We start from the raw sequence: 230,686 nt of genomic DNA, 5'->3' as shown, positions 1-230,686 counted from the left end.
GACGCGCATCGGATTCAAGCCGATGACCGAAGACCGCCTGCGCCGTTCCACGTTCGAGGACATGCTGCGCGTGCAGCAGGAACTCGGCGTAGCCGACGCGTTGTGGCGGCGCTGGCAGGCCTGGCTCGACGACGACGACGCCTGGCCCACGCAGGCGGTGCTGGTGCACGGCGACCTGCATGTGGGCCATGTCTTCGTCGACGAGGCGGCGTGCGTGCGCGGCATCATCGACTGGAGCGAGGCGCGTCTTGCGGACCCCGCGTTCGATTTCATGCTGCACCTGCTCGGCTTCGGCGCGGCGAGCCTGGACGCGCTGATCGCCGACTATGCCGCCGCGGGCGGGCGCGTGTGGCCGCAGATGGCGCGGCACGTGGCCGAACGCCTCGCCGCGTATCCGGTGCAGTACGCACTGTTCGCGCTCGACTCGGGCGACGCCACGCATCTTGCCGCGGTGCGCGAGCGGCTGCGCTAGCGCCCCGCGCGGTGGCCCGGCCACCGCGCGCGGCAGGCACTCAGAAGCCGCGGTCGCCCGAGAGGATGCCGCCCAGGCCGCCGAGCACCGACCCTTCGCCCTTGCTGCCGCCCTTCTGGTAGGCCGCGGCGAACATGCGCCCGGCCATGCGCGAGAACGGCAGCGACTGCAGCCACACGTGGCCCGGGCCGGTGAGCGTGGCGAGGAACACGCCCTCGCCGCCGAACAGCATGCTCTTGATCCCGCCGACGGGCTTCACGTCGAAACCGACGGTGTCGGTCAGCGCCACCACGCAGCCGGTGTCCACATCGATCCGTTCGCCGGCCTTCAGTTCGCGTTCCAGGATGGTGCCGCCGGCATGCACGAAGATCTGCCCGTCGCCTTCGAGCTTCTGCATGATGAAGCCTTCGCCGCCGAACAGTGCCGTCATGATCTTCTTCTGGAAGAAGATGCCGATCGACACGCCGCGCGCGGCGCACAGGAAGCTGTCCTTCTGCGCGATGATGCGGCCGTTGTAGTTGGTCAGGTGCAGCGGCACGATGGTGCCGGGGTAGGGCGCGGCGAACGCCACCTTGGCCTTGCCGCTGGTCGCGGCGTTCGAGAACACCGTGGTGAACAGGCTCTCGCCGGTGATCACGCGCTTGCCGGCGCCGACGAGCTTGTCGAGGAAGCCGCCGCCCTGGCCGGTGTGCGAGCCGTCGCCGAACAGCGTTTCCATCTGCACGGTGGATTCCTTGTACATCAGCGAACCGGCTTCGGCGATGGCGCTTTCGCCCGGATCGAGCTCGATCTCGACGAACTGCATGTCCTCGCCGTAGATCCGGTAGTCGATCTCGTCCGCGCTGCGGCGCGCGGACGACGGCGGCGCCGGCACGGCGAGTGCGCCGCCCTCGCTCAGTTCGGTGCACGCCGAAATCGGAATCCACTCGGCGAACCCCTGGCGCCAGCAATGGCCGTTCGGATTCTGGCGCGCGTGCTGCTGGGCGGCGGCCTGGTCGAGCGGGCCGACCTGCTGGCCGTTGTAGCTGAGGAACCACTGGTGCATGGAGGTCTCCGGACGGGATGGGGAAGGCGTGACGGCTCGCGTTATTGCGGCGCGGCGATGCGTGCGTCGATGTCGGCGCGCACGGCGGGGTCCAGGCGCAGGCCGTAGGAAAGCATGTCGAGCCATTGCTTCTCGGCCTCGGTGTCGACGGTGATGGCAAGTGCCGACGCGGCGTAGATGTCTGCGGCGAGCGCCGGCGTGCCGTTCGCCACCACCTGCTGCAGCGTCTGCGGTTTTGCGAGTTCCGCGTCGAGGAAGGCGAGGGTGTCGGCGTCGAGCCCGCTGTCGCGCGCGCGGCCGAGGATGGATTCGCGCTCGGTCGCATCGATGTGGCCGTCCGCGTTGGCGGCGGCAATCATCGCGCGGATCAGCAGCACCACGGACTGCTGGCGGTCGTCGAGCACCGGCATCGCGCGCGTGGTGGGCGCGGCGGCGGGCGGGGGCGGTGGCATGGCGCTGCCGCTCGGCGGCGGTGGCGGCATGGGCGTGGCCGCCGCAGGTGCACCGCCAGGCGGAACCGTGGTGGCCCGATTGCCGGTGTTCTGGCTGTAGTGCTCCCACGCCGCCATCGCAACGCCGAGCAACCCCACGCCGAGCGTGGCCTTGCCGCCGAGCGAGCCGGTGCTGAACGCGGACCGCTTGCGCTTGCCGCGCTTGCCCCCGAAGGCATCGCCGAGCGAACCGCCGAGCATCTGGCCGAGGAGTCGTTCCGGATCGAACATGGGGCGGGGTCCTGGTCGGAAAACATCAATGGTGCCGCGCACGGGCTGCAGCGGCAATGCGGGGTCGTCTGGGACAGGACGTGGCGCGGGCGGCGACGTGACCGCAGGTCATGCGGGGCGCGGGATGTTTCACCCCCTTCCGGCTGCCGCCACCTTCCCCCGCAAGCGGGAGAAGGGTTCCTTCGATGTGCGCAGAGGAAGACCCGATCTGCGTGATGCGCGGACAGGAAGAACGGCCGAGCCCGCACCCCATCGAAGCACCCCATCGAAGCATCCTTCTCCCGCTTGCGGGGGAAGGTGGCGGCAGCCGGAAGGGGGTTTGCCGCCCCCGAAACACGCTTTCCCCTCCAACGCATGCGCATCCCGCACCCAAGCCGGCACAGCGAGGACGAAGCTCCGCTCCCCAGCCGCGCTTGTTGCTGCCATCGCCCCTTGGCATGATACGCGTTCTGCCCGGCCGCCTCGGTGACATCATGTTGATTTTCCTGCAATCCCTCCCGGGGTGCGGCCCCCGGGCACGGGCGCGCGCGGTGCCTGCGCGGCCGGTGGCCTGACGCATGGCCGACAGCGAAGGCAGCCTCGCCCCGCGCGGCCCCGTGCGGGTGCTGCATGCGCTGCGCTGGTCGCTCAACGGGTTGCGCCAGTGCTGGCGGCTCGAATCCTCGTTCCGGCTGGAGGTCTACCTGTTCGTCGTACTCGCGCCGCTCGGCGCGTGGCTCGGCGCGAGCGGCGTGGAACGCGCGTTGCTGATCGGTTCGCTGCTGCTGGTGCTGGGCATCGAGGTGCTCAATTCGGCGCTGGAGGCGGTCGTGGACCGCTGGGGCCCGGAATGGAACGAACTGGCCGGCCGCGCCAAGGACATGGGGTCGGCGGCCGTGTTCCTGCTGATGCTCAACGTGCTGCTGGTCTGGGGCATGATCCTGATCCCGCGCTGGTTGCCGGCGTAAGTCACGAGGTTTCGATGTTCGATTGGATGTTCAGCACGGAAATCTGGATCGCGCTCGCGACCCTGACCACGCTCGAGATCGTGCTCGGCGTCGACAACCTGGTCTTCATCTCCATCGCGGTCAGCAAGCTGCCGCCCGAGCAGCGGCCGTGGGCGCGCAAGTTCGGCCTGGCACTCGCGTGCGTGACGCGCATCGCGCTGCTGATCTCGCTGGCGTTCCTCGCACGCATGCAGTCCGATCTGTTCACCCTGTTCGGCAAGGCGATCTCGATCCGCGATCTGGTGCTCATCGGCGGCGGCCTGTTCCTGCTGGTCAAGGGCACGATGGAGATCCACGACGCGATGGAGGGCCACGGCGACGACGAAAGCATCGATACCAAGCCCTCGTCGAAGTTCGGCTACGTGATCGCGCAGATCGCCATCATCGACATCGTGTTCTCGCTCGATTCGGTGATCACCGCGGTCGGCATGGTCGACCACATCCCGGTGATGATCGCGGCGATCCTGATCGCGGTGGGCGTGATGATCTTCGCGTCGAACCCCATCGGGAACTTCATCGACCGTCATCCGACGGTGAAGATGCTTGCGCTGACGTTCCTGATCCTGGTCGGCGTGGCGCTGATCGCCGACGGCCTGGATTTCCACATTCCGCGCGCCTACCTCTACTTCGCGATGGGCTTCTCGATCCTGGTGGAAACGCTCAACCTTCTGGCGCGGCGCAAGCAGGCGCGCAAGCGGTCGTTGCCGGCCTCGGACGCGTGAGCGCCGTGGCCGAACCCGCACTGCTGCAACTGCGCCGCGGCGAGGAACGCCGCCTGCGCGGCGGCCATCTGTGGGTGTTCAGCAACGAGGTCGACATCGCGCGCACGCCGCTCACGGCGTTGTCGCCCGGGCAGGCGGTGCGCATCGCCGACGCCGGCGGCAAGATCCTCGGCACCGGTTACGTCAATCCGAACACGCTGATTTCGGCGCGTCTGGTGGATCGCACCGCGCATGCGCTGGATCGTTCGCTGATCGTGCACCGCCTCAACGTGGCGCTGTCGCTGCGCGAAAAACTGTATGCGGAGCCGTACTACCGGCTCGTGTTCGGCGAATCCGACGGCCTGCCCGGCCTCGTGCTCGACCGCTTCGGCGACCTGATCGTCGGACAGATCGCGACCGCCGGCATGGAAGCGCTGCGTGGCGAGATCGAGGCGGCGGTGGCCAAGGTGTTCGGCAATGCCGCGCTGGTCTGGAAAAACGCGGGATCGGTGCGACGCCTCGAAGCCCTGCCCGAGTACGTGGACGTCGGCATCGGCGCGCATGCCTCGCTCGCGCGCGTGCGCGAAGGCGGGCTCGACTTCGACATCGATCCGGTGTCGGGCCAGAAGACCGGGTGGTTCTTCGACCAGCACGCGAACCGCGATCGCCTCGCGTCCTACGTGCGCGGCGCGCGCGTGCTCGATGTCTTCAGCTACGTCGGCGCCTGGGGGATACGCGCGGCCGGCTTCGGCGCAAGCGAGGTCACGTGCGTGGACGCGTCGAAATCCGCGGTGGAGGCGGTGCGGCACAACGCGGCGCTCAACGGCATGGCAGATCGCGTCGCGGCCGTCGAAGCGGACGCGTTCGATTTCCTCAAGGCCGCGCGGCAGGAACGCAAGCGCTGGGACGTGGTGATCCTCGATCCGCCCGCATTCGTGAAACGCAAGAAGGATTTCAAGGAAGGCGCGCTTGCTTACCGCCGCATCAACGAGATGGCGATGCAAGTGCTGGAACGCGACGGCATCCTCGTGACCTGTTCGTGCAGCCACCACATGGCGCGGCAGTCGCTGCTCGATGCGATCGGTGCGGGCGCGCGCCACCTGGATCGGCAGGTGCAGATCCTCGAACAGCTGCAACAGGGGCCGGACCATCCGGTGCATGCCGCGATCCCGGAGACCGACTACCTCAAGGGCTTCATTTGTCGCGTGTTGCCGGCGTGATGGAAAAGCGGCTTGCTCCGGCTCTCGAACCCGCCTCTCTTGACGAGACGGGGGCCGGCTTGGCTCTCGATCTCGCCTCAAAGCCCTTCCCCCTTGACGGGGTAAGCAGACAAGCCCGTCCCGGTTGCGCGCACCCATGAGCCTTCTGCACCAGATCGACCCCATCGCCATTTCGCTCGGCCCCGTGGCGATCCACTGGTACGGCATCACCTATGCCGTTGCGTTCGCGATCGGATGGTGGCTCGGTCGCCGGCGGCTGCGCGCCGGCCGGCTGCCGGTCAGCGAGCAGGCGTATTCGGACCTGATCTTCTACGGCATGCTCGGCGTGGTGCTCGGCGGCAGGCTGGGCTACATCTTCTTCTACAACCTCGAGAACGTGATCGCGCATCCGCTCACCGCGTTCAAGGTGTGGGAAGGCGGCATGAGCTTCCACGGCGGTCTGCTCGGCGTGATGGCGGCCGTGGTGTGGTGGTCGCGCAGGCACCGGCTGCACGTGTTCGACACGATGGATTTCATCGCGCCGATCGTGCCCACCGGCCTTGGCCTCGGGCGCATCGGCAATTTCATCGGCGGCGAATTGTGGGGCCGGCACACCGATGTGCCGTGGGCGATGGTGTTCCCGAATTCGTTGCCGGCCGAATATGCCGATCTGCCTGCCGACGCGTTGCGCGAGCTGCACGCCAGCGGCGCGCTGGAGGCCTATGCGCGGCATCCCTCGCAGCTGTACCAGTTCGCGCTCGAAGGCGTGGCGATGTTCGTGCTGCTGTGGTGGTTCTCGTCGAAGCCGCGACCGCGTTACGCGGTGTCGGGCCTGTTCGCGCTGCTGTACGGCGTGTTCCGGTTTGCGGTGGAGTTCGTGCGCCAGCCCGATGCGCATCTGGGCTACCTCGCGTTCGGCTGGCTGACGATGGGGCAGCTGCTGTCGCTGCCGCTGATCGGCGTGGGCCTGCTCCTGCTGTGGCTGTCGCGCCGCGCGCCCACGCTGCAGCCGGTGCGATCGGACGCAACGTCCACCCCCGAGCAGGCCTGACATGCAGGCCTACCTCGATCTGCTGCGCCACGTGCTGGAGCACGGCACGGAAAAATCCGACCGCACCGGCACCGGCACCCGCAGCGTGTTCGGCTGGCAGATGCGGTTCGATCTGGCGCAGGGCTTCCCGCTCGTCACCACGAAGAAACTGCATCTGCGCTCGATCGTGCACGAACTGCTGTGGTTCCTGCGCGGCGAAACCAACATCGCCTATCTGCGCGAAAACAAGGTCTCGATCTGGGACGAATGGGCCGATGCCGATGGCGAGCTGGGGCCGGTGTACGGCGCGCAATGGCGGCGCTGGACCGGCGCCGGCGGCGTGGAAATCGACCAGATGCAATGGGTGTTGGGCGAGATCCGCCGCAATCCCGATTCGCGCCGGCTCGTCGTCAGCGCCTGGAACGTGGCCGAGCTGCCGAAGATGGCGCTGCAGCCATGCCACGCGCTGTTCCAGTTCTATGTCGCCGACGGCAGGCTCAGCTGCCAGCTCTACCAGCGTTCGGGCGACATCTTCCTCGGCGTGCCGTTCAACATCGCAAGCTATGCGCTGCTCACGCACATGGTGGCCCAGGTCTGCGACCTGCAGGTGGGCGACTTCGTGCACACGCTCGGCGATGCGCACCTGTACTCGAATCACTTCGAACAGGCGCGCGAACAGCTCGCACGGACGCCGCGCGCGCTGCCGCGGCTGGAACTGAATCCGCAGGTGCGCGACCTGTTCGCCTTTACCCACGACGACATCGCGATCCGCGGCTACGATCCGGCGCCGGCAATCCGCGCGCCCGTCGCGGTGTGACGTGCGCGACATCGCGCTGATCGCCGCGCTCGACCGCAACCGTGCCATCGGCCGCAGCAACGCGCTGCCGTGGCACTTGCCGGACGATCTGCGGCGCTTCAAGGCGCTGACCCTCGGCGGCACGGTGTTGATGGGTCGCAAGACCGCACAGTCGCTCGGCCGCGCCTTGCCGAAGCGACGCAACCTGGTGCTCACGCGCGGCGGCGTCGCGCCGTTCGACGGGATGACGGCGGTGGCCTCGTTCGAGGCCGCGCTCGGCATGCTCGCGCGCGACGAGCCGCTGTTCGTCATCGGCGGTGCGCAGGTGTATGCGCAGGCACTGCCGCGCGCGACGCATCTGCACCTGACCTGGGTCGATCTGGCCGTGGAGGACGCCGACACGTGGTTCCCGGCGGTCGATCCGGACGGCTGGACGGTCGCGTGGCGCGAAGCCCACGGCGCCGATGCGGCGCACGCGGCGGCGTTCGAGTTCGTCGACTACGTCCGGGGCTGACCGCGTCCCGCGTCGGACCGCGAGCGCGCCGTGGTCCGGCACGACGCGGGCTTTGCTAGACTCGCGGCTCGGTTCGCTGGGGGCGCGCCGAGCCGAACCGACGCCGTCGCGTCGACCGTCGAATTCTCTGGGGGTTCAAGATGAAGGTCCGATCCGGGGCGGCGCGCGCCGCCGCGTTGCTGTTGTCGATCCTGTCCGTCGCCGCGGGGCCCGCGGTCGCCATCGCGCCGGTGCACGAAGACAGCACGCACGCCGATGCGCCCGTGCCAACCCTGCGCGCCGTCGCGCAGGGTCTGGAGGCCACGCCCGCGCTGCTCGGCCACGCGGAACGCTCGATCCTCGTGCTCGACCGCCTGCGCCCGTTCCAGCAGCGGCACGGTGCCGACTGGGAGGTGCGCTGGGACCTGCGCGCCGATCGCCCGAACGTGGTGCAGGGCAGCGGCATTCCGCTCCTCCCCGGCAGCGGCAACCGCCTGGATGCCTTGCAGGGCGCCGCCGCGCAGGATGTGGCCGCGGTCGGCACGCAGGTACGTGCGCTGTTCGACACCCTGCCGGACTTGCTGCGCCTGGACGCGCTCGACCTGCGCCTGGACACGGCGCGCAGCGGCTCGTTCGGCCCGGACGCCGCGCTGTGGTTCATCGAACTGCAGCAATACCACCAGGGTGTCCCGGTCGATGGCGCGTTCGCCTACGCGCGCATCTCGCACGGCAACGTGGTGCAGTTCGGCACCGAACGCGTGAGCGAGATCGCGATCGACGCCAAGGCGCGCCAGTCGCGCGAAGATGCGCTGGCGCAGGCCTGGGACCAGCTCGCGTTCAGCGGCGACACCCGCATCGTCGAAACCATCGAGGCGGGCGAGCTGCGCATCTATCCCACGCTGCCCGGCGGCGAAGCGCCCGGGCTCGCGTTCACGGGGATGCGCGGCACCGGCTACACGCACGTGCTGGCGTGGCGGTTCGTGTTCCGCGTGCAGGGCAATCCGGCCACGTGGCAGGTGCTGTTCGACAGCCACGCCGGCCGCGTCATCGACGTGCGCGACCTCAACGTCAACGCCGACGCCACGGTCACCGGCGGCGTCTATCCGACGACCAACACCGACACCGAAATCGTGATTCCGTTCCCGTTCGCGGCGGTCACCAACAACGGCGCCAAGGTCACCGACACCGACGGCGTCTACGACTTCACCGCCGGCACCGCGACCACGTCGCTCAACGGCCGCTACTTCCAGATGAACGACACCTGCGGCGCGATCTCGCTGTCGAACAACACCGACGGCAACCTCGCGCTCGGCGCCAGCGGCGGCACCGACTGCGTCACGCCCGGCGTCGGCGGCGCCGGCAACACGCACGCCTCGCGCACCGGCTTCTACCACCTCACGCGGATCAACGAGAAGGCGCGCAGCATCCTGCCGGCCAACGCGTGGCTGCAGACGAAGGTCGGCGCGAACATGAACATCGTCGATGTCTGCAACGCGGGCTGGAACGGCAGCACGGTGAATTTCTTCCGCTCCGGCAGCGGGTGCTCGAACACGGGCGAAATCGCGGCGGTGTTCCTGCACGAGTGGGGTCACGGCATGGACACCAATTCCGGCGGCGCCGCGAACGAAAACGCCAGCGGCGAGGCGGTCGGCGACACCTTCGCCTTTCTCGAAACGCGCGATGCCTGCATCGGCCCGAATTTCCAGCCCGGCGTGCAGTGCCACAACTGCACCGACTGCACCGGCGTGCGCGATGTCGGCCAGTTCAGCACGCGCGGCTCGGCGACCATCGCCAGGCCATCGACCATCACCGACAACGCCGGCATCAACTGCGACCGCTTCGCCTGCCCGTATTCGACGCCGCAGGGCTTTCCGTACCGCGGACCGATGGGATTCCAGGGCCACTGCGAATCGCTGATCGCCGGCGGCGCCAACTGGGACCTGACCCAGAACCTGGTCGACCACTACGGCGAAAGCGGCTGGCAGCGCATGGACGACATCTGGTACAGCTCGCTCGTGCCGAGCAAGAACGCGTTCCGCGTGGCGAGCGGCGGACAGTGCAATGCCGCCGCGCAGGTCGACGGCTGCGCCGCGACCAACTGGTACACGGTCTACCTCGCGGTCAACGACGACGACGGCAACCTCGCCAACGGCACGCCGGATGCCTGCCGCATCTGGGACGCGTTCGACGCGCACGGCATCGCCTGCGGCACCCGACCGGTCTGCAGTAACGATGCGCCCGATTTCACCCTCGCCATCGGCGCCAGCCCGCAGCGCGTGTGCGCCGGCGGCAGCGCGGACTTCGTCGCACAGATCGGCGCGCAGATGGGGTTCGATGCCGAGGTGACGCTGAGCGCGAGCGGCGTGCCGGCCGATGCGTCGGCCACGTTCACGCCCAATCCGGTGGCGCCCGGCAGTGACGCGGCGCTGCAGATCGCCGTCGGCGCGGCGACGCCGGCCGGCAGTTATCCGATCGAGGTGCAGGGCACGGCCGCGGGCAGCCCCGGACATTCGGCGAGCGCGCTGCTGCTCGTCGACGCGGCGGCGCCGACGTTCCCGACGCTGACAGCGCCAGCCGATCGCGCGGCACTCGCCGGAACCAGCGCGACCTTCACCTGGCAGGCTGTGGCCACGGCCGCCACGTACCGTATCGACGTCGCGCGCGACGCCATGTTCACCGACATCGTCGCAACCGAGGACGGCCTCACCGCCGCCACGTTCACGCTCGACAACCTGGATAGCGGCGGCGCCCGCTACTACTGGCGCGTGACGGCCGAAAACGCCTGCGGCGACAGTGCAACGTCGGCCGTCTTCACGTTTGCCACCAGCGCGAATATCGAGCTGGGCTGCCGTACGCCGAATCTTGCCATCCCGGACAACAACGCGACGGGTGTCAGCGACGTGATGGCACTGAGCGCGCCGGGCACCGTCGACACACTGCAGATTCGCGTCACGGCACCGCACAGCTGGGTCGGCGACCTGAAGTTCGCCGTGGCGCACGCCGGCACCACGGTGACGGTGATCGACCGTCCGGGCGTGCCGGGTTCCACCAACGGCTGCGATGCCGACGATATCGACGTGCTCCTCGACGACGGCGCACCGACGCCGGTCGAAACCCAGTGCAGTGCGCAGGCCCCGGCCATCGGCGGCGTGCGCAGTCCGAACCAGGCGCTTGCCGGCTTCGCCGGGCACACGATCGCCGGCAACTGGACCATCAACGCCAGCGACGCCGTGGGCCAGGACACCGGCACGCTCGCCGCGTGGTGCCTGATCGCACCGCAGCCGCCCGTGCAGGCCTACAGTGTCGGCGGCACCGTGTCCGCACTCGTCGGCAGCGGCCTGGTGCTGTCGCTCAACGACGGCGAGGAACTGGTGCCCGTGGATGCGGACGGCAGCTACGCGTTCCTCACGCTGATCGACGCCGGTGGCACGTACGCGGTGTCCGTGCATGCGCAGCCCGCATCGCCGCCGCAGACGTGCGTGGTGTCCAACGCCACCGGCACGGTGACTGCGGCGGACGTGACCGATGTCGACGTGAGCTGCGCGGCGGCGACATTCAGTGTGACCGCCACCGTGGAGGGGCTGGTCGGCGAGGGCCTGCAGCTGCAGTTGAACGGCGGCGAGGTGCTGGACGTCCCGGCCGACGGCAGCGTCCAGTTCGTCGACGCGCTCGACGACGGCGAATCCTACAGCGTGGCGGTGGCAACGCAGCCGACCGCGCCGAGCCAGCTGTGCAGCGTCGCCAACGGCAACGGCATCGTCGACGGCGCGGACGTGACCGATGTCATCGTGACCTGCGTCACGCAGGACTACACCGTGGGCGGCATCGTCTCGGGATTGGTCGGAAGCGGCCTCGTGCTGGCCATCGACAGTGGCGATATGTTGAGCATCGCCGCGGACGGCCCGTTTGTGTTCCCCGTGGCGCTTGAAGATGGATCGAGCTACTCGGTGACGGTGGCGACGCAGCCGCGTGCGCCGGTGCAGCGATGCACCGTCGCCGGCGGCGACGGCACGCTCGCCGGCGCCGATGCGACGGGCATCGCGATCGACTGCGTGACGTTGCCGCTCGCGATCCTGTCCGACGGCTTCGAACGCACCACACCCTGACGCCGGGGCGGCCGCGGGCATTCCGCGGCCGCCGCCACGCAGCGATGCTGCAGCGCGGGCGCCCGCGTGCCGCGCGCGGCGTCAGTCGTTGCCCGGCTTGCGGCCTTCCTTGCCGGGCACCTGCACGATGCGCGGCTCCTCGCCGAGCGCCAGCGCGGTGAGCTTGCCGCCCCACACGCAGCCGGTGTCGATCGCGTGCACGCCCAGGCCCTGGAACAGGCCCAAAGTGGACCAGTGCCCGCAGACGATCTTCAGATCGCGCGGCGCATGGCCCGGAACCTCGAACCAGGGGTAGAAACCGGGCTTCTGCGTGCCCGGCGCGCCCTTTTCGTTGAACGAGATCGTGCCGCGCACGTTGCAGAAGCGCATGCGCGTGAACACGTTGATGATCGCGCGCAGACGATCGAAGCCCTCGAGCTTGGGCGACCACGCGTCCGGCTTGTTGCCGTACATGTTGCGCAGCAGCTTGTCGTGGTTCTTGCCGTGCAGGCGCGCCTCCACCTCGTGCGCGCGGCGTTCGGCGAGCGCGATCGACCACTTCGGCGCCAGCCCCGCGTGCACCATCGCCCAGCCCAGCGCGCGGTCCACGTGCAGCAGCGGACGCAGCCGCAGCCAGTCGAGCAGCTCGTTGCGGTCCGGCGCGAAGAGCACCGCCTGCAGATCGGGATTGACCTTGCGCTGTTCGTCCTCGCGCCGCAGCGAGATCGCGAGCAGCGACAGATCGTGGTTGCCGAGCACCACGTGGCTATGGATGTCGAGCGATTTCACCAGCCGCAACGTCTCCAGCGACTGGCCGCCGCGATTGACGAGGTCGCCGCAGAACCACAGGTGGTCCTGCGCCGGATCGAAGCGGATCGCTTCGAGCAAGCGCTGCGTTTCGTCGTAGCAGCCCTGCAGGTCGCCGATGGCCCAGGTCGTCATCGTCCCGCGATCAATGCAGCGTCCGCGGCACGGACAGGGTGAACTGCGCGATCGGCGCGTCGAAGCGCGTGCCGTCGTCGGCCACCCACTCGTAGCTGCCGCGCATGGTGCCGACATTGGTTTCGAGCACGGCGCCCGAGGTGTATTCGAAGTCCTCGCCCGGGCGCAGCCGCGGCTGCTCACCGACGACGCCTTCGCCACGCACCTCCTGCACCTTGCCGTTGGCGTCGGTGATCACCCAGTGGCGCTTGAGCAGGCGCGCGGGCACGGCGCCGTCGTTGCGGATGCGGATCGTGTACGCGAAGGCGAAGCGGTTCTGCTCCGGCGCGGACTGGTCGTCGAGATACTGCGTGGCGACGTCGATGCGGATGGGGTGATCGGACTGGGGCATGTCCGACAGTGTACGGATCGACGCGCCCGGCTTCATCCCCTTGTCATCGTTCCGCTGCGGCGCTGCGCAAGCGCATTGCCCAGCGCGACGAACCGCGGCACGGCGACATCCTCCGCGCGTGCGCCCGGATCGACCCCGCAGGCGCGCAGCGTGTCGGCGTCGGCGAGCGGCGCGAGCGCGTTGCGCAAGGTCTTGCGGCGTTGCGAGAACGCCGCCTTCACCACCTCGGCGAACAGCCGGGCATCGTGCACGCCGATGCTGCCGGGCGCGCGCGGCACCACGCGCACGACCGCGGAGTCCACCTTCGGCGGTGGCCGGAACGCGCCCGGCGGCACGTCGAACAGCGGCGTCACCTGCGCGAAGGCCTGCAGCATCACCGACAACCGTCCGTAGACCTTGCTGCCGGGCTCCGCGGCCATGCGGTCGACGACTTCCTTCTGCAGCATGAAGTGCATGTCGGCGATGGCGCCGGCATGGTCGAGCGCGTGGAACAGGATCGGCGAGGAGATGTTGTAGGGCAGGTTGCCGACCAGCCGCATCCGGCTGCCGCGCGCGAGCTGCGTGAAGTCCACGGTGAGCACGTCCGCGTTCACCACCTCGAGCGCGCCGGACTCGGCATCGATGCGGGCCAGGCCGGGCAGCAGGTCGCGATCGAACTCGATCACCGTCAACGCGCCGTGGCGCCGGAGCAGCGGGATCGTCAGCGCGCCTTGGCCGGGGCCGATCTCGACGATGCGCTCGCCCGGGCGCGGATCGATGGCGCGCACGATGCGGTCGATGATGGCGGCATCGTGCAGGAAATGCTGGCCGAGCTGCTTCTTGGCGTGGTGGTCGGACATGGGATGCACGCAGTCTGGAGGCGGAAGACTAGCCGATGCGGGCGGCGGCGGAGCGGGCGCGCAGTGGGCGACCCCGGCCAATGCGAGGATGCGTGCGTGTTCCCGTCCGCCTCCACGGCAAGGCGTTCGGGCTCAACGCGGATCGCTCACGTAGATCAATCCGTCCTGCACCATGACCGGGAATGTCTGCACCGCGGAATACGCCGGCGGGCACAGCGGCTCGCCGGTGCGCACGTCGAACCGGGCGCCATGCAACACGCACTCGATGGTCCCGGCGTCGGCATCGTACGGTCCGGGCGACAGTTCGAAATCCTCGTGGCTGCAGCGGTCTTCAAGGGCATAAAAATCGCCGTCGTGGTTCACCACGAGGACCGGCGTATCGCCCAGCCACGCAACGTGGCGTTCACCCGGAAGCACCTCGGCGGTCGTGCACAGCACTGTCCATTGCATGTCGCTCACAGCGTTTTCTCCAGGATCTCGAAGCGAAGGTCGTCGCGCAGCGGCACGCCGAAACGCAGGTCGCCGTACGGGAACGGCTTGTGGATCCCGGTGCGGCGATAGCCGCGACGTTCGTAGAAGGCGATGAGTTCGTCGCGGATGTCGATCACGGTCATGCGCATCACCGTGGCATTCCAGTCTTCGCGGACGATGCGCTCGGCCTCGGCCAGCATGCGTTTGCCGATGCCGGCGCCCTGCAGGGCGGGCTGCACGGAAAACATGCCGAAGTAGCCGGCGCCGTCCTCGATGCAGATGTGGGCGCAGGCCAGCAGTTCCCGATCGCGATGCGCGACGAGGACACGCGAGAGGTCGCGTGCGATGTCCGCGTGCAGCACCTGCGCATCGATGCGCTGGCCAGCGAGGAAATCGGCCTCGGTGGTCCAGCCGGCGCGGCTGGCGTCGCCGCGGTAGGCGGAGGTCACCAGCGTCACCAGCGCCGGCACGTCGTCGACGGTGGCGGCGCGGAACTGCAGCGGCGCTGCAGGGTTCGATGCGGGACTGGACATGCGCGCTCCGGAAAAAATCGCCGCCACTCTAGCCGAGCAGCCGCCGCACCTTCACCAGCGCCGCGATGAAGCGATCGATCTCCTCGTGCGTGTTGTAGAACGCGAACGAGGCGCGGCACGTGGCCGCCACGCCGAACCACTGCAGCAGCGGATGCGCGCAGTGCTGGCCGGAGCGGATCGCGACACCTTCCAGATCCAGCAGCGTGGCCAGATCGTGCGCGTGCGCGCCGTCGATCAGGAAGCTCAGCACCGCCGCCTTCTCGCGCGCCGCGCCGAAGACGCGCACGCCGTCGATGACCGACAGGGCTTCGGTGGCGTGCGCCAGCAGGGCCTGCTCGCGTGCTTCGACGTGCTCCATGCCGAGCGCCGACAGATAGTCCACCGCCGCGCCGAGCCCGACGAAGCCGGCGATGTTCGGCGTGCCCGCCTCGAACTTGTGCGGGCCGTCGTTGAACACGGTGCCGTCGAACGACACTTCGCGGATCATCTCGCCGCCGCCGAGGAACGGCGGCATCGCGGCGAGGTGTTCGCGTCGCGCCCACAGCGCGCCGGTGCCGGTGGGGCCGCACATCTTGTGGCCGGTGATGGCGTAGAAGTCGCAGCCGATCGCGGCGATGTCCAGCGGCCGGTGCGGCGCCGCCTGCGAGCCGTCGATCACGGTGACGATGCCGCGGCGGCGCGCCTCGCGGCAGATCTCGCGCACCGGATTGACCGTGCCGAGCACGTTCGACACGTGCGCCAGCGCCAGCAGCTTCACCTCGGGCGTCAACGCGCGGTACAACGCGTCGATGTCGAGCTCGCCGTCCGGCGTGATTTCGGCCACGCGGATCGTGGCGCCGGTGCGTTCGGCCACGAGTTGCCACGGCACGATGTTGGCGTGGTGCTCCATGCGCGAGACCACGATCGCATCGCCGGGCTTCAGGCGCGGCAGCGCCCACGAATAGGCCACCAGGTTGATCGCGAAGGTGGTGCCGCTGCACAGCACCAGTTCGTCGGCGCGCACGCCGAGGAACGCCGCAAGCTTGCGGCGCGCGCCCTCGTAGGCATCGGTGGCTTCGGTGCCGAGCGCGTGCACGGCGCGGCTGACGTTGGCATTGTGGCGGCGGTAGAAGTCGTCTGTGGCCTCGATCACCGCGGCGGGCTTCTGCCCGGTGTTGGCCGAGTCGAGATAGATCAGCGGCTTGCCGTGCACGCGCCGCTCGAGCAGCGGAAAGTCCCGCCGCACCGCGGCCCAGTCCGGCGCCTGCGACCGCGCCTGCGCGTTCACGCGCCGGGTCCGGCGGCGCCGCGTTCGAGCGCGGCATCTAGCGCCGGCGCGACGGTGCCGCGCAGGTCGGCATCGAGCACCGCGAGCGTTTCGCGCAGGAAGGCGGCGGTCAGCATGCTGCGTGCCGGCGCTTCGGGGATGCCGCGCGCGCGCAGGTAGAACAGCGCGGCCGCATCGAGGTTGCCGACCGTGGCGCCGTGCGCGGCCTTGACCTCGTCGGCGTGGATTTCGAGCACCGGCTGCGTGTCGATCTCGGCCTGGTCGGACAGCAGCAGGTTCTTGTTCGAAAGATTCGCATCGGTGCCGTCGGCGCCGGCGCGGATCAGGATGCCGCCGTGGAACGCGACCCGCCCGCGTCCGCTCGCGATGCCGCGGTAAACCAGCTCGCACGCGGTATCGCGCGCAACGTGCTCGATGCCGAGCCGGGTATCGACCAGGCGGCGCCCGTCGCCAAGCAGGGCGCCGTGTGCGTGCAGGCGCGCGCCCTCGCCGCGCAGCGCGACGTTGAGTTCGTGCCGCGACAGCGCGGCGCCGAGCTCGAGATCGAGACGGCGATACGTCGCATCGCGTTCGAGCGCGGCCTCGGTGCGCAGCAGGGCGGTGGCGCCGACGGCCTCCTGCTGCACGCGCGCGTGCGCGAGACGGGCGTTGTCGCGCAGGTGCAGCTGGGTGATCGTGTTCGACAGGTGCGCATGCGCGGCCGTGGCGACATGGTGTTCGACCAGCTGCAGACAGGCGCCGGCCTGCAGGTCGACGAGATTGCGCAGGTGCCAGGCGCGATCCGCACCGCCGCCGTCGGCTCCGATGAACACCAGGTGCAGCGTGGTCGTGGGCGCGCAGGCTTCGACCCGCACCACCGCGCCCTCGGTGGCGAGCGCGGTGTTGAGCTGGGCGAAGGCTTCGTCGCCCGAGGTGAAGCGGCGCGCGAGGAACAGGTCGGCGATCGACGGGTCGGAGCCGAGCGCGGACGACAGCGGCAGCACGCGCACGCCATAGGGCAGGCCGGCCAGATCGGTCCGGTCCGCGTCGAGGCGGCCGTTGACGAACACCATGCGCGGCGTCGGCGGCAGCGCGATCGCCACTTTCGCGATATCGGTCACCGGCGCAAACCGCCGCCGTTCCAGCGCGCGCAGCGAGGTGTACTTCCAGCGTTCGGCGCGTGCGCCGGGAAGGCCGGCGCGACGTGCGCCGGCGAGCGCGTCGCGGCGCAGCACGCCGAGGCCGGCAGCGTCGCGCAGCGGCAGCGTGTCGAAGGCGCCGCTCAGCGAATCGAGCAATTCGCTCACGCCGCCGCTCCGGGTTCGATGCGCTGGCGGATCCATTCGTAGCCGTGCGCTTCGAGCTCGAGCGCCAGCTCCGGTCCGCCGGATTCGACGATGCGGCCGTCGGCCAGCACATGCACCACGTCAGGGCGAATGTAGTCGAGCAGGCGCTGGTAGTGCGTGATGACGAGGAAGGCGCGCTCGGGCGAACGCAGCGTGTTGACGCCGTGCGCGACGGCCTTCAGCGCGTCGATGTCCAGGCCCGAATCGGTTTCGTCGAGGATCGCGAGCTTCGGCTCCAGCACCGCGAGCTGGAAGATCTCGTTGCGCTTCTTCTCGCCGCCGGAAAAACCCTCGTTGACGCCGCGGTGCAGCAGTTCGTCCTTCAGGTGCAGCACCGACAACGTCTGCCGTACCAGCTTCAGGAACTGCATCGAATCGAGCTCCGGCTCGCCGCGATGCCTGCGCTGCGCGTTCAGCGCCGCGCGCAGGAAATAGGTGTTGTTGACGCCGGCGATCTCGACCGGGTACTGGAACGCGAGGAACACGCCCTCGGCCGCGCGTTCCTCGGGTTCGAGCGCGAGCAGGTCGCGGCCGAGATAGGTGACGGAGCCTTCGACGATCTCGTAGCCTTCGCGTCCGGCGAGCACATGCCCGAGCGTCGATTTGCCGGCCCCGTTCGGCCCCATGATGGCGTGCACCTCGCCCGCGTCCACGTCGAGCGAAAGGCCCTTGAGGATGTCGCGCCCGGCGACGCGGACGTGGAGGTTTTCGATCTTGAGCATGGAACTCAGCTTCCGTGTTTTGTCGAACGCTCGAACTCGGCGACATCCGCCAGGTCCTTTTCGCGTCCGAGGGCTTTCTTGTTCACCAACAGGTCGGACAAGGCGATCAGTGGCATCGACACGCCGCCGAAATTGCCGACCACGCGCCGTGGATACGCGTCCTCGAATTCCACGCCGCTGATCGACGTGAGCAGGTCGATGCGGTTGGGCAGACGCCCGAACATCAGCACCTGTCCGGGTTCGAGGAAATCTTCTTCGGTGAACCCGAGACTGCCGACGCCAAACTGCTCCAGTGCCCGCAGCACGTTCCTGGCGTTGTCGCGATCGCGCGCAATCCAGAAATCGAAATCCTCGGTGCTGCGCACGAATCCGTGTGCGATGACCGCGTTGCCCCCGACGACGAGGAACCTAACGTTGTTCGAGACGAGCGCGTTGAAAAACTCTCTCAAATCCTGGGTCAGATCCATAACGTCCTCGGATGAAGCGGGCGCGGAAGGCAAGAAACAGCGCAATGCGTTCGTCGATCGAGAGGTGGGCGTACTCGTCCACGAGGGACGGCTCGTCCCCCTGGCGGAACTTGCGCCCGATCCGTTCGAAGCTCGGCGAGGCCGTCATCCCACCGCCCCTTCCAGCGAAATCTCCAGCAGCTTCTTCGCCTCCACCGCGAACTCCATCGGCAGCTCGCGGAACACCTGCTTGCAGAATCCGTCGACGATCATCGACACCGCGTCTTCCTCGCCGATGCCGCGCGCGCGGCAGTAGAACAGCTGGTCGTCGGAGATTTTCGACGTGGTCGCCTCGTGTTCCACCGTCGCATCGGGGTGTTTGACCTCGATGTACGGGAAGGTGTGCGCGCCGCACTGCTTGCCGATCAGCAGCGAATCGCACTGGGTGTGGTTGCGCGCGCCGGCCGCGGTCTTCTCCACCTTCACCAGGCCGCGGTAGGTGTTCTGCCCGCGCCCGGCGCTGATGCCCTTGGAGACGATCTTCGATTTGGTGTTGCGACCGACATGGATCATCTTGGTGCCGGTGTCGGCCTGCTGCGCGTGGTGGGTGAGCGCCACCGAGTGGAATTCGCCGGTGGAATCGTCGCCCAGCAGCACGCAGCTCGGATACTTCCACGTGATGGCCGAGCCCGTCTCCACCTGCGTCCACGCGATCTTGCTGCGCGCGCCGCGACATTCGCCGCGCTTGGTGACGAAGTTGTAGATGCCGCCGACGCCGTTTTCGTCGCCGGGGTACCAGTTCTGCACGGTCGAGTACTTGATGTTGGCGTCGTCGAGCGCGACCAGCTCGACGACGGCCGCATGCAGCTGGTTCTCGTCGCGCATCGGCGCGGTACAGCCTTCGAGGTAGCTGACCGAGGCGCGTTCCTCGCACACGATCAGCGTGCGTTCGAACTGGCCGGTGTCGCGCGCGTTGATGCGGAAATACGTCGACAGTTCCATCGGGCAGCGCACGCCGGCCGGGACGAAGACGAAACTGCCGTCGGAAAACACCGCCGAATTGAGCGCGGCGAAGTAGTTGTCGCTCACCGGCACCACGCTGCCCAGGTACTTGCGCACCAGGTCCGGATGCTCGCGCACGGCCTCGGACATGGAACAGAAGATCACGCCGGCTTCGGCCAGTTCCTTGCGGAACGTGGTGCCGACCGAGACCGAGTCGAACACCGCGTCCACCGCGACGCCCGCCAGCCGCGCGCGTTCGTGGAACGGCACGCCGAGCTTGTCGAACGTTTCCAGCAGCTTCGGATCGACCTCGTCGAGCGAGGCGTACTTGGCCTTGGGCGCGGCGAAGTAGCTGATCGCCTGGAAATCGATCGGCGCGATGCGGAGCTTGGCCCAGTGCGGCAGCGGCATCGTCAGCCAGTGGCGGTACGCGGCCAGGCGCCAGTCGGTCAGCCACTGCGGCTCGTTCTTCTTCGCCGAAATGAAGCGCACCACGTCTTCGTCGAGGCCGGGCGGCAGGGTGTCGGAGTCGATGTCGGTGACGAAACCGGCGCTGTAGCGCCGGTCCAGTGCCGCTTCGATGTCTTGACGTTCGGTGGCCATCGGGCTGCCTGTCGGATCAGACGGTCGCCAGCCGCGCGGCGATGCGACGCGGCGGCAGGGTCATGCGGGAGGCCGGTGCGAGCAGTTGCGCGAGCGTCACGTCGCGCAGCGCGTCGGCGATGACGTCGTTGACGCGACGCCAGTGCGGTGTCAGGCCGCAGTGCGGCTGCTGCTCGCAGCGCGAGTGCTCGCCGCTGCATTCGGTCATCTCGATCGGGCCTTCCATCGCCTCGACGATGTCGATGAGACGGATGTCGCTGGCCTCGCGTGCCAGGCGGTAGCCGCCGTTGACGCCACGCAGGCCATCGATCAGGCCCACCTGCGCCAGCGGCTTGAGCACCTTGCTGACCGTGGTCAGTTCCAGCCGCGTCTGCTCGGCCAGCTGCGACGCGCTCAGCACGTCCTGCGGCCGCGCGGCGAGCACGGTGAGCAGCAGGGTGGCGTAGTCGGTGAGGCGGGTGACGCGCAGCATGGCGGCGATGCGATCGATGATCGATAGAGGACCGAAATTGTACGTTTTAACAGGCGGCCCCGCAACCGTGCACGCCGCCGCAGTTCGCCCGTGGCCGGCCAGGCGCCGTCGCGGCGCGCGATTGCCGTGCAACGGCGCTTCCGGCAAGCTGGCGGCCGTTTTCGCCCGATCCAGACGCCGTGCTCCGCATCCGTCACGCTCTTCTCCTGCCCAGCCTCGTCCTCGCCGCCCACGTTGCCGGAGCCACCGAACGCTCCGAGGACGACATGTGGGTGCTGTGCCGGGAGAACGCGCTCTTCGATTTCTACCGGCCGGACCTGCCGCGCGACGGCGACCGCGAGAGCGCCCAGACCGAACTGGCGGCCGAGCGTTTCGACGTGCGCGAGCGGACGCGTTACCTGCTCGAAGGCGGCGTGGAGATCCGCCGCGCCGACCAGCGAATCGCGGCCGACCGGCTGTCCTACGACACGCAGGCGGAAACCTACGATGCCGAAGGCAACGTCCAGTATCAGGACCGCGGGCTGCTGCTCGGCGCCGAGCGTGCCCAGGGCGAGCTGGCGCAGGATCGCAACATCTTGCGGACGGTGGATTACCAGCTGCTGAGCTCGCGCGGCAACGGCAGTGCCGCCACCGCGCTGACGCAGGGGCAGACCAGCGATCTCACCGACGTGATCTACACCACCTGCGATCCGGGGCACCACTCCTGGGAACTGCGCGCGCGCCAGGTGGAACTGGACCAGATGGCCGGCGTCGGCACGGCAAAACACGCCACCCTGCGCCTTGGGCGCGTGCCGATCCTGTACCTGCCGTACGCGAGTTTTCCGATCGACGATCGCCGCCGCAGCGGTTTCCTGTTTCCCAGCGTCGGGAGCTCGCAGGACAGCGGCATCGACGTCTCGGTGCCGTACTACCTCAATCTGGCGCCGAACTACGATGCCACGCTCACGCCGCGCATCCTCGGGCGGCGCGGCGTGATGCTCGGCGGCGAATTCCGCTACCTGACCGACACCCAGCGCGGCGAGATCTACGGCACCTACCTGCCGGACGACGACATCACCGGCGAAGACCGCGGCTCGTTCACGCTGCACCACGACGGCCGGCTCGGCGACCAGTGGACGGTCAACGCCAACATCAACCACATTTCCGACGATCGCTACTTCGAGGATTTCGGCGATTCGCTCGCCGCCGCCAGCACCACGCTGCTCGAAAGCTCCGCCGCGCTCAACGGACGCGGCGTGTACTGGAACGCGAGCCTTGCGGTGCAGGAGTGGGATCTGACCGATCCGTCCATCCCCGCGCCGCAGCGCGACGCGGCCGAACCCTTCCGCCGCCTGCCGCGCGCGCTGTTCAACTACGAGCGGCCGCTGCTCGACTGGCTCAGCGTCGGCATGCACAGCGAGGGCGTGGTGTTCGACCACTCCGACAAGCCCGGCGCCACGCGCGTGGACGTGATGCCCTACCTGCGCCTGCCGTACGAGCGCGCGAGCGGCTTCGTGCGTCCGGAAATCGCCTACCGCTACACCAAGTACGAACTCGACGGCGATTACGACGCGGCGTTCCCGACCGGCTCGCCGGACCGCGGCGTGCCGATCTACAGCCTCGATGCCGGCCTGTTCTACGAACGCGGCACGCAATGGTTCGATCGCCCGATGCTGCAGACGCTCGAACCGCGCCTGTATTACCTCTACGTGCCCTACCGCGACCAGAGCGACCTTCCCACGTTCGATACGCAGGAACTGAGCTTCGGTTTTGCCCAGTTGTTCCGGCCGAACCGCTTCACGGGCGCCGATCGCCAGACCGATGCGAACCAGCTGACTGCCGCCGTCACGACGCGTTTCCTCGACGAGGCCACCGGCCGCGAGCGCCTCGCCGCGAGTCTGGGCCAGATCCGCTATTTCGAGCCGCAGCGCGTGCAGCTGCCGGGCGTGCCGGTGATGGATCGTGCCGGCTCGGCGTACGTCGCCGATCTCGACATCACCCTGGATGACCGCTGGCGCGTGGGCGTCAGCCAGCAGTGGGATCCGGACGACGAGCTCAGCGACCTGTCCGCGCTGCGCGCGCAGTACCGCTGGTCCGACGCCGGCGTCGCGAACTTCGCCTACCGCTTCCGTCGCAACACCGGCGGGCTCAACGCCGGCAACGTGTCGGTGGAGCAGGTCGACGCGTCGGTGCTGGTGCCGCTGAACGAACGCTGGCGCCTGGTCGCGCGCTGGAACTATTCGCTGCTCGACAACTCTACACTCGAGGCCGTCGGCGGCGTGGAGTGGGACAATTGCTGCCTCGCGATGCGCGTGCTCGGCCGCCACTATCTGAAGAATGCCGAGGGCGAGAAAAACAACGGCATCTACATCGAAGTGGAGTTCAAGGGCCTGGCCACGCTGGGCCGCAAGTCCGGCGAACTTCTGGAGCGTGCTATCCTCGGCTATTCGCGCTGAGAACACGCGTTGACGCACCTGCCGCGCGGTTCCGCAGCGGCCTCCCCAAGCAGACCTGTCGACCTATGAATCGAATCGTTCCCACCCTGTTCGCCCTCGTCCTCGTGGTGGCCGCGCCGCTGCTGCGCGCCCAGGCGCTGCCGACGCAGACCATCGACGGCATCGTCGCGGTGGTGGAAGAGGACGTCATCCTGCGCAGCGAGCTCGATCGCGCGGTGAGCAACATCCGCAACCGCTTCGTCGACCGTCCCGAGCAGCTGCCGCCGCCCGAGGTGCTGGAGAAACAGGTGCTCGAACGGCTGATCGCACAACGCCTGCAGCTGCAGCGCGCGGCCGCCGCCGGCGTGCGCATCAGCGACGCCGAGCTCGAGCAGACCATCTCGCGCATCGTGCAGCAGCAGAACGTCTCGCTCGACCAGCTGCGCGCGCAGCTCGCGCGCGACGGCGTCACCTACGAGGAATTCCGCAGCCAGCTGCGCGACGAACTCACCGTCAACCGCATGCAGCAGACCTTCGTGCAGTCGCGCGTGGCGGTCAGCGACACCGAGATCGACATCCTGCTGGCGCGCGATTCGGAGGCCGGCAGCGAGGTGCGTCTGGGTTATCTGCTCGTGGCGTTGCCGGACGGCGCGACGCCCGAACAGATCGATGCCGCGCGCACCAAGATCGAAGGCGTGCGTGGCCTGATCGAGCGCGGCGAGATGGATTTTTCGGCCGCCGCGATCCGTTACTCCGACCATCAGACCGCACTCGAAGGCGGCGACATGGGCTGGCGCGCGATCGACGAGATTCCGCCGCTGTTCGCCAACATCCTGCCGACCATGCAGCCGGGCGAGGTGTCGCAGCCGCTGCGCGGGCCGAGCGGCTACAGCCTCGTGCGCCTGATCGAGAAGCGCGACGACAGCGCACCGCAGACGGTCACCGAATACCACGCGCGCGGCATCATGGTGCGCATCACCGAACTGCTCGATGCCGACAAGGCAAAGGCCAAGATCGATGCGGCGCGTGCGCGCATCGTCGGCGGCGAGGATTTCGCGGTGGTGGCGAGGGAAGTGTCCGACGACACCATCAGCCGCAACCAGGGTGGCGACATGGGCTGGTTCCAGGTCAACGCCTGGGGCACGGCGGTGGCCAACCAGATGATGGCGCTGTCCGACGGCGAAGTGTCCGAGCCCTTCCAGAGCGAAGTCGGCTGGCACATCGTCGAGCGCATCGGCACGCGCGAGCAGGACGTCACCGTGGAAGCGCGCCGCAACAAGGCGCGCGAGACCATCGCCAAGCGCAAGGCGGACGAGGAGTACGACCGGTTCCTGCGCCAGCTGCGCGCCGAAGCGTACATCGACAACCGGCTCGCGCCGCCGGCGCCACTGCCGAGCGCACCGGCGACCCCGACCGGCTGATCGGCGCACGCGCCGCGCCGTGACCACCACGCCGCGCCTGGCGCTGGTCCCCGGCGAACCGGCCGGCATCGGCCCGGAGCTGTGCGTGCGCCTCGCGCAGCAGCCGCAGCCGGTGCCGCTCGTGGCATTCTGCGATGGCGAGGTGCTGCGCGACGCTGCCGCGCGGCTCTCGCTGCCGTTGACGCTGCGCGACGAACACGATCCCGGGCCCGAGCGCGCCGGCGCGTTGCGACTGCGCGCGATTCCGCGCGCCGTCCCGAGCACGCCCGGCCGGCTCGACGTGCGCAACGCGCCGTACGTGCACGCGACGCTCACGCAGGCGGCCGACGCCGCGCTTCGCGGCGAATTCGCCGGTCTCGTCACGGGCCCGGTGCACAAGGGCGTGCTCAACGACGCCGGCATCGCCTACACCGGCACCACCGAGCTGCTCGCGCAGCGTGCGGGCTGCGATGTGGTCATGATGCTGGCCTCGCGCACTCTGCGCGTGGCGCTCGCCACCACCCACCTGCCGCTGCGCGCGGTGCCCGATGCGATCACGCGCGCGGGTCTTGAACGCTCGCTGCGCATCCTGCACGCCGCGCTGCGGCGCGATTTCGGCCTCGCCGCGCCGCGCATCGCCGTGCTCGGACTCAATCCGCATGCGGGCGAGGGCGGGCACCTGGGCCGCGAGGAAATCGACACCATCGGGCCCGTGCTCGACGCGTTGCGTGCGGAGGGATTCTCGCTCGCAGGTCCATTGCCGGCCGACACCGCGTTCCTGCCGTCGCACCTGGCGCAGGCCGACGCGGTGTTCGCGATGTACCACGACCAGGGCCTGCCGGTGCTCAAGCACGCGGGCTTCGAGCAGGCGGTGAACATCACGCTGGGCCTGCCGTACGTGCGCGTGGCGGTGGATCACGGCACCGCGCTGGAACTTGCGGGCACGGGTCGCGCGGATGCGTCGAGCCTGCTGCTCGCGGCGCGGTTCGCGGCGGAGATGGTCGGGCGCGACTAGCACGCATTCCCGCGGCACCGCGCCGGTGCGCCAGAGGTGCTGACCCGTCAGCGCGAAAGCACGTCCAGCACCGCGTCGTCCGCGACACCCGCGACGATCCGCGCATCGCCGATCCCGTGCCACAGGATCAGGCGCAGCGCACCGGAAACCGACTTCTTGTCCAGCCGCATCAGATGCAGTAGCTGCGCCGGATCGTGTCCGGCCGGCATCACGGCGGGCAGTCCGAAGCGCACCAGCAAGCGTTGCAGACGCTCCGCGTCCTGTGGCGGTGCGAGTCCGAGCGCCGCCGACAGGCGCGCCGCCAGCAACATGCCGATGGCCACCGCTTCGCCGTGCAGCAGCGAGCCGTACTCGCCGTCGGTTTCCAGCGCATGGCCGAAGGTGTGGCCGAAGTTCAGCAGCGCGCGTTCGCCCTGTTCGGTTTCGTCGCGCGCCACGACGCCGGCCTTGTGCCGGCAGCTGGTTTCGACCGCATGTGCGATGGCAGCGGGCTCGCGCGACAGCAGCGCATCGACGTTGGCCTCCAGCCAGGCGAAAAACGCCGCGTCGCCGATCGCGCCGTACTTCACCACCTCGGCGAGGCCGGCGCGCAGCTCGCGTGGCGGCAGCGTCGCGAGCGTGTCGGTGTCTGCGATCACGGCGCTCGGCTGATGGAAGGCACCGACAAGGTTCTTGCCTTGCGGCAGGTCGACGGCGGTCTTGCCGCCGACCGACGAATCCACCATCGCCAGCAGCGTGGTCGGCAACTGCACGAATGCGATGCCGCGCATCCAGCACGCCGCGGCGAAGCCGGCGAGATCGCCGACCACGCCGCCGCCGAGCGCGACGACGGTGGCGTCGCGACTGGCGCGCAGTTCCGCCAGCGCCTCCAGCGCCTGCGCGAAGCGCTGCAGCGTCTTCTCGCGTTCGCCGGGCGGGAGGATCAGGCGGCCGAGCGTGTGCCCGGCCAGCGCCGCTTCCACCCGCGCGAGATACAGCGGCGCGACGTTGGCATCGCTGATCACCAGCACGTGCCGGCCGCGGATCTCCGCCGCCCAGTCGCCGGCGGCGAGCAGGCCTCCGCCGATGCGGATCGGATACGCGCGCGCGCCCAGCGCCACGCGCACTTCGCGCACGCTCATGCGGCCCCCGCGGCCGGCGACTGCCAGCGGTCCTGCAGCAGTTCGGCCAGCCGGTCGGCGGCCGCGCCCACGCTCATGCGGCCCGAATCCAGCTCCAGATCCGCGATCTGCGCATACAGCGGGGCGCGCTGCGCACCGAGCGCGAGCAGCTTCTCGCGCCGATCGGCGGTCTGCAGCAGCGGCCGGACGCGATCGCGCGCAAGACGCTGCAGCTGGCGATCGATATCGATCTTCAGATGGATCACGAAGCCGGCGTCGGCCAGCTGCCGGCGCGTGTCCGGATCGAGTACCGCGCCGCCGCCGGTGGCGATGACCTGGTCGCGACCGGCGCACAGGCTCGCGAGCAGGGCGCGCTCGCGCTGACGAAAGCCGGCCTCGCCCTCGAGTTCGAAAATCAGCGGGATCGTGGCCCCGGTGCGGCGCTCGAGCTCGGTGTCGGCATCGACGAACGCAAGGCCCAGGCGGCGCGCCAGGCGCCGTCCGATCGACGACTTGCCCGAGCCCATCGGTCCGACGAGGATCAGGTTGGGGGCGACTTTCATGCCCAGATGCTAGCATTGGCGCCCCGTTTCGAACCCAGCGATGGATCGCCCGCCGCATGCTGCGTTTCTTCCTTCTTTTCATGGGACTGCTGGGCGGCCTGTTCGCCCTGCGCATCACCAAGACGATGCACGACTGGGTGACCGAGCCGTTCACCGGCGTGCTCGCCAAGATCAGCGCCTTCCTGATCCAGCTGTTCGACAACGACGTGATCTCGCACGGCATCATCATCCAGAGCCAAAGCAACGGATTCGCGGTGGCGATCGCGCCCGGCTGCGACGGCATCGAGGCGGTGATCATCCTGGTCTCGGCCATCCTCGCGTTTCCCTCGCCGTGGAAACACAAGCTGGTGGGCATTGGCCTGGGCTTCCTCGCGATCCAGGCGCTGAACCTGGTGCGCATCATCAGCCTGTTCTACATGGGCCAGTGGGACAAGACCTGGTTCGACTGGTTTCACCTCTACCTGTGGCAGGCGCTGATCGTGCTCGATGCGCTCGCGGTGTGGCTGGTGTGGCTGCGGTATCTGCCGCGACGCGAGCAACCGCTGCGGCCGAGCGCGGCCTGAACCGGGCCGCGGCGTCGCGGCTGCGGCGGGCTTTGCTATAGTCGATCGGCGGGCAGCGCTGCTGCCGCGGTTGCGGGGGCAACCGAAGCCCGGCCCGGGTGGCCGAGCCGCACGGGTGCACGACTGCAAGTTCCACCGTGCACGGGAACCAGCGTGGGAGGGAGAGAACATGACTACCGTCGCCAAGGTCATCGAAGTGTCGTCGTCGTCGGAAAAGGGCATCGAGGATGCGGTGCAGTCCGGCCTGAGCAAGGTCGCCACCTCGGTCAAGAACATCCGGGGTGCCTGGGTCAACGAAATCAAATGCGTCACCTCGCCCGACGGCCGGATCACGGAGTGGCGGGTGAACATGCGCGTCAACTTCATCGTCGATTGACTCGCGCTTGAGCCTCTCCCAGGCAACCTCGGAGCCGGGGCGCATGAACACGAGCGCGCCGGGCATGATCGGCCTGGTCGAGGACGACCCGGACCAGGCCGCGCTGTTCCGGATGTGGCTGGAGGCGGCCGGTTACGCCATCCGCCACTATCCGCACGCGTCCGAATTCCGCCGCCGGCTCGGCGCCGAATCGGTCGACCTGCTGATCCTGGACTGGAACCTGCCGGACGACAGCGGGCTGGAGGTGCTGCTCAACCTGCGCCGCTCCGGCCACAGCCGCCTGCCGGTCCTGTTCCTCACCGCGCGCAACGACGAAGCCGACATCGTCGCCGGCCTGCGCGCCGGCGCCGACGACTACCTCACCAAACCGCCGCGCCAGGGCGAGCTGCTGGCACGCGTGGACGCGCTGTTGCGTCGGGTCGGCATGCAGGGCGAGGCGCCGGCCGAGGAAGACGCGGCGCCGTACCGCATCGACACCGCACGCCGCCGCATCCTGCTCGACGGCACGGAGATTCCGCTGACCGAGCGCGAATTCGACCTTGCCCTGTTCCTGTTCCGCCGCCGTGGCCGCGTGGTGAGCCGCGACGCGTTGCTCGAGAGCGTGTGGAACATCCGCGGCGACGTCGCCACCCGCACCGTCGACACCCACATCAGCCGCCTGCGCAAGAAGCTCGAACTCAACGGCGCGCGCGGCTGGCGGCTCAATGCGGTGTACCAGCACGGGTACCGGCTGGAGCAGACCTGAAGTCGGAGCCGATTTCGTTCCATCGTCCCGCTCATCGCGCCGACGGAAGCAGGTTCGAGCGCTACGCCGAAGGGTCCGTTTTTCGGCGCAGCTTTGAGGGGTCTGCAGATTGGAGCGCTGCTGCCAAGGGACAACCGATTCGAGCACCGCTGTCAAACGTCGATTCGTCAACAAAATGTCGTCATCCCGGCGAAAGCCGGGATCCAGTGCCCTTGTCCGGTTCGCGCCACCGTCAGGCCCAGAACAAGGGCACTGGATCCCGGCCTTTGCCAGGATGACGATCTTCCGAGAGCTTTCTCCACTTCCTGCCGCCCCCATGACTCCCGACCTGCACGCCGAAGCCCTGCTCACGTTCGCCGAACTGCTCGACCAGGCGCGCGCCACGCACGATCCGGAACCGACGGCGATGACGCTCGCCACCGTCGACGACGACGGCCGCGTCGCCGCGCGCACGGTGCTGCTCAAGGCCTTCGACGAGCGCGGCTTCGTGTTCTACACCAACCAGCACAGCCGCAAGGGTCGCGAGCTGCAGGCGCATCCCCAGGCCGCGCTGCTGTTCCACTGGAAGACACTGCGACACGGCGTGCAGGTGCGCATCGAAGGCGTTGCGCACGCCGTCGACGACAGCGAGGCCGACGCCTACTTCGCCTCGCGCCCGCGCGGCAGCCAGATCGGCGCCTGGGCCTCGTACCAGAGCGAGACGCTGCCCGATCGCGAGACCTTCGAGGCGCGCGTTGCGGACTACGAGCGCCATTTCGACGGCGTCGACGTGGCGCGCCCGCCGCACTGGTCCGGCTACCGCGTGGTGCCGGACCGGTTCGAGTTCTGGTACGGCGCGCAGTTCCGCCTGCACGAGCGCTGGGGGTACGAGCTGCAGGACGGCACCTGGTCCAAGCGCATGCTGTACCCGTGAGCGCCGCCACCGCGACGATGCTGCCGGTGTACCGCATCACCGTGTTCGTGCCGCCGGAAGCCGTGCAGGGCCTGCTCGACGGCATCTGCGCCGTCGACGATCTGCGCATCGGCGATTACGACCGCGTGTTGTGGACGTCGGCGCCCGGCATCGAACAGTTCCGACCGTTGCCGGGCGCCACGCCCACGCAAGGCGATGTCGGCGCTGTGGAGCGCGGCGCTACCGTGCGGGTCGAGTTCTGCATCCCGCGCGACGACGATCGTCTCGCCCGCGTCATCGCGCTCGGCATCCGTCCGCACCATCCGTGGCAGGTGCCGGCGATCTTCGTCGACGCCTCGGTCTTTCCGCTGCCGTGAGCGGCCCGCGTCGCATCGTCTGCCTGACCGAGGAACCGACCGAGACGCTGTACCTGCTCGGCGAATCGGCGCGCATCGTCGGCATCAGCGGCTTCACCGTGCGGCCCGCCGCGGCGCGGCGCGAGAAACCGAAGGTGTCCGCGTTCACCAGCGCGAAGATCGACGCGATCCTCGCGCTGAAGCCGGACATGGCGATCGGTTTTTCGGACATCCAGGCCGATATCGCCGCCGAACTCGTGCGACGCGGCGTCGAGGTGTGGATCGCAAACCACCGCAGCGTGGCGGAAATCATCGACTACGTGCGCCGTCTGGGTGCGCTGGTCGGCGCCACCGCCCGCGCAGCTGCGCTGGCCGACGGTTTCGAGCATCGCCTTGCGGCCATCGCGGACATGGCGGCCGCGTTGCCGCGCCGCCCGCGCGTCTACTTCGAGGAGTGGGACGAACCGATCATCACCGGCATCCGCTGGGTCAGCGAACTGATCGGCATCGCCGGCGGCGACGACGTGTTCCCCGAGCACGCGCGCGAACCGCTGGCGAAGGGCCGCATCCTCGCCGACAACGACGAGGTGGTCCGCCGCGCGCCGGACATCATCCTCGGCTCGTGGTGCGGCAAGCGCTTCCGGCCCGAACGCGTGGTCGCGCGCGGCGGCTGGAGCGCGATTCCGGCGGTGCGCGACGGCGAGCTGCACGAAATCAAGTCGCCGATCATCCTGCAGCCAGGGCCGGCGGCATTGACCGACGGTGTCGACGCCATCGCAGCGATCATCCGGCGCTGGGCGCAGCGCGGCTGAAGCGCGTCACCCCAACGCCAGCGCGCGACCCCAGTCGGTCAGCGGCGCGAGGATCAGCGCGCGCGCCAGCATCAGCCCGAGCATCGCCACCATCGGCGAAAAATCGAAGCCGCCCGGCTGCGGCAGCATGCGGCGCAGCGGCCCGAGCAGCGGCTGGGTGAGTTGCGCGATCAGCGGAACGATGGGGTGGTAGCTGTCGCGTCCGACCCAGCTCAGGATCACGCGCGCGAGGATCAGCACGAAATACAGGCCGATCAGCACCGACAGCAGGTCCGCAACACCCAGCACCAGCGTTGCGCCGAGGCCGAGCGTCATGCCGCCGAGCGCCGCGAGCAGCCAGATTTTCAGGCATTCGAGCACGTAGGCCACCGCGATGCCGGCGGTGTCGAGGTTGCGCACGGGCCTGAGCACGCGCCGCAGCGGCATCAGCACCGGGTTCGTCGCCTTGTAGACGAACTGGCAGATCGGGTTGTAGAAGTTCGCGCGCACCCACTGCAGCAGCACGCGCAGCACGAACAGCAGCACCACCGCGCCGAAGACCACTTCGATCAGGATGGCGCCGGCATTGGCGAAATAGTTCATCGCGTCATTGTGCGGATTGGCGTGCCAGTTCGCCACCGCGTCGCGTGGCGGCCTCGACCGCGCGGCGCACGATGTCGCGCAGCCCGTCGGCCTCGAACGAGTCGAGCGCGGCCTGGGTGGTGCCGTTCGGCGAGGTGACGCGCTGGCGCAGCGTGGCGGCCGACTCGCCCGATTCGGCCAGCATGCGGCCGGCGCCGAGGCAGGTCTGCACCGCAAGCGCGCGCGCGGCGTCCGGCGGCAGACCCTGCGCCTCGCCCGCGGCCTGCAGCGCTTCGGTCAGCAGGAAGAAATAGGCAGGGCCGCTGCCCGAGACGGCGGTGACCGCGTCCATCAGCGCTTCGTCGGCGATGCGCACCGTGATGCCGGCGCCCTGCAGCAGCGTCCGCGCGGCGTCGGACTGCGCCGGCGAGACGGCGGGGTTGGCGTACATCCCGGTCGCGCCGGCGCCGACGAGTGCCGGCGTGTTCGGCATGCAGCGCACGATGGCGCGACCGCCGCCGAGCCAGGCGTCGAGCTGTGCGCAGCCGATGCCGGCGGCGATGGAAACGAACAGGGTGCCGGCGGCGAGCGTGGCGAGCGGTTCGCAGACGCTGCGCATGACCTGCGGCTTGACGGCAAGGACGATGATGTCGGCGTTGCGGGCGGCGTCGGTGTTGTCGGCGAAGGCCGCGATGCCGTAGTCGGCGACGAGCGCATCGCGTGCGGCGGCGTTGGGTTCGGCGACGGCGATCGATGCGGCCGATGTGCCCTGGGCGACGAGGCCGCCGATCAGGGAGCGGGCCATGTTGCCGCCGCCGATGAAGGCGATGCGCGGGGAGGATGTGGGCATGGGGTGGCGTCCGGAAGCAGCGGGGAGGATAGCTTGGGGGAAGGGGGCGGGTGGGTATCGGGTGTATGAGTTCGGTCGACGTTCCGGCTTGGGCTGGTCGAAGGCGGGGTCGACGTTCCGGCGTATGCTGTTCGAAGGCGGCGTCGATGGCGGGCGTGGTGGCAGGCCGGGTTGGCGTGGGAGTCGCGTCCCTCATCCGCCTGCCGGCACCTTCTCCCGAGGGGAGAAGGATTCCTGCGTCGGGGCCGCGGAGCGAGATTGCAGGTCGGATGCTCGGCCTCGTTGCACCGTGACCGAGTCGAAAACGGATGGGCTTGCCGAACGCTCCACGCCGGCGTTCCTTCTCCCGTCGGGAGAAGGTGCCGGCAGGCGGATGAGGGCGAGCCACATCGGGCTCCGACCCCGTCCCAGGAATGCGCCCGTGCCGAACGGACCGACAGCCGACGCCGGCCATCGCGCAGATCGCGAAACCCAGCCTCACCCCCGCGCCCCGAACAGCGCCGTCCCCACCCGCACCATCGTCGCGCCTTCCTCGATCGCCACCGCGAAGTCGTCGCTCATCCCCATCGACAGCGTATCGACGTCGGCGTACCGCGCCCGCAGTCGCTCGAACAGCGCACGCATCGCGCGGAATGCGGGACGGCGCTGCTCCACGTCCGCATGCGGCACCGGAATCGCCATCAACCCGCGCAACCGCAGGGCCGGCTCCGCAGCCACCGCCGCCGCGAGCGCATCCACCGCTTCGGGCGCGCAGCCCGCTTTCGACGCCTCGCCCTCCACGTTCACCTGCAGCAGCACGTTCAGCGGCGCCGCACCGGCCGGCCGATGCCGCGCCAGCAGGCCGACGAGCTTGGTCCGGTCGACCGACTGCACCCAGTCGAACGTCGCGGCGGCGTCGCGGCACTTGTTCGACTGCAGCGGTCCGATGAGATGCCATTCGAGTCCAAGCGCCGCAAGCTCGGCCCGCTTCGCCATCGCCTCCTGCACGTAGTTCTCGCCGAACGCGGTCTGGCCTTGGGCGGCAAGCGCCGCCACTGCGGAGGCCGGTTGCAGCTTGCTCACCGCGAGCAATCGCACCGGCGCGCGGGCCGCATGCCCCACGTCCGGGGGTGTTGCCTGCGCGATGCGCAGACGCAGGCTCGCAAGGGGGGGTTCAGGTTCGGGTGACATCGGAGATTGCCGTCGCAAATGCTTGATTGAGAGCTATACTGCGGCTGAATACGGGTGCGCCGGCGCGCCGGCGAGTGTAGCGGCTCTCGTGCCGTTCTACGGGGGAAGGGCTCTTCATGGATATCGCCGAACTGCTGGCGTTTTCGGTCAAGAACAAGGCGTCGGACCTGCACCTGTCGGCGGGTCTGCCGCCGATGATCCGCGTCGACGGCGACGTGCGCCGCATCAATATCCCGGCACTGGACCACAAGCAGGTCCATTCGCTCGTCTACGACATCATGTCGGACAAGGCGCGGCGCGACTACGAGGAATTCCTCGAGGTCGACTTCTCGTTCGAAATCCCGGGCCTGGCGCGTTTCCGCGTCAACGCCTTCAACCAGAATCGCGGCGCGGGCGCGGTGTTCCGGACCATTCCGTCGGAAGTGCTCACGCTCGACGACCTCGCCGCGCCGAAGATCTTCCGCGAGCTGATCGACCAGCCGCAGGGGCTGATCCTCGTCACCGGCCCGACCGGTTCGGGAAAGTCGACCACGCTCGCGGCGATGGTGGACCACATCAACAAGGGCCAGTACGGCCACATCCTCACGGTCGAGGATCCGATCGAGTTCGTGCACACCTCGAACAAGTGCCTGATCAACCAGCGCGAGGTGCACCGCGACACGCACGGCTTCAACGAGGCCTTGCGCTCCGCGTTGCGCGAAGACCCCGACTACATCCTCGTCGGCGAGCTGCGCGACCTGGAAACCATCCGCCTGGCGCTGACCGCCGCGGAAACCGGCCACCTGGTGTTCGGCACGCTGCACACGAGCTCGGCTGCGAAAACCATCGACCGCATCATCGACGTGTTCCCCGCCGGCGAAAAACCGATGGTGCGCTCGATGCTGTCCGAATCGCTGCGCGCGGTGATCTCGCAATCGCTGCTGAAGAAAGTCGGCGGCGGCCGCGTGGCGGCGCACGAGATCATGGTCGCGGTGCCGGCGATCCGCAACCTGATCCGCGAAGACAAGGTCGCGCAGATGTATTCGGCCATCCAGACCGGCCAGAGCGTGGGCATGCAGACGCTCGACCAGTGCCTGCAGGATCTGGTCAAGCGTGGCCTGATCACGCGCGTGAGTGCCAAGGAATATGCGAAGGACAAGCGGTTGTTCGAGTGAGCGGCCGGGATTCGTGATTCGGGATTCGTGATTCGCAAAAGCCGGCAACGTGGTTGGTCGTTCGTGATCCGAAGCATGCAACCCGTCGCGGGCTGCTCTTCCGAATCACGAATCCCGAATCGCGAATCCCGGCTCCGAAGGAGCCAACATGAGCAGCATCGACTTCACCTCGTTCCTCAAGCTGATGGCGCACAAGAAGGCGTCCGACCTGTTCATCACGGCCGGCGTCGCGCCGTCGATGAAGGTGCACGGCAAGCTGTCGCCGATCACGCAGAGTCCGCTCACGCCGCAGCAGAGCCGCGACCTGGTGCTCAACGTGATGACGCCGGCGCAGCGCGAGGAGTTCGAGAAGACGCACGAGTGCAACTTCGCGATCGGCGTGTCGGGCGTGGGCCGGTTCCGCGTGTCGTGCTTCTACCAGCGCAACCAGGTCGGCATGGTGCTGCGCCGCATCGAGTCGCGCATCCCGACGGTGGAGGAGCTGAGCCTGCCGCCGATCGTCAAGACGCTGGCGATGACCAAGCGCGGCATCATCATCTTCGTCGGCGCCACCGGCACCGGCAAGTCGACCTCGCTGGCCGCGATGATCGGCTACCGCAACCAGAACAGCACCGGCCACATCATCACGATCGAGGACCCGATCGAATTCGTGCACAAGCACGAGGGCTGCATCGTCACGCAGCGTGAAGTGGGCATCGATACCGACTCGTGGGAAAACGCACTGAAGAACACGCTGCGCCAGGCACCGGACGTGATCATGATCGGCGAGGTGCGCACGCGCGAGGGCATGGACCACGCCATCGCCTTCGCCGAAACCGGCCATCTGGTGCTCTGCACCCTGCACGCCAACAACGCCAACCAGGCGATGGACCGCATCATCAACTTCTTCCCCGAGGACCGCCGCAGCCAGCTGCTGATGGACCTGTCGCTGAACCTCAAGGGCGTGGTCGCGCAGCAGCTGGTGCCGACGCCGGACGGCAAGGCGCGCCGCGTGGCGATGGAAGTGCTGCTCGGCACGCCGCTGGTGCAGGACTACATCCGCGACGGCGAGATCCACAAGCTCAAGGAGCTGATGAAGGAGTCGACCAACCTCGGCATGCGCACCTTCGACCAGAGCCTGTTCGAGCTGTACCAGGCCGGCGAGATTTCTTACGAGGACGCGCTGCGGCACGCCGACTCGACGAACGAGGTGCGCCTGCGCATCAAGCTGGCCCAGGGCGGCGATGCGCACACATTGTCGCAGGGGCTCGATGGCGTGGAGTTGATCGAGACGCGCTGAGCGGGCGTGGTGCGCGATTTTTCGTGCGGGTGTGTTCGGTTGCTGCGGGTGGGGTGTGGTTCGGCTCGGCCGGACGTGGCGCCCTCATCCGCCTGCCGGCACCTTCTCCCGCAGGGAGAAGGATTCCTTCGACAGTCTCGCTTGAGGGGACGATTCCTTCGACGTTCTGACCTGAGGCAGGGATTCCTGCGATCTGCTCGCGCACCTGCGATGTTCGCGCGCAGGAGACGGATGCATTCGACGTTATCGCGCAGGAGTAGGACTCCTGCGACGTCCTCCTTCAGGAAGACGGTTTCTCCGTCTCAGTCGGATGGATTCCCCGGCGACCGCTGCGGCGTGCCGCTGCAATGCACCGCTGCACCCGTTCGAGCCATCCTTCTCCCCGCGGGAGAAGGTGCCGGCAGGCGGATGAGGGCGAGTCCCCGCATCGACTCCGACCCCGGAAACGGACAGCGACGTCCGCACGCCGCCGCCGCGGGCCGTCATCGACCGTCGGACGCGTCCACCACCCGCGCCTGCAACAGCTGATTCACTGCCTCCAGCAGTTCCGGCAAGGCCACCGGCTTGCGCAGGATGCGGATGCGCAGGTCCTGCGGCCACTGGTCCGCGTCGGTCTCGGCGTCGTCGTCCACCAGCAGCAGCACGGGACCCACGTACTTGCGCTCCTGCAGTTCCACCAGCGTCCGCACGCCGGACAACAGGCGCATGTCCGCGTCCAGCACGATCAGGTCCGGAATCTGTTCGCTTTCGAAGAAGCGGATCGCGGCCGTGCCGCCCTGCGCGACGTGCGTCTTGTACCCCTCCACCGCGAGGCCGTCGCCAAGCAGCGAGAGGCTGCCGGCGCTTTCGGCCACCACCAGCAGGCGCGCGTTGCGCACCGTCTCCGAACGGCCGCGGGCGTCGGCGGTTTCCAGTTCCAGCGGCAGCAGGATCTGGAACGTGGTGCCTTCGCCGGGCGCGCTCGTCACGCCAAGCAGCCCGCGGTGGTTTTCGACGATCCGCTTGCACGACAGCAGCCCGAGGCCGGTGCCGTCGGGCTTGGTGGTGAAGAACGGCGTGAACAGCCGGCGCTGCACGTCCTCGTCCATGCCCACGCCGGTGTCGGAGACCGCGATCCGCAGGTACTCGCCCGCGGCGCGCTGGCCGTCCGCATCGACCCAGGTGCGCTCGGCGCGCAGCGTCAGCGTGCCGCCGGACGGCATCGCCTGGATCGCGTTCAGGCACAGGTTCAGCAGGCACTGCTGCAGTTCGGTGTCGTTGCCTTCGAAGTTGAGATCGTTCGGCACGTCGGAAATGTCGAGCACGACGTTGCGCGGCAGCGTGCCGCGCATCAGCAGGTCGAGCGCGCGCAGCAGCTGCTTGACGTTGACCGTGGAGCCGGCCTGCCGGGCGCCGCGCGCGAACGAGAGCATCGACGCGACCATGTCCAGGCCACGCTTGGCGCAGTCTTCGACCAGCTCGCCCAGGCGCAGCAGGCGGGTGTCGTCGGTGCGCTCGGAAATCATCGGCGCCACCATCAGCAGCGGCTGCAGGATGTTGCGCAGATCGTGGCTCAGGCCGCCGGCGAGCATCGCGAGGCTGTCCAGGCGCTGCGAGCGCATCAGTTCGGCCTCGGTGCGGTCGCGCAGCTCGCGTTCCTCGGCCTCGCGCAGGGCGCGCCGCACCGCGGACGGCAGCCGCGCCATGCTGCTCTTGAGGATGTAGTCGGTGGCACCCAGGCGCAGCGCGTCGACCGCGGTTTCCTCGCCCATCGTGCCCGACACGAAGATGAAGGGAATGTAGGGCGAGCGTTCGCGCACCAGCTCCAGCGCCTTGTAGCCGGAGAAGCCGGGCATGGTCAGGTCCGACAGCACCAGGTCGGGTTTGCGCTCGGACAGCGCACGCGCGAGCGAGATCTCGTCGTCGACGTGCGTCCACTCGATGTCGACGCCGGCATCGCCGAGGAAGGACGCGATCAGTTCGACGTCGACCGGATCGTCCTCGATGTGCAGTACGTGGATGCGTTGGGGAAGTCGACGACCGTTGTCGGCGTGCATGGCGAGCGGCGTTCCGTCAGTCCGAGGTGAAGGGAGCTTGGTTGAGGACGGCCCAGAAGGTGCCGAGCGTCTGCACCGCCTCGAAGAATTGTTTCACGTCCACCGGCTTGACCACATAGGCGTTGACGCCCAGGTCCCAGCTGCGGATGAGGTCGCTTTCCTCGCGCGAGGACGACAGCACCACAACCGGCACGCGCTTGAGCGCGGGGTCCGAGCGCATCTGGGTGAGCACTTCCAGTCCGTCCATGAGCGGCATCTTGATGTCGAGCAGCACCACGGCCGGCGGTCCGGGCGTGCGGCTGGCGTAGGGGCCGGTGCAGCGCAGGTAATGCAGCGTCTCGACGCCGTCCTCCACGTGCACGACCGGATTGGCGAGCTTTGCTTCGCGCAGCGCGTCCATGGTCATTTCCGCATCGGCGGGATTGTCTTCCGCCAGCAGGATGGTGCGCAGGTCGCCCCTGTTCATTGTGTGTTCTCCGTGGTGACATCGCGTGCGTTCGCGCTGTGGTCCTGCCGCACCGGCAGGGTGAAATGGAAGCTTGCGCCATTGCCGATTTCGGCGTCGGCCCAGACCCGGCCGCCGTGGCGCGAGACGATCCGCCGCACGTTGGCAAGACCGATGCCGCTGCCGGGAAACTCCGAGGCCTTGTGCAGGCGCTGGAACACGCCGAACAGTTTCCCGGCGTACTCCATGTCGAAACCGACGCCGTTGTCGCGCACGCGGAACTGGTGCATGGCGCCGTCGAGGCGATAGCCGATCTCGATCTTCGCCACTTCGCGCTGCGAGGAGTACTTGATCGCGTTCGACAGCAGGTTCTGCCACACCTGGCGCAACATCGTTTCGTCGCCCGGCACCGTCGGCAGCGCGTCGATCCGCCACTCGATGCGCCCTTCGGCGCGGCTGCTCGAGAGCATCTCGCGCACTTCGCGCACGAGCTTGTCCATGTCGACCGCGTGCACGCGCATCGCGTGGCGGCCAAGGCGCGAATACAGCAGCAGATCGTCGATCAGCACCGCCATGCGGGCAGCGGAGCTGCTGATCACGTCGAGATAGTGGCGGGCCCGTTCGTCGTCGAGCACGGACGGGTCGAGGTGGCCGCGCAGCTTTTCGGCGAACCCCGCGATGTGGCGCAGCGGCGCGCGCAGATCGTGCGATACCGAATAGCTGAACGCTTCGAGTTCGCGATTGACCTCGCTGATCTGCGCGACCTTGCCTTCGAGCTGCCGGTTGAGTTCCAGCGCCTGCCGTTCGGCGAGTTTCTGCGGCGTGACGTCGTTCACCGTCAGCAGCACGGCGGTGTCGGTGTCGTCCGGCAGCGCAATGCGCTTGGCGTTCACCAGCACCTGCCGCTGCACGCCGTCGACGGTGCGCTGGCGCAGCTCGTAATCCCAGATCTCGCGGTCGCGCGTGACCACATCGACGAGGCGTTGCGCGAGCGTCGGATCGTGCCAGGCGCCGCCGCCCAGCTCGCGCAGGTCGCCCTGGGGGCCGGCGTCCGGTTCGCCATAGAACTCGACGAACGCGGTGTTGTGCATGACCACCCGCAGCCCGCCGTCGAGCAGGGCGATCGGCTCGCGCACCGAGTCGACGATGGCGCGGCTGCGCGTATCGGCATCGCTGGAGCGGTGTTCGGCAACGCGGCGGCGGCGCAGCGCGCGTTCGGCCACCCACGCGATGCCGCCCAGCAGCAGCAATTGCGCCACCAGGGACAGGGTCTGCAGCCAGCGCACGTTGTCGCGCTGGCGCGCGGCGTGGCGGGTGCGTTCGATAAGCAGCCGGTCTTCCGCGGCGGCGAGTTCGCCGACGACATCGCCCACCGAGCCCTCGTTGAGCATGCGCTCGAGCTGTCCGAGCGAGGCGGCGCGTTCGGCCGGGTCGGTCTGGGTCACGGCCGCGTCGAGGTACGGCAAGCGCTGATCGAGCGTGGCCTTGACCTGGCCGATGCGGACCTGCTGCTCGGCGTTGTCCCGGGTCATGGAGCGGATGCGTTCGAGCAACGGATCGACGGCCGCGCGGGAACTGTCGTAGCGCGTGCGCAGCGACGGCGCCTGGACGCCCGCGAGCAGTCCGTAGGTCGCGGCCTCCATGTTGCGCAGGTGGAACATCAGCTGCGATGTCGAATCCGAGACCTCGGCCGTGTGTCGCGCCCAATGCTCGGCTTCCAGGGCCTCGTCCGACCAGCTGCGCGTCAGCAGGTAGGGAACCAGAACGGTGGCGAACGCGGCCGCACCCAGCGCGACGAAGCGCGAGGCGAAACGGTCGTTGAACAACGCGGCGATGCGTTGCGCGGCAGTCCTGGTCAAGCGTCGGCCGATCCCGTGAAGTGAGTCCGACTGCGCGCGCTCGGCCGCAGCGCATGAAGCATGAAAGCCATGCGGGCGAAAATCAAATGCCCGCGTGGGTTTTCACGGGGCAGTGCGATTTGCCAGCTGCGCGAGGATCGCCATGCGGACTGCAACCCCGTTGGCCACCTGCGCGAGAATCACCGACTGGGCGCCGTCGGCGACGGCATCGTCGATCTCGACGCCGCGGTTCATCGGGCCGGGGTGCATCACGATCGCATCCGGGCGTGCGAGCCGCAGACGCGGCGGCGTCAGGCCCCAGTCGCGCCAGTAGCCGTCGAGCGAGTCGACCAGGCCTTCCTCCATGCGTTCGCGCTGCAGACGCAGTGCGATGACGACATCCGCGTCGCGGAGCGCGCTGTCGACGTCGTGGCAGATCTCCACGCCCGGCCAGCGCTCGGCCGGCAGCAGGTTGGCGGGTGCGGCGATGCGCAGCGTGCCGACGCCGAGCGCGCGCAGGCCGTGGATGTCCGAGCGCGCGACGCGCGAATGCGCGATGTCGCCGACGATGGCCACGGTCAGGGCGCCGAAGTCGGAGCCCTTGTGCTGGCGGATCGTCAACAGGTCGAGCAGGCCCTGCGTCGGATGCGCGTTGCGACCGTCGCCGGCATTGACGATGGACGTGGCGGGTGCGGCCGCTGCGGCCAGTGCCGCAACGGCGGCGGACTCGGAATGGCGCACCACGAACAGGTCCGCGCCCATCGCCTCCAGATTGCGCAGCGTGTCGATGAGGCTTTCGCCCTTGCGTGCCGACGAACTGCCGACGTCGAAATCCAGCACATCGGCGCCGAGCCTGCGCGCGGCCAGGTGGAAGGAGCTGCGTGTGCGGGTGGAGTTCTCGAAGAACAGGTTGACCACGGTCCGCCCCGCCAGCGGCTGCGCGGCGACGCGCCCGAGCGCATGCGGGCGCAGCGCCTGGGCGGCGTCGAGCAGGGTGGTGATGCGTTCGCGACCCAGACCGTCGAGGGTCAGCAGATGGCGCAGGTCGCCGGCGGCGTCGAGCTGGGGTGTTTCCATGAGCACATTGTAGGAGGCGGCTCGTGCCGGGGCGAACTTGTCTCGCACGCTCCGCCTGCTTCTCCCGTCGTGACACGATGCCGAAGGCGGAAGAGACGGACACGAACACGCACGAGCCGCGCTCCTGCTTCCTTCTCCCGTCGGGAGAAGGTGCCGAAGGCGGATGAGGGACGGGCGCACCGTCGTGTCCGGTGGCTGGAGGATGCGGCAAGCTGCGGCGTCAATGCCCCGTGCGATGCCCATCCCTGATCCGGCTGCGTTCGGCCGGCGGTAGCCGCCTCACCCTTCTCCCGGCGGGAGAAGGACGCCACGCTGGTGTTCAACGACGGCCGGGCAGGTCGCGCCGCGCGGTGCCGCGCAGTGCGTGCTCGCCCGCCACGTCAGCCGCGCTCCAGCAACCAGCGCTCGACGATGACTTCCGCGGCCAGTGCATCCAGCGACTTCGCATCGCGGCGTTTCGCCGTGCCCTCACGCCGACGGTCGGCAAACCGCGCATCGGCATCGCGCGAGCTCGAGCGTTCGTCGACCAGATCCACCGGCAGGCCGCTGCGCGCCCGCACCTCGTGCGCGAAGCGGCGCGCGGCGCGCGTGGCCGGCTGGGTGCCGCCGTCGAGGGTGAGCGGCTCGCCGACGACGAGCCGCTGCGGCCGCCACTGCGCCACGAGCTGGTCGAGTGCAGCCCAGTCGGGGCCGGCCTCGTGCACGTCGATCATCGCAAGCGCGCGAGCGCTGCCGGTGAGGGTGTTGCCGACCGCGACGCCGATGCGCCGGCTGCCGACGTCGAAGCCGAGCACGCAGATCGCGTCGGCGCCGGCCGCGGGCTGCGGCGGCATCAGGCGTGTCCGGCGTAGGCCGTGAGCAGGGTCACGTCGACCCCCATCAGCCGCGCGGCCGACATCCAGCGCTGTTCGACCGGCGTCGAAAACAGGATGGCGCTGTCCACGCCGACGGTGAGCCAGGCGTTGTCCTGCAGCTCGGTTTCGAGCTGGCCTTCTCCCCAACCGGCATACCCCAGCGCGACGACGCTCTGCGCCGGCCCCTCGCCCTGGGCCATGGCCTCGAGCACGTCGCGCGAGGTCGTGAGGCTGAGCGAGCTGGAGATGACATAGGTCGAATCCCAGCTCGCGCCGGGCGTGTGCAGCACGAAGCCGCGCTCGGGCTGCACCGGCCCGCCGACCAGCACGGCCGCCGAAGCCAGCGCTTCGATATCGGTGCGGATGTTCATCTGCGCCAGGACGTCGCCGAGCAGATAATCGGAGAGCCGGTTGACGAGGATTCCCATCGCGCCCTCCGCGGTGTGCTGACACACCAGCGTGACGCCGCGCGAGAAGTTGGGATCCTCCATCGACGGCAGCGCGATGAGGAAGTGGTTGCCGAGGTAGCGGGGGGCGTCCATGGGGGGATTGTATGCCGGTGACGGACGGGAGTCGGGAGTCGGGAGTCGGGAGTCGGGAGTCGGGAGTCGGGAGTCGGGAGTCGGGAGTCGGAGAGCGGCGCCCCGGCTCTTCCGATTCCCGATTCCCCATTCCCGACTCCCGTTTCCCCGCTCTCACCGATTCCGCATCACGTTCCCCGGCAGGAACTGCCAGGTGCGGGTGATGTGCAGGATGTCGGTGCCGTCGTGCGTGTCCGGCAGCGGACCGAACGGCTCGGCGAGGCGCACGGTGCGGATCGCGGCCTCGTCCAGCACCGGATAGCCGCTCGGCTGTACCACATCGATGCGTTCCACCGTGCCGTCGCGGCGCACGGCCACGGTCAGCACGAGCTGGCCGAGCAGGTTGCGCCGGCGCGCTTCGTCCGGGTAGTTGAGGTTGCCGATGCGCTCCACCCGCGCCACCCAGCCGCGCATGTAGCTCGCGTATTCGTATTCCTGGGTGTTGGCCGAGACGAACTTGCGCTTGGGGCGCTTGGCATAGGCACTGCTCTGGCGTTCGATCTCGGCCGCGAGGCGCGCCATCTCCAGGCTGCGCTCGATCAGCTCGCGGCTGCTGGGCAGCGGCGTGCTCGGGGTCGGCGTCAGGGCCTGCTGCGCCGCCTGCGTCCGGCTGGCGCCGGTGCTGGTCAGCACGGCCTCGCTCTTCTGCGTCTGCGGCGTCGGCGAACCGGCCTCGAGCGGCACCGGCGCCACGCCCGGCTGCGGGTTCGGCGCGGGGGCGGGCGTCGGATCGCGCGGGCGTTCGGCCTTGTCGCGATCGCCGCCGCCGGCATTGCTTGCCTGGGCGAGGAAATCGGCCTTGTCGGGTTTGTCCTGCGAACGGGTCTGGGTGAGGATCACGTCGAGCGTGGGCAGGATCGGCGCCGGGTCGTCGATGCGGAAGCCGATGCCCAGCGCCAGCACGCCGTGCGCGATGAGCGAAAACGCGATCGTCGCGCCGAGCCTGTCGCCCGGCGTGATGCGCGGCGCCGCACTCACGCGCGCAGGCTCTCGATCCGGTCGAACAGCAGGCCGGCGATATTGAGCCCGAACTGCTTGTCCAGTTCGCGGATGCAGGTGGGGCTGGTGACGTTGACCTCGGTCAGCCAGTCGCCGATCACGTCCAGCCCGACGAACAGCATGCCGCGCCGGCGCAGCTCCGGGCCCACCTGGGCCGCGATCCAGCGGTCGCGCTCGCTCAGCGGACGGCCTTCGCCGCGCCCGCCGGCGGCGAGGTTGCCGCGGAATTCCTGACCCTGCGGGATGCGGGCGAGGCAGTAATCCACCGGCTCGCCGTCGACCAGCAGGATGCGCTTGTCGCCGTCGCGGATTTCCGGCAGATACTTCTGCGCCAGCGCAAACGCACCGTCGCCCACCAGGGTCTCGACGATGACGTTGAGATTGTCCTCGCCGGCGCGCACGCGGAAGATCGAGCGCCCGCCCATGCCGTCGAGCGGCTTGACCACGCAGTCGCCGTGCTCGGCCACGAATGTTTTCAAAGCGCCCGGATCGCACGACACGAGCGTCGGCGGGCAGCACTGCGGGAACAGCAGCGCGGCCAGTTTCTCGTTGAGGTCGCGCAGGCCCTGCGGATCGTTCACCACGAGCACGCCGTCGCGCTGCGCCAGGCCGAGGATCTGCGTGGCGTGGATGTATTCGGCGTCCACCGGCGGATCGGAGCGCATGAGGGCAACGTCGAAACGTGCCAGCGGACCGTCGGTGCGTTCGCCCAGCGTGTACCAGTCCGCCGGATCGTCGCGCACGGTCACCGGATGCGCCGCCACGCGTGCACGGCCCTCGCCGATGCCCAGGTCCGCGATGCCGGCGATCTGCACCCGGTGCCCGCGACGCTGCGCTTCGAGCAGCATCGCGAAGGTGGAATCCTTGGCCGTCCTGACCGACCCGATCGGGTCCATCACCACGACGATGTCCAGCGGTCGGCTCGCCCGCATTGCCGCACTCCTGTGTCCGGTTGGGCTCGCCCCGGAGGTTGTCGAGCGCGAAGGTCGCCGTGGCGAGGCGCGCACCCGGGCCGCCCTGCGCGAGGGAACGCCCGCGGCGGCGCGCGCGAGGGCTATACTAGCATCGAGTCCGGACGCGCCAGCGAGCGCGCAGGGCATCGACGCAACGCGCGCTTGACAGCGCACGGGGTCCGTTGCGATATAGACAAGCCGCGCGAATGCGGCGCGCTGGCGTGGATGCCTCTGGGGAACGCGAGAATGGATGGGATTGAAAATTCGGACAGCCTCGCCGGCCTCAAGGTCATGGTCATCGACGACTCGAAGACCATCCGGCGCACGGCCGAGACGCTGCTGAAGAAGGAAGGCTGCGACGTCGTCACCGCCACCGACGGCTTCGAGGCGCTGGCCAAGATCGCCGACCACCAGCCGCAGATCATCTTCGTCGACATCATGATGCCGCGCCTGGACGGTTACCAGACCTGCGCGCTGATCAAGAACAACCAGCTCTTCCGCGGTACGCCGGTGATCATGCTGTCGTCCAAGGACGGTCTCTTCGACAAGGCGCGCGGGCGCATCGTCGGGTCCGAACAGTACCTCACCAAACCGTTCACGCGCGAAGAACTGCTGTCGGCGATCCGTCGCCACGTCGATCGTAAATAAACGCCACGCCTCACAGGGGGGAGCATGGCAAGGATTCTGATCATCGATGACTCGCAGACTGACACTGCGGTCTTCACGGGAATGCTCGAACGCAACGGGCATCAGGTGCTCACGGCCGACAACGCCGAGGCCGGCGTGGAGGCGTGCAAGCGCGATCTGCCGGACCTGGTGCTGATGGACGTGATCCTGCCGGGCATGAGCGGCTTCCAGGCCACGCGCGTGCTGTCGCGCGACCCCGCCACCAGCGCCATCCCGATCATCATCGTCAGCAGCAAGAACATGGAAACCGACCGGGTCTGGGGATTGCGCCAGGGCGCGAAGGACTACATGGTCAAGCCGCCGGCCGAGCGCGATCTGATCACCCGCATCAACGCCCTGCTCGACGCGGTGCCGTGATGCCGCCTGTCATGCTGCACGCGACGTGAGGGAACAGGAGCCGCCGATGTCCGACCAGCGCAGTCCGTTCGAGCGCACCCCGTTCGAGGTGCTGGCCGATTACGAGCGGCGCAGCCTCGACCATGTCGTCGGCCTGCCCGAGCAGATCGACGCGCCCGGCCTGTGGCGCGGGATCGGGTTCCGACTCGGCACGCGGCACCTCGCGGCCGGTTTTTCCGAAGTGGTCGAGATCGTCTCGCTGCCCGGCCTTACCGTGGTGCCGGGGGCCGAGCCGTGGATGCTGGGGGTGGCCAACATCCGCAGCAGCCTGATGCCGGTCGTGGATCTGAAGCAGTTCCTCGAAGGCGAACGCACCGTGCTGCACGAGCACATGCGCGCGCTGGTGGTGCGGCAGACCGGCGGCAACGTCGCCGTGCTGATCGACGAACTGTTCGGCCAGCGCAACTTCGTCGACGAACAGCGCAGCGAAGCCACCGGGTTCGACGACGGACGCTACGCGGCGTTCGTGCAGCAAGCGTACAAACTGGGGGACACGGTCTGGGGCGTGTTCAGCATGACGCGCCTGACCCGGACACCGGAATTCAGGCAGGCAGCCGCGGCCTGATGCCGCACAACACCGATCTTTTGGGGCGAGGTTTCATATGAGCACACTGGGCGCCGGTACCGGCAAAGAACGCAGCGCAGCGATCAACTTCTGGATCCTGCTGCTGGTGGTCGCGCTGATCGCGCTGATCGTGAACGCGTACCTGTCCACCCGGTACGCATCGCAGGAAAGCACCGCGCGCGAACTGGTGGCCGACATCATGGTGCTCTCGCAGCAGAACGCCAAGTTCGCCGCCGACGCGGCGAACGGCGGTCTGGAGGCGTTCGACGAGCTCGAAAGCACGCGGCGCGACATCCAGTCCAACATCACCAAGCTGCGCGACGGCGACGCCGCGTCCGGACTGCCGGGCTACATCGCCAATCCGGAGGTCAAGATCCCGCTGCAGGAACTGACCGACACCTGGACCCCGATCAACGAGGCGAGCTCGCGCATCCTGGCCAGCAAGGAAATGGTGCTTGGCCTCACCGACACCGCCGGCGCGTTTTCCGCCAGCGTGCCGCAGCTGCAGGCCTACATGGACGAAGTGGTCCGCGCGATGGGCGAAAGCGGCGCGGCTTCCTCGCAGATCTACACCGCGGTGCGCCAGATCGTGCTCGCCGACCGCATGCTGCGCCGCGTGACGCAGATCCTGCAGGGCGGCGCTGGCGCGATGTCCGCCGCCGGCAGCTTCTCGCGCGACGCCACGATGTTCGGCCAGGTGCTCGGCGGCCTGCAGAACGGCCTGCCGGAACAGAACATCCGCCGCATCGACAGCCCGGCCGCGCGCGATCCGTTGGCCAAGGTCGCCGAACTCTACGCCAGCGTGCAGGCGGACGTGGAAACCATCCTCAACGCGTCCACCGAACTGTTCGAGGTCAAGGAAGCGGCCGACACCATCTTCACCAGCTCCAACGACCTGCTGCAGGACGCCCGCACGCTCAACCAGGCGCTGATCAACCTGCCGTCGTCGCGTCCGTTCCCGAACACCTACATCGGCTACGGCGCCGGCGCGCTCGCCATCGTCGGCATCCTCGGCCTGCTCTTCACCCTGTACCGCGACCAGGTCAAGCGCTTCCGCGTCACCCAGGAACTGAACCAGCGCAACCAGGAAGCGATTCTGCGCCTGCTCGACGAAATGGGATCGCTCGCAGAAGGCGACCTCACCGTCCGCGCGACCGTTACCGAGGACATCACCGGCGCGATCGCGGACTCGATCAACTTCGCCGTCGAAGCGCTGCGCTCGCTGGTGACCACGATCAACGAGACCGCCGTGCAGGTGGCCGCCGCCGCGCAGGAAACGCAGGCGACCGCAATGCACCTGGCCGAAGCCGCAGAGCACCAGGCCCAGCAGATCACGTCCGCGTCGGCGGCGATCAACGAAATTGCGGTCTCGATCGACGAAGTTTCGAAGAACTCCGCCGAATCGGCGGACGTTGCGCAGCGCTCGGTGCAGATCGCCGCAAAAGGCGCCGAAGTGGTGCGCCAGACGATCCAGGGCATGGACTCGATCCGCGACCAGATTCAGGAAACCTCGAAGCGAATCAAGCGACTGGGTGAAAGCTCGCAGGAAATCGGCTCGATCGTCGAACTCATCAATGACATCTCCGAGCAGACCAACATCCTCGCGCTGAACGCCGCAATTCAGGCGGCATCGGCCGGTGAAGCGGGCCGCGGCTTCGCGGTCGTGGCCGACGAAGTGCAGCGACTCGCCGAACGCGCGTCCAACGCCACCAAGCGAATCGAAACGCTGGTGCAGACGATTCAGGCCGACACCAACGAAGCGGTGTCGTCGATGGAACAGACCACCGCGGAAGTGGTGGCCGGTGCCCGCCTGGCCGAGGACGCGGGCCTGGCGCTCGGCGAAATCGAAACGGTGTCGAACGACCTTGCGGACCTGATTCAGAACATCTCCGAGGCCGCACGCCAGCAGTCCGCTGCGGCGACCAACATCTCGGCGACGATGAACGTGATTCAGGAAATCACCACGCAGACCTCGGTGGGTGCGAGCCAGACCGCCGAATCGATCGGCAACCTCGCGCAGCTCGCCGCCGACCTGCGCCGCTCGGTCGCCGACTTCAAGCTGCCGGGTTAAGGCGGGGCAGGGGATCGGGCCGCGCCGATGGGCATCGCAGCGAGTTCCGCCACGCACGGCGCGGCGCGTCCGATCATGGACGACGCCGAGTTCGAGCGCTGGGTGCGATTGCTCGAATCGCGCACGGGCGTCATCGTGCCGCCGGAGCGCAAGCCGTTTCTGGAAACCGGCCTGCGCCGTCGCATGCGCGAAACCGGCCACACCGAGTTCCGCCGCTACTACGACGAACTGCTCGACGGCGCGCGCGGCGCGATGGAATGGGCGGCGCTCGTCGACCACCTCACCGTGCACGAGACGCACTTCTTCCGGCACATGCCGTCGCTGAACCTGATCCGCGACGAGTGGCTGCCGCAGTGGCTGGCCGGGGTGCCGGCGGACCGCTCGCTGCATGCGCTCTCGGTGGGCTGCTCGACCGGCGAGGAGGCCTACACGCTCGCGATGGTGCTCGATGCCGCGCTGTCGGGCTTCGAGCCGCAGCGCCTGTTCGGCATCACCGCCACCGACGTCAGCCAGCCCGCGCTCGCGATGGCGCGCCAGGCGCTGTATCCGATGCACCGGCTGGCCGAGATCCCGCCCAACTACCGCGAGCACGCGATCGAGACCGTCGACGGCGAGCAGTTCCGCATCGTCGAGAAGCTGCGGCGGCGGGTCGGCTTTGCCTGCGTCAACCTGCTGCACGCATCGAGAGCGCCATTGCGCAAACTCGATCTCATCTTCTGCCAGAACGTGCTGATCTACTTCGCACGCGAACGTCGCGGCGAACTGCTCGACGCGCTTGCGCGCCTGCTGCAACCCAACGGACTGCTGGTGCTGGGTCCGGGCGAGGCCAGCAACTGGACCCATCCGCAACTGGTCCGCACCGGTGGTCGTCAGACCCTCGCGTACCTGCGCACCACGAAAGAGATCCCGGCATGAGGCCGAACGACGACATCGATTTCACCACGCTGACCTGGGTCAAGGGCGAGCTGGACGAGACCCTGAAGCAGGCCCAGCAGGCGCTCGAGGCCTACGTCGAGGATCCCAACGACGCCAGCCAGATGCGCTTCTGCGCCACCTACCTGCACCAGGTGCAGGGCACGCTGCGCATGGTGGAGCTGTACGGCGCGGCGATGGTGACCGAGGAAATGGAGCAGCTCGCCTCGGCGCTGCTCGACAGCGACGTCAAGGAACGCGACGAAGCCTACGCCGTGCTGATGCGCGGCATCGTGCAGCTGCCGGACTACCTCGAACGCCTGCAGAGCGGCCACAAGGACATCCCCATCGTCCTGCTGCCGCTGCTCAACGATCTGCGCGCCGCGCGCGGCGAAAAGGGCCTGTCGGAAATCGTGCTGTTCACGCCCGATCTCGGTCGCCCGCTGCCCGCGTCCGCGCAGGGCCCCGCGACGCCGATGCCGGAGCAGGAGCTGCGCCGCGCCGCGACCACGCTGCGCGGGCACTTCCAGATCGCGCTGCTCAAGTGGTTCAAGAACGACAACCCCGACCAGAACATCTCGACGCTGGCGCAGGTCTGCGACAAGCTCGTTTCGATCACGGCGCAGGAAGAAGCGCGCCGCCTGTTCTGGGTGGCCGCGAGCGTGCTCGACGCGCTGCGTGCCAAGGCCTTCGAACCGAGCCCGCAGCTCAAGCAGACCATCGGCAAGGTGGAGCGCGAGATCAAGCGCCTCGCCGATGCGGGCGAAAACAGCTTCCGGGTCGATCCGCCGCGCGAGCTGACGCGCAATCTCCTCTACTTCGTCGCCCATGCGCCGACCGAACACGGCCGCATCGGCGAACTGCGCGAGACCTTCAACCTCGCATCCCTGCTGCCGAGCAGCGAGGAAATCGAACACGCGCGCGGCAGCATGAGCGGCCACAATCGCGCCCTGCTCGACACCGTGTCGGCCGCGATCAAGGACGACCTGATGCGCGTCAAGGACGCGCTCGATCTGTACCTGCGCACGCAGAACGCGCAGCCGGCGGAACTGTCGTCGCAGGTCGACGTGCTCGACCGCGTGTCCGACACGCTCGGCATGCTCGGCCTGGGCGTCGCGCGTCGCGTCGTGGTCGAGCAGCGCGATGCCGTGCACCAGGTGGCCAGCGGCCACCGCCCCGCGAACGAATCCTCGCTGCTCGATATCGCCGGCGCGCTGCTGTACGTCGAAGCCACGCTCGACGACCAGGTCCAGCACCTGGGCGCGGGCGGGCAGCAGGCGTCCGGCGACGCCGCGCAGCCGATGCAGCTGGCCGAAACCCGGCGCGTGCTCGAAGCGGTGGTGAAGGAGGCACAGACCAACTTCGCCAACGCCAAGCAGGCCTTCGTCGCCTTCATCGAATCGAACTGGGACCACAGCCAGCTCGAGACCGTGCCGTCGCTGATGAGCGAGGTGTCCGGCGCGATGCGCATCGTCGAACTGCCGCGTCCGGCGCAGTATCTCGATGCGGTGAAGGTCTTCACCCAGGTCGAACTGCTCTCGCGCCGCCGCGTACCGGCCGGTACGCAGATGGAGACGCTGGCCGACGTGCTCGCAAGCCTCGAGTACTTCCTCGAAGCGCTCGGCGAACACCGCGCCGGACGCGAGAAGATCCTCGACGTGGCGCAGCGCAGCCTCGAAGCGCTCGGCTACTGGCCCGTGCCGGTGCAGGCCGTGGCGCCGACCGAGGCCGACCGCGCCGATGTCGACGCGCGCGTGGCCGAAGCGATGGCCGGCCAGGACGTGGCCGACGATCCGTACGCCGACCAGGTGCCGTTGCTCATCGCCGAGACGCCGCTGCCGCCGCCGAGCCTGCGCGCACCGCCGGTGGTGACCGACGTGCCGCCGCCGCCCGTGGTCGAACGCGTGCCGGAACCGGCGCAGGTCGCCCCCGCGGTCGAACCGCCCGCCGCGGATGCCGGCGCGCAGCTCGCCGGCTTCGAGGGGGCGTCGGACGAGATCGACGACGAGATCCGCGAAGTGTTCGTCGAGGAAGTGCAGGAGGAAATCGCCAATCTCGAAGACCTGCTGCCGACCTGGAAGCAGGACCCCTCCAACCTCGATCACCTCAAGTCGATCCGTCGTGTCTTCCACACCCTCAAGGGCTCCGGCCGTCTCGTCGGCGCGCTGACGCTGGGCGAGTTCAGCTGGAAGATCGAGAACATGCTCAACCGCGTGCTCGATCACACGATCCAGCCCACCGCCGCGGTCACCGACCTCGTCGACAACGCATTCAACGCCTTGCCCGAGCTGCTGGCCGCGCTGCGCGGGCAGGGCACGGCGCACGTCGATCTGGAGGCCATCAAGGCCATCGCCGACCGCGTCGCGGCGGGCGAGCAGGTGCGCTACGAGCCGCGCGCGTTCGTGCCCGCCGCGACCGCAGCGCCGCTTCCGACCGCGCCGTCCGCGCCCGAGGACGCAACCCCGGCGCAAACGCCCGCGGACGCCGCGATCGCTGCCGACGAGGCAGCCGCTCCGGCGATCGATGGCATCGAGCCCCATGTCGTCGAGGCGGAGGCCGAGGCCAGCGCAGCGCATGAGGAGGCGGAGGCGGAACCGGCCGATGCGGTCGAGACGCCGTCCGTGTTCGACCTGCCTGCCGACGAACTCGATCTTGCCATCGCCGCCGAGCGCGACACCGGACACGATCTCGACGTCGAACCCGACGCGCAGGAGCTGCGGGACGCCGAGCCTGCCGCGCCGCCGGCGCCGGCGAGCGCGTCGATCGCGGTGCCGAGCATCGACCCGGTGCTGTTCGACATCCTCAAGGCCGAAGTCGCCGGCCATCTGGAAACGGTCGACGCCTACCTCGCCGCCGCCAGCACGGCGCCGCAGCCGATCGGCGACACCCTGTTGCGCGCCATCCACACGATGAACGGCGCGTTCGCGATGACCGACGTGCCGGTCATCACCGATGTGCTCGGACCGCTCGAAGGCTATCTCAAGCGCGTGCTCGCGCACGGCCTCGTGCCCGATGCCGCCGGCCGCGCCGCGCTGCAGGACACCGGCGATGCGGTACGCGCGCTGATGCTCGAACTCGAACGCCCGCAACCGCAGCTGGTGGATCTCGCGCCGCTGGCCGAGCGCATCGCTGCCGCGCGCGACGCGCTGCCCGAGCCGGGCGGCCCGACCGCGGCGCCGCTGATGCCGACCGAATCCGCCGAACCGGCCGCCGCCGACTCCTTCGACGCCGACGCCGCCGAGCGCGGCCCCGGTCTGACCGAGGCGGTGTCGATGACCTCGCTGCAGGACGATGCGTCGGAGCTCGACGAACTCGACCTGGACGCATTCGAATCGCGCCTGGACCAATTGCTGGCGGACGACGGCTTCGCCGCCACGTCGCCCGACGCCTCCGTGCCGGACGGTGCGCTCGACATCGACGCCGACGTCACTCTCACCGAGACATCGATCACGAGCGACGACATCGACGACGCGTTTCTGCCGATCTCCGATCTTGCGATCGACGATGCCGTGCCGGCCGCGTCCGACGCGACACGCCCCGAGCCGGCCTACGCCGACGAATCGCTGCCCGACGCCGACGTTGCCGACATCGGCGAGGCCGCATCGAGCCGCGCCATCGATCTGCTCGGCGCGGACGATGCCGGCGACGCGTCGGCCGACGTCGTCGTCACCGACGCCGACCGCATCGCCTGGGCCGAGGCCGCACGCGCCGACGCACCCACCGCAGCGGCTGCGGACGACGATCTGCCGTTCGAATTCGACGCGACCGAACAGGCCGAACTCGAGGCCGAACTGCTCGCGCTCGACGACACCGGCGCCGCCGTGGCGGACGGCGCGTTCGAGGTGATCGAAGTCGAGCTCGACGGTGCGCCGATCAGTGCGCAGGACGCCGCCGCCGCGCCCACCACCGACGATGCGGAACTGATGTCGGCGCAGCTGGAGGTCGACGCGGCCGCCGGCTTCGGCGGCGATGCTCCCGCGCCGGCCGAGACCGACGACGAAGAATTGCGTGCCTTCATCGACGATGTTGCCGTGTCCGACGTCGCTGTCGCACCGGCCGACGGCGGGTCGAGCGGCGATCTTCGCGACGACCTTGCCGCCGATGCCGCACCGGCCACGGACGACACACGCGCAGACGACGTCTCGGTCGCCGCCGCCGACGATTTCATTGTCCTTGCCGAGTCCGACGACGCGTCGCGCGCACTGGCGGACGACGCAACGGACGCAAACGCCGCCGCGACGAGTGACGACATCGACGCCTTCTGGCGCGATCTCGACCTGCAGGACGAGGCCAGCGCTGCGACCACCCCGCAAGCGACCGAGCCCGCGCCCGAAGCGAGTGTCGAAGCGCCGGTCGAGGCGACCACGCTGGACGATTTCGATTGGGACGCGCTGGAACGCGAAACGCGTCCCGATGCCACGCTTGAATCGGCGTCCGAACCCGACGCCACGCCCGCGGCGCCGGCTGACGCGGCGGACGCGCCTGCGGACGATGTCGACAGCCTCGCCGTCGACGAGGTGGCCGAGCGGCCTGCCGACAGCCAAGCCGAAGCCGAACCCGAAGCCGAAAGCGAAGCCGACAGCGAAGCCGACAGCGAAGCCGACAGCGAAGCCGACAGCGAAGCCACCACCGACGCCGTCGCGATGCGGACAACCGAGGCCACGGCCGACACGTCCGAAGACAGCTTCGACGACTTGATCTTCGACGACGAGCCCGAACCGAAGCCCGCCCCGGCCGCGATCGAGCCGCCCGCCGCGCCGCGCCCGGACCCGCGCGACCTCGCCATCGCCGCGGCGTTCCTTGCAGGCCTGGACGAGGCCGACCCCGATCCGGACGCACCGCTGGATCTCGCGGACATGGACGAGGAACTGCTCGACATCTTCCTCGAAGAAGGCGGCGACCTGCTCGACCATTCCGACGCGCTGATGGCCAAGCTGCGCGACACGCCCGAAGACCGCGAATCGGTCGTCGGCCTGCAGCGCGACCTGCACACGCTCAAGGGCGGCGCGCGCATGGCCGGCATCGCGCCGGTCGGCGATCTCAGCCACTCGATGGAATCCCTGCTCGAAGCCGTGGCCGAAGGCCGTCGCGAGCTGCCGCACCACGGCGTGGAACTGCTGCAGCGCGCGTTCGACCGCCTGCACACGATGGTCACGCGTGTCGGCGAACGCCGCGCGCTGGCGATGCCGACGCTGCTGATCGAACGCGTCGAAGCGCTCTCGCACGGCCACACGCCGGAGCTGCCGCAGGGCGCCGAACAGATCGCCGCGAACGAGGCCGGCACGCCCGCGCCCGCCGAGGCGGCTGCGCCCGTGTTCAAGCGCCCGGCTCCGGTCTCCGCGCCGATCGCCGATCTGCTCGGCGACGAGGACGACATCGCCGCGCGTCTGCCGCAGGAACAGATCCGCATCCGCGCCGACCTGCTCGACCGCCTCGTCAACTACGCCGGCGAAGTCGCGATCTACCGCGCGCGACTCGAACAGCAATTGGGCCTGTTCCGCGGCAACCTGAGCGAACTGGAACAGACCACGCTGCGTCTGCGCGAACAGCTGCGCAAGCTGGAAATCGAAACCGAAGCGCAGATCGTCGCGCGTTACCAGCGCGAGGCCGAGATCGGCGGCGAACAGGCCTTCGATCCGCTCGAACTCGACCGTTTCTCGACCCTGCAGCAACTCTCGCGCGCGCTGTCCGAATCCGCGGCCGACATCGTCAACCTGCAGGGCTCGCTCGACGACCACACGCGCCAGTACGAAACCCTGCTGCTGCAACAGTCGCGCGTGAGCTCGGACCTGCAGGAAGGCCTGATGCGCACCCGCATGGTGCCGTTCGACTCGCTCGTGCCGCGCCTGCGCCGCATCATGCGTCAGACCGGCACGGAACTGGGCAAGAAGGCCCAGCTCAAGGTCGACGGCGCGCAGGGCGAGATGGACCGCAACGTGCTCGAGCGCATGACCGCGCCGCTCGAACACATGCTGCGCAATGCCATCGCGCACGGGCTCGAAACGCCCGAGGACCGCATCGCCGCGGGCAAGCCGGACGAGGGCACCGTGCGTGTGCACGTGCTGCGCGAAGGCTCCGAAGTGGTGATCCGCGTCAGCGACGACGGTCGCGGCCTGGACCGCGACGCGATCCGCCGCAAGGCGATCTCGCGCGGCCTGCTGGCCGAGGACGTCACCGTCTCCGACCGCGACCTCTACGCCTACATCCTCGAACCGGGCTTCAGCACCGCCGAAACGGTGAGCAAGATCGCCGGGCGCGGCGTCGGCATGGACGTGGTCTACAGCGAAATCCGCCAGCTCGGCGGCACGCTGCAGATCGATTCGGTGCGCGGTCGCGGCACCGACTTCACCATCCGCCTGCCGTTCACGCTCGCGGTGACGCAGGCGGTGTTCGTCAAGCAGGGCGAAACCTCGTTCGCGGTGCCGATCGCCTCGGTGCAGGGCGTGGCGCGCATCGACCGCGACGAACTCGACGCCAAGCTCGCCGCCGGCGACGCCAAGTTCGTCTACGCGGGCGAGGACTACGTCATCCACGACATGGGCCTGCTGCTCGGCGATGCGCCGGTGAAGGCCGAAGGCAGCCTGCAGGTGCCGTTGCTCCTGGCACGCTCCGGCGACCAGCGCGCCGCGATCTGCGTCGACCAGGTCATCGGCAGCCGCGAAATCGTGGTGAAGCCGGTCGGGCCGCAGGTGGGCTCCATTCCCGGCATCTTCGGCGCCACGATCATGGGCGACGGCCGCGTCATCGTGATCCTCGACGTGGCGCCGCTGGTGCGCCGCCACGTCGCCACGCGCAAGGCCGACGAACCGCGCATCGCAGCGCCCGTGGTCGAGGCGCGCCGCACCCCGCTGGTGATGGTGGTGGACGATTCGATCACCATGCGCAAGGTCACCAGCCGCGTGCTGGAGCGCCACAGCTACGAGGTGCTCACCGCGAAGGATGGCGTCGACGCGATCGAAAAGCTCGCCGACCGCGTGCCCGACGTGATGCTGCTCGACATCGAAATGCCGCGCATGGACGGTTACGAACTCGCCACCCACATGCGCAACGATGTCCGCCTGCGCGGCGTGCCGATCATCATGATCACCTCGCGTACCGGCGAGAAGCACCGCCAGCGCGCCTTCGAGATCGGCGTCGACCGCTACCTCGGCAAGCCCTACCAGGAGGCCGAGCTGATGCGGAACGTGCAGGAGATCCTCAAGGTGGGCCGTGGCGAGCCCGCGTAACTGCGCGGTCGCGCTGCTCGGGCGCGACGACGGCGCGCGCGCGCAGCTGCGCCACTCGCTCGAGGAACTGGGCGCATCGGTGGTGTTCGAGGGCGAAGCCGCGGGCACCGCGGCGGGGCAGCTGTTCGAACGCGCGCCGCAGGTGGTGATCGTCAACCTCGCCGACGGCAGCGACGACGAACTCGACCACCTGCAGCCGGTGTTCGACGCGCCGCAGATCAACGTGGTGTTCAACGAAGCCGATGTCAGCAGTCGGCTGCAGGGCTGGGACCTCGCGCGCTGGGCGCGGCATCTTGCCGCCAAGGTGCTCGGCGACCGCGATCTCATGCCGCCGCCGCCCCCCGGCTTCGAGGCCCTGCCGCTGCGCGACCTCATGCCCGTGCCCGGCGCGCCGCCGACGCCGGCGCAGATGGCGCCGGAGCGGGCCATCGAGGAATTCGTGATCGAGGCCGAGGACCGCGTCGACGCCTTGCCCGAGGACTTCATGCCGATGCCGACGCTGCAGCCGGACCTCCCGGTGGAGCGCGACGCGTCGCTGGGCCTGGATTTCGACGCCGTGGACGGCGCGCTGGTCGAACCCGACGCGCTGGCACCGCGCCCGGCGCCGCAGATCGTGCGCGTCGAACGCGAGGTGGTCGAGGACGATCTGCCCGACAGCATCGAACTGCCCGACCTGAGCGAACTGGACCGTGCGCTGGAAGCCGACGCACAGGCCATCGTCGCCTCCGCGCGCAGCGAGCGCGAATTGCTCGACGAAGCGCTCGGCGGCCTCGACCTGGATTTTCTCGCCGACCACACCGGCGGCGACACGTCGCCGGCAGCAGGCGCGACCACCGTCGACACCGGCGCCGGCATTTCCGATTTCGGTTCCGACGTCGCCGCCACGGAACCGGCCGCGGCCGCCGGCCCCACGGTGCCGTTCGGTGCCCTGTTCCTCGAAGACGACACCTCCGATGACGCGATGCCGCCGGCCTCTGCCGGCGCTGCTGCGGCGCCTGCCTCCGTGGCGGCGCCGAGCTGGGTGCTGGACGACGACACCGACGCCTCCACCGGCGAATCGCCGCAACCGGGCTGGATCCATGACGGCGAGACCCGCGCACCAGCGACAGCGCCGGGCGACGACGGCCTGACGGTCGAGGAATTCGACGTCGCCGATGCAGCGGATGAGTTCGGATTCACGCTGGAGACCGACGCCACGACCGACGACGACGCATTTGCGCAGACGTCGGACGACGGCACCGCCCGCACCGAGACTGCGGCCTCCGCGACGCCGTCCTGGAGCGTCGACGACGACGACCTGCAGTACGACGAGAGCATGACCCTGGACGACGATGTCGCTGCCATGGCCGCGCAGCTCGACGCCTTCGAACACGATACCGGATCGCGTTTTTCCCAGGCCCAGGATCCCGGTTTCTCGATCGCTCCGATGCACGACGACGACGCGGACGACGATGTCGACGCTCCCGTGCCGTCGGACGCACCGGCCGCCGCCGCGGCGCCGGCGATCGATTTCGGCACGCTGTCGCTGACATCGATGGACGACGCCATCGAGCAGGCGCCGCGGGTCGCGCAGGCCGCCAGTTTCGACTTCAGCGGCATCGACAACCTCACGCTCGCGCCGCTCGACGACGGCGACACCGACGGCGACGGCACCGGCGCCGCTGCCGCAGGCGTCGACCCCTTGCTGCTGGCGATGGGGCTGGTCGATGCGCCGGACACGAACGAAGCGGTCGACGGCATCCCGCGCGTGGTCGTTCTCGGAGCCTCGATCGGCGGGCCCGACGCGCTGCGCACCTTCCTCGCCGGCATCCCGCCGGAGTTTCCGGCGTTGTTCCTGCTGGTGCAGCACCTGGAAAACGGCTATTTCGAACGGCTCGCGCAACAGCTGCAGAAAGCGACCCGCCTGCGCGTGCGCGCACTGGTGCCGGACGGGCCGTTCGCCGCCACCGGCGAGGTGCTGGTGGTGCCGGCGAACCTGCGCTACACGGTCGAGCGCAACGGCCACATCGAGGCCATCGCGCACGACGCGCCGCCGCACTACACGCCCTGCATCGACGATGTGCTGCGCGATGCCGCCGACCGCTTCGGCGCGCGCACCACGGCCATCATCTTCAGCGGCATGGCCGGCGATGCGATCGAAGGCGCGGTCTACGTCACGGCCAAGGGCGGCGAGGTGTGGGTGCAGGATCCCGCCTCGTGCGTGGTCAGCTCCATGGTGGACGGCGCGCGTGCGCGCGGCGTGGTGGAGTACATCGGCTCGCCGCGCGAGCTGGCCGAGCGCTGCGTCGCGCAGTACGGCAACTGACGGACAGGAACGGGACGATGGACGGCAAACAGAACGACATCCGCGGCGTGCTCATCGGCGTGACCGGCGCACGCCTGCTGCTGCCGAACGCCAGCGTGGCCGAGGTGATCACCTACTCGCTGCCGGAACCGGTGCCGAACGCACCGGACTGGCTCTACGGCCGCATCCGCTGGCGCGGCTGGCGCCTGCCGCTGATCTCGTTCGCGAAGATGGCCGGACTTGCGCGCGGCGAAAGCGAACTGGGCGCCAAGGTGGTGGTGCTCAAGGCGCTCGGCGGAAATCCGCGGCAGCCGTATTTCGCGATGCTGACGCAGGGCTTCCCGCGCCTGGTCACCGTGCCGGCCGACCAGCTCATGGCCGCCGGCGACGGCGGCGAGCTGCCGCCCGGCGTGCTGCAGCCGGTGCTGCTGCGCGACGACGAGGCCGTGATCCCGGATCTTGCGGCGATCGAGCAGATGGTGGTGGACGCGCTGGCGGTGTCGGCGCAGGCGGCCTGAGAAAACGCGGTATCGAGCGCGCCGTACGCACGCAGATCGCGTCTCGCATGTGGGGCGGCGGCCTCATCCGCCTGCGTTCGGCCGGCGGCAGCCGCCTCACCCTTCTCCCGCAGGGAGAAGGACTGGATAGACCATCGCTCCCGCATGGAGAAGGGTCGGGTCGCGAGGGTTGGGTCCTGGCCGCGCGCTGCGCCGACCGGGCGCCACGAAATCGCGGCAGTGCCGCGTGTTGCCACCCTTCTCCCCGCGGGAGAAGGTGCCGACAGGCGGATGAGGGCGTGCCCCGCGGGCTGACGAGGTCGACCAGCCGCGCGAGCACGTTCCACCGCTACCCGAAATCCCCGCCCAGCATCTGCAACGCCGCCAGCGCCGCCAACCCCGCCGTTTCGGTGCGCAGCACCCGCGGTCCGAGCCGCACTCCGACCGCACCCGCCGCCCGCAGCGCGTGCAGATCGCGCTCGCCGAACCCGCCCTCCGGTCCGATCACCAGCGCGCAGCCCGCTTCGATCGCCACGTCGCGCAACGACCGCTCCGCCTGCGGATCGAGACACAGCACCAATGCCGGTCGCGGCGGATCCGCCAGCCACGCCGCCAGCGCCACTGGCGCGTGCAGCTCCGGCACGCGCGTCCGTCCGCACTGCTCGCACGCCGCCGCCACCACGCCGCGCCAGTGCTGCATGCGCTTGTCGCCACGGTCCGCATCGAGCTTCACTTCGGTGCGTTCGGTCACGATCGGGACGATCGCCGCCACGCCGAGCTCGGTCGCCTTCTGCAGCACCCAATCCATCCTGTCGCCGCGCGCGATGGCCTGCGCCAGCACCACGCGCAGCGGCGATTCGTTGCGCACCTCGCGCCGCGACATGACTTCCGCCTGTGCGCCGCGTTTCGCAACCGACACCAGCCGCGCCTCGTAGTCGAAACCGTCGCCGTTGAACAGCACCAGCGCGTCGCCCAGGCCCAGCCGCAGCACGCGCACCAGGTGTGCGGTGACGGCGTCGTCCAGCGCCACGGTGGCGCCGACGGCGAGCGGTGCATCGACGTGGTTGCGGGTCAGGCGCATGCGTGGATGCTAGCAGCGCGTGGCGCTCAGGCAAGGCGCCGCGTTGCGAGCCACACGCCGCACGCGGCGCAGGCGAAGCCGGTCAGCTTCAGCGCCGTCAGATGCTCGCCGAGCACAAGGTGCCCGAGCACGGCGGTGACCGGCGGCACGAGGAAGAACAGCGCGGCGACCGAGGTCGCCGCATCGCGCCGGATCAGCACGAACAGCAGCGCGAAGCCGCCGAGCGAATTCACCAGGATCAGCCACGCCGTCGCGCCGAAAAACGCCGAAGTCGGTGCAAACCGGAAATCCTCCAGCAGCAGCGCGAACGGCAGCAGCACGAGCGTCGCGGCCGCGTTCTGCAGCGCGAGGCCGGCGCGCAGATCGACGTTCGGTGCCTGCCGCTTCTGGTAGAGCGTGCCCGCGCTGATGCCGACAAGGCCTGTCAGCAGTGCCAGCCACGCCGGCCACGGTGTCGCGCCGTCGACGCGGTCGGCCACCACCAGCAGCACGCCGACGAATCCGAGCAGCAACCCGACCCACTGCAACGCACGCAGACGTTCCATTCCGCTCAGCACGGCGATCAGCGACACCAGCAGCGGCATCGCGCCGATGACGAGTGCGGCAACGCCCGCCGTGGCGCCAAGCTGCAGCCCCAGATAGACCCCGCCGAACTGCAATGCCAGCATCAGCACGCCGACGGATGCACTGCGCCGCGCGTCGGTCCACGTGCCCCAGCGCGCGCCGCCGAGCCACGCGAGCAGCGCGAACAGCGCCGCCGCACCACCGAAGCGCCACACCAGCGCGGTTGCGGCCGCGGCCTGCGCGACGACGATCTTCCCCGCGAGATAGCCGGTGCACCACACCAGCACGAACGCAAGGCCCAGCAGCGGCAGCGCGCGCACGCCGCGTCAGTCGCCGCCGACGGCATGCGCGATCGCGGTCGCGGTGACGTCGGCGAGGAAGGCGACATCTTCCTCGTCGATGCAGTACGGCGGCATCCAGTACAACACGTCGCCGAGCGGACGCAGCACCACGCCGCGTTCGAGCGCATGCCGGTAGGCGCGCAGGCCGGCGCGGCGGGCCGTGTCGAGCGGCGTGCGGGTGGCGCGGTCGGCGACCAGTTCGAACGCGAGGATCATGCCGGTCTGCCGCACCTGGGCCACGTTCGGATGCTGCGCGATCGCAGCGGCGTGGCGCGCCAGCGTCGCGGCGGTGGCGCGGTTGTGCGCCAGCACATCGTCGCTGTCGAAAATGGCCAGCGACGCCAGCGCTGCCGCGCACGCGAGCGGATTGCCGGTGTAGCTGTGCGAATGCAGGAAGGCGCGCTCGCGGCTGTCGTCGAGGAAGGCGTCGTACACCTCCTGCGTGGTCAGCACCGCCGAGAGCGGCATGAAGCCGCCGGTGAGGCCTTTGGACAGGCACAGGAAATCCGGCGCGATGCCGGCCTGCTCGCACGCGAACAGTGTGCCGGTGCGCCCGAAGCCCACCGCGATCTCGTCGGCGATCAGGTGCACGCCGTGCGCGTCGCACAGTTCGCGTGCGCGGCGCAGGTAGACGGGATGGAACATGCGCATGCCGCCGGCGCACTGCACCAGCGGTTCGAGGATCAGCGCGCAGACGCTGTCCGCGTGCTCGGCCAGCAGCGCATCCAGCGCGTCGGCGCAACGCAGCGCGCAGGCCTCCGCGTCTTCGCCCGGCAGCGCGTTCCATGCGTCGGGCGACGGCGCGAACAGCGGTTCGAGCAACAGCGGCGCATAGACGCGCCGATACAGCGGAATGTCGCCGAGCGACAGCGCACCGAGCGTTTCGCCGTGGTAGCTGTTGGTCAGCGTGACGAAACGCGTGCGTCGGGTCTGGCCGACGTTCTGCCACGCGTGGAAGCTCATCTTCAGCGCCACTTCGATCGCGGCCGAGCCGTTGTCGGCGAAGAACACCTTTGCAAGACCGGGCGGCGCGACGCGCAGCAACTCCTCGGCCAGGCGGATGGCCGGTTCGTGGCCGAAGCCCGCCAGCATCACGTGCTCGAGCTCGCGCGCCTGCGCCGCGACCGCCGCGGCGATGCGTGGCTCCGCATGGCCGAACAGGTTGGTCCACCAGCTCGACACCGCATCGAGATAGCGCTTGCCGTCGAAATCCTCCAGCCACACGCCGCGCCCGCGCCGGATCGGCACCAGCGGCAACGTTCCGGGGTGTTCGCGCATCTGGGTGCAGGGGTGCCACAGCACCGCGAGGTCGCGCTCGCGCCAGGACGTGGCCGGGTTCATGGGTTTGCTAACATCTGCGCGCTATCGCTCCGGACTATCGACAAAATGATCGTCACTCGCCACCGTCCTGTCCATGCCGCTGCCGGTTTCACCCTGATCGAGGTGCTGGTCGTGGTCGTGATCCTCGGCATCCTGGCCGCGATCATCGCGCCGCGCATCATGGATCGTCCTGGCGAAGCCCGCGTGGCGCGCGCCAAAGTCGACATCCAGGGCTTCGAGACCGCCCTGAACCTGTACCGGCTCGACAATTTCGTCTACCCGAGCACCGAGCAGGGCCTGAAGGCGCTGGTGCAGAAGCCCGCCGGTACGCCCGAGGCGCCGAACTGGCGCGCGGGCGGCTACGTCAAGTCGCTGCAGAAGGACCCCTGGGGCAACGACTATCTCTACCTGAGCCCGGGCCAGCGCGGCGAGATCGACATCTACAGCCTCGGCGCGGACGGCCAGCCGGGCGGCGACGGCGACAGCGCCGACATCGGCAACTGGGGCGGATGAGCGCGGCGCGCAGGCCTGCAGGATGAACGCGACGCGCGCGGTGTCGCGCGGCTTCACATTGATCGAACTGCTGGTGGTCATCGCCATCGTCGGCGTGGTGACCGCTGCGGTGACCCTGTCGCTGCGCGGCAGCGGCGCGCGTGAGGTGGAAAACGCCGCGCGCCGCGCGCAGGCGCTGGTGTCGCTGGCGTGCGAACGGGCCGTGATCGGCGGGCGCGACATCGGCTTCTCGCCGGTGCTCGACGGCCTGCGCTTCGGCTATTTCGAACGCGATCGCTGGGAGCCGATCGACAACGGCCGCAACGACGAACTGCGCCCGCGCGCGCTCGGTGCCGGCATCGCGCTGCGTGCCGAACGCGACGGCGAACCGGTGACGCTCGATGCCGAGCCGCCCGCCGAGCCGCCCTTCGCGTGCTTTTCGACCGGCGAGCTGACGCCGTTCGTGCTGCAGATTGCCCGTGCCGACGCACCGCAGCCGTGGCGTCTGGAAGGTCGGCTGGACGGGACGCTGGAGCTGCGCGAGGGTGACGATGTGCGGTGATGCGGTCGGCGGCATGGTGGTGCGGGACGGTGCGGCTGCGTCTTCGTCTTCGTTGGCCCCCTTCTGCCTGCCGGCATCTTCCCCCGCTGTGCGGGAGAAGAATCCAATAGGAGGGTTGCGGCAACGCGGGGCGCCGCGCCTCGTGGCGCGCGTGCGCGCATTCCTCGCCCGCGCGATGCGACAACGGTCCCGTTCGAACGGAGCATCGACTGAAGCCCTTCTTCTCCCGCGCAGCGGGGGAAGATGCCGCCAGGCAGAAGGGGGTGCTCTCCGGCCGCACATCTGTGTGCCGCCCGCCGGCAGATCGCCAGGCTTCACCCTCCTCGAAGTCCTCATTGCGCTGCTGGTGCTTTCGCTGAGTCTCGTCGCGCTGATCCGCCTCGTCACGCTGCACGCGCAGGCCGGCGCGCAGCTGCGCGACAGCACGCTCGCACAATGGGTGGCCGCCAACGTCATCGCCGAAACCCGTCTGCGCAGCCCGTATCCGGCCACCGGCCGCAGCAACGGCGAGGTGACGATGGGTGAGCAGCGTTGGCACTGGGAGCTCGTCGTCGCCGGCACCGACGAACCCACCATCCGCCGTCTCGATGTGCGCGTGACGCACGCCGAGGCCGAGCGCGACGCCGAGGGCGTGGTGGCCGCACTCACCGGCTTCGCGGCGCAGCCATGACGCAGCGCGGCTTCACGCTGGTCGAAATGCTAGTGGCCGTCGCGATCTTCGCGGTCGCGTGCGGCCTGGCCTACGGCGGCCTGACGACGGTGGTCTCGGCGCGGGCGCAGATCGATGCCGCCAATGCGCGCCTCGGGCGGCTGCAGTTTGCCGTCGGCCTCATCGAGCGCGACGTGCGCAGCATCGCCGAGCGGCCGGTGCGCGACAACCAGGGCGGCGACCGGCCCGCGCTCGACGGGCAGGCGAGCGGATTCGAACTCACGCGTTTCGGCGCGGCGAATGCGCTCGGGCTCACGCGGGCCGAGCTCGAACGCGTCGGCTACCGGCTTGCGAGCGACGGCACGTTGCAACGCCTGCGTTATCTGGTGCTCGATCGTGCCCCGGGTTCGCAGCCGGACGCCACCGACCTGCTCGACGGCATCGACCGCTTCGAGCTGCGCTACTGCGGCGCCGACGGCCGCGAACTGCGCCAGTGGCCGCCGCCGCGCGATGGCGCGGACGCGATGCCGCGCGCGGTCGAGGTGCGCATCGTCGGCACGGGCATCGGCGAGATCCGCCGCCTGCTCGAACTGCCGCAGGGCGCGCCGTGAACGCGCGGCGCGTACGCCGCGGCGACGCGCAGCGCGGCGTCGCGTTGCTCGCGGCGGTGCTCGTGGTGGCGCTCGCCACGGTGCTGATCGCGGCCATGCTCGACCGCAGCGAAGCGGCGCAGGCGCGCAGCCGCAACGCGCTGCGCGCCGAGCAGGGCTGGCAGCTCATGCACGGCCTCGAAGGCTGGGCCGCCGCGGCACTGCGGCGCGATCTGGAGCAGGATGGCGTCGACGGCAACGACGACGCCTGGGCGCAGGAGCTGCCGCCGATCGATCTGCCCGGGGTGCGCATCACCGGCCGGCTGCACGAGCTCGCCGGTTGTTTCAACCTCAACAATCTCTACAGCGACGGTGCGGAAAACGCGGCGTGGATGGCCCGCTTCCGCCGTCTGCTGCTGGCGCTGAAGCTCGACGAGGCCATCGCCGAGCAGGCGCTGGACTACATCGACGCCGACGCCCAGCCCGGCAGCCGCGGCGCCGAGGACATGCGCCTGCTCGCGCAACGCCCGCCGTACCGCGCCGCCAACCGCCCGTTCACGCACGTGTCGGAGCTGCGCCTGCTGCCGGGGGTGACGGCCGAGGTCTATGCCGTGCTGGCGCCGCAGGTGTGCGCCGTGCCGCTGCCGGCCCCGCCGCTGACATCGACGCCGGTCAATCTCAACACCGCGACGCCCGAGCTGTGGATGAGCGTCGAACCCGCCATCACGCCGGGCATCGCGGCGCAGCTGTGGCGCGAAGGCAATGCGCGTTTCGCCAGCCTCGCCGACATCCGCAGCGAGGCCGCGACCCTGCTCAATCGCCCGGCGGAAGGCTTCGGCGCGCTGCCCGACAGCGATTTCGGCGTCGCCAGCCACTGGTTCGTGCTCGAAGCGCAGATCGAATCGGACGGCATTCCGTTCCTGTACTCGGCGCTGCTGCGCCGCACGCCGAACGGCACCTACGTCACCGCGCGCTGGCGCGGGCGCTACTGAGCGCGCGCCGCGTCCGCGCGCTCCCGCGTTAGAATCGGCGTTCAACGCACGAGCCCACGCATGCCCGCACGCCACCTGATCCGCCTGCTGCCCGACCGGAGCGCCGAATGGCTTTCGCTGGGGCGTGACGGACGCGTGCTCGCGGGGCCGCAGCCCGGCTTGCCGGCCGAGCGCGCCGACGACACGGTGGTGCTGCTGCCGGCGCAGGACGTGCTGCTGCTGCAGGCCCCGCGCGTGGCGAAGCAGCGCCGTCAGCTGGAACAGGCGATTCCGTACGCGATCGAGGACCAGCTCGCGGCACCGGTCGAACAGCAGCACGTGGCCCTGTCCGAGCGCAACGACGGCGACTCGGTGGCGCTCGCGGTGATCGCGCGCCCGTGCCTAGACGCATGGCTCGCGACGCTGCGCGAGGCCGGAATCGCGCCCGACCGCGCCTTGCCCGAGAGCGTGCTGCTGCCGTTCGCGGCAGGCACGCCGACGGTGTGGGTCGAGGGCACGCGGGCGATCGTGCGTTACGCCGAAAGCGGTGCCTTCGCCGGCAGCGTGGCGGAGCTGCCCGACTGGCTCGCGCTGCTGCAGGCGGGCGGTCATGTGCCGGGCACGCTGCGCTGGATCGGCGATGCCTCGGCGGCCGCGGCGTTGCCGGACGGCTGGACCGTAGCGCACGAACCTTGCGCGGAGCCGCTGCGCTGGCTTGCGGCGCGACTGGCCGAGGCCTCCGGGCCCGACCTGCTGCAGGGCGATTACGCCGCCCGCCGCCAGGGCGACGATGCGCGTCGCGTCTGGCGCTGGGCCGCAGGCCTCGCGGCCGTCGGCGTGCTGGCCGCGTTCGCGCAGGCCGGCATCGAGCGCTGGCAGCTGCAGGCCCGGCATCAGGCGCAACGCGCGGAAATGGAAGCGCTGCTGCGCCAGGCGATGCCGGGCGTGACGCGCATCGTCGATGCCAAGGCGCAGCTTGCCGGCGAATACGCGCGCCAGCGCGGTGCCGGCGACGGCAGCGGCGGTCTCGCGCTGCTCGCGAGCATCGCGCCGGTGCTGGCCGGCAGCGGTGCGTACAGCATCGACACGCTCGATTACCGCGCCGACACCATCGAACTGACCATCCGCACCAGCGACGTCGCGCGCCTGGACGCGTTGCGCGAGTCGCTCGCCGCGATCCCCTCGGTGATGGCCGAAGTCACCTCGGCCGTGCCCGGCAGCGGTGGCGTCGAGGGCAAGCTGCGCGTGCGCCGGAGCGGCGCATGAACCCGCTGCGGCGATTCTGGCAGGGACGCGCGCCGCGCGAACGCACGATGCTCGCGCGCGGCGCAGTGGTGCTGGTGCTGATGGCGCTGTATTTCGGCGCCTGGGAGCCGCTGCGCGATTCGCGCGATGCCTGGCGTGCGCGCGTGGCCACCGCCAACGCGGACCTTGCGTGGATGCGTGCGGTGGCGCCGCAGATCGCGGCGCAGGCGCCCGCGCAGGACGGCGCGGCGCGCGATACGCGCTCGCTGCTCGCGCGCGCCGACGCGAGCGCGCGCGAGGCCGGCCTCGGCGGCGCGCTGCTGCGCGTGGAACCGGTGGCGCAGGGGCAGGTGCGCGTGCATTTCGAGGATGTGGGTTTCGACGCGCTGATGCGCTGGCTCGAGTCGCTGTCGAGCCGGCACGGCACGCGCGTGGGCGAACTGCGCGCGCAGCGCGCGGCCGGCGTCGGCCGCGTCGACGCGCTGCTGAGCCTGGAGGAATCGGCCCGCTGAGCCGGCACGCCGAGCCGCCTGCGCGGGCCGCACGCTAGAATCGCGACTGCGCGACCGCACCGCCGCCGCACCCGCCCACGTTCCCGCCCCCGAGACCCCGTCCATGCGCCTGCTCCGCAACCTGATCCTGCTGCTGCTCGTCCTGGCCATCCTCGCCGCGCTCGTGCTCGCCTTCATTCCGGCGCAGTTCGCGATCGACCGCTTCGGCGACCGGCTCGGCCCGCTCAAGCTCGACGAGGTCAGCGGCACGCTGTGGAGCGGCCAGGCCAACCGGACCCTTCTGCGCGGCGAGAATCTCGGCGCGTTGCGCTGGACGCTGAGCCCGCTCGGCCTGCTGTCGGCCCGCGCCGATGCGGATCTCGATCTCAGCGGCGGTCCGTACGTGGGGCGCGCCGCGGTCAGCATCACGCGCGACCGCGTTGTGCGTATCCGCAACCTCGACGTGACCATGTCGGCGCGCAAGATCGAACCGCTGCTCGACATCCCCGCGCTCGTGTTCCGCGGCGAGGTGCAGGTGACGCTCAACTCGGCCGAAGTGCGCGGCGGCGTGCCGCTGGCGCTCGACGGCCGCGCGGTGTGGAAAAACGCCGCGGTCGCAGGCTCGGCCGAGGCGCAGTTCGGCGACATCGTCAGCGAATTCGCGAGCAAGCCCGCCGGCGGTTTCGAGGGCACCGTCAGCGACAGCGGCGGCCCGCTGCAGGCGCAGGGCAGCTACAGCGCCTCGCTCGCCGGTTACGAGGCCGACATCCAGCTGCGCGCGCGCGACAACAATCCGCAGGTGCTCGAAGCGCTGCAGTACATCGGCAAGCCGCAGCCGGACGGCAGCTCGCGCCTGGAGATCCGCGGCCGCATCCTGGACCTGATGTGACGACATCGCCGCCGCCGCGTTGCTCGCCGCCGTCGTCCCGGCGAACGCCGGGACCCGGCGACGTTGCCCGCGCGCGGATGACGGATCGCTCGAAGGCCACGCAATGACCCAGGCGTCAGCGGCAATCGAGTGCACCGACAGCTTCCTCGACGACGCCCTCGCCGTTGCGCGCGAGGCTGCGGCTGCCGCCGCCCGCATCATCTCGGGTTACTACCGCGACGGCGTCGAAGCGATGCTCAAGCCCGACGCCACGCCCGTGACGCAGGCCGACATCGAAGCCGAAACCGCGATCCGCACGGTGCTGCGCCGTGCCTTTCCGCAACACGCGATCCACGGCGAGGAACAGGGCCGCGACGGCGAGGGCGACATCCTCTGGCTGGTCGATCCGCTCGACGGCACCAAGAGTTTCGTGCGGCGCAATCCGATCTTCTCCACGCAGATCGCGCTGATGGTGCGCGGCGAGCTCGTGCTCGGCGTCTCCGGCGCCAGCGAATACGGCGAAACGGCGTGGGCGCGACGCGGCGGCGGCGCCTTCATCGACGGCACGCGCGTGCACGTGGCCGACACGAACGACATCGCCCGGGCCGTGGTGTCCACCGGCAACCTCAAATCGCTCGCGCGCGGCTCGCGCTGGCCGGCGCTCGGCGCGCTGCTGTGCGAGGCCAACCGCGGACGCGGCTACGGCGACTTCCTCCACTACCACCTGCTCGCCGCCGGCAGCGTCGACGTGGTGATCGAATCGGACGTCAACATCCTCGACATCGCCGCGCTCGCCGTGATCGTGCGCGAGGCCGGCGGCACGTTCACCGATCTCGACGGCGCCGAACTCACCCTGGACACGCGCAGCGTGCTGGCCGCCGTGCCGGCGCTGCACGGCGCGGTGTCGCCACGTTTTCACGGATGGAACGATGTCCAAGCTGCCTGAGATCCTCGCCCGCCACGAACTGGATTTCGGCGGCCGCTTCCACGTCGAACGGCTGGACCTCGAATTTTCCAACGGCGTGAAGCGCACCTACGAGCGCATGCAGCCGCGCGGCCGCGGCGCGGTGATCGTGGCGGCAATGCGCGATCCGGAAACCCTGCTGCTGGTGAGCGAGTACGCCTGCGGCCCGCACCGCTATGAGCTGGGCCTGGTCAAGGGCCGCATCGACGCCGGCGAACGCGTCGAAGAAGCCGCCGAGCGCGAACTGAAGGAGGAGGCCGGCTTCGGCGCGCGCAGGCTCACCGTGCTGCGCGCGATGACGCTGGCGCCGTCGTACATGGGCCACCAGACCTGGCTCGTGCTCGCCGAGGATCTGTACCCCGAGCGGCTGCCCGGCGACGAACCGGAAGAACTCGAGGTGGTGCCGTGGCGGCTGGACGCGTTGCACGAGCTGATGCTGCGCGAGGACTGCTCCGAAGGCCGCTCGCTCGCCGCGATGTTCATCGTGCGCGAGTACCTGGCGCTGCGTGCGCGCGGCGCGGTCGAATGAGCGATCTCGCGGCGTGGCGCGCGCGTTGCGTCGAACTCTCGCACGAGGCCGGGGCCGCGATCATGCGGGTCTACGCGCAGGATTTCTCGGTCCAGACCAAGTCCGACAATTCGCCGGTGACGGCCGCGGATTTCGCCGCCCACCACATCATCAGCACCGGACTCGGGCTCCTCACCCCGCAGATTCCGGTGCTGTCGGAGGAGGCGGCGGACATCCCGTGGTCGGTGCGCCGGCACTGGACGCGCTGGTGGCTCGTCGACCCGCTCGACGGCACGCGCGAATTCATCAAGAAGAACGGCGAATTCACCGTCAACATCGCGCTGATCGATCGCGGCGTGCCGGTGCTGGGCGTGGTGCATGCGCCCGCGCTCGATTACCTGGTGTCGGCCGAGCGCGGCGTCGGCGCGTGGATGCGCAGCGGCGGCGAGGAGGTGCCCATCGCCACGGCGCGACCGTCGCCCGTGCCGCTGCGTGTCGCCGCGAGCCGCTCGCACCTGGACGAGCGCACCCGCCGCGTGCTCGAACGCATCGGCGACCACGAGCGCCTCGGGCTCGGCTCCTCGCTCAAGTTCTGCCGCATCGCCGAAGGCCGGGCCGACGTCTATCCGCGCTTCGGGCCGACATCGGAATGGGACACCGCCGCCGGCCAGTGCGTGCTCGACGCGGCCGGCGGCTGCGTGCTGGGCCTGGACGGCGCACCGTTCCGCTACAACCGCGGCGAATCGCTGCTCAATCCGGACTTCATCGCACTCGGCGATCCCGATCTGCCGTGGCAGGACTGGACCGTCGATCTGGCCGCAGCGCGATGAGCCGCATCGACGAGCTGCTCGCGATCATGGCGCGCCTGCGCGACCCCGTCGGCGGCTGTCCGTGGGACCTCGAACAGGAGTTCTCCACGATCGCGCCGTACACCATCGAGGAAGCCTACGAAGTGGCCGACGCGATCGAGCGCGGCGACTTGGCGGCCCTGCAGGACGAACTCGGCGATCTGTTGCTGCAGGTGGTGTTCCACGCGCAGCTGGCACAGGAGCAGGGTGCCTTCGGATTCGACGACGTGGTGGCATCGATCAACGCCAAGATGATCCGCCGCCATCCGCACGTGTTCGGCACGGTGGCGAAGGCCGGGAGTGCGGAGGCGCAGCTCGCGGACTGGGAACGGATCAAGCAGTCCGAGCGTGCCGCCGATCCGGACACGAGCGCGCTCGCCGGCATCGGCCGCGGCCTGCCGGAGTGGCAGCGCGCGCTGAAACTGCAGAAGCGCGCGGCGCGTGTCGGATTCGACTGGCCGGATGTGGATCCGGTGTTCGCGAAGCTGCACGAGGAACTCGACGAAGTCCGTGCCGAGCTTGCGCTGCGCGGCTCGGACGCGTTCTCGCAGGACCGGCTCGAAGACGAAATCGGCGATGTGCTGTTCGTCTGCGTCAACCTCGCGCGGCACGCGAAAGTGGACGTGGGCGCGGCGCTGCGGCGCGCGAACGCGAAGTTCGAGCGCCGCTTCCGTCGCATGGAGGCGCTGGCGGCGGAGGCGGGCGGCGCGCTGGCGACGCTCGATCTCGCCGCGCAGGATGCGCTGTGGGAAGCGGCAAAGCGCGAGGAGCCGCGCTAGCGATGCGATACGTTGCGGCACCGCATCGCCGCGCGCCTCAGGCCAGATAGGCCGGCGTCTCCGATCCGAAACTCCTGCGCAGCTGCCGCGACACATCGTCCGCCAGCAACTCCGCATCGCCGCGCTCCACCGCGGCGAGAATCTGCGCCGCGATGTCCTCCGGCGACGATTTCGGCGCCGACACGCCGTGCGTCATGTCGGTGTCGACATAGCCGAAATGCACGCCGAGCACCTGCGTGCCCTGCGCGCGCAGCTCCTGCCGCATGCCGTTGGTGAACGCCCACGCCGCCGCCTTGCTCGCGCTGTAGGCGGCCGTGGCCCCCATCGTGATCCAGCTCAGTGCCGAATGGATGTTGACCACCGCACCGCCGCCGTTCGCCGCGAGCAGCGGTGCGAACGCGCGCGTGACGCGCACCGGGCCGAGCACGTTGACCTCGGCCTGGTCGAGGAAGGCGCGTTCCGCGTCCGGGCCCAGCGCGGCGGACGGCAGCAGGATGCCGGCGTTGTTGATGACCAGGGTGACGTCGCGCGCCTGCGCTGCGGCGGCGTCGATGGTGTCCTGCCGGGTGACGTCCAGTCGCAGCGGAACCACGCCGTCGCCGCCTGCGGCGTCCGGCGTGCGTGCGGCGGCGTAGATCGTCCGTGCGCCCGCCTGCTGCAGCGCGCGCACGAGCGCGGCGCCGATGCCGCGGTTGGCGCCGGTGACGAGGGCAGTGCTGCCTTGGATCTTCATGGGTCGGTGTCCTTCTCGGTGGGATGCGCGAGGTTGCGGGGGCGGCGACGTGGCGGCCGCGCGCAACGCGGGGATTGGTGCACGGACCGCGCGTCGCAGGATAGGAAAATCAGGCGCCGCGTTCGAAGGGCAGGGTGCGGGCGGGATCGGCCGGACGGGGCGCCGGGTGCTGCGTCCGTGCATTGAATCCCCTCCGCACCGCAGGCACCATGCAGCGCAAAGGAGCCCGCCATGTCCAGCCGTTTCGCAAGTTTCCGCGAGTTCTATCCGTTCTATCTTGCCGAACATTCCGATCGCACGTGCCGGCGCCTGCATTTTGTCGGTACCACGGTCGTGATCGTGTTCCTGGTGCTCGCCATCGTGACGCTCAACGCCTGGTGGCTGCTCGGCGCGCTGCTGTCGGGCTACGCGTTCGCGTGGGTGGGGCACTTCTTCTTCGAGCACAACAAGCCGGCCACGTTCAAATACCCGTTCTATTCGTTCGCCGGCGACTGGGTGATGTACCGCGACATGCTCGTCGGCCGCATCCGCTTCTGAGCGCGGTCCGGCGCCGCGCGGTCATTCGAGGAAGATGAGCCACGCCGCCACCACGATCAGTGCGAAGCCGGCCAGATGGTTCCACTTGATCGGCTCGCCCAGGTACCACACCGAGAAGCCGACGAACACGCTCAGCGTGATGACCTCCTGGATGGTCTTGAGCTGCACGGCCGAATAGACCGCGCTGCCGAAGCGGTTGGCCGGCACCTGCAGGATGTACTCGGGCAGCGCGATCAGCCAGCTCACCGCGATCACCAGCAGGATCGGCGTCGCCTTGAATTTCAGGTGACCGTACCAGGCGAACGTCATGAAGATGTTCGAGAACAGCAGCAGCACGATCGGCATGACATAGGTGGACAGCGTCGGCGTGACGGGCATGGAGCGGACCTGCGGGGGCGATGCCGAATGCTAACCGCGCGACGCGCGGATGAGCTGCCCGCGCCGCGCCGGCGTATGCCTTGATGTCGGGAGGCGTCTTGCAGCAGACGAGGCCCGGCCGCTTCGGCGATCGCTGGCAAGGATCGCGGCCACGGAGGGCCACCTGGCGGGTCGGGTCCGCAGCACCCGACCCGCCGGGCCCGGACGGCGCCGCCGCCGCGCCGCGTATCGATCACGGAAAGATGAGAATCAATTACACTTGCGGCGCAAGTCGCTGGCCGAGAAGGGCCACGACCACCCAGGAGCGTCCGATGCTGCGCATTCCCACCCTGCCTGTCCTGCTGCTGGCCGCCGCCCCGCTGGCGTTCGCCGACCCCGCGTCCGCGTACGAGCCGGCGCCGTCCGCGGCCGCACCGGCAAGCCAGTTCACCTTTGCCTGGCCGCTGGGCGAGGCGGCGCTCAAGCCGCGCGGCGCGAGCACGCGCGGCACCGCCGTCACGCTGGACCCGGCGCCGTCGGAGGACTGGACGCGGCTGCAGGATCCGGAACGCACTCCGTTCCAGCACGATCGCGACGCCATCCTCGCGATGGCCGGCGAGTACCGCGTGAGTTTCGATTTCCTCGAAGTGCTGCGCTTCGACCCGGCGCTCAAGCCCGATGCGCCGTACCAGAGCTGGGGCACCGAGGTGGTGCTCGTGAGCCGCGACGAGCGCGATGTGATCGCGCTGCAGCATATCCTCGTGATGCGCGTGCAGGGCGAGGACGGCACGCCCGGCGAGCCGATGGTGATGCGCCACTGGCGGCAGGAGTGGCGCTTCGAGCCCGAATCGATCCTCGCGTACCGGGGCCGGCTGCGCTGGGAAACGACGAGCTTGGACGCGGCCGATCGCGCCGGCGCGTGGTCGCAGACGGTGTACCAGGTGGACGATTCGCCGCGGTACTCGAGCGTGGGGCGCTGGCAGCACGAGAACGGTGTCTCGACCTGGATCGGCGGGCAGACGCTGCGCCCGCTGCCGCGCCGCGAGTTCAGCGTGCGCAAGGATTACCACGCCCTGCTCGGCACCAACCGCCACACCATCACCGCCAGCGGCTGGGTGCAGGAAGAAAACAATCTCAAGCTCGTGCTCGACGAGGACCGCACCCCGCGCGACGTCCTGCCGTACCTTGCGCGCGAGTACGGGCTGGCGCGCTACGAGCGCATCAAGGACTTCGATTTCAGCGCCGGGCGCACGTATTTCGAGCGCACCGAACCGTTCTGGGAGCAGGTGCGGCTCGGCTGGGCCAAGCTCGTCAACAAGCGCAGCGTGACGCTGAAGGCGCCGGTCGACCAGGGGCAGCTGTTCGTGCCGTTCTTCGAGCACGCGCAGAAGATCGCCGACGGCACGATCAGGGCCCGGCCGATCGAGGACCAGATGATGGTGCAGTCGGTGCTGCGCCGGACCTACGTGCAGCGCTGAGGCGCGGCGTCAGCGCCGCAGCGGCAGCAGGTCGCGCGCGGTCAGCCAGGCGCGAGCGTCGTCGGCATCGTGCTCGAACCAGGCGCGCGCGGAGCCGAGGCGAAAGCTGTAACCCCAGGCGTCCATGTCGGCCATCAGGCGCGCGCTGCCGACGCCGGGCAGCAGGTCGGCGAGCGCGATCTGCAGGTAGCAGGTGGCGTCTTCCTCGGCCACCGAGTCGGTGGCGTCGGTGTGCACCCGCGCCCGCCGGTCGGGCGGCAGCACGATGAGATGGCCAGCCTCGTGCAGCAGCGAATGCACCGGGGTATCGCCGCGCGCGTACACGGTGTGGGCGATGACGCCGGCCTCGGGCTCGCCCCAGAAGCTGCCGGGGATCGCCTCGCCGTCGGGCACGCGCTGCAGGCTCAGGTCGTAACGCCGCAGCAGCGCGGCGAGCGCGTCGCCGGGTACGTCCCGAACGCGGAGCACCGCGTCCTCGTCCCGCGGCGCACCGTCGACGGGCGGCGCCGCGCCCGCGTCGCGCACGCGTTCAGCCCGTCGCGGCGGCGCCGGGTTTGTCCGGCAGCGAGACGGAGATGTCGAGCACGTCGTGGTCGCCGTCCTTGGCCAGGTCCACCTTCACCGCATCGATGTCGACGCTGACGTATTTCCTGATCACTTCCAGCAGTTCGCGCCGCAGCATCGGCAGATAGTCCGGGCCGCCGCGCGAGCTGCGCTCCTGCGCGACGATGATGCGCAGGCGCTCCTTCGCGATGTTGGCGGTGTTCTTCTTGGCGCGCAGGAAGTCGAACAGGGCCATGGCCTCAGCCTCCGAACAGTTTGGAGAAGAAGCCCTTCTTCTCGGCTTGCGTGAAGCGCAGCGGACGCTCGTTGCCGAGCAGGCGCTGCACGGCGTCGTCGTAGGCCTGGCCGGCGTCGGTGTCCATGTCCAGGATCACCGGCTCGCCCTTGTTGGACGCGTTGAGCACGTCGGGCGATTCGGGAATCACGCCGAGCACCTTCAGCCCGAGGATTTCCTCCACGTCCTTGATCGACAGCATCTCGCCGTTTTCCACGCGCGCTGGGTTGTAGCGCGTGAGCAGCAGGCTGTCGTGCACCTTCTCGCCGCGTTCGGCCTTCTGCGTCTTGGACGACAGCAGGCCCAGGATGCGGTCCGAATCGCGCACCGACGACACTTCCGGATTCACCACCACCACGGCGTGGTCTGCGAAATACATCGCGAGGAAGGCGCCTTTCTCGATGCCGGCGGGCGAATCGCAGACGACGAAATCGAAGCCGTCGTCGGCCAGCTCCTTCAGCACCTTCTCGACACCTTCCTTGCTCAGCGCATCCTTGTCGCGCGTCTGCGAGGCGGCCAGCACGTAGAGGTTCTCGAAGCGTTTGTCCTTGATCAGGGCCTGCTTGAGCGTGCACTCGCCCTGGATCACGTTGACGAAGTCGTACACTACGCGGCGCTCGCAGCCCATGATGAGGTCGAGGTTGCGCAGGCCGACGTCGAAGTCGATGACCGCGGTTTTCTTGCCGTGGCGCGCAAGTCCGCACGCGAGGCTGGCGCTGGTGGTCGTCTTGCCGACGCCGCCCTTGCCCGAGGTGACGACGATGATTTCAGTCAAGGGTGCGATCTCCGGAAGCGGGTAGGGGGATGAGTGTGGTGCCGGTTGCGGCGAGGAGAGCGCCCCCTTCCGCCCTCCGGGCACCTTCCCCCGCTGAGCGGGAGAAGGGAAAGGCATGGGTGGCGGTGATCTGCGGTAGCGCCGCAGGCAAAGCAGATGGTTCGTTTTCGTCCGAAGGCACAGCGAAGAAATCCTTCTCCCGCGCAGCGGGGGAAGGTGCCGGCAGGCGGAAGGGGGTGCTCGGAGCGGCGCGTACGCGCATTGGAAGCATCACGCCAGCTCCTCCATCCGCAGCTTCCCGTCGTCCAGCCACACCTGCACCGGCTTGCCGCGCAGTTCCTTCGGCACTTCCTCGATCACCTTGTAGTGCCCGGCGATCGAGACCAGTTCGGCATGGAACTCGCGGCAGAAGATGCGTGCACCTTCGTTGCCCTGCGCGCCGGCGAGCGCGCGTCCGCGCAGCGCGCCGTAGACGTGCACCGAGCCGTCCGCGATGACTTCCGCACCGGCGCCGACGGTGGCGCAGACGGTGAGGTCGCGCTGCTGCGCGTAGACCTGCTGGCCGGAGCGCACCGGGGTGGTGTGGATCATGCCGGCGGCGGCCCTGGCGACCGTCGTCGGCGGCGGTTCCGCCGCGGGCGGCGGCGGGGTGTTGCGTGCCTGCGGCGCGTTCGCCGCCGGGGTGTCGACGCGTTCGCCCATCGGCTCGTACTGGGCGCGGAATTTGGCCAGCAGCGGCAAGCCGATCTGCCGCGCCAGCGCCTCGATCGCCGAGGTACCGTACGCCAGCGCCACCGGCAACACGCCGGCGCGGCGCAGCGCGTCGATCAGCGACTGCGCGGCGCCTGCGTCCGGAGTGCTGCTCAGGTGCCCGAAATCGACCACCACCGCGGCGCGTTCGAACAGCTTCGGCGCGCGTTCGACGCGCTCGCGCATCTCGCGTTCGAGTTTGTCGATGTCCAGCTCGCGCACGCGCAGGTTGGCGATGCCGACCTGGCCGATCTTGAGCTCGCCGGCCTGCTCGAAGCCGCCCGGTGCCGCCGCCACGCTCAGGTCCCCGTCGCCAGCCGCACGGCCGGCTTGCGCTTGCGGGTGGCCAGCCACGGCAGGTCCGGCAGGCGGCCATCGGGCTTGTCGAGGTAGGTGCTGCGCACCCACGGATAGCTCGCCAGTTCCTTGGCCAGCAGCGAGACGCGCAGGCCGGTCTCGATCATCACCTGCTGGCCCACTTCCTGGAAGCCGTAGGTGCCGTGGAACAGCACGGCGACGTCGTTGCGCGGTTCGAGGAACACCTCGCAGGTAAGCAGCGGCGCGTGGGTTTCGGCAAAGCTCGTGACGTCGGCGTAGAACACCCGGCCCACGCCGGCGCCGCGCTGCGCGCTGGCGATCACCACGCGGTCGATGTAGACGAACGCAGGGTAGTGGCTGCGGAACCACAGATAGTTGCTGCTCTCGTACGGCGAATCCTGGTCGAGCGCGATCAGGAACCCGGCCAGCGTGCCGTCCACCTCGGCCACGCGGAAGTACGCGGCATGGTCGTAGAAGAAGCGCAGTTGCGAATGGTCCAGCGGCAGGATCGTGACACCGGCGGCATTGTTCAACGCAAGGACGGAATCCAGCTCGTGCTCGCGCACGTCGCGGATGACGATCGACATTCCTGTCTCCGGATGTGGGGCGCGCGGCCGGTGCGGGCCGGCGCCGTCGTGGACCGGGATTATCGCATGGCCGGCCGTGCCGGCGTGAATCGCGCGCGGCCCGCGCACAGTCGCCGCGGCGCCGCAACCCGACCAAGGTGGGGCGTGCGGCACGCTTGACCCGCGCGGCGCGCGGCAGGACGCTTGCCACCGACACGGTGCGAGGGCGGACACGATGAACGGGATGCTGGCGAAACTGGGCTGGCTGGTGCTGGCCGTGGGCGGGGCGTGCTGCCTGGCGGTGGTGGCGCTGGACCGCGGCGAGACGATCAACGCGCTGTGGCTGGTGGCCGCGTCGGTGTCGGTGTTCATGATCGCGTACCGCTTCTACAGCCTGTACATCGCGAAGACGGTGCTGCAGGTCGATCCGACACGCGCGACGCCCGCGCACCTGCGCAACGACGGCCTGGATTTCGTTCCGACCGACAAATACGTGCTGTTCGGGCACCATTTCGCCGCCATCGCCGGCGCGGGCCCGCTCGTGGGTCCGGTGCTGGCCGCACAGATGGGTTACCTGCCCGGCACGCTGTGGATCCTGTTCGGCGTGGTGTTTGCCGGCGCGGTGCAGGACATGCTGGTGCTGTTCCTGTCCTCGCGCCGCAACGGCCGCTCGCTCGGCGACATGATCCGCGCGGAAATGGGCAATGCCGCCGGCGGATTCGCCATGGTGGGCATCCTGCTGATCATGATCATCATCCTGGCGGTGCTGTCGCTGGTGGTGGTAAAGGCGCTCGCGGAAAGTCCGTGGGGCACGTTCACCGTCGCGCTGACCATCCCGATCGCGATCCTGATGGGCTTCTATCTGCGCTACTGGCGGCCGGGCAGGATCGGCGAGGTCTCGGTCATCGGCCTGGTGCTGCTGATGCTCGCGATCTGGCTCGGCGGAAAAGTGGCAGCACATCCCGAGTGGGCACCGATGTTCCACTTCTCCGGCACGGCGCTCGCGTGGATGCTGATCGTCTACGGCTTCATCGCCGCGGTGCTGCCGGTGTGGCTGCTGCTGGCGCCGCGCGACTATCTGTCCACGTTCCTCAAGATCGGCACGGTGGTGCTGCTCGCGGTGGCGATCCTGTTCGCGATGCCGGACCTGCAGATGCCGGCGCTGACGAAGTTCATCGACGGCAGCGGGCCGGTGTGGTCGGGCAGCCTGTTTCCGTTCCTGTTCATCACGATCGCCTGCGGCGCGGTCTCCGGCTTCCACGCGCTGATCTCGTCCGGCACCACGCCCAAGCTGCTCGACAACGAGACCCAGGTGCGCATGATCGGCTACGGCGGCATGCTGATGGAGGCCTTCGTCGCGATCATGGCGCTGGTCGCGGCCTGCGTGCTCGAACCGGGCGTGTACTTCGCACTGAATTCGCCGGCGGCGCTGATCGGTACCGATGTGGTCAACGCCGCGCGCGTGATCAGCGAATGGGGTTTCGTGGTGACCCCCGACATCCTCGCGCAGACCGCGAAGGACGTCGGCGAGGCGTCGATCCTCTCGCGCACCGGCGGCGCGCCGACGCTTGCGGTGGGCATGGCGCAGATCCTCCACTCGGTGATCTCCGGCGACGGCATGATGGCGTTCTGGTACCACTACGCGATCCTGTTCGAAGCGCTCTTCATCCTGACCGCGGTCGATGCCGGCACGCGCGTTGCGCGTTTCATGATCCAGGAGCTCGGCGGCATGGTGTACGCGCCGCTGAAGCAGACCGAGTCGTGGGGCGCCAACATCATCGCGACCGCGCTGGCGGTGGCGATGTGGGGCTACTTCCTCTACCAGGGCGTGGTCGATCCGCTCGGCGGCATCAACACGCTGTGGCCGCTGTTCGGCATCGCCAACCAGATGCTGGCCGGCATCGCGCTGACGTACTGCACCGTGGTGCTGTTCAAGATGAAGCGCGGGCAGTACGCGTGGGTGACGATCCTGCCGACCGCATGGCTGCTGATCTGCACCCTGTCGGCAGGCTGGCTCAAGCTGTTCGACGCCGACCCGAAGGTCGGCTTCCTCGCCAACGCGCGACGTTTCGCGGATGCGGCGGCCTCGGGCCAGGTGCTCGCCCCGGCCAAGACCATCGAGGAAATGGGTCGCGTGGCGTTCAACAACTATCTCAATGCCGGCCTGTGCGTGCTGTTCATCGTGGTGCTGCTGTCCACGGTGGGGTTCGGCATCCGCGAGATCCTGCGCGCGCGCCGCTCGTCAGTACCGATTTCGCAGGAGACGCCGTATGTTGCGTTCCCTGCATAGCGTCGACGTCGCGGCGCGGTTCGGGCGCGCATGGCGTTTTCTTCGCTCCTGCGCACGCCTGGCGGTGGGCGTGCCGGACTACGAGACGTACGTGGCGCATCTGCGCCGCGTGCATCCGGACCTGCCGGTGCCGAGCTATGCGGAATTCTTCGACGAGCGCCAGCGCGCGCGCTTCGGCGGAACCGGGTCGCGTTGTTGCTGAAAGCCGCTTCTTCCTTCTCCCGTCGGGAGAAGGTGCCCGGCAGGGCGGATGAGGGACGGGCATCCACGTTGGACGAAGCCTGCATTGATGCGGATGTGTTCGTTCCGCCGAGCACCATGACACACCGCAACGCCCGTCCCTCATCCGCCTTCGGCACCTTCTCCCGGAGGGAGAAGGAAGCAAGGGCGCGACGTCAGAACGTGCCGCGCTGCACGAACGGCGCACGCGCATAGAGCAGCCTCTCTCCGCGCCGCGGATCGTCGACCGCGCGCGATCGCGCGTCGAACACCATCGTCTCGCGCCGCTGCAGCGAGTAGGACGCCCACGCCGGCAGGCCGGCGTGGTTCGGGTCGCCGGTGCGCGCGAACGCAAGCAACGCATCGCCCATGCGTCGGGCGACAGCCCGGGCGTCCGCGCCTGTGCCCGTGCGCGAACCGGGCGCATCGAGCGTGCCGAACACCAGCGGAATGTCCAGCGTGTGGAACGCGCGCAGCCGGCCGTCGTCGGCCGGTGACGGCCAGTCGAGCTGGTACACCCACGCCGGCGCACCCTGTCGCGCGCGCGCTTCCGCCTCCTCGATCGCGCCGCGCCACGAGCGCCCGGCCGTGGTCGCGGCGAAAAACACGTCGCTCGGCGTGTACCGCGGGTACAGCCGGCGGTATTCGGCGATCACCATGTCCGCCGGCAGGTCGACGTACTGCTGCGCGACGAGTTTCGCCGGCAGCGTGTCCCACGTCAGCGAGAAATTTTCCGGGTCGCTGCCGAGAAACGCACGCGTTTCGTCGCGCGTGTTGCCGATCAGCATCGGAATGCCGCGCGACTGCGCCGGCGCGTCCGGATAAAACGGATGCCGGTGCAACGACACGCCATCGAGCACCGGGCCGAAGTACAGGCCGGTGTCCTCGATGCGCGACGGATCGCGGATCGCGCTGGCCTCCAGCACCCGCTCCATCGGCACCTCGCGCAACCGGTCGACCTGCGCCGGCGCGATCTTCAGCGCATCGAGCAGCATCGCCGCACGCTGCCGCGCCGCGCGCGGGCCGGCCGCGGTGACCTGCTGCCCGCTCATCGTCATCGCGCGATGGAACAGGCCGGCCGCCGCCGGCATCGCCATCAGCGTCGCGATCTTCGCGCCACCGCCCGACTGGCCGAACACGGTGACGTTGCCGGCATCGCCGCCGAACTCGTCCGCGTGCCGCCGCACCCAACGCAACGCGGCGATCAGGTCGAGCTGCCCGACGTTGCCCGACCCTGCGAAGCGTCCGTCGCCGAATCCGTCGAGCGCGAGATACCCGAACACGTTGAGCCGGTGGTTGAGCGTGACGACGACCACGTCGCCCCGCCGGCACAGCGCACTGCCGTCGTACAGCGGATCGCTGCCGGCGCCGGTGCTGTAGCCGCCGCCGTGGAGGTAGACCAGCACCGGCCGGCGCGCACCGTCGCGCAGCGCGGGCGTGGTCACGTTGAGGAACAGGCAGTCTTCGCTGCCGGGGGCGTCGGCACCGCGCTGCGGCGCGCTGTTGCCGAACGCGGTGGCGTCGCGGACGCCCTCCCACGGGCGCGGCGGACCGGGCGGGGCGAAACGGGTGGCTGCCGTGTCCGCGCCGTAGCGGATGCCGCGGAACACGAAGAGATCGCCGTCGCGGATACCGCGGACGCGGCCGCCGGTGACGGTGGCGATCGGCGTGGACACCGTGCGATCGGCAGCCGCGCGCCGCGCCGTCCCGAGCAGCAGCGCTCCGGCGGCAGTTCCCGCGATCCATGTCCGGCGCGAAAGACCCATGCATGATCTCCGGTGTTTGGCGAAGTTTATCTCCTGTCACCGGTAACATTCGGGAAAATCGCGGCATGAGCCAAATCGGCGTGCAGCGCCGCAGCATGGCCGCCTGGATACGGCGGGCGGTCGAGGCCATCGCGAAGCGGGACACACGCGCCAGGCACGTGCAAACCGTCGCCGGCGAGCGCAGCATGGCCCCGCCGCGCGCCGTCGTCCGTTGTGGCCGGAGATGGCGATTTGCGCCGTCGCACCATCGCGTCGGGGGACTCTCATGCGTTGTGTCATCGGATTGCTGCTCGTGGTGGCCCATGCCTGCGCGTCCGCGCAGGCGTTGCCCAATCCCATCCTCTACGTCACCCAGGTGCCCACCGCCGACGACTTCGGCAATGCCTTCTCGACCTTCGGCAGCCACTTCGCCGGCCCGATGGAGGCGCCGCGCGGCGGCGACCTGATGCTGCGCTATCCCGACGGCAGCACGCGCAACCTCACGCGCGAGGCCGGCTTCGGCGTGGCCGGTTCGCTGCAGGGTGCCGGCGCGATCGCGGTGCGCGATCCGGACGTGCATTTCTCCGGGACGCGGGCGATCTTCTCGATGGTGGTCGGCGGCGGCGCCGCGCAGTACGAGGTGAATCCGTACTACTGGCAGATGTACGAGGTGACGGGCCTCGCGCAGGGCGCGACCGCCGTCGTCACCAAGGTGGCGAACCAGCCGGCGGACTACAACAACGTCAACCCCACCTATCTGTCCGACGGCCGCATCCTGTTCGCATCGGACCGCCCGCGCTCGGGCGAGCGCCATCTGTACCCGCAGCACGACGAATACGAATCCACCGCCACGGTCACCGGCCTGTGGGCGCTGAACGCAACCACCGGCGCGCTGCAGCTGCTGCAGCACTCGCCGTCGGGGTCGTTCGATCCGCTGGTCGACAGTTTCGGCCGCGTGCTCTACACCCGCTGGGACCATCTGCAGACCGACCAGCAGGCCGAAGCCGACGCCGAATCGGAAGCCAACGGCGAAACGCCCACCTACGGCACCTTCGATTTCGCGTCCGAGGCCGACGGCGCGGCGCACATCCCGCGCGCCCCCGAAGTGTTCCCCGAGCCGCGTCTGGAAGTGCCGGGGTCGGGCGTGTCCGGGCACCGCTTCAACTTCTTCTTTCCGTGGACCGTGCATCAGGACGGCACCGAAGAGGAAACCCTGAACCACGTCGGCCGGCACGAGCTGCACCGGTATTTTCCGCGCAACTTCCTCGACGATCCGGACCTGGTCAACGTCGAGCGCGAGTTCGACGCGGTCGAGAGCATGATGCAGATCGCCGAAGACCCGACCATGCCCGGCCGCTACGTTGCCATCGACGCGCCCGAGTTCGCCACGCATGCGTCCGGTCAGCTGTTCCGCATGGTCGCGCCGCCCTCGCGCAACGCCGACGACATCGCGGTCGACTACCTGACCCCGCGCAGCACCTTCGGCACCGGCGCCGCGCCGGATCATTCGGGCCGCTACCGCAACCCCATCGTGCTGAGCGACGGCCGCATCGTCGCGGTGCACACGCCCGATGTCGGCGAAGACGAAAACGACGGCACCGCCGCGAATCCGATGCCGCGCTACCGGTTCCGCCTGAAATTCGTCGCCGATGCCGACGCGGACGGCACGTACCTGCCCGGCGCCATGCTCAATCCGCAGGTCACGCGCAGCGTGACGTGGTGGTCGCCCGATGCGCTGATCGGCTACGACGGCCCGCTGTGGGAACTGTCGCCGGTGGAGGTGCGTGCGCGCCCGGTGCCGCCGGTGTCGAGCATCGCGCTGAAGACGCCGGAGCAGGAGGTGTTCGCCGCGGCGGGCGTGAGTCCGGCGGCGTTCCGCGCTTGGTTGCGCGAGCGCGGCCTCGGCGTGCTCGTGGTGCGCGACGCCACGCGTCGCGACGTCGCCGACGAGCAGCAGCCGTACAACCTGCGCGTGCCGGGCGGCGTGGCCAGCATCGCTCCGGATGCGCTGCAGGTGCACGACATCGACCGCATGCGGTTCCTGCAGGCCGACCAGATCCGCGGCATCACCTTCGGCGCCAGCGAACCGCGTCCCGGACGCCGGCCGATCGCGCGCTACCTGCACGACCCGGCCGCCACCGCCGCCAATCCGCCGCAAGCGGGATCGGCGGCGGGCATGCGTGCGATCGCGCCGGACGGCTCGGTGGCGCTGTTCGTGCCCGCGCAACGCGCGTTGACCTGGGAAACGCTGAACACCGACGGCGAACCGATCGTGCGCGAGCGCTACTGGGTGACGGTGCAGCCGGGCGAGATCCGCGCCTGCGACGGCTGCCACGGCGTCAACACCGCGAGCCAGACCGGTGCGCCGGCGGCGACCAATCCGCCGCAGGCGTTTGCCGAACTGCTCGGGCACTGGAAGCTGGTGCTGTCGATGGGGCTGTTCGAGGACGATTTCGAATAGTGCGCGTGCGTCGTCCGCGGCAACTTGCCGCCACCGCCGCGCAGCGTGCGAACCTCGGCGCGGCCCATTGACAGTGCCGTCACCGACCCCTACCTTTCCGGTCCCGCCGCGGCGTTCTGCCGACGGCCCGATTCATCGCCGACCGTGAGGTGTCCGGGGTCAAGCGCCGGACGAGTGTGTGACATGCGGACTCGCAGCCGCCACTGATCGCGTCCCCGCCCGTGCGGCCCCGCCGCCGGACCACCCACGCCGCGCCCGCGCGATGGCGTCCCGCCGTTTCCCACTCCCTCGCAACAGCCTGCCGCGCGCAGGCGGAGCCCGCCCATGATTTCGATCACGCTTCCCGACGGCAGCCGCCGTGAATTCGACCGACCCGTGTCCGTGATGGAGGTCGCGCAGAGCATCGGCGCCGGCCTTGCGAAGGCCACCGTCGCCGGTGCCGTCGACGGCAAGCTCGTCGATGCGAGCGACCGCATCGACCACGACGCGTCGCTGCGCATCATCACGCCGAAGGATGCCGAAGGCGTCGAGATCATCCGCCACTCCTGCGCCCACCTCGTCGGTCACGCGGTCAAGCAGCTGTTCCCGAACGCCAAGATGGTGATCGGGCCGGTGATCGCGGAAGGCTTCTACTACGACATCTGGAACGAGCGCCCCTTCACGCCGGACGATCTCGCCGCGATCGAGAAGCGCATGGGCGAACTCATCGCCAAGGACTACGACGTGGTCAAGAAGGTCACGCCGCGTGCCGAGGTGATCGAGGTGTTCAAGGCGCGCGGCGAGGACTACAAGCTGCGCCTGGTCGAGGACATGCCCGACGAAACGTCGATGGGCCTGTACTACCACGAGGAATACGTCGACATGTGCCGCGGCCCGCACGTGCCGAACACACGCTTTCTCAAGGCCTTCAAGCTCACGCGCGTCTCGGGCGCCTACTGGCGCGGCGATTCGAAGAACGAACAGCTGCAGCGCATCTACGGCACGGCCTGGGCCGACAAGAAGCAGCTCGATGCCTACATCCAGCGCATCGAGGAAGCCGAGAAGCGCGACCACCGCAAGATCGGCAAGCAGCAGAACCTGTTCCATCTGCAGGAAGAAGCGCCCGGCCTCGTGTTCTGGCATCCGAAGGGCTGGAGCGTGTGGCAGGTGGTCGAGCAGTACATCCGCGGCGTGTACCGAAGCTCCGGCTATCAGGAAGTGCGCTGCCCGCAGATCCTCGACGTGTCGCTGTGGAAGAAATCCGGCCACTGGGACAACTACAAGGACAACATGTTCTTCAGCGAATCGGAAAACCGCACCTACGCGGTGAAGCCGATGAACTGCCCCGGCCACGTGCAGATCTTCAACCAGGGCCTGCACAGCTACCGCGACCTGCCGATCCGCTACGGCGAATTCGGCGCCTGCCACCGCAACGAGCCGTCCGGCGCGCTGCACGGCATCCTGCGCGTGCGCGGCTTCACCCAGGACGACGGCCACATCTTCTGCACCGAGGACCAGATCGAGGCCGAGGTGACGGCGTTCCACCGCCAGGCGCTGAAGGTGTACAGCGACTTCGGTTTCGAGGACATCCAGATCAAGATCGCGCTGCGTCCGGACTCGCGCTTGGGCGATGACGCCACGTGGGACAAGGCCGAAGGCGCGCTGCGCAGCGCGCTCGGCGCCTGCGGCGTGGCGTGGGAGGAGCTGCCGGGCGAGGGCGCCTTCTACGGCCCGAAGATCGAATACCACCTGCGCGACGCCATCGGCCGCACGTGGCAGCTGGGCACGATGCAGGTCGATTTCATGATGCCGGGGCGCCTGGGCGCCGAATACGTCGACGAGCACTCGGCCCGCCAGCACCCGGTGATGCTGCATCGCGCGATCGTCGGCTCGATGGAGCGCTTCATCGGCATCCTGATCGAACACCATGCCGGCGCCTTCCCGGCGTGGCTGGCGCCGCTGCAGGCGGTGGTGCTGAACATCACCGATGCGCAGGCGCAGTACGTGGAGTCGGTGCGGAAAACGCTTGCAAATCAAGGTTTCCGGGTCGACAGCGACTTGAGAAACGAGAAGATCGGCTATAAGATCCGCGAGCATGCGATGCAGCGCACCCCCTATCTGCTCGTGGTCGGGGACCGCGAGATGGAGAACGGCGCGGTGGCGGTTCGCACGCGAACGGGGGACGATCTGGGCAGCATGAAGCTGGAAGACTTCATCGCCCGCATGCGGCAAGAGGCAGGTCCGGGCGCCTGAGACGGCGCGCCGGAACCACAATCCACCAGAGGATGCACGAATCAATACCGAAAAACTGAACCGCAAGAACGGGGAGATCCGCGTCCCGAACGTGCGCGTGATCGGCGACGACGGCGAAATGGTCGGCGTGCTGACGCGCGACGAAGCGCTGAAGATGGCCGAGGACGCCGGTCTGGACCTGGTCGAGATCCAGCCGAATGCCGATCCGCCGGTCTGCCGCATCATGGATTTCGGCAAGTTCCGCTTCGACCTGCAGAAGAAGGCGGCCGCCGCCAAGAAAAAGCAGAAGCAGGTCGAGATCAAGGAGCTCAAGTTCCGTCCCACGACGGAAGAGGGCGACTATCAGGTCAAGCTGCGCAACCTGCGCCGGTTCCTGGCGGAAGGTGATCGCGTCAAGATCACGATCCGCTTCAAGGGCCGCGAAATGGCGCACACCGAGCTCGGTCTTGCGATGACGCAGAAGATCGAGGCCGACGTGAAGGACGAGGTTACGGTCGAGCAGCGGCCGAAGCTCGAAGGCCGCCAGATGATCATGATGGTGGCGCCGAAGAAGAAGTAGCGGGCGGATGTTTCGCCCTGGCGGCGCCGTGATCGCGCGGCGCCGCGACGTTTCTTTCCGCGCTGGCGCGCCGTTCTTCGCTGCGCCGGATCGATGAGCCCGGGTTCGGATTCTGCGGTTGCCGTGGGCGCAAGGGCCACGACAGGCGGCTGTGCGGCAGGGGACGCCCGGATGCCGGGCTCCGGTCGGGCCGAACCCCCTTCCGCCTGCCGGCACCTTCCCCCGCTGCGCGGGAGAAGGATTCCTTCGTTGCGTGGAGCTGAAATCGTGCAGTGAACGGGATCGTGCAATGAAGCGGTGATCGACGGCGTCGGTTGCATCTCCGAGCCCGCATCGAAGCATCCCTTCTCCCGTGCAGCGGGGGAAGGTGCCGGCAGGCGGAAGGGGGCAGCGAAGTCAGTGACTCGCAGTGCGCGACGATCCAACCGGTCGAAAACGCCCCGATCAGTAAAGCACCCGCGCCCGCAACGTCCCGGGAATCGCCGCCAGCTGCTCCTTGAGCTGCAGCGCCTGCGCCTCGCTGGTCGAAACATCGATCACCACGTAGCCGATCGTCGCATCGGTCTGCAGGAACTGGCCGTCGATGTTCACGTTCTCGCGCGAGAACAGCTCGTTGATGCGCGACAGCATGCCCGGCACGTTGCGGTGGATGTGCAGCAGGCGCCGGCTGTTCGGGTGCCCCGGCAGCGAGGCCTCGGGGAAGTTCACCGCGGACAGCGTGGACCCGTTGTCGCTGTAGCGCACGAGCTTGGCCGCGACCTCGATGCCGATGTTGTCCTGCGCCTCCAGCGTGCTGCCGCCCACGTGCGGTGTCAGGATCACGTTGTCCATGCCGATCAGCGGGGAGACGAAGGCATCGTCGTTGCCCTTGGGCTCGACCGGGAACACGTCCACGGCGGCGCCGGCGAGATGGCCGGAGTGCAGCGCCGCGGCGAGCGCATCGATGTCGACCACGGTGCCGCGCGATGCGTTGATCAGCACCGCGCCGCGCTTCATCGCGGCAAGTTGTTGCGCGCCGATCATGTTCTGCGTCTGCGCGGTTTCCGGCACGTGCAGGGTCACGATGTCCGCGCGTGCCAGCAGGTCGTCGAGGCCCGCCGCGGCACGCGCGTTGCCGAGCGTGAGCTTGGTTTCGATGTCGTGGTAGATCACCTGCATGCCGAGCGATTCGGCCAGCACGCCGGTCTGCGTGCCGATGTGGCCGTAGCCGACGATGCCGAGCACCTTGCCGCGCACCTCGAAACTGCCGGCCGCCGATTTCGACCAGCCGCCGCGATGGCATTCGGCATTTTTCTGCGGAATGCGCCGCATCAGCAGGATGGCTTCGGCGATCACCAGCTCCGCCACGCTGCGCGTGTTCGAGTACGGCGCGTTGAACACCGGGATGCCGAGTGCCTTGGCCGCGGCAAGATCGACCTGGTTGGTGCCGATGCAGAAACAGCCGACCGCGATCAGGCGCTTGGCATGGTCGAGCACGTCCGCGGTGAGCTGGGTGCGCGAGCGGATGCCGATCACGTGCGCGTCGGCGATGCGCCGTTTCAGCTCGTCCTCGGGCAGCGACTTCTCGTGGAAATCGATCTGGCTGTAGCCGGCCGCGGTGAAGGTCTCCACCGCGCTGCGGCTCACGCCTTCGAGCAGCAGCACGCGGATGTCCTGACGGGGGAACGAGGTTTTCTTCATGCGGGGCAGGCCATGCGCGGACGCGCCGGGGAAGGCGGACCCACAGCATATGCCAGATCCGGGGCCGTTTGCGGCAGTGCAGCAGTGGACGCTGGCCGGCTGCGCTGGCACGCTTGATCGCCCCGCACCGGAACCGCCATGACCGCCTCGCCGCTCGCCGAACTGGCCCGCCTGCTGCCGTCGCTGCAGCTGCGCACCGAGCCTGCGGACCTCGAACATTACGGCCGCGACTGGACGCGCCGCTGGACGCCGGCGCCGCTGGCGATCGCGCTGCCGGGGTCGATCGACGAGGTGCAGGCCATCGTGCGCTGGGCGAATGCGCACCGCGTCGCGCTGGTGCCGTCGGGCGGTCGCACCGGGCTCTCCGGCGGTGCGGTGGCGGCGAAGGGCGAGCTCGTCGTCAGCACCGAGCGCATGAATCGGGTGGTCGGTTTCGACGCTGCCGACCGCATCCTGACCGTGCAGCCGGGCATCGCGCTGGAGGCGGTACACAACGCGGCGCGCGAGCACGGGCTCGTCTACCCGGTCGATTTCGCCGCGCGCGGCTCGTGCGCGATCGGCGGCACCATCGCCACCAACGCCGGCGGCATCCGGGTGATCCGCTACGGCAATACGCGCAGCTGGATCGCCGGGCTCAAGCTCGTGACCGGCACGGGCGAACTGCTCGACCTCAACCGCGGACTGGTCAAGAATTCCAGCGGATACGACCTGCGCCAGCTCGTGATCGGTGCCGAGGGCACGCTCGGCATCGTGGTCGAGGCCATGCTGCAGCTCACCGACGCGCCGCCGCCTTCGAACGTGATGCTGCTGGCGCTGCCGTCGTTCGATGCGCTGATGCAGGTGTTCGAGGTGCTGCGCGGCAAGCTCGCGCTGTCCGCGTTCGAGTTCTTCACCGATCGCGCGCTCGTGCATGTGGTGGCGCACGGCGCGCAGAAGCCGTTCGCGGAAGACCATCCGTACTACGTGGTGGCCGAATTCGACGCACACACGCAGGGCACGCAGGACGCGGTGCTTGCCGCGTTCGAAACCTGCGTCGAGCGCGGGCTCGTCGGCGATGGCGTCATCGCGCAGAGCGAGGCACAGGCCGCTGCCCTGTGGCGGTTGCGCGAGGGCATCACCGAGAGCCTGGCGCGCCACCGGCCGTACAAGAACGACATCGCGGTGCGCATCGGCGCGATGCCGGCCTTCCTCGACGAGACGAAGGCATTGCTGGCGCGCGAATACCCGCAGTTCGACGTGGTGTGGTTCGGCCACATCGGCGACGGCAACCTGCACATCAACGTGCTCAAGCCGGACGCGCTCGACGATGCGGCGTTCGTGACGCAGTGCGAGCAGGTGACGGCGTTGCTGGCCGACGCGCTGCAGCGCCACGGCGGCAGCATTTCGGCCGAGCACGGCATCGGCCTGGTGAAGAAGTCCTACCTCGGCAGCACGCGCAGTGCGGCCGAGATTGCGATGATGCGCGGCGTGCGGCAGGTCTTCGATCCGAACGGCATCATGAACCCCGGCAAGCTGTTCGACTGAGCCGCGCGGATTACGCGCTGCGTTGCGGTCGCTGCACCAGTTCGAGTTCCACGTCGAACGGCACGCCGGCGCGCAGTCCGCTCACGCGCACCCGGCTGCCGGGCGGCGTGGCGGCTTCGCGGTCGCGCAGGTCGGCCTGGTCGACGATGTCCTCGTCGCCGATGCGGGTCAGTACGTCGCCCACCTGCAGCCCGGCCTGCGCGGCCGGGCCGCCGGGCAGGATGCGGGTGAGCGCGACCCCACGCGGCGCGCCGCTCGGCAGGCTGCCGGGCAGGATCGGTGCGTCGCCGTAGTTCGCGCCGAGCCAGCCGCGCACCACCATGCCGTGGTCGACGATCTGGTCGAGCACCGCCTTGGCCGTGCCCGCCGGGATGGCGAAGCCGATGCCTTCCGCGCCGGCGGCCATGCGCCCGATCACGTAGGTATTGATCCCGATCAGCTCGCCGCGCGCGTTGACGAGCGCGCCGCCGGAGTTGCCCTCGTTGATGGCGGCGTCGGTCTGGATGAAGTCGTCGTAGGTGGTGAGGTTGAGCTGGTTGCGGCCCAAGCCCGAGATGATGCCCTGGGTCACGGTCTGGCCGAGGCCGAACGGGTTGCCGATGGCGAGCGCCACGTCGCCCACGCGCAGGCCGGCGTCGTGCTCGATCGGCATCGCCGGCAGGTTGGTGCCTTCGATCTTGAGCACGGCGATGTCGGTGTCGCGGTCGCTGCCGACGATGCGCGCGCGCGTCACGCGCCCGTCCTGCAGCACGGTCTGGATGTTGTCCGCGCCGTCGATCACGTGGTGGTTGGTGAGGATGTAGCCGTCCGAGCTGACCAGCACGCCCGAGCCCTGTGCGCGCTGCAGGCGCTGCCGTGTGGGGCCGAGCGTGATGCCGGCGAAGCGCTGCACGGTGGGGTTGGGCACGATGAAGGTCTGCTCGGTCACGACCTTGTCCACGTACACGCTCACCACCGACGGCGCCGCGCGGGCCACCGCGTCCGCGTACGACACCGGTCCAGTACCGGCCGCCGGCGCGGGCGCGGGGGACGCGTCGAGTCCCAGGCCGCCACGCAGCCGCTGGCCGGCGTCCGGCATCCAGTGCAGGACGACGAAGGCCAGCGCCAGGCCCACCACGGCGCACTGCAGCAGGAAACGGAGCACTCCGGTGAGTCGGGGCATCGAAAACGGCGGAAAACGGGGATGCGGGATTGTCGCATGGCCGCCGCAAGCGTTGTCGCTGCCGGATGGCTTCCGTTAAACTAGTGCGCTTTGCGGCAGCCGCCATGCCACCGTGCACGGGGGCGCTGCGCAGCCGGTATTCCCGATTTCCAGCGTTTCTGTGCGGAGAGCCGAATGGCTAACCAAGGCGTCAACCCAGGCCGCCGCCGCTTCCTGACCGCCACCACCGCCGTGGTCGGCGGTGCAGGCGTGGCAGCTGCAGCAATTCCGTTCGTCTCCACCCTGCAGCCGAGCGCGCGCGCCCAGGTGGCGGGTGCGCCGGTGACCGAGGACATCAGCAAGCTCGAGGTCGGGCAGCGCATCGTGCTGCAGTGGCGCGGGCAACCGGTGTGGATCATCCGTCGCACGCCCGAGCAGCTGGCCGCGCTGCCGAGCCAGGACGGCCGTCTGCGCGATCCGAAATCGGACAACCCCGAGCAGCAGCCGGATTACGCCAAGAACGAAACCCGCTCGATCAAGCCCGAGATCCTCGTGCTGGTCGGCACCTGCACCCACCTCGGCTGCTCGCCCACGTTCCGCCCGGAGCTGGAGCCGCAGCCGTTCGACGCGGAATGGAAGGGCGGTTTCTACTGCCCCTGCCACAACTCGCGCTTCGACCTCGCCGGCCGCGTCTATCAGGGCGTGCCCGCACCCACCAATCTGAAAGTACCGCCGTACCGGTTCCTCGATGACTCGCGCATCGAGATCGGCGTCGACCAGGGAGCCGCGTGATGGCCAACGTGATCACGCGCACCGTGTCCGGTGCCACCGACTGGTTCACCCAGCGCGCGCCCGGCTTCCTGCCGTTCTACAAGAAGCACATGTCGGAGTACTACGCTCCGAAGAACTTCAACGTCTGGTACTACTTCGGCTCGCTCGCGCTGCTGGTGCTGGTCAACCAGATCGTCACCGGCATCTGGCTGACGATGAACTTCAAGCCGTCGGCGGCGGAGGCGTTCAACTCCGTCGAATACATCATGCGCGACGTGCCGTGGGGCTGGCTGATCCGCTACATGCACAGCACCGGCGCGTCGATGTTCTTCATCGTCGTCTACCTGCACATGTTCCGCGGCCTCATCTACGGCAGCTACCAGAAGCCGCGCGAGCTGGTGTGGGTGCTCGGCATGCTGATCTTCCTCACCCTGATGGCCGAAGCCTTCTTCGGCTACGTGCTGCCGTGGGGCCAGATGAGCTACTGGGGCGCGCAGGTGATCATCAACCTGTTCGGCGCGATCCCGTACGTGGGCCCCGAACTCACCGAGTGGATCCGCGGCGACTACCTGGTTTCCGACGCCACGCTCAACCGCTTCTTTGCGCTGCACGTGATCGCGCTGCCGCTCGTCATCCTGCTGCTCGTGGTGCTGCACCTGGGCGCGCTGCACGAGGTCGGCTCGAACAATCCCGAAGGCGTCGACATCAAGAAGGTCAAGGACGAACACGGCCACTACAAGGACGGCATCGCCTTCCACCCGTACTACACGGTCAAGGATCTGTTCGGCGCCGGTTTCTTCCTGACCATCTTCGCCTTCATCCTGTTCTTCGAGCCCACGTTCGGCGGCCTGTTCCTGGAGCACGACAACTTCAACGTCGCCAATCCGCTGGTGACGCCAGAACACATCAAGCCGGTGTGGTACTTCACCCCGTACTACGCGATGTTGCGTGCGATCCCGGACAAGCTTTTCGGCGTGATGGTGATGGGCGGTGCGGTGATGATCCTGTTCCTGGTGCCGTGGCTGGACCGCAGCCCGGTGCGCTCGATCCGCTACAAGGGCTGGATCACCAAGACCATGATCACGCTGTTCGTGATCGCGTTCGTGACGCTGGGCTGGCTCGGCCTGCAGGCCGGCTCCACCACGCAGACGCTGGTGGCGCGCATCTTCACGTTCTACTACTTCGCGTTTTTCATCACGATGCCGATCTGGACCAAGATCGACAAGACGAAGCCTGTTCCGGAGCGGGTGCCCGCGCATGACTAAGCGACTGATCGTTCCGTTCCTCGGCCTGCTGCTCGCCGGTGCCGCCACGGTGGCTTCCGCGGCCACCGAGGTGCACCTGGAACCGGCACAGACCAACCTGGGCGATACCGCCTCGCTGCAGCGTGGCGCCGGCCTGTTCATGAACTACTGCTCGGGCTGCCACTCGCTCGGCCTGCAGCGCTATTCGCGCATGGCCGAGGATCTGGGCCTGACCGAAGAGCAGGTGATGGGCAACCTCGTCTTCACCGACGCCAAGTTCGGCGAGACGATCAAATCGGCCATGCCCGCCGCGCAGGCCGAGAAATGGTTCGGCAAGGCGCCGCCGGACCTCAGCCTGGTCGCGCGCAGCAAGCTCGGCGGCCCGGACTGGACCTACACCTTCCTCAAGTCGTTCTACATCGACGAAACGCGGCCGTCCGGCTGGAACAACACCGTCCTGCCCGGTTCGAGCATGCCCAACGTGCTGGCCGAGCTGCAGGGCATCCAGCGTGCGGTGATGTCCGAGCATGTCGAGGGCGGCGCCCCCGCGCACGTCGAGAAACTCGAACTGGCCTCGCCCGGGCGCCTGGACCCCGAACAATACGACCGCGCGGTGCGCGATATCGCCAATTTCCTGCGTTACGTCGGCGAACCGGCCGCAATCAAGCGCGAATCGATCGGCCTGTGGGTTATCCTCTTCCTCGTCGTCTTTACGCTGCTCGCCTGGGTCTTGAAGACCGAGTACTGGAAAGATGTACATTGAGAGGTAAGCGCCCGGCCCATGCAGCCCGGCGCCCTCGGTCTTTCGAATGAGTTCGGGGGGAGGGAGAGAGCCTATGGTCGTCGCGAGTCCGCGGTTGCGTAACGCCTTGACGCTGTTTTCGAGCCGCGACTGCGTGGTCTGCCACCGGGTGCGCCTGGTGCTGGCCGCGAAAGGCGTCACCTACGATCTGGTGCCGGTCGATCCGGCCAACCCGCCCGAAGACCTGCTCGAGCTCAACCCGTACCACTCTGTGCCGACCCTCGTCGACCGCGACCTGGTGCTCTACGCCGCGTCCGTGGTCACCGAATACCTCGACGAGCGTTATCCCCACCCGCCGCTGATGCCGGTCGACCCGCTCGCGCGCGCGCGCCTGCGTCTTGCGATGCTGCGCCTGGAGCACGAATGGGTGCCGCACGTGCAGGCGGTGCAACACGGCAACAAGCAGCAGGCCGAGGCCGGCCGCAAGCGGCTGAAGGAACTGCTGGCCGCGTCGCTGCCGCTGTTCAAGGCGTCCAAGTTCTTCCTGAACCCGGAAATGAGCCTCGCGGACTGCGCGCTCGCGCCGATCATCTGGCGCCTGCCGACACTCGGCGTGCCGCTGCCCAAGGACGGCAAGCCGATCGACGACTACGGCCAGCGCATCTTCCGCCACCCCGGCTTCGCGCGCAGCCTGACGCCGGAGGAAAAGGCCCTGCGCGAGCTGCCCGCGTGAGCGGGAAAACCGGCGCCATGACATCGAACCGCCCGTACCTGATCCGGGCGGTGCACGAGTGGATCAGCGACAACGGCATGACGCCGTACCTGCTCGTCGATGCCAGCGTGCCGGGCGTGCACGTGCCGCCGAGCGCGGTGAAGGACGGCCGCGTGGTGCTCAACGTCGCCGCGCGCGCGGTGACCCAGCTCGAACTGGGCAACGCGATGATCCATTTCATGGCGCGGTTTTCCGGCGTCAGCCAGTCGATCGATATCCCCGTCGCCGCCGTGCAGGCGATCTACGCGCAGGAAACCGGCCAGGGCATGATGATGCCGGCCGACGCTGGCGCCACCGCCGCGGAGCAGCCCGCGGTGTCGCCCGAACCCGAGGCGCCGAAGAAACCCTCGCACCTGCGCGTCATCAAGTAGCCGGCGCGTTGTCCGGATCCGTGGCGTCCCTCCGACGCCCGCCGCGCAGGACGCGTGCCGAGCTTGTCTGCCGCTGCCCTCTGCGCATCGCGCACTTCCGCCGACGCATCGGCCTGAATCCTTCTCCCGTCGGGAGAAGGGTAAGGCGGCTGCCGCCGGCCGAACGCAGGCGGATGAGGGAGCCGCTCCGCACGTACTCCGCTCCGTCTGCAGCGAATGTCCGCTTTTCCGCGTTCGACGGATTAAAGCCTCGATGCGGCCACGCAATCGTGTGGCGCTTGTCGGTCTGCCTGCACGTACCAAGTGCCAACGACGCGTTGCAGCGAGATCGCGTGCGCGAACGCTGACCGCTTGATCCGACGATGCCCGACCCGCGACGGCGCTACTGCATCGGATCGATCCGTGCCGTGTCGGGCGGCGGCGGCATCCGGATCCACTGCAATTCACGACCGAGCAAGGCCAGCGTCCCGCGTTGCCGGTCCGGGCCGCGCTGCGAGAACTCGAAGCGGTAGCGACGCAGCCAGCGCAGCCGGCCCTCGCCGTCGCGCTGCAGCGACACGCGTTCGAGCACCGCGGTGTGGTCGAGCCACTGCACGCCCGCCTCGGCGCAGGCGCGCCGCCCGTAGTGCGCGGCGAGCTCCCCCGCGCCGCGCGCGCTCGACCACAGCAGCAGCACGATGCCGAACACGGCGAGCCAGATCACGGCAGACAGCATGGAACGTCCTCGAAGTGGGCGAAACCCGACAGCGTGAATCTACCCCAACGTCCGGGTGTGTCGAATGCACGAGTGCGCACAGATTGGGGCGCGTTTTGCACGACGCAACAGCGCGCTCACAAAACTCGTCGCCACATACGCAGGATGCAGTGTAAAACGGGCAAGGCCGGATAGAATTGCCCGGGCAGGCGCAGGGGGATCGTGGTCATCGACATCGCGGGCTACAGCATCAGTGGCGAAATCGGCCGCGGCGGGATGGCCGTGGTCTACCGCGCGCGGCAGATCCTGCTCGACCGCGAAGTGGCGTTGAAGGTGCTCAATCCTTCGCTTGCGCAGGATCCGGTGTACGCGCAACGCTTCCTGCAGGAAGCGCGCATGCTGGCCTCGCTCGGCCATCCGCACATCGTGCCGGTGTACGACGTCGGCGTGACGCCGGACGGCCTGCACTATTTCTCGATGCAGATGGTGCGGCGCGGCGACTTCGCCAAACGCCTGCGCGAAGGCATCGACGAAGTCGAACTGGTGCGCGTGCTGATCGCCGTGGCGCAGGCGCTCGGCTTCGCGCATGCACGCGGCTACGTGCACCGCGACGTCACGCCGGCCAACATTCTGTTCGACGACCAGAACAAGCCGGTGCTCACCGATTTCGGCATCGCGCGTGCACTCGCGGCCACCTCGCGCATGACCGCGTCGGGGCTGTCGATCGGCACCAGCCACTACATGAGCCCGGAACAGGCGCGCGGTGGCGAGGTGGACCGTCGCTCGGACATCTACAGCCTCGGCGTGCTGTGTTTCGAAGCCCTGTCCGGGCGTCCGCCGTACGACGGCGAGGACGGCTTCGCGGTGGCGTACGCGCACGTACACGAGCCGATACCGACGTTGCCCGACGATCTGGCCAAGTGGCAGCCGCTGATCGATCGCTGCATGGCGAAGGCGCCCGATCAACGCTTCTCCGACTGCGCCGAGTTCATCGAAGGTCTGCGCACGATCGCTGCGGCCGAGTTCGAGACGCTGATGAAACAGCACGGCCCGGCGGCGCTCGGGCTGCTCGCCACGGCGCCGCCGGAGTCGAACCCGAAGAACAAGCGCGAGGCGCGACTCAAGAGTCGGCCGGCACCGAAATCGGCGGCACCCAAGGCGCCAAAACCCGAAAAGCCGCCCAAGCCACCGAAGCCGCCACGTCCCGCAGGCGAGCCCAGCCGGATGCCGCTGTACCTGATTGCCGGCGTGCTGACGCTCGTCGGTCTGGTGGCCGTGGGCATGGGTGTGTTCGGCGCCGACGACGCGCCGCCGGCACGCGTCGATGCCGCGCCCGTGCCGACGCAACGCACGCCGTCGCGCACCGCGCCGGCGACGCAGCCGCCCGCGCAGATCGCAGCCGCCACGGACGCGACGGCGAACGGGCCGGCGTCCGATGCCGCCGACGAATTCACGATGGTGCCGGACGTGGACCTCGCCACCGTCCCGACCGTGATCGATCCGGTCGAGGACCTGCTCGCGCGCGGCCGTCTCAACATGACCGCGCAGCGCTACACCACGCCGCCGGGCAACAACGCGCTCGACCGTTACGCGCTCGCGCTCGTCATCGAGCCGGGCAACGCCGACGCGCTGGCCGGCCTCGGCGCCGTCGCGCAGGTGTACATCGACCAGGCGCGCGCCGCCGATGCCGATGCGCAGGCCGATGCATGGTCCGCGCATCTGGCCACCGCCGAACGCATCGGGCGCGAGCACGGCATCGCCGCCGTCCTCGCGCAGGTGCAGACCTTGCGCGAGGCGCAGGCCACCATTCTGGTGGAACGCGGCGAGAGCGCGCTGCGGCGCTGGGACACGGGCGCGGCGCAGGCGGCGTTCGAGCGCGCGGCGGCGCTGGTTCCCGACTCGAAGGCGGCTGCGGCCGGCCTGCGCGAGGCCGCGCGCGTGGGCAAGCCCGGCTACGTGTTCCGCGACGCGGCCGGCGAGGCGAGCGGGCCGGAGATGGTGGTGGTCGGTCGCATCGCCCTCGGGCGGCGCGAGGTCAGCGTCGGCGAGTTCCGCAGCTACTGGACGGCCGCAGGCAAGGCGAAGTTCGGTGCCGATATGCCGTCCTGCCGCGACCGCGAATCGATCTTCCGCTCCTCGCGCAAGCGCACCTGGAGCGAACCGGGCTTCGCGCAGACCGACGCCAGCCCGGTCGTGTGCGTGAACGCCGCGATGGCCGACGGCTACGCCGCGTGGCTTGCGCAACGCACCGGCAAGCGCTATCGCCTGCCGAAGGCGGCCGAGCTGACCGCGGCCGGCGCGGCCGTGGCGCGCACCTGCAAGGCGAACGTGCGCGACGCACAGTTCCGCAAGGACTTCGGCGGCCGCGAGGGTCTGGAGTGCAGCGACGGCCACGGCACCACGGCGCCGGGCGGCAGTTTTGCTGCGGAACAGGCCGGTCTATACGATACTGGCGGCAATGTGCGCGAGTGGGTCAGCGATTGCGATGCGGGCAACTGCCGCGAGCGTCGGGCGGTCGGCGGCAGCTGGGCGTCCGAGGCCGACGACCCTCCCGTGCGCGCGTTCGCGGCCGACACCGCGTTCAACACCATCGGTCTGCGCGTCGCGCGCGAGATCGACTGACGCGTTATCAACCCCGAGGTCTGCATGAAGCTGTTTTTCCCCAATGGCGAACACCCGCAGGCGCTGCTGAGCACGGGCGAGAATCGCGTCGGCAACGCGTCCACCGCGCAGATCGCACTGACCGCGCCGAACATCGTCGCCGCGCACTGCACGATCGAGCTGGACGAATCGGAGGCAGTCACGCTGCTGCCCGGCGACGGCGTCACCACGGTCAACGGCAAGCCGGTCGCGACCGCGACGCCGCTGCGTGCCGGCGACCTGCTGGGTTTCGCCGACGTCCAGGCGCGGCTGGTGGCGGTGGAAAAGGCGGGACTCTCGAGCGTGCCGCGTCCCGCGCCGGTCGACGATTCGGGCGCCACGCGCGTGCGCATGGCGGTGCCCAAGCTGGTGCTGCGCGGCGTCTCCGGCGCGGCGTTCGGCAAGACCTTTCCGATTTCCGGGCCGGTGGTGATCGGGCGCCAGGCCGACTGCGACATTTCGATCCCGAGCGAGGAAATCTCGCGCCGCCACGCGCAACTCAAGCCGACGCCGGCCGGCCTTGCGGTCGAAGACCTCGGCTCCTCCAACGGCACCTACATCAACGGCAAGCGGGTGCAGTCGGGACTGATGCGTCCGGGCGAAGAGCTGCGCCTGGACACGATCCGCTTCCTGCTCGTGGCGCCCGGACTGGAAATGCCCGGCACCACGCGTCCCGCAACGGCCGCATCGGCGGCGGTGACGGCCGTCTCGGCGGCCCCGAAACGCAGCGGCGCCGGCGGCGTGATCGCGGTGGTGGTCCTCGTGCTGGCCGCCGCGGCGGCGGCGGGCTGGTACGTTTTCCTGCGCTGAGCGCCGCGCAGCGGCTCGGCTGCGTACGTTGCGGGCGCTGCGGCCCGCAGCCTCGGACCGCGGCTCCGGCGACGTTCGCCCGATCGCACGATCCGTCACGTTCCATCGCCATTGACGCCGATCAATTGCGACACCGCAACCGCTTGGATAGTATGGGGCTCAGGGTCACGTGCCGTTAAGGCAGTGGCGAAGGATTGCCGGCGCCGCGGGGGCGGCGCGGTTGTTTGGGGGAGTGCCGCACGCGAGTGCGGCTCAGGAGAGTGACATGTTGATTCTTACCCGACGCGTCGGGGAAACCCTCATGATCGGGGACCAGATCACCGTGACCGTGCTGGGCGTCAAGGGCAACCAGGTCCGGGTCGGCATCAGCGCGCCGAAGGACGTGTCGGTGCACCGCGAGGAAATCTTCCAGCGCATCAAGCGCGACGGCGCCGAGGAAAACGCGCCGGCGGCCGAGGCCAAGTCGGTCTAGCGATTCAGCTGCAGCGGGGAATGAAGCGGGACGAGATACGAGTGCGGGCGAACACGCCGTCCGCTCCTTTCTCGGTCCTCTCCATTCTCCACCCGCTCGACTTCTTTACCCGGGGCCCGCAAGCCGCTATCCTTCCGCGTCCCATGCGGCGGGTTCGGAATTGCCGCCGCGCGGGAGCGATCCGGAGTGATGCCCGAGAGGCCGAAGGGGCTCCCCTGCTAAGGGAGTATAGGGTCAAAAGCTCTATCGAGGGTTCGAATCCCTCTCACTCCGCCACTCGCGAAACGGCCGTGTGTTGGACGTTTCGCGAGACGATCGCAGTGCAACACCGACGTGACGAAGGCTTGACGGACTCCCGGATTGCTTTCATAATTTCGCTTCTTTGCGCCCGTAGCTCAGCTGGATAGAGCACCAGGCTACGAACTTGGTGGTCGGGAGTTCGAATCTCTCCGGGCGCGCCATACAAGACGATCACGCCAGCGAAGCGATTCGCTGGCGTTTTTCGTTGTGGCCCGTGATCTGCGACGTGGATCGCAGACGAGCCGCGGCAAGCGTGATGCAGCGCACGGATCGGTCGTGCGCCGAGCACGCCGTGCACCGCACGCGCCACGGTTGCGTACCGCTGTCGCCGCGCGCGCGGCGGTGTAACCTGCGCGCCTCAGGCAGGCGGGGCAGACCGGTGGATCGCGAACGTTGGCAGCGCACGCGCGAACTGTTCGAACATGCGCTCGACCTGCCCGAGACCGAGCGCGACGCGTGGCTCAGGCGCGAATGCGATGACATCACGCTGCGCGACGATGTGCGCGCCATGCTGGTGGCCGATGCCCGGACCGGCACGCCCACCTCGCTGCCCGAACGCGTCCCCGACCTCATCGCCGACTACGCGCAACGCGCCGCCGAAGCACGCCTCGGACGCCGCTACGGCGCCTGGCGCGTGGAGCGCGTGCTGGGCGAGGGCGGCATGGGCACGGTGTACCTCGCCGAACGCATCGAGGGCGGCTTCGCCCAGCGCGCTGCGTTGAAGGTGGTGCGCACCGGCTTCGCGCAGGCCGACGTGCTGGCGCGGCTCGCCGCGGAGCGCCAGATCCTCGCGGGTCTGGAACATCCGAACATCGCGCGCCTGCTCGACGGCGGCGCCGACGCCAGCGGCGATCCGTACCTCGCACTGGAATACGTCGAAGGCGTCGACCTGCGCGCGCACTGCGACAGCCACCGGCTCGGCCTCGACGCGCGCCTCGCGCTGTTCCTCACCGTGTGCGACGCCGTGGCCTACGCGCACGGCCGCCTCGTCGTGCATCGCGACCTCAAGCCGTCGAACATCCTCGTCTCCGAAGACGGCAGCGTGAAGCTGCTCGACTTCGGCGTGGCCAAGCTCATCGAGCCCGGCATCGCCAGCGAAAGCACGGTCGCACGCCTGCGCCTGTTCACGCCCGAGTACGCCGCGCCCGAGCAGATCGCCGGCGGCGTGACGACCACCGCCGTCGACATCTATTCGCTTGGTGTTCTGCTGTTCGAACTGCTGACCGGACACCGGCCCTACCGCAACACGGCGCGCAGCGTGGCCGGGATCGAACACGCGGTGCTGCACGATCCGCCGCTGCGGCCGAGCACGCGCGTGGTCGAGCGGTCCGCGGCGCAGACGGGCGACGCCGACGACATCGCGCGTCTGCGCGGCCTCACGCCCGCGTCGCTGCGCCGCAGCCTGCGCGGCGACCTCGATGCCATCGTGCTCAAGGCGCTGCGCAAGCACCCGGACGAGCGTTATGCCTCGGTGCGGCTGCTGGCCGACGACGTGCGTGCGCACCTGGCGCGGCGTCCGGTGCTCGCGCGGCGCGGATCGACGCGGTACCGCATGGGCCGGTTCGTGCAGCGCCACGCGCTGGCCGTCGGCTTCGCGTCGCTCGCGGTGTGCGCGCTGATCGCGGGCCTGGGCGCGGCGTTATGGCAGGCACGCGCGGCACGCGTGGAGGCGGCCACGTCGCGCGAGGCGCTCGCCTTCATGCAGGATCTGTTCGAACTGGCCGATCCGGAGGCCGCGCGCGGCCGCGACGTGACCGCACGCGAGCTGCTCGAGCAGGGCAGCCGGCGCATCCGCAGCGCACTCGTCGACCAGCCCGAGGCGCGCGCCGCGCTGCTGCGCACCATGGGCAGCGCCCACCACGGCCTCGGGCTCGACGATCAGGCTCTGCCGCTGCTGAACGAAGCGCTGGCGCTGGCGCGTGCGGGCGACGATGCCGACGCGCTGCACGAGGCGCTGCTGGCGCGAGCCGCGGCTCTGCAGCGTCTCGGGCGCTTCCAGGATGTGCTTGACGACCTGACCCCGCCGCGCGCGGCGCTCGCCGCCGGCGGCGACAGCCGCAGCCTGCGGGCTGCGGCCTACGACTACCATCTGGGCCGTGCCGCGCAGGCGCTCGGGCAGCACGAGCGCGCGGAGGCGCACTACGTCGCCTCGCTGGCGGTGCGCGAGCGCAGGCTCGGACTGGCCGACGCGCAGACGCAGGACGTCGCCGGCGCGCTGGTGTCGCTGTACGAGCTGCACCGGCGCCACGACGAGGCGCTCGCGCTCGCGCAGCGCGCGTACGATGCGTTCCCGCTGCCCGGCGCGCTCGACGACGCGGTGCGCGCACGCGCCGTCGCGGCGCTGGCGATGGTGCGTTCCAACGTCGGGCCGCTGTCCGACGCGGAGGCATTGCGGCGCGAAGCGCTGGCGATCTATCGCACGGTCTACGGCGACGAGCACACCATCACCGTCGGCGCGGTCAACGATCTTGCCAGCGTGCTGTTCGCGCAGCGCCGCTATGCCGAGGTGGCGCCGATGTTCGAGCAGGTGCTCGCCGCGCGCCGCCGGATCCACGATGCGAACCATCCCACGCTCGCCAACGCCGCCAACAATGTCGCCTACGCGCGCCTCATGCTCGGCGACGCGGCCGGTGCCCTGCCGCTGGCGCAGGAGGCATTGCGCATCCGCGAAGCCGCGTTCGGGCACGTGCACACCGGCACGGTGCAGTCGGTGATGGCGGTGGCGTCGGTGCAGCTCGCGCTGGGGGAGCTCGACGCGGCCGAATCCGGCTACCGCGACGCCATCGACATCTACCGCCAGCTCCACGGCGAAGGCAACGCGCAGTCGGTGACGCCCTACAACGGACTGGCGCGCGTGCACCTGGCGCGCGGCGTGCCGCCGCACTGCGACGACAGCGCCGCCGCGATGCGCCTGTCCGCGACGAATCGGGGCGACGACAAGGATGCGCGCACGATCTACACCGGCCTGCTGCATGCGGCCTGCCTCGCACGCCGTGGCGACCGGCGCGCGGCGCAAAGTCTGCCCGAGGCGCTGCGCAACTACCGCGCCGCGGTGCGCGCGGACGATCCCTACCTCGAGATCCTCGACGCCATCGTCGCCGCGACACCCGGCGCGGCGCGCGGCTGACGGCGTGCGGCTCAGCCGGCAGCCAGTTCCTTTTCCAGGAAGGCCTTGGCCACGCGCGTGTCGCGCTTGATCGTGGGCTCCGACACGCCGAGCAGCTCGGCGATCTCGCGCACGTCCAGGCCGGTGAAGTAACGCAGCTCCACCACCTGCACCAGGCGCGGATCGGCCTGCGCGAGCCGCTCCAGCGCCGCATCCATTTGCACCAGCTGCTCGACCTGCGCATCCAGCGCCAGCGGCTGCATATCCACCACGTCGAGCGACAGCAGCTCGGTGCCCGATCCGCGCCGCTGCGCCTGGCGCGCGCGGGCGTAGTCGATCACCACGTGCCGCATCGCATGCGCGGCCGTGGCGTAGAAGTGTTTGCGGCTGGCGTAGCGCGACGGATCGGTGTCGTGCAGCTTGATCCACGTCTCGTGCACCAGCGAGCGCGTGTCGAGCGTGCCGCGGCGCTGATGGCGCGCCAGTTCGCTGCGCGCGATCTTCACCAGCTCGGCGTAAAGCGTGTCGTCGCCGGACGCAGCGAGCGATGCGGGCGGGACGGCTGCGTCGGATCGGGGCTCGGTCATCGTGCGCCGATCATAGCCCAGCGCCGCGGCGTGCGACCTCGCTTGCCGACGGAGCGGCGCCTCGGTCTGCCGGCAGGGTGTGCCCGCGAGCCGTGTCGTCCGGTCCGGGCTCGGTCCACGTCCCGCCGCTACTGCCGCCGGACGGCGCGGCGCTACGACCGGTACACGTCGTCGCACGGCACGCGCACGCTGCCTTCCATCAGCACGCGGGCGCTTCGGCTCATCACCGCCTTGGCAACCGTCCACGCGCCGCCGACCTGCGTCACCTCGGCGCCCACGCGCAGCGTGCCGGACGGATGCCCGAAGCGCACCACCTCGCGCCTGCCGCCGCCCGCCGCAGCGTTCACCAGCGTGCCCGGCACCGCGGCCGCCGTGGCGATGGCCACCGACGCCGTGCCCATCATGGCGTGGTGCAGCTTACCCATCGACAGTGCGCGCGCCACCAGATCGACATCGGCTGCCTTCACGGTCTTTCCCGCCGATGACACGTACGTCCGCGGCGGCGCCACGAACGCCACCTTCGGCGAATGCTGCCGCTTCGCCATCTCGTCGAGCGACGTCACGATGCCCATGCGCAGCGCACCCTGCGCGCGGATCGCTTCGAACGTCGCCAGCGCGGCCTTGTCCTCGTTGATCGCCTGCTGCAGCTCGGTGCCGGTGTAGCCGATGTCGGCCGCGTTGACGAAGATGGTCGGAATGCCGGCGTTGATCATCGTCGCCGGCAGCGTGCCGACGCCCGGCACGTCGAGCGTGTCGACGGGATTGCCGGTCGGGAACATCGCGCCGCCGTCGTCGCCATCACCCTCGTCGGCCGGATCGATGAACTCCAGCACGATCTCCGCCGCGGGAAATGCCACGCCGTCGAGCTCGAACTCGCCGATTTCCTGCACCTGTCCGTCGCGCATCGGCACGTGCGCGACGATGGTCTTGCCGATGTTCGCCTGCCAGATACGAATCGTCGCGATGCCGTCGCGCGGCACGCGCGCCGGATCGACCATGCCGTTCGCGATCGCGAACGGCCCCACGGCCGACGACAGGTTGCCGCAGTTGCCGCTCCAGTCGACGAACGCGTGTTCGATCGCGACCTGGCCGTACAGATAGTCGACGTCGTGATCCGGCACCGACGGCGGCGAAATGATCACGCACTTGCTCGTGCTCGACGTTGCGCCGCCCATGCCGTCGGTGTGCTTTCCGTACGGATCGGGCGAGCCGATCACGCGCATGAGCAACGCATCGCGCGCCGCACCCGGCACGCGCGCGGCCTCGGGCAGGTCGTCGAGCTTGAAGAACACGCCTTTAGACGTGCCGCCGCGCATGTAGGTGGCGGGGATGCGGATTTGGGTTTCGAACGACATGCGGACTCCGCGTGCAAGGCTGGGGATGGAATCAGAAAAGCGCAGGCTGGACTGTCGGCGCCGCGAGCTCGGGCAACAGCGGCCAGCGGCCGATGACTTCGTAACGATACGGATTGCCTCCGCCGATCGCGAGGCAGAGTTCATCGATGGTCCAGTCGATCGTCGGCACGATCGGGATATTCGCGAATGACGTGAGGGCGTTGTAGCTCAGCGTCATGTGCGGCGTGTTGCCGGTAGCCATCGCCTCGAATCCGGACGCACGCAGATGCCGGCTTACGGACGCGTGCGTCTCGGCGAAGGCCTTCGGTTTGCCGCGAGGCAGCAGGGTGCAATGCGTCCTGCCTGCCTCCACGTTCGGGCCCTCGACACGGTTGAACCGCAGCGTGCACGCATGTGCCGAAATGCCTGCGCATGCGTGGATCAGCGCATCGCATTGTTCGTTGGACGGATTGAGTAACCTGCCCGAGAACGACTGATGCAGCAGCTCGAACCGCAGTAGTCGATTGCCGAGCTTTTCGGTCACTCCTAACGCGATCAAGCGCTCGGCGAGCGCGGCGCGTACCGAAAGCGGAGGAAACGCCAATAGCAGCAGGCGTGGTGCGTTGTTCGAAGCCATGTGCAATCTCCGGTGTGCTGGTGCCGCGTCAGTAACGTCGACGAGAATGTCACGGCCTGCGACTGTGCTTTGGCGATGCGGCGCCACCCCGCCCGTCGTCCCGGCGGAAGCCGGGACCCAGCGACGTTTCTTCGATGTGTGCCAGGCGCTGGAAAAGTAGAGCAACGTCACTGGGTCCCGGCTTTCGCCGGGACGACGGAATAGAGGTCCGGTGCCCCGGATGTGGCATCACGGACCGTCCGGAATCTCCGGCTCCACCAGCTTCGCGAGCTGCTGCAGCGATTCCTGCCAGCCGAGATAGCAGGACTCCACCGGAATCATGTCCGGCAGATTGGCCTGCGTGATGCGCAGTTCGGTGCCGCACGTCACCTGCCGCAGTTCGACGGTGACGTGGATGATGCCGGGGAGGTTGGGGTCGTCGAACTCGTCGGTGTAAACGATGCGCTCGTTCGGGACCAGTTCCCTGTATTCGCCGTGGAAGGAATGGCTGCTGCCGGTGCCGAAGTTGGTGAACGACATGCGGTATCTGCCGCCGACGCGTGCATCGTCCTCGTGCACCTGGCCGATGAACCCGTAGGGCGGCAGCCAGCGCGCTTTCGCGTGCGCGTCGAGGAAGGCCTTGTAGACGCGGGCCGGTGGCGCGCGCAGCACGCGGTGGAGGCGGACGGTGTGGTCGTTGTCGGACATGGTGCGGTCTCCTGTGGTGGGGTCACAGCAGTGCGACGGATGACTCAGGCGGATTTCGACGCGGCGAGGAAATCCTGCGCGAAGCGCTGCAGCACGCCGCCGGCTTCGTAGATCGACACCTCTTCCGCGGTGTCGAGGCGGCAGGTGACCGGCACGCGCATCGTTTCGCCATCGCGACGATGGATCACGACAGTGAGGTCGGCGCGTGGGGTGCGGTCGCCGATCACGTCGAAGGTTTCGGTGCCGTCGATGCCGAAACTGTGGCGGTTCTGGCCCGGCTTGAACTCCAGCGGCAGCACGCCCATTCCGATGAGGTTGGTGCGATGGATGCGCTCGAAACCTTCCGCGACGATGGCTTCCACGCCGGCGAGCCGCACGCCCTTCGCGGCCCAGTCGCGCGACGAGCCCTGGCCGTAGTCGGCGCCGGCGATGATGATCAGCGGCTGGCGGCGGTCCATGTAGGTTTCGATCGCTTCCCACATGCGCGTGACGGTGCCGTCCGGTTCGATGCGGGCGAGCGAGCCCTGCTGCACCTTGCCGTCGACGATCGCCATTTCGTTGACAAGCTTCGGATTCGCGAACGTGGCGCGCTGCGCGGTGAGGTGATCGCCGCGATGCGTCGCGTAGGAATTGAAGTCCTCTTCCGGCAGGCCCATTTTCGCGAGGTATTCGCCGGCCGCGCTGTCGAGCAGGATCGCGTTCGACGGCGAGAGATGGTCGGTGGTGATGTTGTCGCCGAGCACCGCGAGCGGGCGCATGCCGTGCAGCGTGCGCGGCGCGGACAGCGCGCCTTCCCAGTACGGCGGGCGACGGATGTAGGTGCTCTGCGGACGCCAGTCGTACAGCGGGCTCACCTTCGCGCCGTGCTCAACACGGATGTCGAACATCGGGCCGTAGACCCCGCGGAACTGCTCGGGTTTCACGGCCTGCGCGACGATGGCGTCGATCTCGGCGTCGCTCGGCCACAGGTCGTTCAGCGTGATGGGGTGGCCGTTGGCGTCGACGCCGAGCGCATCCTTCTCGATGTCGAAACGGATCGTGCCGGCGATGGCGTAGGCGACCACGAGCGGCGGCGAGGCGAGGAAGGCCTGCTTCGCGTAGGGATGGATGCGGCCGTCGAAGTTGCGGTTGCCCGAGAGCACGGCCACGGCGTAGAGATCGCGGTCGATGATTTCCTGCTGGATCGCGGGATCGAGCGCGCCGCTCATGCCGTTGCAGGTAGTGCAGGCGAAGGCGACGATGCCGAAGCCGAGGGCTTCGAGGTCCGGCAGCAGGTTCGCTTCTTCGAGATACAGCTGCACGGCCTTGGAACCGGGCGCGAGCGAGGTTTTCACCCACGGTTTGCGGACGAGGCCTTTCGCGCGTGCGTTGCGTGCGAGCAGCGCGGCGGCGATGACGTTGCGCGGGTTGCTCGTGTTCGTGCAGCTGGTGATCGCGGCGATGATGACGGCGCCGTCGGGCAGCAGGCCCTGCGCTTCCTGCGCGCGTGCGGCGTCGAGATTGGCTGCGATGCCGCGCTCGGCCAGCGCCGAAGTCGGCAGGCGCTTGTGCGGATTCGACGGGCCGGCCATCGTGCGTTCGACGCTGGACAGGTCGAAGCGCAGCACGCGCTCGTACTGCGCCGTCTTCAGCGCGTCGGACCAGAGTCCGGCCTGCTTCGCGTAGGTTTCGACGAGGGCGACCTGTTCGTCCGTGCGGCCGGTGAGGCGCAGGTAGTCGATCGTCTGTTTGTCGATGTAGAACAGCGCGGCGGTGGCGCCGTACTCGGGGCACATGTTCGAGATCGTGGCGCGGTCGCCGATGGTGAGGCTGTCCGCGCCTTCGCCGAAGAATTCGAGATACGCGCCGACCACCTTTTCCTTGCGCAGGAACTCGGTGAGTGCGAGCACGAGATCGGTGGCGGTGATGCCGGGCGCGTGGCGGCCGGTGAGCTCGACGCCGACGATCTCCGGCAGCCGCATCCACGAGGCACGGCCGAGCATCACGTTCTCGGCTTCGAGCCCGCCGACGCCCACCGCGATCACGCCGAGGGCGTCGACGTGCGGCGTGTGGCTGTCGGTGCCGACGCAGGTGTCGGGGAAGGCGACGCCGTCCTGCACGTAGATCACCGGCGACATCTTCTCCAGGTTGATCTGGTGCATGATTCCGTTGCCGGGCGGGATCACATCGACGTTCTTGAACGCGAGCTTGGTCCAGTCGATGAAATCGAAGCGGTCGGCGTTGCGGCGGTCTTCGATGGCGCGGTTTTTCGCGAAGGCATCGGGCACGTAGCCGCCGCATTCGACGGCGAGCGAGTGGTCGACGATGAGTTGCACCGGGACGACGGGGTTCACCTGTGCCGGGTCGCCGCCTTGGTCCGCGATCGCATCGCGCAGGCCGGCGAGGTCGACGAGCGCGGTCTGGCCGAGGATGTCGTGGCAGACGACGCGGGCGGGGAACCACGGGAAGTCGAGGTCGCTGCGGCGTTCGATGAGCTGGCGGAGGAAGTCGTCGAGCAGCAAAGGGTCGGCGCGGCGAACGAGGTTTTCGGCGTGGATGCGCGCGGTGTAGGGCAGGGTGGCGTAGGCGCCGGGCGCGAGTGCGTCGATGGCGGCGCGGGCGTCGTACCAGTCGAGATTGGTGCCGGGGAGGGGGCTGCGGTGGTTCGTGTTCATTTGGCTGGACTGCCGTCGGGCTGGAGCGCGGAAAGCGGGTGATCCGGGAACATTTCACCGTCGTCCCGGCGAAAGCCGGGACCCAGTGGCGTTGCTCCTGTCGTGACGATCTGAAGCAACGTCACTGGGCCCCGGCTTTCGCCGGGGCGACGGTGGGTAGGGTGGATGGAACTACTTGCGATCCTTGATCGGCACGAACTTCAGGTCTTCCGGGCCGGTGTAGTTCGCACTCGGCCGGATGATCTTGCCGTCGATGCGCTGCTCGATCACATGCGCCGCCCAGCCGCTCGTGCGCGCCAGCACGAACAGCGGCGTGAACATCGCCGTCGGCACGCCCATCATGTGGTAGCTCACCGCGCTGAACCAGTCGAGGTTCGGAAACATCTTCTTGATGTCCCACATCACCGCTTCCAGACGCGCCGCGATGTCGAACATCTTCATGTTCTGCTGTTCGGCCGAGAGCTGGCGCGCGCTTTCCTTGATGACCTTGTTGCGCGGATCGCCCGTCGTGTACACCGGGTGGCCGAAGCCGATCACGACTTCCTTGCGCTCGACGCGGGCCTTGATGTCGGCCTCGGCCTCGTCCGGCGTGTCGTAACGCTTCTGCACTTCGAACGCGACTTCGTTCGCGCCGCCATGCTTCGGCCCGCGCAGCGCGCCGATCGCGCCGGCGATGCACGAATGCATGTCGCTGCCGGTGCCGGCGATCACGCGCGCGGTGAAGGTGCTGGCGTTGAATTCGTGTTCGGCGTAAAGGATCAGTGAGGTGTGCATCGCCTGCACCCACGAATCGCTGGGCTTTTCGCCGTGCAGCAGGTGCAGGAAGTGGCCGCCGATCGAATCGTCGTCGGTCTCGACGTCGATGCGCTTGCCGTTGTGGCTGAAGTGGTACCAGTACAGCAGCATCGATCCGAGCGAGGCCATCAGCTTGTCGGCGATGTCGCGTGCGCCCGGATGATTGTGGTCGTCCTTCTCCGGCGACACGCAGCCGAGCACGGAGACGGCGGTGCGCAGCACGTCCATCGGATGCGCCGACGGCGGCAGCGCTTCGAGCGCCGTCTTTACCGCCGCGGGCACGCCGCGCAGCGCTTTCAGCTTGGTCTTGTACGCGGTCAGTTCCGCCACGGTGGGCAGCTTGCCGTGCACCAGCAGGTAGGCGATCTCCTCGAACTCGCAGGCGTTGGCGACATCGAGGATGTCGTAGCCGCGGTAATGCAGATCGTTGCCGGTGCGTCCCACGGTGCACAGCGCCGTGTTGCCCGCCATCGTGCCCGACAGCGCCACCGATTTCTTGGGCTTGAAGCCCGTTGCCTGTTCACTCATCGCAAAAATCCTTCTTGCCTCAGTTCAAACCAATTGCCGGGAATCGAGCCCTTCTCCCCGTGGGAGAGGGGTTGGGGAGAGGGTCCGGCGTTGCCGTCGCGCGAACGTTCGTCGCGGACTGTTCAACCGCCCAACCCGAAAGCTCACTTCTTCGCCGCAAACAACGCATCCAGCCGCGACTCGAACGCGTGATACCCGATCCGGTCGTACAGTTCCTCACGCGTCTGCATCAGATCGATCACGTTCTTCTGGTGCCCATCGCGCCGCACCGCCGTGTACACCGCCTCCGCTGCCTTGTTCATCGCACGGAACGCACTGAGCGGATACAGCTGGATCCCCACGCCCACCGACGCGAGCTCGTCGCGCGTGAACAACGGCGTCTTGCCGAACTCGGTGATGTTCGCCAGCACCGGCACCTTCACCGCATCGACGAAGCGCTTGTAGGTCGGCAGGTCGTACGCCGCCTCGGCGAAGATGCCGTCCGCACCGGCCTCGACGCAGCGCTGTGCGCGTTCGATCGCCGCATCCACGCCTTCCACCTGGATCGCATCGGTGCGCGCGATCAGGAAGAAGTCGCTGCCGGTCTTCGCGTCCGCCGCCGCCTTCACGCGATCGACCATCTCGTCCGCCGAGACGATCTCCTTGCCCGGCCGATGCCCGCAGCGCTTCGCGCCGACCTGGTCCTCGATGTGGCACGCGGCCGCGCCGAACTTGATCAGCGACTGCACCGTGCGCGCGATGTTGAACGCGCTCGGGCCGAAGCCGGTGTCGATGTCGACTAGCAGCGGCAGGTCGCAGACGTCGGTGATGCGGCGCACGTCGGTGAGCACGTCGTCGAGCGTGTTGATGCCGAGGTCGGGCAGGCCGAGCGAACCCGCGGCGACGCCGCCGCCGGAGAGATAGATCGCGCGGAAGCCGGCGCGTTTGGCGAGCAGGGCGTGGTTGGCGTTGATGGCGCCGATCACCTGCAGCGGGGATTCGGCGGCGAGCGCGGCGCGGAAGCGGGCGCCGGCGGAGGTGGGTGTGGACATGCGGATCCCTGAGGTGGTGGATGGGATGGGGAGAGCAATGCGCGTGCCAGCCGGGGATTGTACTGCCGGGGGAATGGGGTGGCCGGTCGATACGGCGTGGCGACGTGAGCGTGTCCGCCGTCGTGCCGCGAGGCTGGATGTGAGGCTGCCGAAGTCGATGCCTAAATTGCTATGGAGACCTCTCCCGGCCGTCATTCCCGCGAATGCGGGAATCCAGCGCCTTTGCTCGGTTCGGCGCTCGGGTAGGACGTCAAAACCAAGAAGGGGCGCTGGATTCCCGCATTCGCGGGAATGACCGTAGGTGGGGTTTTCGTCGGGCGATGGCTGCCGGCTTCGAAGAAGCTTCGAACGGCTTCGAGCAGCGTCGAGAGGCTTCGAGCAGCGTCTAAAGGTTTCGAGAGGCTTCGAGCGGCTTTAAGAGGCGTCTGGAGGCTTCGAGTCGATGCCGACCCAGTTCGATCGGAGGCGAAGCGTGATGGGCATGCTCGGCAACCCGTTGTGAAACGTTGCAACGTTTCAGATGTAACATGAAACGAACCGACCCCGCCGCAACGCCATGGACCACCGCCCCGTCATCTGGACCGTCAGCATCTCCCGCCTCACCCGCCTGCTCAGCGACGTGATGCCCGAGTTCGACGCCCGCGCCGACATATCCCCGATCAACGCCGGCTTCGACGACGCCGTGGCCATCATCCGCAAGCGCCTGCGCACCGAGCGCTGCGACGTGCTCGTGGCCGGCGGTTCCAACGCTGCCTACCTGCGCAGCCGGCTCGACGTGCCGCTGGTGCCGGTCGAGGCCACCGGGTTCGACCTGATGGAAGCCTTGGCCCGCGCCCGCGGCATCGCGACGCGGATCGGCGTCGTCACGCACGCCACGGACGTACCGGACTTCGACGCCTTCCGCCAGCGCTTCAAGCTCGCCATCGAGCACCGCCGCTTCGTCACGCAGGAGGACGCGCGCAATCGCGTCGCCGAACTCGCCGCGGCCGGCACCGGCGTGATCGTCGGCACCGGCATGGCGATCGATTTCGCCGACGCCGCAGGCGTGCCGGGCGTGCTGCTGTACTCCGCGGATTCGGTGCGCAACGCCTTCGAGCGCGCGATCGCGTTGACGCAGACCGTCGCGCAGACGGTCGCGCGCGCTGGCGGCGAGCGCGAGGCGCGCCCGCGTGCGCGCGGCGAATCGCGCGTGCTGGTCGGCGACAGCGCGCCGATGCAGGCCGTGCGCGAGCGCATCGCCATCTACGCGCGCCACGGCGCCAGCGTGCTGGTGCAGGGCGAGACCGGCACCGGCAAGGAACTCGTGGCGCGTGCGCTGCATTCGGGCAGCGGACGGCGTGGCCGTTTCGTGGCGTTGAACTGCGGTGCGCTGAGCGAATCGCTGCTCGAGGCCGAACTGTTCGGCCACGCCGACGGTGCCTTCACCGGCGCACGGCGCGGCGGGCGCGCGGGTTATGTCGAAGCCGCGGACGGCGGCACGCTGTTCCTCGACGAGATCGGCGAGTTGCCGCTGCCGCTGCAGACGCGCCTGCTGCGCGTGCTGGAAGAACGCGAAGTGCAGCGTGTCGGCAGCACGCTGCCCGTGCCGGTGGACGTGCGCGTGGTCGCCGCGAGCCTGCGCGATCTCGACGCCGAAGTGACCACCGGTGGCTTCCGCGCCGACCTGTTCTACCGCATCGCCGTGCTGCGGATCGTATTGCCGACGCTGGCGGCGCGACGCGACGACATCGACGGCCTGGTCGATCTGTTCTTCCGGCCGTACGGCGACGCCCGGCGCATCTGGCGCGAGGGCGCGCGTCGCCTGCTGCGCGCGGCCGCGTGGCCGGGCAACGTGCGCGAGCTGCGCAACGTGGTCGAGCGCGTGGGCGTGCACTGGCAGGCGAATGGGGCAGGTGCGGCGATCGATGCCGCGGCATTGCGTGCGTGGGTGCCCGAGCTGGGACGGACGACACGGCTCGTGGGCGCAGGCGTATCGGCACACGGCGCGCACGCGCCGGACGGTGGACAGGCGACGTCCGGTGGCCGCGTGCGGCGCCCCTCGGCGGCCGCATTGCGTGTCGCGCTGGCCGCAGTCGACGGCAATCGCGAGGCAGCGGCGGAGGCGCTCGGCGTGTCGCGCACCACGCTGTGGCGCTGGCTGCATGCGGCCGGGATCACGGCGTGATGACGTGGTCGCCGTGTCGCAGTGGTTGCGACGCCGGTTCGTGTACCGTGGCGGCCTGTCCGGGAGGTCCGTCATGCATCTGCGTCCGATATCCGATTCCACGGCGGGGATCCGTTTCGCCGGCCTCGTGTTGACGCTCGCGTGTTTCGCGCCGTGGTCGGCGCGCGTGCAGGCGGAGACGCCGGTCGCCACGCCGCCCGCCGCTTCGCAGACCGAATCCAGCAAGGAGACCGCAATGACCCAGACGATCCGTGGCGAATTCGACGTGAAGATGTTGCCGCAGCCGGCCGACGCGGCGCTGGGCGAGGCGATCGGGCGGTTCGGGCTGGACAAACGGTTCCACGGCGCGCTCGAGGCGACGAGCAAGGGGCAGATGCTGGCGTTCCGCAGCGCGGTGGAAGGCTCGGCGGGTTACGTGGCGATGGAGCAGGTGGACGGCGCGCTCGACGGACGCAAGGGCACGTTCGTGCTGCAGCATTCCGGCACGATGGACCGCGGGGCGCAGCATCTGGATCTGGCGGTGGTGCCGGATTCGGCGACGGGCGAGTTGGCCGGGTTGGCGGGGCGGATGCAGATCGAGATCACGGGCGGGAAGCACTATTACGTGTTCGAGTATTCGTTGCCGGCGGAATGATTGGGGCGGGAGCGAGCGTGCGGCACGCTCGCACCGCTCGACAGTCCCGTGCTGGCAACTGCTGCCCGCACGCGCCAGCTTCACGATGCCGAGTGCGTCGCGATGCGGCTTGCGTCCCAGTGAAGTCCCTTCGCCACACGATGGCGGCATCCTCCCCACCGTCGTCCCGGCGAAAGCCGGGACCCAGTGACTCTGCTCGGTTGCCTGCGTTTCCGATCGAATCAAAGCAACGTCACTGGGTCCCGGCTTTCGCCGGGACGACGGGAGAGGGGCGGGGATGCGTCGGAGAGGCGTGCGTGCGCACAGGCGGCCTTTGCGGCGCGGTGGCGGGTAACGGCGACAGCTGGATCGCTGCCTGCGCAGGGATGACGAGCGATGGGGATCGCGTGCGGACGCAGGTTCGGTTCGCTCTGGTGCGCAGGAACTGGATCCCGGCCTTCGCCGGGATGACGAGATTGGGGCGTCGGCGCTTGAGCAGAAGCGAGGTCGCGGCGACCAGTAACGGGTTCGTGGCGAGCAGGCGCGATGCGGCGATGGGTCGACGCGAACGGCCGTCGGCCGTCGCAGCCCTTACTCGATCTCGCGATGGAACGTCACCACCTGGCTGCGGCCGCGCCCGCGGCAGTGTTCGGCCAGTGCTTCGGCGCAGTAGACCGAGCGGTGGCGGCCGCCGGTGCAGCCGAGCGCGATGGTGACGTAGCTGCGCGAGTCGTTCTCGAAGCGTGGCAGCCACTGGTCGAGGAAGGTGGCCACCTGGTCGACGTAGTCGCGCACCGTCGCCTGTTGTTCGAAGTACTCGCGCACCGGTCTGTCGCGGCCCGAGAGCGGGCGCAAGGTCGCGTCCCAGTGCGGGTTCGGCAGGCAGCGCACGTCGAAGACGAAGTCCGCGTCGCCCGGCACGCCGCGCCGGTACGCGAAGGATTCGAACAGGATCGACAGCCCGGGCGTGGCATCGAGCGCGAGCTCGGTGACCACCCAGCGCCGCAGCTGGTGCACGTTGAAGTCGGAGGTGTCGATCACGCGATCGGCGATCGCGATCAGCGGCCGCACGCGCTGGCGTTCGAGCGCGATGGCATCCGCGAGCGGCAGGCCGTCGAGGCTGAGCGGATGGCGGCGCCGGGTTTCGCTGTAGCGGCGGATCAGCACCTCGTCGCGCGTGTCGAGGAAGATCAGCTGGTGTTCGTAGCCCATCGCGCCGGTGCGCGCGAGCGAGTGCGGCAACTGTTCGAGGTCCTGCGGGCGGTTGCGCACGTCGATGCCCACCGCGAGCGGCGGCGAGGTGCCGTCGGCGCCGGCGATGCTGGCGACGAAGGCCGGCAGCAGTTCGGCCGGGAGGTTGTCGACGCAGTAGTAGTCGAGGTCTTCGAGCGTGCGCAGCACGACGCTCTTGCCGGCGCCGGACAGGCCGCTGACGACGAGCAGCGGCGCGCGCGCGCCGTCGCGCGTGGCGTCGTGCTCCGTCACGGCTGCTCCTGGCGGCGCATCTGGTGCGCCTGCCGGTCGATGAAAGTCTGCGCGGCGTCGAAGCCCTTGGTCTTGAGCGCGTGCGCGCGCACCGCGGCCTCGGCCAGCACGGCAAGGTTGCGGCCGGCGGCGACGGGCAGGGTGATCAGCGGAATGTCGAGGTCGAGCACGCGGCGCGAGCTGGTGTCGCCGTAGAGACGGTCGATCGGCTTTGTCGCGGGGCCGTACTCCTGGCGTTCGAGGTGCAGGATCAGGCGCAGGTACTTGTTCTTCTTGACCGCGGTGTCGCCGTACATGTCGCGGATGTTGAGGATGCCGACGCCGCGCACTTCGAGCAGGTCCTGCAGCATCTCCGGGCAGGTGCCGTCGAGCACGTCCGGCGCGATCTGGGTGAATTCCGGCGCATCGTCCGCCACCAGCCGGTGGCCGCGCGAGATCAGTTCCAGCGCCAGTTCGCTCTTGCCCAGGCCCGATTCGCCGGTGATCAGCACGCCGATGGAGTTGAGCTCCATGAACACGCCGTGCAGCGTCACGCGCGGCGCCAGCGCACGCGCGAGGTGGTACTGGAAGTAGGTCAGCAGTTCGTGGCCGCGGCGCGAGGACACCCACAGCGGCGTGTCCGATTCGTTGGCCGCGTCGCGCAGGTCGGCGGGCGCGACGCGGTCCTTGGTGATGACCAGCGCCAGCGGCGTGTCGTTGACGATGCGCGCGAGCGACTCCCAGCGCTGGCGCGGATCGAGGCCGTCGAGGTAATTGAGCTCCTCGCTGCCGACGATCTGCACCTTGTTGGCGTGGATGGTGTTGAGGTAGCCCGCCATCGCGGGGCGACGCTGCAGGTGTTCGCCCGATTCGAGCTCGCGGCGTTCGCCGCGCTGCCCGGCGATCCAGCGCAGGCCGAGCCGCTCCTGCAGCTGGTCAAACAGTTCCCTGGCGGTGATGCGGGTGGCCATCGCGTGGTTCGCGCTGCCGTCCGACATCTCACGCCGCCGCGTGCGTCAGCTGCCACTCCGACAGTGCGGCGTACAGCGCGCCGTTGTCGCGAGCCGCGCGCAGGCGGGCGCAGAAGGCGGTATCACCGAACATTTCGGCCAGCTGCGAGAGCAGCATGAGATGCTGGTTGGTGAAGTGCTCCGGCACTGCGAGCGCGAAGATCAGATCGATCGGCCGGGCATCGAGCGCGTCGAACGCGAGCGGCTCGGACAGGCGCACGAAGGCGCCGACCGCGGTTCCCAGGCCGGCGATGCGTCCGTGCGGAATCGCCACGCCGTGGCCCAGGCCGGTGGAGCCGAGCTTCTCGCGGCAGCACAGGCTGTCGAAGATGCGGCGTTCGAGATCGGCGCTGCCGCCATCCGCGAGGCGGGTGGCGAGCAGCTCCAGCAGCCGCTTCTTGCTGGTGATGCTGGCGCCGGCGACGACGCGCGTCGGCGCCAGCAGATCGATGAGATGCATGAGTTGGCTGCCCCCTGAGGCGTGGCTACGCTGTGCCGGTCGCCGCGTCGTGGCGCGGCGTTACTCGGCGCGATTCACTCGACGGTCATGCGCGACACGCTGTCGCCGCGGTGGTGGTTGGTGATCTTCTCCTTGTGCTTGAGCAGCTGGCGGTCCAGCTTGTCGAGCAGGAGATCGATCGAGGCGTACATGTCCTCGGCCGAGGATTCGGCGTGGATCGTGTGGCCGGAAAGATTGAAGGTGGCTTCGGCCTTTTTCAGGAGCTTCTCGCAGCTCAGGATGACGTGGCCGTCGAGGAGCTGGTCGGAGTGCCGCTCGAGCTTGTCGAACTTCGATTGCACGTATTCGCGCAGGGCGGGGGTGACGTCCATCTGGTGTCCGCTGATCTCGATGCGCATGGTGTTCCTCCGTGTGAGTTGACGTGCGGGTGACGCTTGCCGGCCGTCACTGGCCTGCAATGGAACCATGGGGGAAGGTGGCACGGATGCCAAGGCGGGAGGGCCGGTCCGGACAGGTCGCCGACATGTTCAGCCGAGCCTCTGGCGCTCGTTGGACGAGGGAATGTTCATCGCTTCGCGGTATTTTGCCACGGTTCGGCGCGCCACCGTGATGCCCTCGCCCTTGAGGTCGTTCGCGAGCTTGGCGTCCGACAGCGGCTTGCGCGGATCTTCCTGATCCACAAGGCGTTTTATCATCGCCTGAATGGCGGTTGACGAGGCGCTGCCGCCGTCGGCCGTGGCCAGGCTCGACGAGAAGAAGTGCTTGAATTCGAAGGTGCCGCGCGGGGTGTGCAGATACTTGCGCGTGGTGACGCGCGAGATCGTGGACTCGTGCAGTTCCAGTTCGTCGGCCACCTCGCGCAGCACCAGCGGGCGCATGGCTTCGGGACCGTGTTCGAGGAAGCCGGTCTGGTGCCGCACGATGCACTGCGCCACACGCAGCACGGTGTCGGCACGCGTGGACAGGCTCTTGATCAGCCAGCGCGCCTCCTGCAGCTGGCCGCGCAGGTAGGCGGCGTCGCCCTTGCCGGCGCGTGCGATCAGCGATTCGTAGTGGCGGTTGATCGACAGCTGCGGGCGGCAGCCCGGTGCGAGGCTGACGCGCCAGACGCCGTTGTGGCGCAGCGCATAGGCATCGGGCGTGACGTATTCGGTGCTCTGCGTGGCGATGTGCGCGCCGGGGCGCGGATCGAGCGAGCGCACCAGCGCGACGGCCTCGGTCATCTCGTCGGTGCCGACGCCGAGCTGCGCGGCGAGGCGCTCCGGGCCGATCTTCGCCAGCACCTCCAGATGGCCCTGCACGATGCGCTTGGCGAGCGCGAGCCCGTCGAGGTCCCGGTCGAATTCGGACAGCTGCACCAGCAGGCATTCGGACAGGTTGCGCGAGCAGGCGCCGACCGGGTCGAAGCGCTGCAGGCGATGCAGCACGGCCTCGATTTCCTCGATGTCCGCGTCGACGTCCGGACGCAGGCCGTCGCGGATCGCCTCGATCGTTTCGCTCAGGTACCCGTCGTCGCCGATGGCCTCGATCAGGGCCACCGCGATGGCGCGGTCCGAGGCCGACATCGGGGTGAGGTTGAGCTGCCAGAGCAGGTGGTCCTGCAGGTCTTCGGTGACGGCCCCCGCAACTTCGCGTTCGCCGTCGTCGTCGCGGTCGCCGCTGCCGGAACCGGAGCCGGGCATGTAGTCGTCGAGGTCCCACTCGGGCTCGGCCTCGAATTCGGCCTCGGCTTCCTGCTTGGTGTCTGCCGGCGTGGCGTCGGGCCCTTCCTGCGCGGACGGCGCTTCGGGCTCGGGGATGACGTCCTCGGGCCGCTCCAGCAGCGGATTGGATTCGAGCGCCTCGTTGAGCTCGGTTTCGAGCTCGATGCTCGACAGCTGCAGCAGCCGGATCGCCTGGCGCAGCTGCGGCGTCAGGGTCAGGCTCTGTCCGAGTTTGAGCTGGAGCGTCGGTTTCAAGGGGAGTGTCTCTGCGTGCGCCTGCGCATTACATCCGGAAACCTTCGCCCAGGTACACCCGACGTACGTCGGGGTTGGCGAGGATCGCGTCCGGGTCGCCCTGCGCCAGCACGGTGCCTTCGCTCAGGATATACGCGCGGTCGCAGATGCCCAAGGTCTCGCGCACGTTGTGGTCGGTGATGAGCACGCCGATGCCGCGCGCCTTTAGGTGCCGGATGATCTTCTGGATGTCGCCGACCGAAATCGGGTCGACGCCGGCGAAGGGTTCGTCGAGCAGCATCAGGCGCGGCTTTCCGGCGAGCGCGCGCGCGATTTCCACGCGCCGGCGTTCGCCGCCGGACAGACTGGCGCCGAGCTGGTCCGACACGTGCGCCACCTGCAGTTCCTCCAGCAGTGCGAGCAGTTCGTTCTCGCGGCCCTGCTGGTCCAGATCCTTGCGCAGTTCGAGCACGGCCATGACGTTGTCGGCCACGCTCAGGCGGCGGAACACGGACGGCTCCTGCGGCAGGTAGCCGACGCCGCGCTGGGCGCGGGCGTGCATCGGCAGCGCGGTGATGTCCTCGCCGTCGAGCACGATGGCGCCGCCGTCGGCCGCGACCAGCCCGACGATCATGTAGAAGCAGGTGGTCTTGCCGGCGCCGTTCGGGCCCAGCAGGCCGACGACTTCGCCGGGACGCAGCTGCAGCCCGAAATCCTTGACGACCTCGCGCGAGCGGTAGCGCTTGCGCAGCGAACGCGCGACGAGCATCAGCGGCCGCCGCCCGCCTCGCCTGCCGGCGCGGGCGCCGGTTCGGTGGTCTTGCGCGGCTGCAGCGTCATGCGGATCTTGCCGTCGCCGCCACCGCCGTCGGCATTGAGCCGGCCGGATTTGGTGTCGTAGGTGAGGCGTTCGCCGCGCATGGTGTTGGTGCCCTGGTCCACCTCCACCGCGCCGGTCAGCACTATGACCTCGGTCACCGGGTTGTGGTCGATGCGGCGGGCGCGCGCCTTCATCAGTTCGCCGTTGTCGTTTTCCTGCTGCAGCTGCGCCGGCGTGCCTTCGAGCACGATGCGCGAGATGTCGCCAGCGGTGCGCGTGATGGTTGCCTTGGCCGCTTCGATGCGCAGGGTGCCCTGGGTGATGGTGACGCCGGTCAGCACGGACTCGCCGTTGTCGTTGAGCACGGCGTCGGCGCCGGTGGCCTCGACCTGCATGTCGGCATTGCGGTCGGTGGAGCGCGCGGACGCGAGCGCGGGCAGCAACAGCGTCAGCAGCAGGACGGCTTCAGCGGCGGGATGACGGCGCATAGTCGGCACGGACCTCGGAAAGGAGCTGGAAGCGGCGCGTGTCGAGATTGGCGTACAGGCCGCGGCCGCGCAGTGTAGCGCCCGGCGAGACGATGTTCACGAGCGCATCGCTTTTGACTTCGCGCGCGTCGGGGAAAATGGTCAGTTGCGGCGTGCGCAGTTCGATGCGTCCGCCGCCCTCGCGCGGCGGGCCGTCGAACGCCACCTCGCCGACCAGGCGCAGTTCCTTGCCGTCGGCCGCCGCCCACGCGCGCGCGGACTGCGCGTTCCACGGCTGGCCGTCGGCGTCCGGGAAACGGAACCGTGGCTGTTCGATGTCGAGCGTGCCGAGGAAGGGATGGCGCGACAGCATCGGGCCGGTGACGCGGAACGATTCGCGGCCTTCGTCGTCCAGCGCGATGAGATCGAAGTTCGTCAGCGCGTAGTCCGAACGCGGCGGTCCGACGAGCGATGCCGGTTCCTCGCGCTGGTAGAGCCGCCACAGCAGCCAGCTGCTCGCGACCGCCACGAGCACCAGCGCGACGACGGGCAGGACGCGCAGGTTCAAGGCGCGGGCCAGTAGCTGTCGAGGATGAAGTCGACCTTGCCCTGGGCCGAGAGCAGCAGATCGCACAGTTCGCGCACCGCGCCGAAGCCGCCGGATCGTTCGCCTTTCCAGTGCACGCGGCCGTCCATCCACGGATGCGCGTTGGCCGGCGCCGCGGCGAGGCCGCAGATGCGCATCGCGGGGAGGTCGGAGAGGTCGTCGCCCATCATCGCGGTGTCGAGCGGGTCGAGGTTCAACTTGCTGCACAGGTCGAGCAGGCTGGCGCGTTTGTCGCGGCTGCCCTGGTAGACGTGCGTGATGCCGAGGTCACGCGCGCGCACCTCGACCACCGGGCTGGTGCGCGCGGTGATGATGGCCGCCTCGATCCCGTGCTGGCGCAGCAGCTTGAGGCCGAGGCCGTCGTGGGCGCTGAAGGCCTTGTACTGGATGCCGTCGTCGGAGAACCACAGCTGGCCGTCGGTGAGGGTGCCGTCGACGTCGAGTGCGAGGAGCTTGATGCGGGCGGCGCGTTGCTGGATGTCTGGATCGGTCATGGCTGTTCTGCTGTTCCTTCGCCCGGCGACAGAACGTGCCGGAGGCGCATGAGGCGCCAAGTTGCCGCTGTGCTTTTCCTTCTCCCTGCGGGAGAAGGTGCCGAAGGCGGATGAGGGAGCTACGTTCCGGTGTGCCTCGAGTCGGAGGGAAGGTGGCGCCCTCATCCGCCTGCCGGCACCTTCTCCCGCAGGGAGAAGGAACGCAAGCTGCGGCGGTTCGCCCTCCGGAGCGAAGAACGCAAACTGGCGCGCTGCCGTGTCCGCTGGCGTCGACTACACCACACGCGCCCGCAGCAGATCGTGAATGTTCAGCGCACCGACCACGCGCTGCTGCGCGTCGACCACGATCAGCGCGTTGATCTTGAACTCCTCCATCAGGTGCGCGGCCTCGATCGCGAGCTTGTCCGCGCCGATGGTCTTGGGGTTGCGCCCCATCGACGCGAGCACCGGCGTGGTGCGGACATCGTCGGTGCCTTCGTCGAGCGCGCGGCGCAGGTCGCCGTCGGTGAAGACGCCGAGCAGGCGATCGTCGTCGTCGACGACGGCCGTCATGCCCAGGCGCTTGCGGCTCATCTCGACGAGCGCTTCGCTCAGGGTCGCGTCGGCGCCCACGCGCGGGATGCCGTCGCCGCTGTGCATGATGTCGGCGATGTGCAGCAGCAGACGCCGGCCCAGGCTTCCGGCCGGATGCGAGCGGGCGAAATCCTCCGAGGTGAAGCCGCGTGCGTCGAGCAGCGCGATGGCGAGTGCGTCGCCCATCACCAGCGCCGCCGTGGTGCTGGACGTCGGCGCCAGGCCCAGCGGGCAGGCTTCCTCCGGCACGCTGACGTCCAGATGCAGGTCCGCGAGCGTGGCGAGTGTGGATTCGGGCCGGCCGGTCATCGCAATCAGGGCGGTGCCCTGGCGCTTGAGCACCGGCACGATGGTGAGCAGTTCCTCGGTCTCGCCGGAATTGGACAGCGCGAGAACGACGTCGATATCGGTGATCATGCCCAGATCGCCGTGGCTGGCCTCGCCCGGGTGCACGTAGAAGCTCGGCGTGCCGGTGGAGGCGAGCGTGGCGGCGACCTTGCGCGCGATGTGGCCGGATTTGCCCATGCCGGTGCAGACCACGCGGCCCCGGCATTCGAGCATCCGGCGACAGGCCGCGACGAACGCGGCGCCGATGCGCGGGCGCAGCGCCTGCAGGGCGCGCGTTTCCACGTCGATCACGTGGACGCCGCTTGCGACAATCGCATCGGGGTCGGGCTCCGACGCGCCGATGCCGCTCTGGAGCGGGCTGCGCGCGAGCGGGTGGATCTGGGCGGCATTCATGTGGCAGTCCCGTTGCCTGCGGCTGCAGGACGCAGAGCCGCGGGCGTTTTGATTTATGATGTGCGGCTAGTCTACTCCAGGCCCCCGGACCGGCCCACCTCGGACCGCCTCCGCTCGGTCCGGATCCGGCGCCGCCCCGGGCCCGTTGCCCGGACGGCAGGCGGGAACGGATCGCCGCCGTGCGAGCGATCGTCCGCCGGCCAGCCAAGTCGACACCGCCTCCATTTCGCCATCCACCGCCGGACTCCTGCCCGATGCATGCCGCCACAATCCGCCAACTGATCGAAACCGGGCTGCCGGGCAGCCGCGCCGACGTGCACGGCGACGACGGCGTGCACTTCGAGGCGGTGGTGGTGTGCGAGGCCTTCCGCGGCAAGCTGCCGCTGGCGCGGCATCGGATGGTCTACGCCACCCTGGGCGAGCGCATGGGCGGCGAGATCCACGCGCTGAGCCTGCGCACCCTGACGCCGGACGAGGCCGGCGCCTGAGCGTCGCGGCGGGCCGCGCGGCCGGCATCGGTCCATTGTTCCATGCGCGCGACGAACCCGGACGGTTCCGGCGCGCGACCGCGGTCCGGCGCCACGCCGGCGTCGCGCCTTTCCATTTTTCCCACGAGACCCCCATGGCGAAGATCCTCATCACAGGCGGCATCGCGCTCAACGGCGAGGTGCAGATCTCCGGCGCCAAGAATGCCGTGCTGCCGATCCTCACCGCCGGCCTGCTGGCCGACGGCCCGATGGACATCGGCAACGTGCCGCACCTGCACGATGTCACCACCACGATGGAACTGCTCGGCCAGATGGGCGTGGACCTGGCGCTCAACGACCGCATGCGCATCGGCCTGGACTCGCGCCGCGCCGACCACTTCCGCGCGCCGTACGAGCTGGTGAAGACCATGCGCGCGTCGATCCTCGTGCTGGGCCCGCTGGTCGCGCGCTTCGGCCAGGCGGACGTGTCGCTGCCGGGCGGCTGCGCCATTGGCTCGCGTCCGGTGAACATGCACATCAAGGGACTCGAAGCCCTCGGCGCGCAGATCAGCGTCGAGAACGGCTACATCCGTGCCAAGGCCGATCGCCTCGTCGGCGCGCGCATCGTGATGGACATGGTCACCGTGACGGGCACCGAGAACATCATGATGGCCGCGGCGCTCGCGCGCGGCACCACCGTCATCGAAAACGCCGCACAGGAGCCGGAGGTCGAGGACCTGGCCAACTGCCTGATCGCGATGGGCGCGAAGATCGACGGCGCCGGCACCGCGACCATCACCATCGAGGGCGTCGACCGCCTCGACGGCTGCAAGTACGACGTGCTGCCCGACCGCATCGAGACCGGCACCTTCCTCGTGGCCGGTGCGATGACCGCCGGCCGCGTCGTCGCCAAGAAGACGCGCGCGGACACGCTCGGCGCGGTGCTGGAGAAGCTCGAGGACACCGGCGCCCACATCAGCACCGGCGACGACTGGATCGAACTGGACATGCGCGGCCACCGCCCCCGTGCGGTCGATCTGGTCACCGCGCCGTACCCCGCGTTCCCGACCGACATGCAGGCACAGTTCACCGCGCTCAACTCGGTGGCCGAAGGCGTGGGCCACATCACCGAGACGGTGTTCGAGAACCGCTTCATGCACGTGCAGGAACTGCAGCGGCTCGGCGCGGACATCGCGGTGGACGGCAATACCGCCACGATCCGCGGCTCCAGCCAGTTGAGCGGCGCGCCGATCATGGCCACCGACCTGCGCGCGTCGGCGTCGCTGGTGCTCGCCGGTCTCGTCGCGAGCGGCGAAACCACGGTGGACCGCGTCTACCACATCGATCGCGGCTACGAGAATATCGAGGAAAAACTCGGCGGCCTCGGCGCGCGCATCCGCCGACTGCCGGCCTGATCGGCCGCCGGTCCGCGGCACACCGAGACGAACGCCCGCGCCGGCCGGCGCGGGCGTTGGTGTTCAACGCGACGAAGAACGCCGTGCGCTCAGCGCACGCCGAACCGTCCCCGGCAGCCGCGATCGACCCACAGGCCCGCGCGCGGATCGTAGCCCCAGGTGCGGCCCTCCACGCACGCGGCGCGCGAGAGTTGTTCGAGCAGGAACGGACGGCTGCGGCTGGTCCACGCGCAGGTGCGATAGCGGTTGTCGTCGCTGGTGCAGGTGACGGTGTAGTCGTCGTGCCAGTTGCCGCCGTGACCGCCGCGCGCCGGTCCGAACGCGCCGCGGCACCCGTCCTTCACCCAGATCACGCCGGGGCGGTAGCCCCAGTCCACGTTGAGCTTGCAGCCGCGGTCGGAAAACTGGCGCACCAGTTCCACGTCGCCGCGGAACGGCGAGCGGCACTCGGTGTAGCGCTTGTTGTGGCTTTCGCAGACCACTTCGCCCGCGATCGGGCTGCCGCCGCCGCCGATCGGCGGGCTGTAGCGGTCGTCCTCGACGAAGCGCGCCCGGCAACCGTTCGACACCCACACCATGCCCGGGCGCGACCCCCAGTCCTTGCCCTCGCTGCAGCGCGCCGACGAAATCTGGCGCGACAGCCGGGCCACGCCGCGCCACGGCGTGTCGCATTCGGTGGGGCGCCGGTCGCGGCTCTCGCACAGGATTTCGCCGCCGAGCCCGGGGCCGGGACGTCCGGGCACGGGGCGCCAGCCCGCGCCGGTGCCGCCTAGCGACAGCGAGATGTCGTTCTTGATGTCGGTGAAGCGCCAGCCCGAGCGGATCTGGTCGAGGTAGAACTCGAGCTGGTCGTCCGGAATGCGGCGGCCGTTGGACTGGTCGGCATATTCGCGCTCGATCACGCGCACGCGATCGGCTTCGTTGAGCCCCGACAGATTGTCCGGCGCATACGCCTTGGACACCTGGGCCGTGGCCTCCTGCGTCAGTCCCACTGCGAGTACCAAGCCGAGCAACAGCAGAATCGTGCGCATGTCCTCACCTCCCTCCCGATGGTGGCCGCAGCGTAGTCCACCGGCGCGGGGATGACGAGGCCCGGTGCGCCCGCTGTTGCGCCATTTTCAGGCGGGGAATAGCATTTGCCGTTTTTCCGGCCCGAGCGGCCGGCCTTCCGCGCCGCCGCACCGTGCGCCGCGCCGTCCGTTTTTCCCGGAGTGCTCCATGCGTACCCACTTCTGCGGTCTCGTCGACGAGACCCTGATCGGCCAGACCGTCACCCTGTGCGGCTGGGCCGACGTCGCCCGCAACCTCGGCGGCCTGTGCTTCATCGACCTGCGCGACCACGAAGGCATCGTGCAGATCATCGCGGAGCCGGACGCGGGCGAGGTGTTCAAGGTGGCGGCCGACGTGGGCTACGAATACTGCCTGCGCGTCACCGGCACGGTGCGCAAGCGCCACGCCGTCAACGACAAGATCAGGACCGGCCAGGTCGAAGTGGTGGCCACGCAGATCGAGATCCTCAACCGCGCCGAGCCGCTGCCGTTCCACGCGCACGAGAACGCCGGCGAGGAAACGCGCCTCACCTACCGCTACCTCGACCTGCGCCGCCCCGAGATGCAGCGCATGATGCGCACCCGCATCAAACTCGTGCAGGCGCTGCGCCGCTGGCTCGATGCGCGCGGTTTCCAGGACATCGAAACCCCCATCCTCACCAAGGCCACGCCGGAAGGCGCGCGCGATTTCCTCGTGCCCGCGCGTATGCACCCGGGCGAGTTCTACGCGTTGCCGCAGAGCCCGCAGCTGTTCAAGCAGATCCTGATGGTGGCCGGCTTCGACCGCTACTACCAGATCGCCCGCTGCTTCCGCGACGAAGCGCTGCGCGCCGACCGCCAACTCGAATTCACCCAGCTCGACATGGAGTTCGCGTGGGTGCGCGAGCGCGACGTGCAGGATGCCGTCGAAGGCATGATCCGCGACGTGTTCAGCGAGGTGATCGGCGTGCAGCTCGACGCCGAATTCCCGCGCATGACCTATGCCGAGGCCATGCGCCGTTACGGCTCGGACAAGCCCGACCTGCGCATCGAGCTCGAATTCGCCGACATCGCCGATCTCGTGAAGAGCTGCGAGTTCAAGGTGTTCAGCGACTGGGCGAACCATGCCGACGGCCGCGTGGTTGCGCTGCGCGTGCCGGGCGGCGCCAGCCTCTCGCGCAAGCAGATCGACGACTACGGCGCGTACGCGGCCAAGTTCGGCGCCAAGGGTCTGGCGTGGATGAAGGTCGAGGACGCGGCGAAGGGCCGCGAGGGCATCAACTCGCCGATCGCGAAATTCCTCGACGACGCCGCGCTCGCCGCCGTGGTGCAGGCCGCCGGCGCGCAGGGCGGCGACGCGATCTTCTTCGGCGCCGCCACGTACAAGACCGCAAGCGACTTCATGGGTGCGCTGCGCCTGAAGCTCGGCAAGGACCTCGGCCTCGTGCGCGACGGCTGGAAGCCGCTGTGGGTCACCGACTTCCCGATGTTCGAATGGGACGAGGACGAACAGCGCTACGTCGCCCTGCATCACCCCTTCACCGCCCCCGCCGTCGACGACATCGCCGACCTGCGCGCGAACGCGAAGACTGCCGTCTCGCGCGGCTACGACATGGTGCTCAACGGCAACGAAATCGGCGGCGGTTCGATCCGCATCCACCGTCCCGACATGCAGAGCGCGGTGTTCGACCTGCTCGGCATCGGCGCGGAGGAGGCCGAAGCCAAGTTCGGCTTCCTGCTCGACGCACTCAAGTACGGCGCTCCGCCGCACGGCGGCATCGCCTTCGGCATCGACCGCATCGCGGCGCTGATGGCCGGCACCGAATCCATCCGCGACGTGATCGCATTCCCGAAAACCACCACCGCGCAGTGCCTGATGACCGGCGCGCCGTCGCCGGTGCCGGACAAGCAGCTCGCGGAAGTGCACATCGGCATTCGCGAGAAGGTGTTGGTGGACAAGCCGACTGTCTGATTTCCGGCGCTGTTTCCGCCACTGCCGCGCTCGCGGGTGTGGCGGGAGCGCGGAGATGACGGTCGGGTAAATCGGCAAACGCGCCGCGTGGGCGGCGGTTGCACGGCCGGATAGGATCGTCCCATGTCCGACCCCGTCCTGATCCTCCACGGCCTGTGGATGCGTGCCCCGGCGATGCAGCCGCTCGCGCGTCGGCTGCGCGCGGACGGGTTTGCGCCTGCCACCTTCGATTACGCCAGCCGCGCCGTGGATCCTGAGGCCTCGTGCCGCCGGCTTGCCGAGCGCATCGGCGCATTCGACGGCCGGCCGGTGCATCTGGTGGGACACAGCCTCGGCGGCTTGCTCGCTTTGGAAACCCTGACGCGGCATGTCGGGCTCGCGGTCGGGCGCGTCGTCTGCCTCGGCTCGCCGCTGCGCGGCGCCAGCGCGGCGGCGGAGCTTTCGCGGCACGCGAGCACGCGCTGGTTTCTCGGGCGCAGCGCGGACCTGCTTCGCCGCGGTGCGCGGCTCGATCGCGCGGACACGCAGATCGGCATGATCGCCGGCACGCGCCGGCTCGGCCTCGGCCGCTTCTTCGCGCGCTTCGACGGGCCGCACGACGGCACCGTGGCGCTCGCGGAAACCCGCATCGACGGCCTCGCCGACCATGTCGCCATCCCGGCCACGCACAGCGGCCTGATCTTTTCCCCGCAGGCCGCCGTGCTGACCGCCCGTTTCCTGCGCGAGGGCCGCTTCGGCTGAGCGCTCGACGCGCCGAACGCGGACGGTCCGCGCCGCCTCGCCACCGTCGCGCCGGCTACGCTGCGAGGCCCGACGGCACTATGCTGGCCGCCTGTTCCTCGCCTGGAGACCTTCGATGTCCAAACGCCTGATGCTGGCCCTGTTGCTCGCCGCTCCGCTGGCCCACGCCGCGGACGATCCGGAAACCTTCGGCGCCGCGATGCCGGACGGCGAAGCGGTTCCGCTCGATGCCGCGCTGGCCGCCTTCGATCCTGCGCAGACCGCGCCGCGCAAATTCTCCGGCCGCATCGTCGATGTGTGCGAAAAGCGCGGCTGCTGGGCGAAGCTCGAGGTCGACGGCCAGTCCGCCCGCGTGATGCCGCGCGAACACGACTTCATGGTGCCGCGCGACGTGCGCGGGCCGGCCGTGGTCTACGGCACGCTGATGTCGGCCGATCTTGGCGAGGCCGCGGCCGAGTACGCGAAGGACAACCCCGGCAAGCCCAATCCCGTGCCGGCGCAGGAATACCGGATCGACGCCCTGAGCGTGGTGCTGCTCGAACAGGACGGCTGAGTCCGATCCGCGCTGCGAGAGGCGCCGGACGCGGTGGCGTCAGTCGCCCAGCGCGCTGATGCGGTCGCGCGCGATCGCGCGCTGCGCGAGATCGCCGCAGTCGCGCACCAGGTGGACGAGCCCGGCGAAACGCGGATCGTCCGTGCTGCCGCGCCGGTAGCGTGCGTAGATCTGCTGCATGATGCCGGCGAGCTTGAACAGGCCGTACGCGAAGAGGAACACCGGATCGCCGACGCGACGGCCGCTGTGACGCTCGTACACGGCGATGACGCCGGCGCGGTCCAGATTGCCGGGCAGGTGCGTGGTGCCGAAGCGCGCGAGATTGCCCGGGTCGCCGGGCTCGGCCCAGTACGCGAGCGTGGTGCCGAGGTCGTAGTCCGGATCGCCGATGGTGGCCATTTCCCAGTCGAGTACCGCGAGGATGCGCGACGGCGTTTCCGGGTCCAGCAACACGTTGTCGTACTTGAAATCGTTGTGGATCAGCAGCGCCGGATTCTCCGCCGGCAGATGCGCGGCGAGCCACTCGGACAGCGGCGACAGATCGGGGCTGTCGTCGGTGCGCGCGGCGGCGTATCGCTGGGTCCAGCCTTCGATCTGGCGGCGCCCGTAACCCTCGCCGTGGCCGAAGTCGAGCAGGCCGCCGGCCACCGGGTCCACCGCGTGCAGCGTGGCCAGTTCGCGGACGAAGCCGTCGGACAGCGCCGCGAAACCGTCGGCATCCAGCGCAAGCCCGGGCGGCACGCGCCCGCGCAGCACCACGCCGCGCACCCGGCGCATCACGTAGAACGGCGCCCCGATCACCGCCGCATCCTCGCACCACGCCAGCGCCTCCGGCGCCTTCGGATAGACCGGATGCAGCGCCGACAGCAGCCGGTGCTCGCGCCCCATGTCGTGGCCGCCCCGCGCGGCCGCGCCGCGCGGGGCGCGCCGCAGCACCAGCTCCAGGTCGCCGAGCGTGAGCAGGTAGGTGAGGTTGGAGAAGCCGGACGGGAACTGCGCCACCCGCAGCGGTCCGTGCGTGCCGGGCAGGCGTGCCAGCAGCCACGCCTCGAGCGCGGTGGTGTCCAGTTCCTCGCCGCGTCGTACGGCGGTGGCTTCGTCGATCGGATGCATGTGCGGTGCCTTGCAGCCGGCGACGCGGGAGGCGTGCGCACGGCCCGCGATCATGCCAAAGCCACGCCGCCGTGCCCATCGGGGCCGGTGTAGAATTGTGCGATGCGGCACGGGCAGGCAACGCGGACCCCGGACGGCGCCAGTGCGCCGACGCGTCCGCGCGCCCCGGATCCGGCGCTGCGATGCTGACGCCGCTCGCGGCTCCCGCGCTGCGCACCGCGACGCGCATCCTCGGCATCGATCCGGGCTCGCAGCGCACCGGGGTCGGCATCATCGACGTCGACGGCGCGGGCCGCGTGACGCACGTGTTCCACACCGCGCTGCACCTGCTCGGTGCGGAAAGTTTCCCGCTGCGGCTCAAGCTGCTGCTCGACGGACTCGGCGAGGCCATCGAGACCTGGCGCCCGCAGGAAGTGTCGATCGAGAAGGTGTTCATGGCACGCAATCCGGATTCCGCGCTGAAGCTCGGCCAGGCGCGCGGCGCGGCGATGTGCGCCGCGGTGCTGCGCGACCTGCCGATCCATGAATACGCGGCGAAGGAAATCAAGCTGGCCGTGGTCGGCTCGGGCGGCGCGGCGAAGGAGCAGATCCAGCACATGGTCGGCATGCTGCTGAGCCTGCGCGGCAAGCTCCAGGCCGACGCCGCCGACGCGCTGGCGGTGGCGATCACGCACGCGAACGTGCGTGCGACGGCGCTGCGGCTGGGGGTGAACGCGCGGCAGGCGTGGAGTCGGAAATGAGTTCGACGGGATTGCGGCAAGTGCACCTCCTTTCGCCTTCGGCAGCCCGGATCGAGTCCGGGGCAGGCGCTTCCCCCGCTGCGCGCGAAAAGCAACGGCCTGGGGTTCGTTGCGTTGATGGAGGCTGGCGGTGATCGGTCGTCTCAAGGGCATCCTCGTGCACAAGCAGCCGCCGTGGCTGGTGGTGGACGTGCATGGCGTCGGCTACGAGCTCGAAGCGCCGATGAGCACCATCTACGACCTGCCCGAGATCGGGCGCGAGGTCACGCTGTTCACGCACTACGCGCAGAAGGAGGACAGCGTGTCGCTGTACGGCTTCCTGCGCGAATCCGAACGCCGGCTGTTCCGCGACGTGCAGCGCGTCAGCGGCATCGGCGCGAAGATCGCGCTCGCGATCCTGTCTGGCGCCAGCGTCGAGGCATTTGCGTTGCAGGTGCAGAACGGTGACATCGCGGGCCTGAGCCGCATTCCCGGCATCGGCAAGAAGACCGCCGAGCGCCTGGTGGTGGAGCTGCGCGAGCGCGCCGGCGACTTCATCGGCGGCGCCTCGGGCGTCGGGCGCAATGCCGCGCAACCGCTCGATCCGCTCGGCGAGGCGACCGTCGCGCTGCAGCAGCTGGGCTACAAGCCGGCAGAGGCGCAGCGCATGGCAAAGGAGGTTGCCGACGACGGCGACAGCGCCGAGTCCATCATCCGCAAGGCGCTCAAGGCCGCACTCAAGTGACGACGGCCTGATGCACGCCACCGATTCGAAAGTCTCGCCGCGCGCGCTGGTGCTCGGCGCCATCGGCGTGGTGTTCGGCGACATCGGCACCAGTCCGCTGTACACGCTGCGCGAAGCCTTCGGCGAGGTGTACGGGCTCGAACCCGACCGCGCCAACGTGCTCGGCGTGTTGTCGCTGGTGTTCTGGGCGATGATGCTGATCGTCACGGTCAAGTACGTGCTGGTGATCCTGCGCGCCGACAACCGCGGTGAAGGCGGCATCCTCGCGCTGATGGCGGTGGTGCAGCGCACGCTGCCGGTCGCATCGCCGACGGCGTATACCGTCGGACTGCTCGGCGTGCTCGGCACGGCGCTGTTTTTCGGCGATGCGGTGATCACGCCGGCCATGACCACGCTGTCGGCGGTCGAAGGACTGCGGGTCGCGGCACCGGGGCTGGAGCCGTACATCATCCCGGTCACGCTGGTGGTGCTGCTGTGCCTGTTCGGCTTCCAGCGTTTCGGCACCGAGCGCGTGGGCAAGGTGTTCGGGCCGGTGATGCTGCTGTGGTTCGTCATCATCGGCCTGCTCGGCGCGATCGAGCTTGCGACCAATCCGCGCATCCTCGAAGCGCTCAATCCGGTGTGGGCCGTGCGGTTCTTCGCCGAACACGGCGTGGCGGCGTGGCTGTCGCTCGGCGCGATCGTGCTCGCGGTCACCGGCGGCGAGGCGCTGTATGCCGACATGGGCCACTTCGGCCGCGTGCCGATCCGCAACGCATGGATGACCGTGGTGATGCCGGCGCTGGTGCTGAACTATTTCGGTCAGGGCGCGCTGGTGCTGGCCCGGCCGGACGCGGTGCACAACCCGTTTTTCGAACTGGTGCCGTCGTGGGGCCTGTACCCGATGATCGTGCTGGCGACGCTGGCCGCGGTGATCGCCTCGCAGGCGGTGATCTCCGGCGCGTTTTCGCTCGCGCGGCAGGCCATCCAGCTCGGCTACCTGCCGCGCCTGAAGCTCGTGCACACCTCGCACGAGACCATCGGCCAGATCTACATCCCGTGGGTGAACCGGCTGCTGCTGCTGGCCGTCATCGCGCTGGTGCTCGGCTTCGGCAGTTCGAGCAATCTTGCGATCGCGTACGGCGTGTCGGTGTCGGGCAGCATGCTGATCGACACGCTGCTGCTCGTCATCCTCGCCACCCAGCGCGGGCGGATTCCGATGCCCGTCATCGTCGCGGTTGGCCTGTTCTATTTCGTGGTCGACAGCGCCTTCTTCAGCGCCAACGCGTCGAAGTTCCTGCACGGCGCGTGGTTCCCGCTGGTGCTGGCGCTGGCGGTGTTCACGCTGATGCGCACGTGGCGCCGCGGGCGGCAGCTGGTGCGGGCCAAGGTCGATCGCGAAAGCCTGCGGCTGGGGCCGTTCCTGCAGAGCCTGATGCTGTCGCCGCCGGTGCGCGTGCCGGGCACCGCAGTGTTCCTCACCCCGTCCAACCAGTTCGTGCCGCCGGCGCTGCTGCACAACCTCAAGCACAACAAGGTGCTGCACGAGCGCAATGTGATCCTGAGCATCGAAACGCTCAACATCCCGCGCGCCGATGCCGGCGAACGCGTCCATTTCGTCCAGCACGATCACGGTTTCTCGTGCCTGACGCTGCGCTTCGGCTACATGGAAGACCACGACGTGCCGTTCGCGCTGCGCCGCTGGGAGATCCCGGGCGAAGCATTCGAACCGCTGGAAACCACGTTCTTCGTCAGCCGCGAATCGCTCAGCGCGCGCGCCGGCCACGGCATGGCGCTGTGGCGCGACCGCCTGTTCCTGTTCATGTCGCGCAACGCGGCCCCGGCGACGGAGTTCTTCTCGATCCCGGGCAATCGACTGGTGGAGCTCGGGACGCAGGTGGAGATCTAGCGCGCGCCCGCGCGGCTATTCGGGCTGGTATCCGGCGGGCTTTTCCGCGCCGCCGCCGAACAGGAATTTTTCCATCTCGGCCTGCAGGAAGAGACGCGTCTTCGGGTCGCGCGGCATCAGCCGGTGTTCGTTGATCAGCATCGTCTGGTGCACCAGCCACTCGCTCCAGGCCTGCTTGCCGATCGAATCGAACACGCGCTGGCCGGCTTCGCCCGGCCACGGAGCGAAGTCGAGGCCGTCGTCCTCGCGTTGATGCCTGATGCAGAACACCTTGCGGCTCATGGTTGCAGCACCTCCGGTGACGAAAGGAGTTTGCGAACGGGCGAGGGCAGGCCGATCGCGAGCAATTCGTCGCGCGCGGCCCAGCGCAGCGCTGCATTGTCGGCGATCCGGGCACGCGCGCGCACGTCGCGCCAGAGGATCGGGTCGATGTCGAGCAGATAGTGGCTGAAGCCGTGTGCGACGGTGGTCAGCCGTTGGCCCGCGTCGAACGCGTCGGTGACCTGCGTGGCCAGCCAGTCGCGCGCGGTCTGCGCGTCTGGCAGTTCCGGCAGGCTCCACAGGCCGGCCCAGACGCCGCGTTCGGGCCGCCGCTGCAGCAGCACGCGGCCGTCGGCATCGAACAACAGCAGCATCACGCAACGGCGCGTCGGCAGTGCCTTGCCCGGTCTGGGCTCGGGCAGGCGCTCGACGATGCCCTCGATGCGCGCAACGCAATCGTCCTGCAGCGGACAGACCACACACGCCGGTGCCGCGCGTGTGCACAGCGTGGCGCCGAAATCCATGACCGCCTGGGTGTAGTCGGCCAGGCGCGCGTGCGGCAGGTGCTCTTCGGCCAGCGTCCACAGTTTTTTCTCGACCGCGGTCGTGCCCGGCCAGCCGTGCACGCCGTGGAACCGCGCGAGGGTGCGCTTGACGTTGCCGTCGAGGATTGCGATGCGTTGCCCGTGCGCCTGCGCGAGGATCGCGCCGGCGGTGGAACGGCCGATGCCCGGCAACGCCATCAGCGAATCGACGTCGTTCGGAAGCTTGCCGCCGTGCGTTTGCATGCAGATCTGCGCGGCGCGGTGCAGGTAACGCGCGCGGCTGTAGTAGCCCAGGCCCGACCACAGCGCCTGCACGGTGTCGAGGTCGGCGGCGGCGAGCGCCGGAATGTCCGGCAGCGCATCGACGAAGCGCTGGAAGTAGCGGATCACCACGGCCACCTGCGTCTGCTGCAGCATGATCTCCGACAGCCACACGCGGTACGCGGTACGCGGGTGCTGCCACGGCAAATCGTGGCGACCGTGGCGGTCGAACCAGGTCAGCAGGCGCGGTGCGAAGGTGTCGGGCGTGGTGCCCGCGTCAGCGTGTTGCATCGGTCTGCGCGGGTGCCGTTTCGTCGTCCGAGAAACGCAGCGTAACGCCGCTGGCTTCGATGCCGTCGATCTGCAGGCGCGGTGCGGCGATTTGCCCGCGCAGCGGCGGCAGCGGGCCGGTGTCGGGCGCGCCAAGCCATGCGAACACGTCGCCGATGGCAAGCGTGCCTTCGATCGAGTCCTCGCCACGGACCACGCGCAGGTCGACATCGCCCTGCAGTGCGGTGGTGCCGGAAAAATCGATGCGCAGCGACGTCGGCACGGCCGGCGATGTCTCGCGCAACGGCAGCGCGGGCCAGTGGGCAGGCCACGTCGCGAGATCGGTCGCGAGGCCGAATCGCAATGCATCCGGTACGCTGAAATGCAGTTCGCCGCCGAGCTGCAGGCGCGTCTGCTGCAGCGGCGTGCCGCCGATGTCGAGCGACAGCGGCACGAGCGCGATGTCGAACTCGCCGAACGTGGGCGTGGTGGACAGGCGCAGGTCGAAGCCGTGCGTCGCGGTGTCGGAAACATATGCGCCGCTCGCGTCCAGCACGGTGGCCTCGCCGCTGCGCAGCGCGGGCAGCGCGATTGCGAGCTGCTGCAGTTCCCAGCCGTCGCCGATGACGCTGCCGTCTTCCACGGCAAACGCGGCATCGAATTGCGGCAACCGCAGCGGCGCCGGCGGTCCGGTGGTGTCGTCGGCGGCAAGCCACGCCTGCAGTGCGGCGAGGTCGAGCCGTGGCTGCACCAGCGTGAGGCGCTGCAGTTGCAGCGTTTCCGCGCGCAGTGCCGACCACGGCAGCGCGGCCTCGACGCGCTCGGCGCGCAGCAGCGGTGCGGCCGCACCCGGTGCGGAGGCGGTCAGTCCGATGAGTTCGAGATGCAGGTCCGGCCAGATGCCGATGTCCGCCGGCTGCTCCAGCGACAGCGACAGGCCCGTGGCCGCTTCGGCCTGGCGCAGCAGGAAGGCACTGACACGCTCGGGTTGCAGCAGCGCGCGCAGCACGAAAAAACCGATCAGCGCGACCAGCGGCAGCAGCAGCCAGAGCCAGCGGCGGCGGAAGCGGCGCGGCGCCATCGTCAACGCGCGAACGACTCCGGCAGCAGCGCATCGACGAAGGCATACGGATCGAACGCACGCAGGTCGTGCAGCGATTCGCCGAGGCCGATGAAACGGATCGGCAGTCCGAACTCGCGCGCGAGCGCAAACACGACGCCGCCCTTGGCGCTGCCGTCGAGCTTGGTGACCACGAGGCCGGTGACCCCGGCGGCCTTCTGGAACTGCCGCACCTGGCTGATCGCGTTCTGGCCGGTGGTGCCGTCGATCACCTGCAGCACCTCGTGCGGCGCGGTCGGATCGAGCTTCGCGAGCACGCGCTTGATCTTGCCGAGCTCGTCCATCAGTCCCGACTGCGTGTGCAGGCGGCCGGCCGTGTCGGCGATGAGCAGGTCGACGGCGCGCGCCTTCGCGCTCTGCAGCGCATCGAAGATCACCGACGCCGGATCCGCGCCGAGTCCGGTGCCGGCGCCCTGCGCCACGACCGCGACGCCGTTGCGTTCGCCCCATGTGCGCAACTGCTCGACGGCGGCCGCGCGGAAGGTGTCGCCGGCGGCCAGCATCACCTGCTTGCGTTCGTCGAGGTAACGTCGCGCGAGCTTGCCGATGGTGGTGGTCTTGCCGACGCCGTTGACGCCGACGGTGAGCACCACGAACGGCTTGGCGCCGGTCTCGATGTTCAGCGGCAACGCCACCGGCTCCAGCAGCGCGATCAACTCGGCGCGCAGGGTGGCGAGCAGCGCGCCGGCATCGGCGAACTGGCGTTTGTGCATGCGCGTGCGCAGGCCGGCGACCACGGCGGTGCTGGCCGCGACGCCGACATCGGCCGAGAGCAGGCAGGTTTCGATCTCGTCGAGCAGATCGTCGTCGAGTTTCGGATTGCGCACGAACACCGCGCCGAGGCCGCGCGCGAAGCCGCTGTTGCGCAGGCGGTCGCGCCAGCTGCGCGGCGCCGCGTCGACCGGTGCGGCGTCGACGGGCGCGACGGGCGCCGGCGCGGATTCGAAGGACTCCGTCTCCGGCGCAGGCTCGGGCGCGTGCTGCAGCACGGCCGGATCGGCGGCAAAACTCACGTCGGCCGCGATGCCGGCATCGGCCGGCACGGCGTCGGTCTCGCTCGCCGGCGGCTGTTGCTGGACCTCGTGCACGGTGGCGGGCGGCGCCGGCTTCTTGCGGAAAAAACTGAACATCGGCACACGGATATCGGACAATGGCGGCATGTTAGCACCGCCTCCCGCAGCCGCCGGCGACAGTCGCGCGGCAGGCCTGCCGAGTCCCCGCGATGCGTCGCGGAGCTGATGTCGTGCCGGCGGCTGCGGGCCGCGTGCGCATCATCGGCGGACGCTGGCGCGGCACGAAACTGGACGTGCCCGGAGCTCCGGGCCTGCGCCCCACGGCCGATCGCGTGCGCGAAACCCTGTTCAACTGGCTGCAGCCGCACGTGCCCGGCGCACGGTGTCTGGACCTGTTCGCCGGCAGCGGCGCGCTCGGGTTCGAGGCCGCGTCGCGCGGCGCGGCGCAGTGCGTGCTCGTGGAACGCGATGCCGGCATCGCGCGCGGCCTGCGCGCCACCGCGGCGCGGCTGCACGCGGACGCGGTGCAGGTCGTCGACACGGACGCGCTGGCCTGGCTGCGCGCCACGCCGTCGTCCGCGTTCGATATCGTGTTCCTCGATCCGCCGTTCGCCGCGGGACTGCACGCCGCCGCGTGCGAGCGGCTCGGGCCCTGGCTCGCGCCGGAGGCGTGGATCTACGTCGAATCGCCGCGCGATGCCGGGATCGCCGTGCCCGCGGACTGGCGCCTGCACCGCGAAGGTCACACCCGCGAGGTCCGCTACGCACTCCACCATCGCCCGTCCGACGCGCCTGCTACAATCCGGCGCCTCTCCGACGCGCCTTCGCCGCCCACGCCCGAATGACCACCGCCCGGCAACGCACCGCCGTCTACCCCGGCACGTTCGACCCGATCACCAACGGTCACGTCGATCTCATGCTGCGCGCCGCGCCGCTGTTCGATCGCGTCGTCGTCGGCGTGGCGGAAAGCCCGTCGAAAGGCCCGGGGTTCAGCCTGGAGGAACGCATCGAGCTTGCGCGCCTGGCACTGGCCGACGTGCCGAACGTCGAGGTGCGCGGTTTCACCTCGCTGCTGGCGCATTTCGTCACCGAGGTCGGCGGCGGCGTGCTGCTGCGCGGACTGCGCGCGGTGTCGGATTTCGAGTACGAGTTCCAGCTGGCCAGCATGAATCGCCATCTGATTCCGGATGTCGAGACGCTGTTCCTGACGCCGGCGGAGCAGTACGGCTTCATCTCGTCGTCGCTGGTGCGCGAGATCGCGCGGCTGGGCGGCGATGTCTCGGGTTTCGTGCATCCCGCCGTGCAGGCGGCGATGAAGAAGAAGTGGCGGCGCTGAGCCGCAGGACGCTGCACAGAATCAAACACCGACAAGGGAAGACACCATGAACCGCATCCTCTCCATTGCCGCGATCGCGCTGACGCTGGTGGCCGTGACCGCCTGCAACAAGACCGAAGAAGCCGCCGCGCCCGTGGCCGCGGCCCCCGCGCCGCTCTCCGCGCCGGCCGCCGGCGACAACCAGGCCTGGAAGCTCTATCTGGTGCAGGTCGCCAAGCAGAACATGGAAGGCATCCGCAACAGCCCGTACATGTACTACCTGCCGGCCGCGTCCGCCGCGGACTTCGAGGACCAGTACACGCGCCAGCTCGACAACGTCACCGACACCGTCGCGCGCGGCGTGCTGCCGGGCAACATGCTGGCGTTCGGCTCGCCCGAATCCACCCGCATGGGCGACCTCATCGTCGAGGCGTTCAAGGGCGCGGAACCGGCGTCGATGAAGGACGTGCGCGTGCTGTTCATCGGCGCGGCGGCGGACGCCGAGCGTGCGAAGGCGGCGGTGGAGCCGACCGGCGCGACGTTCGTGTTCTCCGAGGCGAAGTGAGTCCAGCGGACCGGGCGCCGTCCGCCGCGCCGCGATGGCGCGGTGCGGCGCGGGCACGCGCGACGGCGTCACGGACCGCGGCATGGCACTGCTGATCAACGATCTTTGCGTCAACTGCGACGTGTGCGCGCCGGCCTGCCCGAACGCGGCCATCTCGCAGGGCGAGACCATCTACGAAATCGCGCCGTCGCGCTGCACCGAATGCGTGGGGCACTTCGATGTGCCCCAATGCATCGAGGTGTGCCCGGTCGAGTGCATTCTCGTCGATCCGGCGCACGAGGAATCGCGCGAACAACTGCTGCACAAGTACTGCCTTCTCACGGGACACGCCGCATGATCCGTTTCCGCGCCCGGCGCATGTGCGTCGCGTTCGTCGCACTTGCGTTGTCGTCCGTGGCCACGCTGCACGCCCGCGATGGCGACGGCGCCACCGTCAAGCCACGCGCCGCCGCCATCGCGAGCGCGCGCGACTACGCCACCGACGCGGGGCTCGAAGTACTCGCCGCGGGCGGCAACGCCTTCGACGCGGCCGTGGCGGTGAGCGCCACGCTCGGGCTGACCGAACCGGAAAGCTCGGGCCTGGGCGGCGGCGGATTCTTCCTGCTGCACGTGGCGAAGGACGGGCGCGACGTGTTCGTCGACGCGCGCGAACGCGCGCCGCTTGCCGCCACGCGTGACATGTACCTGGATGCCGCCGGCAAGGCGCAGCGCGAGAACAGCGTCAACGGACCGCTCGCCGCGGGCATTCCCGGCCTGCCGGCGGGCCTCGTGCACGTCGCGAAAACCTACGGCCGCCTGCCGCTCGAAACCTCGCTGGCCCCGGCCATCCGCCTCGCGCGCGAAGGCTGGACCTTCGGTCCGAAGAACGTCGCGCTGCTCGGTTCGCGCAAGGCCGTGCTCGCGCGCTCGCCCGGCGCGGCGCAGCTGTTCCTGCGCGACGGCGCGGTGCCGGCGCCCGGCACCGTCATGCGCAACCCGGATTACGCGCAGACGCTCGAACGCATCGCACGCGACGGACACGACGGCTTCTACCGCGGCGAACTCGCGCAGCGCCTGGTCGACGGCGTGCACGAGGCCGGCGGCTTGTGGACCATCGAGGACATGCACGGCTACCGCGCCGTCGAACGCGAACCGCTGCGCATCGAGCACCGCGGCTACACGCTCGTGACTGCGCCGCCGCCGTCGTCGGGCGGCATCGCGCTGGCGGAAATCCTCAACGTTTTGTCCGGCTACGACTATGCCGCGCTGGCGCCGGTGCCGCGCACGCACCTGGTGATCGAGGCCATGCGCCGCGCCTACCGCGACCGCGCCGACTACCTCGGCGATCCGGATTTCGTGGTGCCGCCGACCGCGCGCCTGACCAGCCAGGACTACGCCGCCGGCCTGCGCGTGGGCATCGACCCGAAACGCGCCACGCCCAGCGCCAGCCTCGCCGGCATCGGCAGCCCGCCCGAACGTCCGGAAACCACGCATTTTTCCATCGTCGATACCGAAGGCAACCTCGCCGCCGTCACGCAGACGGTGAACCTGCCGTACGGCAACGCCTTCGCCGTGCCCGGCACCGGCTTCCTGCTCAACAACGAGATGGACGATTTTTCCGTGGCGCCGGGCGTGCCGAACGCCTTCGGCCTGGTCGGCGACGAGGCCAATGCCATCGAACCGGGCAAGCGTCCGCTGTCGTCGATGACGCCCACGTTCCTGATCGGCCGCGATCGCGTGGCGGCCATCGGCACGCCGGGCGGCAGCCGCATCATCACGATGGTGCTGCTGGGCCTGTTCGAACTGATGGACGGCGGCAGCGCGCAGGCCGCCGTCGACCGCCCGCGCTTCCATCACCAGTACCTGCCCGACGCGGTCTCGGCCGAGCCGGACGCGTTCGACGCGGACACGCTCGCCGCGCTGCGCGCGCTCGGCCACACGGTCAATCCCGGCGAATCGACCTGGGGCAACATGCAGGTGGTGATCTGGAACCGCCGCACCGGTGCGGTGGAAGGCGGCAGCGATCGACGCAACGGCGGTGTCGGCAAGGCGGCGACGAGCGCGGAGGCGGCGATTTATCGCTGATCGGGCAGGAGCGCCCCCTTCCGCCTGCCGGCACCTTCCCCCGCTGCGCGGGAGAAGGAAATTTCCGATAGGTGTCGCGGCGCTGCGTGGGCCTGAAGCTTTCACGTCGATCCCCGAGTTGACGTACGCTGCCCGTGCTGGCGACGTTGATCGAGGCATTCCTTCTCCCGCGCAGCGGGGGAAGGTGCCGGCAGCGGAAGGGGGTTGTCTACACCGCGAGCCCATCGTCGATGACCTCGCCCCGTCGTTCGATCTGACACAACGGAGTCACGATGAAACTCTGGTCCATCCTCGGAAACTCCCAGCGCCTGGACGGCGGCGCAATGTTCGGCAACGCGCCGCGCGCGATGTGGTCCACGTGGTCGGCGCCGGACGAACACAACCGCATCGATCTTGCCTGCCGCGCCTTGCTCGCAAGCCCGCTCGCGGGCAAGACCGTGCTGTTCGAGACCGGCATCGGCGCCTTCTTCGAACCGAAACTGCGCGAACGCTTCGGCGTGAACGAGGCCCGGCACGTGCTGCTCGATTCGCTCGCCGCGGCCGGGTTCTCGCACGAAGACATCGACGTGGTGGTCCTGAGCCACCTGCACTTCGACCACGCCGGCGGCCTGCTCGCGCCGTGGGTCGAGGGGCAGGCGCCGCAGCTGCTGTTTCCGAAGGCCATCTTCGTTGTCGGTGCCGAGCACTGGCGCCGCGCGACCGCGCCGCATCCGCGCGATCGCGCCAGCTTCATCCCCGAATTGACCGGCCTGCTTGAAGACAGCGGCCGGCTCGAACTCGTCGACGGCGAACACACGCCCGCGCTCGGCGACGCGGTGCGCTTCCACTACAGCCACGGCCACACGCCCGGCCTGATGCTGGCCGAGATCGTCGGTCGCGACGGCCACGGCGGCCTGGTTTTCTGTGCCGACCTCATCCCCGGCCGCTCGTGGGTGCACCTGCCGGTAACGATGGGCTACGACCGCAACCCCGAACTGCTCATCGACGAAAAACGCGCCTTCCTCGACGACAAGCTCGCCCGCGACGTGCACCTCTTCTTCACCCACGACCCGGGTTGCGCATTGGCCCGCGTCACCCGCGACGCGAAGGGCCGTTACGGCATCGAGCACGAGGTGGCGGAACTGAGCGCGCGCCCGCTCGGGGCGTGAGAGCCATCGCGTTCGCGATCGGCCGAAAAAAAAGCGCACCCGCGTGTAACTAGTGGATACCTGACCGCGCCGGGAGTCACCATGTCGCACCTTCGTGTCCTGCTCGTACTGTTCGCTGCATTACTGACCGGCGCCTGCCATCCGTCGGCCGACGAGGCGGAGGGGAAGACGATGCGCGTTTACGAGGTCCCGCCTGACCGGGCCTCCGCGTTGGTCTACAGCCTCAATCAGGCCCTTTTTGCAGGTCCCCGCCCCGACGGCGACAGCAGTCAGGCAGCGCTCGGCAAGGTTTCGCTCGGGGGCCACGGCCAGCTCATCGTGGTCGCGGATGCATCGCTCCATCCGAGTATCGAACGCAGCCTGCAAGCCATCATGGCGGCGACGCCGGCCGGTGGCGCCGCGGAACCGCAGCTGCGGCTGCGCTTCTGGTCCGTCGATTTTCTCGCTGGCGGGGGGAGCGATGCGCCCGCATTGCGTTCGCTGAAGCCGGCTCTCGACGAACTGCGGTCGGCTGCCGGCCAAGGACATTTTGCGTTGCGCGATCATCTCGAGTCCGTGTCTGCGGTCGATCCGGGGAGACAGCGGGGCGTACGTCGCCACTGGGACAGCGTGCGCGTCGGCGCGGAGGGCGAAGTCGTCGAGCAGGCGTTGGGCTACACCATCGAAAAAGCCGACGGGGCGTACCAGCTGGCGCTCGAATTCAACGACAGGAACTTTCCACCGTCCAAGCACGGAGCCGTCGACCGCAAGACCACCACGTCGACCTCGCTCGTCCTCGGGCAAACACTCGTGCTGGCGAGCCAGCCGTTCGTGTCGCCCGCGCCGTCCACGGAGAGCGGAATGCGCTACTACATCATCCGCGTTGATCCGGTGGCGTCCTCAGACTCCGGCGACGCCGGCTGATGTGCGATGCCGCTTAACGAAGCGGACCTGCTCGCATGCTACCAACGTCTCGAATCGCCGCTCTTCAATGCGCTCTACCGTTGGCTCTGGCAGGCGCAGGACTGCCAGGACCTGATGCACGATGCATACCTGCGCGTCTGGGCCAAGCGCGCCACGGTGGACGCGGCGCGCATCGACGCGCTGGTGTGGACGACGGCGCTGAATCTTGCGCGCAACCGTCTGCGCTGGCGCGCATTGGGGCCGATGGGCGAGGTCGATCCTGGCGCCGCGGCTTGCGAAACGGCGCTGGACGCTGCCGCGCAGCGCGAGCGGGACACTCGCCTGCGCGCGGCACTCGGGCGCCTGCCGCGTGCGTCGCGAGAGGTCGTGGTGCTGGGCGAATTCGGTGGTTTGTCGGTGGCGGAAATCGCGGCCTTGCTCGGCATTCCGCCGGGCACTGTCGGCTCGCGCAAGCATGCGGCGTTGGCCAAGTTGCGCGAATGGTTGGGAGTCGGCGATGACGCAGGGTGAATCGTGGCGCGAAAGTCGCGTGCCGCCTCCCGGCGGGCTCGAGCGTCTGTCGCACGCGCTTGAGCGCACCGGGCAGGCGCCGAAGCGATGGGGGCCGGCCGTATCGCTCGCGATGGCCTGCTCGCTGTGTGTCGCCGCCGGTATCGGCGTGCATCTTTACAATGCGCCGCGGCTTGCGTTCGAACAGGCGCTGCATGCTGCACTGGCCGAAGCCGGGAATGCTCAAATGAAACGCGAGGCGGCGAAGTCCCTACCGCGGGAGCTTCCGAGCAGCCGCGCCGATGTGCGTATCCTGCTCGTCGAGCCGACAACGCTGCCGTTGCGCAACAAGTGACGTTGCCGGACACGTGGCGTCGGCGACGCGTGAAGCAGCGCCCCCGCACGTTGGCGCGCGACCTGCCGTCGGCGAGCGCCCGCCGCTAGAATTGCGGCTGCGCCAGATGCGGCGTCACGCTTGCGGCTCGCATGCGTCGCTGTCGACGCACCGCTTTTCACCGAGGTTCGGACACGATGGCGTACGAAGAAATCACGCGGCACGGTTGGCTTTCACGCATCGGCGCGTCGTTCAAGGGGATTCTTGCCGGCGCGGTGATCCTCGCGGTGGCGGTGTCGCTGCAGTTCTGGAACGAGGGGCGCACGGTCAAGCGCGAGCAGGCGCTGAGCGAGGGCCGGGCGCAGGTGCTGGAGAGTGCCGGCGCGCAGCCGGACGCCGCCAACGACGGTCGCCTCGTGCACGTGGCGGGGCGCGCACGCGCGGGCGCACCGCTCGCGGACGAGACCTTCGGCGTGGAGCACGAGGCGCTTGCGTTGCGTCGGCAGGTGCAGATGTTCCAGTGGCGCGAGCGGCGGGACACGCGCGAGGAAAAGGAGGTCGGAGGCGGTACGCGCAAGGTCACGCGTTACAGCTACGAAACCGTGTGGGACGACGAGCCGATCGATTCGGACGACTTCCGCGAGGAGGAAGCGCACCGCAACCCGGACGAGATGCCCTATCGCGACTACAGCTGGCGCGCCGCGGACATCCGCATCGGCGGTTTCCGGCTCGGCGACGAGGCGGCGTCGCAGATCGGCGGCTGGCAGGACCTGCCCGCCGCACAGGTGCAATTGCCGGAAAACCTCGCTGCCATCTTCCGCCCCTCCGGCGACTGGTTCGTCACCTGCGAAACCCCGGCGCAGCCGCAGGTGGGCGACCTGCGCGTGCGCTTCCAGATCGTGCCCGAAGGCGCGTTCACGGTGATCGGTCGACAGCAGGCCGGCATGCTGGACACCTGGCGCAGCTCGCGCGGGCAGGAGCTGCTCATCGTCGAGTCCGGCGAGCACGGCGCAGCGGCGCTGTTCGACGAGGCCGCCAGCGACAACACCAGCGCGAGCTGGGCGCTGCGGCTGGCGGGCTTCGTGCTGGGCTGGATCGGCTTCGGCCTGTTGCTGCGGCCGCTGGCGGTGCTGGCGGACGTGGTGCCGATCCTCGGGCGGCTGGTCGGCTTCGGCCTTGCGCTGGTCTCCGGGTTGCTGGCGGCGGTGCTGAGTCTGGTGGCGATCGGCAGCGGCTGGGTGTTCTACCGGCCCTGGCTGCTGGCGGTGATCGTGATCGTCGTCGTCGCATTGATCGCGTGGCTTGTCATGCGGCGGTCACGCCGTTCGGTCACCGTGCCGCCCATGCCTGCGCCTGCGCCAGCACCGTCGCGCCCGCCGCCGCCACCCGGCGCATGAGCCGCCTGCCCGACGATCCCGCCCGCGCGCTGGCCGCGCGACGGCGCTTCCTGTCGCTCGGTGCGCGCGGTGCCGGCCTCGGGCTTGCGCTGTCGCCGCTCGGCCGGCTGTTTGCGGCGGCCGGCGAGGCCGGCGCCCGGGCCGCGGCGCCGGGCTACGGGCCGCTGCGGCCCACGCTCGACGAAACCACGCGACAGCCGCTGCTGCAGCTGCCCGAGGGCTTCCGCTACCGCAGCTTCGGCTGGACCGGCGAGGTGCTGGCCGACGGCACGCCGACGCCGCCGGCGCACGACGGCATGGGCGTGGTGCGGGCGCGCGGCAGCGTCGTGACGCTGGTGCGCAACCACGAGGTGGTGCGCGCCGACGGCGCGTTCGGGCCGTCGGCATCGCACTACGATCCGGCCTGCAGCGGCGGCACCGTGACGCTGGCGTTCGACACCGCGCGCGGCGAGCCGCTGGCCGCGCACGCCTCGCTGTCGGGCACGCTGCAGAATTGCGCCGGCGGCGTCACGCCGTGGAACACGTGGCTGTCGTGCGAGGAGTGGGTCTCTCGCGCCGACCAGCCCGTGCTGGTCAAAAGCGGCGAGGCCGTGCTCAGGCGCGATCACGGCTTCGTGTTCGAAGTGCCGGCGCAGGGCCTGTCGCGTGCCGAGCCGTTGCCGGACCTGGGCCAGTTCAAGCACGAGGCCGCCACCGTGCACCCGTCATCCGGCGCGGTGTACCTCACCGAGGATGCGTACGAGATCGCGGGCTTCTACCGCTGCCTGCCGCAGGTGCCGGGCGAACTCGTGCGCGGCGGGCGCCTGCAGATGCTGCGGGTGAAGTCGCGCGAGGAATTGCGTCGCGGCCTGCGCGCCGGGCAGCGCTTCGCGGCCGACTGGGTCGACATCGAACAGCCGGCGCGCGGCGTCGATCCGGCCGACGGCGAGCCGCGCGGCGTGCAGCGCCAGGGGTTCGCGCAGGGCGCGGCCCGCTTCACCCGGCTCGAGGGCGTGATCGCCACCGACCACGAAATCTTCTTCACCTCCACCGACGGCGGCGACGCGGCCTGCGGGCAGCTGTGGGCCTACCTGCCCGGCAGCGACGAACTGCTGCTGGTCTACGAATCGCCCGATCCGGCCACGCTCGACTATCCGGACAACATCGTGCTCAGCCCGCGCGGCGGCATGCTGATCTGCCAGGACAGCAAGCTCGATACGCAGCGCCTGTACGGCATCGGCCGGGACGGCGGCGGCCTGTTCGAGTTCGCGCGCAACAATGTGCAGCTGGACGGGGTGCGCGGCTTCAGCGGCGATTTCCGCGACGCCGAGTGGGCCGGCGGCTGTTTTTCGCCGGACGGCCAGTGGCTGTTCGCCAATGTCTACACGCCCGGCTTCACGGTGGCCATCACCGGGCCGTGGAGAGCCGGGCTGATCTGATCCGGGTCGGCGTGGTGGGGGCGCAAACCGCGTGCGCGCGGGGATGTCCCGCAACGCCGCACGAACTGTGGTTGTAAGCAAAGTGCGGCCTCTGCGGGCACGCGATGATTGCCTCGAAAACGTTGTGTGGCCGCAGCGGGCCAAGCTCCGTGCCCAGCGCGGCGCAACCATGCGGCGCTTTGCGTGGATTCCTCGACGGCCAGTTCCTGATTCGGTGGGATCCGGTAGAGATCCAGGTATGGCTGCCTACGACCCATCCCGGCCATTCAAGTGACGCAGGCGGTGGTCATGGTGACGATAGTCGGCTTTGTAGTCAGTGATGCGCTCCGCCGACGATTTTCACGTCGGCGCGAAGTTGGGCGCGGCTTGTGCGTCGTTGAAATACATTGTCGCTGTCGCCCTTACCAAATCCTCGGGTGACCTCACATGTCGGTCGATATCAAAGTCGGCCTTCGTGCGCTCGTAGAGGTGATATGGCTCGAGCTCGCGCTCAGTCAACAAGATGGCGCGCTGCTTGTGCTTGGTGTTTAGCCCCTTGGCACACTCGATCTCCTCGGCAGTGAACGGACTCAGCTTCGATACCAGAAGGAATGTTTTGAAGCGCTTTGCCGGCAAAGCATCTGCGATGCGCACCAGCGTTTCAATATCCCGCTTGAACTCTTCCGGATTGATCGGCCCAACGTCCTTGCATTCACCAAGAATGATGGCTGTCTTACGGGGATAGGGCCTGCGAATTACCCAGACGAAATCAATCTCGCAGCTATTGTCGGTCGCCCCATCGGGTGTCAAGTTCAGTGATAGGGAGTACGCTGACTCGCTTCTCGAACTGGTCAGGTTGGCGTCCAGCTGTTGAAGCGTCAACGCGACCGGAATCGCGCCCATCGCATTCTTCTCCGTGCCAAGAATGCCGGAGCGCCTGTAGGCCCAGTCGCCGTCAAGCAGTTGTCCCGTTGCGTCATGCTCTTCGCCACACAGTTCGCAAACCACCTTCTGCTTCAGAGTGTCGAGCGCCACCCAACTCGGGAGACGACAGCCCGGACACGTCAGCTCGCGACCCATGCGAAAGAGCCCCTTCTTGAGCATTTGAGCGAAGACCATCGACGGAGTGAGCTTCTCTCCACGAAGGCGTGGGCCGACATGCAAGTCTTCATGGTCGCTGAACTTCGCGTCGGGGCGTCTCGGATCCTTCCCGCCGATCAGCTGCAGCGCCGCCTTCTTCGAGAATGAACCAGACGGACCATGCGTCTTGATCAAACGCCTGACACCGTGAATCTTGAATGCACGGGCGCCTTGCAGACCGCCGAGACGTGCGATCAGCTGGCGTGCGATCAGTCCTCCATTGCTGAGCTTGGATTGGTATCCAGCCAAACGGAAGATCCGTTCGACAAGATCGGCTACTGGCAACGCGTTCAGCCAGACATCGGCCTCTGCTGCGTCAATAACTATGCCGATGCGCTCGGATTCCAGGCGTAGCTTGCTGTATTGAAAGTGCATCGTCCGCGCACAGAATTCGTTGAGTTCCGGCAAGTAGGGCGGACGCAGGGTGTAGTGATCGTCGCCGTAGAGGCCGCTCAAGAGCGATACTGACGCTACCAAGTGCTGGGTGTGGAACCAGGTGTCGCCGCAAAAAGGTTTCTCGCTCAGTGGGAACGAAACCTTAGGCTGACCGTTGTCGCGACCCAACACACCTAGCACCGAAGCTTGATCGAAGTGCATCATCGGCGGCCTGACGTTTCGGCCGTTCCACATGTGTTCCGAAACGGAGCAGAGTGTCAGTTCCTTGTCGGGGAAATGGGCGCGGGCGGACTCGGTATCTTCGCTCCGCGTCCAGACCGCCAGCCTGCGCTCCCACTCATGCCGATGCGCTAGGGACTCGCGCATGATCTTCTCCCAAGGCGGGATGATCTCGCTAAATCGCGCGAGGTGCCGTGGGTCAATAAAGAGCAATTGGATATCTGAGGCCCGGAGATTCCAAGCGCAGATCAGGTCGTCGAGGTTATCCGCATGGCCCACGAAAAACCCTGGATAGCTCCAACCGGCCTCGATGCTGTGATGGCGTTCAGTCCCATGTCGCGCCAGATAGGCGATGCTGGGATGGTCTATGGTGTTGGCGGAGATCGGAAGTTTCGCATCCACTGCGATCTCAGCGGGCTCTAGGAACTCCCTCACCATCGCACTGTAGTCAATGCCAGTCTGCTCGGCGTCCGGGTAGGCGCCGAAGTGCATGAGGAAGACATCAGACAGCGAGTCATCTGGCTGCCAGCTGTACACGCGGAAGCCCTTTTCGATCATCGCCTTCCGTTCAGGACTGTCGCGCATATGTACCAGCGCGTTGTGCACGTCCAGGACGTTGGCTCGCTTGCTTTCCTTAGGCCCTCCGATGAAGAGGGTGTCGTGCCAGAGTGGGTTGATCAGATGCGGAAATTTCTTCGGGAATTGCTTTGCCTCCTCGCTATCGCCAACCGGCAGCAGGAAGTCAACGCGGAACAGGTCCACCAGCCGTCGTGCCTCGTCTTCGCGATCGGCAAATACAATCGGGTTGAAGCGTCCGCCCCATAGTGTGTGGGACAATCGAACAGCCTCGCGGAACGCCAGAATGTCGCCCGACTTGATGACCCAGCCGATGCGTAATGGCCTGTAAGCGATATCGACGCGCAGGGTGTCCACGTTGAATCAGAGCGCCGAGAAGAGCGAGAAAGGCAGCCTTGGAAATGCTCGGAATACATGCCGCGACTCGTCTTCCGATAACGCAACTAACCCCTCCATAGCGCGGAGATCAGCTGGTGTTTTGACCATCATTTTTTGCTCCAGTCGCTGGACTTGTTTTTACCGCAAAGCCACGACAAGGACAAACTGCACGCGGCACTCGTCTTGTACTGAATTCTTTCACAACTGAATCAAGCTTGGCACGACGGACGGCTGGCGTCATGCAAGCATGCTTAACGTCCGCTCCTGGTCGGGAACGGTCGGTCGTGTGCTTGCCTGTCGCGGTCAGTTCCGCTGGCCAAGCTAGTCAGGTGACGTGGCGAAGGTGATCAGACCGCGGGCGATTTGCGGCGGGAGATTTCACTCGGGCCGGCCAATTTATGTTTACCAAGAGCGGCCAACTCTATGGTTACTTCCACAAAACACCCGTCCCTGCACCGTGCCCGTCGCTACAGCGAGCGCAGCGCCGCCGCCGGCGCAACGCGCGCGGCGCGGCGCGCGGGCAGCCAGCTGGCGACGGCGGCAGTAGCGAGCAACACGGCAACGGCGGCGGCAAGCGTCGGCGGATCGCCCGCGGTCACGCCGTAGAGCAAGGCGCGCAGGAACGGCACCGCCGCCGCGTGCAGCAGACTCCCGACCGCGATGCCTGCGACGGTGAGCGCCAGCGCGTGCGCGGCGACCTGGCGTGCGATCGTGCGCGGCGTCGCTCCCAGCGCGGCGCGGATGCCGAACTCGCGCGTGCGCAGCGCGACCATGTACGACATCACTCCGTACAGCCCGACCGCGCCGAGCAGCAGGGTGACGCCCGCGGCCACCGCCGCGAGTGCCAGCACCAGCGACAACCGCGCGGTGGAAGCGCGCAGCACTGCGTCCAGGGTTTCGACGCCGTAGACGGGCACGGTGGGGTCGAGCTCGCGCACGATCTGCCGCAGCGCCGGCACGAGCGCATCGGGCGCGCCGGACGCGTGCACCACCAGCGCCATGTTGCGCCGCGCCGCCGGCTCCACGTCCGGCGCGCCCGGCACGACCAGGGGGCGGTAGAGCACGGGTTCGGGCGCGGTGGCCAGATCGCGGTCGCGCACGTCGCCGACCACGCCGATCACGGTATAGGCCGGTCCGGCCGGCGCCAGCGTCAGTCGCCTGCCCACCGAGGCGGTTCCGTCGGCGTCGTCGAACAGCGCCTGTGCCGCGCGGCGGCTGATGACCACGTCGGTGCCGCGCTCGGCATCGAGCGGACGGAATCCGCGCCCGGCGAGCAGCGGGATCGACAGTGCGGAGAAATAGCCGTCGTCGACGATGTTCACCGGCAGCGACCGCCTCCGACCTGAGGCGTCGGCGCGGAACGTCTCCTCCGGCATCTCGCCGCGCCCCAGCGGCACCTTCATCGCCACGCCCGCGCTCCGGACCGACGGCAGGGCGCGCACCCGTTCGGCAAGGCGGGCGTAGAACGCGACCGATGCCGCGTCGTCGTAGCGCGCGAACGGCAGCTGGGTGCGCAGCGTCGTCACCTGCGCGGTGTCGAACCCCGGGTGTTGCGCGTAGAGCGCATGCGCGGTGCGCAGCAGCAGGATCGATCCGGTCGTGACCGCGAGCGCCACCGCCATCTGCAGCGCGGTGATGGCCGCACGCAGCCGCAGGCGCGGCGTTCCGGCCGAGGCGCCCCGGGCGCCGTCGCGCAGCGCGGACAGGCGATCCGCATGCAGCAATCGGCCCGCGGGCACGGCCGCGCACACGGCCGCGCTCGCCGTCGCGAGCAGCGCGACGAAGGCCGCGGTCGGTACGCCCACGCCCAGCTCCGCGAGCCGCGGCACGTCGGCGGGGCCGAAGGCGACCAGCGCGGCGATGGCGGCGTGGATCAGCGGCAGCGCGAGCGCGCCGGCCGTGGCGCCGAGCAGCACCGCCTCGGCGAGGAACGCGGCCGCGTTGCGCAGGCGGCCCGCGCCGAGCGCGGCGCGGACGGCGAACTCGGGCTGGCGCGCGTCCGCACGCAGCAGCAGCAGGTTGGCCACGTTCGCCCACGCCACGAGCAGCACCAGCCCGGCGGCCGCAGCCAGCATCCACAGCGTGGGTGCGATGTCGGCCGTGACGTGCTCGCGCAGGGGCACCACCACCGGCACCGGGGCCGTGTCGGCGAGCCAGGCGGCGGTCGAACCGCCGGCGTCCAGCCGCGGGAACGCCTGCGCGACGGCCGGCAGCACGTCGGCCAGGTCGCGCTGCGCCTGCGCCGCGGTCACCCCCGGGGCGAGGCGCGCAACGCCCGAATACGCGAAGTCGCCGAGGTGTGCGTCGTCGTTGCGCTTCGCCGGCAGCCACAGACGCGTGGCCGGCGTCGGAAAGGCGAATCCCGCCGGCATCACGCCGACGATCGTGCGGCGCACGCTGTTGACCATCACCGTCCCGCCGATGACGTCGGGCGCGGCGCCGAAGCGCGTCCGCCACTCGGCCTCGCTCAGGATGGCGGCCTCCGGTCCGCTGCGCAGCTCTTCCTCCGCGTCGAAGCCGCGCCCCAGCAGCGGAGTGGCCCGCAGCAGCGGCAGCACCGACGCGCTCACCCAGGTGACGACCACGCTCTGCGCCACGGGATCGTCGCCTTCGGTCCAGACGTTGGCGCTGCCGGTGCGGTGGAAGCCGACCCCGTCGAGCGTCCGCGCATGCCGCGCGTAGGTCAGGTGCAGCGCGAGCGGCTGGGGACTGTCGCCGTTGCCCGGTGTGCGCAGGCCGAGGTCGACCAGGCGGTCCGCATCCGGATACGGCAGCGGGGCAAGCAGCACGCCGTAGACCACGGCGAACATCGCGCCGGCCGCGCCGATGCCGAGGGCAAGGGCGAGCACGGCGGTGGCCGTGAAGGCCGGTGCACGTCTGAGGGATCGCAGGGCCTGACGGAGGGTCATCGCGGTACTCGGGTCGCGGGCAGGACCGCAGGACGGGGGCGGCGGGGCAACGAAGCGGCGGTTCGACCATGGCACGCCGATCCCAGGGGCTCCGGTGCCGGGACGCGGATGCGGACTGTTACGGCTCGTCCGCCGTCGGAACCCTCAAATGCAATACGCACGAAATGTGATGTAACGCACATAAATCGTTGCAACTCGACCGTTTGTCTGCCAAAGAGCGCCGTCTGTCTCCCATGCTGCCAGTTGCGCCGAGAGCTTTCCGCTACTTGAAGCAGCGACAAATGTAACGCGAGTACGGGGCAATCCGCGGCCGTGTCGGGGTCGCGAGCGGGCGGGGCAGGGGCTGGCCCGGGGCGGCGCGGTGGCGCCGACCGGGCCAGGGTTTCGCACCGGCGGGGGGCCGGTGGCGGAACCGCAGCGGAAGCAGGGCATGGGATCCGGCGGGGAATGCCGCCGGATGGGGATTCAAAGGCAATCAGGATGCCGATTTCCGGGCGCACCTGGCGCTGTCGCGACGCGGCAGCCCGGGGCGTTGCCCCGCGTTGCGACGCGGGGTGTGCGGGAACGGTGTCGACAGGGCGACACCGTGATCAAGCGATCCAGACGCGTACGCGCGATTTCCCGGGCCCTGCGGGGCTTCGTCGTCCTGCTCGGACTGTTCGCGGGCACGCAGGCGCAGGCCGCGTCGGACCTGGGCGATTCCACCTTCACCGGCCCGGCAAGCTACCAGCCCGGCCAGCCGGCCAGCGCGAGCTACGTGCTGACCCTGCGCAACACCGGCGACGATCCCACGGCCGCGATTCCGGTGGCGGTGACGTTTCCCGCCGGTTCCACCAGCGCCGGAAGCTGGAGCTGCGTGGCAAGCGCCGGCGGCGCCTGCGGCACCGGCGCGCTCGGCGCGGCGAGCTTCAGCCGCACCGGCGTGGTGGTCGCGGCCGGCGGCACGGTGACCTTCACCGCGAGCAACGTGGCCTGGGCGCTGGCCGCGAGCGGCACGCCGCTGACCGTGGGTTCGTCGGTCACCGGCATCGCGCCCGCGCTGAGCGTGAGCAGCACGCGCATTCCGGCACCGGACCTCTCCACGTCCACGTTCACCGGCCCGGCGACCTACCAGGCCGGCCAGCCGGCGACCGGGCCGTACGTGCTGACGCTGCGCAACACCGGCGTCGACCCCACGCCGGCGACGACCGTGTCTGTGGCTTTCCCCGCCGGCGCGGCGGCCTCCGGCAGCTGGAGCTGCGCGACGAGCTCGGGCGCCAACTGCGGTTCCGGCGCGCTGACCGCGCCCAATTTCACCCGCAACAACGTGACGGTGCCGGTCGGCGGCAGCATCACGCTGACCGCGAGCAACATCGTGTGGGCCTTCGGCGCGACCGGCTCGCCGCTCGTGGTGAATGCGTCGGTGACCGGCCTTGCGCCGGCGCTCTCCGTCAGCAGCACGCGGGTCGCCGCGAGCGACGTGTCGATCGCGATGGCTTCGGCCGCCACCACTTACACCCCGGGCGCCACCGGCAGCTTCACCTTCACCGTCGCGAACGCAGGGCCCGACGGCGCCACCGGCGTCGGCGCGGCCTATACCGCGCCGGCCGGCGTCACGGTGAGCCAGTGGAGCTGTGCCGGCTCCGGCGGCGCCACCTGCCCGTCGAGCGGCAGCGGCAACATCGCGCATGCGAGCCTGGCGCTGCCCGCCGGCGGCGCCGCGGTCTACACCGTGGACGTGGCCTACGCCTCGTCGATGGTGCAGACCGACAACCCGCCGCTGCCGCTCGAACACCTCGCCACCGTCACCGTGCCCACGGCCGCCAACGACATCGACGGCAGCGACAACAGCGCCACGGTGTCGCTGAGCATCCTGCGCCAGGCCGCGCTGCGCGTGACCAAGCTCGTGCGCGTGAGCGAGGCGACGCCGCCGGCGGCGTCGGCGACGGTGTCGCCGGGGTCGTACTTCAGCTACGAGATCACCGTCGAGAACCTCGGCCCGAGCGATATCGGCGCGCTGAATGCAGAAGAGGGCGCGCTGCTCTCGGACACCTTCGCCAGCGGCATCGTCGGCAGCCCGCCGCCGCAATGCGCGTCCGCCGCCACGCCGTGCTGGAGCTATTGCGTCGGGAGCGCCACCGTCGACGGCGACTACGGCATCGACAACTGCCCGGTGCCGCTGACCTCGGGCACCGGCAGCTTCGCCAACCGCGCCTTCAAGCTCACCGCCGGCAGCTCCAGCACGATGGTGGTGAATGCCGCCGTGGCGCCGTCGGTGACCACCGCCATCGGCAACACGGCCACGGTGTCGCTGTCGCCGTCGCTCGAACTGGTCGGCACCGCCGACACGCGCACCAGCACCGCGACCGTGAACGTGACCGTGGGCACCGATGTCGGCGTGATCACCGACGACGGCGTGCTCGCCGCGGTGCCCGGCGTCGATCACACCTACACCGTGCGGGTGCGCAACGGTGGCTTCATCGCGGCCAACAACGTGGCCGTCAGCGGCCTGCTGCCGGTGTTCGCGGGTGCCACCACGGCCGGCTTCACCGCCGGCACGTCGAGCTGGCAATGCAGCGCCACCGGCGGCGCCTGCTGCAACACCAACAGCAGCGTCTGCGGCGTGTCGGCGCCGACCGCCCCGGTCATTGCCGACGGCATCGACGCGCACGTGGATCTTCCGAGCGGCGGCGAAGTCGTGTTCACCCTGCGCGGTCGCCTCGACCCGCGCGCCACCGGCACGCTGGAATTCGATGTCGCCTCGTCGCTGCCGCCGGGCATCACCGATGTCAACGCGGCCAACGATGCCGACGCCGATGCCGACACGCTGCTCGTGCCGCAGGCCGGGCTCACGATCGCCAAATCGCTGCTCGAACTCGACGACACGGTGACGCCGAACCTGCTCGACTATCGCGTGACGGTGTCCAACAGCGGCCCGAGCTTCGCGCAGGTCAACGTGGCCGACCCGCTTGACGACGTGCAACTCGCGAGCGCCGACGCCAGCTGGACCTGCGAGCCGCTCGCCGGTCCCGCCGGCGCCGGTTGTCCGGCGAGCGGCACCGGCCCGCTCGACGCGGACGTCGATCTCGCGCCCGGCAGCCAGCTCCGTTTCGACGTGCGCGTGCCGACGGTGGAGTTCCCCACCGGCGAGCCGATCGTCAACACCGCCACGCTCGACTGGAACGGCGTCACCCAGACCGCCAGCGTCACCTCCGGCCTCGGCGGCGACGCGGATCTTGCGATCGACAAGACCGACAACCGCAGCAGCGTAACGCCTGGCGGCAGCACCGAGTACTCGATCACCGTCACCAACGACGGTCCGGATGACGTATTCGGCGCACGCGTGCAGGACAGTTTTCCGCCGCAGCTCGACAACGTCAGCTGGACCTGCCGCGCCACGACGCCGGTGCCCGGCAACCTCGAATTCCTCGCGCTTGCAGGCTCGGCCGGCACCGCCGGCCACGCCGCGGTGATGAGCGCCGACGGCCGCCACGTGTACGAGATCGGTTCGAGCGAGAACCGCGTGTTCGTGTTCAACCGCAACCAGGTGCCGGGGCTGGGCTTCGGCGCCGTGGCACAGATCGAGACCGAAACCGACGGCATCAACGACGTGAGCGATTCGGGCGCCACCGTCACCGGCATGCGCAATCCGGTGGACCTGGTGCTGAGTCCGGACGGCGCGATGCTGTTCGTGCTGTCGCATGCGCCGGCGTCGCCGCCCGGCGCACCCAGTTCCATCGTCGCATTCAACCGCGTCACCAATCCGGCCGATCCGGCCTACGGGCGGCTGTCGTTCGCCGGCGCGGTGAGCGCGGGGCTGCCGGTCACGCCGCGCCGCATCGTGATGACCGCGACGCACTTCTATGTCAGCGGTGGCGAGCAGATCTCGATCTACCGCCGCGATGCGGTGAGCGGCCTGCCGCTGTTCGTGCTGGCGACCGATCCGCCGCAGACCGAGGGCGTGCCCGCCGCGCCGGGGCCGATGGCGATCTCGCTTGCCGACGCGATGCTGTTCGTCGCGTCGACCACGGGCGGCGGCGTCGCACGCTTCGCGATCAACACCACGCCGGGCAGCACGCCGCTCGGGCGACTGAGCCTGGTCGACAGCCTGGTCGCCGACGTCACGCCCGGCATCACGGATCTCGCGCTGCCGCCGTCAGGCAAGCATCTTTACATCGCCGTGGGCGGCGCCGGCACGCTCGTGCTCGCGACCTGGCAGGGCACACTCGGCGTGCCGTCGTCGGACGAGGTCGGCCGCATCGTTTACAGCGACACCGCGTTCTCGGGCGATGTGCGTCTGACGGTTGCGCCCGACGGCGAACACGTACTCGGCAGCAACCGCGACGCGGACCTGCTGTTCACGAGCCGCCGCAACACCTCGAGCGGCGGACTGTCCGGCAGCGGCGGCACGCCGGTCGAGGAGCGTTTCGGCAGCGGCGACAATCCGGCGCTGCTGGCGCCGTCGGACGTGCTGGTCAGCGGCGACGGCCGCCATGTGCTCGTCGCGTCCGCGTCCGGCGTGACACCGGCGCAGCAGCTGCTCGTGTTCCAGCGGCGCGCGCCCGATCCGCTGTTCGCCTTCGTCGAGGACGACCGCCAGGGCGACGCGTACGGCGGCGGCAGCCAGCCGCCGACGATCGACAGCATGCTCGCGCCGGTCGATACCGTGGTCAGCCACGACGGTGCGCACGTCTACGTGCTCAGCCTGCAGGACGAGTCGCTGACCGTGTTCGCGCGCAATCCGAATGCCGGCTTCACCACCGACACGGCCGGCGGGCACCTGACCTTCCTCGCCAGCTATTCGAGTTCCGACGCCGGATTCGCCGGACTCGCGCGCCCCAGCCGGCTGATGCTCGATGCCGAAAGCAAGGCCCTGTTCGTCAGCAGCGAGGAGAACCACAGCGTCACCTGGTTCCGCCGCGTCGACGACGAAAACGACGCCGCCTTCGGCCAGCTGCGCGCCGGCAGCGGCCAGACGCAGACGTTCCGGGACGGCGTCGGCGGTGTCGACGGTCTGCTCGGTGCGCAGGGCATCGCACTCAGCGGCGACGGCCGTTCGGTGTACGTGGCAGGCTCGTTCGAAGCCTCGATCGGCGTGTTCCGCCGCGATGCGGTCACGCTGCAGATGACCTGGGACAGCGTGATCCGCGGCAGCGACGTGGGCGTGTCCGGCATGGCGGGCATCCGCGATCTGCAGGTGCTCGACGGCGGCGCGCAGGTGCTCGGCGTCGGCGTCACCTCGAACGCGGTGGTGGTGTTCAACCGCAACGCGGACAGTCTGAGCGCCGCGTTCGGACGCCTGAGCTTCCTGCAGTCGCTGGTGCTGGGCGGCAACGAGCGGCCGATGGCGATCGCGATGCCGCCTGCGGTGGACAGCGGCGATCCGGGCGTGGGTTCGATCGTCCATCACGTGTACATCGTCGGCCAGAACAGCAACCGCATCCACGTGCTGCAGCGCGTGACCGATCCGACCAGCCTGGCCTACGGCACGGTGCGTCCGCTGTTCCAGTACAACAACGCAGGCGCCGGCTTCGCCAAGCTCGTCGGCCCGCGCGACATCACCGTCTCGCCGAACGGCAAGCGCGTCTACGTGGCGGCGCAGTTCAGCCACAGCGTGCTGGTGCTCGATCGCGATCTCAACCGCAGCAGCGCGCGTTTCGGCGCACTCGATCCGGTGGAGGTGCGCAGCGACGAGGCCGACGGCGTCGACGGCATCAACGCGGTCTACGCGCTGGCGGTCAGCCCGGATTCGCGCAACGTCTATGCAGCGGGCTTCGGCGATGGCGCGCTGGCGTCGTTCGCGGTCGGCACCGGTTCCTCGTGCAGCGTCAGCGGCGCCGGCGACATCGACGATCTGGTCGACATCGGCGTCGGTGGCACCCTGGTCTACACCGCCACGGCCTCGATCCTGCCCGGCGCCACCGGCACGCTGTCCAACACCGCCACCGTCGCGCCGCCCGAGCGCGTCGACGATCCGGACACCGGCAACAACAGCTCCACCGACACCAGCACGCTCGAGGTGTCGGGCGACCTGTCGATCGAGAAGACCAACGACCAGGTGTCGGTGGTCGGCGGGCAAACGGTCACGTACACGCTCGACGTGCGCAACGCGGGGCCGAGCAACGTGGTCAACGGTCCCGGCCATCCGGTGCTCGTGACCGATCTGTTCGATGCCGAAGGCGCGCCCGGCTGCGCCTCGGGCTTCGAGCCGCAGACCGCGCTCTGGACGTGCATCGCGAGCGGTTCCGGCGCGCTCGATTTCGTCGACGCGCGTTTCGGCGGCGACGTCGGCACCGGCGCGCTCGGCGGGGTCGCGAGCGTGACCCTGCTGGCCGACAGCGACGGCGCCGGGCCGCATCCGGCCTATCTCGCCGCCGCGAGCGTGCTCGACAACAACGTGACGCTGTTCGCACGCGATCCAGTCGACGGCACGCTCACGCAGGCGCTGCAGATCCGCCACGGCGCGCCGCTCGGCGGCAGCGCGGTGGATTCGCTCGAAGGCGCGCGCAGCGTCGTCGCGAGCGCGGACGGAAAGTTCCTGTACGTCGCCAGCCGGATTTCCGACAGCGTGACGGTGTACGCGATCCATCCGCCCACCGGCGAGACCGCAAAACTGGTCGAGGTGAAACGCGGCATCGTGGGGCTGGACCAGGCGCTGCACGTGGCCCTGAGCCCGGACGGCGCGCATCTCTACGTGGCCGGCGCCAACGACGATGCGATCGCGGTGTTCGCGCGCAACGCCACCACCGGCGCGCTGACGTATCTGGAAAGCGAACAGAACGGCGTCAACGATCCGGACGATGCCGGCAACACCGTCGCCGGTCTTGCCGACGTCGAATTCACCGTGGTGTCGCCCGACGGCGAGCATCTCTACGCACTGTCGGGCTCCGGCGCGACGGTGATCGTCTTCAAGCGCGATACCGCCACCGGCGAACTTTCGTGGCGCAGCGCGCGCAGCGGCGCGGATCTCGCGGTGCCGCTGGACGGCGTGTCGTCCGGCGTGTTCGACAGCAGCGGCGAATTCCTCTATCTCACCGTCGCCAATGCCAACCGCGTGGTGGTGCTGCGGCGGATGATCGTGCCCGGCGGCAGTTTCGGCAATCTCGCGCTGGCATCGAGCGTGGTGCAGGACAGCGCCGGCACACTGGGTCTGCTGACGCCGCGCCGCGCCGCGCTGACCGCCGACGACCGGCATCTGTACGTCACCGGGCAGGGCGGCGCGTCGGTGGCCTGGTTCGCGCGCGATCCGAGCGACGGTTCGCTGCGCTACCTCGGGCAGCGCACCAATGAATCGAGCGACATCGACGGCCTTGCCGGCGCCACCGGCATCGTCGTCGACGATGCGCTCAATCAGGTCTACGTCGCCGGCACGCTGCAGGGGGCGGTGGTGCAGTTCCGGCGCCAGGTGGATTCGTTCTGTCCGCCCAGCGGCAGCGGTCCGCTCGACGCGGTGCCGGTCGACATCGCCGCCGGCGGCACGCTGTCGTTCGAGATCACGGTGCGGGTGCGCAGCGATCTGGCGTGCCCGCTGCGCAACGACGCGAGCGTGCAGTCGAACTCCGACGACAACCCGGGCAACGACGCCGCGAGCGACGTCGACGTGATTTCGAGCGTCGCCGATCTGTCGATCACCAAGGACGACGGCCTGGCCGAATTCGACGGTCTTTCCGGCGCGGTCGCGATCGATGGCGATGCCGACGGATTCGTCGTCGCGGCGGCGCAGGACAACGCGCTCGGCGTGTTCCGCCGTCAGGCCGATCCGGGCCTGCCGGACTTCGGCCGCGTGCGCTTCGCGAATGTGGTGCGCAGCGGCGTGGGCGGTGTCGCCGGGCTCGGTGGCGTCAGCGACGTGCTGCTCGCGCACGGCGGCGCCCACGTCTACGCCGTCGGCCAGGTCGACAACGCCATCGTGTCCTTCGCGCGCGGCGACGGCACGCTCGATCCGATCGACCTGGACCAGAACGGCGTGCTCGGCGTCGCAGGCATGTCCGGCGCGCGCGCGGTCGCGCAGAGCGCGGACGGCCTGCACCTGTACGTGGCGAGCGAGTTCTCCAACGCGATCGCGCTGTTCGCGCGCGACGCGGAGCCTGCATCCGCGACGTTCGGCGCACTGACCTACCGCAGCGTGGTGCAGAACGGCGTCGGCGGCGTCGACGGCATCCTGGCGCCGATCGACGTGATCGCCTCGCCCGACGGCAAACACGTCTACGCGCTCGGCGCCGGCGCCGACAGCGTGGCGCTGTTCACGCGTAATCCGAATCCGGGCAGTTCCGGCTTCGGCCAGCTCGGCTTCGTCTCGCGCCTGCTCAACGACGCCGGCGGCGTCAGCGGCATGGGCGGCGTGCGCGCGCTGGCGTTCGATGCGAGCGGCACGCACCTGTACGTGCTTGCCGCCGGCAGCGGCAACCTCGTGCACTTCACCCGCGACCCAGGCACCGGCGCGCTGACCTTCGCGCAGGCCGTGTCCGGCAGTGGCGTGACCGGCGCGACGCGCCTGCGCCGGAGCCCGGACGGCGCGGCGATCTACGTTGCCGGCGCGTCGGCCGATGCCATCGCGCGCTTCACCGTGGATGCCGCCAGCGGCGTGCCGGCGTTCGCGGGCGTGGTGACGCTCGGCGACGAGGCGCCGCTGACCGGCGGACAGGTGCTTGGCCTCGACGGCGTCGCCGACGTGATCGTTTCGCCCGATGGCGAGCAGCTCTACGCGGTGTCGTCCATCGACAACGCGCTGGCCACGTTCGTGCGCGATCCCGCGCCGCAGCCCGACACCAGCGATCTGGCCTACGCCGACGTGATCTTCGACGGCCTCGGCGGCGTCGCGCCCGGCGATGCGGTGACCTACGTGATCCGCGTGCAGAACAACGGCCCCAGCGCGGTGCCGTCGGCGCGCGTGTCCGATCCGTTCCCGTCGCAGTTCGCCTCGGTGCAGTGGACCTGCAGCGGCGGCGGCGGTGGCGGCTGTCCGCCGTCGGGCAACGGCAACATCGACGAGGACGGCATCGCGCTGCCGGTCGGCGGCAGCGTGACCTTCCTCGCCACGGGCGTGGTGTCGAACACCGCCGGCGGACGCCTGGTCAACACCGCCACGGTGGCCGCGCTCGGGGTATCCGACCCGGACCCGAGCAACAACAGCGCGACCGACGGCAACACGGTGCTGTCGCCGGCGATGGATCTCGTGGCGACGGTGGACGACGGCGCCACCGTGTCGATCCCGGGCGACCGCATCGACTACAACGTGCGCATCGCCAATCTCGGACCCACCTACGCCAGCGCGGTGACGCTGCACGACAACGTGCCGCCGGCGCTCTACGACGTGGCCTGGACCTGCAGTCCGACGCCGGTGCCCGGCGTACTCGACCTGTTCCAGTCCGTGCTCGATTCCGGCGCCACATCCACGGTGCAGGCGCTGGCGCTGGACCCGCTCGGCAACCACGCCTATGCCGCCGGCACGCGCGACGGCGCCGGCACCGTGATCGCGTACCGGCGCGATCCGCTCAACGGCGGGCTGACCGAAAGCAGACTCTATGCGAACGGCAGCGATGGCGTCCTGGGCATCGGCGGCGCCGCCGACCTGCTGTTGTCCGGCGACGCGCGCCACCTGTACGTGGCCGGTCGCAGCAGCGACTCCATCGCACTGTTCTCGCGCGATGCGGTCACCGGCGAGCTGAGCTTCGTCACGCAGTACCAGGACGGCGAACTCGGCATCGACGGACTCGGCGGCGTCACCGCGCTCGCGCGCTCGGCCGACGGCCGCCACCTGTACGCGGCCGGCGCGCTGGACGACGCCATCGTGGTGTTCGGCATCAACGCCGGCAACGGCGCGCTGACCACGCTCGGGCTCGTGCGCCAGAGCCAGGCCGGTGTCGACGGGCTCAACGGCATCAGCGACCTCGCGCTGAGCGCCGACGGACTCACCGTGTTCGCTGTGGCGCGCGACAACCAGTCGCTCGCCGCATTCGCGCGCAACCCGGCCACTGGCCTGCTGGCGTTCGCCGACGTGATCCAGAACTTCGAGCTGGAAACGGACGCGCTGCTCGATCCGGCGTCGATGCTGGTGGCCGACGGTCGCGTGTTCGTCGCGGCGGCCGGTGGCGACCAGGTCGGCATTTTCGAGTTCGACGACAACGCGTTCACGTTCGATGCCAGCATCGAAAACGGCGTCGACGGCGTCTCCGGACTGGTACAGCCGCGTGCGCTTGTATTCGATCCGGACCAGAAGCGACTGTACGTTGCCGGCAGCGGCGGTCTTGCGCTCTTCAGCCTGCTTGGCACCGAACCGGTGCAGCTCGACGCGTACCTGCCCGTCGACGCGCCGGTGCTCACCGGTGCCGCCGCGCTCGCGCTGTCGGCCGACGCGCGGCAGCTCTACACCGGCGCGAACGACGTCGCGGGCGGCATCGGCGTGTGGGCGCGCGAGCGCGGATCGCGGTGCCCGGTGTCGGGCCCGCAGGCGCTGGGCGGGACGCAGATCGACATCGCGCCCGACGGGCACGTGGACTTCGCCATCGGCGGCGAAATCTTCCCCAACGCGCTCGGCAGCCTCGACTACACCGTCACCGCGCAGACCCGCGTGCCGGAAGAGGAACTCAACGCACCCGACAACACCGCCACCGACAGCAACGCGCTACAGCCGAATCCGGACCTGTCGATCGACAAGACCGACAACCGCAGCACGGTGGTCGCGGGCACGTCGGTCGAGTACGCGGTGTCGGTGGCCAACGCGGGGCTGTCCGATGCGATCGGTGCGCAGCTGGTCGATCTGGTGCCGGTGTTCCCGGCCGCGACCGGCGGCATGCTGGCCGGCGCCAGCGCGTGGACCTGCGATGCCAACGTGCCGCTGGCATTCGTCGACGAACGCAGCGCCGCGTCCCATCCGGCCATCGCCGGCATCGGCGAACTCGCGGTCACGACCGACCGTGCGCGTCTCTACGCCACGAACGCGGCAACGAATTCGCTGCTGGTGTTCGAGCTCGATGCGCTCGGCGATCTGGGTACGCCGCTCGTCATCGCCAACGGCAGCACGCTCGGCGAGGCGACCGTGAGCGGCCTCGGCGGCGCGTCGAATGTGGCCGTCAGCGCCGACGGTCGCCACGTGCTCGTCACCGGTGCCAGCGACAACAGCCTCGTGGTGTTCGCACGCGATCCGGAGACGGGCGCACACACGTTCGTGCAGAAGCTCACGTCGGGCAGCGGCGCCGTCGCGGGGCTGCAAGGGCCGGCGCAGGTGCTGCTGTCGGCGGACGACACCTTCGTCTACGTCGCGGCGCCGGCGGCCGATTCGATCGCCGTGTTCCGGCGCGACGCGCTCACCGGCCTGCTGACCTTCGTCGAGCGCGTGCGCGACGGCTTCGGCACGATCCAGCCCGACAGCAACGTCATCCGCGGCGTGCGCCGGCTGCATCTGGCGCGCGACGGCGCCCAGCTGTACGCCGTGGCCCCGACGTCGAACGCCATCACCACGTTCGATATCGATGCATCGAGCGGGCGGCTCACCTACCGACAGGTCATCCGCAGCGGCGCCGTCGCGGCCATCGCGGCAGTGCGCGACCTCGTCGCCGCGCCGGGCGACGGCTATCTCTACGCGCTCGGCAGCGGCGGCATCGCGATGTTCGCGCGCGGCGGCGACGGGCGTCTGGCGCACGTGGCCAGCACGCCGCACGCAGCCGACGTCGCGCAACCGACCGCGCTGCGCCTGGACACGCACGGCTCGCGCCTGTACCTGGCCGATGCCGGCGGCGCGGTGCACGTCTACGCGCGCGACTGGGCCAGCGGCGCCATCGAGCATCGCACCCGCTACGCCGCGCCGGGCAGCGCGCTGGCCGCACCGGCCGCGTTGCTCGTGGTGCCCGGGCTTGCCGATCTGTACGCCACCACGCCCGGTGCCGGCGGCGGCATCGTGCAACTCGACGAACGCGCGCTGTCGCGCTGCCTCGTCGGCGCGGCGCAGGACGACACGATGCAGCTCGCCATCGACCTCGGTGCCACCGGCTCGGCCGACCTCGCGTTCGCCGGCACCGTGCACCCGAGCGCGCGCGGCACGCTGGTCAACACCGCGTCGATCACGCCGGCCAGCGGCGCCGATCCGGACACGGCGAACAATTCCGCCACCGACAGCACCGACATCCTGGTCGTCTCGGACCTCGCGATCGCGAAGACCGCGCCCGCCGACGGCGTCGCCGGCGAGCCGATCGCGTACACGCTGCAGGTTTCCAACGCCGGCCCCAGCGATGCGCTCGGCATGCGCGTCGCCGACGACCTGCCGTCGGCCCTGCTCGATGCGAGCTGGACCTGCGTCGCCAGCGGCGCGGCCACGTGCCCGGCGGGCGGCAACGGCGACCTCGATTTCGCGGCCAACCTGCCGGTCGGCGAGACACTCGAAATCGTGGTGCAGGCACGCATCGATCCGGCCTTCGTCGGCATGCTCGACAACACCGCGCTTGTGGTGCCAGAGGCCGGCGCCACCGATCCGAGCCCGGCCGACCACAGCGCCAGCGCCGCCACGCAGGTGATCCAGGTGGCGGACGTGTCGGTGAGCAAGAGCAACGGCGTCGACAGCGTGATTGCCGGCACCACCACGCAGTACGTCATCGACATCGCCAATGCCGGCCCCAGCGACGCGCCGCTGGTGCGCGTGCTCGATCCGCAGGCTGCGGCGCTGCGCGATGTGGCCTGGACCTGCGCCGGCAGCGGCGGCGCCACGTGTCCCGCCAGCGGGCTCGGCGGCATCGCGTTCGACAGCTATCTGCCGGCGGGAGAGAGCCTGCACATCGTGGTCGATGCGCGCGTGCGTCCGTCGGCCATCGGCACGGTGGTCAATCGCGTCGACGCCCAGGTGACCGCACCGACGGTGGAGCCGGCCACGGCCAACAACAGCGCGATCGACACCGATGCGGTACTGGTGCATCCGGATCTGACCGTGGCGTTGCACGACCCGCTCGACCCGTTCGATCCCGACGGCGTCATCGATCTGCCGTATGTCGCCACCGTGACCAACCTCGGCCCGTCCGACGCGCGCGACGTGGTGCTCGATCTGGGCTTCTCGGCCAACATCCGGCAGACCGTCGAAGGGCCGTGTGCGCTCGCGTTCGGCAGCGCGCTGCGTTGCGACGTGGGTTCGGTGCCGGCCGGCGCCAGCATCGACATTCCGCTCGCGTTCCGCAGCCTGCCCGACGCGCCGGCGACGCTCACCATCGACGGCGTCGTCGCCACCAGCGACGACGAGCTCGTGCTTGGCAACAACGCCGCGACGCAAGCCACGCAACTGCTCAACGGCGGCGACCTGATGGTGAGCATCGACGACGGCGAACGTGCGGTGGTGCCGGGCGAGGTGCTCACGTACCGGATCGAGATCGTCAACATCGGTTCGGAGGCCGTGGCCGACGCGGCGATCGCGATGCCGCAGGCGGCCGAGCTGGTGGACGCAACGTGGACCTGCACCGGCGGTGGCTGCAGCGCCGGCAGCGGTGGCCTCGTCGACACCATCGATCTGGCGTCCGGCGGACGCGCGATCTACACCTGGACCGCCACCGTCGATCCGACCATCGACCCGTCCACGCCGCGCCAAATCGTGCAGACGGTCGCAGCCACCGTGCAGCCCGGCGGCGACATCAATCCCGACAACAACGCGGCCGTGGACATCGACGTGATCCAGTTCCTCATCTTCAGCGACGGCTTCGAGATCGACACCGCCGACCGCTTCGCCGTCGTCCGCAGCCTGCTCAAACGCGCGTGCGCGCCCGATGCCGTCGATTGCGGCGTCCTGCCCGGCGGAGGCGGCCGATGAAGCCTGTCGTCATCGCCGTGGCCGTGCTGGCGGCGTTCGGGCTCGGCTGGCTCGGCGGACGTTCGACCGCGCCGGCAGCGGCGCATGCGCCTGCGCCCGGGCCGTGGATCGCGCGCATCGGCGACGAGTACGTCACCGAAGCGATGTTCGTGGAGGAAATGCAGCGGCGCGGCGGCAGCCAGCCCGGCCAGTTCCAGACCGCGGAGCAGCGCCGTGCGCTGCTCGACGATCTCATCTACCGCCGTGCGCTGGTCGACGCGGCGCACCGCACCGGCCTCGACCGGCAACCGGCGGTGCGTCGCTCGCTCGAACAGATCCTCGCCAACCAGTATCTGCAGGGCACGCTGCGACGCACGCAGCAGGATCTGGACGTGACGCCGGAGGACGTGCGCGCCGAATACGAGCGTCGCGCCGACAGCTACACCGTCCCCGCGCGACGGCGGCTGGCGATGATCCGCCTGGGCGTGTCGAAGGACGCCGACGCGGCCGCCTGGACGCAGGCCGAATCGCTGATGGCACAGGCGCGCACCAAGGCGCTCGCGCTGCCCGCCGACGTGCCGCATTTCGGCGTGCTGGCGCGCGAGTACTCCGACGACCGCGCCAGCCGCTATCGCGGCGGCGTGATCGGCTGGATCGCCGACGACCGCGCCGAACGCTACACCTGGGATGCGGCCGTGCTCGATGCCGGTCTCGCGCTGAAGAACGACGGCGACGTGTCGGAGGTGCTGCGCGGCGCCGACGGCGTGTACCTGGTGCGGCTGGTCGAAGCCGAGCCCGCGCGTGCGCGCGATTTCGACGACCTCGCCGCCGGCATCCGCCAGGGCCTGCTGCAGCAGAAGCTGACGCAGGCCGAACACGACTTCCGCGTGGCGCTCGTGAAAGACGCCGATGTCGAGGTGCGCGAGAGCGCGCTCGCGGCCATCGCACCGGTCGGTCCCGCCGCCGACACCACACCGCAGCAACCGCCGGCGATGCCGGCGCAAGAAGGATGAACGCGACCATGGCCATCACACCACTGCGGCGCTGCGCGATGCTGTGCGCCTTTCTTCTCGCGGCGGGCTGGGCGCAGCTTGCGCACGCCGCCGTGCTGCAGCAGTCGTTCGATCTGCGGCCGGGCTGGAACGCGATCTATCTGGAACTGGATCCCGGACGCAACGACATCGAGCAGATCTTCGCCGGTGTGCCCGTGGAAAGCGTGTGGCGCTGGATGCCGACGCAGCAGGGCGCGCAGTTCATCCGCGATCCCGCCGAGGGGCTGGAAAACGTCGAGGGCTGGTTCGCCTGGTTTCCGCAGCCGCGACCCGAAGCGTTCCTGACCAATCTCTACTCGCTCGCGCCCAACACCGCCTACCTGGTGAAGCTCGGCGGCAGCAGCAACCGCACGGTGACGGTGACGGGTGTGCCGAAGTTCGTGCCGCGCAACTGGCTGCCGAACGGTTTCAGCCTCACCGGCCTGCCGGTGGCGCCCGACAACGCGCCGACGTTCGCCGAGTTCTTCTCCGAATCGGCCGCGCACGCCGGGCAGCCGGTGTTCACGCTGCAGGCCAACGGCACCTGGGCGCAGGTGACGTCGCCCGCGAGCACGCAGGTGAAATCGGGCCAGGCCTACTGGATCTACACGCGCGGCAACTCCAACTACCAGGGCAAGCTGCACGTGCTGCTCGACCAGGGCGATTCGCTCGAATACAGCGCGGCGCTGGACCAAATCCGCGTGGTGCTGCGCAATTTCAGCGGCGTCGACGGCAGCTTCCAGATCGAACGCCTCGGCAGCGAACCGCTGCCGCTCGCATTGCGCTACGAGGACGACGAAACCGGCGAAGTGGCCTGGCCGGATCTGCCCGCTGTCGAGTCGCTGGCCGCGCCCGCGGGCGAGGACGTGTTCGTCACTCTTGCGATCAAGCGCACGGATCTGGTCGACGATCGCATGGACGACGTGCTCGCCATCAGCGACGAACACGGCAATCGCGTGCTGCTGTACGCCGGCGGCAATACCGTCCAGCCGGGCGGCGCGTTGCGCAAGCGCGACGGCTCCAGCAAGGGCGCGGCCGAGAATCCGCTGGCGTTTGCCGGGCTGTGGAGCGGCGAGGTGCAGATCGACGCGGTGAGCGAGGCCCAGCGCGGCGGCACCGCGCCGGTGGCCACCGCGCAGCCGTTCACCCAGCGCATCCTGATCCATGTCAACAACGCGGGCCAGGCGCGGCTGCTCAAGGACGTGATCCAGATGTGGGAGGACGGCACGAGCCGGCCCAGCAGCATCGACCCCTCGCTCGACGAAGTCGAAACGCCCGGCCGCTACGTGCTGATCACCAACAAGGACCTGATCGGCCTGTACAGCGGCGCCACCAACCGCGCCGGCACGTCCGTCGGCATCCGCCACAGCACCATCGGCTACGACTTCGACGGCGAGACGCTCGACTTCACCGGCACCTTCGGCACCGGCGGCCAGATCGCCACCGCCATCGTCATCGATCCGGACCTGCCGACCAATCCCTTCCTGCACCGCTATCACCCCGATCACGACAATCTCGACGAGCAGTTCCTGAACTACCAGCAGGAAGCGTTCCAGGTGGTGCGCGACATCCAGATGGAATTCACCCCCGACGACCCGCTCGGCACCAACCCGCCGGGCTACGGCGATTCGATCCTCGGCGGCACCTTCCGCGAATCGATCACCGGGCTGCACAAGAACGCGATTTTCACTTCCGGCAAGTTCCGGCTGCGGCGGATTTCCGCCGTGCCGGTGCTGAACCAGTAGCAGGGGCGCGGCATGGATACACAGACGATTGACCGGACGACGAACCTCATGATCACGGCGATGCGCTCGATCCTCCTTGCAAGCCTGCTGCTGTTCGCGGCGCCAGCGTTCGCCGCGTGGCCGCTGCCGATCGGCGGGCAGGGCGACGACGCGGTGGTGGTGACGAAGATGGCGCCCAACGGCGACGTGTTCGCCGCCGGCCACTTCCAGGGTTCGATCACGCTCGGCAACGACACGCTGGTCTCGCGCGGGCTGCAGGACGTGTTCGTCGTGCGCGTCAACGCCGCCGGCCAGGTGCTGTGGGCGCGCAGTGGCGGCGGGCCGCTGACCGAAACGATCACCGACATCGCGCTGGACAACGCCAACAACGTCTACCTCGTCGGCGCGTTCTTCGGCAGTGCGCAGTTCGGCGGCGACACGCTCACCGCCAACGGCTCGCTCGACGATGCCTACGTGACCAAGCTCGACGTGCAGGGCGGCTGGCGCTGGGCCCGACGCATGGGTGGTGTGAGCCGCGACATCGCCAACGCCGTGGTGCCGGTGCCGGGCGACAACACGCTGGTGCCGCCGATCCCCGACTCGGTGGTGGTGGCGGGCACCTACCGCTGCCAGATGGATTTCCCGAATTTTGCGCCCGCCGCCAGCCTGCCGGCACTCACGTCCGGCCACTGCGCGGGCGATGCCACCGACATGTTCGCCGCGCGCATCAGCGGCACCGGCGAGTGGCTCTGGGCCATCGACCGCGGCCCGGACGCCTCCGGCGGCGACACCGCCACCGCGGCGGTGGTGTCGGGCACCCGCAACATCCTGGTCACCGGACAGCGCGTGGAAGGCGGGGTCAGCACCACGATCAACGCCGATTTCGCCAGCGGCGACTTCCAGGGATTCATCACGAGCAATCCGCTGTTCGGTGCGCCGGCGATCGACGCCTTCGGCGAGAGCTGGGGCGTGCCACGCTGGTTCCTGGCGTTGCGCGGCGGTCCGGTCACGCTGACGTCGCCGACGGTGTCCAACGCCGGCGCCACGCGCGTGAACGTCAGCGTCGTCGTGCGCCGCGGCTACTACGCGACCGCGTTCCCCGGGTTCCAGTACTCCGAGTTCCCGGACGCGTCGAACGAGTTCCTCGCGCTCGAGTACTACGGCAGCGACGGCGCCTGGCACACGATCGACACCTTTCCCGGCGGCGGCCAGGCGAACGAACTGTTCGACCGCACCGGCGCCAACGCCTACCAGTTGACCGACCCGCTGGCGCTGCACGCGAACTTCCAGGTGCGGCTGCGCCTCAACGACGCCAGCGGCATCTACACCGACGCCTGGGGCATCCTGCAGTACTTCGACTGGTGGCACGTCGGCGCGTTGCGCGTCGAGAAGCTCGGCTCGTCCGCGCCGTATCTGATGCCGATCACCAACGTGCTCGATCCGACGCCGCAGCGCGGCCCCACCACCGGCCTGCCGCGCGCGCTCGAGACTGCCGACATCGCGCTCAATGCCGCCGGCAACCGCATGCTGGTCACCGGCACGCGCCGCGGCCCGGTCAGCGGCCTGTGTCCGGACGCCGCCAACATCACCGGCGCATTCTTCGCCAGCCTGACCGTGTTCGGCAGCAACGTGACCTGCGACTGGGTGAAGTACGTCGACGGCGGCGCCGGCCGCGGCATCACCACCGATCCGGCCGGCCGCGTGTACGCCACCGGCAGCTTCCAGGACAGCGTCGCGTTCAATCAGGATGCCGACGGCACGCTCGAGGCCGACGGCGAAGACATCTTCATCGCCGCGTTCGAGCCCAACGGCACCTGGGACTGGGTCACCGGCGGCAGCGGCACGGTCGGCGCGAACGGGCTGCCGGCCTATGCCGGTGGCGGTGGCAACGACGCGGGCCTGTCGATCGCGGCGAACAGTTTCGGCACGCTCTACGTCGGCGGCCGCTTCGAGGCCGTGGCGAATTTCGGTCCGGTCGACACGCTCGCGGCGGCGGACGCCGCCGACGGTTTCCTCGTCAATCTCGGCACCGACGGACGTTTCTTCCAGGAAGAAAAATGGATCGCCGGCGTGCCGCTCGTGCCGCCACCGAACGCCGAGCTGACCCAGGTCGCGTTCCAGCCCGATTTCGCGATCGGCGGCGTGCCGTTCGATGCGATCGGACAGAAGATCTTCACATGGGCCCCACCGATCGCCGGCATCAACGGCGGCAAGGCGCGGCTGATTCCGCTGCAGCCGGTGGGCAGCATCGAAGTGCGCTGGCGCGTCGCGGGACGGCCGCTGGAAGATCCGGCACGCGTGTCCACGCTCGGCGCGGTCGGCTGGCCGACACAACCCTGCGGTCCGCTCGACGCGCAGAACTGCTACCAGAGCCACGTCATCGGCGCGCCGGTGGAAGCCGAGCCGGCGTCGGGCAACTACAAGGTGCTCGAGCTCGTCAACCCGAACAGCGGATCGAGCGATGCGGTCTACAGCGGCGGCACGTTCACCGCCGCACGCAGCGGCACCAGCGTGCTGGTGTACGTGCGGGGGCCGGCGCTGGACATCCTGCAGTACCCGATCGAAGTGGAAATCGTGCGCACCGTGCCTTACGCCGCCGCGCCGCTGTTCGTCGACAACGTGGCGGTGGAGATCGGCAAGAAGATCGTCGATCCGCACCACAACGAACCCAACCGCACCGGCTTCGTGGTCAACGCGCTGGCCTACTACGACGGCAGCGGCACGGACGCGGCCTACAACCGCACCTCGCGCACCGGCGCCATCATTCCGGTGAACCGCTACAGCAACGCGCGCGCGGCGGAGCAGGGCCGCGAGCTCGTGGTGGCGTGGTACCACGACAAGGCGCGCGGTGTGTACTGGCCGGAGAAATCGGTCCGCTACGTGCCGCACTGGCCGTACGACCCGGACCGCATCGTGATCGCGAGTGAGCAGGGCGGCGAAGGTCTCGGCCAGCAGCCGCTGCTGCCGGCGCAATTCACCAACGCGCGCATCTACATTCAGAACGATTTCGGTGCGGCCGGTTTCAATCCCAACGACGAACACGCCTTCATGGCGCCGTCGTCGACCGGCACCGGCTTCGATTCGGTGTTCGCGCTGCGCTCGGACTTCGGCAACGCGATCGCCAACGACCAGGCTGCCGCGTCCGATCCCTACGTGCTGCTCAAGTACCTTGCGCCGGGTTCCAGCGAATGGAAGTTCCGCGTCTACAAGGTGCTCGCCACCGGCGCGGGCTACAACCAGTTCCGCTACGCCGGCACCGCCGGCACCACCGTGTCGCCGCCGTATCCGGTGCGACTGCTGCCCGGCTGCGGCGACACCTTCGCCGTCGGCCAGGCGCTTGGCGAGCAGCCGCCGCCGCCGTTCTTCCAGGACTACAAGAACCAGCTCTGGGCCAAATCCGCCGGCAGCGGCGCGGTGAAGTATTTCTATCCGGCACAACCGGGTTTCTTCACCGATCTGGACAACAACAATCTCAACGACATCGACAGCGGCACCTGCGTGCCGTGGCTCGCACGCCTGCCCGTGGCGCAGGGCGGCTCGGTCTCGCTGCTCGACCCGATCGAAGTGCATTACGACATCGTCTGGCCCGACACCGCGCCTTTGCTGATCAGCGGCGAGACCCTGCTCACGCCCAAGCGCGGCCTGCCCGACATCTACAACCAGGCGGCCGTGGAGGTGGTGTACGACGCCATCCAGGACGAGGAAGCCGATCCCGCGCCGAGCGACACGCTGGCGCAATTGCTCGATCCGCTGAACCCGCGATCGGTGCGCCTGGCGCAGCTGCCCGAAACCATCGCGAGCAATTTCGAGACCGACGGCAGCATTTCGATCGCAGGCTCGGCCGATGGGGTCATCAAGCTGCCGGTGTCGATCTCGCAACGCATCTCGTACGACCCGCTCAACCGTACGCTCGACCTGGTCGGCGCGTTCGACGAAACCGGCGCCGGCGAGCCGTTCCTGCTGCTCAACGTGCTCTCCAAGCGCGACCGCGTGGCGCTGAAGACCATCGACGGCGGCGACGGCAGCGAAGCGAGCGACTTCACCGGCACCTGCGACGCGCCCGGCTGCACCTGGGACCAGGCCGTGGAAGCGCTGTTCCGGCAGTCGCGCAATCCGCAGGGCATCACGAAGATCTGTCCCACCTCCGAGGTCAACACCGAAACGCGCGTGCGCACCTGCACCGTGACGCCGCGCGCCGTCACCGCGGACGACGTGCTGATCGGCTTCCAGGACGACAACGACGACGGCATCCTCGAACCGTTCCAGGCGGTCGGCGTCAGCCCGGCACTGAGCGCCGGCCTGTCGCAGGGCAGCGGCTTCATGACAGTGGCGTTCAACAACGATCCCTCGCTCAACCCGCTGCCGGTGAGCCTGGAGGTGATCCGCGTCGGCTGTCTCGAATCGGACGCCACCAACCCGCCGATCAACAGCACCTACCAGGGCCAGATCAACGTGATCTCGCCGGCCAACATCTTCGACGAGCAGCTCGTGCTGCGGCACAGCGGCGACTTCGGCGGCAACCCGGACGCGCTCGAATTCGAGTGGTTCTTCCATCCCGATGCCAACGGCACGCCGCCGATGCCGCTGCCGGATCCTGCGACCGGCCAGCTCAACGGCTGGATCCAGTTCCCGGTGGACGATCCGCAGGGCGCGCTGGAGATCAGCATCGAAGGCGCCAACATCCAGACCCTGTCCGACAACTGGTATCTCGCGCGCTACCGCGGCCTGCCGGGCTGCAACAACACCACCAACTGGAGCCTGTGGGCCGGACAGCCCGGTGCCACGCCGATCAACCAGCGCGCGCAGCTGGCCGAAGGCTGGGTCAAGCGCGTGCTCGGCCGGCTCAACCCGTTCGAGGCGCGCGTGCAGGACTTCGGTGCGTCCGAAACCAACAACTACGCCAGCATGCTGATCCAGCTCGGCGAGCGGTATTCGGGCCCGGTCGCGCTCAACGCCGATCCGGACAATCTCAACAGCATCGGCCTGATCGAGGCCTACACCACGGTCATGCGCCGTGCGCTGCAGCTGTCGGCCGACTCGACGCCGCCGGTCGACTACGGCCCGGCCAATGCCGCCGTGCTGCTGGTCGCCTCGCGCCTCGTCGATTTCTACACGCTGCTCGGCAACGAGGGGTATGCCGATGCGCAGGACCCGACCATCGCGATCGATTCGGCCGACGGCACGTTCACGCTGTCGCCGAGCATCTTCACCTTCCAGAACCAGCTCGAATCCCCGCTCGAAGAGGAGCTCGTGCTGCTGCGCGGCCGCGACGACAGCGGCGGCCCGGTAGCTGCGTCGCCGGTCTACAACCGGCTGTTCTGGAACTTCACCACCGGCGACGGCGAAGTGGCGTACGCGCTGTCGTACAACATCGCCGATCAGGACGTGAACGGCGTGTTGAACGAATTCGACGCCCGCATCATGTTCCCGCAGGGCCACGGCGATGCCTGGGGCCACTACCTCACCGCCACCACGATCTACTACAACCTGCTGCGGCATCCGTTCTTCTCGTGGAATCCGCAGTCCGAGGCCGTGCTCGTGGCCGGCGTGCCGATCAACGTCGACTTCCTCGACGAGCGCCAGTTCGCGGTCAGCGCTGCGGCCAAGGCGCGCACCGGCGCCGAGATCGTCGATCTCACCTACCGCAGCGAATACGTGGAGGATCCCAACGGCCAGTGGCAGGGCTACGAGGACACCGATCCCGAACGTGCGTGGGGCCTGTCCGAATGGGGTCGCCGCGCCGGCATGGGCGCGTATTTCGACTGGGTGACGGTCAACGCGATCGTGCCGGCGGTCGACCCCGATCCCTCGCACGTGGGCATCCAGAAGATCGAGCGCCGCACCGTGTCCGAACTCGACGAGATCGCAAGCCACTACACCGGCGTGCAGCGCCAGGTCGACAAGGCCGATGCGGGCCTCAATCCGCTCGGCCTGGCCAAGGGCGTGGTGCCGTTCGACATCGACCCGACCCAGCTCACCCGCTTCAACAAGACCCAGTTCGAGCAGATCTGGGAGCGCGCGATGGGCGCGGTCAACAACGCGCTGAAGGTGTGGGATTTCGCCAACCAGCTCAACAACCAGCTGCGCCGCACCCAGGACAGCGCCGACGAGTTGTGGGACGTGTCGATCGACCAGGAAACCGACTTCGCGAACCAGCTGATCGAGATTTTCGGCTATCCGTACGCCGACGACATCGGTCCGACCGGCGTCTATCCGGCCGGATACGACGGTCCGGACCTCTACCACTACATGTACGTCGACGTGCCCGTGTTGTCGGGGACCGCATTCGACTTCGACGGCGGCATCACCGGCGATCTGGGCGTGAAGAAGGTCAAGACGTTCACCGGCGCCTACAAGCCGGCGCCGAACGGGGTGAACTACTTCAACATCGAGCCCAGCGACGTGGGCGCCGACCCGGTCGGCGGCGACTGCGCACAGACGCCGTTCGCGACCGGCTGCCCGATGGGCGACATCGACGCCACCGCATCGCTCGAAGTCGAGTACACGACGATCGAATCGCCGGACTACGGGCTGTGGTTCACCAAACCCGAAAGCTGGACCGGCGAGCGCCGTGCGCCCGGGCGCATCCAGCAGATCCTGCAGCAGATGCTGGAGGGGCGCGTCGCGCTCAAGCAGGCGCTGCTCGAATACGACAAGATGCGGCTGGACCTGGAGGCCCAGATCGCGACGGTGCAGCAGACCTTCGACACGAGCCTTGCCAACATCAACGTGTCCGTCGCGCAGCGCAACGAGCTGCGCAACCTCACCATCGCCACCGAGGTGATGAAGAGCGCCTCGATCGTCGCGCGTCGCGTCGCGCTGTTCCTCGACGCCACGTTCGAAAACACGTCCGAGTGCGTACCGGACAATCTCATCGTCGGCCTGGCCGGCGGCGGCGACATTTTCTCGGTACCGCAGTGCACGGTGGACATCGCCGGCGACACCGCGGCGTTCGTCGTCGACACGGTGGCCGACGGTCTGGACATCGTCTCCAACTCCACCGATGCGGCGAAGGAGGACGTCGGCGAGCTGGCCGGCATCCGCAGCGCGATCAACGACGCGAATCTCGAACTGTATGGCCTGTCCGGCGAGGTGGACGCGATCCTGCGCAGCGAACCGCTGCTGCGTTCTGAAATCTTCGCCCGCACCGAGGCGCTCAAGCAGCTGCGCGGCGAGTACCTGGCGACGCTGGCCGAGGCGCTGCGCATCTACGACCAGATGCTGGTGTTCCGCCGCAGCGGCAGCGCCGCGACGCAGGAAGCGCGCTACCGCGACATGGCGTTCCGCATCTTCCGCAACGACGCGCTGCAGAAGTACCGCGCCTCGTTCGACCTTGCCGCGCGCTACGTGTTCCTCGCCGCGTCTGCCTACGACTACGAGACCAACCTGCTCGGCGGCGACGGACAGGCGGGACAGAAATTCCTGACCCAGATCGTCAAGGAGCGCGGCATCGGCCAGATCATCCAGGGCGTGCCGCAACCCGGCTCGCCGGGTCTTGCGGACACGATGGCGCAGCTCAAGCTCAACTTCGACGTGCTCAAGGGCCAGATGGGCTTCAACAACCCGCAGGTCGAGACCAACCGCTTCTCGCTGCGGCGCGAACTGTTCCGCATCCCTGACACCGAGGACGGCGATGCCGAATGGCGGGCCAAGCTCGACAGCATGCGCGTGCCGGACCTGTGGAAGATTCCCGAGTTCCGTCGCTACGCGCGTCCGTTCGCGCCGGAGTCCGCGGGCCCGCAGCCGGGCATCGTGATCGAGTTCGACACCAACGTGACGTTCGGGCTCAACTTCTTCGGCTGGGCGCTCGGGCCGCAGGACAGTTCCTACGATTCGAGCAAGTTCGCCACGCGCATCCGTTCGGTCGGTGCGTGGTTCGGCAACTACGCGAGCCTGCCGTTGGCGGACGACCCGAACATCTACCTGCTGCCGGTGGGCGCCGACGTGCTGCGCGCGCCGGACGCCAACGACTTCCGCGTGCGCGAGTGGAGCGTGGTCGACCAGGCCGTGCCGATTCCGTTCCCGATCTCCTCGCAGGACCTGGACCGCTTCGACTGGAATCCCGCGACCGACACGCTGAGCGAATCGTCGACCCAGATCCGCCGCTATCCGCAGATGCGTGCGCACCACTTCAGCGAGCCGTTCGACGACGCGCAGGTGACGGCCGAGAGCCGGCTGGTCGGTCGCTCGGTGTGGAACCGGCGCTGGATGATCATCATTCCCGGCGGCACCTTTCTCAACGACCCGGTCGAAGGCCTCGACACCTTCATCCACGGCCGGACGATTCCGGGCGGCAGCGGCACGCGCGACGGCAACGGCGTCGACGACATCCGCATTTTCTTCAAGACCTACGCGTACTCGGGGAGCTGACCATGAACCGACTCCTCTACCGCATGTGCGGCATTCGCCTGCTCGGCGTGTTGCTGCCCGCGCTGCTGCTGCCGGCGACGACGATGGCCCGGGTCGAGGCGCCCGACCACGTGCTCTACGGCAACGTGACGCTGTTCGGCCAGCCCGCGCCGATGGGCAGCGTGATCGAGATCCGGCGCGAGGACGGCAGCGTGATCTCGCGCTACACGCTCGGGCGCGACAGTCGCCTTGCCGGGCAGTATTCGTTGCGCGTGCCGATGGACACGGTGGATCCGCGCGTCGAGGGCCGGGCACGGCCGGGCGACGCGGTGCGGCTCTTCGTCGGCTCGCAGCTGGCCGCGGAAACCGCGGTCGGCGCCGCCGGCGTCGCGCGCAGGCTCGACCTGGATCCGCAGGGCCTGGGCACGGGACCTGCGGTGACCATCGCCGATGTCGCCCTGCTCGAAGGCAATGCCGGCAGCCGCACCGCCACGCTCGCGGTGGCGATGAACACCACGTCCGCCGACGCGGTGACGATCGAGTGGAACACGGTGAACGGCACCGCCATCGGCGGCAGCGCCTGCGCACCGGGCATCGATTTCGTCGCGGCCGATACGCAGCTCGTGATCGCCGCGGGCCAGGGCGCGGCGCAGATCGACGTGATCGTCTGCGGCGATACGTTGCCCGAGGCGAGCGAAACCTTCACCGTGGCGCTGACCGCGATTCAGAACGGCGTGCTCGCCGACGGCGAGGCCACCGTCACGGTGCAGGACGACGACAACGTGCCGAGCATCGCGATCCCGAACGTGCGTGCGCTCGAACCGACCGCAGGCTCCACCGTGGTGGTCTTCCGTCCGCAGCTCTCGCGCTCGCACAGTGTGCCGGTGACGTTCGCGTGGACCACGCAGAACGTCAACGCCTCCGCCGGCAGCGATTATCTGGCGGCAAGCGGCATCGTCACCATCGCGCCGGGCGACACCGCCGCCGAGATCCCGGTGACGGTGCTGGCCGACGCCGCGGTGGAGCCGGACGAGAGTTTCCGGATCGCGCTGAGCGACCCGCAGAACGTGGCGCTGAGCCAGGACTATGCGTACGCCAGCATCGTCGATCCGAACTTCGATCCGGCGCTGGAAACATCGCCCGGCGACGAGGTGATCGGCGGCCCGCAGGGCATCGCCGCGCTGACGCAGCCGAGCGCGCTGGCGCTGTCGCCCGACGGTGCGCATGCCTATGCCGCGAGCGAAAGCCAGGACAGCGTGCTGCATTTCACGCGCGATGCGGGCACCGGCCGTCTGACCTTCGTGCAGGCGTACTCGATCGCGACATCGGGATTCGAAAACGCCAAGCTCAACGGCCCGAAAGATCTCAAGCTCAGTCCCGACGGCCTCAACGTGTACGTCGCGAGCGCGAACGACAACGCCATCGCGATCCTCGCGCGCGACGCCGGCACGGGGGCGCTGTCGTTCGTGGCCAACCAGGTCAGCGGCCAGACCTATCCCGACGCACCCGGCGGCGAGACCACGGGCCTGCTCGGTGTCACGGGACTGCAGGTCAGTCCGGACGGTGCCCAGGTGTATGCCGCCGGTGCCACCGCCAACGCAGTCGCGGTGTTCGCGCGCGATGCGGGCACCGGCGCGCTGCAGTTCGTCGAGGCCGAGCGCAACGACATCGACGATGGCACGGACGCCGGCGCCACTGTCGTCGGGCTCGCCGCGCCGACCGCGATCGTGGTGTCGCCCGACGGCGCGCAGGTCTACGTCACCGCGCGCTTCGGCAACGCCGTCGTCGCGTTCGACCGCGATCCTGCGGGCGGCGGCAACGGCAAACTGTCGTTCCTCGCCGCATACCGCAACGGCCTGGCCGGCGTCAGCGGGCTCGGCGGCGCCGCCGACCTTGCGATCAGCGCGAACGGCGAACATCTGTACGTGGCGGCCGAATCCGACAATGCGGTGGTGCTGTTCACGCGCGGCGCGGGCGGCACGCTGACCTGGACCCAGGCCTGGCGGCGCAACGATCCGGGCATCGTCGGCATGGCCGGGCCGCAGGGTATCGCGGTGGCACCGGACGGACGCGAAGTCTTCGTCACCGGCTTTGCCGACAGCAGCCTGACCGTCTTCGATCGCGCCGGCGCCACCGGGGCCCTGACCGTGCACCAGACGGTGTTCGACGGCGAGGGCGGCGTCGAGAATCTCGGCGGTCCCGCCGCACTCGCGCTCAGTGCCGACAACCGGCATCTCTACGTCGCGGCAAACACCGACAACGCGATCGTGCTGTTCCGCCGCCTGTCGTGGAATACGCTGTTCGAGGACGACTTCGAGCAGTAACGCATCCGTTGCCCGTCGCCCGCAGTCCTTTTCCGCGGGAAAGGACCGCGGGCAAGCGTGCGGGAGACGCGTTCTGCAGGCCGCGAGGTTAGGGTCGCAGGGCCGGCCGTGCCCGCGCGCAATACGCCGCCGGCGTGTGCCGAGCGTGCTTACGCCGCCGGCGACCCGTCCGGATTGCGCTCGACGAACCACAGCCCCGCGTAGAGCTTCGGATCGATCGAGAACCCCTCGCGCCGCTTCGCGTCGAGCCACGCGGCCGCGTCCGCGCGCGCAATCTCGTGCACGAGGATGTCCTCGGTCTCGTCGCCGCCGCCGGCGTGCACGCGCACGAGGTCGCGGGCGCGGACGAAGGCCACCAGTTCGTTGCTCATGCCCGACGACGACGGCCCGACCATCAGCACCTCGACATGTCCCGCCTGCCAGCCGGTTTCCTCCAGCAGCTCGCGCGCGGCGGCGGTTTCGATCGATTCGTCGTCGCCCAGGTCGCCGACGAGCCCGGCCGGCATCTCGATGCTGCGGCAATCGATCGGCACGCGGTACTGTTCGACGAACACGATGCGGTCGTCCGGCGTCACCGCGACGATGATGGCCGCCGAGCTGGCATTCGTGCGTTCCGCATACTCCCAGGTGCCACGCCGGCGCAGGCGCAGGTATTCGCCCTCCAGCAGCGTCTCGGCGTTGAAATGCGTGGTCGTTTGGTTCATCGTGCGCCCCCCGATCCTGGTCCCGATCCTATCCCGGCGCAATGACGCGGGGAACCTCGGCGGTCCGGACGCGGTCGCAGGCTGGCCTTTTCTCTGGTGGAACTCATGACATCACGTTTCCTGACGCTCGCGCTCGCCGCGACCACGTTTGCCGTTTCCGGCCTGCCCGCACAGGCGCAGACCGCGCCGCCCGGCGCGCAGCGCGTGCCGGTGGGTGCCAAGCCCGGCGAGGCCGCGCCCGATCTTGCCAGGCAGCTGGACCAGATCGACGACCCCGCCACCGTCATCAAGCTCATCGCGCAGATGAAGCAGCAGGGGGCGTTCGATGCGGAAATGGAAGGCTGGAAGCGCCTGGTGGAGCTGCGTCCGCACATCGGCCGCTACCGGTACGAAATGGCCGCGCGTTACGCGCAGCAGGACCGAAAGTCGGAAACCTACAACGCGCTGCTGGAGCTGCAGAGCCAGGGCTACACCTTCGATGCGCGCGACGACAAGCGTTTCGAGAAGGTCGCCACCACCGAAGTGTGGAAGTACACCCTCGACGGTTTCGACGGCAACCGCACGCTGTTCGGTCCCGGCAAGGTGGCCTACACGCTGCCGAAGGAAGACCTGCTGATCGAAAGTACCGCGTGGGACGCGACGCGCAAGGAGCTGCTGGTGGGCAGCGCGCGCGAGGGTGCGGTGTATCGCGTGGGCAAGAACGGCAAGCTCACGCCGCTGGTCAAGGCCGATGCCGAGAACGGCCTGTGGGCGGTGTTCGACCTCGTAGTGGACGACAAGCGCGGCGTGCTGTGGGTGGCTTCCACCGCGATGCCGCACTTCAAGGGCTACGATGCGGAGGCCGATCTCGGCCGCGCCGGGATCTTCAAGTTCGATCTGAAGACCGGCAAGTTCCTGAAGAAATTCCTGTCTCCGACCATCGTCGGGCAGAACTACATCCTGTCGTCGATCGCGCTGGGCAAGGACGGCGAGGTGTACGCCGCCGACGGCGTGAACAACGCCGTTTACCAAGTGCGCGACGACCAGTTCCGCCGCCTGTTCCACGCGCCGATGCTCGGCAGCATCCGCGGCCTTGCGGTCAGCGGCGACGGCAAGACCCTGTACCTGGGCGACCACGAACGCGGCGTGATCGGCTACGACATCGGCACCGGCAAGCCCTTCGACGTGCGCGTGCCGAAAAACCTGTCGCTGGGCCTGATCGAGGGCATCGCGTGGTGGAACGGCAGCCTCGTCGTGGTGCAGAACAACCTGCCGCCGAGCCGCATCATGCGGCTGACGCTGAGCGCGGACGGGCGCAGCATCGAAAAGGTGCAGCCGCTTGCGGCGAACGATCCCACGCTCACCGCGCCGACGCTCGGCACGCTGGCCGGCGATACCTTCTACGTGATCGCCAACAGCCAGAAGGACAACTACGACCGCTTCGGCCTGCTCAAGGACAAGAACAAGCTCGAAGGCACGCGCATCTATTCGGTCGATGCATCCTATGCACCGCCGGAACAGCAGACGCCGCGCATGCCGACACTGCTGCCCTCGGACGCCAAGCCGGGGCAGGGCATGACGCCCAAGCCGAAGGCCGGCGGCTGAGCCCGGCGGCGCGGCCTCAGCCGCCCAGCTGCGCCAGCACGCGCCGACGCGTCATCGGCCCGAAGCGCAGGCGTTCCAGCAACGACTCCATCGCCGTGCGGTCGCCACTGCCGCGCGGCGCGGCATCCACGTCGTTCGCGAGTGGCGCATCGAGCGCGATCGTCGCGAGTGAGCGCGACAGCAGCGCCAGTTCGCGATGCTCGCCCAGGCGCGCGGCGTGCGCCGCCGCGCCGCGCAGGCGCAGGTACGGCACTTCGGCCAGGCGCAACAGCAGCGGGTCCAGTGCCTCGAAATGCTCCAGCAGTGCCGCGGCGGTCTTCGCGCCGATGCCGGGCACGCCGGGAATGTTGTCGATCGCGTCGCCGGTGAGACCCAGGTAGTCCGCCACTTGGTGCGCATGCACGCCGTAACGCGCCTTCACGCCATCGGCTGTCCAGCGCTGCTGGCGCGCGTAGTCCCACTGCTCGTCCCCGCCGCGGAGCAGTTGCGACAGGTCCTTGTCGGCCGACACGATCACGCCGCGGAATCCTTCGGACCGCTGCCGGGCCAGCAGGGTGCCGATGAGATCGTCGGCCTCGTACGCCACGTCGCTCATCACGCACAGGCCCAGCGCGCGGGCGAAGGCCTGGCACGCGGCGAACTGCCGCTCCAGCGAGTCCGGCGCCGGCTCGCGGTTGGCCTTGTAGGCCGGATACAGGGTGTTGCGGAACGAGGTTTCTAGCGATTCGTCGAACGCCACCGCGATGTGCTGCGGACGTTCGCGCTCGATCAGTTCGAGCAGGAAGCGTGCGAACCCGTGGACGGCATTGACCGGATGGCCGTCGGCATCGTGGAACTCGTCCGGCATCGAATGCCAGGCGCGGAACACGTAGAGGCTGGCGTCGACCAGGTACAGCGTGTGCATCGGGTTCAGCCGGTCCAGTCGCTGACGCGATCCTCGAACGCCGGGCGCAGCCGCTCCGGCGCGGCCTCGCGCGCGCTGCCGACGTGGACGAAGCCGACGATGCGTTCGTCCGCCGCGAGGCCCAGGTGCGCGGCGACACCGTCGTCGTAGGCCATCCAGCCGGTCAGCCACTGCGCACCGAAACCCAGCGCCTGCGCCGCCTGCAGCAGCACGAGGCAGACGCTGCCGGCCGAGAGCAGCTGCTCGATCTCCGGCACCTTGTGCGGCACCGGCCGCGCGATCACGGTGAAGACGACCGGCGCGAACGCGAACCGCTCGCGGTCCTTGTCCAGCACGGCGGCCGGGGTGGCCGGGTCGCGCTCGCGCTGGCGCCGGACGAGGAACTCGCCCAGCCGCAGCCGCTGCTCGCCCCGGATGCGCAGGATGCGCCACGGCGCGAGCTTGCCGTGGTCGGGCACGCGCAACGCGGCCGACGCGATGGCGCGCTGCTGCGCCTCGTCCGGGCCGGGCGGGCCGAGCAGGCGCGAGGGCGTCGATCGCCGAGCGTTCAGGAAGTCCAGTGGATTCATGGGCTTGTGCAATGGAAATCGGAATGCGATCGTGGCGGCAGCCTGACTGCCGCCGGAACAAGCGCGACCATCGTCACATTGCAGCGCATCACGCGTGAAGTAGACTGGCGGCGCGGGGGAAACGATTCCATACAAATGCTCGCGCGGGGGCACTATGACGATACCGGCTCCGACTGACAAGGTCGTGGACCTTGGCCCGCGGCTTGGAAAAACGGGCGCCGACCACAGCGCATTGCTCGGCTCGCTGCGCCTGCGCGCGACCAAGCGCCTCGGCGCCCTGCTCGGCGACGTGCTCGAAAAGGCCGACGACACCCTCTTCGATTTCGTGCAGCGCGCGGACGGCTCGCTCAACCACCAGGAATACTTCGACGCGATGCGCGAGCTGCGCAAGCAGCGTCCGGTGTGCGAGCAGCGCTACCAGGAGCACTTCGCCGAGGCCTTCGCCGCGCTCGACCGCCGCAATCCGATCTCGATCAATCTCGAGCGCTCGCTGACCGAATCGCGCGAGCTGTCGCTGCTGTCGGAAGAGCAGCTCGAGGAACAGCTCAGCACCAGCATGGTGGCGACCGCGCTGTCGCGCCTGCTCAACCCGCTGCTGCACCAGCTCAACCATCGCCTGGGCATCGTCGCCGGTGGCCAGGAGCTCGACGACACCAGCAATCCGATTGCGCCGGCGCACGTGGCCTTCGCCTTCCGCCACGCGATGCAGCCGTGCGACATCACCATCCGCGTGAAAGTGCTGCTGTTCAAGCTCTACGAGCGCGAAATGGGCCGCGGCCTGCATGGCCTCTACAGCGAGCTCAACCGTGCCCTGGTCGAGGCCGGCATCGCCTCGGAAGTGCGTCCCTCGTTCACCCGGCCGCCGATGCAGCGCGGCGAGCGCCGCCGGCCGGACGACGATGGCGCGGTGCATGGCCTGCAGGAGCACGACAGCGGGCCGGCGCCGGCCGGAGGCGGCTACCGCGGTGCCGAGACGGCCACCGAACAGTCGATCTTCGCCAGCCTGCACGACCTGCTCGAAGGCTACCGCCGCACCCAGGGCGGCCCGCGCTTCGGTGGCGCGGCGGCCGCCGGCGCCGAACCGCAGCACGGCGGTCCCGCCGGTGCGCAGCACGGCAGCGGCTCGGCGCTCGGCTCGACCGAGCCGCTGCGCGCGCTCAGTTCCGACGAAATGCTCTCGGTGCTGTCGCTGTTCCAGAACGACATGCCCGAAGGCCTGCGCGACGCGGTGATCGACCCGGAAAAATCCGTCACCCAGCGGCTCAAGCAGGAACTGCTCAGCGGTGCCGAGCGGCTGGGCCTCGACCCCTCGCACTCGCGCATGAGCGCCGCCGACGAGGATGCGATCGATCTTGTCGGCATGCTGTTCGACGTGATGCTCGACGAGCGCGACTTCAACACCTCCACGCGCGGCATGATGGGCCGGCTGATCGTGCCGTTCACCAAGGTCGCGATGCTCGACCGGCGCATGTTCCTGCAGAAGACCCACCCGGCGCGCCGCCTGCTGAACGCACTGGCCGAGGCCTGCGAAGGCAACTCGGGCGAAGGTCCGCAGGAGAAGGAGCTGATGGGCCGCGTCGATCGGACCATCACGCGCCTGGTGGCCGAATTCAACGAAGACATTGCCATCTTCGAGACGCTGGAACAGGAATTCCGCGATTTCATCGAGCAGCACCGCCGCCGCGTGGCGCTGGCCGAGCGCCGCACGGCCGAGGCCCAGCGCGGACGCGAACGCCTCGAACACGCGCGCGCGATGGCGCTGGAGGAGTTGCGTGCGCTCAGCGAACGCCATCCCGAGCTGCCGTTGCCACTGGAATCGTTCCTGCGCCGCTACTGGTGCCATCACCTGACGTTGTGCGCCCTGCGCGACGACGGCGGCAGCGGCAAGTACCAGCAGGCGGTCAACACCGGCGAAGAGCTCGCCGCGCTCGCGGGCGCCGACGCCGACCAGCGCGTGCGCGCCGAGCGCTTCGCCGCGATGCACGCGCAGATCGAGCCGATCCTGGTCAGCGCCGGCTGTGTCGGCAGCGCCGCGCAGGACGTGATGGACTCGCTGCTGACGGCCGTCGGCGGTCGCGCGGGTCCCGCGGTGGAGCAGGACGTGGTCGTCGCGCTGGAACGCAACGCGCCGCCGCAGGAGCCGGTGGCGGTGACCGACACGCCGGTCGCGGCCGACGAGGGCGTGTCCGAAGCGGCGGACGCCGCCGCACATCTGGATTTCGACCCCGCCGACGCCGACCGCATCCGCCGCCTCACCATCGGCACCTGGATCCAGTTCACCGAAGACGACGGCACCACCACGCCGGCCAAGCTCTCGTGGATCAGCCCGATCTCCAACCGCATGCTGTTCGTCAACCGACGTGGCCTGCGCTACTGCGTGGCATCGCCGGAAGAACTCGCGGCGCTGATGCGTGAGCGCAAGCTCAACATCCGCCAGACGGATACGGCGTTCGAGCATGCGATGAGCCAGGTGCTGGGGCGGCTGCGGTCGGGCGGCGCGGAAACGCCGCAGGCCTGAGGCCTTTCCTTCTCCCTGCGGGAGAAGGTGCCCGGCAGGGCGGATGAGGGCGAGTCGGCTCGTCGCGCGGCAAACGGTCTGTTGGCGACGTTTTCCTCTATTCAAACGTCGGCGCCAACCGAGATGTGGCGCCCTCATCCGCCTGCGGCACCTTCTCCCGCAGGGAGAAGGAAACAGCGACCACGCGTCGCGGAAGAAATCGGTTAGCATCCCCGCGGGGTTCCACTTCGAGGATGCGCCATGCCGGTGACGGTGGTTGCGATCCGCGAGCGTGCGCCGAACGAGCGCCGTGTCGCGATATCGCCGGAGATCGTGAAGAAGACGAAGGCGCTCGGCGCCGACGTGCTGATCGAAACGGGTGCAGGCGCTGGCGCGCAGCTGCCGGACAGCGCCTTTCCCGGCGCCGACATCGCGCCCGACGCCACCGCCGCGCTGGCCCGCGCTGACGTGCTGCTGAAGGTGCAGCCGCCCACGCTGGCCGAGATCGCCGCGCTGCGCCAAGGCAGCGTCGTCATCTCCTTCCTGCAGCCGCACGCCGATCCCGAGCGCACCAAGGCGCTGCGCGATCGCAACATCACCAGCTTCGCCATGGAACTGCTGCCGCGCACCACGCGCGCGCAGGCCATGGACGTGCTCAGCTCGCAGGCCGGCATGGCCGGCTACAAGGCCGTGCTGATCGCCGCGCAGGCCTCGGGCAAGTTCTTTCCGATGCTCACCACCGCGGCCGGCACCATCCGGCCGTCGAAGGTGCTGATCGTCGGCGCCGGTGTCGCGGGCTTGCAGGCCATCGCGACCGCACGCCGCCTCGGCGCGCAGGTGGAAGGCTTCGACGTGCGTCCGGAGACGCGCGAGCAGATCGAATCGCTCGGCGCCAAATTCCTCGACCTCGGCGTCAGCGCCGCCGGCACCGGCGGCTATGCACGCGAACTCACCGCCGAGGAACGCGCCGAACAGCAGCAGCGTCTTGCCGACCACGTGAAGAACATCGACGCCATCGTCACCACCGCCGCCGTGCCGGGACGTAAGGCCCCGCGCATCATCACCGCCGCGATGGTCGACGGCATGAAACCCGGCAGCGTCATCGTCGACCTCGCCGCCGAAACCGGCGGCAACTGCGAACTGACCAAGCCCGGCGAAACCTGGGTGCACAACGACGTCACCATCGTCGGCCCGCTCAACCTGCCGAGCATGGGCGCGATCCATTCGAGCGAGATGTACGCACGCAACCTGTTCAACTTCCTCGCGCTCTCGCTCAAGGACGGCGCGCTGAACCTCGACTGGAACGACGAACTGATCGCGCAGACCTGCCTCACGCACGCGGGCGAGATCCGCCACGCGCCCACCAAAGCCCTCGTGGAAGGAACTCCTGCCTGATGGACGGTTTCCTCGCGCTCTACATCTTCATGCTCGCCGCCTTCACCGGGCACGAAATCATCTCGCGCGTGCCGGTGATCCTGCACACGCCGCTGATGTCGGGCTCCAACTTCGTGCACGGCATCGTCGTCGTCGGTGCGATGGTGGTGCTGGCGCAGGCCGACACCACGCTGCTGAAGGTCATCGGCTTCATTGCGGTGGCGCTGGGTGCGGGCAACGCGGCCGGCGGCTACGTGGTCACCGACCGCATGCTCGACATGTTCAAGTCGAGCAAGCCCGCTGCGAAGAAGGACTGATCGCGCATGGACGCCGCACTCGTGTACATCGCCAAGGCCGCGTATTTCGTGGCCGCCGTACTCTTCATCCTCGGCATCAAGCGCATGGCCTCGCCGGTCACGGCGCGCAAGGGCATCCAGCAGGCCGGCCTCGGCATGGTCATCGCGGTGGTGGCCACGTTCGGCATCACGCGGCTCGACAACATCGGCTGGATCCTCGCCGCGCTCGCCGTCGGCATCATCCCCGCGTGGCTGCGCGCGCGCAGCGTGCAGATGACCGCGATGCCGCAGCAGGTGGCGCTTTACAACGGAATGGGCGGTGGCTCGGCCGCGGCCATCGGTGCCGTCGAACTGCTGCACTTCGCGCACATCGGCATGATGCCGAACCGCATCGTGCTGGCCGCGGCCGTCATCGGCGCACTGATCGGCTCGATCTCGCTCACGGGCTCCGTGATCGCTTGGGGCAAGCTCGACGGCGTGTTCGACAAGCGCTTCAACTTCAAGGGCCAGCAGGCGTTCAACCTGATCCTTTTCGTGGCCGCGGCGGTGTGCGGTGCGCTGCTGTTCCTCGACATCAACGTGTGGCTGATCGTGGCCTTCTTCGTGCTCGCGCTGGTGTTCGGCGTGGCGATGACCCTGCCGATCGGCGGTGCCGACATGCCCGTCGTCATCTCGCTGTTCAATGCCTTCACGGGGTTGGCGGTGGCGTTCGAAGGCTTCGTGCTCGGCAACGAGGCGTTGATCATCGCCGGCATGGTGGTCGGCGCGGCCGGCATGCTGCTCACGCAGTTGATGGCCAAGGCGATGAACCGGCCGATCACCGGCGTGCTGTTCTCGCAGTTCGGCGGCGGTGGCGCGGGCTCGCAGGAAATCGCCGGCTCGATGAAGCCGATCGAACCCTCCGATGCGGCCTCGCTGCTGTACATGGCCGACAAGATCGTCATCGTGCCGGGTTACGGCATGGCCGTGGCGCAGGCGCAGCACAAGATCTGGGAGCTGTCGAAGCAGCTGATCGCGCGCGACAAGGAAGTGAAGTTCGCGATCCATCCGGTTGCTGGCCGCATGCCCGGCCACATGAACGTGCTGCTCGCCGAAGCGGGCGTGCCGTACGACCTCATCGTCGACATGGAAGACATCAACCCCGAGTTCGGCACCACGGATGTTGCCATCGTCATCGGCGCCAACGACGTGGTGAACCCTGTCGCGAAAACCGACAAGACCTCGCCCATCTACGGCATGCCGATCCTCGACGTGATCAACGCGCGCCAGGTCATCGTGATCAAGCGCGGCAAGGGCACGGGCTTCGCCGGCATCGAGAACGCCCTGTTCTATGCCGACAACTGCAGGATGCTCTACGCCGACGGACAGGAAGCGGCGAACAAGCTCTCGTCCGAGCTCAAGGCCATCGACAGCAGCGGCGGGCACTGAACCCGTCCTGTCATTCCGGCGCGCGATGGTTGCGCGCCGGAATGACGCATCATTCGACCTACTCGAAGTCGTCCGCGAACAGCTCCGTGCGCAGCAGCCGGAACGCGATCAGCCGATCCTCGCTGCGATCGCTGCTGTCCTGGCTGACCCGCGCGCCGGCGGCGACCAACACGCCGGTCGGTGCCACGGTGGCGGCGAAGGCGCGTTCGTTGGTGAGGAAGACGTTGGTGATGCCGGTCTGCACCGCGAGTTCGGTGTAGCGGGCGAGGCCGTTCGCGGCGAAGCCTTCGTCGGCCGCTCCGTTGGGCTGCAGTCGCAATACGCCGACGTGGGGATCGAAGGCGTTCGGGCCGGTGTCGCCGACGAGGTAGTGACGGCCCCGTGCATCGTGGGCCATCGCGTTGGCGATGTCGCTGCCGTCGCCGGCGGGCGTGGAGTCGCCGAAGACGTTGCCGTCGCCGCCGAACGTGGTGTCGACCGTGCCGGTGGCGGTGAGGCGCGCGGCGAAGAAGCTCGGCGCGTCGGAGAAGGGCGCCAAGGCCATGCCAGCGACAACGATGCGGCCGTCGTCCTGCACGTCGATCGCCATCGGCAGCATCGCGTTGCGCGCCGGGTCGACCGGCAGCAGGCGCGAGCCGCCACTGCCGAACGCGGTGTCGGGCGTGCCGTCGGCGCGCAGCAGCATCACGGCGGGCGTGCCGTGGCCTTCGAGGTCGAAATCGAGCGTGTTGGCGACCACGGCGATGCGTCCGTCCGCGCGCCGCGCCAGACGCACCTGGCCTGCGCCGATCTCTTCGCCGAGACCGGGGAAGTCGTCGTAGGCCTGCAGGCCGTCGGGGCCGAAGTCCAGGTCGGGCGTGCCGTCGGCATGCAGCCGGCGCAGTTCGAGTTCGATCTCGCGGAAGCCGCCGTTGGGCAGGAGCTTCATGATGCTGGCGATGGCGAGCAGGCTGCCGTCCGGTTCCATCGCGAGGTCGAAGGACAACGGCTGTCGCAGCGCGCAGTCGGCACCGTCGCACAGCGGCAAGCTGACCACGCCCGCGGTGCCGAAGCCGGTGTCCGGTGTGCCGTTGGCAAGGTAGCGCGCGAACAGCAGTTCGCCGGGCGCGTCCGGGCCGTCGGCCAGCAGCGCGCTGCGCACCATCAGCACGATGCGGCCGTCCGGTTGCTGCACCATGCCGTGCAGCGCGTGGCTGTGCGCGGTGCGCGCGAAGGCATCGACGCGCAGGCCGCCGTCGCCGAAGCCGGCATCGAGGAAGGCCGCGGCGCCGCCGGGCACCGCGATCGGCGTGCTCTGCGGGCGGATGCGTGCGAGCACGATGCGCGAAGGTGCGTCCGAGTCCGGATCGGTGTGTGCGTCGCCCGCGACGAGGATGAAACCGCCGTCCTGCGCGATGACCTCGCGCCCGGCCTCGCGCGTGACGCCCGCGACATCGAGTGCGATCACGCCTTTCTGGTTGCTGTTGCTGAAGAGGACAGGATCGAGCGGCACGCGGGCGATGCCCGGCGGTGTCTGCGCGTGGGCCGCGGCGAAGGCGATGGCGCAGCAGGCCAGCAGCGCGGTGCGCAACAGGTGCGGGTTCGGCATCGGGGACGTCTCCTCGCGGCGTCGGGGGCGCGCCGCACGTCCACGTCACGGAATTCGGAGCCCGGTTTTGCCACTGCCGCGGTGATGCGTGATTCAGCGCCCGAAGCGCCACGCGATGCCCAGCGCGCCGAGCAGCCACGCCGCATCGACCCAGCCGAAATTCGTCGTGCCGTACAGCCACGCCAGCCCGGGGCTGATCTTCCACACCGCATCGGCCGGTCGGAAGCCCATCAACAGGCCGATCTGCGCCGCCGACACCAGGTACCAGGCCACCGCCACCGTCGCCAGCGTGATCGCGATCGCCCAGCCTGCCCGCGCCGGTCCCGCGGGTACCGCGGCCAGGCGCAGCAGCAACGCCGCGTCGAGCGCCGTCACCACCGCCATCCACGCACAGTTGCTGCGGAACACGAGGCTCAGCCCGGACCACACCGCTGCCACGCCGGCCACGGCGACGACGGCCACCAGCAGCACCATCGCGATCGAGGCTCGGAAATTGGGGGGCAGGACGCGTTCTGACACAGGGCGGGCAGGGTGGCGGGGTGCGGTAGAATAGCGGCTCGGCCGACGCCTCGCGCCCGCCGAACCGCACCGTGCCGCATCGCACGTGTGCGCCGCTTGATTCCCCTCCGCCAGAGCCCCATCCGATCCCGATGTACAGTCGCAGCAGCGAGCCGGTGAAATTCGAACGCGACTGCGATGTCGTCATGGTGCCGCAGGGCGAACAGGTGACCCTGCCCGCGGGCAGTGTCGGCTACATCACGCAGGCCCTCGGCGGCAGCTTCACGGTGTTCGTAGAAGGCAATCTGTTCCGCATCGCCGGCAACGACGCCGATGCCATCGGCAAGGAACCGCCCGAGCCGCTGGAACTGCCCGAAGGCGCCACCGACGACGACGTCGAGGTGATGGCCTGGCAGCAGATGCGCACCTGCTTCGACCCGGAAATCCCGTTCAACATCGTCGACCTCGGCCTCGTGTACGCCTGCGAGATCGCCCGCGGCGACGATGGCCAGCGCACCATCGCCGTGAAGATGACGCTGACCGCGCCCGGCTGCGGCATGGGGGACATCCTCGTGCAGGACGTTCGCGACAAGCTCGAACGCATCCCGACGGTGCGCGAGGCGGACGTGGAGCTGGTCTTCGATCCACCGTGGAATCAGGGCATGATGTCCGAAGCCGCCCGGCTCGAAACCGGGATGTTCTGACGCCGCCGCGGGATCGCGGCGGGGGTGGCAGAGCAGGGCGGATCAGGTCTGCGGACACGAGACCGGCCGGTATCTCGGTTGCCGACATCGCGTCCGCCGCTGCCAAGCGAGACGACATCTGCCCGGGCGGGAGTGCCCTCGCGGCTGGCGCATCGCAAGACGACGAGGATCGCGCACGATGAAACGTCGATTGCATCTGATCGCTGCCGTGCTGTTCCTGCTGCTGCTCGCGGACCAGTGGCTGGTGTGGGGCGGCCTTGGTCGCGCTCCCGCCGTGGGGCCTGCGGTGCTGGCCGCCGCCGACCGCGAGGTGAGCCTTGCGAGCGTGCACGTGCTGATCGGCGAATGGCTGGTGCGCAGCGCCGGCCTCGACGAAACCGCGATCGATGTCGCGCAGGCGCGGTTTGCGCAAGTGTTGCCGGGCGTCCTCGCCAATCCGGCCGCGGCGCTCGATGTGGCGACGGCACGTATGCCGGGGAGCGTGCGTTTCGGCTACATCGGTGCGCCGGTGATGCTGGTGTTGACTGCGCTGCTGTGGTGGCGGCGACCGCGTTCCGTGCATCTGGTGCGGACGCGGCGGTGAGTTGGCGGTTGCGCTGTCGCATGCGCGCCTGACGCAGCTGGCGAGTCCCGCGTCCTGCAGTACGAAGAGTCCCAGGCGCGACTCCATCTCCGGAAACCTCCAACACCGTCGTCCCGGCGAAAGCCGGGACCCAGCGACGTTGCTCTTTCTTGGTCGACCACGCAGAAGAACCAAGCAACGTCACTGGGTCCCGGCTTTCGCCGGGACGACGGTAGGCGGGGGTTAGGTCGACTCGCCGGACAACGGTCGCCGAAGGCCGTGGTCCCGACCGATCCCGTCGAGTGAAGCGCGCTGACATACGAGCGCGCTGACATACGATCGACGCGTGACGAAAAACTGGATTCCGGCCTTCTCGGGATGACGCAGGGTGGGGATACCCGCACATTTCGTGCGTGTGGACGCGTCGGCAAGCCGTGAGCCGGCAGTGAAACGACGCAGGTGACTGGTATTCAATCGTTTCATCCGCATAAAGCGATTGACATCCCGCGAATCCCGCGTAGACTCGCCCTCGAAATCCCATCAAGACCGGCAGAGGGACAGGCCCGACGAAGCCGGGGCAACCACGACGTTTCGCGACGTCGCGCGGTGCCAAATCCTGCGGCGGATGCTTCGCGCATCCCACCGGAAGATGGGTCGCGCCGTTGCCGTCCGTTTCAGTGCATCGCGCGACATCAGCTCATCGGAACCGCAGGACCTTGGTCGGGAATCCCGCCACGTTCCGGAGTCCAACCGATGACCTTCACTGCCGCCCACGCCGCGCCGCTTGCCTTCGATGCGTCATCGCAGGCCGACATCGACTTCGCCGGCGGTCGCGGCGAACCGCCTCCCGCCACAGTCGCCCTGCGCGGCACGCACGAGATCGTGCTGGCGCTGCGCCACGCCGGTTCCCGCCGCGTGCGCATTGCCTGGGAGCTGCAGGGCGCGGTCGATGCGCCGCTGCTCATCGTGCAGGGCGGCATCTCCGCGCATCGCCACGCGGCGGCGAGTGCGCGTTTCGCCGAGCCGGGCTGGTGGGCCGGGCAATGCGGCGAAACGCGTGCGCTCGACACCGCGCGTTATCGCGTGCTCGCGATCGACTGGCTCGGCGCCGACGGTGCGCTCGATTGTTGCATCGACCCGGCCGACCAGGCCGATGCCATCGCGGCCGTGCTCGATACGCTGGCAATCGCGCGCGCCCATGCCTACATCGGCGCCTCGTACGGCGCGATGGTGGGGTTGCAGTTCGCAGCGCGTCATCCTGCGCGGCTGGGTCGGCTGATCGCGATCAGCGGCGCGCACCGCTCGCACCCGCAGACCACTGCGCTGCGTGTCATCCAGCGCCGCATCGTGGCGCTCGGCCGCAGCGAGGGCACGGCGCGCGAAGCACTGGCGCTGGCGCGGGCGCTTGCGGTGGTCGGCTACCGCAGCGCGGAGGAGTTCGATGCACGCTTCGCCGCGTTGCCGGCCGTCGATGCCGACAGCGCGCGCTTCGGCGTGGAGGACTATTTCGATGCGATCGGCCCGCGCTTCGTCGCGCGATTCTCGCCGGTGGCCTATACGCGGTTGTCGGAGTCGATCGATCTGCAGCAGGTGGACCCTGCGTCGATCACCGTGCCGACCGATCTCGTCGCCGTCACGCAGGACCAGATCGTGCCGTGCAGCGACATCGATGCCCTCGCGCTCGGCATCGCGGCCGCGTGTCGCGTGCACCGCATCGATTCGCTCTACGGCCACGACGCGTTCCTGAAGGAACCCGTGCAGATCGACCGCGTGCTGCGCGCCGCACTGCGCGGAGACGCCGCATGAGCGCGCTCGACATCGCCAGCGCCAGCCGCCGTGCCGGCACCGCCGCCGTGCGCGCCGGCATCGATCGCGACCCGGCCTTCGGCGCCGTCGTCCCGCCGCTCGTGCTGTCGACCAACTTCAGCTTCGCCGGCTACGGCGAGAAGCGCCAGTACGACTACACCCGCAGCGGCAACCCGACGCGCGATCTGCTCGGCGACGCGCTCGCCGAACTCGAAGGCGGCGCCGGCGGCGTGATCGTCTCCACCGGCATGGCTGCGATCACGCTGGTGTTGCAGCTGCTCGAGCCGGGCGAGCGCCTCGTGGTGCCGCACGACTGCTACGGCGGCAGCTGGCGCCTGTTCAACGCGCTGGCCAAGAAAGGCCATTTCGTCCTCGACACCATCGACTTCACCGACCCGCGCGCGCTGGCCACCACGCTCGCGCTGCAACCGAAGATCGTCTGGATCGAAACGCCGTCCAATCCGCTGCTGCGCATCACCGACCTCCGCTTCGTGGCCGAGGCCGCGCACAGGGTCGGCTCGCTGGTGGTGGCCGACAACACCTTCCTCTCGCCCGCGCTGCAGACGCCGCTCGCGCTCGGCGCCGACATCGTCGTGCACTCGACCACCAAGTACATCAACGGCCACAGCGATGTCGTCGGTGGCGCAGTGATCGCGAAGGACCGCGCGCTGCACGACACGCTCACGTGGTGGGCGAACGCCCTTGGCCTCACCGGCTCGCCGTTCGACAGTTTCCTCACGCTGCGCGGCCTGCGCACCCTCGACGCGCGTCTGCGCGTGCACCAGCAAAACGCCACGGCGCTCGCGACGCTGCTCGACGATCACGCCGCGGTGCGGGCGGTGCATTTTCCGGGACTCGTTTCGCATCCGGGCCACGCACTCGCTGCGCGGCAGCAACGCGGGTTTGGCGCGATGATCGGTTTCGATCTCGCCGGCGGCGTGCCGGCGGTGCGCGCCTTCCTCGATGGCCTGCAGCATTTCACGCTGGCCGAATCGCTCGGTGGTGTGGAGAGCCTCGTCGCGCATCCGGCCTCGATGACGCATGCGGCGATGAGCGCCGAGGCGCGTGCCGTGGCCGGCATCGGCGATGGCCTGCTGCGCTTGTCTGTCGGCATCGAATCGCTCGACGACCTGGTCGAGGACATCGCGGCCGCGCTCGATCGTGCCGCCGCCGCGACGCCGGCGCGCGCGGTGTCGGGATCGCGATGAGCGCCGTCGTGGCGACCGCAGCGATCGCGCGCGCTGGCGACGCAGCGGTCGGCGCCGCGCCGGACATCGAGGACGCCAAACCGCGTGCCGACATCGTCCTGCTCGGCGTCGGCACCGTCGGCCGTGCGGTGCTCACGCGCCTGTCCGCGCTGGCCGATGTCGCGGACCTGCGCCTGCGTGCGCTGGCCAACACGCGCACGCGCCTGCAATCGGCCGATGCGATCGACCCGGTCGCCGCCATCGAGCGCCTGCGCGACGGCGAGGCGGCGGACCTGCAGCGCAGCATCGCCGTGCTCGGTGCACAGGACGCCGTGCCGCGCGTCGTCGTCGATGCCACGGCCAGTGCCGACGTGGCGGCCTGCCACGCGCTGTGGCTGCGCCAGGGCCTGCATGTGGTCACCGCGAACAAGCTTGCCATCGGCGGCGTGGCCGCAAACGAACGCGCCGTGCGCGCCGCCGCACGCGCCGGCGCCACGGTGTACGGCGACAGCGCCACCGTCGGCGCCGGCCTGCCGTTGCTGCGCAGCGTGCGCGCGCTGCGCGCGGGCGGCGATCGCATCCTGTCGCTGGCGGGGGTGGTCTCGGGTTCGCTCGGCTGGCTGTTTGCCACCTTCGACGGGACGCGCCCGTTCTCGGCCTGCCTGCGCGAGGCGCACGCGCGCGGCTTCACCGAACCCGACGCGCGTGCCGACCTCTCGGGCGAGGACATGCGGCGCAAGCTTCTGATCCTGGTGCGTGCGGCCGGCTTCGCGCTCGAGCCGGACGATGTGACCGTCGAATCGCTCGTGCCCGAGGCCCTGCGCGATCGCGCCGCCGCTCCGACCGACGCGGATTGGGAACGATGCGACGAACCGTTGCAACGGCGCCTCGACAGCGCGCGACGCCACGGCCGCGTGCTGCGTCCTGTCATACGGTTCGACGATCATGGCCGCGCCCGGGCCGGGCTCGAGACGCTCGACCGCGACGATCCGCTGGCGCAGTCGCGCGGCTGTGACAACCGCGTCGCGATCCGGAGTACGCGTTACGCGACGCGCCCGCTGCTGATCGAAGGCCCGGGCGCCGGCGCGGAGGTCACCGCGGCGGCGCTGCTCGACGACGTGCTGTCGATCGCGGCGTCGGCGCCGAAACATCGCTCTGCGTAGCGGGGACCGCGTTCCCGTCTGCGGGAGCACCACGCGTTCCACGTCGATGGAGCGCGGCGGCGGTGCGGACTCGTCCCCCCACACCGCCGTCGCGCTTCAGCGACACCGCGCTATCGTGCGACGGCGCCGGGAGTCGCCGGTCAGAGTGCGTCCCACCCCGGACGCGGCGCGAATCGCTCGCCGTACCGCGCCGCAAGCTGCTCAAGACGCTGCTTCATCTTCGCGACGCCTTCGCTGCGGATGTACGTGATCGGACCGCCGCGGAACGGCGCGAAGCCGGTGCCGAAGATCACGCCGGCGTCGAGCAGGTCGGCGTCGGCCACCACGCCGTCGTGCAGGCATGCGACGGCCTCGTTGAGCAGCGGGAAGATGAGACGATCGGTCAGATCGTCCGGCGCGCGGTAGTCCTTCGGCACCTCGGGTTTCACGGCGCGGCCGTTTTCCCACGCATACAGCCCCTGGCCGTCCTTCTTTCCGCGTTTGCCGGGCTCCACGACGAAGGCCGCCGGCACCGCGGTGCCGTGGAATTCCGCCATGATCCTGCCCACGCTCGCGGCCACGTCCAGCCCGACGGTGTCGACCAGTTCGATCGGCCCCATCGGCATGCCGAACTTCAGCGCGGCCTTGTCGATGACGGCACCCGGGATCCCTTCGTTGAAGCACAGGATCGCCTCCTGCATGTACGGGGCGAGGATGCGGTTGACGAGGAAGCCCGGGGTGCCCGCGACCGGCACCGGCAGCTTGTCGATGGCGCGGCAGAACGCGGCGAGGCGGCGCTCGGTCTCCGGCGCCATCGTGTCGTGCCGGACGATTTCCACCAGCGGCATTTGCGCCACCGGGTTGAAGTAGTGCAGGCCGGCAAAACGCGCCGCATCCTGCAGCCGCGTGCGCAGGTCGGTCAGAGGCAGCGAGCTGGTGTTGGTGACCAGCACCGCGCCGGGTTTCAGTTGCGCTTCGAGTTTTTCGTACAGGTCCTGCTTGGCTTCGAGGTTTTCGAAGATGGCCTCGATCACGAGATCGGCCTTCGCCACGCCCGTGCCGCCGACGTCGGCCACGAGCCGTGCCAGTGCCGCCGCGCGCTTGTCCTCGCGCCGGATCTTTTTCCCGAACAGCTGCGCGGCGCGATCCATTGCCGGCTGCACGTACTGCATCTCGCGGTCCTGCAGGGTGACATCGAACCCGCGCAGCGCGCACCAGGCCGCGATGTCGCCGCCCATCACGCCGGCGCCCACCACGTGCACGTGCGCGATGCCGTGCTCCTTGCCGCCCAGGCCCTTGAGCCGTTCCATCAGGAAGAACACGCGGATCAGATTGCGCGCCGTCGGCGTGCCGGCGAGTTTCACCACGCCGCGCTGCTCGCCGCGCAGACGATCGCGGATTGTCGCGCCACCGCGACGCCACGCTTCGATCAACGCGTACGGCGCCGGGTAGTGCGCCTTCGGCGCCTTGCGCGCGACCTGCTTGACCAGCATCGGCGCGAGGATCTGCCGCGTCGGCCACAGATTGGTGGCCCAGGCCGTGGCGCGTTGTTTGAATGGACGGGCGACGCCGCGCTTGAGCAGCTCGATGGCCGCGTCGAGCAGCATCGCCGGCTCGACCACCTTGTCGACGAGGCCGATCGCGCGCGCGTTCGCGGCCGACAGCGCGCGCCCGGTCAGCATCATGTCCATCGCGGCCGGTGCGCCGACCAGCGCCGGCAGGCGGACGCTGCCGCCCCAGCCCGGGAAGATGCCGAGTTTCACTTCCGGCAGGCCGATGCGGGTGGAATCGTCGTTCGACGCCACGCGATAGCGGCACGCGAGCGCCAGTTCGGTGCCGCCACCCATGCAGTGACCGTGGATCGCGGCCACGGTGGGGCACGGCAGGTCGGCGAGGCGCTGGAACACGTTCTGGCCGCGTTCGATCGCCTCCTTCACCGTGCCGCGGCGGTCGAAGTCCTGGAATTCGTTGAGGTCCGCGCCCGGCACGAAGCCGGCCGCCTTGCCCGACCGGATCACGACGCCGGCCGGCTTCTCGATCGCCACGCGCTCCAGGATCAGGTCCAGTTCGTCGAGCACGGCCTGCGCGAGCGCGTTGACGCTGTTGTCGGCGCGGTCCAGCGTGAGGACGAGCACGCCGTCGGCGCGGCGCTCGGTCTGCCAGTGGCGGAAACGCAGTCCATCGAACATGGGAAACTCCGGTGGGTCCCGGGCGGGCCGGGCGAGTGAGGCAGCTATGATCCGCGCTCGCCGCAGGCGGGGTCAATGCGCCGGAGTATGGTGTCCGGCGCTGCCGGCGTGGCGCGGCTGCGACGCAGGCGGTGGACGCCCGATTGAACTTTGTCGCACCGCGGCCGGTCTGCTGCAGTCTGCATTGACGGGGCATGCGCCGACTTGGTCGATCTGGACGACAATACGCTGGTCCTCTCCCACCGTACGGTCGATGCGTCGCCCGACGCCGTCGATGCCGGTCCGGGGACACCGGCCACGCGCGAGGTGACCGCGGCGCTTGCCGCGATCGCCGATCGCGCCCCAATTCGCTCGAACGGAGTGTTGCCCCGGATGGGCGAGAACGAAATCGACCACGCGCTCGTCCTGCGCGTCCAGCAAGGCGAAAAACGCGCCTTCGATCTGCTGGTGGGCAAGTACCAGCACAAGATCGTCAGCGTCATCCAGCGTTACCTGCACGACTGGAGCGAGTCCCAGGACGTGGCGCAGGAAACCTTCATCCGCGCCTACCGCGCGCTGGCGAACTTCCGCGGCGACAGCCAGTTCTACACCTGGCTGTACAAGATCGCGATCAACACGGCGAAGAACCACCTGGTGTCGCTCGGGCGGCGCCCGCCGTCCGACGACATCGACGCGGTGGACGCGGTGCAGTACGACGGCGGCTCCCGCCTGCGCGATACCGACACGCCCGAACACGAGCTGATGCGACAGGAGATGGAACAAACCGTCGCGAAAACGGTCGAAGCCCTGCCCGAGGAGCTGCGCGTGGCGATCACGCTGCGCGAAGTGGAGGGCCTGAGCTACGAAGAGATCGCGGAAACGATGCAATGCCCGATCGGCACCGTGCGTTCGCGGATCTTCCGCGCCCGCGATGCGATCGACCAGAAACTCCGGCCCATGCTCGAGACCCAGAGAGCCCGCCCATGAACGCCTCCCGGCCCACCCCCGACCAGACTCCCGCCGCGAACCCCATGACCACACCGCACGACGCACGCGAACAGCTCTCCGCCCTGATGGACGGCGAACTGGACAAGGATTCGGTCCGTTTCCTGCTTCGGCGCTGCGACGGCGACAGCGCGCTGAGCGGATGCTGGCAACGCTGGCACGTGGCCGGCGAGCTGATGCGCGGAGACCGCGCGGTGCCGGTGCGGGTCGACCTGGTCGGCGCGGTGTCGCTTGCGCTGGCGCAGGAAGCGCGGCCGGCCGCGGGCGGCATGGGCCGCACGGTGCTGCGCTGGGGCGGCGGATTCGCCGTCGCGGCGTCGGTGGCGCTGGCGGCGCTGATCGTGGTCCGGCCCACGGCCGCGCCCGAGTCCACGCTGACCGCCGGCACCGCCGCGACGCCGCGCGCAGTACCGACCACGCCTGCCAGCGCGGTGGCGGTGGCGACGGTCGCACCGTCCGCACTGCGCGAGCAGGATCTGCGTCCGCCGTATCGGCTGGACGCGCAGACTGTTTCCAACAGCGGCATGCCGCACCGATACCTGGGCTTCGATCCGCGGATCGAAAGTTATCTGCGCCGGGAAAACGGCCTGCGACTGCAACCGCAGGCGGTGCGGTTGCCGCCGCCGATGCCGCTGCGCGCGCCGGCGCCGGCACGCGAGCTCGACACCGTCGACTGAAATCCGGCGACGAAGGCGCCGTCCGGTAACGAGGCGTGGCGCCGCTCCCTCCTGCCTGCCGGCATCCTCCCCCGCGCGGGAGAGGACAGTCGATCCGATGCCAGGGCTGTTCGAGCTCGGGTGCCCGGTCTTCGGGGTTGGGAGTTGATGCTTCGGTGAACGTGGCCGCCAGCACTGATCCCGTCAGACTCGCCGTCAGCCGTCAGCCGTCCGCGGTCAGTGTCGCCTAGAGTTCCATCGAAGAAATCCTTCTCCCGCACAGCGGGGGAAGGTGGCGGCATCCGGAAGGGGATCTTTCGCGCGCAACGCGCAGCAAGCGCGCCCCCTCACACCCCTCAGCCGCGACCGATCAGCTGCAGGATGCGCTGCTGCAGCTCCGCTGCAACGGCAGCGCCTTTCGCCTTGGTCATCAGCTGGACGAACGTGGGCAGCAATCCGCGTAACTCGTCCGCGGAATAGCAGTGCTCGAGCTTGAGCGTGAAACCGAACGCGCGGAATCCGAGCGACGCCACGGCGGTTTCGTTCATCAGCCGGCGCGCCTGCATGAGGCCTTCCGCCGGGTCGCTGCCGGACGCCACCGCAGGCAACTCGGGCGCAGCCGCGGGCGGCGGCGCGGGCTGGCGCGCGGCGTCCGCGGCGCCGTCGATCAGACCGAGGGCGGCCAGTTCGTCGAGCAGCGCGCCCACGTCGCCGAACGAGGCAAACATCGTCTGCAGTTCGGTCACGCTGTGATGGCCGTCGATCGCGATCAGCAGCGTTCTGCTGCGGGTGGATAGGCGATGCCGGCGGGTGGAGATCTCGTCTGCGCCTGCGGCAGTCTTGCTCGGTACGTGCTTGGCGTGCACCGGTCCCCCGGGAGTAGGCGGCAGGCGGAATGAGGCGCCGGCGGCGCTCGGACGCGCGCCTGGAGGCCTCGCCCGTAGCCGACACATTAACCTGAACGCGCCACAACGTGTAGCCACGCCGCATCGACCCGCAGCCTCGTCCCGCCGCGCGGAAAATCCCGTCGTACGGCCTTGCGACCAAGCGGCGCAACGCCCATCCGCTGCTGCCGCGTCTTGGGAACTTCACCCCGAGCCCGCAAATCCAACGGCCCAGCCGCGGCTCCCCGTCTGTCGTGTCCGGCCGGATCCGTACCACCCCGCTGCAAGGAGCGTGACCCAATGAATCGAATCCAGAAGATCGGCGCATCCGTGCTGTATGCGCTGGTGCTCTTCGTGCCCGCCGCCTGGGCCCAGTCGCTGCCCGATTTCACCGGCCTCGTCGCCGACGTGAGCCCGGCCGTGGTCAACGTGAGCGCCACGCGCACCGCCGAAACCATGATGCGCAACGGCGCGAACGCGCCGCAGCTCGACGACGACGACATTCCCGAAATCTTCCGCCGCTACTTCGGCCAGCCCGGCGCCCCCGTGCAGCCGCGCGACAGCACCTCGCTCGGCACCGGCTTCATCATTTCCGCCGACGGCTATGTGCTGACCAACCACCATGTCATCGACGGCGCCGATGAGGTGGTGCTGCGTCTGGCCGACCGCCGCGAACTCGATGCCGAGGTGGTCGGCAGCGATCCGGCCACGGACATCGCCCTGCTCAAGATCGAAGCCACCGGCCTGCCGGTGGTGAAGATCGGCGACTCCGATGCGCTCCAGCCCGGCCAGTGGGTGGTGGCGATCGGCTCGCCGTTCGGCTTCGACCATTCGGTGACCGCCGGTGTGGTGAGCGCCACCGGCCGTCCGAGCATGGACCAGAGCCAGCAGTACGTGCCCTTCATCCAGACCGACGTGGCGATCAACCGCGGCAATTCCGGCGGTCCGCTGCTCAACACCGCGGGCGAAGTGGTGGGCATCAACTCGCAGATCTTCTCCAACACCGGCGGGTTCATGGGCGTGAGCTTCGCCATCCCGGTGGAAACGGCGATGAACTCGGTCAAGCAGCTCAAGAGCAAGGGCTACGTGTCGCGCGGCCTGCTCGGCGTCCGGATCCAGGACCTCACCCGCGACCTCGCGCGCAGCCTCGGCCTGCCGCGCACCGGCGGCGCGCTGGTGTTCGCGCTCGAACCCGGCGGCGCGGCGGAAAAGGCCGGCGTGAAGGTACGCGACGTGATCCTGGCCTTCGACGGCACCGAACTGGCGCGTTCGAGCCAGCTGCCGCCGCTGGTGGGCGCGACCGAACCCGGCTCGCGCGCCACGCTCACCGTGTACCGCGACGGCAAGGAACTGCAGATCCCGGTGACGGTCGGCGAGGCCGAACGCGACAGCAGCGGCCCCGCCGCGCCCGCCAACGCCGATGCGGCCGCCGGCAATGCGCTCGGCATCGTGGTGGAGGACATCGCCCCGGCACAACGCGAGGCATTGGGGCTCGACGACGAACAGGGCGTGGTCATCGCCCGCGTGGTCGGCGCACCCGGCCGCCGGGCCGGGCTGAGCGCCGGTGACATCGTGCTGATGGTCGGCAAGACCGCCGTGGCGACCGCCGCGCAGTTCAATGCCGCGGTCAAGGGCGCCACGCCGGGCGAGCCGGTGATGCTGCTCGTGCGCAGTGGCCAGCAGACGCAGTTCGTCGCGGTGATGCCGGACGCCGACGACTGAGGACCAACGGTATGCCCGGTTTCGCCACTGCGCGGCGCCGGGCAGGCCGAACAACCGGCGGCAGGATGCCACGGGCGCGGCACCTGGCCACGGAAGGCGCCGCGTCGCGCCCCGGTCGCACCGGGGCGCGGCACGTTCCGGCCGCGCGGCAGGCGGCCCGCGAAACCGGGCGCCGCGTGGCATACTATGCGGCTTTATGCGGCCACGCCGCGCAGGCCGTCATCCCTTCGATGCAACACATCCGCAATTTCTCCATCATCGCGCACGTCGACCACGGCAAGTCCACGCTGGCCGACCGCATCATCCAGATCTGCGGCGGCCTGCAGGACCGCGAGATGGAAGCGCAGGTGCTCGACTCCAATCCGATCGAGCGCGAGCGCGGCATCACCATCAAGGCCCAGTCGGTCTCGCTACCGTACACGGCCGAGGATGGCAACACCTACCAGCTCAACTTCATCGACACGCCCGGCCACGTGGACTTCAGCTACGAAGTCAGCCGCTCGCTAGCCGCGTGCGAAGGCGCGCTGCTCGTCGTCGATGCCGCGCAGGGCGTGGAAGCGCAGTCGGTGGCGAACTGTTACACCGCGGTCGAGATGGGCCTCGAAGTGGTGCCGATCCTCAACAAGATCGACCTGCCCACCGCCGATCCGGAAAAGGTGAAGAAGGAAATCGAGGCCGTGATCGGCATCGATGCCAGCGATGCGATCGAAGTCAGCGCCAAGACCGGCCTCAACGTGCGCGCCGTGCTCGAAGCCATCGTCAAGCGCATCCCGCCGCCGCAGCCGCGCGACACCGACCGCCTGCAGGCGCTGATCATCGACTCGTGGTTCGACAACTACCTCGGCGTGGTCTCGCTGGTGCGCGTGATGCAGGGCGAGATCAAGCCAGGCGACAAGATCCTCGTCATGAGCACGGGCCGCACGCACCTGGTCGACCAGGTCGGCGTGTTCACGCCCAAGCGCAAGGTCAATCCGCGCCTTGGCCCGGGTGACGTGGGCTGGATCAACGCTTCGATCAAGGACGTGCACGGCGCACCCGTCGGCGACACGCTGACGCTGGCCGCCGCGCCTGCGCCGGCGCCGCTGCCGGGCTTCCAGGAAATGCAGCCGCGCGTCTTCGCCGGCCTGTTCCCGGTGGACGCCGAAGATTACCCGGACCTGCGCGAGGCGCTGGAAAAGCTCAAGCTCAACGACGCCGCGCTGCGCTTCGAGCCGGAAAGCTCGGAAGCCATGGGCTTCGGTTTCCGCTGCGGCTTCCTCGGCATGCTGCACATGGAAATCGTGCAGGAGCGCCTCGAGCGCGAGTACAACCTCTCGCTCGTCACCACGGCGCCGACCGTGGTGTACGAACTGCTCGACACCGAGGGCAAGGTCTCGCCGCTCGACAACCCGGCCAAGCTGCCGGCGGTGACGAAGATTGCGGAAGTGCGCGAGCCGATCATCCTCGCCACCATCCTCACGCCGCCGGACTACGTCGGCAACATCATCAAGCTGTGCGAGGAAAAGCGCGGCACGCAGAGCGGCATCCAGTACCTCGGCAGCCAGGTGCAGATCAGCTACGAACTGCCGATGGCCGAAGTGGTGCTCGATTTCTTCGACAAGCTGAAGTCGGTGAGCCGCGGCTACGCCTCGCTCGACTACCACTTCATCCGCTTCGAGGCCGGCCCCTTCGTGCGGCTCGACATCCTCATCAACGGCGACCGCGTCGATTCGCTGTCGATCATCGTGCATCGCCAGCACGCGGATCGCCGCGGGCGCGAGATCTGCGACAAGATGCGGGAACTCATCCCGCGCCAGATGTTCGATGTCGCGATCCAGGCCGCGGTCGGCGCGCAGATCATCTCGCGCTCCACGGTGAAGGCGATGCGCAAGAACGTGCTGGCCAAGTGCTACGGCGGCGACGCGACCCGCAAGAAGAAGCTTCTGGAGAAGCAGAAGGAAGGCAAGAAGCGCATGAAGCAGGTCGGCCGCGTGGACATCCCGCAGGAAGCCTTCCTCGCCGTGCTGCAGGTGGACAGCAAGTGATGCACCCGGTTCGATCCATGCCCCGCGACGCGAGAAGGACAGCCCCGACGTGAATTTCGATTTTGCCGCAATCCTGGTGGGCCTGAGCGCATTCACGGGCATCGTCTGGGCCATCGACGCGCTGTTCTTCGCCCGCCGCCGCCGCGCCGCCGCCGCGGCTTCGCTCGCGTCGGAGAATGCGGTCCGGGAACCGCTGGTCGTCGAGTACTCGCGCTCGTTCTTTCCTGTGATCTTCATCGTGCTGATCGTGCGCTCGTTTCTTGCCGAGCCGTTCCGCATTCCGTCGAGCTCGATGATGCCGACGCTGCTGATCGGCGATTTCATCCTGGTCAACAAGTTCGCCTACGGTCTGCGCCTGCCCGTGCTCGACACCAAGATCCTGCCGCTCGGCGAACCCGAGCGCGGCGACGTGGTGGTGTTCCGCTACCCGGGGTTCCCGTGCGACGGACGCGAGGAGCGCAGCGGCTCGCGTTGCGGGCCGTCGCAGCAGGCGACGCCGGTGCCGCACGAGAACTACATCAAGCGCGTGGTCGGGTTGCCCGGCGACCTGGTCGAATACCGCAACAAGACCCTGTTCGTGAACGGCGAACAGATCGCGACCGAGCCTGCGGGCACCTTCATCGGCGAGGGCCAGAGCCGCGACTACACCGGACACCAGATGCTGCGCGAGCAGCTGGGCGAGGCCGGCCACGACATCCTGCTGCGGCCGCAGACCTACTATCAGCGCATCGGCGAAGGCAGCTGGACCGTGCCGGAGGGCAACTACTTCGTCATGGGCGACAATCGCGACCACAGCGAGGACAGCCGCTTCTGGGAATTCGTGCCGGAACGCAACCTGGTCGGCAAGGCCTTCCTGGTGTGGCTGAGCTGGGACAGCGGCATCGTGTTCGAGCGCATGGGAACCGTCATACACTAGTGCCCGGGGCTACCACTTCGGATGGGGATCGACATGACGCACGCTGCAAGGCACCACCGCGCACATCAGGCGGGCATGACGCTGATCGGGTTCGTGTTCGTGCTCGCGATCGCGGGTTTTTTCGCGTTCCTGATCATGCGGCTGTTTCCGGTGTACTCGGAGTACTACTCGGTCGTATCGGACATGAAGGGGCTGGCCAACGAGCCCGGCGTCGCCACGATGCCGCCCGAGCGCATCCGCGATCTGCTCAACCGGCGCTTCTACATCAGCTACGTGGAGTCGGTGAAGCCCGAGCACATCAAGATCACGCGCAACAACGGCTACAACCTCACGATCAAGTACGAGGTGCGGCGCCCGCTGGTCTACAACCTCGACTTCGTCGCGATGTTCGACAAGACCGTCGAGCTCAGCCGCCAGGGCAGCGTTGACTGACCGCATCGGCCACGTGTTCTCCGATCCGGACTTGCGGCGGCGGGCACTCACCCACCGCAGCGCCGGGGCGAAGAACAACGAGCGGCTCGAATTCCTCGGCGATGCGCTGGTCAACCTGATCGCCGCCGAGGCACTGTACGCGCGCTGGCCGCGCGCCGACGAAGGCGCGCTCACCCGCGCCCGCGCGCAGCTCGTGCGCGAGGAGTCGCTCGCGACGCTGGCCCGCGATCTGGCGCTCGGCGACCAGCTCGAACTCGGTCCCGGCGAGCTCAAGAGTGGCGGCTTCCGCCGCGATTCGATTCTCGCCGATGCGTTCGAGGCCCTCGTCGCGGCGATCTACCTCGATGCCGGCTTTGCGGCTTGCCGCGAGCGCGTGCTGGCGTGGTTCGAGCCGCACCTGGTCGCGATGCCGGACGGCGCGCCGGACAAGGACCCCAAGACCCGCCTGCAGGAATGGCTGCAGGGTCGTGCGCTGCCGCTGCCCGAATACCGGCTGCTGCGTGCCGACGGCGACGACCACGACAAGACCTTCCACGTCGCCTGCATCACCGCCGACCCGCCGTACGAAGCCGTCGGCGATGGCAGCTCGCGCCGCCAGGCCGAACAGCGCGCGGCGCTTGCCGTGCTCACCGAGCTCTCCGGAACCCGCTAGATGACCAGCCGCAACGAATCGGACCTCGACGACGAGGACAACGACGGCCTCGGACACGAGGACGCGGACGCCTCCGGCGACGGCACGCATCGCGCCGGCCTCGTTGCGGTGGTCGGCCGGCCCAACGTCGGCAAATCGACCCTGATCAACGCACTGGTCGGCTACAAGGTCAGCATCGTCTCGCAGCGGCCGCAGACCACGCGCCACCGCATCCTCGGGATCGATACGCGGCCGCATGGCCAGATCGTTTTCGTCGATACGCCCGGCCTGCACAGCGACGGCAAGCGAGCGATCAACCGCTACATGAATCGCGCCGCGCGCAGTTCGCTTGCCGACGTGCAACTGGGCCTGCTCGTGATCGAGGCCGGGCAGTGGCGTGACGAGGACGAGGCCGCGTTCGGCGTGCTGCGCGACAGCGGCCTGCCGCGTGCGCTCGTCATCAACAAGGTCGACAAGATCCGCGACAAGACGGCGCTGCTGCCGTTCATCGCGCAAGTCGCGAAAGACCGCGACTTTGCCGAAGTGTTCGCGGTTTCGGCGGAAAAGAACAAGGGACTCGATGGCCTGCGCAGGCGCGTGCTCGCGCTGCTGCCCGAATCGCCGCCGCTGTTCGGCGAGGACGAGGTCACCGACCGCAGCGAACGCTTCCTCGTCGCCGAGCTGATCCGCGAACAGCTCATGCGCCAGCTCGGTGCCGAGCTCCCGTACGCGGCCGCGGTCAATATCGAGAGTTATGCCGAGGAGCAGCGCGGCAACAAGGCGCCGATGTTGCGCATCGGTGCCACCATCTGGGTGGAACGCGACAGCCAGAAGGCGATCGTCATCGGTGCCGGCGGTCAGCGCATCCGCGCCGTGGGCCAGTCGGCGCGCCTGGCGATCGAAAGCCAGTTCGAGCGCAAGGTGTTCCTCGAGCTGTGGTGCAAGGTGCGCGACGGCTGGTCCGACGACGAAGCCTCGCTGCGCGGCTTCGGTTACGCCGAGTAGCCGATGGCGATGCTGCGCTTCGATGCGCAGCCGGCGTACGTGCTGCACGCGGCACCGTACCGCGAGACGAGCCTGCTGCTGGAAACCTTCACCCGCGACCACGGCCGCATCGGCCTGATCGCGCGCGGGGTGCGCGGTGCGCGCGGACAGCCGCAACGCGCGCTGCTGCAGCCGCTGCAACCGCTGCTGCTCGGCGCGATGGGGCAGGGCGAGCTGCTGCGGCTGACGCAGAGCGAGGCGGCGGGGCCGCCGCCGTCGCTGCACGGCGACGCCACGCTGGCCGCGTTTTACCTCAACGAATTGCTGTTGCGTCTGTTGCCGCGTGCCGATGCGCAGACGGCACTGTTCTGGCGTTACAGCGAATGCATCGGCGCGCTCACCGGCGAGCATGCAGGATGGGAATTGCGCCGCTTCGAGCGTGATCTGCTCGGCGCCCTTGGGTATGGTCTTGCGCTGGAGTCCGAAGCGCTGTCCGAGCGCGAGGTCGAGCCGACGCTGCGTTATCGGTTCGATCCCGACACCGGTCCTCGCCGCGTCGGCCTCGGCGACGCGGGCGGCAACGCGGCCACCATCAGCGGGGCCGCATTGCTGGCCCTCGCCCGCGACGAGATGCCCGGTGCCGTCGAACAGGCCGAACTGCGACGCCTCATGCGCGGCGTGCTGCGCTTCCATCTGGGTGGGCGCGAGCTGCGTTCGTGGCGCATCGTGTCGGAACTCGCCGCGCACCGCGGCAGTTGACGCGCAGGTCAGGCCGCGCCGGCCAGCAGTGTGTCGGCGTCGCACAGGAACACCGACACGCAGGTATCGACGCCGGCACGCGCGGCGAGGGCCGCCTGCAGCGCGCGTGCCGATCCGGCCAGGCGCACCGCGCCGCAGAAGCCGCAGGCGGCCTGCAACCGATGCAGCTGGGCGCGCGCGGTGTCGATGTCGCCGCGCGACACCGCGGCGGCGATGTCGGCGCGTTGCGCGGCGAGTTCCTTCAGCATCATCGTGCGCAGCGTGTCGACGATGGTGCGATTGCCGCCGGCGGCGGCCAATGCGGCCTCGTCGTCCCACGCGGGCGTGTCGTGTTCGGGCGCGGACGTGCGCGCCGCGGGCGGTGCGTCGGCGTCGATGGCGAACCCGAGCGCACGCAGCGCCCGGGCAAGTGGCTCGACGCCGATGGGTTTGTGCGCCACGGCAGCAAAACCCGTGTCCAGCAGCCGCTGGCGCGTATGCGGGCAATCGTCGGCGGTCAGCGCCAGCGCCGGTGCGGCGCGCGAGGCCGCGTCGGCATCGCTGCGCACGCGGCCGAGGACGGCAACGCCGTCGCATCCCGGCAGATTGAGGTCGAGCAGCAGCGCGTCATAGCGCCGGGCGCACGCGCGAAGCAGCGCCTCGCGACCATCGTCCACCGCATCGCAGCGCACGCCGAGCGCGGTCAGCGCATCGGCAAGGAACACACGGCTGACCGGTTCGTCTTCGGCCAGCAACACCACGGCATTCATCGGGCGTCGCACTCGCATGTGCAAGGTATGCTTCCAGCATGGAATTGGCCCCGACAATGCGCAAGTTTGTCGTCCGCGGAATGCTGCCGCTGGTCGCGGCGCTTGTATCCCCCGCGCATGCGCGGGTGGCCGAGATGCAGGTCGACACCCTCGTCACACCACTGGCCACCGCCGAAGGTATCAGCGTGCGGTTGCAGTGGCCCGATGGGCGGGACAGCGGCGACCTCGTGCTGCAGGCAAAACGGCTGGTGATCGGCGAGAGCGGCTACGCGTTCCGCAATCTGCGCTGGACCTGCACGGCCACACGCACCGCGCCGGAACGTCTCGCCTGCGATGGCGAACTACGTGCGGCAAACGCCCCCGCGTCGTCGCTGCGTGCGCAGTGGACGGCGGGACAGCTCGAGCTGCAGCTGACGCAGGCCAAGAGCACGGTCGGTCTGGTCGGGCCAGCCCGTGCGGCGTCGCCGACGGTCGATGCAGCGTCCGCGCGTACGGTGCCGTCTGGCTCCACGACGCCGAGCGCCGGGAACGCCTCCGACTGGACCGTCGCGGTCGCGCGCATGCCGGCCGCGTGGCTCGCGCCGCTGCTCGCCGGCCTGTGGCCGGACGGCAGCATCACCGGCGGCACCGTCGACGCCACGTGGTCGGTCGGCACCCGGTCCGACGGCACGCTCGTCGCCGGCGGTCCGCTGGCGGTTGCCGGACTCGGTATCGACACGGCCGACGGCACGCTCGCGGCGGCCTCGCTCGATGCCGGCGGACGCGTGCATCTGCAGTGGGGCGCGACCACGCGCATCGACGCCGATCTTGCCGTGCGCGGCGGCGAACTGCTCGCCGGCGCGGTCTACGCGAACCTGCCCGAAACACCGATCGACGTCGGCTGGACGCTGGCCGGGTCGGGCACTGCCTGGGCGCTCGAACGCGCCGTCTGGTCCGATCCGGGTGTGTTCGATGTGCAGGCCACCGCGGCCCTGGACACCGAGGCCGACGCCGCGCTGCGCGCACTCGATGCACGCTTCGCCGTGCCCGACGCCGCACTTGCCACGCCGCGGTATTTCGAGAGCCTGCTCGGCAGCGTCGGGCTCGCGGGATTGCGCGCGCGCGGGGCATTGCGCGGCCGCGTGCTGCTCGATGCGGGCGGGCTGCGACAGCTGGAGCTTGCTCCGTCGGCGTTGGACCTGGACGACGCCGACCGGCGTTTCGGCGTCGAAGGCCTGGACGGCACGCTGCGCCTGACCGCGGCCGACGGCGACAGCACGCTCGGATGGCGTGCCGCGCACGTGCACGGCATCGCGCTCGGGGCCACGCGGCTGGCCTTGCGCAGCGGCGGCATGGGGCTTGCGCTCGCGCAGCCCGCCACCATCCCGGCGCTCGGCGGCAGCATCGTATTGCCGAAGTTCTCCTGGCGCCGCGCCGCGGACGCCGGCGAGTCCGCCGCATTCGACCTCGCCCTGACCCTGCGCGACATCGATCTGCGGCAACTGAGCGCCGCGCTCGGCTGGCCCGCGTTTTCCGGCACCCTGTCGGGCGACATTCCCGGCGTGCGCTACGCCGACAGCGTGATCGACCTGCAGGGCGGCCTGACATTGCGCCTGTTCGACGGCAGCATGCGCATCGATGCGCTGACGCTCGAGCGGCCGTTCGGCGTGGCGCCGACCATGACCGCCGCCATCGCGTTCGACAACCTCGACCTGAAGCCGCTGACCGGCGCGTTCGGTTTCGGCGAGATCACCGGGCGGCTGGGCGGCCACGTGCGCGGGCTGCGCCTGGTCGACTGGACGCCGGTCGCGTTCGACGCGCGCTTCGAAACCTCCACCAGCGCGAAGGACCCGCGCCGGATCAGCCAGCGCGCCGTGCGCGACCTCACCGAAGTGGGCGGGGGCGGGATCGCGGCCGGGCTGCAGGCGCAGGTGCTCAAGGTGTTCCAGACCTTCGGGTACGCGCGCATCGGACTTTCCTGCACGCTCGCCAACGACGTGTGCCGCATGGGCGGCCTCGACGGCGGAGACGGCGGCTACACTATCGTCGAAGGTGCCGGCCTGCCGCGCGTGACGGTGGTCGGGCACCAGCGCCAGGTCGACTGGCCGGTGCTGGTCGCCCGCCTCAAGGCAGCCACCGAAGGCCAGGCGCCGATCATCGATTGAAGCCGGGAGACAGTGGAGAGGGAGAACAGTGGGAATGCGCAGTCAACGCGACCTCGCCGACTTTCGAACGCCTCTTCCCTTGCCCGCATCCCGCCCCGTTCCAACACGCTAAGGAAGACAGCATGAAACGTTCGCGCACCCTCGGATGGTCCACCCTGCTGGCCGGTCTGCTCGCACTGTCGGCCTGCGTGACGATCAACGTGTATTTTCCGGCCGCCGAAGCGCAGGAAGCCGCGCGCGAATTCGTCGAGAAGGTCATCGGCGACGACATGCAGCCGGCGCCCGATCCGGATGCACCGCCCACCACCGACGTGGGCACCGGTATGCACGGCGGGCTCGCGATGCTGGCGTTCTTCATCAGCAGCGCGCATGCCCAGACGGCCGACATCAACATCCGCACGCCCGCGATCCAGGCGATCCAGTCGCGCATGGCGGCACGCTTCCAGAGCCAGCTGGCCGCGCATTTCGACAGCGGTGCGCTCGGCTTCGGCAAGGACGGCCTGCTCGTGGTGCGGGACGCCGCGAAACTGCCGCTCAAGGACCGCGCCGCGGTCAACACCGCAGTGTCGGACGACAACCGCGATCGCGCGGCGGTCTACCGCGAAATCGCGGTCGCAAACGGCCATCCCGAATGGGAACAGCAGATCCGCGACACCTTTGCCAAGCAGTGGGTCGCGAGCGCGCGCAGCGGCTGGTGGTATCAGGACGCAGGCGGCTGGAAGCAGAAATAACCCGCTGCGCGGGCGTGCGCCGGCTGCATTGCGGATGGCCGCCCGCGGTCGTCCGGTGACGGTCGGCGCAGCCTGCGGGCGCGGGCCCGCACCGGGCGTCCGACCGGGCGCAGCGCCACCGGATTGACCTCGATCAACACGCGCGCCGCATGTGCACCCCACACTGAGGCGCATGTGCCCGCATCCCTCCGCACGCGTCTCCCGCGCGGCCGTGCCGCTCACGGTGGACTGGCCGTTCGACGCCGAGCTCCTGCGCCGTCACGACCGCCCCGGCCCGCGCTACACCTCGTACCCGACCGCGCCGCACTTCGCTGCGGCGTTCGGCGAAGACCGGTGGCGCGCGGCGATCCGGGCGGGCAACGAGTTGCCGGCGCCGAAACCGCTGTCGCTCTACGTGCATGTGCCCTATTGCGCGGACCCGTGTTTCTACTGCGGCTGCAATCGCGTCATCACGCGCGATGCGGCGCGCGCTTCGGCCTATCTGGCGCGGCTGCGGCGTGAGCTCGCAGGGGTCGCGCCGCTGTTCGACCGGCACCGCCAGGTGGTGCAGCTGCATCTGGGCGGCGGCACGCCGAACTTCGTCGCACCGGCGCAGCTGGCCGGGCTGATCGATGCGGTTGCGACGGGTTTCACGCTGAGCCCGTCGCCGGATCGCGATATCTCGATCGAACTCGATCCGCGCCACATCGACGCCGACGGCATCGCCGTGCTGGCGCGCGCCGGCTTCAACCGCGCCAGCCTCGGCGTGCAGGATTTCGATCCTGCGGTGCAGGCCGCGGTCAATCGCGTGCAGGAGGCGGACGCGACGCTGCGTCTGATCGATGCCTGCCGGCGGTCCGGCTTCCGTTCGGTCAACGTGGATCTGATCTACGGCCTGCCGAAGCAGACCCGGGCCGGCTTCGCGCGCACCCTCGCGCAGGTGCTCCAGGCACGGCCCGACCGCCTCGCGATCTACGGTTACGCCCACATGCCGTCGCTGTTCCGCGCACAGCGGCAGATCGATGCCGCCGACCTGCCGGACGCGGAGCAGCGGCTCGTGCTGCTGGGTCTTGCGGTGGAGACGCTGTGCGGCGCCGGTTACCGCTACATCGGCATGGATCATTTCGCGCTGCCCGACGACGATCTCGCGAAGGCGCAGGCGCGTGGCGACCTGCACCGCAATTTCATGGGATACACCACGCATCCGCAGACCGATCTGGTCGGCATCGGGGTTAGCGCGATCAGCCATATCGGCGACACCTACAGCCAGAACCATCGCGATCTGCCCGCATGGGAGTCGGCGATCGACGCGGGACGGTTGCCGTTGTGGCGCGGGATCGCGCTCGATGCCGACGACCGGCTGCGCGCGGATGTGATCCAGGGGCTGATGTGCCAGGGACGCATCGACATTCCCGCCATCGAACAGCGGCACGACATCGACTTCGCGGCGACGTTCCGCGAGGCGCTGCGCCTGCTCGAACCGTTGCGGGCCGACGGCATCGTCGAGGTGACCGCAACCGGCATCGCCGCAACGCGGCGCGGGCGCGGCCTGCTGCGCGCGATCGCGCAGTGTTTCGACCGCTACCTGCAGGACGCGCGGCGCGACGCCGCGTGAGCGGCGCGGGGCGGCGGAAGCGTGCGCCGGTTGACCTGGATCAAGATGCCGCGCCGTGGCCCTGCGCACACTTGCCCCGTCGCCCACGGGACCGCCAGATGACCACAGCAGCCACCACCTACAACGACACCGCGGTCCGGCAATTCGCCGTGATGACCGTGGTCTGGGGCATCGTCGGCATGGCCGTCGGCGTGCTCATCGCGGCGCAGCTCTACTGGCCGGCGCTGAACTTCGACCTGCCGTGGCTCAGCTACGGCCGGCTGCGCCCGCTGCACACCAACGCGGTGATCTTCGCGTTCGGTGGCTCCGGGCTGATGGCCACGAGTCTCTACGTGGTGCAGCGCACCTGCCACGTGCCGCTGTTCGCGCCGAAGCTCGCCGCTTTCGTCTTCTGGGGCTGGACCGCGGTCATCGTGCTGGCGGCGATCACGCTGCCGCTGGGCATGACGCAGGGCAAGGAATACGCCGAGCTCGAGTGGCCGATCGACATCCTGATCACCCTGGTCTGGGTGGCGTACGGCGTGGTGTTCTTCGGCACCATCGCAAAGCGGCGCGTGCGGCACATCTATGTCGCGAACTGGTTCTACGCAAGCTTCATCATCGCCGTGGCGCTGCTGCACATCGTCAACAGCATCGCGTTGCCGGTGGCGCTGACCAAGTCGTATTCGATCTACACCGGCGCCGTCGATGCGATGGTGCAGTGGTGGTACGGCCACAACGCGGTGGGGTTTTTCCTCACCGCCGGCTTCCTCGGGATGATGTACTACTTCGTGCCGAAGCAGGCCGGGCGGCCGGTGTATTCGTATCGCCTGTCGGTGATCCACTTCTGGGCGCTGATCGCGATCTACATGTGGGCCGGCCCGCATCACCTGCAGTACACCGCATTGCCGGACTGGGCGCAGTCGCTCGGCATGGTGTTCTCGCTGATCCTGCTGGCGCCGAGCTGGGGCGGCGCGATCAACGGCGTGATGACGCTCTCGGGTGCGTGGCACAAGCTGCGCACCGATCCCATCCTCAAGTTCCTCATCGTCGCGCTCTCGTTCTACATGATGAGCACGTTCGAGGGGCCGATGATGTCGATCAAAACGGTCAACTCGCTCTCGCACTACACCGACTGGACCGTCGGCCACGTCCATGCTGGTGCGCTCGGCTGGGTGGCGATGATCACGGTAGGCTCGTTGTACGCGCTGCTGCCGAAGCTGCTCGGGCGCGACGAAATGTATTCGACGCGCGCCATCGACGTGCATTTCTGGATGCACACCGTCGGCGTGGTGTTCTACATCACCGCGATGTGGATCGCCGGCGTGATGCAGGGCCTGATGTGGCGCGCCACCAACGCCGACGGCACGCTGACCTACAGCTTTGTCGAATCGCTCAATGCCACGTATCCCTACTACCTCGGGCGGCTCGCCGGCGGCGTGTTGTGCCTGGCCGGCATGGGACTGATGGCATGGAACCTGATCCGCACCTGGCGGGCGGGACGCGCGGTGGATGCGCCGGTCCTCGTGCCCGATCTCTCCAACGCACGCGCCTGAGACCGACATGACCGAAAAACATCCTGCCGCGCACAATCAGCATGCGCACGAGAAGCTCGAGAAGAACGTCGGCCTGATGGCGATGTTCATCGCGCTGGCAGTCTCGTTCGGCGGACTCGCGGAAATCGTGCCGCTGATGTACCAGGCCGAGGCGATCGAACCGCTGCCGGGCGTGAAGCCGTACCCCGCGCTCGAGCTCGCCGGGCGCGACATCTACGTGCGCGAGGGCTGCTACAACTGCCATTCGCAGATGATCCGCACGCTGCGCTTCGAGACCGAACGCTACGGCCATTATTCGCTCGCCGGCGAATCTGTCTACGACCGCCCGTTCCAGTGGGGCAGCAAGCGCACCGGGCCGGATCTCGCGCGCGTGGGCGGGCGCTACTCCGACGACTGGCATCGTGTCCATCTCACCGACCCGCGCGCGGTGGTGCCCGAGTCGAACATGCCGTCGTTCCCGTGGCTGGCGGACGCCGCGGTCAGTGCCGACGAGGTGACATCCCGCATGCGTGCGCTGCAGGGCATTGGCGATCCCTACACGGACCAAGACATCGATGGCGCGGCGGCCGCGGTCGCCGGCAGGAGCGAACTCGATGCCGTGGTCGCATACCTGCAGGGGCTGGGCAAGCACGTCGGTCCGACGTACGGCACGCCCGGCACGGGCGCGCCGGTGGACGACACCACGCAGGCCGCGGCGCCTGCATCCTCGGGAGAATGACATGACCTCCGGCATCGTCACCGCCGTGCTGCTGGTGCTGTTCCTCGGCGGCTGGATCTGGGCGTGGAGCCCGAAACGCCGCGCCGATTTCGACGCCGCCGCGCGCCTGCCGCTGGACGACGCCACGTCGCCGCACGCGCCGCCGGAGCCGCGCGCATGAGCACGGGCTGGTCGATCTACATCATCGCGATCGTCGCGCTGAACATCGTCGGCTGCGTGTGGCTGCTGTGGTGGACGGGCAAGCGCCGTCCCGGCGATCCCGCGCCCACCGACACCAGCCACGTCTGGGACGGCGATCTCACCGAATACAACAAGCCGATGCCGCGCTGGTGGATCAATCTGTTCTACATCACCATCGTGTTCGGCATCGGTTACCTGGTGCTGTATCCCGGCCTCGGCGCGTTCGCCGGCACGTCCGGCTGGACCTCCGCGCGCCAGCACGACGCCGAACGCGATGCGCGCGAGGCCACGCTCGCGACGACGTTTGCGCCGTACGGCGGCCAGCCCATCGACACCATCGCACAGGATCCGCATGCGCTGGAACTCGGCCGCTCGATCTTCGCCAACCACTGCGCCACGTGCCACGGCTCGTCGGCCAGGGGCGCACGCGGATATCCCGACCTCACCGATACCAGTTGGCAATGGGGCGGCGATCCCGACACCGTGCTCGCCACCGTGCTCGACGGGCGCGAGGGCATCATGGCGCCGTGGGAACAGGTGCTGGGCGGCCCGCGCGGCGTCACCGAGGTGGCGGTGTACGTGCAGTCGCTCTCGGGCACGGCGACGGATCCCGCGCTGGCGCGGGCAGGCAAGACACGCTTCGACGGCATCTGCGTGGCCTGCCACGGCCGGGATGCCAAAGGCAATCCCGCGCTCGGCGCGCCCGATCTCACCGACAGGGTCTGGCTGTACGGTGGCGACTACGAGTCGATCCGCACCAGCATCTCGCAGGGTCGTCACGGCGTGATGCCGGCGCACCGCGGGATCCTCGGCGAGACGCGTGCGCGCGTGGTGGCGGCGTATGTCTGGTCGCTCTCGAACACGCCGAAACAACCCGTCGCGGCCTCGCCATGACCGACGTCACCCAGCTGCGTTTCGATCACCCGCCGCGCCCGCTGGCGCAACGCATCGGCGCGATCGCGTGGCCGAGTTTCTTCGCCGCGGGCGTGGCGACGACGGTGTTCTTCGCCTTCGTCGATCCGCTGCAGTTGCGCGACATCACGCTTCCGCACGCCGAGATCGGCCGCGAGCTCGGCTACACGATCGGATTCTTCCTGTTCTGGAGCGCGACGGCGTCGTCGAGCCTGTTCACCTGGCTGCTGCTGCGCCCCGCGAGCCGCTTCAACACGCCGCTGCGCCCGGACTGACGTGAAACCGTCGATTCCCGTGCAGCTCGTGGACGAGGCCGGCTCGCTCTACGCGAGCGAGCGCAAGGTCTATCCGCGCGACGTGTCCGGCCGCCACCAGCGGCTGCGCACGCTCGCGGTATGGTGGCTGCTCGGCATGTTCTACCTGTTTCCGTGGCTGCGCTGGGACGGACGGCAGGCGGTGCTGTTCGACCTGCCGGCGCGCAAGTTCTACGTCTTCGGACTGAATTTCTGGCCGCAGGATTTCGTCTTTCTCTCCCTGCTGCTCGCCATTGCCGGGCTTGCGCTGTTTTTCTTCACCACGCTGGCCGGACGATTGTGGTGCGGCTACGCCTGCCCGCAGACGGTGTGGACCGAAGTCTTCCTGTGGATGGAGCGCTGGACCGAGGGCGATCGCGTGCGCCGCATCAAGCTCGACGCCGCGCCGTGGAACGCGGAGAAGGTGCGCCGCAAGGGTGCCAAGCACGTTCTCTGGGCAGTGTTTGCGCTGTGGACCGGCTTCACCTTCGTCGGGTTCTTCAGCCCCATCGTCGATCTCGCCGCACGTACGCCGCTGCAGTGGAGCGGCTGGGAGACGTTCTGGATCCTCTTCTACGCAGTGGCAACGTGGGGCAATGCCGGCTTCCTGCGCGAACAGGTGTGCAAGTACATGTGTCCATACGCGCGATTCCAGAGCGCGATGTTCGACCGCAACACGCTGATCATCGCCTACGACCCGCGCCGCGGCGAACCGCGCGGCGCGCGAGCGCGCGGGCTGCCGGGCGTGCTGGAGCGGGCGCGTGGCCTGCTCGACGTGGCGGCTGCGTTCGATCTGGTGGCGCGCGCGGCGCGGCGTGGCGTCCGACCCGGCGCGGGCGCGGCGGGTGGGACGATCGAATTGCTCGACGCACCGATCGATGCACAGGCCTGGCCCAGATTCGCGCCCGACGCACTTGGCGACTGCATCGACTGCACGCTGTGCGTGCAGGTGTGCCCGACGGGCATCGACATCCGCAACGGCCTGCAATACGAATGCATCGCCTGCGGTGCCTGCATCGACGCCTGCGACGGCGTGATGGATCGCATGGGCTATCCGCGTGGCCTGGTGCGCTACGCCACGCAGAATGCGCTCGATGCCAGACCGGTGCGCATCGTGCGTCCCCGTATCGTGATCTACGGCACGCTGCTGCTCGCGTTGTGCACCGGCTGGGCCGTCGGCGTGACGCACCGCAGTCCGCTGATCGCCGAAGTGCTGCGCGATCGCAACGCGCTGTATCGCCCTGCGGCGGACGGTCGCATCGAAAACGACTACACCCTGCGGTTGGTGAACAAGGACGGCACGGCACGTCGCTATCGCGTGACGCTGCAGTCGGGGTCCGGCGTGGAGCTCGGTGGCGGCGCATTCGACGTGGATGCCGGCGCGGAGCAGGTGCTGACGCTGCCCCTGTCGCTCGCGGCGCCCGCAACCGTGACCGGCCGCCACGACGTCGTATTCGTCGTCGAAAGCAGCGACGGCACGGTACGGAAGACGGTCGAAAGCAGTTTCTTCGCGCCCGCGGCAGGCACGCCGTGAGCGCGCCGCGCCGTGCCCTGCGCGAGCCGATGGTGTGGCTGGTGATGTTGCTGCCGGCTGCGGTGGTCGTCGCCGGTTTCGTCACGCTGGGCATCGCGATCAAGTCCGGTGGCAACGATGGCGTGCCCGAGGCCGTGCATCGCACGGCGCAGATACAGACGGCCGAGCTCGGGCCGGAAGACCGTGCGCGCCGGCGCGGGTTGCGCGCCGTGCTGCAGGTGCAGGCCGACGGGCTGCGCGTGTTGCCGGTGCAGGGCGATTTCGAACGCACCGATCCGCTGCGGCTCACGTTGACGCATCCGCTGCGTGCCGACCGCGACACCAGCATCGAACTGCAGCCCGATGCGAGCGGCTGGCATGCGCAGATGGTGGTCGATCCGACGCACGACTGGCAGCTGCAACTGGCGCCGCACGATGCCGCGTGGCGCATCCACGGTCGCTTGCCGGCCGGGCAGCAGGCCGCACATCTGGCGTCGTCGCTGCGCGACGGCGGCGACTGAGCATGTACGGCGCGCCCGCCACCGCCTGCCATCATTGCGGCGAGCCGTTGCCTGCGAACCCGGCAGTCGCGATGATCGACGGCGTAGCACGTGCGTTCTGCTGCACCGGATGCAGCGCGGCGTCGCGCTGGATCTGCGATGCGTCACTCGGCGATTACTACGCGTTGCGCAGCGCCGCCGCGGCGCGTGTGGCGCCCGACGATGGCGACGACCACGCCGCGTGGGATCGTGCCGAACTCATCGATCCGCACAGCATGGCCATCGACGGTGGCCGGCAGATCACGCTGGTCACCGACGCGATGCGCTGCGCCGCCTGCGCGTGGTTGATCGACCGCGCGCTCATGCGCGAAGCAGGCGTGATCGATGCCTCCGCGAATGCCGTCACCGGGCGCATCCGCATCGCGTGGAACCCGCAGCGCGTGCCGCTTTCGCGTCTGGTGGCGCGACTGGCATCGCTCGGCTACCGAGTTTACCTCGCCGGTGGCGAGGCGCGCGAACGTGCGCGTCGACAGGCGCGAAACACGTGGCTGCTACGCGTCGGCGTTGCGGGCCTCGGCGCGATGCAGGCGATGATGTTCGCCGAAGCGCTGTACCTCGATACCGCGCAGCAAATGCCGCTCGCCACGCGCGACTTTTTCCGCTGGATCACCTTCCTGGTGTCGACCCCGGTGGTGTTCTACGCCGGCTGGCCGTTTCTCGCGGGCATGGCGCGTGAACTGCGCCACCGGGCACCGGGCATGGATACGCTCATCGCCGGCTCCACGCTGATCGCGTACGGCGCGAGCCTGATCGAAACGCTGCGCGGCGGCCCGCACGTGTGGTTCGACGCCGCGGTGATGTTCGTGTTCCTGCTACTGATCGCGCGTGGGATGGAGCAGGGCGCGCGAGCGCTCGCGAGTGCGCGCATCGACGCGCTGGCACGCGCTCGTCCGGCGCTGGTGTCGCGCGAGAACGCGGCCGGCGCCTGCGAGCGCGTCGCGCTCGACGCGCTGCATGTCGACGACGTGGTGCGCATCGCGGCCGGCGACGCGGTGCCGGCCGACGGCGTGCTGCTCGATGCCGATGCGGCGTTCGACGAAGCCCTGCTCACCGGCGAATCGACCCCGGTGCGGCACCGGCCGGGCGATGCCGTGCTCGCCGGCAGCGTCTGCCGCGATCCGGCGCGGGTGCGGGTGACGCACGTGGGTGCCGACACCTGGCTGTCGCAGCTGGCGCGGCTGGTCGAACAGGCGCAGGCGTCGCGTCCCGCGCTCGCACGTGTGGCCGAGCGGGTATCGGCGTGGTTCGTCGTGGTGCTCGCGCTGATCACCGCGCTGGTCTACTTCTGGTGGCGACAGCACGATCCGTCGCGCGCGGTCGAGGTGGTCATCGCGCTGCTCGTGGTGAGCTGCCCGTGTGCATTGTCGCTCGCGATTCCGGCCGCGCTCGGCGCTGCGCACGGCGCGCTGGCGCGGCTCGGCGTGCTGGCGTTGCAGCCGGAGGCGCTCGCGGCGCTGGCACGGGTCGACCGCATCGTGTTCGACAAGACCGGCACGCTCGGCGACGGCGCGCCGGTGGTGGTCGATTGCGAGACGTTCGGCCCGTTCGATGCCGCCACCGCGCGGCGCACCGCCGCGGCGCTGGAAGCCGGCAGTCGCCATCCGCTCGCACGTGCGTTCGCGCTGCGCGACAGCGTTGCGCTCGCTCCCGTGCACGCCTTGCGCGAGGTCGCAGGCGAGGGCATCGAAGGCACCGTCGACGGTGTCCGCTGGCGCATCGGTCGCTTCGGCTTTGTCGCGGGGCTGTCGGTCGATGGCAGGCATGCGGATGCGCCGGACGACCGTGCCGTCTGGCTCGGCAACGGCGACGGCCTCGCCGCGCGGTTCACCGTACGCGAGCAGCCGCGGCAGGACGCGGCGGAAGCCATTGCCGCGCTGCGCGCGCGCGGCGTCGTCGTCGAACTGTGCAGCGGCGATGCGGCGGACGCCGTGACCGAGTTCGCGCATCGTCTCGGCATCGACGACAGCAGCGCGCGCTGCTCGCCCGCCGACAAGCTTGCGCGCGTGCGAGCGCTGCAGGCGCGCGGCCACGTCGTCGCGATGGTGGGCGACGGCATCAACGATGCACCGGTGCTCGCGGGCGCCGATGTCTCGTTCGCGATGGGCAATGGCGCCGCGCTTGCGCACGCCGCTGCCGACTTCGTCATCACCGCGCCGTCGCTGCTGCGCCTGCCGCAGGGTATCGCGCTGGCGCGCCGCACCTGCGCCGTCGTGCGGCAGAACCTCGCCTGGGCTGTCGGCTACAACATCGTAGCGCTGCCGCTCGCGGCCACCGGGCATGTCACGCCGTGGCTCGCCGCGCTCGGCATGGCGGCCTCCTCGCTGCTCGTCACCGGCAACGGGTTGCGCCTGCTGCGCCCGGTGGCGCCGTGAACATCCTGCTCGTGCTCGTGCCGATCAGCGTGCTGCTGCTCGGGCTTGCCATCGGCGCGTTCGTCTGGGCCGTGCGCTGCGGCCAGTTCGACGATCTGGACACGCCCGCGCTCGACATCCTGCGCGAGGAATCCCTGCCACCGGCAGCGCGCGATGCCGACGCCTGACTGGCTCACGCTCGGCGCCGCGTTTCTCGCAGCCCTGCTCGGCGGCGGGCACTGCGCGGCGATGTGCGGCGGCATCGCGACCGGCGTCTCCGCGCTGCACGGCGGCAGTGGCTGGCGACCGGCGGTGGAGGCCAATGGCAGTCGTGTGTTGGGTTACGTTCTTGCGGGTGCCATTGCCGGCGGTGTCGGCCACGGCATCGTGACGTTCGCGCGCAGCGACACGCTGGCACTCGCCTTGCGCATGGCGGTCGGTCTGGTGCTGCTGATCGCCGCGCTACGTCTTCTCGATGTCCGCAGTCGCTTCAACCCGTTCGCGCGTGCTTCGGCGCGGCTTTGGCAGCGCCTGCAGCCGCTCGCGCGACGCATCGGACCTGGGAATTCCGCCTTGCGCCGCATCGCGCTCGGCATGCTGTGGGGCTGGTTGCCGTGCGGCCTGAGCACCACGCTGCTCGCTGCCGCGTGGCTGCAGGGCGATGCGTTGCATGGCGCGCTGACGATGGCCGCGTTCGGACTGGGCACGCTGCCGGTGATGCTTCCGCTGACGTGGTCCGGCCAACGCCTCGGGCGCTGGCTGCAGCGGCCGGCGCTGCGCAGTGCCGCCGGCATCGTCATCGCGGGTGCGGGCCTCGTCACGCTGGGTGCGCCGTGGCTGATGCATCTGCCGCAGATGCACGGCGTGCTGTCGATGCTCGGCTGTCTGTCGATGCCGGCGACGGGTTGAACCGCGCGTCGCGTCGCGCGTGCGGCGGTGCAATCGGTGCCGATATTGATTCCGGTCAAGGCGCCGCATCGTGCCGGATTCGACAATCCGGACAAATCCACCGACGAGCCATCACGATGAAACCGCATCTCCTGTCCCTCGCCCTGCTGCTTGCCGTGCCCGCCGCCGCCGGGGCCACCGACGGCAACTGGTTCGCACGCGTCGGCCTGCACGCCGTCGATCCGCAATCCGGCAACGGCACGCTTGCGGGCGGCGCGTTGTCCGCGTCGATCGACAGCGACATCAAGCCGACATTCGTGATCGGCCGCCGGCTATCCCCGCACTGGGCACTGGAGTTGCTCGCCGCCGCTCCGTTCCGCCATACCGTCCAGCTCAACGGCGTCGACGCGCTGGACTTCAAGCATCTGCCGCCGACATTGTCGTTGCAATACGTCTTCGCGCCGGACGCGCGCGTGCAGCCGTTTGCCGGCATCGGCCTCAACTACACGTTGACCTTCGACGAATCGGAAACCGGACCGCTCACCGGCACGCGCACGCGCGTGGGCAATTCGTTCGGCCCGGCAGCGCAACTGGGGCTCGTGTTCGAGACCGGCCGCGCGTGGAACATCGTGGCCGATGTGCGCTGGGCCGATATCGATGCGGATGTCAGCGTCGACGGCGTCGACGTCGGCGAGGTGAGCGTCGACCCGCTGGTGTACGGCATCGCGCTCGACTGGCGGTTCTGAACCGGCCACGTTCCCCGGCGCGCGTGCGCGTGCACGTGCGCGCCGGGGCGTACCGCCGCTAGCATCGGCGGCATGACCCGACTCGTCGCGATGCTGATCTACCCCGGCGCCCAGGGACTGGACGTGAGCGGCCCGCTCGAGGCGTTTGCGCTCGCGCGGCAGCAGGCACTCGACGCTGCACCCGGTTCCGAGCCGCTGTATGGGTTGCGGCTCGTCGCGGAACGGCCGGGGCCGGTGCGGCTCGCGTCGGGCATCACGTTGCTGGCCGATCGCGGATTCGACGATGGCTGCGACGGCGTCGACACGTTGCTGGTGTGCGGCGCGATGGGGGACATGTCCGGTATCGCCGCGGACGCAGCGCTGCGCCGGTGGATCGCGGAGAGCGCCCGGCGGGTGCGACGTGTCGGCTCGGTCTGCAGCGGTGCATTGCTGCTCGCGGCCGCGGGCGTGCTCGACGACCGCGCCGCCACCACGCACTGGATGGACGTGGCCGAACTGCAGCGGCGGCATCCGGCAACGCGCGTCGCGCCGGACGCGATCTACGTGCGGGACGGCAGCGTCTGGAGCTCGGCCGGCATCACCGCGGGCATGGACATGGCGCTCGCGATGATCGCCGACGACCACGGACGTGCGCTGGCGCTGCAGGTGGCCAAACGCATGGTGATGGTGGCGCACCGCTCGGGCGGCCAGAGCCAGTTCAGCATGCAGCTCGATGCGCTCGATCTGCCGGATGTGTTCGCCGAACTCGCCGCATGGATGCGGCAGAACCTCCGTCAGCCGCTCGACGCGGCAACGCTCGCCGCACGCGTGCATCTGGGCACGCGCCAGTTTGCGCGGCGCTTCCATGCGGCCTTCGGCACGACGCCGCAGCGCTATCTCGAGCGTCTGCGCATCGAGGCGGCCAAACCGCTGCTCGAGCACAGCGCAAAGGACATCAAGCGCATCGCGTTCGAATGCGGCTTTGCCTCCGAGGAAGCGATGCGGCGCGCGTTCGTGCGATGTCTGCGGGTGCGGCCGGGCGAATACCGTGCCCGCTTTGGCGGTGTCCCCGCCACGCGCTGATCCGCCCATGTCGGTGCATGTGTCCGTCCATGCGTGTCGAATGTCGCATCGGGCGGATGCACAACAGCGATGCTGGTGCACGTCCCGTGTCCGCGAGGTGTTCCATGTCGCTGCGTCGATCCTTCGGCCGTCTGGCCGCTACGAGCCTGGTGCTGGCGTCTTCGCTCGCGTGCGCCGCGCATCCCGCGCATCGCGATCCGCCGGTGCAGGTGGCCATCGTGCTGTTCGACGGCGTGCAGATCATCGATTTCAGCGCGCCGTACGAAGTCTTCGGCCAGGCCGGGTTCGGCGTCTACACCGTGTCGGCCGACGGCGCGCCGGTCACCACGGCGATGGGATTGCGCGTCACGCCCGACCACGCGTTCGCCGATGCGCCGCCGGCCGACGTGTTGCTCGTCCCGGGCGGCGACGTGCGCGACGCGGCAAAGGACAATGCGTTGCTTGCCTTCGTGCGCGAACGCAGCGCCGTGTCGCGGCACGTGCTGTCGGTCTGCACCGGCGCCACCATTCTTGCCGCCGGCGGTCTGCTCGATGGTGGTCGCGCGACCACATTCCACCAGGCGCTCGCGTCGCTCGCGCGCAATTATCCGGAGGTCGAGGTGGTGCGCGACGTGCGCTGGGTCGACAGCGGCCGCATCGTCACGGCCGCCGGGCTGTCGTCCGGCATCGACGCGGCGCTGCACGTCGTGGCCCTGCTGCGTGGCGAGGACGTGGCCCGTTCCACTGCGCTGCATCTGGAGTACGCATGGGATCCGAAGGGCGGCTTCGTGCGCGGCGTGCTGGCGGACCGCTGGCTGCCGGGTCTGGACGACGCGGCGTGGCCGCCGGAGACGACCTTCGAACGGATGGTGTCGCTGGGCGACGTGGACGCGTGGCGCATCCGCTATCGGGTCACGTCGTCCGGCGGGGCGGACGCGGTGCTCGCGAGCATTTCGGCAGCGATGCGGAACGAGGCTGCCTGGACGCCGGTGGCATCCTCCCCGATGCGGTTCACCGCCGACCTCGGCGGTGCGGTGCGAGAACTCGCGTTCGACGCTACGGCGGCCGAGGGCACCGGGTTCGTGCTCGAGGTGACGCTTTCGACGCGGGACGCGGCGAAGGCAGATGGCGCGCGACGCGGTTGAGTCCGTGCGTCGGCCGGTGGCCGGCACGGGACGCAGCCGCACTGCGCGTGCGTTCGAGGTGGGCGTGCCCGGCCCCGCGCTCAGCGCGCCGGCAGCAGCGGCAACAGCGTCGATTCGAGCAGCGCTCGCCGCCAGCCGGCCAGCGCCGCGGGCCATTCGCGCGTGGACAGCAGGGTCTCCAGATGACGGCGCGATGCGAGCAGGCCTTCGGGCAGGCCCAGCGCCGCGGCGCGTTCGGCCACGGCGGCCTGCATCCGCTTGAGCGGTTCGCGCAGCGAGGGATCGTCCTCGCGCGCGAGCGGGATGTCCCGCTCCTCGGACGTCAGCGGCGAGGCGAGCAGATCCCAGATCTCGCCGCGCTGCTTCTTCGGCGCCTTGGGATGTGCGTCCAGGCGCTGTTCGAAGTCTTCGCGGCGCGCGGGCGGACGTTGCGCGAGCAACACCACCAGTTCGTTGTCGAGGATCCAGCCGCGCGGCCGGTCCGCATGCCGCGCCGCCTGTTCGCGCCACAGCAGCAGGCGGCGGACGCGCGCCTGCGCCTCGGGCGGCAGTCGCTGCGCACTGCGCATGGACAGGTGCGGATGCGGATCGGGGGCGTCGCCACGCGCGGCATCGACCATGCGCGCACACTCCTCGGCCAGCCACGCGCGGCGGCCGAGCGTGTCCAGGCGCGCGTCCAGGTCGGCATGCAGGGCGTGCAGATAGCGCACGTCTTCCGCGGCATAGCGGCACTGCGATTCGCTGAGCGGTCGGCGCAACCAGTCCGAACGCGTTTCGCCTTTCTCCAGCTGCACGCCCAGCACGCTGTTGACCAGCGCCTGGTAACCGAGCCCGGCGCCGAGGCCGCACAGCGCCGCCGCCACCTGGGTGTCGAAGATCGGTTCCACGAGGACGCCCCAGCCGCGTCGGAAGGCCTGCAGATCCTCGCCCGGACTGTGCATGAGCTTGAGCGTCGGGCCCTGCAGGATCGGCCCGAACGCACCGGGATCGGGGATCGCCACCGGATCGATCAGCACCTCGCCGTCGCCCTGGCTCGCCTGCACCAGCGCCAGCTGCGGATAGTAGGTACGCTCGCGGATGAACTCGGTATCGAGCGCGATCGGCGCCGATCCGATATGTGCGGCGAATTCCGAGAGTTGCTGCGACGAAGCGAGCAATGCAGGCATGTGATTTTTCGATGCGGTCGGTTGATTAGCCCGCGACAATAGCCTAACTTCGGGAACGCAGGCCAAGCCAAAGGGGGCGAGGCGCCGTCATCAGCATGTCCCGCGTCATGCGGGCAGGAGAAGAGCGTGCGAATCTTGGGAGTGGAAAGCACGGCGACCTTGCGTCGCCTGACGAAATGCCTGCTCGTGGGTGCGATCGCGAGCGCCGTGCTCGCTGGCTGCGGCGGGGACGAACCCGCGACACCGCCGCCCGCCGCACCGGCCAGCCAGAGTCCGGACACCGCGACCGCACCGGCGACCGACACCGCCGCGCCCGCTGCCGACGGCACCGCAGCCGCAGACGGCAGTGGCGACGAGCCGCGCAGCTACGAAATCCGCAAGCGCCTCATCGACGCGGCCGCATCCGAGGACGAATGGGTGCCAGAGCTGACGCAGACACCGATCGACAGCGTTGCCGAAACGCTGCGCCGCGCCGAGGAGGCCGTCGCCGCGAACCGGCTGGATCAGGGCGACAACAGCGCCGTCTCGCTGTATCTCTCGGTGCTCAAGACCGATCCGGACAACGCCGAAGCCAAGACCGGCATCGATGCGTTGGTGAAGACCATGCTCGAACGCGCCGAACTCGCGTTCACCCAGAACCGCTACAACGAGACCGCGCGCGTGGTGCCGATGCTCGTGGCGTTGCGGCCGGAGGACCCGGGCGTCATCGCGCTGAAGGCGAAGGTCGATTCGGGACGTGAAGTGGCGCTGATGCTGGCCGAGGCCCAGCGCCTCGCGAGCGCCGGCAAGCTGATCGAGCCCGAAGGCGAAAACGCCGCCGCGCTGTACCGCGAAGTGTTGCGCACCGATCCGCAGAATCTCGCCGCCCAGCAAGGACTGGAGAAGATCGAGCGCGATCTCATCACGCGCGCCACCACGGCGGCGGAGTCCGGCGACTACAGCCAGTCCGACCGTCTTCTGGCCGAAGCGAGCAAGGCGCAGCCCGGATCGAGCGATGTGCAGGACGCCGGCACGCGCATCGTCGAACTGCGCCAGGAGCGCGCCGACGAACTGCTGGCGCAGGCCAATGCCGCCATCGCCGGCGGCGACCTCGAAGGCGCCGAGCGCATCCTCGACGAACTGGAAACCGTGTCGGCGCAGGCGCAGGGCATTGATGAAGCCCGTGCGCAGATCGAGCGCGCACGCACCTACGCAACGCTCAAGCCGGGGCAGAGCATCACCGATCCCCTGCCCAGCGGCGGCAACGCGCCCGAACTCGTGGTGATTCCGGTCGGCACCTTCCAGATGGGCACGCCCGAAGGCGAGGACGACCGCAAGAGCAACGAAGGCCCGCGCCACGCGGTGGACCTGCGCCGCGGCTTTGCGCTCGCCCGCGCCGAGGTGACCGTCGCGCAGTTCCGCGCCTTCGTCAATGCCACCGGATATTCGCCCACATCGCGCCAGACCGGCCGTTCGACCATCTACGACGAGAACACCGGCAGCATGGTCGAGCAGTCCGGCGTCAACTGGCAGGACGATCACGCCGGCAAGCGTGCGGACGGCAACCTGCCGGTGGTGCACGTCTCGTGGACCGATGCGCGCGCCTATGCCGACTGGCTCGCGCGCGAGACCGGCAAGGGCTACCGCCTGCCGAGCGAGGCCGAATTCGAATACGTGATCCGCGCCGGCAGCAACACGCGCTATCCGTGGGGCGACGGCAACCCGACGCGGCTGGTCGGCAACCTCACCGGCGAAGACGACCGCTCGGCCTCGCGCCGCAGCTGGTCCAACGCCTTTCCCGAGTACGACGACGGCTACTGGGGCCCGGCGCCGGTGCGCAGCTTCGAGGCCAACCGCTACGGCATCCACGACATCAACGGCAACGTCTCCGAATGGGTGGAGGATTGCTGGCACGACAACTACTCGCGCGCGCCGGCCGACGGCACCGCGTGGGTCAACGACGGCTGCGCGCGGCGCGTGATCCGTGGCGGCTCGTGGGCGAGTTCGCCGGACCAGGCGCGCTCGGGATTCCGCCTCACCGCGGGGCAGACATCGACGAACGCACGCCTCGGCTTCCGCGTGGCGCGCGATCTGTAGCGACCCGTCGGGCGGCGGCTTCCCTCTGCGTTGCAAGCCTCTCCGCGCGGCGGGCAACGCTGCTATGCGGGTGGCGCTGCCACGACGCGTTCGCGTACGGCGGCAGCCTGCCGCCGTGCGAGGTGCGTTTCCCTTCTCCCCCAGAGCGGGGGGAGGTGCCGAAGGCGGACGGGGTGCTCTTGATGGCGCCGCGACTTCGGCGCAGCAACACGCTCGCCGCAGCGCGAGCCCGGGTCCGACACGTCTCGCCTACAATTGCGCCGTGCAACCCTCCGACGACATCACCCACCTGCTCGACGCCGCCGGCCGCGGCGACGATGCCGCGTGGCGTCGCCTCGTCGACCTCGTCTATCCGGACCTGAAGCGCCTCGCACGCTCCTCGCGCCGCAACCGCGACGGCCAGACGCTCGATACCACCGCGCTCGTGCACGAGTGTTATCTCAAGCTCTCGCAGGCCGACGGCGCGCCGCGCGACCGCGGGCATCTGCTGTCGCTCGCGGTGCGCATCATGCGGCAGTTGCTCGTCGACCACGCGCGCGAACGCCTCGCGCTCAAGCGCGGGGGCGACGCGGCACGTGTCCCGCTCGACGACGATGTTCCGAGTGTCGTCGGGCAGTCCGAGCAGATGCTGGAGATCGACGCCGCGCTGCGGCAGCTGGCGCGCGTCGAACCGCGCCAGGCGGCGGTGTTCGAGTGCCGCTTCTTCGGCGGATTCAACGATGCGGAGACCGCCGACGCACTGGGCATTTCGCCGCGCACCGCGCATCGCGACTGGGACGCGGCGCGGGCCTGGCTCGCCGCACGGCTGTAGCGGCCGGTCGCGGCCCGCATCCGGCACGCGTGCGGATGCGCTGGCGACGGTGCGCCGCCGGCGTGGCAAAACCGCGCGCGTTTTCCCGTGACCCCTCCGGGCGCGAGCATCCCGCATCGCGCATCGAAGGAGTCCACCGATGCGAACCCTGCTGTGTTGTGCGGCGCTGATCGCGTCGCTCGCAGCCGCCAGCCCCGCCGCGGCGCTGCTGCTCACCGTCAACTCCGCAGCCGATCCCGGCGACGGCGTCTGCAACCCCGCGCAGTGCACCCTGCGCGAAGCCCTGTCCACGCCGCTGCCGCCGGACGACTTCAGCATCACGATCGTGTTCGCCATTCCCGGCGCCGGTCCGCACGTGATCGCGCTCGGCAGCGTGCTGCCGACCATCGACCGCGACATCCGCATCGACGGGTTCACCCAGCCGGGATCGACGCCGCCCGATCTGAACACCGGCTTCGGCTACGCGCCGCAGATCGAGCTCGACGGCGCCGCGATCCCCGACGGCGGCGAGGTCCACGGCCTCCGGCTTGCGCCGCAGAACTTCGCGAACCCCACCGTGACGGGTCTGGCGTTCGGCAATTTCAGCCGGCCGGCAGGCGACGGCGCGGCGATCCGGATCGACGGCGCGGCAGTCAACATCGGCGGCGCCCGCGTCGAGGCCAACTTCATCGGCATGTCGGCCTCCGGCGCGCAGGCGCGACCGAACGACATCGGCATCCGTGTCACGGCCGCCGAGGACAGCACCATCGTCGGCAACGTCATCGCAGGCAACCGCGTGGGCATCC

Annotated in this window: 193 protein-coding genes, 2 tRNA genes, 1 pseudogene and 1 riboswitch (2 of these 197 only partly in view); of the genes and pseudogenes, 122 read left to right on the top strand and 74 right to left on the bottom strand. The window is 69.3% G+C overall.

Annotated elements, in window-relative coordinates:
- On the top strand, nt 1–472 hold the 3' portion of the coding sequence (locus HNQ52_RS04080; RefSeq protein WP_183959810.1) for a macrolide 2'-phosphotransferase. It extends 422 nt beyond the left edge of the window; the window shows 472 of its 894 coding nt (coding positions 423–894); the start codon falls outside the window, past its left edge; it ends in the stop codon at nt 470–472.
- 40 nt (nt 473–512) lie between these two features.
- Here the strand turns inward: HNQ52_RS04080 and HNQ52_RS04075 are convergent, their stop codons facing one another.
- Both HNQ52_RS04075 and HNQ52_RS04070 read right to left on the bottom strand, forming a co-directional pair.
- The gene (locus HNQ52_RS04075) at nt 513–1,517 is read right to left on the bottom strand and encodes a TIGR00266 family protein (RefSeq protein WP_183959809.1); all 1,005 of its coding nucleotides are present in this window, start codon (nt 1,515–1,517) and stop codon (nt 513–515) included.
- Between the two features lie 41 nt (nt 1,518–1,558).
- Nucleotides 1,559–2,239, bottom strand: a complete 681-nt coding sequence (locus tag HNQ52_RS04070; protein ID WP_183959808.1) for a tellurite resistance TerB family protein — start codon at nt 2,237–2,239, stop codon at nt 1,559–1,561.
- A 557-nt stretch (nt 2,240–2,796) separates the two neighbouring features.
- Here HNQ52_RS04070 and HNQ52_RS04065 point away from each other — a divergent pair.
- The 7 genes from HNQ52_RS04065 to HNQ52_RS04035 all read left to right on the top strand — a co-directional run bounded on the left by HNQ52_RS04065 (nt 2,797) and on the right by HNQ52_RS04035 (nt 11,550).
- Nucleotides 2,797–3,186, top strand: coding sequence for a diacylglycerol kinase (locus HNQ52_RS04065; protein ID WP_183959807.1), 390 nt, complete (start codon nt 2,797–2,799; stop codon nt 3,184–3,186).
- A 14-nt stretch (nt 3,187–3,200) separates the two neighbouring features.
- Entirely contained in the window at nt 3,201–3,947 is a 747-nt protein-coding gene (locus tag HNQ52_RS04060) for a TerC family protein (protein WP_183959806.1), read from the top strand.
- A 5-nt stretch (nt 3,948–3,952) separates the two neighbouring features.
- The gene (locus tag HNQ52_RS04055) at nt 3,953–5,146 is read left to right on the top strand and encodes a class I SAM-dependent methyltransferase (RefSeq protein ID WP_183959805.1); all 1,194 of its coding nucleotides are present in this window, start codon (nt 3,953–3,955) and stop codon (nt 5,144–5,146) included.
- 136 nt (nt 5,147–5,282) lie between these two features.
- On the top strand, nt 5,283–6,176 hold the full coding sequence (gene lgt, locus HNQ52_RS04050) for a prolipoprotein diacylglyceryl transferase (RefSeq protein ID WP_183959804.1): 894 nt from the start codon (nt 5,283–5,285) through the stop codon (nt 6,174–6,176).
- Between the two features lies 1 nt (nt 6,177).
- Nucleotides 6,178–6,972 (top strand): thymidylate synthase, encoded by a 795-nt coding sequence (locus HNQ52_RS04045; protein ID WP_183959803.1) that lies wholly within the window; start codon nt 6,178–6,180, stop codon nt 6,970–6,972.
- A 1-nt stretch (nt 6,973) separates the two neighbouring features.
- On the top strand, nt 6,974–7,465 hold the full coding sequence (locus HNQ52_RS04040) for a dihydrofolate reductase (protein WP_183959802.1): 492 nt from the start codon (nt 6,974–6,976) through the stop codon (nt 7,463–7,465).
- A gap of 140 nt (nt 7,466–7,605) precedes the next feature.
- Complete coding sequence (locus tag HNQ52_RS04035) at nt 7,606–11,550, top strand: hypothetical protein (protein WP_183959801.1); 3,945 nt, start codon at nt 7,606–7,608, stop codon at nt 11,548–11,550.
- 93 nt (nt 11,551–11,643) lie between these two features.
- On the opposite strand, the pseudogene HNQ52_RS04030 reads toward HNQ52_RS04035, so the two are convergent.
- The 11 genes and pseudogenes from HNQ52_RS04030 to HNQ52_RS03980 form a co-directional block, all read right to left on the bottom strand.
- A pseudogene (locus HNQ52_RS04030) lies at nt 11,644–12,471 on the bottom strand (symmetrical bis(5'-nucleosyl)-tetraphosphatase); the annotation flags it as partial.
- Nucleotides 12,472–12,481: 10 nt separating this feature from the next.
- Entirely contained in the window at nt 12,482–12,862 is a 381-nt protein-coding gene (apaG, locus tag HNQ52_RS04025) for a Co2+/Mg2+ efflux protein ApaG (RefSeq protein WP_183959799.1), read from the bottom strand.
- A 32-nt stretch (nt 12,863–12,894) separates the two neighbouring features.
- The gene (gene rsmA, locus HNQ52_RS04020; RefSeq protein WP_183959798.1) at nt 12,895–13,701 is read right to left on the bottom strand and encodes a 16S rRNA (adenine(1518)-N(6)/adenine(1519)-N(6))-dimethyltransferase RsmA; all 807 of its coding nucleotides are present in this window, start codon (nt 13,699–13,701) and stop codon (nt 12,895–12,897) included.
- 132 nt (nt 13,702–13,833) lie between these two features.
- Nucleotides 13,834–14,160 (bottom strand): Rieske 2Fe-2S domain-containing protein, encoded by a 327-nt coding sequence (locus HNQ52_RS04015; RefSeq protein ID WP_183959797.1) that lies wholly within the window; start codon nt 14,158–14,160, stop codon nt 13,834–13,836.
- The gene (locus HNQ52_RS04010; protein ID WP_183959796.1) at nt 14,157–14,705 is read right to left on the bottom strand and encodes a GNAT family N-acetyltransferase; all 549 of its coding nucleotides are present in this window, start codon (nt 14,703–14,705) and stop codon (nt 14,157–14,159) included. Before HNQ52_RS04010 ends, HNQ52_RS04015 begins: the two co-directional genes overlap by 4 nt.
- Before the next feature lie 28 nt (nt 14,706–14,733).
- The gene (locus HNQ52_RS04005) at nt 14,734–15,972 is read right to left on the bottom strand and encodes a SufS family cysteine desulfurase (RefSeq protein ID WP_183959795.1); all 1,239 of its coding nucleotides are present in this window, start codon (nt 15,970–15,972) and stop codon (nt 14,734–14,736) included.
- Nucleotides 15,969–17,258, bottom strand: a complete 1,290-nt coding sequence (gene sufD / locus HNQ52_RS04000; protein WP_425486448.1) for a Fe-S cluster assembly protein SufD — start codon at nt 17,256–17,258, stop codon at nt 15,969–15,971. The genes HNQ52_RS04005 and sufD overlap by 4 nt, the downstream gene beginning before the upstream one ends.
- Nucleotides 17,255–18,010, bottom strand: a complete 756-nt coding sequence (sufC, locus tag HNQ52_RS03995; protein ID WP_425486469.1) for a Fe-S cluster assembly ATPase SufC — start codon at nt 18,008–18,010, stop codon at nt 17,255–17,257. Before sufC ends, sufD begins: the two co-directional genes overlap by 4 nt.
- A 14-nt stretch (nt 18,011–18,024) precedes the next feature.
- Nucleotides 18,025–18,519: a DUF6036 family nucleotidyltransferase gene (locus tag HNQ52_RS03990; protein WP_221281889.1), complete on the bottom strand. Its 495-nt coding sequence runs from the start codon at nt 18,517–18,519 to the stop codon at nt 18,025–18,027.
- 111 nt (nt 18,520–18,630) lie between these two features.
- Entirely contained in the window at nt 18,631–20,070 is a 1,440-nt protein-coding gene (sufB, locus tag HNQ52_RS03985) for a Fe-S cluster assembly protein SufB (protein WP_183959792.1), read from the bottom strand.
- A gap of 16 nt (nt 20,071–20,086) precedes the next feature.
- Nucleotides 20,087–20,542, bottom strand: coding sequence for an SUF system Fe-S cluster assembly regulator (locus HNQ52_RS03980; RefSeq protein ID WP_183959791.1), 456 nt, complete (start codon nt 20,540–20,542; stop codon nt 20,087–20,089).
- Nucleotides 20,543–20,721: 179 nt separating this feature from the next.
- Here HNQ52_RS03980 and lptD point away from each other — a divergent pair, with 179 nt between their 5' ends.
- The 3 genes from lptD (at nt 20,722) to pdxA (ending at nt 25,371) form a co-directional block, all read left to right on the top strand.
- A complete protein-coding gene (gene lptD, locus HNQ52_RS03975) occupies nt 20,722–22,977 on the top strand; it encodes an LPS assembly protein LptD (RefSeq protein ID WP_183959790.1) in 2,256 nt (751 codons plus the stop codon).
- A 65-nt stretch (nt 22,978–23,042) separates the two neighbouring features.
- Nucleotides 23,043–24,377, top strand: a complete 1,335-nt coding sequence (locus HNQ52_RS03970) for a peptidylprolyl isomerase (protein ID WP_183959789.1) — start codon at nt 23,043–23,045, stop codon at nt 24,375–24,377.
- A gap of 19 nt (nt 24,378–24,396) precedes the next feature.
- Nucleotides 24,397–25,371 (top strand): 4-hydroxythreonine-4-phosphate dehydrogenase PdxA, encoded by a 975-nt coding sequence (gene pdxA, locus HNQ52_RS03965; protein ID WP_183959788.1) that lies wholly within the window; start codon nt 24,397–24,399, stop codon nt 25,369–25,371.
- Between the two features lie 47 nt (nt 25,372–25,418).
- On the opposite strand, the gene aroB is transcribed toward pdxA, so the two are convergent.
- Nucleotides 25,419–26,492 carry a 3-dehydroquinate synthase gene (aroB, locus tag HNQ52_RS03960; protein WP_183959787.1) on the bottom strand — a complete coding sequence of 358 codons (1,074 nt, stop codon included), beginning with the start codon at nt 26,490–26,492 and terminating at the stop codon, nt 25,419–25,421.
- On the bottom strand, nt 26,489–27,034 hold the full coding sequence (locus tag HNQ52_RS03955; RefSeq protein ID WP_183959786.1) for a shikimate kinase: 546 nt from the start codon (nt 27,032–27,034) through the stop codon (nt 26,489–26,491). The genes aroB and HNQ52_RS03955 overlap by 4 nt, the downstream gene beginning before the upstream one ends.
- A 56-nt stretch (nt 27,035–27,090) precedes the next feature.
- Between HNQ52_RS03955 and xrtH the strand changes: the two genes are divergently transcribed.
- From xrtH to HNQ52_RS03925, 6 genes are all read left to right on the top strand, one after another.
- Nucleotides 27,091–27,597: an exosortase H gene (gene xrtH / locus HNQ52_RS03950; protein ID WP_183959785.1), complete on the top strand. Its 507-nt coding sequence runs from the start codon at nt 27,091–27,093 to the stop codon at nt 27,595–27,597.
- A gap of 169 nt (nt 27,598–27,766) precedes the next feature.
- On the top strand, nt 27,767–27,973 hold the full coding sequence (locus HNQ52_RS03945) for a dodecin family protein (protein ID WP_183959784.1): 207 nt from the start codon (nt 27,767–27,769) through the stop codon (nt 27,971–27,973).
- 43 nt (nt 27,974–28,016) lie between these two features.
- Complete coding sequence (locus tag HNQ52_RS03940) at nt 28,017–28,718, top strand: response regulator transcription factor (protein WP_221281888.1); 702 nt, start codon at nt 28,017–28,019, stop codon at nt 28,716–28,718.
- 316 nt (nt 28,719–29,034) lie between these two features.
- Nucleotides 29,035–29,631, top strand: a complete 597-nt coding sequence (gene pdxH / locus HNQ52_RS03935; protein ID WP_183959783.1) for a pyridoxamine 5'-phosphate oxidase — start codon at nt 29,035–29,037, stop codon at nt 29,629–29,631.
- A complete protein-coding gene (locus HNQ52_RS03930) occupies nt 29,628–29,987 on the top strand; it encodes a YqfO family protein (RefSeq protein WP_343059206.1) in 360 nt (119 codons plus the stop codon). Before pdxH ends, HNQ52_RS03930 begins: the two co-directional genes overlap by 4 nt.
- Nucleotides 29,984–30,778 (top strand): ABC transporter substrate-binding protein, encoded by a 795-nt coding sequence (locus HNQ52_RS03925; protein ID WP_183959782.1) that lies wholly within the window; start codon nt 29,984–29,986, stop codon nt 30,776–30,778. Before HNQ52_RS03930 ends, HNQ52_RS03925 begins: the two co-directional genes overlap by 4 nt.
- 6 nt (nt 30,779–30,784) lie before the next feature.
- Here the strand turns inward: HNQ52_RS03925 and HNQ52_RS03920 are convergent, their stop codons facing one another.
- The 3 genes from HNQ52_RS03920 to HNQ52_RS03910 form a co-directional block, all read right to left on the bottom strand.
- Nucleotides 30,785–31,360, bottom strand: coding sequence for a YggT family protein (locus HNQ52_RS03920; protein ID WP_183959781.1), 576 nt, complete (start codon nt 31,358–31,360; stop codon nt 30,785–30,787).
- Nucleotides 31,361–31,364: 4 nt separating this feature from the next.
- A complete protein-coding gene (gene proC / locus HNQ52_RS03915; protein ID WP_183959780.1) occupies nt 31,365–32,189 on the bottom strand; it encodes a pyrroline-5-carboxylate reductase in 825 nt (274 codons plus the stop codon).
- A 477-nt stretch (nt 32,190–32,666) separates the two neighbouring features.
- A complete protein-coding gene (locus HNQ52_RS03910) occupies nt 32,667–33,359 on the bottom strand; it encodes a YggS family pyridoxal phosphate-dependent enzyme (protein ID WP_183959779.1) in 693 nt (230 codons plus the stop codon).
- Between the two features lie 116 nt (nt 33,360–33,475).
- Between HNQ52_RS03910 and HNQ52_RS03905 the strand changes: the two genes are divergently transcribed.
- A complete protein-coding gene (locus HNQ52_RS03905) occupies nt 33,476–34,513 on the top strand; it encodes a type IV pilus twitching motility protein PilT (protein ID WP_183959778.1) in 1,038 nt (345 codons plus the stop codon).
- Nucleotides 34,514–34,661: 148 nt separating this feature from the next.
- Nucleotides 34,662–35,792, top strand: a complete 1,131-nt coding sequence (locus tag HNQ52_RS03900; RefSeq protein WP_183959777.1) for a PilT/PilU family type 4a pilus ATPase — start codon at nt 34,662–34,664, stop codon at nt 35,790–35,792.
- A 482-nt stretch (nt 35,793–36,274) separates the two neighbouring features.
- On the opposite strand, the gene HNQ52_RS03895 is transcribed toward HNQ52_RS03900, so the two are convergent.
- From HNQ52_RS03895 to gshB, 8 genes are all read right to left on the bottom strand, one after another.
- Nucleotides 36,275–37,828: a hybrid sensor histidine kinase/response regulator gene (locus tag HNQ52_RS03895; protein ID WP_183959776.1), complete on the bottom strand. Its 1,554-nt coding sequence runs from the start codon at nt 37,826–37,828 to the stop codon at nt 36,275–36,277.
- 16 nt (nt 37,829–37,844) lie between these two features.
- The gene (locus HNQ52_RS03890) at nt 37,845–38,294 is read right to left on the bottom strand and encodes a response regulator (RefSeq protein WP_183959775.1); all 450 of its coding nucleotides are present in this window, start codon (nt 38,292–38,294) and stop codon (nt 37,845–37,847) included.
- A complete protein-coding gene (locus HNQ52_RS03885) occupies nt 38,291–40,132 on the bottom strand; it encodes a sensor histidine kinase (RefSeq protein ID WP_221281887.1) in 1,842 nt (613 codons plus the stop codon). The genes HNQ52_RS03890 and HNQ52_RS03885 overlap by 4 nt, the downstream gene beginning before the upstream one ends.
- Nucleotides 40,133–40,234: 102 nt before the next feature.
- Complete coding sequence (locus HNQ52_RS03880; protein WP_183959774.1) at nt 40,235–41,188, bottom strand: aspartate carbamoyltransferase catalytic subunit; 954 nt, start codon at nt 41,186–41,188, stop codon at nt 40,235–40,237.
- A 380-nt stretch (nt 41,189–41,568) separates the two neighbouring features.
- Nucleotides 41,569–42,021, bottom strand: a complete 453-nt coding sequence (gene ruvX, locus HNQ52_RS03875; protein ID WP_183959773.1) for a Holliday junction resolvase RuvX — start codon at nt 42,019–42,021, stop codon at nt 41,569–41,571.
- Entirely contained in the window at nt 42,021–42,584 is a 564-nt protein-coding gene (locus HNQ52_RS03870) for a YqgE/AlgH family protein (protein WP_183959772.1), read from the bottom strand. The genes ruvX and HNQ52_RS03870 overlap by 1 nt, the downstream gene beginning before the upstream one ends.
- A gap of 153 nt (nt 42,585–42,737) precedes the next feature.
- The gene (locus HNQ52_RS03865; RefSeq protein ID WP_183959771.1) at nt 42,738–43,601 is read right to left on the bottom strand and encodes a TonB family protein; all 864 of its coding nucleotides are present in this window, start codon (nt 43,599–43,601) and stop codon (nt 42,738–42,740) included.
- A complete protein-coding gene (gene gshB / locus HNQ52_RS03860) occupies nt 43,598–44,554 on the bottom strand; it encodes a glutathione synthase (RefSeq protein ID WP_183959770.1) in 957 nt (318 codons plus the stop codon). Before gshB ends, HNQ52_RS03865 begins: the two co-directional genes overlap by 4 nt.
- 267 nt (nt 44,555–44,821) lie before the next feature.
- Here gshB and pilG point away from each other — a divergent pair, with 267 nt between their 5' ends.
- The 8 genes from pilG to HNQ52_RS03820 are packed head-to-tail and all read left to right on the top strand — an operon-like array spanning nt 44,822 to nt 59,234.
- Nucleotides 44,822–45,223 carry a twitching motility response regulator PilG gene (gene pilG / locus HNQ52_RS03855; RefSeq protein WP_183959769.1) on the top strand — a complete coding sequence of 134 codons (402 nt, stop codon included), beginning with the start codon at nt 44,822–44,824 and terminating at the stop codon, nt 45,221–45,223.
- A gap of 24 nt (nt 45,224–45,247) precedes the next feature.
- Nucleotides 45,248–45,619: a response regulator gene (locus HNQ52_RS03850; RefSeq protein WP_183959768.1), complete on the top strand. Its 372-nt coding sequence runs from the start codon at nt 45,248–45,250 to the stop codon at nt 45,617–45,619.
- Between the two features lie 46 nt (nt 45,620–45,665).
- Nucleotides 45,666–46,223 (top strand): chemotaxis protein CheW, encoded by a 558-nt coding sequence (locus tag HNQ52_RS03845; RefSeq protein ID WP_183959767.1) that lies wholly within the window; start codon nt 45,666–45,668, stop codon nt 46,221–46,223.
- Nucleotides 46,224–46,260: 37 nt separating this feature from the next.
- Nucleotides 46,261–48,294 carry a methyl-accepting chemotaxis protein gene (locus tag HNQ52_RS03840; protein WP_183959766.1) on the top strand — a complete coding sequence of 678 codons (2,034 nt, stop codon included), beginning with the start codon at nt 46,261–46,263 and terminating at the stop codon, nt 48,292–48,294.
- A 27-nt stretch (nt 48,295–48,321) separates the two neighbouring features.
- Nucleotides 48,322–49,209, top strand: a complete 888-nt coding sequence (locus tag HNQ52_RS03835) for a CheR family methyltransferase (protein ID WP_183959765.1) — start codon at nt 48,322–48,324, stop codon at nt 49,207–49,209.
- Nucleotides 49,206–56,432 carry an Hpt domain-containing protein gene (locus HNQ52_RS03830; RefSeq protein ID WP_183959764.1) on the top strand — a complete coding sequence of 2,409 codons (7,227 nt, stop codon included), beginning with the start codon at nt 49,206–49,208 and terminating at the stop codon, nt 56,430–56,432. Before HNQ52_RS03835 ends, HNQ52_RS03830 begins: the two co-directional genes overlap by 4 nt.
- A complete protein-coding gene (locus HNQ52_RS17515; RefSeq protein ID WP_183959763.1) occupies nt 56,416–58,737 on the top strand; it encodes a chemotaxis protein CheB in 2,322 nt (773 codons plus the stop codon). Before HNQ52_RS03830 ends, HNQ52_RS17515 begins: the two co-directional genes overlap by 17 nt.
- A 17-nt stretch (nt 58,738–58,754) precedes the next feature.
- Entirely contained in the window at nt 58,755–59,234 is a 480-nt protein-coding gene (locus HNQ52_RS03820) for a chemotaxis protein CheW (RefSeq protein ID WP_183959762.1), read from the top strand.
- Nucleotides 59,235–59,562: 328 nt separating this feature from the next.
- On the opposite strand, the gene HNQ52_RS03815 is transcribed toward HNQ52_RS03820, so the two are convergent.
- The 3 genes from HNQ52_RS03815 to bioA are packed head-to-tail and all read right to left on the bottom strand — an operon-like array spanning nt 59,563 to nt 62,540.
- Nucleotides 59,563–60,294 (bottom strand): 16S rRNA (uracil(1498)-N(3))-methyltransferase, encoded by a 732-nt coding sequence (locus HNQ52_RS03815; protein ID WP_183959761.1) that lies wholly within the window; start codon nt 60,292–60,294, stop codon nt 59,563–59,565.
- Between the two features lie 26 nt (nt 60,295–60,320).
- The gene (locus HNQ52_RS03810; RefSeq protein ID WP_183959760.1) at nt 60,321–61,178 is read right to left on the bottom strand and encodes a DMT family transporter; all 858 of its coding nucleotides are present in this window, start codon (nt 61,176–61,178) and stop codon (nt 60,321–60,323) included.
- A 6-nt stretch (nt 61,179–61,184) separates the two neighbouring features.
- Nucleotides 61,185–62,540: an adenosylmethionine--8-amino-7-oxononanoate transaminase gene (gene bioA, locus HNQ52_RS03805; RefSeq protein ID WP_183959759.1), complete on the bottom strand. Its 1,356-nt coding sequence runs from the start codon at nt 62,538–62,540 to the stop codon at nt 61,185–61,187.
- A gap of 45 nt (nt 62,541–62,585) precedes the next feature.
- Between bioA and gspG the strand changes: the two genes are divergently transcribed.
- The 12 genes from gspG to mazG all read left to right on the top strand — a co-directional run bounded on the left by gspG (nt 62,586) and on the right by mazG (nt 71,486).
- Entirely contained in the window at nt 62,586–63,032 is a 447-nt protein-coding gene (gene gspG, locus HNQ52_RS03800; RefSeq protein ID WP_183959758.1) for a type II secretion system major pseudopilin GspG, read from the top strand.
- Nucleotides 63,033–63,054: 22 nt separating this feature from the next.
- Entirely contained in the window at nt 63,055–63,573 is a 519-nt protein-coding gene (gene gspH, locus HNQ52_RS03795) for a type II secretion system minor pseudopilin GspH (RefSeq protein WP_183959757.1), read from the top strand.
- Nucleotides 63,563–64,243, top strand: coding sequence for a type II secretion system minor pseudopilin GspI (gene gspI / locus HNQ52_RS17370; RefSeq protein WP_343059202.1), 681 nt, complete (start codon nt 63,563–63,565; stop codon nt 64,241–64,243). Before gspH ends, gspI begins: the two co-directional genes overlap by 11 nt.
- Complete coding sequence (gspJ, locus tag HNQ52_RS03785; protein WP_183959755.1) at nt 64,240–64,833, top strand: type II secretion system minor pseudopilin GspJ; 594 nt, start codon at nt 64,240–64,242, stop codon at nt 64,831–64,833. The genes gspI and gspJ overlap by 4 nt, the downstream gene beginning before the upstream one ends.
- A complete protein-coding gene (gspK, locus tag HNQ52_RS03780; RefSeq protein WP_183959754.1) occupies nt 64,830–65,804 on the top strand; it encodes a type II secretion system minor pseudopilin GspK in 975 nt (324 codons plus the stop codon). Before gspJ ends, gspK begins: the two co-directional genes overlap by 4 nt.
- 60 nt (nt 65,805–65,864) lie before the next feature.
- A complete protein-coding gene (gspL, locus tag HNQ52_RS03775; RefSeq protein ID WP_183959753.1) occupies nt 65,865–67,049 on the top strand; it encodes a type II secretion system protein GspL in 1,185 nt (394 codons plus the stop codon).
- Nucleotides 67,046–67,540 (top strand): type II secretion system protein GspM, encoded by a 495-nt coding sequence (gspM, locus tag HNQ52_RS03770; RefSeq protein ID WP_183959752.1) that lies wholly within the window; start codon nt 67,046–67,048, stop codon nt 67,538–67,540. Before gspL ends, gspM begins: the two co-directional genes overlap by 4 nt.
- Nucleotides 67,541–67,643: 103 nt before the next feature.
- Nucleotides 67,644–68,408, top strand: a complete 765-nt coding sequence (locus HNQ52_RS03765; protein WP_183959751.1) for a type II secretion system protein N — start codon at nt 67,644–67,646, stop codon at nt 68,406–68,408.
- 103 nt (nt 68,409–68,511) lie between these two features.
- Nucleotides 68,512–69,333 carry an inositol monophosphatase family protein gene (locus HNQ52_RS03760; protein ID WP_183959750.1) on the top strand — a complete coding sequence of 274 codons (822 nt, stop codon included), beginning with the start codon at nt 68,512–68,514 and terminating at the stop codon, nt 69,331–69,333.
- Complete coding sequence (nudE, locus tag HNQ52_RS03755; RefSeq protein WP_183959749.1) at nt 69,317–69,880, top strand: ADP compounds hydrolase NudE; 564 nt, start codon at nt 69,317–69,319, stop codon at nt 69,878–69,880. Before HNQ52_RS03760 ends, nudE begins: the two co-directional genes overlap by 17 nt.
- The gene (gene cysQ, locus HNQ52_RS03750) at nt 69,877–70,689 is read left to right on the top strand and encodes a 3'(2'),5'-bisphosphate nucleotidase CysQ (RefSeq protein WP_183959748.1); all 813 of its coding nucleotides are present in this window, start codon (nt 69,877–69,879) and stop codon (nt 70,687–70,689) included. The genes nudE and cysQ overlap by 4 nt, the downstream gene beginning before the upstream one ends.
- Nucleotides 70,686–71,486 (top strand): nucleoside triphosphate pyrophosphohydrolase, encoded by an 801-nt coding sequence (gene mazG, locus HNQ52_RS03745; protein ID WP_183959747.1) that lies wholly within the window; start codon nt 70,686–70,688, stop codon nt 71,484–71,486. The genes cysQ and mazG overlap by 4 nt, the downstream gene beginning before the upstream one ends.
- Nucleotides 71,487–71,523: 37 nt before the next feature.
- Here mazG and HNQ52_RS03740 read toward each other — a convergent pair whose 3' ends face one another.
- Entirely contained in the window at nt 71,524–72,219 is a 696-nt protein-coding gene (locus HNQ52_RS03740; protein ID WP_183959746.1) for an SDR family oxidoreductase, read from the bottom strand.
- Nucleotides 72,220–72,450: 231 nt separating this feature from the next.
- On the opposite strand from HNQ52_RS03740, the gene HNQ52_RS03735 reads away from it, so the two are divergent.
- Nucleotides 72,451–72,756, top strand: a complete 306-nt coding sequence (locus HNQ52_RS03735) for an Mpo1-like protein (protein WP_183959745.1) — start codon at nt 72,451–72,453, stop codon at nt 72,754–72,756.
- Nucleotides 72,757–72,777: 21 nt separating this feature from the next.
- Here the strand turns inward: HNQ52_RS03735 and HNQ52_RS03730 are convergent, their stop codons facing one another.
- Nucleotides 72,778–73,134, bottom strand: a complete 357-nt coding sequence (locus tag HNQ52_RS03730; RefSeq protein ID WP_183959744.1) for a DMT family protein — start codon at nt 73,132–73,134, stop codon at nt 72,778–72,780.
- A gap of 311 nt (nt 73,135–73,445) precedes the next feature.
- On the opposite strand from HNQ52_RS03730, the gene HNQ52_RS03725 reads away from it, so the two are divergent.
- The gene (locus tag HNQ52_RS03725; RefSeq protein ID WP_183959743.1) at nt 73,446–74,591 is read left to right on the top strand and encodes a DUF6607 family protein; all 1,146 of its coding nucleotides are present in this window, start codon (nt 73,446–73,448) and stop codon (nt 74,589–74,591) included.
- Between the two features lie 9 nt (nt 74,592–74,600).
- Here HNQ52_RS03725 and HNQ52_RS03720 read toward each other — a convergent pair whose 3' ends face one another.
- The 5 genes from HNQ52_RS03720 to HNQ52_RS03700 form a co-directional block, all read right to left on the bottom strand.
- Nucleotides 74,601–75,059: a hypothetical protein gene (locus HNQ52_RS03720; protein WP_425486468.1), complete on the bottom strand. Its 459-nt coding sequence runs from the start codon at nt 75,057–75,059 to the stop codon at nt 74,601–74,603.
- Between the two features lie 61 nt (nt 75,060–75,120).
- On the bottom strand, nt 75,121–75,390 hold the full coding sequence (gene minE / locus HNQ52_RS03715) for a cell division topological specificity factor MinE (protein WP_183959741.1): 270 nt from the start codon (nt 75,388–75,390) through the stop codon (nt 75,121–75,123).
- Between the two features lie 4 nt (nt 75,391–75,394).
- Nucleotides 75,395–76,204, bottom strand: coding sequence for a septum site-determining protein MinD (gene minD / locus HNQ52_RS03710; RefSeq protein ID WP_183959740.1), 810 nt, complete (start codon nt 76,202–76,204; stop codon nt 75,395–75,397).
- A gap of 270 nt (nt 76,205–76,474) precedes the next feature.
- A complete protein-coding gene (gene minC / locus HNQ52_RS03705; protein ID WP_183959739.1) occupies nt 76,475–77,251 on the bottom strand; it encodes a septum site-determining protein MinC in 777 nt (258 codons plus the stop codon).
- 2 nt (nt 77,252–77,253) lie between these two features.
- On the bottom strand, nt 77,254–77,859 hold the full coding sequence (locus HNQ52_RS03700) for a GNAT family N-acetyltransferase (RefSeq protein WP_183959738.1): 606 nt from the start codon (nt 77,857–77,859) through the stop codon (nt 77,254–77,256).
- A 223-nt stretch (nt 77,860–78,082) separates the two neighbouring features.
- Here HNQ52_RS03700 and HNQ52_RS03695 point away from each other — a divergent pair, with 223 nt between their 5' ends.
- Both HNQ52_RS03695 and HNQ52_RS03690 read left to right on the top strand, forming a co-directional pair.
- Complete coding sequence (locus HNQ52_RS03695; RefSeq protein WP_425486467.1) at nt 78,083–80,128, top strand: carbon starvation CstA family protein; 2,046 nt, start codon at nt 78,083–78,085, stop codon at nt 80,126–80,128.
- Nucleotides 80,109–80,330: a YbdD/YjiX family protein gene (locus HNQ52_RS03690; protein ID WP_183959736.1), complete on the top strand. Its 222-nt coding sequence runs from the start codon at nt 80,109–80,111 to the stop codon at nt 80,328–80,330. Before HNQ52_RS03695 ends, HNQ52_RS03690 begins: the two co-directional genes overlap by 20 nt.
- 193 nt (nt 80,331–80,523) lie before the next feature.
- Here the strand turns inward: HNQ52_RS03690 and HNQ52_RS03685 are convergent, their stop codons facing one another.
- A complete protein-coding gene (locus HNQ52_RS03685) occupies nt 80,524–82,113 on the bottom strand; it encodes a carboxylesterase/lipase family protein (RefSeq protein ID WP_183959735.1) in 1,590 nt (529 codons plus the stop codon).
- 265 nt (nt 82,114–82,378) lie between these two features.
- On the opposite strand from HNQ52_RS03685, the gene HNQ52_RS03680 reads away from it, so the two are divergent.
- The 3 genes from HNQ52_RS03680 to infC all read left to right on the top strand — a co-directional run bounded on the left by HNQ52_RS03680 (nt 82,379) and on the right by infC (nt 87,344).
- Nucleotides 82,379–84,553 carry an HzsA-related protein gene (locus HNQ52_RS03680; RefSeq protein WP_183959734.1) on the top strand — a complete coding sequence of 725 codons (2,175 nt, stop codon included), beginning with the start codon at nt 82,379–82,381 and terminating at the stop codon, nt 84,551–84,553.
- A 324-nt stretch (nt 84,554–84,877) separates the two neighbouring features.
- Nucleotides 84,878–86,785 carry a threonine--tRNA ligase gene (thrS, locus tag HNQ52_RS03675; RefSeq protein ID WP_183959733.1) on the top strand — a complete coding sequence of 636 codons (1,908 nt, stop codon included), beginning with the start codon at nt 84,878–84,880 and terminating at the stop codon, nt 86,783–86,785.
- Between the two features lie 40 nt (nt 86,786–86,825).
- Nucleotides 86,826–87,344, top strand: a complete 519-nt coding sequence (infC, locus tag HNQ52_RS03670; RefSeq protein ID WP_183959955.1) for a translation initiation factor IF-3 — start codon at nt 86,826–86,828, stop codon at nt 87,342–87,344.
- 444 nt (nt 87,345–87,788) lie between these two features.
- Here infC and serA read toward each other — a convergent pair whose 3' ends face one another.
- Nucleotides 87,789–89,024 (bottom strand): phosphoglycerate dehydrogenase, encoded by a 1,236-nt coding sequence (gene serA, locus HNQ52_RS03665; protein WP_183959732.1) that lies wholly within the window; start codon nt 89,022–89,024, stop codon nt 87,789–87,791.
- A gap of 138 nt (nt 89,025–89,162) precedes the next feature.
- Here serA and HNQ52_RS03660 point away from each other — a divergent pair, with 138 nt between their 5' ends.
- Nucleotides 89,163–90,548: an FAD-binding oxidoreductase gene (locus HNQ52_RS03660; RefSeq protein ID WP_183959731.1), complete on the top strand. Its 1,386-nt coding sequence runs from the start codon at nt 89,163–89,165 to the stop codon at nt 90,546–90,548.
- Between the two features lie 10 nt (nt 90,549–90,558).
- Here the strand turns inward: HNQ52_RS03660 and HNQ52_RS03655 are convergent, their stop codons facing one another.
- Nucleotides 90,559–91,710 carry a S1C family serine protease gene (locus HNQ52_RS03655; RefSeq protein ID WP_183959730.1) on the bottom strand — a complete coding sequence of 384 codons (1,152 nt, stop codon included), beginning with the start codon at nt 91,708–91,710 and terminating at the stop codon, nt 90,559–90,561.
- Between the two features lie 174 nt (nt 91,711–91,884).
- Between HNQ52_RS03655 and petA the strand changes: the two genes are divergently transcribed.
- From petA to HNQ52_RS03630, 5 genes are all read left to right on the top strand, one after another.
- Nucleotides 91,885–92,481, top strand: a complete 597-nt coding sequence (gene petA / locus HNQ52_RS03650; RefSeq protein ID WP_183959729.1) for a ubiquinol-cytochrome c reductase iron-sulfur subunit — start codon at nt 91,885–91,887, stop codon at nt 92,479–92,481.
- Nucleotides 92,481–93,725, top strand: coding sequence for a cytochrome b (locus HNQ52_RS03645; protein WP_183959728.1), 1,245 nt, complete (start codon nt 92,481–92,483; stop codon nt 93,723–93,725). The genes petA and HNQ52_RS03645 overlap by 1 nt, the downstream gene beginning before the upstream one ends.
- Nucleotides 93,694–94,467 carry a cytochrome c1 gene (locus HNQ52_RS03640; RefSeq protein WP_425486465.1) on the top strand — a complete coding sequence of 258 codons (774 nt, stop codon included), beginning with the start codon at nt 93,694–93,696 and terminating at the stop codon, nt 94,465–94,467. Before HNQ52_RS03645 ends, HNQ52_RS03640 begins: the two co-directional genes overlap by 32 nt.
- A 73-nt stretch (nt 94,468–94,540) precedes the next feature.
- Nucleotides 94,541–95,179, top strand: coding sequence for a glutathione S-transferase N-terminal domain-containing protein (locus HNQ52_RS03635; protein ID WP_183959726.1), 639 nt, complete (start codon nt 94,541–94,543; stop codon nt 95,177–95,179).
- A gap of 17 nt (nt 95,180–95,196) precedes the next feature.
- Complete coding sequence (locus tag HNQ52_RS03630; protein ID WP_183959954.1) at nt 95,197–95,589, top strand: ClpXP protease specificity-enhancing factor; 393 nt, start codon at nt 95,197–95,199, stop codon at nt 95,587–95,589.
- Between the two features lie 382 nt (nt 95,590–95,971).
- Here HNQ52_RS03630 and HNQ52_RS03625 read toward each other — a convergent pair whose 3' ends face one another.
- The gene (locus tag HNQ52_RS03625; protein WP_183959725.1) at nt 95,972–96,304 is read right to left on the bottom strand and encodes a DUF3301 domain-containing protein; all 333 of its coding nucleotides are present in this window, start codon (nt 96,302–96,304) and stop codon (nt 95,972–95,974) included.
- 201 nt (nt 96,305–96,505) lie between these two features.
- On the opposite strand from HNQ52_RS03625, the gene HNQ52_RS17510 reads away from it, so the two are divergent.
- From HNQ52_RS17510 to HNQ52_RS03595, 6 genes are all read left to right on the top strand, one after another.
- Nucleotides 96,506–98,905, top strand: a complete 2,400-nt coding sequence (locus tag HNQ52_RS17510; protein WP_183959724.1) for a protein kinase domain-containing protein — start codon at nt 96,506–96,508, stop codon at nt 98,903–98,905.
- Nucleotides 98,906–98,929: 24 nt separating this feature from the next.
- On the top strand, nt 98,930–99,733 hold the full coding sequence (locus tag HNQ52_RS03615; protein WP_183959723.1) for an FHA domain-containing protein: 804 nt from the start codon (nt 98,930–98,932) through the stop codon (nt 99,731–99,733).
- Nucleotides 99,734–99,998: 265 nt separating this feature from the next.
- A complete protein-coding gene (gene csrA / locus HNQ52_RS03610; protein WP_183959722.1) occupies nt 99,999–100,205 on the top strand; it encodes a carbon storage regulator CsrA in 207 nt (68 codons plus the stop codon).
- Nucleotides 100,206–100,388: 183 nt separating this feature from the next.
- Nucleotides 100,389–100,481, top strand: a tRNA-Ser gene (locus HNQ52_RS03605).
- A gap of 108 nt (nt 100,482–100,589) precedes the next feature.
- Nucleotides 100,590–100,666 (top strand) — tRNA-Arg (locus tag HNQ52_RS03600).
- Between the two features lie 218 nt (nt 100,667–100,884).
- Nucleotides 100,885–103,632: a protein kinase domain-containing protein gene (locus HNQ52_RS03595; RefSeq protein WP_183959721.1), complete on the top strand. Its 2,748-nt coding sequence runs from the start codon at nt 100,885–100,887 to the stop codon at nt 103,630–103,632.
- 11 nt (nt 103,633–103,643) lie between these two features.
- Here the strand turns inward: HNQ52_RS03595 and HNQ52_RS03590 are convergent, their stop codons facing one another.
- From HNQ52_RS03590 to prpB, 7 genes are all read right to left on the bottom strand, one after another.
- Nucleotides 103,644–104,198: an ECF-type sigma factor gene (locus tag HNQ52_RS03590; RefSeq protein WP_183959720.1), complete on the bottom strand. Its 555-nt coding sequence runs from the start codon at nt 104,196–104,198 to the stop codon at nt 103,644–103,646.
- Between the two features lie 152 nt (nt 104,199–104,350).
- Entirely contained in the window at nt 104,351–105,553 is a 1,203-nt protein-coding gene (gene prpF / locus HNQ52_RS03585; RefSeq protein ID WP_183959719.1) for a 2-methylaconitate cis-trans isomerase PrpF, read from the bottom strand.
- Between the two features lie 31 nt (nt 105,554–105,584).
- Nucleotides 105,585–106,169: a hypothetical protein gene (locus tag HNQ52_RS03580; RefSeq protein WP_183959718.1), complete on the bottom strand. Its 585-nt coding sequence runs from the start codon at nt 106,167–106,169 to the stop codon at nt 105,585–105,587.
- 228 nt (nt 106,170–106,397) lie between these two features.
- Nucleotides 106,398–106,856, bottom strand: coding sequence for an SRPBCC family protein (locus tag HNQ52_RS03575; protein ID WP_183959717.1), 459 nt, complete (start codon nt 106,854–106,856; stop codon nt 106,398–106,400).
- A 44-nt stretch (nt 106,857–106,900) separates the two neighbouring features.
- A complete protein-coding gene (gene acnD, locus HNQ52_RS03570) occupies nt 106,901–109,510 on the bottom strand; it encodes a Fe/S-dependent 2-methylisocitrate dehydratase AcnD (RefSeq protein ID WP_183959716.1) in 2,610 nt (869 codons plus the stop codon).
- Between the two features lie 171 nt (nt 109,511–109,681).
- Nucleotides 109,682–110,833, bottom strand: a complete 1,152-nt coding sequence (gene prpC, locus HNQ52_RS03565) for a bifunctional 2-methylcitrate synthase/citrate synthase (RefSeq protein ID WP_183959715.1) — start codon at nt 110,831–110,833, stop codon at nt 109,682–109,684.
- A gap of 143 nt (nt 110,834–110,976) precedes the next feature.
- Complete coding sequence (gene prpB / locus HNQ52_RS03560) at nt 110,977–111,864, bottom strand: methylisocitrate lyase (RefSeq protein WP_183959714.1); 888 nt, start codon at nt 111,862–111,864, stop codon at nt 110,977–110,979.
- A gap of 556 nt (nt 111,865–112,420) precedes the next feature.
- Here prpB and prpR point away from each other — a divergent pair.
- Complete coding sequence (gene prpR, locus HNQ52_RS03555; RefSeq protein ID WP_183959713.1) at nt 112,421–114,028, top strand: propionate catabolism operon regulatory protein PrpR; 1,608 nt, start codon at nt 112,421–112,423, stop codon at nt 114,026–114,028.
- Nucleotides 114,029–114,101: 73 nt separating this feature from the next.
- A complete protein-coding gene (locus HNQ52_RS03550; protein WP_246387486.1) occupies nt 114,102–114,662 on the top strand; it encodes a DUF3224 domain-containing protein in 561 nt (186 codons plus the stop codon).
- A gap of 570 nt (nt 114,663–115,232) precedes the next feature.
- On the opposite strand, the gene rapZ is transcribed toward HNQ52_RS03550, so the two are convergent.
- The 10 genes from rapZ to HNQ52_RS03500 all read right to left on the bottom strand — a co-directional run bounded on the left by rapZ (nt 115,233) and on the right by HNQ52_RS03500 (nt 123,214).
- Complete coding sequence (rapZ, locus tag HNQ52_RS03545; RefSeq protein WP_183959712.1) at nt 115,233–116,126, bottom strand: RNase adapter RapZ; 894 nt, start codon at nt 116,124–116,126, stop codon at nt 115,233–115,235.
- A complete protein-coding gene (gene hprK / locus HNQ52_RS03540; RefSeq protein WP_183959711.1) occupies nt 116,123–117,076 on the bottom strand; it encodes an HPr(Ser) kinase/phosphatase in 954 nt (317 codons plus the stop codon). Before hprK ends, rapZ begins: the two co-directional genes overlap by 4 nt.
- A 28-nt stretch (nt 117,077–117,104) precedes the next feature.
- A complete protein-coding gene (locus HNQ52_RS03535; RefSeq protein ID WP_183959710.1) occupies nt 117,105–117,575 on the bottom strand; it encodes a PTS sugar transporter subunit IIA in 471 nt (156 codons plus the stop codon).
- A 74-nt stretch (nt 117,576–117,649) separates the two neighbouring features.
- Nucleotides 117,650–117,973, bottom strand: a complete 324-nt coding sequence (hpf, locus tag HNQ52_RS03530) for a ribosome hibernation-promoting factor, HPF/YfiA family (protein ID WP_183959709.1) — start codon at nt 117,971–117,973, stop codon at nt 117,650–117,652.
- Between the two features lie 129 nt (nt 117,974–118,102).
- Nucleotides 118,103–119,533, bottom strand: a complete 1,431-nt coding sequence (locus HNQ52_RS03525) for an RNA polymerase factor sigma-54 (RefSeq protein WP_183959708.1) — start codon at nt 119,531–119,533, stop codon at nt 118,103–118,105.
- Nucleotides 119,534–119,561: 28 nt separating this feature from the next.
- On the bottom strand, nt 119,562–120,281 hold the full coding sequence (gene lptB, locus HNQ52_RS03520) for an LPS export ABC transporter ATP-binding protein (RefSeq protein WP_183959707.1): 720 nt from the start codon (nt 120,279–120,281) through the stop codon (nt 119,562–119,564).
- Nucleotides 120,281–120,820, bottom strand: a complete 540-nt coding sequence (lptA, locus tag HNQ52_RS03515; RefSeq protein ID WP_183959706.1) for a lipopolysaccharide transport periplasmic protein LptA — start codon at nt 120,818–120,820, stop codon at nt 120,281–120,283. Before lptA ends, lptB begins: the two co-directional genes overlap by 1 nt.
- Nucleotides 120,798–121,367: an LPS export ABC transporter periplasmic protein LptC gene (gene lptC / locus HNQ52_RS03510; RefSeq protein WP_183959705.1), complete on the bottom strand. Its 570-nt coding sequence runs from the start codon at nt 121,365–121,367 to the stop codon at nt 120,798–120,800. Before lptC ends, lptA begins: the two co-directional genes overlap by 23 nt.
- On the bottom strand, nt 121,364–121,900 hold the full coding sequence (locus HNQ52_RS03505; RefSeq protein WP_183959704.1) for a KdsC family phosphatase: 537 nt from the start codon (nt 121,898–121,900) through the stop codon (nt 121,364–121,366). Before HNQ52_RS03505 ends, lptC begins: the two co-directional genes overlap by 4 nt.
- A gap of 273 nt (nt 121,901–122,173) precedes the next feature.
- Nucleotides 122,174–123,214, bottom strand: a complete 1,041-nt coding sequence (locus tag HNQ52_RS03500; protein ID WP_183959703.1) for a KpsF/GutQ family sugar-phosphate isomerase — start codon at nt 123,212–123,214, stop codon at nt 122,174–122,176.
- Nucleotides 123,215–123,468: 254 nt separating this feature from the next.
- Here HNQ52_RS03500 and HNQ52_RS03495 point away from each other — a divergent pair, with 254 nt between their 5' ends.
- Nucleotides 123,469–123,702, top strand: coding sequence for a BolA family protein (locus HNQ52_RS03495; RefSeq protein ID WP_183959702.1), 234 nt, complete (start codon nt 123,469–123,471; stop codon nt 123,700–123,702).
- A gap of 134 nt (nt 123,703–123,836) precedes the next feature.
- Nucleotides 123,837–125,096 (top strand): UDP-N-acetylglucosamine 1-carboxyvinyltransferase, encoded by a 1,260-nt coding sequence (gene murA, locus HNQ52_RS03490; RefSeq protein ID WP_183959701.1) that lies wholly within the window; start codon nt 123,837–123,839, stop codon nt 125,094–125,096.
- Between the two features lie 89 nt (nt 125,097–125,185).
- Here murA and HNQ52_RS03485 read toward each other — a convergent pair whose 3' ends face one another.
- Complete coding sequence (locus HNQ52_RS03485) at nt 125,186–126,127, bottom strand: DUF3011 domain-containing protein (RefSeq protein ID WP_183959700.1); 942 nt, start codon at nt 126,125–126,127, stop codon at nt 125,186–125,188.
- A 187-nt stretch (nt 126,128–126,314) separates the two neighbouring features.
- Here HNQ52_RS03485 and aspS point away from each other — a divergent pair, with 187 nt between their 5' ends.
- The 3 genes from aspS (at nt 126,315) to HNQ52_RS03470 (ending at nt 129,390) form a co-directional block, all read left to right on the top strand.
- Nucleotides 126,315–128,096, top strand: coding sequence for an aspartate--tRNA ligase (gene aspS, locus HNQ52_RS03480; protein WP_183959699.1), 1,782 nt, complete (start codon nt 126,315–126,317; stop codon nt 128,094–128,096).
- 123 nt (nt 128,097–128,219) lie between these two features.
- Nucleotides 128,220–128,837 (top strand): esterase/lipase family protein, encoded by a 618-nt coding sequence (locus tag HNQ52_RS03475; RefSeq protein WP_183959698.1) that lies wholly within the window; start codon nt 128,220–128,222, stop codon nt 128,835–128,837.
- Nucleotides 128,838–128,952: 115 nt separating this feature from the next.
- Nucleotides 128,953–129,390, top strand: a complete 438-nt coding sequence (locus tag HNQ52_RS03470; RefSeq protein ID WP_183959697.1) for a DUF4920 domain-containing protein — start codon at nt 128,953–128,955, stop codon at nt 129,388–129,390.
- A 39-nt stretch (nt 129,391–129,429) separates the two neighbouring features.
- Here the strand turns inward: HNQ52_RS03470 and HNQ52_RS03465 are convergent, their stop codons facing one another.
- Nucleotides 129,430–130,503: a phosphotransferase family protein gene (locus HNQ52_RS03465; RefSeq protein WP_183959696.1), complete on the bottom strand. Its 1,074-nt coding sequence runs from the start codon at nt 130,501–130,503 to the stop codon at nt 129,430–129,432.
- Nucleotides 130,504–130,685: 182 nt separating this feature from the next.
- Between HNQ52_RS03465 and ruvC the strand changes: the two genes are divergently transcribed.
- The 3 genes from ruvC to HNQ52_RS03450 all read left to right on the top strand — a co-directional run bounded on the left by ruvC (nt 130,686) and on the right by HNQ52_RS03450 (nt 133,855).
- Complete coding sequence (gene ruvC / locus HNQ52_RS03460) at nt 130,686–131,243, top strand: crossover junction endodeoxyribonuclease RuvC (RefSeq protein WP_183959695.1); 558 nt, start codon at nt 130,686–130,688, stop codon at nt 131,241–131,243.
- Between the two features lie 130 nt (nt 131,244–131,373).
- Complete coding sequence (ruvA, locus tag HNQ52_RS03455; protein ID WP_183959694.1) at nt 131,374–131,967, top strand: Holliday junction branch migration protein RuvA; 594 nt, start codon at nt 131,374–131,376, stop codon at nt 131,965–131,967.
- A gap of 10 nt (nt 131,968–131,977) precedes the next feature.
- A complete protein-coding gene (locus HNQ52_RS03450) occupies nt 131,978–133,855 on the top strand; it encodes a potassium transporter Kup (RefSeq protein ID WP_183959693.1) in 1,878 nt (625 codons plus the stop codon).
- Between the two features lie 15 nt (nt 133,856–133,870).
- On the opposite strand, the gene HNQ52_RS03445 is transcribed toward HNQ52_RS03450, so the two are convergent.
- From HNQ52_RS03445 to ftsY, 4 genes are read right to left on the bottom strand one after another with little or no spacing between them, the layout of a single operon-like run.
- Nucleotides 133,871–134,137 (bottom strand): oxidative damage protection protein, encoded by a 267-nt coding sequence (locus HNQ52_RS03445; RefSeq protein ID WP_183959692.1) that lies wholly within the window; start codon nt 134,135–134,137, stop codon nt 133,871–133,873.
- Entirely contained in the window at nt 134,134–135,213 is a 1,080-nt protein-coding gene (gene mutY, locus HNQ52_RS03440) for an A/G-specific adenine glycosylase (protein WP_183959691.1), read from the bottom strand. Before mutY ends, HNQ52_RS03445 begins: the two co-directional genes overlap by 4 nt.
- Nucleotides 135,200–136,273: an AsmA family protein gene (locus HNQ52_RS03435; RefSeq protein ID WP_183959690.1), complete on the bottom strand. Its 1,074-nt coding sequence runs from the start codon at nt 136,271–136,273 to the stop codon at nt 135,200–135,202. Before HNQ52_RS03435 ends, mutY begins: the two co-directional genes overlap by 14 nt.
- A gap of 2 nt (nt 136,274–136,275) precedes the next feature.
- Nucleotides 136,276–137,505, bottom strand: a complete 1,230-nt coding sequence (ftsY, locus tag HNQ52_RS03430; protein WP_425486463.1) for a signal recognition particle-docking protein FtsY — start codon at nt 137,503–137,505, stop codon at nt 136,276–136,278.
- 29 nt (nt 137,506–137,534) lie between these two features.
- On the opposite strand from ftsY, the gene rsmD reads away from it, so the two are divergent.
- The 11 genes from rsmD (at nt 137,535) to HNQ52_RS03375 (ending at nt 146,958) form a co-directional block, all read left to right on the top strand.
- Nucleotides 137,535–138,170 carry a 16S rRNA (guanine(966)-N(2))-methyltransferase RsmD gene (gene rsmD / locus HNQ52_RS03425; protein ID WP_183959688.1) on the top strand — a complete coding sequence of 212 codons (636 nt, stop codon included), beginning with the start codon at nt 137,535–137,537 and terminating at the stop codon, nt 138,168–138,170.
- Nucleotides 138,167–138,661: a pantetheine-phosphate adenylyltransferase gene (coaD, locus tag HNQ52_RS03420; protein WP_183959687.1), complete on the top strand. Its 495-nt coding sequence runs from the start codon at nt 138,167–138,169 to the stop codon at nt 138,659–138,661. Before rsmD ends, coaD begins: the two co-directional genes overlap by 4 nt.
- A 46-nt stretch (nt 138,662–138,707) precedes the next feature.
- Nucleotides 138,708–139,205 (top strand): hypothetical protein, encoded by a 498-nt coding sequence (locus tag HNQ52_RS03415; RefSeq protein ID WP_183959686.1) that lies wholly within the window; start codon nt 138,708–138,710, stop codon nt 139,203–139,205.
- A gap of 82 nt (nt 139,206–139,287) precedes the next feature.
- Nucleotides 139,288–139,542 carry a YfhL family 4Fe-4S dicluster ferredoxin gene (locus HNQ52_RS03410; protein WP_183959685.1) on the top strand — a complete coding sequence of 85 codons (255 nt, stop codon included), beginning with the start codon at nt 139,288–139,290 and terminating at the stop codon, nt 139,540–139,542.
- Nucleotides 139,539–141,269 (top strand): gamma-glutamyltransferase, encoded by a 1,731-nt coding sequence (ggt, locus tag HNQ52_RS03405; RefSeq protein WP_183959684.1) that lies wholly within the window; start codon nt 139,539–139,541, stop codon nt 141,267–141,269. Before HNQ52_RS03410 ends, ggt begins: the two co-directional genes overlap by 4 nt.
- Before the next feature lie 272 nt (nt 141,270–141,541).
- On the top strand, nt 141,542–142,417 hold the full coding sequence (locus HNQ52_RS03400) for an MBL fold metallo-hydrolase (RefSeq protein WP_183959683.1): 876 nt from the start codon (nt 141,542–141,544) through the stop codon (nt 142,415–142,417).
- A gap of 81 nt (nt 142,418–142,498) precedes the next feature.
- Nucleotides 142,499–143,320, top strand: coding sequence for a hypothetical protein (locus HNQ52_RS03395; protein WP_183959682.1), 822 nt, complete (start codon nt 142,499–142,501; stop codon nt 143,318–143,320).
- Nucleotides 143,321–143,326: 6 nt separating this feature from the next.
- Complete coding sequence (locus tag HNQ52_RS03390; protein WP_183959681.1) at nt 143,327–143,830, top strand: RNA polymerase sigma factor; 504 nt, start codon at nt 143,327–143,329, stop codon at nt 143,828–143,830.
- A complete protein-coding gene (locus HNQ52_RS03385; protein WP_183959679.1) occupies nt 143,817–144,164 on the top strand; it encodes a hypothetical protein in 348 nt (115 codons plus the stop codon). Before HNQ52_RS03390 ends, HNQ52_RS03385 begins: the two co-directional genes overlap by 14 nt.
- 176 nt (nt 144,165–144,340) lie before the next feature.
- On the top strand, nt 144,341–145,540 hold the full coding sequence (locus HNQ52_RS03380) for a TMEM43 family protein (RefSeq protein WP_183959677.1): 1,200 nt from the start codon (nt 144,341–144,343) through the stop codon (nt 145,538–145,540).
- Nucleotides 145,537–146,958, top strand: coding sequence for an alkaline phosphatase PhoX (locus HNQ52_RS03375; RefSeq protein ID WP_183959675.1), 1,422 nt, complete (start codon nt 145,537–145,539; stop codon nt 146,956–146,958). The genes HNQ52_RS03380 and HNQ52_RS03375 overlap by 4 nt, the downstream gene beginning before the upstream one ends.
- 339 nt (nt 146,959–147,297) lie before the next feature.
- Here the strand turns inward: HNQ52_RS03375 and HNQ52_RS03370 are convergent, their stop codons facing one another.
- Both HNQ52_RS03370 and HNQ52_RS03365 read right to left on the bottom strand, forming a co-directional pair.
- Nucleotides 147,298–149,625, bottom strand: coding sequence for a hypothetical protein (locus HNQ52_RS03370; protein ID WP_183959673.1), 2,328 nt, complete (start codon nt 149,623–149,625; stop codon nt 147,298–147,300).
- A 488-nt stretch (nt 149,626–150,113) separates the two neighbouring features.
- The gene (locus tag HNQ52_RS03365; protein ID WP_183959672.1) at nt 150,114–152,555 is read right to left on the bottom strand and encodes an ADOP family duplicated permease; all 2,442 of its coding nucleotides are present in this window, start codon (nt 152,553–152,555) and stop codon (nt 150,114–150,116) included.
- Between the two features lie 586 nt (nt 152,556–153,141).
- On the opposite strand from HNQ52_RS03365, the gene HNQ52_RS03360 reads away from it, so the two are divergent.
- From HNQ52_RS03360 to HNQ52_RS03340, 5 genes are read left to right on the top strand one after another with little or no spacing between them, the layout of a single operon-like run.
- Nucleotides 153,142–166,317 carry a beta-propeller fold lactonase family protein gene (locus HNQ52_RS03360; RefSeq protein ID WP_183959670.1) on the top strand — a complete coding sequence of 4,392 codons (13,176 nt, stop codon included), beginning with the start codon at nt 153,142–153,144 and terminating at the stop codon, nt 166,315–166,317.
- Entirely contained in the window at nt 166,314–167,309 is a 996-nt protein-coding gene (locus tag HNQ52_RS03355; RefSeq protein ID WP_183959668.1) for a peptidylprolyl isomerase, read from the top strand. The genes HNQ52_RS03360 and HNQ52_RS03355 overlap by 4 nt, the downstream gene beginning before the upstream one ends.
- 8 nt (nt 167,310–167,317) lie before the next feature.
- Nucleotides 167,318–169,072, top strand: a complete 1,755-nt coding sequence (locus HNQ52_RS03350; RefSeq protein WP_183959667.1) for a hypothetical protein — start codon at nt 167,318–167,320, stop codon at nt 169,070–169,072.
- Between the two features lie 60 nt (nt 169,073–169,132).
- Nucleotides 169,133–177,421, top strand: coding sequence for a hypothetical protein (locus HNQ52_RS03345; protein WP_183959666.1), 8,289 nt, complete (start codon nt 169,133–169,135; stop codon nt 177,419–177,421).
- Between the two features lie 2 nt (nt 177,422–177,423).
- Nucleotides 177,424–179,724 carry a beta-propeller fold lactonase family protein gene (locus HNQ52_RS03340; protein ID WP_183959665.1) on the top strand — a complete coding sequence of 767 codons (2,301 nt, stop codon included), beginning with the start codon at nt 177,424–177,426 and terminating at the stop codon, nt 179,722–179,724.
- Nucleotides 179,725–179,873: 149 nt separating this feature from the next.
- On the opposite strand, the gene HNQ52_RS03335 is transcribed toward HNQ52_RS03340, so the two are convergent.
- Nucleotides 179,874–180,428, bottom strand: a complete 555-nt coding sequence (locus HNQ52_RS03335; RefSeq protein WP_183959664.1) for an NUDIX hydrolase — start codon at nt 180,426–180,428, stop codon at nt 179,874–179,876.
- Between the two features lie 105 nt (nt 180,429–180,533).
- Between HNQ52_RS03335 and HNQ52_RS03330 the strand changes: the two genes are divergently transcribed.
- Complete coding sequence (locus tag HNQ52_RS03330; protein WP_183959662.1) at nt 180,534–182,012, top strand: hypothetical protein; 1,479 nt, start codon at nt 180,534–180,536, stop codon at nt 182,010–182,012.
- A gap of 16 nt (nt 182,013–182,028) precedes the next feature.
- Here the strand turns inward: HNQ52_RS03330 and HNQ52_RS03325 are convergent, their stop codons facing one another.
- Nucleotides 182,029–182,916 (bottom strand): 5'-3' exonuclease, encoded by an 888-nt coding sequence (locus HNQ52_RS03325; protein ID WP_183959660.1) that lies wholly within the window; start codon nt 182,914–182,916, stop codon nt 182,029–182,031.
- Between the two features lie 5 nt (nt 182,917–182,921).
- Nucleotides 182,922–183,485, bottom strand: coding sequence for a nitroreductase family protein (locus tag HNQ52_RS03320; RefSeq protein ID WP_183959659.1), 564 nt, complete (start codon nt 183,483–183,485; stop codon nt 182,922–182,924).
- Nucleotides 183,486–183,669: 184 nt separating this feature from the next.
- On the opposite strand from HNQ52_RS03320, the gene HNQ52_RS03315 reads away from it, so the two are divergent.
- The 4 genes from HNQ52_RS03315 (at nt 183,670) to HNQ52_RS03300 (ending at nt 189,080) form a co-directional block, all read left to right on the top strand.
- Entirely contained in the window at nt 183,670–186,003 is a 2,334-nt protein-coding gene (locus HNQ52_RS03315; RefSeq protein WP_183959657.1) for a DUF1631 family protein, read from the top strand.
- 240 nt (nt 186,004–186,243) lie between these two features.
- Complete coding sequence (locus HNQ52_RS03310) at nt 186,244–187,377, top strand: Re/Si-specific NAD(P)(+) transhydrogenase subunit alpha (RefSeq protein ID WP_183959656.1); 1,134 nt, start codon at nt 186,244–186,246, stop codon at nt 187,375–187,377.
- Entirely contained in the window at nt 187,374–187,673 is a 300-nt protein-coding gene (locus HNQ52_RS03305) for an NAD(P) transhydrogenase subunit alpha part 2 (RefSeq protein ID WP_183959952.1), read from the top strand. The genes HNQ52_RS03310 and HNQ52_RS03305 overlap by 4 nt, the downstream gene beginning before the upstream one ends.
- A 6-nt stretch (nt 187,674–187,679) precedes the next feature.
- Nucleotides 187,680–189,080: an NAD(P)(+) transhydrogenase (Re/Si-specific) subunit beta gene (locus tag HNQ52_RS03300; protein ID WP_183959654.1), complete on the top strand. Its 1,401-nt coding sequence runs from the start codon at nt 187,680–187,682 to the stop codon at nt 189,078–189,080.
- A gap of 58 nt (nt 189,081–189,138) precedes the next feature.
- On the opposite strand, the gene HNQ52_RS17355 is transcribed toward HNQ52_RS03300, so the two are convergent.
- Together HNQ52_RS17355 and HNQ52_RS03290 are read right to left on the bottom strand one after the other, a co-directional pair.
- Complete coding sequence (locus tag HNQ52_RS17355) at nt 189,139–190,668, bottom strand: NHL repeat-containing protein (RefSeq protein WP_183959653.1); 1,530 nt, start codon at nt 190,666–190,668, stop codon at nt 189,139–189,141.
- Nucleotides 190,669–190,761: 93 nt separating this feature from the next.
- The gene (locus HNQ52_RS03290) at nt 190,762–191,142 is read right to left on the bottom strand and encodes a hypothetical protein (protein WP_183959651.1); all 381 of its coding nucleotides are present in this window, start codon (nt 191,140–191,142) and stop codon (nt 190,762–190,764) included.
- Between the two features lie 176 nt (nt 191,143–191,318).
- Between HNQ52_RS03290 and sufT the strand changes: the two genes are divergently transcribed.
- From sufT to HNQ52_RS03265, 5 genes are all read left to right on the top strand, one after another.
- The gene (gene sufT / locus HNQ52_RS03285; RefSeq protein WP_183959649.1) at nt 191,319–191,870 is read left to right on the top strand and encodes a putative Fe-S cluster assembly protein SufT; all 552 of its coding nucleotides are present in this window, start codon (nt 191,319–191,321) and stop codon (nt 191,868–191,870) included.
- Nucleotides 191,871–192,048: 178 nt separating this feature from the next.
- A complete protein-coding gene (locus HNQ52_RS03280; RefSeq protein WP_183959648.1) occupies nt 192,049–192,453 on the top strand; it encodes a hypothetical protein in 405 nt (134 codons plus the stop codon).
- Nucleotides 192,454–192,966: 513 nt separating this feature from the next.
- A riboswitch (SAM riboswitch) is annotated at nt 192,967–193,088 on the top strand.
- Nucleotides 193,089–193,185: 97 nt separating this feature from the next.
- Nucleotides 193,186–194,238, top strand: a complete 1,053-nt coding sequence (gene metX, locus HNQ52_RS03275) for a homoserine O-succinyltransferase MetX (RefSeq protein WP_183959647.1) — start codon at nt 193,186–193,188, stop codon at nt 194,236–194,238.
- Nucleotides 194,235–195,446: a cystathionine gamma-synthase gene (metB, locus tag HNQ52_RS03270; RefSeq protein ID WP_183959646.1), complete on the top strand. Its 1,212-nt coding sequence runs from the start codon at nt 194,235–194,237 to the stop codon at nt 195,444–195,446. The genes metX and metB overlap by 4 nt, the downstream gene beginning before the upstream one ends.
- Nucleotides 195,443–196,588 carry a homoserine dehydrogenase gene (locus HNQ52_RS03265; protein WP_183959645.1) on the top strand — a complete coding sequence of 382 codons (1,146 nt, stop codon included), beginning with the start codon at nt 195,443–195,445 and terminating at the stop codon, nt 196,586–196,588. Before metB ends, HNQ52_RS03265 begins: the two co-directional genes overlap by 4 nt.
- Nucleotides 196,589–196,728: 140 nt before the next feature.
- Here HNQ52_RS03265 and HNQ52_RS03260 read toward each other — a convergent pair whose 3' ends face one another.
- A complete protein-coding gene (locus HNQ52_RS03260; RefSeq protein WP_183959643.1) occupies nt 196,729–198,756 on the bottom strand; it encodes a 3-hydroxyacyl-CoA dehydrogenase NAD-binding domain-containing protein in 2,028 nt (675 codons plus the stop codon).
- A 372-nt stretch (nt 198,757–199,128) separates the two neighbouring features.
- Between HNQ52_RS03260 and rpoE the strand changes: the two genes are divergently transcribed.
- A complete protein-coding gene (gene rpoE, locus HNQ52_RS03255) occupies nt 199,129–199,722 on the top strand; it encodes an RNA polymerase sigma factor RpoE (protein WP_183959951.1) in 594 nt (197 codons plus the stop codon).
- A 44-nt stretch (nt 199,723–199,766) separates the two neighbouring features.
- The gene (locus tag HNQ52_RS03250; protein WP_183959642.1) at nt 199,767–200,417 is read left to right on the top strand and encodes a sigma-E factor negative regulatory protein; all 651 of its coding nucleotides are present in this window, start codon (nt 199,767–199,769) and stop codon (nt 200,415–200,417) included.
- A 335-nt stretch (nt 200,418–200,752) separates the two neighbouring features.
- Here HNQ52_RS03250 and HNQ52_RS03245 read toward each other — a convergent pair whose 3' ends face one another.
- The gene (locus tag HNQ52_RS03245) at nt 200,753–201,262 is read right to left on the bottom strand and encodes a hypothetical protein (protein WP_183959641.1); all 510 of its coding nucleotides are present in this window, start codon (nt 201,260–201,262) and stop codon (nt 200,753–200,755) included.
- Between the two features lie 318 nt (nt 201,263–201,580).
- Between HNQ52_RS03245 and HNQ52_RS03240 the strand changes: the two genes are divergently transcribed.
- The 7 genes from HNQ52_RS03240 (at nt 201,581) to recO (ending at nt 208,748) form a co-directional block, all read left to right on the top strand.
- Entirely contained in the window at nt 201,581–203,002 is a 1,422-nt protein-coding gene (locus HNQ52_RS03240) for a Do family serine endopeptidase (RefSeq protein WP_183959640.1), read from the top strand.
- Between the two features lie 230 nt (nt 203,003–203,232).
- On the top strand, nt 203,233–205,026 hold the full coding sequence (gene lepA / locus HNQ52_RS03235; RefSeq protein WP_183959639.1) for a translation elongation factor 4: 1,794 nt from the start codon (nt 203,233–203,235) through the stop codon (nt 205,024–205,026).
- A gap of 49 nt (nt 205,027–205,075) precedes the next feature.
- Nucleotides 205,076–205,942 (top strand): signal peptidase I, encoded by an 867-nt coding sequence (lepB, locus tag HNQ52_RS03230; RefSeq protein WP_183959638.1) that lies wholly within the window; start codon nt 205,076–205,078, stop codon nt 205,940–205,942.
- 33 nt (nt 205,943–205,975) lie between these two features.
- Nucleotides 205,976–206,374: a DUF4845 domain-containing protein gene (locus HNQ52_RS03225; RefSeq protein ID WP_183959637.1), complete on the top strand. Its 399-nt coding sequence runs from the start codon at nt 205,976–205,978 to the stop codon at nt 206,372–206,374.
- A complete protein-coding gene (gene rnc, locus HNQ52_RS03220) occupies nt 206,367–207,026 on the top strand; it encodes a ribonuclease III (protein ID WP_183959636.1) in 660 nt (219 codons plus the stop codon). The genes HNQ52_RS03225 and rnc overlap by 8 nt, the downstream gene beginning before the upstream one ends.
- Nucleotides 207,027–208,010, top strand: coding sequence for a GTPase Era (gene era / locus HNQ52_RS03215; protein WP_183959635.1), 984 nt, complete (start codon nt 207,027–207,029; stop codon nt 208,008–208,010).
- A 3-nt stretch (nt 208,011–208,013) separates the two neighbouring features.
- The gene (gene recO / locus HNQ52_RS03210) at nt 208,014–208,748 is read left to right on the top strand and encodes a DNA repair protein RecO (protein WP_343059193.1); all 735 of its coding nucleotides are present in this window, start codon (nt 208,014–208,016) and stop codon (nt 208,746–208,748) included.
- Between the two features lie 8 nt (nt 208,749–208,756).
- On the opposite strand, the gene HNQ52_RS03205 is transcribed toward recO, so the two are convergent.
- Entirely contained in the window at nt 208,757–209,515 is a 759-nt protein-coding gene (locus HNQ52_RS03205; protein WP_183959634.1) for a response regulator, read from the bottom strand.
- A gap of 38 nt (nt 209,516–209,553) precedes the next feature.
- On the opposite strand from HNQ52_RS03205, the gene HNQ52_RS03200 reads away from it, so the two are divergent.
- From HNQ52_RS03200 to HNQ52_RS03125, 16 genes are all read left to right on the top strand, one after another.
- The gene (locus HNQ52_RS03200) at nt 209,554–211,641 is read left to right on the top strand and encodes an intermembrane phospholipid transport YdbH family protein (protein WP_183959633.1); all 2,088 of its coding nucleotides are present in this window, start codon (nt 209,554–209,556) and stop codon (nt 211,639–211,641) included.
- Nucleotides 211,642–211,763: 122 nt separating this feature from the next.
- On the top strand, nt 211,764–212,372 hold the full coding sequence (locus tag HNQ52_RS03195) for a YdbL family probable chaperone protein (protein ID WP_183959632.1): 609 nt from the start codon (nt 211,764–211,766) through the stop codon (nt 212,370–212,372).
- 172 nt (nt 212,373–212,544) lie between these two features.
- Nucleotides 212,545–213,966, top strand: a complete 1,422-nt coding sequence (gene hemN / locus HNQ52_RS03190) for an oxygen-independent coproporphyrinogen III oxidase (protein WP_183959631.1) — start codon at nt 212,545–212,547, stop codon at nt 213,964–213,966.
- A gap of 98 nt (nt 213,967–214,064) precedes the next feature.
- A complete protein-coding gene (gene ccoN, locus HNQ52_RS03185) occupies nt 214,065–215,501 on the top strand; it encodes a cytochrome-c oxidase, cbb3-type subunit I (RefSeq protein ID WP_183959630.1) in 1,437 nt (478 codons plus the stop codon).
- 7 nt (nt 215,502–215,508) lie between these two features.
- Nucleotides 215,509–216,219, top strand: coding sequence for a cytochrome-c oxidase, cbb3-type subunit II (ccoO, locus tag HNQ52_RS03180; protein WP_183959629.1), 711 nt, complete (start codon nt 215,509–215,511; stop codon nt 216,217–216,219).
- 1 nt (nt 216,220) lies between these two features.
- The gene (locus HNQ52_RS03175) at nt 216,221–216,379 is read left to right on the top strand and encodes a cbb3-type cytochrome oxidase subunit 3 (RefSeq protein ID WP_183959628.1); all 159 of its coding nucleotides are present in this window, start codon (nt 216,221–216,223) and stop codon (nt 216,377–216,379) included.
- On the top strand, nt 216,376–217,293 hold the full coding sequence (gene ccoP, locus HNQ52_RS03170; protein ID WP_183959627.1) for a cytochrome-c oxidase, cbb3-type subunit III: 918 nt from the start codon (nt 216,376–216,378) through the stop codon (nt 217,291–217,293). Before HNQ52_RS03175 ends, ccoP begins: the two co-directional genes overlap by 4 nt.
- A complete protein-coding gene (locus HNQ52_RS03165) occupies nt 217,290–217,586 on the top strand; it encodes a hypothetical protein (RefSeq protein ID WP_183959626.1) in 297 nt (98 codons plus the stop codon). Before ccoP ends, HNQ52_RS03165 begins: the two co-directional genes overlap by 4 nt.
- A 1-nt stretch (nt 217,587) precedes the next feature.
- Nucleotides 217,588–219,138 (top strand): 4Fe-4S dicluster domain-containing protein, encoded by a 1,551-nt coding sequence (locus HNQ52_RS03160; protein WP_183959625.1) that lies wholly within the window; start codon nt 217,588–217,590, stop codon nt 219,136–219,138.
- Nucleotides 219,135–219,638 carry a FixH family protein gene (locus HNQ52_RS03155; RefSeq protein WP_343059191.1) on the top strand — a complete coding sequence of 168 codons (504 nt, stop codon included), beginning with the start codon at nt 219,135–219,137 and terminating at the stop codon, nt 219,636–219,638. The genes HNQ52_RS03160 and HNQ52_RS03155 overlap by 4 nt, the downstream gene beginning before the upstream one ends.
- A 2-nt stretch (nt 219,639–219,640) precedes the next feature.
- Nucleotides 219,641–222,049 carry a heavy metal translocating P-type ATPase gene (locus tag HNQ52_RS03150; RefSeq protein ID WP_183959624.1) on the top strand — a complete coding sequence of 803 codons (2,409 nt, stop codon included), beginning with the start codon at nt 219,641–219,643 and terminating at the stop codon, nt 222,047–222,049.
- Entirely contained in the window at nt 222,046–222,216 is a 171-nt protein-coding gene (ccoS, locus tag HNQ52_RS03145) for a cbb3-type cytochrome oxidase assembly protein CcoS (protein ID WP_183959623.1), read from the top strand. Before HNQ52_RS03150 ends, ccoS begins: the two co-directional genes overlap by 4 nt.
- On the top strand, nt 222,203–222,937 hold the full coding sequence (locus tag HNQ52_RS03140; RefSeq protein ID WP_183959622.1) for a sulfite exporter TauE/SafE family protein: 735 nt from the start codon (nt 222,203–222,205) through the stop codon (nt 222,935–222,937). The genes ccoS and HNQ52_RS03140 overlap by 14 nt, the downstream gene beginning before the upstream one ends.
- Before the next feature lie 116 nt (nt 222,938–223,053).
- Nucleotides 223,054–223,662, top strand: coding sequence for an OmpW/AlkL family protein (locus HNQ52_RS03135; protein ID WP_183959621.1), 609 nt, complete (start codon nt 223,054–223,056; stop codon nt 223,660–223,662).
- A 72-nt stretch (nt 223,663–223,734) separates the two neighbouring features.
- Entirely contained in the window at nt 223,735–224,724 is a 990-nt protein-coding gene (locus tag HNQ52_RS03130) for a GlxA family transcriptional regulator (RefSeq protein ID WP_183959620.1), read from the top strand.
- Between the two features lie 104 nt (nt 224,725–224,828).
- Nucleotides 224,829–225,848: a DJ-1/PfpI family protein gene (locus HNQ52_RS03125; RefSeq protein ID WP_183959619.1), complete on the top strand. Its 1,020-nt coding sequence runs from the start codon at nt 224,829–224,831 to the stop codon at nt 225,846–225,848.
- A gap of 80 nt (nt 225,849–225,928) precedes the next feature.
- Here HNQ52_RS03125 and rnd read toward each other — a convergent pair whose 3' ends face one another.
- Nucleotides 225,929–227,014, bottom strand: coding sequence for a ribonuclease D (rnd, locus tag HNQ52_RS03120; protein ID WP_183959618.1), 1,086 nt, complete (start codon nt 227,012–227,014; stop codon nt 225,929–225,931).
- A 126-nt stretch (nt 227,015–227,140) separates the two neighbouring features.
- Between rnd and HNQ52_RS03115 the strand changes: the two genes are divergently transcribed.
- The 3 genes from HNQ52_RS03115 to HNQ52_RS03105 form a co-directional block, all read left to right on the top strand.
- The gene (locus HNQ52_RS03115; RefSeq protein WP_183959617.1) at nt 227,141–229,090 is read left to right on the top strand and encodes an SUMF1/EgtB/PvdO family nonheme iron enzyme; all 1,950 of its coding nucleotides are present in this window, start codon (nt 227,141–227,143) and stop codon (nt 229,088–229,090) included.
- A gap of 262 nt (nt 229,091–229,352) precedes the next feature.
- A complete protein-coding gene (locus HNQ52_RS03110) occupies nt 229,353–229,901 on the top strand; it encodes an ECF-type sigma factor (RefSeq protein ID WP_183959616.1) in 549 nt (182 codons plus the stop codon).
- Nucleotides 229,902–230,040: 139 nt separating this feature from the next.
- Nucleotides 230,041–230,686 carry the start of a right-handed parallel beta-helix repeat-containing protein gene (locus tag HNQ52_RS03105; RefSeq protein WP_183959615.1) on the top strand. 854 nt of this gene lie beyond the right edge of the window, so only the first 646 of its 1,500 coding nucleotides appear in the window; its start codon is at nt 230,041–230,043; its stop codon lies beyond the right edge, outside the window.

Origin of the sequence: Chiayiivirga flava (genome assembly GCF_014202825.1) — a bacterium.
GTDB lineage: Bacteria > Pseudomonadota > Gammaproteobacteria > Xanthomonadales > Xanthomonadaceae > Chiayiivirga > Chiayiivirga flava.
Note: the sequence above shows the minus strand (reverse complement) of the source record. Positions and strands in the feature narration are given on the sequence as shown.

What these genes read in the sequence shown, in the direction of transcription:
- HNQ52_RS03905 (WP_183959778.1), top strand. Translation starts at nt 33,476, where the DNA reads ATGGATATCGCCGAACTGCTGGCGTTTTCGGTCAAGAACAAGGCGTCG.
- ccoP (WP_183959627.1), top strand. Translation starts at nt 216,376, where the DNA reads ATGAGCACGGGCTGGTCGATCTACATCATCGCGATCGTCGCGCTGAAC.
- HNQ52_RS03580 (WP_183959718.1), bottom strand. Translation starts at nt 106,169, where the DNA reads ATGGCTTCGAACAACGCACCACGCCTGCTGCTATTGGCGTTTCCTCCG.
- HNQ52_RS03395 (WP_183959682.1), top strand. Translation starts at nt 142,499, where the DNA reads ATGTCGCACCTTCGTGTCCTGCTCGTACTGTTCGCTGCATTACTGACC.
- HNQ52_RS03300 (WP_183959654.1), top strand. Translation starts at nt 187,680, where the DNA reads ATGGACGCCGCACTCGTGTACATCGCCAAGGCCGCGTATTTCGTGGCC.
- gspG (WP_183959758.1), top strand. Translation starts at nt 62,586, where the DNA reads ATGATCGTCACTCGCCACCGTCCTGTCCATGCCGCTGCCGGTTTCACC.
- minE (WP_183959741.1), bottom strand. Translation starts at nt 75,390, where the DNA reads ATGGCCCTGTTCGACTTCCTGCGCGCCAAGAAGAACACCGCCAACATC.
- HNQ52_RS03310 (WP_183959656.1), top strand. Translation starts at nt 186,244, where the DNA reads ATGCCGGTGACGGTGGTTGCGATCCGCGAGCGTGCGCCGAACGAGCGC.
- HNQ52_RS03535 (WP_183959710.1), bottom strand. Translation starts at nt 117,575, where the DNA reads ATGCATCTCATCGATCTGCTGGCGCCGACGCGCGTCGTCGCCGGCGCC.
- HNQ52_RS03900 (WP_183959777.1), top strand. Translation starts at nt 34,662, where the DNA reads ATGAGCAGCATCGACTTCACCTCGTTCCTCAAGCTGATGGCGCACAAG.
- ccoN (WP_183959630.1), top strand. Translation starts at nt 214,065, where the DNA reads ATGACCACAGCAGCCACCACCTACAACGACACCGCGGTCCGGCAATTC.
- HNQ52_RS03760 (WP_183959750.1), top strand. Translation starts at nt 68,512, where the DNA reads ATGACCCAGGCGTCAGCGGCAATCGAGTGCACCGACAGCTTCCTCGAC.
- nudE (WP_183959749.1), top strand. Translation starts at nt 69,317, where the DNA reads ATGTCCAAGCTGCCTGAGATCCTCGCCCGCCACGAACTGGATTTCGGC.
- prpR (WP_183959713.1), top strand. Translation starts at nt 112,421, where the DNA reads ATGGACCACCGCCCCGTCATCTGGACCGTCAGCATCTCCCGCCTCACC.
- HNQ52_RS03410 (WP_183959685.1), top strand. Translation starts at nt 139,288, where the DNA reads ATGGCACTGCTGATCAACGATCTTTGCGTCAACTGCGACGTGTGCGCG.
- recO (WP_343059193.1), top strand. Translation starts at nt 208,014, where the DNA reads ATGGCGATGCTGCGCTTCGATGCGCAGCCGGCGTACGTGCTGCACGCG.
- HNQ52_RS03385 (WP_183959679.1), top strand. Translation starts at nt 143,817, where the DNA reads ATGACGCAGGGTGAATCGTGGCGCGAAAGTCGCGTGCCGCCTCCCGGC.
- HNQ52_RS03850 (WP_183959768.1), top strand. Translation starts at nt 45,248, where the DNA reads ATGGCAAGGATTCTGATCATCGATGACTCGCAGACTGACACTGCGGTC.
- HNQ52_RS03375 (WP_183959675.1), top strand. Translation starts at nt 145,537, where the DNA reads ATGAGCCGCCTGCCCGACGATCCCGCCCGCGCGCTGGCCGCGCGACGG.
- HNQ52_RS03320 (WP_183959659.1), bottom strand. Translation starts at nt 183,485, where the DNA reads ATGAATCCACTGGACTTCCTGAACGCTCGGCGATCGACGCCCTCGCGC.
- HNQ52_RS03325 (WP_183959660.1), bottom strand. Translation starts at nt 182,916, where the DNA reads ATGCACACGCTGTACCTGGTCGACGCCAGCCTCTACGTGTTCCGCGCC.
- prpC (WP_183959715.1), bottom strand. Translation starts at nt 110,833, where the DNA reads ATGAGTGAACAGGCAACGGGCTTCAAGCCCAAGAAATCGGTGGCGCTG.
- HNQ52_RS03835 (WP_183959765.1), top strand. Translation starts at nt 48,322, where the DNA reads ATGGGCATCGCAGCGAGTTCCGCCACGCACGGCGCGGCGCGTCCGATC.
- HNQ52_RS03260 (WP_183959643.1), bottom strand. Translation starts at nt 198,756, where the DNA reads ATGTTCGATGGACTGCGTTTCCGCCACTGGCAGACCGAGCGCCGCGCC.
- HNQ52_RS03345 (WP_183959666.1), top strand. Translation starts at nt 169,133, where the DNA reads ATGCGCTCGATCCTCCTTGCAAGCCTGCTGCTGTTCGCGGCGCCAGCG.
- rpoE (WP_183959951.1), top strand. Translation starts at nt 199,129, where the DNA reads ATGGGCGAGAACGAAATCGACCACGCGCTCGTCCTGCGCGTCCAGCAA.
- HNQ52_RS03500 (WP_183959703.1), bottom strand. Translation starts at nt 123,214, where the DNA reads ATGAATGCCGCCCAGATCCACCCGCTCGCGCGCAGCCCGCTCCAGAGC.
- HNQ52_RS03290 (WP_183959651.1), bottom strand. Translation starts at nt 191,142, where the DNA reads ATGGTGCTGCTGGTGGCCGTCGTCGCCGTGGCCGGCGTGGCAGCGGTG.
- HNQ52_RS03845 (WP_183959767.1), top strand. Translation starts at nt 45,666, where the DNA reads ATGTCCGACCAGCGCAGTCCGTTCGAGCGCACCCCGTTCGAGGTGCTG.
- thrS (WP_183959733.1), top strand. Translation starts at nt 84,878, where the DNA reads ATGATTTCGATCACGCTTCCCGACGGCAGCCGCCGTGAATTCGACCGA.
- HNQ52_RS03910 (WP_183959779.1), bottom strand. Translation starts at nt 33,359, where the DNA reads ATGTCACCCGAACCTGAACCCCCCCTTGCGAGCCTGCGTCTGCGCATC.
- HNQ52_RS03700 (WP_183959738.1), bottom strand. Translation starts at nt 77,859, where the DNA reads ATGTCGATCGTCATCCGCGACGTGCGCGAGCACGAGCTGGATTCCGTC.
- HNQ52_RS03240 (WP_183959640.1), top strand. Translation starts at nt 201,581, where the DNA reads ATGAATCGAATCCAGAAGATCGGCGCATCCGTGCTGTATGCGCTGGTG.
- HNQ52_RS04035 (WP_183959801.1), top strand. Translation starts at nt 7,606, where the DNA reads ATGAAGGTCCGATCCGGGGCGGCGCGCGCCGCCGCGTTGCTGTTGTCG.
- aspS (WP_183959699.1), top strand. Translation starts at nt 126,315, where the DNA reads ATGCGTACCCACTTCTGCGGTCTCGTCGACGAGACCCTGATCGGCCAG.
- HNQ52_RS03730 (WP_183959744.1), bottom strand. Translation starts at nt 73,134, where the DNA reads ATGCCCGTCACGCCGACGCTGTCCACCTATGTCATGCCGATCGTGCTG.
- HNQ52_RS03250 (WP_183959642.1), top strand. Translation starts at nt 199,767, where the DNA reads ATGACCACACCGCACGACGCACGCGAACAGCTCTCCGCCCTGATGGAC.
- HNQ52_RS03225 (WP_183959637.1), top strand. Translation starts at nt 205,976, where the DNA reads ATGACGCACGCTGCAAGGCACCACCGCGCACATCAGGCGGGCATGACG.
- HNQ52_RS03725 (WP_183959743.1), top strand. Translation starts at nt 73,446, where the DNA reads ATGCTGCGCATTCCCACCCTGCCTGTCCTGCTGCTGGCCGCCGCCCCG.
- HNQ52_RS03330 (WP_183959662.1), top strand. Translation starts at nt 180,534, where the DNA reads ATGACATCACGTTTCCTGACGCTCGCGCTCGCCGCGACCACGTTTGCC.
- HNQ52_RS03550 (WP_246387486.1), top strand. Translation starts at nt 114,102, where the DNA reads ATGCATCTGCGTCCGATATCCGATTCCACGGCGGGGATCCGTTTCGCC.
- HNQ52_RS03815 (WP_183959761.1), bottom strand. Translation starts at nt 60,294, where the DNA reads ATGCGCCTGACCCGCAACCACGTCGATGCACCGCTCGCCGTCGGCGCC.
- lepA (WP_183959639.1), top strand. Translation starts at nt 203,233, where the DNA reads ATGCAACACATCCGCAATTTCTCCATCATCGCGCACGTCGACCACGGC.
- HNQ52_RS03575 (WP_183959717.1), bottom strand. Translation starts at nt 106,856, where the DNA reads ATGTCCGACAACGACCACACCGTCCGCCTCCACCGCGTGCTGCGCGCG.
- ruvX (WP_183959773.1), bottom strand. Translation starts at nt 42,021, where the DNA reads ATGCCGCCGCAGCCCGCGGCCGGCGCCGACGCGATCTGCGTGCTCGGC.
- gspJ (WP_183959755.1), top strand. Translation starts at nt 64,240, where the DNA reads ATGACGCAGCGCGGCTTCACGCTGGTCGAAATGCTAGTGGCCGTCGCG.
- HNQ52_RS03475 (WP_183959698.1), top strand. Translation starts at nt 128,220, where the DNA reads ATGTCCGACCCCGTCCTGATCCTCCACGGCCTGTGGATGCGTGCCCCG.
- gspI (WP_343059202.1), top strand. Translation starts at nt 63,563, where the DNA reads ATGTGCGGTGATGCGGTCGGCGGCATGGTGGTGCGGGACGGTGCGGCT.
- HNQ52_RS03280 (WP_183959648.1), top strand. Translation starts at nt 192,049, where the DNA reads ATGAAACGTCGATTGCATCTGATCGCTGCCGTGCTGTTCCTGCTGCTG.
- proC (WP_183959780.1), bottom strand. Translation starts at nt 32,189, where the DNA reads ATGCCCACATCCTCCCCGCGCATCGCCTTCATCGGCGGCGGCAACATG.
- HNQ52_RS03355 (WP_183959668.1), top strand. Translation starts at nt 166,314, where the DNA reads ATGAAGCCTGTCGTCATCGCCGTGGCCGTGCTGGCGGCGTTCGGGCTC.
- gspH (WP_183959757.1), top strand. Translation starts at nt 63,055, where the DNA reads ATGAACGCGACGCGCGCGGTGTCGCGCGGCTTCACATTGATCGAACTG.
- HNQ52_RS03740 (WP_183959746.1), bottom strand. Translation starts at nt 72,219, where the DNA reads ATGAAGATCCAAGGCAGCACTGCCCTCGTCACCGGCGCCAACCGCGGC.
- lptB (WP_183959707.1), bottom strand. Translation starts at nt 120,281, where the DNA reads ATGCTCGTCGCGCGTTCGCTGCGCAAGCGCTACCGCTCGCGCGAGGTC.
- HNQ52_RS03435 (WP_183959690.1), bottom strand. Translation starts at nt 136,273, where the DNA reads ATGGCGCCGCGCCGCTTCCGCCGCCGCTGGCTCTGGCTGCTGCTGCCG.
- HNQ52_RS03685 (WP_183959735.1), bottom strand. Translation starts at nt 82,113, where the DNA reads ATGGGTCTTTCGCGCCGGACATGGATCGCGGGAACTGCCGCCGGAGCG.
- HNQ52_RS03655 (WP_183959730.1), bottom strand. Translation starts at nt 91,710, where the DNA reads ATGCCCCGACTCACCGGAGTGCTCCGTTTCCTGCTGCAGTGCGCCGTG.
- HNQ52_RS03350 (WP_183959667.1), top strand. Translation starts at nt 167,318, where the DNA reads ATGGCCATCACACCACTGCGGCGCTGCGCGATGCTGTGCGCCTTTCTT.
- HNQ52_RS03150 (WP_183959624.1), top strand. Translation starts at nt 219,641, where the DNA reads ATGTACGGCGCGCCCGCCACCGCCTGCCATCATTGCGGCGAGCCGTTG.
- HNQ52_RS03880 (WP_183959774.1), bottom strand. Translation starts at nt 41,188, where the DNA reads ATGGAAACACCCCAGCTCGACGCCGCCGGCGACCTGCGCCATCTGCTG.
- bioA (WP_183959759.1), bottom strand. Translation starts at nt 62,540, where the DNA reads ATGAACCCGGCCACGTCCTGGCGCGAGCGCGACCTCGCGGTGCTGTGG.
- HNQ52_RS03945 (WP_183959784.1), top strand. Translation starts at nt 27,767, where the DNA reads ATGACTACCGTCGCCAAGGTCATCGAAGTGTCGTCGTCGTCGGAAAAG.
- hpf (WP_183959709.1), bottom strand. Translation starts at nt 117,973, where the DNA reads ATGCGCATCGAGATCAGCGGACACCAGATGGACGTCACCCCCGCCCTG.
- HNQ52_RS03840 (WP_183959766.1), top strand. Translation starts at nt 46,261, where the DNA reads ATGAGCACACTGGGCGCCGGTACCGGCAAAGAACGCAGCGCAGCGATC.
- HNQ52_RS03365 (WP_183959672.1), bottom strand. Translation starts at nt 152,555, where the DNA reads ATGACCCTCCGTCAGGCCCTGCGATCCCTCAGACGTGCACCGGCCTTC.
- gspL (WP_183959753.1), top strand. Translation starts at nt 65,865, where the DNA reads ATGCCCGCACGCCACCTGATCCGCCTGCTGCCCGACCGGAGCGCCGAA.
- HNQ52_RS03495 (WP_183959702.1), top strand. Translation starts at nt 123,469, where the DNA reads ATGCATGCCGCCACAATCCGCCAACTGATCGAAACCGGGCTGCCGGGC.
- HNQ52_RS03450 (WP_183959693.1), top strand. Translation starts at nt 131,978, where the DNA reads ATGCACGCCACCGATTCGAAAGTCTCGCCGCGCGCGCTGGTGCTCGGC.
- mazG (WP_183959747.1), top strand. Translation starts at nt 70,686, where the DNA reads ATGAGCCGCATCGACGAGCTGCTCGCGATCATGGCGCGCCTGCGCGAC.
- HNQ52_RS03820 (WP_183959762.1), top strand. Translation starts at nt 58,755, where the DNA reads ATGGACGGCAAACAGAACGACATCCGCGGCGTGCTCATCGGCGTGACC.
- HNQ52_RS03465 (WP_183959696.1), bottom strand. Translation starts at nt 130,503, where the DNA reads ATGCATCCGATCGACGAAGCCACCGCCGTACGACGCGGCGAGGAACTG.
- HNQ52_RS03690 (WP_183959736.1), top strand. Translation starts at nt 80,109, where the DNA reads ATGTTGCGTTCCCTGCATAGCGTCGACGTCGCGGCGCGGTTCGGGCGC.
- HNQ52_RS04010 (WP_183959796.1), bottom strand. Translation starts at nt 14,705, where the DNA reads ATGTCCAGTCCCGCATCGAACCCTGCAGCGCCGCTGCAGTTCCGCGCC.
- sufT (WP_183959649.1), top strand. Translation starts at nt 191,319, where the DNA reads ATGTACAGTCGCAGCAGCGAGCCGGTGAAATTCGAACGCGACTGCGAT.
- rsmA (WP_183959798.1), bottom strand. Translation starts at nt 13,701, where the DNA reads ATGTCCGACCACCACGCCAAGAAGCAGCTCGGCCAGCATTTCCTGCAC.
- prpB (WP_183959714.1), bottom strand. Translation starts at nt 111,864, where the DNA reads ATGTCCACACCCACCTCCGCCGGCGCCCGCTTCCGCGCCGCGCTCGCC.
- hprK (WP_183959711.1), bottom strand. Translation starts at nt 117,076, where the DNA reads ATGGCCACCCGCATCACCGCCAGGGAACTGTTTGACCAGCTGCAGGAG.
- HNQ52_RS04075 (WP_183959809.1), bottom strand. Translation starts at nt 1,517, where the DNA reads ATGCACCAGTGGTTCCTCAGCTACAACGGCCAGCAGGTCGGCCCGCTC.
- HNQ52_RS04070 (WP_183959808.1), bottom strand. Translation starts at nt 2,239, where the DNA reads ATGTTCGATCCGGAACGACTCCTCGGCCAGATGCTCGGCGGTTCGCTC.
- HNQ52_RS03205 (WP_183959634.1), bottom strand. Translation starts at nt 209,515, where the DNA reads ATGCGAGTGCGACGCCCGATGAATGCCGTGGTGTTGCTGGCCGAAGAC.
- HNQ52_RS04060 (WP_183959806.1), top strand. Translation starts at nt 3,201, where the DNA reads ATGTTCGATTGGATGTTCAGCACGGAAATCTGGATCGCGCTCGCGACC.
- serA (WP_183959732.1), bottom strand. Translation starts at nt 89,024, where the DNA reads ATGAAGAAAACCTCGTTCCCCCGTCAGGACATCCGCGTGCTGCTGCTC.
- HNQ52_RS17355 (WP_183959653.1), bottom strand. Translation starts at nt 190,668, where the DNA reads ATGCCGAACCCGCACCTGTTGCGCACCGCGCTGCTGGCCTGCTGCGCC.
- HNQ52_RS03200 (WP_183959633.1), top strand. Translation starts at nt 209,554, where the DNA reads ATGCGCAAGTTTGTCGTCCGCGGAATGCTGCCGCTGGTCGCGGCGCTT.
- hemN (WP_183959631.1), top strand. Translation starts at nt 212,545, where the DNA reads ATGTGCCCGCATCCCTCCGCACGCGTCTCCCGCGCGGCCGTGCCGCTC.
- murA (WP_183959701.1), top strand. Translation starts at nt 123,837, where the DNA reads ATGGCGAAGATCCTCATCACAGGCGGCATCGCGCTCAACGGCGAGGTG.
- rnd (WP_183959618.1), bottom strand. Translation starts at nt 227,014, where the DNA reads ATGCCTGCATTGCTCGCTTCGTCGCAGCAACTCTCGGAATTCGCCGCA.
- HNQ52_RS03830 (WP_183959764.1), top strand. Translation starts at nt 49,206, where the DNA reads ATGAGGCCGAACGACGACATCGATTTCACCACGCTGACCTGGGTCAAG.
- ruvC (WP_183959695.1), top strand. Translation starts at nt 130,686, where the DNA reads ATGCTGACGCCGCTCGCGGCTCCCGCGCTGCGCACCGCGACGCGCATC.
- ggt (WP_183959684.1), top strand. Translation starts at nt 139,539, where the DNA reads ATGATCCGTTTCCGCGCCCGGCGCATGTGCGTCGCGTTCGTCGCACTT.
- coaD (WP_183959687.1), top strand. Translation starts at nt 138,167, where the DNA reads ATGACCACCGCCCGGCAACGCACCGCCGTCTACCCCGGCACGTTCGAC.
- HNQ52_RS03125 (WP_183959619.1), top strand. Translation starts at nt 224,829, where the DNA reads ATGTCGCTGCGTCGATCCTTCGGCCGTCTGGCCGCTACGAGCCTGGTG.
- HNQ52_RS03390 (WP_183959681.1), top strand. Translation starts at nt 143,327, where the DNA reads ATGCCGCTTAACGAAGCGGACCTGCTCGCATGCTACCAACGTCTCGAA.
- HNQ52_RS03955 (WP_183959786.1), bottom strand. Translation starts at nt 27,034, where the DNA reads ATGAAAGTCGCCCCCAACCTGATCCTCGTCGGACCGATGGGCTCGGGC.
- HNQ52_RS03615 (WP_183959723.1), top strand. Translation starts at nt 98,930, where the DNA reads ATGAAGCTGTTTTTCCCCAATGGCGAACACCCGCAGGCGCTGCTGAGC.
- HNQ52_RS03890 (WP_183959775.1), bottom strand. Translation starts at nt 38,294, where the DNA reads ATGAACAGGGGCGACCTGCGCACCATCCTGCTGGCGGAAGACAATCCC.
- HNQ52_RS03400 (WP_183959683.1), top strand. Translation starts at nt 141,542, where the DNA reads ATGAAACTCTGGTCCATCCTCGGAAACTCCCAGCGCCTGGACGGCGGC.
- prpF (WP_183959719.1), bottom strand. Translation starts at nt 105,553, where the DNA reads ATGTCGTTCGAAACCCAAATCCGCATCCCCGCCACCTACATGCGCGGC.
- HNQ52_RS03265 (WP_183959645.1), top strand. Translation starts at nt 195,443, where the DNA reads ATGAGCGCCGTCGTGGCGACCGCAGCGATCGCGCGCGCTGGCGACGCA.
- HNQ52_RS03135 (WP_183959621.1), top strand. Translation starts at nt 223,054, where the DNA reads ATGAAACCGCATCTCCTGTCCCTCGCCCTGCTGCTTGCCGTGCCCGCC.
- gshB (WP_183959770.1), bottom strand. Translation starts at nt 44,554, where the DNA reads ATGCGGGCGAGCCGACCGCTGGACATCGTCGTGGTGATGGACCCGATC.
- HNQ52_RS03445 (WP_183959692.1), bottom strand. Translation starts at nt 134,137, where the DNA reads ATGAGCCGCAAGGTGTTCTGCATCAGGCATCAACGCGAGGACGACGGC.
- metB (WP_183959646.1), top strand. Translation starts at nt 194,235, where the DNA reads ATGAGCGCGCTCGACATCGCCAGCGCCAGCCGCCGTGCCGGCACCGCC.
- petA (WP_183959729.1), top strand. Translation starts at nt 91,885, where the DNA reads ATGGCTAACCAAGGCGTCAACCCAGGCCGCCGCCGCTTCCTGACCGCC.
- csrA (WP_183959722.1), top strand. Translation starts at nt 99,999, where the DNA reads ATGTTGATTCTTACCCGACGCGTCGGGGAAACCCTCATGATCGGGGAC.
- HNQ52_RS03645 (WP_183959728.1), top strand. Translation starts at nt 92,481, where the DNA reads ATGGCCAACGTGATCACGCGCACCGTGTCCGGTGCCACCGACTGGTTC.
- gspM (WP_183959752.1), top strand. Translation starts at nt 67,046, where the DNA reads ATGAACCCGCTGCGGCGATTCTGGCAGGGACGCGCGCCGCGCGAACGC.
- lgt (WP_183959804.1), top strand. Translation starts at nt 5,283, where the DNA reads ATGAGCCTTCTGCACCAGATCGACCCCATCGCCATTTCGCTCGGCCCC.
- xrtH (WP_183959785.1), top strand. Translation starts at nt 27,091, where the DNA reads ATGCTGCGTTTCTTCCTTCTTTTCATGGGACTGCTGGGCGGCCTGTTC.
- HNQ52_RS03635 (WP_183959726.1), top strand. Translation starts at nt 94,541, where the DNA reads ATGGTCGTCGCGAGTCCGCGGTTGCGTAACGCCTTGACGCTGTTTTCG.
- mutY (WP_183959691.1), bottom strand. Translation starts at nt 135,213, where the DNA reads ATGCAACACGCTGACGCGGGCACCACGCCCGACACCTTCGCACCGCGC.
- HNQ52_RS03765 (WP_183959751.1), top strand. Translation starts at nt 67,644, where the DNA reads ATGCGCCTGCTCCGCAACCTGATCCTGCTGCTGCTCGTCCTGGCCATC.
- HNQ52_RS03485 (WP_183959700.1), bottom strand. Translation starts at nt 126,127, where the DNA reads ATGCGCACGATTCTGCTGTTGCTCGGCTTGGTACTCGCAGTGGGACTG.
- aroB (WP_183959787.1), bottom strand. Translation starts at nt 26,492, where the DNA reads ATGAGCGTGCGCGAAGTGCGCGTGGCGCTGGGCGCGCGCGCGTATCCG.
- HNQ52_RS03165 (WP_183959626.1), top strand. Translation starts at nt 217,290, where the DNA reads ATGACCGACGTCACCCAGCTGCGTTTCGATCACCCGCCGCGCCCGCTG.
- HNQ52_RS03625 (WP_183959725.1), bottom strand. Translation starts at nt 96,304, where the DNA reads ATGCTGTCTGCCGTGATCTGGCTCGCCGTGTTCGGCATCGTGCTGCTG.
- HNQ52_RS04065 (WP_183959807.1), top strand. Translation starts at nt 2,797, where the DNA reads ATGGCCGACAGCGAAGGCAGCCTCGCCCCGCGCGGCCCCGTGCGGGTG.
- acnD (WP_183959716.1), bottom strand. Translation starts at nt 109,510, where the DNA reads ATGAACACGAACCACCGCAGCCCCCTCCCCGGCACCAATCTCGACTGG.
- sufB (WP_183959792.1), bottom strand. Translation starts at nt 20,070, where the DNA reads ATGGCCACCGAACGTCAAGACATCGAAGCGGCACTGGACCGGCGCTAC.
- HNQ52_RS03940 (WP_221281888.1), top strand. Translation starts at nt 28,017, where the DNA reads ATGAACACGAGCGCGCCGGGCATGATCGGCCTGGTCGAGGACGACCCG.
- HNQ52_RS03140 (WP_183959622.1), top strand. Translation starts at nt 222,203, where the DNA reads ATGCCGACGCCTGACTGGCTCACGCTCGGCGCCGCGTTTCTCGCAGCC.
- rsmD (WP_183959688.1), top strand. Translation starts at nt 137,535, where the DNA reads ATGCGTCGCGGAGCTGATGTCGTGCCGGCGGCTGCGGGCCGCGTGCGC.
- HNQ52_RS03630 (WP_183959954.1), top strand. Translation starts at nt 95,197, where the DNA reads ATGACATCGAACCGCCCGTACCTGATCCGGGCGGTGCACGAGTGGATC.
- apaG (WP_183959799.1), bottom strand. Translation starts at nt 12,862, where the DNA reads ATGCCCCAGTCCGATCACCCCATCCGCATCGACGTCGCCACGCAGTAT.
- metX (WP_183959647.1), top strand. Translation starts at nt 193,186, where the DNA reads ATGACCTTCACTGCCGCCCACGCCGCGCCGCTTGCCTTCGATGCGTCA.
- HNQ52_RS04045 (WP_183959803.1), top strand. Translation starts at nt 6,178, where the DNA reads ATGCAGGCCTACCTCGATCTGCTGCGCCACGTGCTGGAGCACGGCACG.
- lptA (WP_183959706.1), bottom strand. Translation starts at nt 120,820, where the DNA reads ATGCGCCGTCATCCCGCCGCTGAAGCCGTCCTGCTGCTGACGCTGTTG.
- HNQ52_RS03195 (WP_183959632.1), top strand. Translation starts at nt 211,764, where the DNA reads ATGAAACGTTCGCGCACCCTCGGATGGTCCACCCTGCTGGCCGGTCTG.
- ccoO (WP_183959629.1), top strand. Translation starts at nt 215,509, where the DNA reads ATGACCGAAAAACATCCTGCCGCGCACAATCAGCATGCGCACGAGAAG.
- HNQ52_RS03380 (WP_183959677.1), top strand. Translation starts at nt 144,341, where the DNA reads ATGGCGTACGAAGAAATCACGCGGCACGGTTGGCTTTCACGCATCGGC.
- HNQ52_RS03340 (WP_183959665.1), top strand. Translation starts at nt 177,424, where the DNA reads ATGAACCGACTCCTCTACCGCATGTGCGGCATTCGCCTGCTCGGCGTG.
- pdxH (WP_183959783.1), top strand. Translation starts at nt 29,035, where the DNA reads ATGACTCCCGACCTGCACGCCGAAGCCCTGCTCACGTTCGCCGAACTG.
- HNQ52_RS03870 (WP_183959772.1), bottom strand. Translation starts at nt 42,584, where the DNA reads ATGGACGCCCCCCGCTACCTCGGCAACCACTTCCTCATCGCGCTGCCG.
- HNQ52_RS03895 (WP_183959776.1), bottom strand. Translation starts at nt 37,828, where the DNA reads ATGCACGCCGACAACGGTCGTCGACTTCCCCAACGCATCCACGTACTG.
- HNQ52_RS03335 (WP_183959664.1), bottom strand. Translation starts at nt 180,428, where the DNA reads ATGAACCAAACGACCACGCATTTCAACGCCGAGACGCTGCTGGAGGGC.
- HNQ52_RS03920 (WP_183959781.1), bottom strand. Translation starts at nt 31,360, where the DNA reads ATGAACTATTTCGCCAATGCCGGCGCCATCCTGATCGAAGTGGTCTTC.
- HNQ52_RS03980 (WP_183959791.1), bottom strand. Translation starts at nt 20,542, where the DNA reads ATGCTGCGCGTCACCCGCCTCACCGACTACGCCACCCTGCTGCTCACC.
- HNQ52_RS03590 (WP_183959720.1), bottom strand. Translation starts at nt 104,198, where the DNA reads ATGACCGAGCCCCGATCCGACGCAGCCGTCCCGCCCGCATCGCTCGCT.
- HNQ52_RS03735 (WP_183959745.1), top strand. Translation starts at nt 72,451, where the DNA reads ATGTCCAGCCGTTTCGCAAGTTTCCGCGAGTTCTATCCGTTCTATCTT.
- cysQ (WP_183959748.1), top strand. Translation starts at nt 69,877, where the DNA reads ATGAGCGATCTCGCGGCGTGGCGCGCGCGTTGCGTCGAACTCTCGCAC.
- HNQ52_RS03130 (WP_183959620.1), top strand. Translation starts at nt 223,735, where the DNA reads ATGACCCGACTCGTCGCGATGCTGATCTACCCCGGCGCCCAGGGACTG.
- HNQ52_RS03505 (WP_183959704.1), bottom strand. Translation starts at nt 121,900, where the DNA reads ATGACCGATCCAGACATCCAGCAACGCGCCGCCCGCATCAAGCTCCTC.
- HNQ52_RS03470 (WP_183959697.1), top strand. Translation starts at nt 128,953, where the DNA reads ATGTCCAAACGCCTGATGCTGGCCCTGTTGCTCGCCGCTCCGCTGGCC.
- HNQ52_RS03680 (WP_183959734.1), top strand. Translation starts at nt 82,379, where the DNA reads ATGCGTTGTGTCATCGGATTGCTGCTCGTGGTGGCCCATGCCTGCGCG.
- HNQ52_RS03175 (WP_183959628.1), top strand. Translation starts at nt 216,221, where the DNA reads ATGACCTCCGGCATCGTCACCGCCGTGCTGCTGGTGCTGTTCCTCGGC.
- HNQ52_RS03695 (WP_425486467.1), top strand. Translation starts at nt 78,083, where the DNA reads ATGCTGGCGAAACTGGGCTGGCTGGTGCTGGCCGTGGGCGGGGCGTGC.
- era (WP_183959635.1), top strand. Translation starts at nt 207,027, where the DNA reads ATGACCAGCCGCAACGAATCGGACCTCGACGACGAGGACAACGACGGC.
- pilG (WP_183959769.1), top strand. Translation starts at nt 44,822, where the DNA reads ATGGATGGGATTGAAAATTCGGACAGCCTCGCCGGCCTCAAGGTCATG.
- HNQ52_RS03415 (WP_183959686.1), top strand. Translation starts at nt 138,708, where the DNA reads ATGAACCGCATCCTCTCCATTGCCGCGATCGCGCTGACGCTGGTGGCC.
- HNQ52_RS03660 (WP_183959731.1), top strand. Translation starts at nt 89,163, where the DNA reads ATGACCGCCTCGCCGCTCGCCGAACTGGCCCGCCTGCTGCCGTCGCTG.
- HNQ52_RS03970 (WP_183959789.1), top strand. Translation starts at nt 23,043, where the DNA reads ATGAATCGAATCGTTCCCACCCTGTTCGCCCTCGTCCTCGTGGTGGCC.